The organism is Mucilaginibacter sp. OAE612 (assembly GCF_041806395.1).
Lineage (GTDB): Bacteria > Bacteroidota > Bacteroidia > Sphingobacteriales > Sphingobacteriaceae > Mucilaginibacter > Mucilaginibacter rubeus.
The window spans coordinates 576714-807399 of sequence record NZ_JBGMUW010000001.1 but is presented as its reverse complement, the minus strand read 5'-3'; the positions used below and the strand labels follow the sequence as shown (position 1 = coordinate 807399).

Annotated in this window: 187 protein-coding genes and 1 tRNA gene (1 of these 188 running past the window's edge); 98 read left to right on the top strand and 90 right to left on the bottom strand. The window is 43.8% G+C overall.

The genetic code is table 11. The features are described 5' to 3' along the window. Positions 1–35: 35 nt before the first annotated feature. Positions 36–109, bottom strand: a tRNA-Asn gene (locus ABID99_RS03505). Positions 110–427: 318 nt separating this feature from the next. Between ABID99_RS03505 and ABID99_RS03500 the strand changes: the two genes are divergently transcribed. Beyond that, the gene (locus ABID99_RS03500; protein ID WP_090534112.1) at positions 428–1342 is read left to right on the top strand and encodes a PfkB family carbohydrate kinase; all 915 of its coding nucleotides are present in this window, start codon (positions 428–430) and stop codon (positions 1340–1342) included. 281 nt (positions 1343–1623) lie between these two features. Here ABID99_RS03500 and ABID99_RS03495 read toward each other — a convergent pair whose 3' ends face one another. The 7 genes from ABID99_RS03495 to ABID99_RS03465 all read right to left on the bottom strand — a co-directional run bounded on the left by ABID99_RS03495 (position 1624) and on the right by ABID99_RS03465 (position 15373). Continuing rightward, entirely contained in the window at positions 1624–2805 is a 1182-nt protein-coding gene (locus tag ABID99_RS03495; RefSeq protein ID WP_129568600.1) for an acyl-CoA dehydrogenase, read from the bottom strand. A 370-nt stretch (positions 2806–3175) separates the two neighbouring features. After that, positions 3176–5623, bottom strand: coding sequence for a bifunctional YncE family protein/alkaline phosphatase family protein (locus tag ABID99_RS03490; RefSeq protein WP_188833997.1), 2448 nt, complete (start codon positions 5621–5623; stop codon positions 3176–3178). A gap of 277 nt (positions 5624–5900) precedes the next feature. Then, entirely contained in the window at positions 5901–6890 is a 990-nt protein-coding gene (locus ABID99_RS03485; RefSeq protein ID WP_373612871.1) for a family 43 glycosylhydrolase, read from the bottom strand. Between the two features lie 41 nt (positions 6891–6931). Then, entirely contained in the window at positions 6932–7546 is a 615-nt protein-coding gene (locus tag ABID99_RS03480; protein ID WP_188833998.1) for an RNA polymerase sigma factor, read from the bottom strand. A gap of 223 nt (positions 7547–7769) precedes the next feature. Beyond that, on the bottom strand, positions 7770–11876 hold the full coding sequence (locus tag ABID99_RS03475; RefSeq protein WP_373612870.1) for a two-component regulator propeller domain-containing protein: 4107 nt from the start codon (positions 11874–11876) through the stop codon (positions 7770–7772). A gap of 517 nt (positions 11877–12393) precedes the next feature. After that, complete coding sequence (locus tag ABID99_RS03470; protein ID WP_373612869.1) at positions 12394–13416, bottom strand: substrate-binding domain-containing protein; 1023 nt, start codon at positions 13414–13416, stop codon at positions 12394–12396. Between the two features lie 76 nt (positions 13417–13492). Further along, a complete protein-coding gene (locus ABID99_RS03465; protein WP_373612868.1) occupies positions 13493–15373 on the bottom strand; it encodes a glycoside hydrolase family 97 catalytic domain-containing protein in 1881 nt (626 codons plus the stop codon). Positions 15374–15581: 208 nt separating this feature from the next. Between ABID99_RS03465 and ABID99_RS03460 the strand changes: the two genes are divergently transcribed. The 3 genes from ABID99_RS03460 (at position 15582) to ABID99_RS03450 (ending at position 24620) form a co-directional block, all read left to right on the top strand. After that, positions 15582–17066: a glycosyl hydrolase family 28 protein gene (locus tag ABID99_RS03460; protein ID WP_373612867.1), complete on the top strand. Its 1485-nt coding sequence runs from the start codon at positions 15582–15584 to the stop codon at positions 17064–17066. A gap of 383 nt (positions 17067–17449) precedes the next feature. Further along, complete coding sequence (locus ABID99_RS03455; RefSeq protein WP_373612866.1) at positions 17450–20965, top strand: putative Ig domain-containing protein; 3516 nt, start codon at positions 17450–17452, stop codon at positions 20963–20965. Then, on the top strand, positions 20919–24620 hold the full coding sequence (locus tag ABID99_RS03450) for a cellulose binding domain-containing protein (protein ID WP_373612865.1): 3702 nt from the start codon (positions 20919–20921) through the stop codon (positions 24618–24620). The genes ABID99_RS03455 and ABID99_RS03450 overlap by 47 nt, the downstream gene beginning before the upstream one ends. 138 nt (positions 24621–24758) lie before the next feature. Here ABID99_RS03450 and ABID99_RS03445 read toward each other — a convergent pair whose 3' ends face one another. Together ABID99_RS03445 and ABID99_RS03440 are read right to left on the bottom strand one after the other, a co-directional pair. Next, positions 24759–26138, bottom strand: coding sequence for a right-handed parallel beta-helix repeat-containing protein (locus tag ABID99_RS03445; protein ID WP_373612864.1), 1380 nt, complete (start codon positions 26136–26138; stop codon positions 24759–24761). A 307-nt stretch (positions 26139–26445) separates the two neighbouring features. Then, positions 26446–30435: a two-component regulator propeller domain-containing protein gene (locus ABID99_RS03440; protein ID WP_373612863.1), complete on the bottom strand. Its 3990-nt coding sequence runs from the start codon at positions 30433–30435 to the stop codon at positions 26446–26448. A 194-nt stretch (positions 30436–30629) separates the two neighbouring features. Between ABID99_RS03440 and ABID99_RS03435 the strand changes: the two genes are divergently transcribed. The 9 genes from ABID99_RS03435 (at position 30630) to ABID99_RS03395 (ending at position 46545) form a co-directional block, all read left to right on the top strand. After that, positions 30630–33854 carry a SusC/RagA family TonB-linked outer membrane protein gene (locus ABID99_RS03435; RefSeq protein ID WP_373612862.1) on the top strand — a complete coding sequence of 1075 codons (3225 nt, stop codon included), beginning with the start codon at positions 30630–30632 and terminating at the stop codon, positions 33852–33854. 24 nt (positions 33855–33878) lie between these two features. Continuing rightward, positions 33879–35822 carry a RagB/SusD family nutrient uptake outer membrane protein gene (locus ABID99_RS03430; protein WP_176622348.1) on the top strand — a complete coding sequence of 648 codons (1944 nt, stop codon included), beginning with the start codon at positions 33879–33881 and terminating at the stop codon, positions 35820–35822. 19 nt (positions 35823–35841) lie between these two features. Next, on the top strand, positions 35842–36543 hold the full coding sequence (locus ABID99_RS03425) for a DUF3823 domain-containing protein (protein WP_176622346.1): 702 nt from the start codon (positions 35842–35844) through the stop codon (positions 36541–36543). 86 nt (positions 36544–36629) lie between these two features. Then, entirely contained in the window at positions 36630–38471 is a 1842-nt protein-coding gene (locus tag ABID99_RS03420; protein ID WP_373612861.1) for a glycoside hydrolase family 2 protein, read from the top strand. A 12-nt stretch (positions 38472–38483) separates the two neighbouring features. After that, the gene (locus ABID99_RS03415) at positions 38484–40556 is read left to right on the top strand and encodes a beta-L-arabinofuranosidase domain-containing protein (RefSeq protein ID WP_373612860.1); all 2073 of its coding nucleotides are present in this window, start codon (positions 38484–38486) and stop codon (positions 40554–40556) included. A gap of 174 nt (positions 40557–40730) precedes the next feature. Next, a complete protein-coding gene (locus tag ABID99_RS03410; protein ID WP_373612859.1) occupies positions 40731–41870 on the top strand; it encodes a sialidase family protein in 1140 nt (379 codons plus the stop codon). A gap of 176 nt (positions 41871–42046) precedes the next feature. After that, entirely contained in the window at positions 42047–43117 is a 1071-nt protein-coding gene (locus ABID99_RS03405) for a cellulase family glycosylhydrolase (RefSeq protein ID WP_373612858.1), read from the top strand. Between the two features lie 318 nt (positions 43118–43435). Continuing rightward, positions 43436–44446, top strand: coding sequence for a glycoside hydrolase family 43 protein (locus tag ABID99_RS03400; RefSeq protein WP_373612857.1), 1011 nt, complete (start codon positions 43436–43438; stop codon positions 44444–44446). 8 nt (positions 44447–44454) lie between these two features. Continuing rightward, complete coding sequence (locus tag ABID99_RS03395) at positions 44455–46545, top strand: hypothetical protein (RefSeq protein WP_373612856.1); 2091 nt, start codon at positions 44455–44457, stop codon at positions 46543–46545. Positions 46546–46839: 294 nt separating this feature from the next. On the opposite strand, the gene ABID99_RS03390 is transcribed toward ABID99_RS03395, so the two are convergent. Next, entirely contained in the window at positions 46840–47646 is an 807-nt protein-coding gene (locus ABID99_RS03390) for a phytanoyl-CoA dioxygenase family protein (protein ID WP_373612854.1), read from the bottom strand. 263 nt (positions 47647–47909) lie between these two features. Next, complete coding sequence (locus ABID99_RS03385) at positions 47910–48689, bottom strand: SDR family NAD(P)-dependent oxidoreductase (RefSeq protein WP_373612853.1); 780 nt, start codon at positions 48687–48689, stop codon at positions 47910–47912. Positions 48690–48915: 226 nt separating this feature from the next. Between ABID99_RS03385 and ABID99_RS03380 the strand changes: the two genes are divergently transcribed. Next, complete coding sequence (locus tag ABID99_RS03380; protein WP_373612852.1) at positions 48916–50079, top strand: hypothetical protein; 1164 nt, start codon at positions 48916–48918, stop codon at positions 50077–50079. Between the two features lie 6 nt (positions 50080–50085). On the opposite strand, the gene ABID99_RS03375 is transcribed toward ABID99_RS03380, so the two are convergent. Next, positions 50086–50349: a winged helix-turn-helix transcriptional regulator gene (locus tag ABID99_RS03375; RefSeq protein ID WP_373612851.1), complete on the bottom strand. Its 264-nt coding sequence runs from the start codon at positions 50347–50349 to the stop codon at positions 50086–50088. Positions 50350–50607: 258 nt separating this feature from the next. Between ABID99_RS03375 and ABID99_RS03370 the strand changes: the two genes are divergently transcribed. Next, complete coding sequence (locus tag ABID99_RS03370; protein WP_373612850.1) at positions 50608–51615, top strand: zinc-binding alcohol dehydrogenase family protein; 1008 nt, start codon at positions 50608–50610, stop codon at positions 51613–51615. On the opposite strand, the gene ABID99_RS03365 is transcribed toward ABID99_RS03370, so the two are convergent. Beyond that, the gene (locus ABID99_RS03365; RefSeq protein ID WP_373612849.1) at positions 51612–52640 is read right to left on the bottom strand and encodes an LD-carboxypeptidase; all 1029 of its coding nucleotides are present in this window, start codon (positions 52638–52640) and stop codon (positions 51612–51614) included. The genes ABID99_RS03370 and ABID99_RS03365 overlap by 4 nt on opposite strands. A 154-nt stretch (positions 52641–52794) precedes the next feature. Between ABID99_RS03365 and ABID99_RS03360 the strand changes: the two genes are divergently transcribed. Next, positions 52795–54066, top strand: a complete 1272-nt coding sequence (locus tag ABID99_RS03360) for a formylglycine-generating enzyme family protein (RefSeq protein WP_373612848.1) — start codon at positions 52795–52797, stop codon at positions 54064–54066. A 559-nt stretch (positions 54067–54625) separates the two neighbouring features. Here ABID99_RS03360 and ABID99_RS03355 read toward each other — a convergent pair. Then, positions 54626–55357, bottom strand: a complete 732-nt coding sequence (locus tag ABID99_RS03355) for a GntR family transcriptional regulator (protein ID WP_373612847.1) — start codon at positions 55355–55357, stop codon at positions 54626–54628. Positions 55358–55824: 467 nt separating this feature from the next. Continuing rightward, positions 55825–57144, bottom strand: a complete 1320-nt coding sequence (locus tag ABID99_RS03350; RefSeq protein WP_373612846.1) for a vanadium-dependent haloperoxidase — start codon at positions 57142–57144, stop codon at positions 55825–55827. A gap of 241 nt (positions 57145–57385) precedes the next feature. Here ABID99_RS03350 and ABID99_RS03345 point away from each other — a divergent pair, with 241 nt between their 5' ends. After that, on the top strand, positions 57386–60943 hold the full coding sequence (locus tag ABID99_RS03345) for a VCBS repeat-containing protein (protein ID WP_373612845.1): 3558 nt from the start codon (positions 57386–57388) through the stop codon (positions 60941–60943). Positions 60944–61049: 106 nt separating this feature from the next. On the opposite strand, the gene crtD is transcribed toward ABID99_RS03345, so the two are convergent. The 7 genes from crtD to ABID99_RS03310 all read right to left on the bottom strand — a co-directional run bounded on the left by crtD (position 61050) and on the right by ABID99_RS03310 (position 67250). After that, on the bottom strand, positions 61050–62525 hold the full coding sequence (gene crtD / locus ABID99_RS03340; protein WP_373612844.1) for a 1-hydroxycarotenoid 3,4-desaturase CrtD: 1476 nt from the start codon (positions 62523–62525) through the stop codon (positions 61050–61052). 97 nt (positions 62526–62622) lie between these two features. Continuing rightward, positions 62623–63174, bottom strand: a complete 552-nt coding sequence (locus ABID99_RS03335) for a type 1 glutamine amidotransferase domain-containing protein (RefSeq protein WP_373612843.1) — start codon at positions 63172–63174, stop codon at positions 62623–62625. Positions 63175–63369: 195 nt separating this feature from the next. Further along, on the bottom strand, positions 63370–64278 hold the full coding sequence (locus ABID99_RS03330) for a LysR substrate-binding domain-containing protein (RefSeq protein WP_176622326.1): 909 nt from the start codon (positions 64276–64278) through the stop codon (positions 63370–63372). Positions 64279–64287: 9 nt separating this feature from the next. Further along, positions 64288–65016, bottom strand: coding sequence for a hypothetical protein (locus tag ABID99_RS03325; protein WP_373612842.1), 729 nt, complete (start codon positions 65014–65016; stop codon positions 64288–64290). A 126-nt stretch (positions 65017–65142) separates the two neighbouring features. Next, positions 65143–65925, bottom strand: a complete 783-nt coding sequence (locus ABID99_RS03320; RefSeq protein WP_373612841.1) for a hypothetical protein — start codon at positions 65923–65925, stop codon at positions 65143–65145. A 79-nt stretch (positions 65926–66004) separates the two neighbouring features. After that, positions 66005–66166 (bottom strand): 2-oxoisovalerate dehydrogenase, encoded by a 162-nt coding sequence (locus ABID99_RS03315; protein WP_373612840.1) that lies wholly within the window; start codon positions 66164–66166, stop codon positions 66005–66007. A 76-nt stretch (positions 66167–66242) separates the two neighbouring features. Then, a complete protein-coding gene (locus ABID99_RS03310; RefSeq protein ID WP_373612839.1) occupies positions 66243–67250 on the bottom strand; it encodes an aspartate-semialdehyde dehydrogenase in 1008 nt (335 codons plus the stop codon). Between the two features lie 793 nt (positions 67251–68043). On the opposite strand from ABID99_RS03310, the gene ABID99_RS03305 reads away from it, so the two are divergent. After that, entirely contained in the window at positions 68044–69855 is a 1812-nt protein-coding gene (locus tag ABID99_RS03305) for a glycoside hydrolase family 2 protein (RefSeq protein ID WP_373612838.1), read from the top strand. 237 nt (positions 69856–70092) lie between these two features. Here the strand turns inward: ABID99_RS03305 and ABID99_RS03300 are convergent, their stop codons facing one another. Then, entirely contained in the window at positions 70093–71904 is a 1812-nt protein-coding gene (locus ABID99_RS03300) for an ATP-binding protein (protein ID WP_373612837.1), read from the bottom strand. A 97-nt stretch (positions 71905–72001) separates the two neighbouring features. Further along, positions 72002–74728 (bottom strand): valine--tRNA ligase, encoded by a 2727-nt coding sequence (locus tag ABID99_RS03295; RefSeq protein ID WP_373615890.1) that lies wholly within the window; start codon positions 74726–74728, stop codon positions 72002–72004. Positions 74729–75410: 682 nt separating this feature from the next. Between ABID99_RS03295 and ABID99_RS03290 the strand changes: the two genes are divergently transcribed. The 5 genes from ABID99_RS03290 (at position 75411) to mnmD (ending at position 81946) form a co-directional block, all read left to right on the top strand. Further along, complete coding sequence (locus ABID99_RS03290) at positions 75411–76451, top strand: IS110 family transposase (RefSeq protein WP_091169225.1); 1041 nt, start codon at positions 75411–75413, stop codon at positions 76449–76451. 411 nt (positions 76452–76862) lie between these two features. Then, positions 76863–78938, top strand: a complete 2076-nt coding sequence (locus ABID99_RS03285) for a M13 family metallopeptidase (protein WP_373612835.1) — start codon at positions 76863–76865, stop codon at positions 78936–78938. A gap of 156 nt (positions 78939–79094) precedes the next feature. Continuing rightward, positions 79095–79541: a DUF1569 domain-containing protein gene (locus ABID99_RS03280; RefSeq protein ID WP_354486197.1), complete on the top strand. Its 447-nt coding sequence runs from the start codon at positions 79095–79097 to the stop codon at positions 79539–79541. A gap of 266 nt (positions 79542–79807) precedes the next feature. Further along, positions 79808–81157 carry an MBL fold metallo-hydrolase gene (locus ABID99_RS03275; RefSeq protein WP_354486196.1) on the top strand — a complete coding sequence of 450 codons (1350 nt, stop codon included), beginning with the start codon at positions 79808–79810 and terminating at the stop codon, positions 81155–81157. A gap of 111 nt (positions 81158–81268) precedes the next feature. After that, positions 81269–81946, top strand: a complete 678-nt coding sequence (gene mnmD, locus ABID99_RS03270) for a tRNA (5-methylaminomethyl-2-thiouridine)(34)-methyltransferase MnmD (protein WP_373612834.1) — start codon at positions 81269–81271, stop codon at positions 81944–81946. 8 nt (positions 81947–81954) lie between these two features. Here the strand turns inward: mnmD and ABID99_RS03265 are convergent, their stop codons facing one another. Next, the gene (locus tag ABID99_RS03265) at positions 81955–82782 is read right to left on the bottom strand and encodes a hypothetical protein (protein ID WP_373612833.1); all 828 of its coding nucleotides are present in this window, start codon (positions 82780–82782) and stop codon (positions 81955–81957) included. A gap of 138 nt (positions 82783–82920) precedes the next feature. Between ABID99_RS03265 and mazG the strand changes: the two genes are divergently transcribed. From mazG to ABID99_RS03240, 5 genes are all read left to right on the top strand, one after another. Beyond that, positions 82921–83724, top strand: coding sequence for a nucleoside triphosphate pyrophosphohydrolase (gene mazG, locus ABID99_RS03260; protein WP_090528120.1), 804 nt, complete (start codon positions 82921–82923; stop codon positions 83722–83724). Positions 83725–83798: 74 nt separating this feature from the next. Further along, entirely contained in the window at positions 83799–84227 is a 429-nt protein-coding gene (locus ABID99_RS03255; protein ID WP_090528123.1) for a hypothetical protein, read from the top strand. Positions 84228–84394: 167 nt separating this feature from the next. Next, positions 84395–84949 carry an RNA polymerase sigma factor gene (locus ABID99_RS03250; RefSeq protein ID WP_090528126.1) on the top strand — a complete coding sequence of 185 codons (555 nt, stop codon included), beginning with the start codon at positions 84395–84397 and terminating at the stop codon, positions 84947–84949. Beyond that, complete coding sequence (locus tag ABID99_RS03245; protein ID WP_354486195.1) at positions 84942–86462, top strand: hypothetical protein; 1521 nt, start codon at positions 84942–84944, stop codon at positions 86460–86462. The genes ABID99_RS03250 and ABID99_RS03245 overlap by 8 nt, the downstream gene beginning before the upstream one ends. Then, positions 86459–87205: a hypothetical protein gene (locus ABID99_RS03240; RefSeq protein ID WP_373612832.1), complete on the top strand. Its 747-nt coding sequence runs from the start codon at positions 86459–86461 to the stop codon at positions 87203–87205. The genes ABID99_RS03245 and ABID99_RS03240 overlap by 4 nt, the downstream gene beginning before the upstream one ends. A gap of 3 nt (positions 87206–87208) precedes the next feature. Here the strand turns inward: ABID99_RS03240 and ABID99_RS03235 are convergent, their stop codons facing one another. Beyond that, positions 87209–88360 (bottom strand): ABC transporter permease, encoded by a 1152-nt coding sequence (locus ABID99_RS03235; protein ID WP_373612831.1) that lies wholly within the window; start codon positions 88358–88360, stop codon positions 87209–87211. 155 nt (positions 88361–88515) lie between these two features. Here ABID99_RS03235 and ABID99_RS03230 point away from each other — a divergent pair, with 155 nt between their 5' ends. Together ABID99_RS03230 and fmt are read left to right on the top strand one after the other, a co-directional pair. Beyond that, positions 88516–89757, top strand: a complete 1242-nt coding sequence (locus ABID99_RS03230) for an exo-beta-N-acetylmuramidase NamZ domain-containing protein (RefSeq protein ID WP_373612830.1) — start codon at positions 88516–88518, stop codon at positions 89755–89757. Between the two features lie 33 nt (positions 89758–89790). Beyond that, entirely contained in the window at positions 89791–90708 is a 918-nt protein-coding gene (gene fmt, locus ABID99_RS03225; RefSeq protein WP_354486191.1) for a methionyl-tRNA formyltransferase, read from the top strand. Positions 90709–90898: 190 nt separating this feature from the next. Here the strand turns inward: fmt and ABID99_RS03220 are convergent, their stop codons facing one another. From ABID99_RS03220 to ABID99_RS03200, 5 genes are all read right to left on the bottom strand, one after another. Beyond that, the gene (locus tag ABID99_RS03220) at positions 90899–92857 is read right to left on the bottom strand and encodes a M1 family metallopeptidase (protein WP_373612829.1); all 1959 of its coding nucleotides are present in this window, start codon (positions 92855–92857) and stop codon (positions 90899–90901) included. A 129-nt stretch (positions 92858–92986) separates the two neighbouring features. After that, entirely contained in the window at positions 92987–94252 is a 1266-nt protein-coding gene (locus ABID99_RS03215) for an anthranilate synthase component I family protein (RefSeq protein WP_373612828.1), read from the bottom strand. Positions 94253–94423: 171 nt separating this feature from the next. After that, positions 94424–95701 (bottom strand): adenylosuccinate synthase, encoded by a 1278-nt coding sequence (locus ABID99_RS03210; protein WP_373612827.1) that lies wholly within the window; start codon positions 95699–95701, stop codon positions 94424–94426. Positions 95702–95747: 46 nt separating this feature from the next. Next, positions 95748–96215 carry a Fur family transcriptional regulator gene (locus tag ABID99_RS03205; RefSeq protein WP_112567234.1) on the bottom strand — a complete coding sequence of 156 codons (468 nt, stop codon included), beginning with the start codon at positions 96213–96215 and terminating at the stop codon, positions 95748–95750. A 159-nt stretch (positions 96216–96374) separates the two neighbouring features. After that, the gene (locus tag ABID99_RS03200) at positions 96375–98597 is read right to left on the bottom strand and encodes a bifunctional (p)ppGpp synthetase/guanosine-3',5'-bis(diphosphate) 3'-pyrophosphohydrolase (RefSeq protein WP_090529622.1); all 2223 of its coding nucleotides are present in this window, start codon (positions 98595–98597) and stop codon (positions 96375–96377) included. 109 nt (positions 98598–98706) lie between these two features. Between ABID99_RS03200 and ABID99_RS03195 the strand changes: the two genes are divergently transcribed. The 3 genes from ABID99_RS03195 to bshB1 are packed head-to-tail and all read left to right on the top strand — an operon-like array spanning position 98707 to position 100571. Then, positions 98707–99321, top strand: coding sequence for a DUF4294 domain-containing protein (locus ABID99_RS03195; protein ID WP_274987065.1), 615 nt, complete (start codon positions 98707–98709; stop codon positions 99319–99321). Between the two features lie 4 nt (positions 99322–99325). Next, complete coding sequence (locus ABID99_RS03190) at positions 99326–99832, top strand: glutathione peroxidase (protein ID WP_373612826.1); 507 nt, start codon at positions 99326–99328, stop codon at positions 99830–99832. A 13-nt stretch (positions 99833–99845) separates the two neighbouring features. Then, positions 99846–100571: a bacillithiol biosynthesis deacetylase BshB1 gene (gene bshB1 / locus ABID99_RS03185; RefSeq protein ID WP_176628936.1), complete on the top strand. Its 726-nt coding sequence runs from the start codon at positions 99846–99848 to the stop codon at positions 100569–100571. Positions 100572–100674: 103 nt separating this feature from the next. Here the strand turns inward: bshB1 and ABID99_RS03180 are convergent, their stop codons facing one another. From ABID99_RS03180 to lat, 3 genes are all read right to left on the bottom strand, one after another. Next, complete coding sequence (locus tag ABID99_RS03180) at positions 100675–100863, bottom strand: hypothetical protein (RefSeq protein WP_373612825.1); 189 nt, start codon at positions 100861–100863, stop codon at positions 100675–100677. Positions 100864–100867: 4 nt separating this feature from the next. Beyond that, a complete protein-coding gene (locus ABID99_RS03175) occupies positions 100868–101113 on the bottom strand; it encodes a hypothetical protein (RefSeq protein ID WP_373612824.1) in 246 nt (81 codons plus the stop codon). Between the two features lie 224 nt (positions 101114–101337). After that, positions 101338–102669 carry an L-lysine 6-transaminase gene (gene lat / locus ABID99_RS03170; RefSeq protein ID WP_188834800.1) on the bottom strand — a complete coding sequence of 444 codons (1332 nt, stop codon included), beginning with the start codon at positions 102667–102669 and terminating at the stop codon, positions 101338–101340. Between the two features lie 334 nt (positions 102670–103003). On the opposite strand from lat, the gene ABID99_RS03165 reads away from it, so the two are divergent. Then, positions 103004–105028, top strand: coding sequence for a PAS domain S-box protein (locus ABID99_RS03165; RefSeq protein WP_188834799.1), 2025 nt, complete (start codon positions 103004–103006; stop codon positions 105026–105028). Positions 105029–105169: 141 nt separating this feature from the next. On the opposite strand, the gene ABID99_RS03160 is transcribed toward ABID99_RS03165, so the two are convergent. Continuing rightward, complete coding sequence (locus ABID99_RS03160) at positions 105170–106066, bottom strand: 1-aminocyclopropane-1-carboxylate deaminase/D-cysteine desulfhydrase (RefSeq protein WP_188834798.1); 897 nt, start codon at positions 106064–106066, stop codon at positions 105170–105172. Positions 106067–106141: 75 nt separating this feature from the next. Here ABID99_RS03160 and ABID99_RS03155 point away from each other — a divergent pair, with 75 nt between their 5' ends. Both ABID99_RS03155 and ABID99_RS03150 read left to right on the top strand, forming a co-directional pair. Next, positions 106142–107176, top strand: a complete 1035-nt coding sequence (locus ABID99_RS03155) for an RluA family pseudouridine synthase (protein WP_090528176.1) — start codon at positions 106142–106144, stop codon at positions 107174–107176. A 75-nt stretch (positions 107177–107251) separates the two neighbouring features. Beyond that, positions 107252–108088, top strand: coding sequence for an aminotransferase class IV (locus ABID99_RS03150; RefSeq protein WP_112653632.1), 837 nt, complete (start codon positions 107252–107254; stop codon positions 108086–108088). 109 nt (positions 108089–108197) lie between these two features. Here the strand turns inward: ABID99_RS03150 and ABID99_RS03145 are convergent, their stop codons facing one another. The 3 genes from ABID99_RS03145 to ABID99_RS03135 form a co-directional block, all read right to left on the bottom strand. Then, complete coding sequence (locus ABID99_RS03145; protein ID WP_373612822.1) at positions 108198–109007, bottom strand: N-acetylmuramoyl-L-alanine amidase; 810 nt, start codon at positions 109005–109007, stop codon at positions 108198–108200. Further along, positions 109004–109450: a Fur family transcriptional regulator gene (locus ABID99_RS03140; protein WP_373612821.1), complete on the bottom strand. Its 447-nt coding sequence runs from the start codon at positions 109448–109450 to the stop codon at positions 109004–109006. The genes ABID99_RS03145 and ABID99_RS03140 overlap by 4 nt, the downstream gene beginning before the upstream one ends. Before the next feature lie 214 nt (positions 109451–109664). Next, a complete protein-coding gene (locus ABID99_RS03135) occupies positions 109665–110084 on the bottom strand; it encodes a MerC domain-containing protein (protein WP_373612819.1) in 420 nt (139 codons plus the stop codon). A gap of 145 nt (positions 110085–110229) precedes the next feature. On the opposite strand from ABID99_RS03135, the gene ABID99_RS03130 reads away from it, so the two are divergent. Then, the gene (locus ABID99_RS03130; RefSeq protein WP_373612818.1) at positions 110230–110868 is read left to right on the top strand and encodes a phosphatase PAP2-related protein; all 639 of its coding nucleotides are present in this window, start codon (positions 110230–110232) and stop codon (positions 110866–110868) included. Positions 110869–110887: 19 nt separating this feature from the next. Here the strand turns inward: ABID99_RS03130 and ABID99_RS03125 are convergent, their stop codons facing one another. Further along, the gene (locus ABID99_RS03125) at positions 110888–112381 is read right to left on the bottom strand and encodes a gluconokinase (protein WP_373612817.1); all 1494 of its coding nucleotides are present in this window, start codon (positions 112379–112381) and stop codon (positions 110888–110890) included. Between the two features lie 218 nt (positions 112382–112599). Here ABID99_RS03125 and rhaT point away from each other — a divergent pair, with 218 nt between their 5' ends. The 5 genes from rhaT to ABID99_RS03100 all read left to right on the top strand — a co-directional run bounded on the left by rhaT (position 112600) and on the right by ABID99_RS03100 (position 119756). Beyond that, positions 112600–113736 carry an L-rhamnose/proton symporter RhaT gene (rhaT, locus tag ABID99_RS03120; RefSeq protein ID WP_373612816.1) on the top strand — a complete coding sequence of 379 codons (1137 nt, stop codon included), beginning with the start codon at positions 112600–112602 and terminating at the stop codon, positions 113734–113736. A 33-nt stretch (positions 113737–113769) separates the two neighbouring features. Further along, positions 113770–115890, top strand: a complete 2121-nt coding sequence (locus ABID99_RS03115) for a bifunctional aldolase/short-chain dehydrogenase (protein ID WP_373612815.1) — start codon at positions 113770–113772, stop codon at positions 115888–115890. Positions 115891–116063: 173 nt separating this feature from the next. Next, positions 116064–117338, top strand: coding sequence for a sugar isomerase (locus tag ABID99_RS03110; protein ID WP_373612813.1), 1275 nt, complete (start codon positions 116064–116066; stop codon positions 117336–117338). A gap of 4 nt (positions 117339–117342) precedes the next feature. After that, positions 117343–118731, top strand: a complete 1389-nt coding sequence (locus ABID99_RS03105) for an FGGY-family carbohydrate kinase (protein WP_373612812.1) — start codon at positions 117343–117345, stop codon at positions 118729–118731. A gap of 245 nt (positions 118732–118976) precedes the next feature. Continuing rightward, entirely contained in the window at positions 118977–119756 is a 780-nt protein-coding gene (locus ABID99_RS03100) for a polysaccharide deacetylase family protein (RefSeq protein ID WP_373612811.1), read from the top strand. 32 nt (positions 119757–119788) lie between these two features. Here the strand turns inward: ABID99_RS03100 and ABID99_RS03095 are convergent, their stop codons facing one another. The 4 genes from ABID99_RS03095 to ABID99_RS03080 form a co-directional block, all read right to left on the bottom strand. Further along, positions 119789–120640, bottom strand: coding sequence for an alpha/beta hydrolase (locus tag ABID99_RS03095; protein ID WP_373612810.1), 852 nt, complete (start codon positions 120638–120640; stop codon positions 119789–119791). 823 nt (positions 120641–121463) lie between these two features. Continuing rightward, positions 121464–122312: a ThuA domain-containing protein gene (locus tag ABID99_RS03090; RefSeq protein WP_373612809.1), complete on the bottom strand. Its 849-nt coding sequence runs from the start codon at positions 122310–122312 to the stop codon at positions 121464–121466. Positions 122313–122617: 305 nt separating this feature from the next. Beyond that, entirely contained in the window at positions 122618–122992 is a 375-nt protein-coding gene (locus tag ABID99_RS03085; protein ID WP_373612808.1) for a DUF3037 domain-containing protein, read from the bottom strand. Next, positions 122979–123776 (bottom strand): HipA family kinase, encoded by a 798-nt coding sequence (locus tag ABID99_RS03080; protein WP_373612807.1) that lies wholly within the window; start codon positions 123774–123776, stop codon positions 122979–122981. The genes ABID99_RS03085 and ABID99_RS03080 overlap by 14 nt, the downstream gene beginning before the upstream one ends. 626 nt (positions 123777–124402) lie before the next feature. On the opposite strand from ABID99_RS03080, the gene ABID99_RS03075 reads away from it, so the two are divergent. Then, entirely contained in the window at positions 124403–124900 is a 498-nt protein-coding gene (locus ABID99_RS03075) for a DinB family protein (RefSeq protein ID WP_176628925.1), read from the top strand. An 82-nt stretch (positions 124901–124982) separates the two neighbouring features. Here the strand turns inward: ABID99_RS03075 and ABID99_RS03070 are convergent, their stop codons facing one another. The 16 genes from ABID99_RS03070 to ABID99_RS02995 all read right to left on the bottom strand — a co-directional run bounded on the left by ABID99_RS03070 (position 124983) and on the right by ABID99_RS02995 (position 141873). Beyond that, the gene (locus ABID99_RS03070) at positions 124983–125189 is read right to left on the bottom strand and encodes a hypothetical protein (protein WP_090528232.1); all 207 of its coding nucleotides are present in this window, start codon (positions 125187–125189) and stop codon (positions 124983–124985) included. 933 nt (positions 125190–126122) lie between these two features. Continuing rightward, on the bottom strand, positions 126123–126953 hold the full coding sequence (locus ABID99_RS03065) for an amidohydrolase (RefSeq protein ID WP_373612806.1): 831 nt from the start codon (positions 126951–126953) through the stop codon (positions 126123–126125). After that, on the bottom strand, positions 126940–127791 hold the full coding sequence (locus ABID99_RS03060; RefSeq protein ID WP_373612805.1) for a fumarylacetoacetate hydrolase family protein: 852 nt from the start codon (positions 127789–127791) through the stop codon (positions 126940–126942). Before ABID99_RS03060 ends, ABID99_RS03065 begins: the two co-directional genes overlap by 14 nt. Positions 127792–127801: 10 nt before the next feature. Then, entirely contained in the window at positions 127802–129091 is a 1290-nt protein-coding gene (locus ABID99_RS03055) for an alpha-L-fucosidase (protein ID WP_373612804.1), read from the bottom strand. Positions 129092–129103: 12 nt separating this feature from the next. Further along, positions 129104–129868, bottom strand: coding sequence for an SDR family NAD(P)-dependent oxidoreductase (locus tag ABID99_RS03050; protein WP_373612803.1), 765 nt, complete (start codon positions 129866–129868; stop codon positions 129104–129106). 349 nt (positions 129869–130217) lie between these two features. Then, positions 130218–131879 (bottom strand): UxaA family hydrolase, encoded by a 1662-nt coding sequence (locus tag ABID99_RS03045; RefSeq protein ID WP_373612802.1) that lies wholly within the window; start codon positions 131877–131879, stop codon positions 130218–130220. Between the two features lie 49 nt (positions 131880–131928). Then, positions 131929–133281 carry an alpha-L-fucosidase gene (locus tag ABID99_RS03040; RefSeq protein ID WP_090528251.1) on the bottom strand — a complete coding sequence of 451 codons (1353 nt, stop codon included), beginning with the start codon at positions 133279–133281 and terminating at the stop codon, positions 131929–131931. Positions 133282–133292: 11 nt separating this feature from the next. Beyond that, the gene (locus tag ABID99_RS03035) at positions 133293–133625 is read right to left on the bottom strand and encodes an L-rhamnose mutarotase (RefSeq protein ID WP_373612801.1); all 333 of its coding nucleotides are present in this window, start codon (positions 133623–133625) and stop codon (positions 133293–133295) included. A 334-nt stretch (positions 133626–133959) separates the two neighbouring features. Beyond that, entirely contained in the window at positions 133960–134448 is a 489-nt protein-coding gene (locus ABID99_RS03030) for a hypothetical protein (protein ID WP_354486167.1), read from the bottom strand. Positions 134449–134475: 27 nt separating this feature from the next. Then, positions 134476–135876, bottom strand: coding sequence for a penicillin acylase family protein (locus ABID99_RS03025; protein WP_373615889.1), 1401 nt, complete (start codon positions 135874–135876; stop codon positions 134476–134478). Continuing rightward, a complete protein-coding gene (locus tag ABID99_RS03020) occupies positions 135809–136714 on the bottom strand; it encodes a penicillin acylase family protein (RefSeq protein ID WP_373612800.1) in 906 nt (301 codons plus the stop codon). The genes ABID99_RS03025 and ABID99_RS03020 overlap by 68 nt, the downstream gene beginning before the upstream one ends. A 416-nt stretch (positions 136715–137130) precedes the next feature. After that, entirely contained in the window at positions 137131–138222 is a 1092-nt protein-coding gene (locus ABID99_RS03015; protein WP_373612799.1) for a DUF3810 domain-containing protein, read from the bottom strand. A gap of 133 nt (positions 138223–138355) precedes the next feature. Then, complete coding sequence (locus tag ABID99_RS03010; protein ID WP_090528267.1) at positions 138356–138874, bottom strand: DUF2911 domain-containing protein; 519 nt, start codon at positions 138872–138874, stop codon at positions 138356–138358. 272 nt (positions 138875–139146) lie between these two features. Further along, entirely contained in the window at positions 139147–140232 is a 1086-nt protein-coding gene (locus ABID99_RS03005; RefSeq protein WP_373612797.1) for a hypothetical protein, read from the bottom strand. A 125-nt stretch (positions 140233–140357) separates the two neighbouring features. Next, the gene (locus ABID99_RS03000) at positions 140358–141554 is read right to left on the bottom strand and encodes a hypothetical protein (RefSeq protein ID WP_373612796.1); all 1197 of its coding nucleotides are present in this window, start codon (positions 141552–141554) and stop codon (positions 140358–140360) included. Positions 141555–141666: 112 nt separating this feature from the next. Next, on the bottom strand, positions 141667–141873 hold the full coding sequence (locus ABID99_RS02995; protein WP_090528273.1) for a hypothetical protein: 207 nt from the start codon (positions 141871–141873) through the stop codon (positions 141667–141669). A 292-nt stretch (positions 141874–142165) separates the two neighbouring features. Between ABID99_RS02995 and ABID99_RS02990 the strand changes: the two genes are divergently transcribed. Continuing rightward, on the top strand, positions 142166–142813 hold the full coding sequence (locus ABID99_RS02990) for a DUF47 domain-containing protein (RefSeq protein WP_090528277.1): 648 nt from the start codon (positions 142166–142168) through the stop codon (positions 142811–142813). A 120-nt stretch (positions 142814–142933) separates the two neighbouring features. Here ABID99_RS02990 and ABID99_RS02985 read toward each other — a convergent pair whose 3' ends face one another. Together ABID99_RS02985 and ABID99_RS02980 are read right to left on the bottom strand one after the other, a co-directional pair. Continuing rightward, the gene (locus ABID99_RS02985) at positions 142934–145420 is read right to left on the bottom strand and encodes a TonB-dependent receptor domain-containing protein (RefSeq protein ID WP_373612795.1); all 2487 of its coding nucleotides are present in this window, start codon (positions 145418–145420) and stop codon (positions 142934–142936) included. Between the two features lie 147 nt (positions 145421–145567). Continuing rightward, positions 145568–145981, bottom strand: a complete 414-nt coding sequence (locus tag ABID99_RS02980; RefSeq protein WP_176628913.1) for an EamA family transporter — start codon at positions 145979–145981, stop codon at positions 145568–145570. A gap of 146 nt (positions 145982–146127) precedes the next feature. Between ABID99_RS02980 and ABID99_RS02975 the strand changes: the two genes are divergently transcribed. The 10 genes from ABID99_RS02975 (at position 146128) to ABID99_RS02930 (ending at position 157458) form a co-directional block, all read left to right on the top strand. Next, positions 146128–146805 (top strand): response regulator transcription factor, encoded by a 678-nt coding sequence (locus ABID99_RS02975; RefSeq protein ID WP_090528286.1) that lies wholly within the window; start codon positions 146128–146130, stop codon positions 146803–146805. Next, complete coding sequence (locus ABID99_RS02970; protein ID WP_373612794.1) at positions 146805–148052, top strand: sensor histidine kinase; 1248 nt, start codon at positions 146805–146807, stop codon at positions 148050–148052. The genes ABID99_RS02975 and ABID99_RS02970 overlap by 1 nt, the downstream gene beginning before the upstream one ends. A 78-nt stretch (positions 148053–148130) precedes the next feature. After that, entirely contained in the window at positions 148131–149378 is a 1248-nt protein-coding gene (locus ABID99_RS02965; RefSeq protein ID WP_373612793.1) for a TolC family protein, read from the top strand. 1 nt (position 149379) lies between these two features. Then, positions 149380–150309 (top strand): efflux RND transporter periplasmic adaptor subunit, encoded by a 930-nt coding sequence (locus ABID99_RS02960; RefSeq protein WP_373612792.1) that lies wholly within the window; start codon positions 149380–149382, stop codon positions 150307–150309. Then, positions 150309–152522 carry an efflux RND transporter permease subunit gene (locus ABID99_RS02955; RefSeq protein WP_373612791.1) on the top strand — a complete coding sequence of 738 codons (2214 nt, stop codon included), beginning with the start codon at positions 150309–150311 and terminating at the stop codon, positions 152520–152522. Before ABID99_RS02960 ends, ABID99_RS02955 begins: the two co-directional genes overlap by 1 nt. Further along, positions 152410–153405 carry an efflux RND transporter permease subunit gene (locus tag ABID99_RS02950; protein ID WP_373615888.1) on the top strand — a complete coding sequence of 332 codons (996 nt, stop codon included), beginning with the start codon at positions 152410–152412 and terminating at the stop codon, positions 153403–153405. Before ABID99_RS02955 ends, ABID99_RS02950 begins: the two co-directional genes overlap by 113 nt. Before the next feature lie 56 nt (positions 153406–153461). Next, positions 153462–154463, top strand: a complete 1002-nt coding sequence (locus ABID99_RS02945; protein ID WP_373612790.1) for a YncE family protein — start codon at positions 153462–153464, stop codon at positions 154461–154463. 130 nt (positions 154464–154593) lie between these two features. Next, positions 154594–155631, top strand: coding sequence for a fatty acid desaturase (locus ABID99_RS02940; protein WP_090528303.1), 1038 nt, complete (start codon positions 154594–154596; stop codon positions 155629–155631). A gap of 338 nt (positions 155632–155969) precedes the next feature. Then, positions 155970–156413 carry a hypothetical protein gene (locus ABID99_RS02935; protein ID WP_373612789.1) on the top strand — a complete coding sequence of 148 codons (444 nt, stop codon included), beginning with the start codon at positions 155970–155972 and terminating at the stop codon, positions 156411–156413. A 136-nt stretch (positions 156414–156549) separates the two neighbouring features. Then, positions 156550–157458 (top strand): hypothetical protein, encoded by a 909-nt coding sequence (locus ABID99_RS02930; RefSeq protein WP_373612788.1) that lies wholly within the window; start codon positions 156550–156552, stop codon positions 157456–157458. Between the two features lie 142 nt (positions 157459–157600). On the opposite strand, the gene ABID99_RS02925 is transcribed toward ABID99_RS02930, so the two are convergent. Both ABID99_RS02925 and ABID99_RS02920 read right to left on the bottom strand, forming a co-directional pair. After that, positions 157601–159448 (bottom strand): putative Ig domain-containing protein, encoded by a 1848-nt coding sequence (locus ABID99_RS02925; protein WP_373612787.1) that lies wholly within the window; start codon positions 159446–159448, stop codon positions 157601–157603. Beyond that, positions 159384–159818, bottom strand: coding sequence for a hypothetical protein (locus tag ABID99_RS02920; RefSeq protein WP_373612786.1), 435 nt, complete (start codon positions 159816–159818; stop codon positions 159384–159386). Before ABID99_RS02920 ends, ABID99_RS02925 begins: the two co-directional genes overlap by 65 nt. Before the next feature lie 296 nt (positions 159819–160114). On the opposite strand from ABID99_RS02920, the gene ABID99_RS02915 reads away from it, so the two are divergent. From ABID99_RS02915 to ABID99_RS02880, 8 genes are all read left to right on the top strand, one after another. Beyond that, a complete protein-coding gene (locus tag ABID99_RS02915; protein WP_354486154.1) occupies positions 160115–160477 on the top strand; it encodes a hypothetical protein in 363 nt (120 codons plus the stop codon). Between the two features lie 111 nt (positions 160478–160588). Next, positions 160589–160954 carry a glycoside hydrolase gene (locus ABID99_RS02910; RefSeq protein WP_188833275.1) on the top strand — a complete coding sequence of 122 codons (366 nt, stop codon included), beginning with the start codon at positions 160589–160591 and terminating at the stop codon, positions 160952–160954. Positions 160955–161334: 380 nt separating this feature from the next. Further along, positions 161335–161691, top strand: coding sequence for a hypothetical protein (locus ABID99_RS02905; protein WP_176628901.1), 357 nt, complete (start codon positions 161335–161337; stop codon positions 161689–161691). A 150-nt stretch (positions 161692–161841) separates the two neighbouring features. Beyond that, positions 161842–162213 carry a hypothetical protein gene (locus ABID99_RS02900; RefSeq protein WP_090528324.1) on the top strand — a complete coding sequence of 124 codons (372 nt, stop codon included), beginning with the start codon at positions 161842–161844 and terminating at the stop codon, positions 162211–162213. Between the two features lie 337 nt (positions 162214–162550). Next, entirely contained in the window at positions 162551–164905 is a 2355-nt protein-coding gene (locus ABID99_RS02895) for a TonB-dependent receptor (RefSeq protein ID WP_373612785.1), read from the top strand. 3 nt (positions 164906–164908) lie between these two features. Then, positions 164909–166357 carry a hypothetical protein gene (locus ABID99_RS02890; protein ID WP_373612784.1) on the top strand — a complete coding sequence of 483 codons (1449 nt, stop codon included), beginning with the start codon at positions 164909–164911 and terminating at the stop codon, positions 166355–166357. Between the two features lie 3 nt (positions 166358–166360). Next, positions 166361–166582 (top strand): heavy metal-binding domain-containing protein, encoded by a 222-nt coding sequence (locus ABID99_RS02885; RefSeq protein ID WP_373612783.1) that lies wholly within the window; start codon positions 166361–166363, stop codon positions 166580–166582. Positions 166583–166858: 276 nt separating this feature from the next. Beyond that, the gene (locus ABID99_RS02880) at positions 166859–167152 is read left to right on the top strand and encodes a hypothetical protein (protein WP_091166807.1); all 294 of its coding nucleotides are present in this window, start codon (positions 166859–166861) and stop codon (positions 167150–167152) included. A 13-nt stretch (positions 167153–167165) separates the two neighbouring features. Here ABID99_RS02880 and ABID99_RS02875 read toward each other — a convergent pair whose 3' ends face one another. Both ABID99_RS02875 and budA read right to left on the bottom strand, forming a co-directional pair. Continuing rightward, complete coding sequence (locus ABID99_RS02875; protein WP_373612782.1) at positions 167166–168404, bottom strand: DUF3179 domain-containing (seleno)protein; 1239 nt, start codon at positions 168402–168404, stop codon at positions 167166–167168. A gap of 125 nt (positions 168405–168529) precedes the next feature. Beyond that, positions 168530–169324: an acetolactate decarboxylase gene (budA, locus tag ABID99_RS02870; RefSeq protein WP_373612781.1), complete on the bottom strand. Its 795-nt coding sequence runs from the start codon at positions 169322–169324 to the stop codon at positions 168530–168532. 137 nt (positions 169325–169461) lie between these two features. Here budA and ABID99_RS02865 point away from each other — a divergent pair, with 137 nt between their 5' ends. The 3 genes from ABID99_RS02865 to ABID99_RS02855 all read left to right on the top strand — a co-directional run bounded on the left by ABID99_RS02865 (position 169462) and on the right by ABID99_RS02855 (position 172401). Continuing rightward, positions 169462–170172, top strand: a complete 711-nt coding sequence (locus ABID99_RS02865) for a DsbA family protein (protein ID WP_254780114.1) — start codon at positions 169462–169464, stop codon at positions 170170–170172. A gap of 120 nt (positions 170173–170292) precedes the next feature. Continuing rightward, a complete protein-coding gene (locus tag ABID99_RS02860) occupies positions 170293–170988 on the top strand; it encodes a hypothetical protein (protein WP_373612780.1) in 696 nt (231 codons plus the stop codon). Between the two features lie 174 nt (positions 170989–171162). Beyond that, a complete protein-coding gene (locus tag ABID99_RS02855) occupies positions 171163–172401 on the top strand; it encodes an MFS transporter (protein WP_373612779.1) in 1239 nt (412 codons plus the stop codon). On the opposite strand, the gene ABID99_RS02850 is transcribed toward ABID99_RS02855, so the two are convergent. Continuing rightward, a complete protein-coding gene (locus ABID99_RS02850; protein WP_373612778.1) occupies positions 172364–172651 on the bottom strand; it encodes a hypothetical protein in 288 nt (95 codons plus the stop codon). The genes ABID99_RS02855 and ABID99_RS02850 overlap by 38 nt on opposite strands. 318 nt (positions 172652–172969) lie before the next feature. Between ABID99_RS02850 and nhaA the strand changes: the two genes are divergently transcribed. After that, on the top strand, positions 172970–174277 hold the full coding sequence (nhaA, locus tag ABID99_RS02845; RefSeq protein WP_188833284.1) for a Na+/H+ antiporter NhaA: 1308 nt from the start codon (positions 172970–172972) through the stop codon (positions 174275–174277). A gap of 71 nt (positions 174278–174348) precedes the next feature. Here nhaA and ABID99_RS02840 read toward each other — a convergent pair whose 3' ends face one another. The 5 genes from ABID99_RS02840 to ABID99_RS02820 form a co-directional block, all read right to left on the bottom strand. After that, a complete protein-coding gene (locus ABID99_RS02840) occupies positions 174349–175473 on the bottom strand; it encodes a glycoside hydrolase family 26 protein (RefSeq protein ID WP_373612777.1) in 1125 nt (374 codons plus the stop codon). 49 nt (positions 175474–175522) lie between these two features. After that, positions 175523–176740 (bottom strand): AGE family epimerase/isomerase, encoded by a 1218-nt coding sequence (locus ABID99_RS02835; protein ID WP_373612776.1) that lies wholly within the window; start codon positions 176738–176740, stop codon positions 175523–175525. A 14-nt stretch (positions 176741–176754) separates the two neighbouring features. Next, positions 176755–177951, bottom strand: a complete 1197-nt coding sequence (locus tag ABID99_RS02830) for a glycosidase (RefSeq protein ID WP_373612775.1) — start codon at positions 177949–177951, stop codon at positions 176755–176757. Positions 177952–177962: 11 nt separating this feature from the next. Further along, positions 177963–179795 (bottom strand): sodium:solute symporter family protein, encoded by a 1833-nt coding sequence (locus tag ABID99_RS02825; RefSeq protein WP_373612773.1) that lies wholly within the window; start codon positions 179793–179795, stop codon positions 177963–177965. 258 nt (positions 179796–180053) lie between these two features. After that, positions 180054–180932 carry an AraC family transcriptional regulator gene (locus ABID99_RS02820; RefSeq protein ID WP_090528369.1) on the bottom strand — a complete coding sequence of 293 codons (879 nt, stop codon included), beginning with the start codon at positions 180930–180932 and terminating at the stop codon, positions 180054–180056. Between the two features lie 831 nt (positions 180933–181763). On the opposite strand from ABID99_RS02820, the gene ABID99_RS02815 reads away from it, so the two are divergent. The 4 genes from ABID99_RS02815 (at position 181764) to ABID99_RS02800 (ending at position 185319) form a co-directional block, all read left to right on the top strand. Continuing rightward, positions 181764–182528 carry an ABC transporter permease gene (locus tag ABID99_RS02815; RefSeq protein ID WP_223266281.1) on the top strand — a complete coding sequence of 255 codons (765 nt, stop codon included), beginning with the start codon at positions 181764–181766 and terminating at the stop codon, positions 182526–182528. Positions 182529–182539: 11 nt separating this feature from the next. Next, positions 182540–183313, top strand: a complete 774-nt coding sequence (locus ABID99_RS02810) for an ABC transporter ATP-binding protein (RefSeq protein WP_091166784.1) — start codon at positions 182540–182542, stop codon at positions 183311–183313. A 28-nt stretch (positions 183314–183341) separates the two neighbouring features. Further along, on the top strand, positions 183342–184331 hold the full coding sequence (locus ABID99_RS02805) for an MlaD family protein (protein WP_373612771.1): 990 nt from the start codon (positions 183342–183344) through the stop codon (positions 184329–184331). 538 nt (positions 184332–184869) lie between these two features. Beyond that, positions 184870–185319 carry an SRPBCC domain-containing protein gene (locus ABID99_RS02800; RefSeq protein WP_373612770.1) on the top strand — a complete coding sequence of 150 codons (450 nt, stop codon included), beginning with the start codon at positions 184870–184872 and terminating at the stop codon, positions 185317–185319. A gap of 387 nt (positions 185320–185706) precedes the next feature. On the opposite strand, the gene ABID99_RS02795 is transcribed toward ABID99_RS02800, so the two are convergent. Further along, on the bottom strand, positions 185707–186873 hold the full coding sequence (locus ABID99_RS02795) for an acyltransferase family protein (protein ID WP_373612769.1): 1167 nt from the start codon (positions 186871–186873) through the stop codon (positions 185707–185709). A gap of 245 nt (positions 186874–187118) precedes the next feature. On the opposite strand from ABID99_RS02795, the gene ABID99_RS02790 reads away from it, so the two are divergent. From ABID99_RS02790 to ABID99_RS02750, 9 genes are all read left to right on the top strand, one after another. Beyond that, positions 187119–187583 (top strand): hypothetical protein, encoded by a 465-nt coding sequence (locus ABID99_RS02790; RefSeq protein WP_373612768.1) that lies wholly within the window; start codon positions 187119–187121, stop codon positions 187581–187583. Beyond that, complete coding sequence (locus ABID99_RS02785; protein ID WP_176628887.1) at positions 187567–188064, top strand: hypothetical protein; 498 nt, start codon at positions 187567–187569, stop codon at positions 188062–188064. The genes ABID99_RS02790 and ABID99_RS02785 overlap by 17 nt, the downstream gene beginning before the upstream one ends. Positions 188065–188174: 110 nt before the next feature. Next, positions 188175–188729 (top strand): DUF1572 family protein, encoded by a 555-nt coding sequence (locus ABID99_RS02780; protein WP_090528381.1) that lies wholly within the window; start codon positions 188175–188177, stop codon positions 188727–188729. Positions 188730–188762: 33 nt separating this feature from the next. Continuing rightward, positions 188763–189089, top strand: a complete 327-nt coding sequence (locus ABID99_RS02775; RefSeq protein ID WP_373612767.1) for a hypothetical protein — start codon at positions 188763–188765, stop codon at positions 189087–189089. A gap of 142 nt (positions 189090–189231) precedes the next feature. Beyond that, positions 189232–189552, top strand: coding sequence for an ArsR/SmtB family transcription factor (locus ABID99_RS02770; RefSeq protein ID WP_373612766.1), 321 nt, complete (start codon positions 189232–189234; stop codon positions 189550–189552). Continuing rightward, a complete protein-coding gene (locus ABID99_RS02765) occupies positions 189549–190514 on the top strand; it encodes an SRPBCC domain-containing protein (protein ID WP_373612765.1) in 966 nt (321 codons plus the stop codon). The genes ABID99_RS02770 and ABID99_RS02765 overlap by 4 nt, the downstream gene beginning before the upstream one ends. A gap of 409 nt (positions 190515–190923) precedes the next feature. Next, complete coding sequence (gene guaA / locus ABID99_RS02760; protein WP_090529629.1) at positions 190924–192453, top strand: glutamine-hydrolyzing GMP synthase; 1530 nt, start codon at positions 190924–190926, stop codon at positions 192451–192453. After that, positions 192410–193663, top strand: a complete 1254-nt coding sequence (locus tag ABID99_RS02755; RefSeq protein WP_373612764.1) for an ABC transporter substrate-binding protein — start codon at positions 192410–192412, stop codon at positions 193661–193663. The genes guaA and ABID99_RS02755 overlap by 44 nt, the downstream gene beginning before the upstream one ends. After that, positions 193660–194829 (top strand): RsmB/NOP family class I SAM-dependent RNA methyltransferase, encoded by a 1170-nt coding sequence (locus ABID99_RS02750; RefSeq protein WP_354486118.1) that lies wholly within the window; start codon positions 193660–193662, stop codon positions 194827–194829. Before ABID99_RS02755 ends, ABID99_RS02750 begins: the two co-directional genes overlap by 4 nt. 133 nt (positions 194830–194962) lie before the next feature. Here the strand turns inward: ABID99_RS02750 and ABID99_RS02745 are convergent, their stop codons facing one another. From ABID99_RS02745 to ABID99_RS02730, 4 genes are all read right to left on the bottom strand, one after another. Then, entirely contained in the window at positions 194963–195535 is a 573-nt protein-coding gene (locus ABID99_RS02745) for a MarC family protein (RefSeq protein WP_090528400.1), read from the bottom strand. A 12-nt stretch (positions 195536–195547) separates the two neighbouring features. Continuing rightward, positions 195548–196711: an MFS transporter gene (locus ABID99_RS02740; RefSeq protein ID WP_373612762.1), complete on the bottom strand. Its 1164-nt coding sequence runs from the start codon at positions 196709–196711 to the stop codon at positions 195548–195550. 97 nt (positions 196712–196808) lie between these two features. Next, positions 196809–198365 (bottom strand): amino acid permease, encoded by a 1557-nt coding sequence (locus ABID99_RS02735; RefSeq protein ID WP_112653578.1) that lies wholly within the window; start codon positions 198363–198365, stop codon positions 196809–196811. A gap of 262 nt (positions 198366–198627) precedes the next feature. Further along, positions 198628–198990 carry a hypothetical protein gene (locus tag ABID99_RS02730; protein ID WP_373612761.1) on the bottom strand — a complete coding sequence of 121 codons (363 nt, stop codon included), beginning with the start codon at positions 198988–198990 and terminating at the stop codon, positions 198628–198630. Positions 198991–199142: 152 nt separating this feature from the next. Between ABID99_RS02730 and ABID99_RS02725 the strand changes: the two genes are divergently transcribed. Continuing rightward, positions 199143–199481 carry a single-stranded DNA-binding protein gene (locus ABID99_RS02725; protein WP_373612760.1) on the top strand — a complete coding sequence of 113 codons (339 nt, stop codon included), beginning with the start codon at positions 199143–199145 and terminating at the stop codon, positions 199479–199481. A 261-nt stretch (positions 199482–199742) separates the two neighbouring features. Here the strand turns inward: ABID99_RS02725 and ABID99_RS02720 are convergent, their stop codons facing one another. From ABID99_RS02720 to ABID99_RS02700, 5 genes are all read right to left on the bottom strand, one after another. Next, the gene (locus ABID99_RS02720) at positions 199743–200306 is read right to left on the bottom strand and encodes a DUF6624 domain-containing protein (protein WP_373612759.1); all 564 of its coding nucleotides are present in this window, start codon (positions 200304–200306) and stop codon (positions 199743–199745) included. Between the two features lie 99 nt (positions 200307–200405). After that, the gene (locus ABID99_RS02715) at positions 200406–201839 is read right to left on the bottom strand and encodes a PAS domain S-box protein (protein ID WP_373612758.1); all 1434 of its coding nucleotides are present in this window, start codon (positions 201837–201839) and stop codon (positions 200406–200408) included. A gap of 67 nt (positions 201840–201906) precedes the next feature. Then, positions 201907–202611, bottom strand: coding sequence for an SDR family NAD(P)-dependent oxidoreductase (locus tag ABID99_RS02710; RefSeq protein WP_373612756.1), 705 nt, complete (start codon positions 202609–202611; stop codon positions 201907–201909). A 118-nt stretch (positions 202612–202729) separates the two neighbouring features. Further along, positions 202730–204511, bottom strand: a complete 1782-nt coding sequence (locus ABID99_RS02705; protein WP_373612755.1) for an aromatic amino acid hydroxylase — start codon at positions 204509–204511, stop codon at positions 202730–202732. 100 nt (positions 204512–204611) lie between these two features. After that, complete coding sequence (locus ABID99_RS02700; protein ID WP_373612754.1) at positions 204612–205571, bottom strand: YbhN family protein; 960 nt, start codon at positions 205569–205571, stop codon at positions 204612–204614. A gap of 257 nt (positions 205572–205828) precedes the next feature. On the opposite strand from ABID99_RS02700, the gene ABID99_RS02695 reads away from it, so the two are divergent. The 4 genes from ABID99_RS02695 to ABID99_RS02680 all read left to right on the top strand — a co-directional run bounded on the left by ABID99_RS02695 (position 205829) and on the right by ABID99_RS02680 (position 209043). Further along, the gene (locus ABID99_RS02695; protein ID WP_373612753.1) at positions 205829–206698 is read left to right on the top strand and encodes a carbon-nitrogen hydrolase; all 870 of its coding nucleotides are present in this window, start codon (positions 205829–205831) and stop codon (positions 206696–206698) included. A 45-nt stretch (positions 206699–206743) separates the two neighbouring features. After that, the gene (locus ABID99_RS02690; RefSeq protein ID WP_176628874.1) at positions 206744–207097 is read left to right on the top strand and encodes a four helix bundle protein; all 354 of its coding nucleotides are present in this window, start codon (positions 206744–206746) and stop codon (positions 207095–207097) included. A gap of 11 nt (positions 207098–207108) precedes the next feature. After that, positions 207109–208206 (top strand): agmatine/peptidylarginine deiminase, encoded by a 1098-nt coding sequence (locus ABID99_RS02685; RefSeq protein WP_373612752.1) that lies wholly within the window; start codon positions 207109–207111, stop codon positions 208204–208206. A gap of 429 nt (positions 208207–208635) precedes the next feature. Further along, positions 208636–209043: a LiaI-LiaF-like domain-containing protein gene (locus tag ABID99_RS02680; protein WP_090528441.1), complete on the top strand. Its 408-nt coding sequence runs from the start codon at positions 208636–208638 to the stop codon at positions 209041–209043. A gap of 84 nt (positions 209044–209127) precedes the next feature. On the opposite strand, the gene ABID99_RS02675 is transcribed toward ABID99_RS02680, so the two are convergent. Together ABID99_RS02675 and ABID99_RS02670 are read right to left on the bottom strand one after the other, a co-directional pair. Continuing rightward, positions 209128–210270 carry a hypothetical protein gene (locus ABID99_RS02675; protein WP_090528444.1) on the bottom strand — a complete coding sequence of 381 codons (1143 nt, stop codon included), beginning with the start codon at positions 210268–210270 and terminating at the stop codon, positions 209128–209130. Between the two features lie 31 nt (positions 210271–210301). Continuing rightward, positions 210302–210439: a hypothetical protein gene (locus ABID99_RS02670; RefSeq protein WP_175490003.1), complete on the bottom strand. Its 138-nt coding sequence runs from the start codon at positions 210437–210439 to the stop codon at positions 210302–210304. Positions 210440–210489: 50 nt separating this feature from the next. On the opposite strand from ABID99_RS02670, the gene ABID99_RS02665 reads away from it, so the two are divergent. The 6 genes from ABID99_RS02665 to ABID99_RS02640 all read left to right on the top strand — a co-directional run bounded on the left by ABID99_RS02665 (position 210490) and on the right by ABID99_RS02640 (position 215907). Next, the gene (locus ABID99_RS02665) at positions 210490–211344 is read left to right on the top strand and encodes a LiaF domain-containing protein (RefSeq protein WP_090528447.1); all 855 of its coding nucleotides are present in this window, start codon (positions 210490–210492) and stop codon (positions 211342–211344) included. A gap of 36 nt (positions 211345–211380) precedes the next feature. Further along, positions 211381–211716, top strand: a complete 336-nt coding sequence (locus tag ABID99_RS02660) for a DUF4288 domain-containing protein (protein WP_090528450.1) — start codon at positions 211381–211383, stop codon at positions 211714–211716. Between the two features lie 27 nt (positions 211717–211743). After that, positions 211744–212778: a sensor histidine kinase gene (locus ABID99_RS02655; protein ID WP_254780116.1), complete on the top strand. Its 1035-nt coding sequence runs from the start codon at positions 211744–211746 to the stop codon at positions 212776–212778. Continuing rightward, a complete protein-coding gene (locus ABID99_RS02650; RefSeq protein WP_090528453.1) occupies positions 212775–213521 on the top strand; it encodes a LytTR family DNA-binding domain-containing protein in 747 nt (248 codons plus the stop codon). The genes ABID99_RS02655 and ABID99_RS02650 overlap by 4 nt, the downstream gene beginning before the upstream one ends. Positions 213522–213739: 218 nt before the next feature. After that, a complete protein-coding gene (locus ABID99_RS02645; protein ID WP_373612750.1) occupies positions 213740–214438 on the top strand; it encodes a L,D-transpeptidase family protein in 699 nt (232 codons plus the stop codon). Between the two features lie 425 nt (positions 214439–214863). After that, the gene (locus tag ABID99_RS02640; protein WP_176628079.1) at positions 214864–215907 is read left to right on the top strand and encodes a two-component regulator propeller domain-containing protein; all 1044 of its coding nucleotides are present in this window, start codon (positions 214864–214866) and stop codon (positions 215905–215907) included. Between the two features lie 44 nt (positions 215908–215951). On the opposite strand, the gene ABID99_RS02635 is transcribed toward ABID99_RS02640, so the two are convergent. Continuing rightward, positions 215952–216842 (bottom strand): flavin reductase family protein, encoded by an 891-nt coding sequence (locus ABID99_RS02635; protein ID WP_176628078.1) that lies wholly within the window; start codon positions 216840–216842, stop codon positions 215952–215954. Between the two features lie 367 nt (positions 216843–217209). Then, a complete protein-coding gene (locus ABID99_RS02630; protein WP_188833303.1) occupies positions 217210–218205 on the bottom strand; it encodes a fumarylacetoacetate hydrolase family protein in 996 nt (331 codons plus the stop codon). A 693-nt stretch (positions 218206–218898) separates the two neighbouring features. Between ABID99_RS02630 and ABID99_RS02625 the strand changes: the two genes are divergently transcribed. From ABID99_RS02625 to ABID99_RS02600, 6 genes are all read left to right on the top strand, one after another. Beyond that, positions 218899–220056 carry a homogentisate 1,2-dioxygenase gene (locus ABID99_RS02625; RefSeq protein WP_188833304.1) on the top strand — a complete coding sequence of 386 codons (1158 nt, stop codon included), beginning with the start codon at positions 218899–218901 and terminating at the stop codon, positions 220054–220056. 84 nt (positions 220057–220140) lie between these two features. Further along, positions 220141–221286 (top strand): 4-hydroxyphenylpyruvate dioxygenase, encoded by a 1146-nt coding sequence (hppD, locus tag ABID99_RS02620; protein ID WP_373612748.1) that lies wholly within the window; start codon positions 220141–220143, stop codon positions 221284–221286. A 125-nt stretch (positions 221287–221411) separates the two neighbouring features. Continuing rightward, positions 221412–221882, top strand: coding sequence for a YciI family protein (locus ABID99_RS02615; protein WP_373612747.1), 471 nt, complete (start codon positions 221412–221414; stop codon positions 221880–221882). After that, positions 221883–222539, top strand: coding sequence for a DNA alkylation repair protein (locus ABID99_RS02610; RefSeq protein ID WP_373612746.1), 657 nt, complete (start codon positions 221883–221885; stop codon positions 222537–222539). It begins immediately after the preceding gene. A gap of 443 nt (positions 222540–222982) precedes the next feature. After that, positions 222983–224464, top strand: coding sequence for a PAS domain-containing protein (locus tag ABID99_RS02605; RefSeq protein WP_373612745.1), 1482 nt, complete (start codon positions 222983–222985; stop codon positions 224462–224464). A 15-nt stretch (positions 224465–224479) separates the two neighbouring features. Then, positions 224480–224884: a response regulator gene (locus ABID99_RS02600; RefSeq protein WP_373612743.1), complete on the top strand. Its 405-nt coding sequence runs from the start codon at positions 224480–224482 to the stop codon at positions 224882–224884. Between the two features lie 54 nt (positions 224885–224938). Here the strand turns inward: ABID99_RS02600 and ABID99_RS02595 are convergent, their stop codons facing one another. From ABID99_RS02595 to ABID99_RS02585, 3 genes are all read right to left on the bottom strand, one after another. Further along, complete coding sequence (locus tag ABID99_RS02595) at positions 224939–225409, bottom strand: hypothetical protein (protein ID WP_373612741.1); 471 nt, start codon at positions 225407–225409, stop codon at positions 224939–224941. Between the two features lie 25 nt (positions 225410–225434). Beyond that, entirely contained in the window at positions 225435–226415 is a 981-nt protein-coding gene (locus tag ABID99_RS02590; RefSeq protein WP_373612739.1) for a type I phosphomannose isomerase catalytic subunit, read from the bottom strand. A 139-nt stretch (positions 226416–226554) separates the two neighbouring features. Then, a complete protein-coding gene (locus ABID99_RS02585) occupies positions 226555–227784 on the bottom strand; it encodes an NADP-dependent isocitrate dehydrogenase (protein ID WP_373612737.1) in 1230 nt (409 codons plus the stop codon). A gap of 212 nt (positions 227785–227996) precedes the next feature. Here ABID99_RS02585 and ABID99_RS02580 point away from each other — a divergent pair, with 212 nt between their 5' ends. Both ABID99_RS02580 and ABID99_RS02575 read left to right on the top strand, forming a co-directional pair. After that, entirely contained in the window at positions 227997–228707 is a 711-nt protein-coding gene (locus tag ABID99_RS02580; protein ID WP_373612735.1) for a hypothetical protein, read from the top strand. Between the two features lie 82 nt (positions 228708–228789). Further along, the gene (locus ABID99_RS02575) at positions 228790–229224 is read left to right on the top strand and encodes a hypothetical protein (RefSeq protein ID WP_129571867.1); all 435 of its coding nucleotides are present in this window, start codon (positions 228790–228792) and stop codon (positions 229222–229224) included. 61 nt (positions 229225–229285) lie between these two features. On the opposite strand, the gene ABID99_RS02570 is transcribed toward ABID99_RS02575, so the two are convergent. Beyond that, positions 229286–230686, bottom strand: the 3' portion of a protein-coding gene (locus ABID99_RS02570; RefSeq protein ID WP_090528498.1) for a DNA polymerase III subunit gamma/tau. Its footprint extends 393 nt past the window's final position; 1401 of the gene's 1794 nt are visible here — the last part of the coding sequence; its start codon lies beyond the right edge, outside the window; it ends in the stop codon at positions 229286–229288.

Here is a 230686-nt window from a genome sequence, read left to right as displayed (position 1 = left end):
TATAAAAAAAGCCTCACATGTCTGTGAGGCTTTTGCTCCTGAGGCTGGGCTCGAACCAGCGACCCTCTGATTAACAGTCAGATGCTCTAACCGGCTGAGCTACTCAGGAATCTAATCCGGTTTGGAGTGGGGCAAAGGTAAAAACTCATCGGATATTTCACAATTTTTATTAAAAAAAATTTTAATTATTTTTCACAGGCTTTTTTAGCCCCTGATTATGTGCTACTTAAAACCCAAAGACACACTACAGCATTTTTTTAGCGATGGCAATTCTTTCTGCAAAGCCCCTTTTTTTCAGCTGCCAGTTTTCTGAACCAGCTTAAATTATGTTTTCTCCAATGAAAATTGGCATCACAAACCAGCAACAATGAATGATTATCCCTTAATTTTCACAATATTTGCGGCGAAAAAATATAAATATCTTTACATGAGTTTGTTAGTTATTGGCACTGTGGCCTTTGATGCCATTGAAACCCCTTTTGGTAAAACCGATAAAATAGTAGGCGGCTCTGCAACCTTTGCAAGTTTGGGTGCTTCTTACTTTTATGATAAAATAAAAATCGTTGCGGTTGTTGGCGATGATTTCCCGCAGCACGAGATTGAGGACCTTCAAAAGCACAACGTTAATACTGAAGGCCTGCAGATAAAACAGGGCGAAAAATCATTTTTCTGGAGCGGGCGTTACCATAACGACATGAACAGCCGCGATACTCTGGTAACTGAGCTTAATGTATTGGAAGCTTTCGATCCCATTATCCCTGATAGTTACCAGGATTGCGAATACCTGATGCTGGGCAACCTTTCTCCGCAGGTACAGCAAACAGTTATAGCGCGCCTTAAAAACCGCCCTAAGCTTATTGTAATGGACACCATGAACTTTTGGATGGATATTGCCCTTGATGAGCTTTTAAAAACCATCCAGCTGGTGGATGTGCTAACCATTAACGATGCCGAAGCCCGCCAGTTATCCGGCGAGTTTTCACTGGTTAAAGCTGCCCGCAAAATATTAACCATGGGCCCTAAATACATCATCATTAAAAAAGGTGAGCACGGTGCATTGCTGTTCCATGAAGATAAGATTTTTAGTGCCCCCGCCCTTCCATTGGCCGAAGTATTTGATCCTACTGGCGCTGGCGATACTTTTGCAGGCGGCTTTATTGGCTACATGGCTAAAGTAGGCACCGTTAATTTCAACAACATGAAAAACGCCATCATTTTTGGTTCGGCCCTGGCCTCATTCTGTGTTGAAAAATTTGGTTCAGAAAGATTAAGAAACCTTAGCGAAGAGGAAATAGCCGCCCGGATCCAGGAATTTGTAGGCTTATCTAAATTTGAATTGTAAGATAGCTGTTTAAAAACATTAATTTTTTAATGTAGAGACACATCACATGCGTCTCCCGTTTGCAATTCAAGATGTATAGTAACGCTCTAAAAAGCAGCTTGCCCTATGAGAGACGCATGTGATGCGTCTCTACAAAAAAGAACTTTTATAAAGCATTTTAGGGTATGTTCAGAAGAATCTCTAAAATACAAAAAAATAAACCCTCTATATGTTTTACATACAGAGGGTTTACAAATAATATAATTGTAAATCAATAACTACAGGCAGAATAACCGGGTTCCCTATCCTTTCAACACTTCCCTGCTAATCACTATCTTCTGGATCTCACTGGTGCCTTCGCCTATAGTGCAAAGTTTGGCATCACGATAAAACTTCTCAACAGGGAAATCCTTGGTATAACCATATCCACCGAAGATCTGAACAGCCTCGGTGGCTGTGCGAACCGCCGTTTCAGAGGCAAAATATTTAGCCATGGCCGATTGTTTTGTGACCGGCAGGTGGCGGTTTTTCAGATCAGCGGCCTGCATTATCAGCAGTTCGGCTGCTTCAATTTCGGTAGCCATATTGGCCAGCTTAAATGCTATCCCCTGGAAATTACCAATAGGCTGTCCAAACTGGCGGCGCTCTTTGGCGTAAGCAACCGCCGCTTCAAAAGCACCTTTTGCAATCCCTAACGAAAGCGCCGCTATCGAGATCCTGCCGCCGTCTAACACTTTCATGGCCTGTTTGAAGCCCTCTCCCTCAACACCCAGCAAATTTTCCTTTGGTACACGGCAGTTATCAAAAATAAGCTCCGTGGTTTCTGAAGCACGCATACCCAGCTTGTTTTCTTTTTTACCATGGGTAAAACCCGGCGTACCTTTTTCAATCACCAGCGCTGAGATCCCGTGCGAATCGCCCTTGTTGCCTGTACGCACCATCACTACCGCCACATCGCCCGATTTACCATGGGTTATCCAGTTTTTTGAGCCGTTCACTACATAATGGTCGCCATCCAAAACGGCGGTGGTGTTCATACCCAGCGCGTCCGAACCGGTGTTGGCCTCGGTTAATCCCCAGGCGCCAAGCCATTCGGCAGTGGCCAGTTTGGGCAGCCACTTCAACTTTTGCTCTTCATTGCCAAAGGCAAGGATATGCCCCGTACAAAGCGAATTATGGGCGGCAACCGATAAACCTATAGCACCGCAAACTTTGGCTATTTCACTGATCACGGTTACATATTCAAAATAGCCGAAACCGGAACCGCCATATTGTTCGGGCACAAAAATGCCCATCATGCCAAGCTCGCCCAATTGTTTAAACAAGTCGATAGGGAAAACCTGGGCTTCGTCCCATTCCATTACATGAGGTTTAATATAACGTTCGGCAAAGTCTTTGGCCATCTGGCCAACCATTTGCTGATTTTCGTTCATAGCAAAATCATACCCGCCTGTTGAGGGGGTATCGGTTAACAAAGTATCCATACATTTATAATTGGTTACTACAAAATAACGTATAAAAAATGAGATTGGTTTGCCCGTAAAAGCCTGCAAATCAAGAACAGTTTGGTATTGGGTATGAATTATAGGTTTAGTTAAAACAGAGTGGTTTTGGGGAGAGGAAACTGATGAAAAATATTTTTCAGGAATTGTTGAAGCGGGGACTAACCTGACAGTCCCATCGGAGTTTTTGAAGCTTTAAGTCAACCGATAGGCCAGGTGGTAAATCACTTTGCAGGTGAAATACCGTCAATTTTTATGAGCTAACCTAATCTCCAAACCTCTGATGAAACGGGAAGCCTGATAAAAATGATTGGATAATTTTTTCATTCATCCTTATCAGGCTTTTCTTATGCTAATCATCATCGTCTGCTTTTTGAACGGCTTTTACAAAGGCTGCCCGTACAGGCGTGGGCACAATTGCATTTTCTCCTTTAATCGCTTTCCATATCATGTTGTTCATGATCTGGTCGGGTACCCGGTCAACTGCCGAAAAATCAAGCCCCCTGGCCATTGCTGCAAGCTTTGTGCCCTTAGGGTTAAGTTCATTAAGGTTAATATTTGAACGCAGGCTGTTAAATGGTTTGGTATCGGGCGTTTTATTAAAACAACGCCACATGGCTGTAGCCGAGGCATCATACTGGGTCATAGGCGGCAGGCCGAGAATCAGCTCGATAGTACGCAGCATCGACGAAGTGGAATACATGGTGTGATCAACAAAATTACGTTTTACAAATCCCCCGGCCATGTATGCAGGCGAACGATGAGCATCAACGTGATCGGGGCCATTCTGTGCATCATCTTCGAGTATAAAAATCACGCTGTTTTCCCATATCGGGCTTTTACTGATATGCTCCACCAGCCGGCCAACAGCAAGATCATTATCCGCCACATGGGCAAAGGGTGTAGGCCTGCCCGGGGTGGTGCCCTCCGTATGGTCTGATAGCATCCGGATGGTATTTAGCCGCGGCAAGGCATTGTTGCGCATCAGCGAGTCAAAATCATGTTCCCAGGCCTGGTACCGCAAGGTATCAGGGTCACGCAGGTCACGGGTGGGATAGGCTTTCGTAAAATGGTCTTTCAGTATAGGTATCTGCGGCGTATTATCTGCATTGATAAACTCGCCGTAAGTACGAAAAGTTACGTTGAACCGGTTGGCCTGGTCCCAGATGTAGAGCTTATTTTTTGCAGTGAGGCCTACAGCACCCGGGCCGCGGCCGCCATAACTGGTAGGCCAGTTTTTTTCCATATAATCAGTAGCGTACGCGCCCAGGCTCCAGTTATGTCCGTCGGCACTAACTTCGCCATCTACATAAAAATTATCCAGCAGCACAAAGTTTTCGGCCAAAGCGTGGTGATTGGGCGTAATCCGTTTGCCAAACAGCAGCAGGCTTGTATCGCCATTGCCCTTCGGCATATCTGACAGTACCTGGTCATACGTCCGGTTTTCCTGGATAACATAAAAAACATACTTTATTGGCGATGCAGATCCTACTTTAGCCGGAATGGGGTTGCCATCTTCGCTATAAGCCCCTGTTTCCTGTTCCCGGTGATAAGGCGTATTACGAACTACGGCCTGCGAATAAACCGTCAGCTGCTTTTCTGTTGGCGTGGGGATGATGCTCAAAGTCCCCATTAATAAGCCGCCGCCGATATATTCTGTACGCGCGGGCCTGAATGGATCGCCTCCATGCAGTACAACGGTTTGACTTTTGGCTGCCGGGTTAGGCCCATGCGGATTAGGCAGCGACGAAAAGCCTTTAGCATTGGCTACGTATAATTTATCATCTATAACACGCACAACGCTGGGATACCAGCCCGTGGGCACAAAACCAAGCGACTGACTGGCACCCGGCTTTGTTACATTAAACACGGCCAGGCAGTTATTATCGGCATTGGCAATGTATAATGTTTTACCATCCTTACTCAGGGCTACCGAGTTACTGGTAGTACCGCTAAGCGGCGTAGGTGATACTGCGGTGTTCAGTGTTTCCAGTACTTTACTTTTGCGCACGTCAATTATCGATACTGTATTGTCGTTGCCGTTGGCTACATACAGGTATTTTCCATTCCGGGAAATGCACAGGTCATTGGGGTTATCCCCTACCGCAATGGCATCTGTGAGCTTATTTTCTTTTGTATCAAATACGGCTACCTTATCGCCACCCCAAAGACTGATGTACAATTTTGACATATCGGGCGATAACAGGCAGGTATAGGCCTCTGCGCCCAATTTAACCTGCTGAATGACTGTTTTTGTCTTGAGATCGATAAGGTACAGGCTGTTATCCAGTTTGGTAACTACATATAAAACACCGCGCTTATCATCAAGGGCCAGCCCGGTAGGTGAAATGGACGCCGAATTGGGCTTTTTGCTCCATGCTTCGCCCAGTTTTATGGTATCAGCTGCCAGCAGCTTATCATTATTGATGGCGTAACGAATAATCCAGTTATTGTCACCTCCTGAGGCGTAGAGTGATTGCTCGTCTGCACTAAAAACCAGGCCTCCCCAGGCTTTGCTGATCAGTACTTTGTCCAGTTCACGATCTGTACGTGCGTCTAAAAGCTGAATGGTTTGAACACTCTGCCCATTATTGGTAACCGCGGCATAATGATGGCTTTTGCTCACCGCGATATTCAGGGGCAGATCGCCCAGGGGAAGGCTCTTGCCAACAGGTGTTAATGACCACCCATTGGGCAATTTTACCCGTTTATTTTCAATAGCGGCGAGATCTTGCGCCCGAACGAACTTGCTGCAGATAAGCAGCAAAACGATTAGGCAGAGCATTTTTTTTAGTGACATAAGATAATGATATGCCGGTAAAAGTAGACCACCAATATTAATACATTATTAAATCATGGGCGAAGATCACCAGCTTGATTGTAACAAAATGAATGGAAATCAGCGGGCGCTAACCGGTACCAATTTTACCGGTCAAAAAACGGCGCGGTATTAGTACCGGGTAATGTGAAGTCCATTTAAATCTGCGAGACACCCTGATGGAACGAAAAAAGGGGCACCCCTGCCCCTTAATCTATTAACTAACCTTATTAAGAAATGAATTGCATAAAAATGCTGATTAATTTGCAGTACCGTTTTTCACGTCGATCTTAAACGGGGCGGGCTCAGGAAGCCAAAGCTTGCCATCCCCGATCTGAACAGGCATCCATAAATACCGGGAATCCCATTGTTCTTTCGGTTTCCAGATATCTCCCAGATACAATACTGTCGTATCCTTCTTCCCGCTAACTTTAAGCAATAAGGTAGATTGCGAACCATATGTATTTTTTTCCTTAGGTGCTATGTCTTTAAACTCCGACCATGGGCCTTCCAGGGCCTTTGCTGTGGCATACCGGTTAGGATTGGGCTTCCAGCCGGTAAGTGCGGAGCCTATGGCGTAATAAAGGCCCTTATAATGCACTATAGCCCCGCCTTCCATATGCTCAGCTATCAGGCACATCTCCCGGTCAATACTCAGGCAATCCTCCGAAAGCCGAACAATATGAAACCCGAGCGGACGGTCTTCGAAAACAAGGTATGGCGTACCATCATCATCTATAAACTGGCCAATGTCGCGGCTTTCATGCTCCAGGGGCCTGAAGCTTTTCAGGTATTTAAAATCACCGTCGGGGCTGTCACTTACGGCGATGCCGACCCGGGCAAACTTATAAGTTGCATTGTCAAGATGGAAATACATAACATATTGCCGGCTCTTTTTGCTGTAGAAAACTTTGGGCCTTTCCAGAACCCAGCGCCGCCCCAGGTTTTCGGGATCGGTCATCTGAACAACATCGCCTTTGAATGTCCAGTTCGTCAGGTCTTTTGACGCATAACAGCTAACATAACGTTTATTTGAATCCAGTCCCCGCCGTCTTTCTTCGCCATACCAGTAGTATGTGTTCTTTATTTTTATAATCCCTCCGCCATGCGCCTGGATATGTTCTCCCCGGTTATCGGGCCAAACTGCCCCGGGGTTTATGATTTTTTGATGCTGTGCATATACCTGGCCTGTAATCAGCAAAGTCATGACAGCCATGGTTATTCTTTTTAAAAGTATTTTTTTAATCATTCGGTGTTTTTTTTGAAGGTCAGGAAATCTTATATACGTTTTTATGAAAGCACCAGTTCGGTTGTGGCAATCTTACTGCCTTCAGAAAGTTTAATACGCAGTTGATTGATGCCCCTGTGTACATGATTAACTACCGACTGATATTGTAACCCCGTTACTTCAGCAATCTGATCGTAATTCCAATTATCAAAATACCTTAAAAAGATCATCTCCTTCTGGCGCCTTGGCAAGGTATTCAAGGCAAGCGCAAGCATGTGCTCCACTTCTCTCCCGGTTTCTTCCAAAACAAGCACATCTTCCCTCGAAAAAACAATATCGATATCATGGCTTGCGGATAAGCCTACAAACTCGGGCCGCGCGGCCTTTAAAAAATTAATGGCAAGTGACCGCGCCGATTTAAAGAAATAGTATTTAACATTTTTAATAGGTCCAAATGTTATCCTCCGCTCCCACATTTTTATAAACAGTTCCTGTAAAACATCCTGGGCTGCATCCTCGTCTTTAATAATTTTATAGAGGTAGAAATACAAACCGGAATACAGTTCGTCATGTATCCTGCCAAAAGATTTGACATTTCCGTGGAGGGCTTCTTCCCACCATGTAGTTAGCTGGTTACAATTGTTCATATTGGCTTTAAAAACTGGTTTCTCTTTCAATTGGTCGTTGCCGACTTTAGGAACCTAAGCTGAAAACCGATTTACATAATCGATTAAGTAAGTTTGCCTATGGTTCTAATAACTGGTTTATATAAGCTAATATGAATAGATTTTATTCGGCAGATGGGACTCAAATTGGTCATTTATGCGGTATAAATTCGGCAATTTATCAATTTACTCAATTGATTAAGCAATGGAGAGAATATACATAAATAACTTAATATCAGTTAATTATATTTTTATTTTTCTTAAATACAGGTCTTTTTTGCTTAAGAAAGTCTGATGGGTTAGCGCCGAACAGTTTAAAAAACTGATCGCGGAAGTATTTAATGCTGTTAAAGCCTGTTTCAATGGCTACTTCATTAACATTCATATCCGACTGGATCAATAGCTCAGCCGCCTTTCTGAGGCGTATGTAGCGGATGAAGCTATTAACGGTATGACCCGACAGCGATTTAATTTTGCGGTAAAGATTTGAATGGCTCATGCCGATCTCTGAAGCCAGTATTTTGATGTTGAAGTTTTCGTCGGTAATATGCTGCTCAACAATTTCGATACATTTTTCCAGGAAGTTTTTATACTCATCCGAAATAGTGAAGTTAACCGATTTCAGGGTAATGGTATTATAAAAATAGCTTTGAAGGTTACTCCTGTTTTGCAGCAGATTGGCAATGCGCGCAACCAGTACATCTTTATCAAAAGGTTTGGAAATATAGTCATCGGCGCCGCTTTCCAGTCCTTTGATCTTATTTTCGGCAGATGAGCTGGCCGTTAGTAAAATCATCGGGATATAGCTCAATTGCTGGTCCTGCTTAATGGTTGAACAAAGTTCAATGCCATTTAAACCAGGCATCATTACATCACAGATAATAAGATCGGGCTGCTTTTCTTTCGCTTTCTGTAAACCGGTCAAACCATTATCTGCCTCGTAAACCCTGTAACGGCTTTCAAGAATGGAACAAATGTACGACCTGATCTCGCTGTCATCATCAATAACCAGGATCCTTTGCTTGTCGGTAAAAATCTTATCAGCTTCAAAATCAATATCATTAATTTGGCCGGCTTCAGCTATTGCCGGCTGGTCTTCAACCATTTCACTAAGCAAAGGCGATAAATCAGCGGCATCGGCTGCCGCTGCCACATCCGGCGAATAATGAGCTTTACCCTTTAACAGGGTTAAACAAAAATCAGAGCCGTTACCCGGCGCACTTTCAAACGTTAATGAACCGCCGTGATCTATCGTAAACTGGCGGGCCAGGAATAAACCGATCCCAAAGCCCCCTTTTGCCGCCTGGCCGTGTGTATTTGACCTGTAAAATTTTTCGAAGATATGCTTACCCGCTTCCGGAGATATTCCCGGGCCATTATCAATCACATTGATCACCACCTCGCCCGGCCCCGATTGCAGGCCAACACACACGGCTTTCCCGGCCGGAGTATATTTAATAGCATTGGATATGAGGTTAAACAGGATAATCTCAATCTTTTCCCTGTCTCCGTATATCAGTACCGTCTCTTCCGGCACGTTTAATTCAAAACTGATACCCGAAAGCCTGGCCTGCTGCACAAAACATAAAAATACCTCCCGGCAAACAAGGGTAATGTCCATTGGCGCAATTTGCAGGATCCCAGCGCCCGAATCGGCCTTACGAAACAGCAGCAGCTGATCAACAAGGCTTAACAGGCGCCTTGAATTACGATAAACAATATTAAGTTCCGCACGGTTCTCAGGGCCAATTTTGGCGAGCAAATCCCTTAAGGGGTTGATGATGAGCGAAAGGGGCGTACGAAACTCATGAGAAACGCCCGTGAAAAACTCTACGCGCCGGTCATTCAATTCGCGTTCCTTTTCCTGCAGGTCGCGCTGGTGTGCAGCGGCGGCATTGGCCAGTTGTACCTCATATTTAAGCCGCGTTTCCCTGAACCTATAACGCAGGTACCAGTAAACAACCCCCGCAAGCAACATCGCGTAAATGAGGTAAGCCCAGATGGTACGATACCAGGGCGGCAAAATAATGATATGAAGATGAATTTCACGGCTGATCCATTGCCCTTCGGCATTGGTACAGTTAATTTTTAATGTATACGTACCGGGTGCTAAACGGGTATAAAGCGCGTTACGCTGCCGCCCTGCATAAACCCATCCCCTGTCCCAGCCCTGAAGCATATAACGGTAACCGATCCTATCCTGCGCGGTAAATTCGATAGCTGCGAAACTAACGGCTATTGATGCCTGATCGTAAGGAATCTCTAACGACCGGATAACATTCCCGGCATTCGTCTTCACATAGTCCGGATAAGTACTTATGGGCTTATTGTTAATTTTAATATCAGTTATAACAATGTTGGGGATATCATGCAGGGGCAGGATTGCCTGCGGATGAAACATCGTGACACCATTGATCCCCCCAAACGCAAGCTGACCATTGTTTAGCCTTAAGCCCGCGTTAAAGTTAAACTCATTGCTCGCCAGGCCATCGCTTTCAAAAAAATTGGTAAAACTAACGGCTTTGGGATCAAATCGGCAAAGTCCGTTGTAAGTGCTTAGCCACAAACGCTTTTGCGCGTCTTCCAAAATGGCCAGTACCGTATTATTACTAAGTCCGTTACTGGTGGTATAGTGACGAATTATTTTTTTCTTAGATGCTGAAAAATACAACAAACCGGCCTCTGTGCCTAACCACATGTCGCCGTTATCTGCTTTCTGCATTGACCTTACCGCTTTGCCTACCGGATAAAACTTATGTGCGTTGCTTTTTTGATCAATCTTATAAACACCTTCGAAATTTCCTGCCCAAAGGTTTCCAAAATGATCTTCGCCCATTGACAGGATGTTGGTCAGTGCCGCATCATACAACCTGAATTGGTTGTTGTGCTTATCATATAGAAACAGCCCGTCCTGTAAGCCGCTGGCCCAAAGATTTCCAGCATGGTCCAGGTACAGACACCAGAACACTATCCGGCTGGCAACTCCCTGCCTGTCTATACCCCGAAATGTAGTGAATGTATTGGAACCCGGCTGGTACAGGTTAATACCGCCTCCATAAGTGGCAATCCAGGTCCTCCCTTCCCTATCCCCGGCAATACTGGTTACAAAATTTGAGCTTAGGGTTCCCGGCTGTGAAGCATCATGGCGAAAATTGGTGAAGTGATGCGCCTGCCGGTCCCAAATACTCAATCCGCCGCCGTCGGTACCTATCCACAGCCTGCCATCGGGGGCTTCATATAACGATTTAACAAAGTTACTGATAAGGCTATTGGCGTTCAGGTCATTATGCCTGATATTTACAAATCGTTCTTTCACCTCATCAATAACATTTACTCCGCCCCGTAATGTACCGATCCACTTTCTGCCTTCGCGGTCTAAAAACAAAGCATAAACAGCACCACTTGAAAGTGAGTGCTCATCACTTCCCGCAGGCAGATAGCTGATCTTGTCGCGTCTGCTATCCAGGACCTGGATCCCGCCGCCATCAGTACTCACCCAAAGTGTACTATCGGGCATGACTTGCAGGCTCGTTATCCTGCCCGATTTGAAAGGCCCGTTAAACTCATCAAAAAGACGGTCATATTGCCCTGTTTTGAAATCATAATGGTGCAGGCCCTGGGTTGTGCCTACCCATAAACCATTGCCCTCCGGATAAATACAGGTAGCGCCGGTAACCGAAGGGTTCAATAACTTCAGACTACCGTGTGCGGCATCGTATTTAAAAAGGCCGGCGGCGCTGATCAGCGCATAGATCTGGTCGCCAGGCCCAACATACAACGCGCTAACGCTATAACCCTGTACAGCTTTTCCGTTATCATAGTATGGTATAACACGGCCGGTTCGTTTTCCCTTATCCATAACAATAAGGCCGTTGGAAAGGGAGGCAATGAAGATGCGCCCCGAACGATCTGTTTTGATATCCCTGATAAAGGATGTCACGGGTTTTTCTTTGCCGGCCAAAATTGCATAGGCCGGAGAAAACTCTTCAGTTACCGGATTTAAGATACTTATGCCCTGGCGCGTACCTACCCATAAATTATTGGCTGCATCCTCTGCAATACAATTAATAAAATTATGAATAATTGAATGTTGCTTTTCGGGCTGGTTGCGGTAAATACGGAAGTCATATCCGTCAAAACGGTTCAGGCCGTCGTAAGTGCCAAACCACATATAGCCTGAATGATCCTGGAAAATGCACCGTACTTCGCTGTTGGAAAGCCCGTCTTTGAGGCCAAGCCGCTGAATATTGGGTAAAGCAAGCGCCGCGGCATTGCTGTTTAAAATCAATACTCCTAAAATAATTACACAACACCAACGTGCGGCTGCTTTAAAAGGCCGCATACAGGAGGATGCCGGTTGTTGAATACTGCTCAATTTGAATATAAGTGCCGCGAAACATTTGGTTTGTGTTTCAAAAACTGTCCCGTCAGGTTAAACATTACTCCTGGCGCTTCTTTTTAGGTTCCTGATTTATTTTCTGAACAATTGAATTCCAGCTTTTTTTGATCGTTTGTTCGTCTGCTTTCGGATTCTTTATCTGAAATAGTTCTAAGGGTTCCGCTTCGTTTCGCTTTTTTTTCATAAATCGATACACTATCATGTCTGCACCCTGTAACATTTTACTCAAAACAAAAATATAATTATCTGACAAATAAAGAACAAGGATTATATCCGTGCCCCAACCGATCATTTTCCTCAATATTCCCTGCTGTTTATCCTTAACAAAAAGGGCTTCCTTTCAGAAGCCTTATTATAACCAACTTAGCTAAACCGGACGGTTTATTAGGGGAGAGTTACAACAAAGACAATCCCAAACAGGTTTGATACTCATTTTTTTAATTTTTTTATTTCGGATAAATTACACCAGTAACCTTGCGGATGAATCCCTTATGATCAGTTTGGTTTTCAATAAAATATTTTGCGAATCGATTATGTGGTTATCCTGAAGCTCTTCCAATAAAATTTTGGTAACCCTTAGCCCGATCTCTTTAATTGGCTGGGCAACAGCGGTTATGGCCGGATTGAAAAGGGCAAAATTGTTAATATCATCAAATACAGCAACACCGATATCTCTGGTAATTATCAGTCCTGATTCCTTGAGGGCCTGCAGGCCGCTTAAGGCGAGATAGTTGGTTGCAAAAAAAATGGCATTTATATCCTTTTTACTTTTCAGGAGGCTTTTAAGGTTCTGGACGGTTTTGTGTGGATCTTCATTATAGATAATTTCTTTTAGGATAGATGGCAGCCCGTGTTTTTGGAGAGCCGCGTGATAACCGTTAACACGTTCGTTCATTTGATCCTGCCCGGCCGCAAGCGTAACCATGGCAATGTTCCGGAAGCCGTTATCTATCAAATGTAAAACAGCAGCCTCGCTGCCGCGAAAATTATCGACAAGTACTTTAGAACATTGCAGATCAGGCGAGGCGCGGTCGAACGCCACTACCGGGTAACCTTCCTTTACAAGCTGGTTGATATCATCGTCCAAGCCGGCAGTAGGCGCCACGATATACCCATCCACCTGGTAATTTTTAAAGGTTTGCAGCAGGTCACGGGCGATAACGGTCGAATTTTCAGAGCTGCCATAAATAACGCGGTAACCTTCTTTATAAATATGCTCTTCCACAACCCTGGCGATGGCCGAAAAAAAAGGATCGCTGATATCTTCCACAATCATGCCCACCGTTTTACTTTTTCCTGTCCGCAGGCTGGCTGCCAGCCGGTTTGGCCGGTAACCTACCTTTTCAACAAACCTCAGTATTTTATTTTCCAACGCCACGCTGATGCCATATTGCCTCGCCTTGCCATTAAGAACATAGGAAACAGATGCTTCTGACACTTTTAACGCGGCAGCAATATCTTTCAAAGCCAATTTTTTTTTCATTTCGCCCAAAGCAGGATCCTCCTTAAGTCAAACTAACACAATCATTAATAACGCAGCACAACAACATCTCCGCCCCCTATTTTATTTGAGGTCTTAAGATAACCGCCTGGCCCCCTTTTGCATCCAGGTCAACAACAAAAGCATCATTGTGCCTAAGCTCAACCTTTTTTACCTGTATGCCGCCCTGTCCGTCATCGCCATAAACAGTAGCGGTGTATACCTGATTTTTTTCCAGGAAATCGAGCTTGAAGCTTCCTCCCCATTTCTGAAGGCCTGCAGCGCTACCGAGGTACCAGATACGGCCTTTACGGCGTGCTACGGTAATGCCTTCGCCTATCTCTCCCTGTACATATTTGCTTTCGTCCCATACAGTGGGCACATATTTAAAAAATTCAATGTCTGCCTCATCCTTATAATCCTGCGACCGCCCGTACCAGAAAATCGCCTGGAGCGGGTCAAAGTATACAATGGTCAGGGCCATTTGCTGGGCTTTGCTCACCTGGATATTTTTACTGTAATCATTCACCTTGTTGGGGTAGCAAAAGGTAAAATCGGCAGGGCCGGCCAGGTAACGCGTAAATGGCAATACGGTATTATGGAAAGCATCAGGACTGTTTTCATCGCCTCTGATCCCTTCCTGGCTCAGCACACACGGATACCGGCGGCTTAAACCTGTGGGTTTATAATGATCATGTACGTTGAGTATCATGCCATAATCATTTCCTTTTTTCATGGCCGAATCAAGCCAGGCAAGGCCTTTCTGCGTGCCGCCATCTACAAACCCAAACTTTAGCCCGCTAACTCCCCACTTTTTATAAAGCGGCAATATGATATCTATCTTAGCTTTGAGCCCCACATAATTTACGTATAAAATAACGCCGATGCCTTTTTGCCGGGCATGGGCAATGATATCCGGCAAGTGGAAATCAGGTAAGTATCTGGTAGGATCAGAGGTAGTTCGAAATTCGGCACCGTACCAGCCTGCATCAACCAAAATGTATTGAAAGTTCATTTTTTGAGCAAAATCAATTCCATCAAGGGCGCCTTGCGTATTGATAGGTACCCTGAAAACCTTTCCGGGTTTTACATAATCAGGCACCTCATTACTAAGTGGTTTAACCAGTTTAAGATTAAGCTGACTAAACGCGTGCAAACCTATGGCAGTACTGCTGCAACTGATGGTTCGCCAGGGAGTAATGAGACTATCGGTGAACCGGATTAATGAATCCTTCCGAACCGATTTAACGCGATGGTCGCGGTAAATGGTATCCGTATAAAATTGTAACGACAGGCTATTGGGGCGGCTGCCGTGAACCAATACGCATTTGGTGTAATTGCGGTTATCGGCTTCGCCTATACTTATATATGACTGTGCGGCGGTAAGCGTTGAAGGAAGGTCACTGGTACCCGGCAATGAATCGACCATAACCGGCCGGAAAACAGATTCTTCGTGATACTGGTAAATGCGATAGCTTGTTGCAAGGTTAAACTCCGTTAGTTCCGATTTAAGTTGTACAATGCTATCACCAAGCTGCTTACAGACATACCTAAACGCCAGGCTTCCATCATATACCCTTACGATAATATCATAATTACCTCTGCCAGAGGTGCAATGAAGCATGAGCTCGTTACAATGGTTTACCAGGCTGGCATCTTCTCCCAGCGGCCACAAAAACTTTTCATTGATTTCTTTTTTGGCCGATCCCTTTAACGTGATACCCCGAACTAATGAAGAACCGGTAGTTTCGATCCCCAAACGCGACCAGTTAACAATTAACCGTGTGTTGAAAATTAACCGATAATACAGCTGCCCTTGCTCATCCAGTGAAAATTGCGCCCGCGTACGGTTATCTGGTGAATAAAGCAGTGCAACAACCTTTTGCTTTGCGGACACAGCATTATTGCAAAAGGGAGAAAGGGCTAAAAAAAAGGCAAAAAAAAGGTATTTATTCTTCATTGTTCAGGATACGGGGCAACAACAGTAATAAGGACAAGCAATGCTCTTAAATATACTCAAAGAGATTAGTGATTTAGTTCAAATTGTTCAGGGTATTTCATTAGGGCACATTATCTCCGGCAAATGCAGTTATTTTTTCGATATAGTTTTTTTATTGAGTATGAGAATCCGCCTTTATTGTCTTCCTCTATACACTATAAAAACTTCTATGAACAAATTCCTGGCACTGACATGTGCAGTCGTATTTTTATTAAAAACAGTCAAGGCAGAAATCATAACTTATAAAGCACCCGAAAGTAACTTAGTTAATCATACAATTAAAGTAGATGTGCGGCAGGGCACAGGCAACTGGCAGCCCTTAGATGTATATACCGCCGATGTAGCGGCTCGTTTTGACGCGCAGCGCATTATTAAAAAAACCACTTTTACTTATTTTGATTGTTCCGGTTCGATAAAGCTTCGGGTTAAGCTAAACCAGGGGAATATCAAAGAAGTAAGGATCAGACCTACGGCATACGGCATCAAGCCCGAGGTTAAAGGCAACGTTGTGGAATTTGAATTAAACGCTTCGCAATATGTTTCATTAGAGGTAAACGGCAACATTTTTGAAAACCTGCAGATTTTTGCTAATCCTATAGAAAACAGCCGTCCCACAAAAGCCAATGCGCAAACACTTTATTTCGGCCCGGGCATCCATAAAATCGGCCGGATGGTGATCCCCTCGGGTAAAACCGTGTATGTGGCCGGCGGCGCTATTGTTGAAGGCTCATTTGTTATAGATCATGCAGAGAACGTCAGGATCTGCGGCCGCGGAATCCTTACACAGCACCCGGTACAGGGCGACAGCGTTAAACCCCAAAATACTACAGGAACACTCTCAAAATTAAGGAATGACCATTTGATCATCCAGAACAGCAATAACATCAGTGTCGACGGGATCATTGAATTACCAACGGGTTATTCTATTTTGATGGGCGAATCAAAGCATGTGAGTATAAGTAATTTCAAAGCTTTCAGTGCAACCGGTAATGCCGATGGTATCGACATCTTTTGCAGTCAGGATATTAAGCTTGATCATATATACATGCGAAACTCTGACGATTGCATCGCCATTTACGGTCACCGCTGGAACTATTACGGCAATACCTCAGATATCTCAATTAACAACGCCATTTTATGGGCTGATGTAGCCCATCCCCTGCTGATTGGTACGCACGGCGATACTGACCACCCGGATACCTTACAAAATATCCGGGTTCAGAATATGACTGTACTTGACCATAACGAAAACCAGCTTGATTACCAGGGCTGCATAGCACTTAATGCCGGCGACAGCAACCTGATCAGGAATGTCAGTTTTGAAAACGTGGAGATTGAGGATATCCGCAAGGGGCAACTGTTTAATTTAAGGGTGATGTACAACCGAAAATATAACACCTCTCCCGGGCTGGGGATCGAGAACATACTGTTCAGGAATGTTAATTATAACGGCAAGCGGGCTAATATGTCTGTTATAGTCGGCTACGATGACAAACGCGGCATCAGGAACGTTATATTTGAAAACCTGAAGATAAACGGCACCCTGATATTCGATAAGATGCCGGGCAAACCCGGCTTTTATAAAACAAGTGACATTGCCAATATATTTGTGGGTGAACATGTAGATGGGATCCAGTTTCTGAGCAAGGATTAAGCCGGATAAACGTAAGGCTTATTGACCATCTCGTCATACGCATTATTTTCTTACGCCTCCAATTTCATAAACGGTGTTCGGAATAAAAAAGCGCAGCAGTGTGTGATTTTTTTCCTATCAATAATTGAAAAAATGTTCCGAACAGCTATGTCTTTTTCTCTTCTCCCCCCACTTAGCTCCCATACTAAAGAGACTTATTCCGAGCGATTTAAAGTCGAAAGCCTGGCTTAAAAATTTCAAAAACACCACATTTCTGTGAGTATCATTTACAGCAGTCATTGTCTTTGATGTGTCTGATTATAAAACTGTTTTGTTCCACGTCCTTACACGACTTCCAAACATGCCGGAACGGCAGTAAACATGTTTACCTAAACAATTAAACCATGAAAAAACTTTTTACGCTTTGTAATTATTTGACAGGTACACACCGGCGGATAAGGCTGCTGTTGTTTTCGCTGTCGATGTTTGTCACGATGGGTGTATGCGCCCAACCTTTTATCCATCCTGGCGTGGCCTTTAACCGGGCGGATTTGGACCAGTTGAAAGCCAACATTAGCCGCGAACCATGGCTATCCGGTTATAACGCATTTAAAAACGATTCGCATTCGCAATTAGGTTATGGGCAAAAGGGGCCTTTTGCAACAGTTACAAGAGCGCCCAACCTCAACAACAGCGCCTGGATTGAAGACATGCAGGCCGTTCACAACCTGGCCTGGATGTGGTGGTTTACAGGCGACTCTACTTATGCCCGCAAAGCTACTAATATGTTGGATGCCTGGGCAGTAACCAATACTACATGGGGCGGCGGAGAATCTATGCTGGATATTGGCGACTATGCCCAGTATTGGGGCGTAGGTGCTGAAATTCTTCGTTGTACTTTTCCCGGTTGGACCGCGGCAAATACACAGCATGTAAAAAATTATTTTGCCAATGTTTTATTTCCTACTTCCTGGGTGCCAAGTCCCTTGCGCGACGCGAATAAAGGAGCTCTTCAGTTAAAAATAGCTCTTGCCGCATCCGTTTTTTGCGATGATGTAACCCGGTTTAACCAGGCGGTGGAAGTGTACCGGATGGATGCCGGAGGAGGGATGCGCAATTCATTGCCCGGTGGCGAAGTTGGAGATTCGGGCCGGGACGACCATTGGCGTGTGCAGGCAGCAGCATTGGCCTGGGGCGCAGAAGTTGCCTACAAGCAAGGTGCAGATATGTTTGCCGAATTGGATAACCGGGTATTAGCTATCGGTGAGTTGTATCATAAATACGCTTTTGACGGCGCAACAATGACCTTTATCCCGTTGGGAGGGTATGCAAGTTACTGGACCGGCTGGGGAATTCAGCCCGGAGCAAGGACCGGCGATATGACTAATCTTATTTACAGCGCTTATGCTGTACGCAAGGGCATACCTACTCCTAATACCGACAGGATGAGGGCTGCGTTAATGCAGCCCGGTGCAACCAATTATTCTCCGGCCGGCGGCAATTTCTTATACCTGAAATCATCAGATACGTCTACCGCTGTTAAATTGCCACAGGTGTATTATCCTGCTGATCATGTGCAGCCGGTGAGCAATCTAACAAATATAGATATCGGTAATACCGGATTGGCGGGCAGCGCCTCCTATAATAACGGGGTTTGGACACTTCAAGGTGCCGGAACTTCCACCAGTAATGCCTTCAGCTTTAATTTTAAGAAAATTAGCGGCGATGCGGGCCTGGTGGTAAAAGTTGAGAATATGTCGTTAAATACCGGTGGTTGCGGGGTCATGTTACGCCAATCGTTGGCGCCCGGTTCGGCTTTTTATGATATTTTCCTTAAAGCGACAGGCGGTGCCGGAAACCACTACCAACCCAAAGCCCCCTGGTGGTTAAAAATTGAGCGTGTAGGTACCCGCATATTTACATACCATTCGCAGGATGGCATTAGTTGGACCGGGCTCGGTTGCTGGTATTCTGCAACAGGTTTCCCCACTGATTTGTATGCCGGATTTTATACCCTTTCCAGTAATAACTCGGCACTAAATACCGCCACGTTCAGTAATGTGGCCTATAGTCAATCTGCACCTGCCGGGTCTCCGGAGATTAGCAGCGCTACCACCGCCACAGCTACCAGTGGTGCGCCTTTCAGTTATAACATCGTAGCCAGTGCTAATCCATCTTCTTATAGTGCCACTGGCTTACCATCGGGGCTTAGCATTGATGCGGTTACCGGTATCATCTCGGGTACACCTACCACGTTAGGGCAAAGCGAAATTACCATAGCAGCCACTAATGCCAGCGGCACCGGCACGGCAACGCTCATGCTGAATGTGGTCAATAACCAGGCGCCGGCAGCGCCCGCTTCAGCTGCGGCAGCGGTTGTTAACGCTACACAAATTAATATTTCCTGGGTAGCTTCAGCCAATGCTACCAGCTATTCGGTAAAACGGTCGTCGTCATCCAACGGGCCGTTTACCACTATACAATCAGGTATAACCAACACATCATATATAGATGCCAGCCCTGTACCCGAGGTAAGCAATTATTATGTTGTGACCGCGCTTGCCGGAACATTGGAAAGCGGAAACTCGAATGTTATTTTCTCATCCGTACCACCGGCTGCCCCGGCGCAGCCTGCGGCTGTTAATAAAAACAAGGAGGTTGACTTGAGCTGGAATGCAGCAGCAGGGGCGGCTACTTATAATGTAAAACGCGCTACCATAAGCGGCGGTCCTTATACTACCGTAGCCAATGTTTCAACTACGGTATACGCGGATCTGAATGTAAGCAACGGAAGCCCATACTATTATGTTGTTTCATCTGTTGGCCAAACCAAAGAAAGCTCCAATTCGGCCGAAACATTTGGCGTACCCGGCTCAAGCACTTCAACATGGAGCCAGCAGCCCGAGTCCGACTCGCTTACCCTGGCCCGGAACTGGCAGGAAAACGCGACACCGGTTAATCCAGCCATTATTACTTTTCAAAATAGTGCAGATACCGTACTGACCAACGACATCCCAAACCTTGTAGCCTCGAGGATCCAGTTTAATGCAAACGCCGGCAGCTATACCATTGACGGCGCAGCAATTCACTTGCGAAATGACCTGGTTAATAACAGCTCTGGGTATCAAACCTTGAAGATGCCTGTAACCCTCGATACATTACTAAATGTAAACACCCCCAATGCGAGCGGCACTGTAGCATTAACCGGGCAAATAACAGGCACAGGCAGCCTGCTCAAGAACGGTATCGGGTTTCTGTATGCAGGGGGCAACAACACCTACTCCGGCGGTACTATCCTCAACGGAAACGGGCAAAGCTGGCCGCCGGTTTATGGCATGGAAGTATCGGGAACAAGTACAGGAGCGCCTTCCGCCCCTACATCAGGCCCGCTCGGTACCGGAAAAATAACCATGAACGGCGGCGCGCTTTTTTCGGCCAACGGCGATGCTACCTTGTACAACGATATTGAAATCGCTGCCGGAAAAACCAGTTATTTTTACCAAACCAGCAACGCCCTGAACCTTTACGGGCGGCTTACCGGCAGCGGAACAATTATTCAGGATGGTAACGTGTATGCCGGTTTACATTTGTTTGCCGATAACAGCAGCTTCACCGGGTACTTTGTATCCAAATTACGCAGCGGCAACTCACGTACCCGCTTTGAAGTACCCCAGTCAGGCAGCGCGAATGCTTCATGGAATCTTGACGCCAATGGTAATGATTGTCAGGGCATCATGTTCCCTACCGGTACTATCAGTTTTGGTGCGTTAAGCGGCCGCGGTGCTATCCGTACTGATGGTGGCGGCAGCCCAACCATCAGCATCGGTGCACTGAACCATAACTACCACCTACGGCGGAACGATGACCGGCAGTATGAACGTAGAGAAAGTTGGTACAGCTATTCTGACATTTACCGGTAACCAGGCTTATTCCGGAACAACGACGATAAAAAACGGCACTTATTTGCTCAATAACGATCCTAACAGCGGCACATTCACCAGTCCGGTGGTTGCCACGGCCGGCACGTTTGGCGGCAGTGGCAAAAGCACATCATCGGCTACTATTGGTACCGGTTCGGGTATAGGAGCGGTACTGGCACCCGGTAACCAGGCCATTGGCACCATAAAAGTGGGTACCCTCACCATGAATGCCGATGCCACCTATAAAGCAGAGTTAAGCACCAGTTCGGCCACCAATGATAAGGTAAGTACAGCCGTTGTTAATTTAGTGAACCAGCCTAAACTGCAGATCACGGCTATCGACTCGACCAGCCTGGCCCAGGGAAGTTCGTTCACTATCATTGATAACACCGGAAGCGCGGCAATATCCGGTACATTTAAAGGCTTGCCCGAACTTGCTCCGGTAACCGTTGGTAGTTTTACACTGCGCATCAGCTATAAAGGCGGTACGGGCAATGACGCTGTGCTGCTGGACGACCGGCCATTACCGGTAATTATCACCAGCGCGCCAACGGATACCACGCTGATAGGAAAACCTATGACTTATACGGTAACCGGAATTAAGTCGCCCAACCATTTTTCGGCCAGCGGATTGCCGGCCGGGTTACAAATTGATTCTTTATCAGGCAAAATTTCAGGAACACCAACGGAATCAGGCACCTTTAATGTAAGCCTGTCGGCAGGCAACGGCAGTACAACAGGTACTTCAACATTGGTACTCACGGTACTTAGCAGTGCTGTAAACTCTTTGACAGTTGCCGCGGGCGATGCCAAAAACATCCTTGAATGGCAATCACTTCCAGGCTACAGTTATAACGTTAAACGTTCAACAACTTCCGGCGGGCCATATACCGCACTTGGCTCGGTTAGTAACCTTACCTTCACCGACAGCAATGTAAGCAATGGCACAACCTATTTTTATGTGATAGCCCCTGCAGACAGTACCGGCGAAGGTACCAAAAGCACAGAAGTGGTTGCTAAACCCAATGCCGGGCAACGCGACTTTTATCAATTTGATGAGGTAAGCGGCAGCAAAGGCATTGATGCCTGGGGTGCCAATCATGCTGCACTCGCGGCAACAGCAAGTCGTGCTGCGGGTAAATATGGAAAATCTTTGCTGCTTGATGGTTCGGCGAACGCTTATGCAACATTGCCTGCCGGTATTTTCAGTACCTTGAACGATTTTACCATATCTGCCTGGGTGCGGATGGACGCCATAAGTACCTGGATGCGTGTTTTTGACTTTGGCTCAAGCACCACACAATACATGTTCCTTACTGTACAGGCCGGTGTTACCAACGGGCAGTCAACCATTCGTTACGCTACTAAAAACGGCTCGGCTGCAGAACAGAATATCAATTACAATTACACCTTCCCATTAAATACCTGGACCTACCTGGCGGTAACCCGGGCGGGCACTACTACTACACTTTATATAAATGGTACATCAGTTGCCTCCTCAACAAACATTACCATCAAACCATCGGCGCTCGGCAGCACCACACAAAATTACCTGGGCAAATCGCAGTTTGCCGATCCGATGTTCAAAGGCTCCATTGATAATTTCAAGATCTACGGCAGGGCATTAAGCAGCACCGAAATTGCTGCCGATATATTGGGCGATCAAACAATTACCTTCGCCTCCTTCAGCGGAAAAACATTCGGTGATGCAGATTTTGTACCCCCGGCGACAGTTTCATCAGGTTTAGCGGTTTCTTACAGCAGTTCAGATACTACTGTTGCCAGTGTGATCAATGGCAACATCCACATTAAAGCGGCCGGAACAACAACCATCACTGCTTCCCAGGCCGGAAACAGCAGTTTTAAAGCAGCTACTTCTATTAATCAAAGCCTCACCATTAGCCAAAACGCACAAACCATTACGTTTAATGCGATCCCTGCAAAAACAGTTGCCGACAGCGATTTTGCGGCCGGTGCTGTAGCCAGTTCTGGCCTTGCGGTAAGCTATAGCAGTTCGGACAGTACGGTAGTTCAGATAGCGGGCGGAAAGTTGCACATAACCGGTGCGGGTACCGCCGTGATCACCGCCTCCCAGGGTGGGAATGCTAATTATCTTGCGGCATCACCGGTTACACAAACACTTACCGTTAACAAGCTGAGCCAAAGCATCAGTTTTGCCGCGTTACCTCTAAGCAGGCCTGGCGATGCAGATGTCAGCCTGAATGCGACAGCTACTTCCGGGCTTACAGTTGTTTACACCAGCTCAAACTTAAACGTAGCTACGATAATCAATAATAAGCTGCATATTGTAGGCGCGGGCAGCAGTGCTATTACAGCGCAGCAAGGTGGCAACACTCGTTTTGACACGACAGCCTCAAGCAAAACCTTCATCGTATTGCCATACAATGTCCAGGTACAATCCTCCGATGGGGATAACAACCAGCCTGTAAACAATCTCATTAAGCCATTTCTGAAAATTGTTAACCAGGATTCTGTCGCCATTAATTTAAACGAACTGACCATGAGGTATTGGTTTACCGCGGAAAATTATGCCGGGATCAATTCGTGGATTGATTATGCCCAAATGGGGAACAGTAACGTTACCATGAAATATGTTCAGTTACCCAACCCGCGCACAGGCGCCCTGGGTTATATAGAATATGGTTTCCTGAATAACGGCCAGCTCAGCGCAGGCGGCAATTCCGGGGTTATTCAGTCGAGGTTTGCCAACCAGGACTGGTCAAACTTTTCGGAGGCCGATGATTATTCATACCTGCCATACACCGGGAGCTATGCCGCAAACAGCCATATCACCCTTTACCGCAACGGGCAGTTAATTTACGGTACCGAGCCTGCTGCAGTTACAGCTACCACGGCTTTTACTGTATCTTATCAAAACCAAAATCAAAGCACTTCCGGAAATACGATCAGTACCTACCTGGCGCTTAACAATACCGGAAACGTGCCTGTCAATTACAGCGATCTTTCCGTTCGTTATTGGTTTAGCCGCGAAGGCACAGCAGGATTGAATTTCTCGGTAAGCTATGCCAAACTGGGCAACAGCAAAATCAACAACCGGTTTGTTACTTTAAGTCCCCCTTTAACCGGGGCAGACACCTATCTTGAATTAACCATCGATCCATCGGCCAGTTCGCTTTACCCCTTAAGCAATACCGGTAACATTCAATACCAGGTTAATAAAACAGACTGGTCGGCATTTAACGAGGCCAATGATTATTCGTTTGCTGCTAAAGCTGCTATGGCGCTTAACAGCCATATTACCGTTTACTATAAAGATCAGCTGATTTATGGAACTGAACCTACATTGCTCAGCAGCAATTCGCTGGCTTCAACCATAGGTCAAAAAACCGGTATTGTACAGGATAACAGCGCACCTATCGGTACTGTTCAAAACAATGTGATCTACCCAAACCCGGTGGCTGCACGCAGCTTCAACATTAAACTAACGCCCGACCTGGAGCAGAAAGAGATCAACCTGGTTATCCGGGATAATTTTGGCAAGGTTATGCAAAGCGGCAGGTATCGTGGTTTTGGCGGTAACCTTGGGGTTCAGTTAACCCGCTCGTATATGACCGGTGTTTACTTTGTTCAGATCAACAATCTGGCACCATTGCGCATGATAGTAAGCCCATGATTTTAGCTAAAAGCAGAATGCACGAAGCTTAAAGCTAAAAACTTTAAAACGCAAAAAGGGATGGCAGTGCTGCCGTCCCTTTTGCTTTTACAGGAATCCCATTACCCCAGACAGAGAAAACGCTTCGTGTATTGAATATTAATACTCGGTAGCCCCAATATCAAAAGCAGTACCCGATGGGCGTACAGCATCATAAAAATCAAATTTTATGCCGTATGATAAAACGTTTGCCCCCTGATCGATAAGCGGCGATGACGGTTGTAAATGGAAATCATCTCCGTTGTAATCTACAAACCCGCAAACACTTACATCTGTGTTTACATAGTTATTTGATTCGGTAAGTTTAACGCTGGTGCTTTTTAAAATTATCGGCTGTACTGATGCCGATTGTATGATAGCATTATTAATAACAGTATTCATGGGGATAGTTTCGGAGTTTAACTTTATACCGCCTAAAACGGAGCCAACAATGGTATTATTGATAAACTGAAAATTCGGACCCGGCGTATACCGTGAATCAGCAAAAATACCGTAAGCTTTTGAGTCAATAATATAATTATTGAATACCTGGTTATCCCCAAGGCCAAGAACAATGATGCCGTTGCCGGGTGCATTCTTAACCAGGTTGTTATAGCATTGCCCGCCGGTACCTTCTCCTATTTGTATACCATTATTTTGATAGGAAGCAAACGGACTTATACCCGGGTTTTTAATGGTGTTACTATAGATCATGCATCCCGATGTAGCACTGCCAACCTGAATCCCTTCAGCACCGGTAGAGTCAACAAGGTTTTTGTAGATCCTGGCATTCACAATATCATGAGGTAAAACTGTACCGCAGGAAGTTGAAACGCCATTCTGATAAAAAGAATTTCCTATATAAAGGCCTTCTCCTCCTGTTTTGTGAACGTAATTATCATGAATTATTACATTACTCATCGTAAAATTGCCCCGCCAGGTTGCAGCGTCGCATGACGGATCGGTTTTTGCCATGATCCCCGCAAACCCGCTGTTACGGACCTCAACATTCGCGATCTCAAAATCCGAGCTCAGATAATCCATCGTCATACCGATGTTGCCGCCGTTTATATCAAACCCGTACTTAATTGAGGAAACCCCATTTCCCATTACCTTAAAATACTGGCAGTTTTGTGTCTTAAATGCATACGAGGCGGTAGTTTCAGCGGTAAATGACACCTTTCCGCCCTGGTTAACAATTAAGATAGGAGCGGCGGCTGTACCTTTAAAATTTTTAAGCAGCAAAGCCCCGCGTTCACCGGCGGGAATATATATTATAGCCCCCGCGGGGATATTTGTACCGTCAACCATCCACTCGGTAGTTTTAACGGTATAAGTATAGGTAGTTACCGGCTTGGTTTTCAAACTTTGCAGTTTTCCATCCTGCTGCGGAATTGAACTTGCCGGTGTCTCAATTTTGTTTATACTTTTTGAACACGCCAGGCATGATATTACCAGCATACCAGCTATCATGCTTAGTAAGTAATTGTTATTTCCCATTTATTAATCTGAAAGAGTTTTGATAATCAACCTGTCCCTGTTGTGCGGAACCGGCAGTTCTACGTTATTTTTTCAAATATTGTTGCCCGCACAATTAAATCGCCCGCTTGCAACGTTCAGGGACTTCGGTAATAAACAAAAATTGTAAAAAAGGGGGTTGCTTTAACAGCACATGCCTTGCATAGGGCTATCGCCGATGCAAAAGGCTTGCAGCTTATAACTGAGTGGAATTACCCTCCCGGACGCCCGTATGATTATATAAAGACCATTGTCGCTGACTTAGCCTCAATGGTCCATCCTGGTAAGATTAAACCTGTTTTACTTTACTGCGCTTAGCCTGCTGGTATTCAGTTGGTGTTGTACCGAATTGTTTCAGGAAATTACGGCCCAGGTGTGATTGAGAACTGTAACCTACCATGTTGGCTACTTCATAGATCTTATAATCACCTTCTTCCAGTAATTGCGCGGCAGCCTTAAGGCGGGTGATATTGATAAGCTCATTAATAGTAAGATTGGATATAGCTTTAACTTTGCGGTACAGCGTTGGCTTACTCATATTCATGAGATTGGCTATCTGCTCTACATCAAGCTCGGCGTTTTGGATGTTTTTATAGATAACACCATTTAGCTTATCCAAAAAGCTTTCATCAGGTTTTGAGTAGGCCATCGACTTGATATGCGCCAGCGGCGAGCTCGCAAAATGCTCCTTAATTTTATTACGGTTAATAAGCAGGTTAGCTATCTGCACCTGCAAATGTTCGGGCGAAAACGGTTTTTCGATATAGGCATCGGCACCAACCTCCAGGCCTTCAATTTTACTTTGCAGGGTATTTTTTGCAGTAAGCAGTATAATGGGGATGTGGCTGTAATCGAAATTGGTTTTAATGGTTTTGCACAGTTCAAATCCATCTATTCCCGGCATCATCACATCGCTTATAATAAGCTGAATGTTCTCTATGCCTATCATATCCAGCGCTTCCTGTCCGTTAAGGGCTTTAATAACCGAATATTTGTCGCTCAGATCATCCGAAATAAAATCAAGTATTTCAGGGTTATCATCCACTAAAAGTATAACTGGTTTCATAAAGTCAATATTCTCCTCTCTGTTACTTAGGTCTGCCTGCTCATATTCATCGGGGGTAATATGCAGGTCGAATTCTTTTTCCTGGTGAACAGGCAAAGTAAGGTTAAATATATTAAAATCGTTAATAGATTTATTCAACACCAATAAACCCTTATGCAATTCGGCTAAAGAGCGCGATAACGAAAGTCCTATCCCGGTGCCAATTTGTTTTTCCGACCCTTTCATCCTGAAGAAAGGCTCAAAGATCTTTTCGCGCATTTCGTAAGGGATCAGGTGCCCGTTATTCCTTATTTCGATGGTAAAGGTAGGGTCGTTAACCGGGTGATCAAGCAGTTCGATCTCAACAACAGAAGTGCTGTATTTGATGGCATTACTGATGAGGTTACTCATTATTTTGGTAAACGCTTCAATATCAACATAGGCATACACGGTTTTAACCGGATGTATAAAGGTATAACTGAGGTTCTTTTGTTCGGCCATGGGCTTAAACCGCAAAAAGGTATCGGCAAGCAGATCCATAATATCGGTTTTAACAAAGCTGAGGCTAAAGCCATTGGTTTCGGTTTTTCTGAAGTCAAGCAGCTGGTTGGTAAGATCGAGCAGCCGGTTGGTATTCTTTTCCATGATCTTCAGGTTGTTTTGAATATCCGGAACATGCTCCGCCCGCCTGATCACTTTTTCCATCGGCCCTTTAATAAGCGTTAAAGGTGTACGGATTTCATGGGCCACGTTGGTGAAAAATTCAATCTTAGCATTATAGATCTGTTTTTCCTTATCATTTTCAAGGGTTTCGATAATGCGCTTATTTTTTTCGCGGGTTTTACGGTGATAGCTTCTGAGCAGGTAGTAACCTGTTAGTAAAAATAACAGGCAGTAAGCAATGTATGCCCAAACGCTTTCCCAAAAAGGAGGTGCTATATCAATTTCAATACTTGTTTCTTTTTGGGTCCAGATGCCGTTATTGTTTGCCGCTTTTACTACAAAGGTGTAATGTCCGGGCTGCAGTTGCGTAAAATAAACTTTTCGGTTGCGTTTAAGTTCGGTCCAGCCTTTATCCAAACCTTTCATCGTGTATTTATATTGGGTCATTTCGGGCGATGGGAAGCTCAGCGCAGCAAAATCAATACTGAATGAAGATTGGTTATAATTAAGGTTGATCTTTTTTGTGGTGATGATAGATTGTTTTAATAATGAATCGGCACCATTAACAGAGATCTCTTTATTGTGCACCTGGAAACCGGTTATATAAACCGGGGCTATAAAGTAATTCTGCTTAAAACTGGCAGGGTTAAAGCTAACCATACCACGCACACAACCAAAGTACATGGTACCGTCGGCATCTTTAAAAGACGAGTTGTAGTTAAACTGGTCACTTAATAAACCGTTGGCTTTTGTATAAATTTTTATGCTCCCGGTATTATCATTAAAGCAAACCAGCCCCCGGGTAGTGCTGATCCATAGGTTTTTATGGCTGTCTTCTTCCAGTCTGAAAATGTAATTGCTCGGAAAGCCGTTATTGGTGTCATAAAACTTATAGCTATCCGCTTCGGGATCATATCTCCATAAACCCAAACCTTCGGTAGCAAACCATAGTTTGTGGTTACTATCCTCAAAAACGCCGTTAACCGTGGTGGTGTTAAGCACATTTTTAACGGGGTAACGATAGTTTAGCTTAGTGCTTGTATTGTTTGCCGGATTGTAGCAGTAAATACCATCCCTTACGGTGCCAACCCAAATTTTGCCCTTATGGTCTTCGGTTATGGCGTAAATGAAATCATATGGGGGTAATTTATCTATCAGGGTAAAATCCTTGCTTGCCAAATTATACCTGTAAATGCCACGGGTAGTACCAACAAAAATGAGCCCGCTGCGGGTTTTGCAAAAGCAAATTATAAAGTTGCTTTTGAGGTCATTATTTCTGCTTCCGGCCAGGTAAACGCGTTCAACCTTGCCGGTTTTAATGTTCATGATATCCAGTCCCCGTTCAAAAGTACCTACAAACAGTTCATTGCCTAATGCTAATATACCGTGGATGTTGGTATTGGAGATGCTGGCACTTCCGCCGGGATTATAATGGGTCCAGGTGTTATCGGGAGCCAATTTGTTTAACCCGTTATCTTCGGTGCCCATCCACAGGTTGCCATACATGTCTTTGGTAATTTCGCGCACCACGTTTCCTTTAAGGGAATTTGGCTCAGTGTCGGGGTAAAATTTGTTAAAGGTTGAATATTGTTTAGGGTAATAGTTGAGGCCGCCAAAATAAGTGCCTGCCCAAACCCCGCCTTCCGAATCCTTATAAAGGCAATAAACGGCATTATCCGATATGGAGTAAGGGTCATTGAAATGCTTTCTGAGATTAAGAAATGTGCCCTTTACCGGGTTATAAATAAATACGCCCGATTCTGTGGCTATCCAATATTCTGTATCGCTGTATTTTAAAAAATCGCGCACGTAAACAGCCGTTTTATCCGGGTTGTAGTTAAGCAGGTCCTTGTAGGTATAGGTTTCAGCATTAAATTCCTTAAAACCATGACTATTGGTACCTACAAATATTTTGTTGTTACCGGCATAATAAATCTTCTCAATAAACTTTGAGGTAACTTTATCAGTTGGCTTAAACACGTTGTAAGCGGTAAAAGTGCGGCTTGCCCGGTCAAATTTCTCCATTGCGCCGGTTGAAGAAGAAGCCCACACTGTACCATTAATGATTACTACAGACGTAGCCTCAAAATGCTGCGAAGGCCAGTAATCAGTTCTTTCGCCGGTTTTTGTGTTATATCTTATTAATGAAGCTCCGGCTACAAACCAGCAATTATCATGTTCATCAAAAGTGATACTGCGCACACCGTTAATATTTGCCGTATTGATATGTGTAAATGTTTCTGACAGGGGATCATACTTATCAAGGCCCTCGTCGGTACCTATCCAAAGCGTACCTTCTTTATCAAGGCACAGGGTATGCACCATGTTGTTGGAGATGGTGCTCTTATTTGCAGGGTTATGTCTGAACGTTTTAAAGGTATAACCATCAAAACGGTTCAGGCCGTCCTTAGTACCAAACCACAAAAAGCCGCGCCTGTCCTGCATGCTGCAGTAAACGGTATTATGCGATAACCCATGCTCAACCTGGTAATGCTTGAAGTAGTAGGTCTGGGCATTGCAAATACCGCATGATACTGTAAAAAATAATAGAAATATGTATAGTGGTTTCAAAATAATCAGCTTAACGCAAATATAGCCAATCTGTTGCAGCGTTTCCCTTCTCCCGAAAATTGATACTTTTTGACTAAGTATTGATATGATTTGGTTAAGCGCCGGGGCCAAAATCCTTTTTCTTTACAACATGATTTTAGATATGTCAATTGTACATTTTTAAAATCAAAACTTAACCAATTAATAGATCATTTATGAGAAAATTTTTACTACTCAGGCATGGGGGAAACCCTCATGTGCAGTGGCCGCCCAGTAAATGGAGCCCCAAAGTAATGCTAATCGCTTTTTTCATCATGACCGGTTTCCTTTTTTCGTTTAGCGCATCCGCGCAAAATAAAATTAAGGTAACAGGCAACGTGGTTGATACCACCGGCCAGGTACTTACCGGCGTAGCCGTACGGGTACAGGGCACACAGGGGGGTACCACAACCGATGCGCAAGGCAATTTCAGCATTAACGTACCGGGTGCAAACAGCACTTTGGTTTTTACTTACATCGGTTTTACTACACTCGAATTACCGTTAAACGGCCAAACAGCCGTAAAAGTGCGGTTGCGTGCCACAAACTCGGCTTTACAGGAGGTGGTTGTTACGGGTTACGGTACGCAAAAGAAGGCATCTATCACAGGTGCCATTTCAACAGTTACCAGTAAAGACCTCGACCGCGTACATGCCGGTTCAACTGTAAGTACAGGTTTGGCAGGTAAAATTCCGGGGGTAACTTTCAGGATGTCTGAAGGCAGGCCTGGTGCCAGCGCCAGCATCCAGATACGTAACATGGGTACACCTTTATATGTAATTGACGGGATCCAGCAGGATGAAGGCCAGTTTAACAACCTTGCTCCTAACGATGTGGAGAGTATCTCGGTATTGAAAGACGCTTCGGCAGCTATCTACGGTGTACGTGCGGCTAACGGCGTAGTGGTGGTAACCACCAAAAAAGGCGCTGGTGAAGCCCGCATCAATATTGATGCTTACACCGGTTACCAAAACTGGTACAGGTTCCCCAACGTGTTAACCAATTCATATGATTACATGCGTTACCGCGCTGATGCCGAGGTTAACAGCAATGGCTCAACCAGTATTACCCAAGCCGAGCTTGATAAGTATAAAGCCGGCACCGAAAAAGGTTACCAAAGCTTTAACTGGCGTGATTATGTTTTGAAGGCCAATAACAACGCCCCGCAAAACTCGGTAAATGCCAATTTTACCGGCGGTAACGACAGGGTTAACTATTATGTTTCGGCAACTAACCTTTATCAAAATTCGCAGTTGGGTAAAGAGTATAAATTTAACCGTTCAAATATCCAGTCGAACGTTTCGGTTAAAGTGGCCAACGGTTTAAAAGTAAGCCTGGACATTAACGGGCGTATCGAAACCCGCGAAAACCCTGGTGTACCGGGTGGCGATGATTACTTCCTTGCCCGTTTTGCCGTATTAAGAAATACGCCTCTTGAGCGTCCTTATGCTAATGATAATCCCGCATACCTCAATGATATCGGTCATACTGAGTCAAACTATGCCTTCCTGAATAAAAAGCTTTCAGGACTTTATCACAGTGATTGGCGAGTACTTCAAAGTAACTTTGGCGTTGAGTATCAAATACCGGGAGTAAAAGGATTGAATGTGAGAGGTTTGTACTCTTATTATATTGCTGATTATTTGCTTAATAACCAGGAGTACACGTACAATGCGTATACCTACAAGCCGGCTACCGATACTTATGATGTAACCGGCGGCAGCACTAACCCATGGCGCGAACGTGAGCAGCGTAAAGAGTTTGCCAAAACTTACCAATGGCAAATTAATTATAACAACAGTTTTGGTAAACATACCATTGGCGCTACGTTTGTTTCTGAACGTATTGAGTTAAAACATTTACGTAACTGGATCCATGCTTCGCCAATTTCAAATAACCTGCCATTGATCTACTTCCCAACAGCCGATCAATACCAGGATAGTGATAATACCGAAACCCGCATAGGTTACATTGGCCGTGTAAACTATAACTATGACAACCGCTATTATTTGGAAGCTTCGGCAAGGCGGGATGCATCATACCTGTTTGCCCCTGATAAACGTGTGGGTTATTTCCCTGGTGTATCTGCCGGCTGGCGCATCACACAGGAAGGTTTCATGAAAAAACTATTAGGCGAAAACAGTATCCTGAATGATTTGAAATTCCGTGGTTCATACGGTGTGTTAGGTGACGACCGTGATCCGGGAAATTCAGCTAATCCTATTGTGGCCCCATATGCTTATTTGCCAGGTTACAACTACAACCAGGGCACCTATATTTTTGATGGCAACGCGGTTATCACTTCAAGGGATAAAGGGATCCCTGTAACCCGTATTTCATGGCTGAAAAGTAAAATTACCGATGTTGCTGCCGATTTCAGCTTGTTTAACAGTTCACTGAATGGTACTATCGATTATTTCTATCGTAAACGTACCGGCTTGTTAGGTACTAAAAATGATGTTGTGGTACCTATTGAAATAGGCTACTCTTTGCCGAAGGAAAACGCGAGCAGCGATTCGCAACGCGGTTTTGAGATCTCGCTTAACTATAACGGTAAAATTGGCAAAGCAAGCTATAATATAGGCGGTAACTTTGGCTACACCCGCCAAAAAAACCTGCAAAGCTATAACCCGCTATTCTTTAACTCATGGGATCAATACCGCAACTCGACCGAAAACAGGTACTCGCATATCGACTGGGGCTACCAGGTTATTGGCCAGTTTACGTCGCAGGAACAGATCAACAACTATACTATCAACAACGATGGCAAAGGTAACCGTACCTTATTGCCGGGCGACCTGATGTATAAAGATCAGAATGGCGATGGAAAAATTGACCAGTATGACGAGCGCCCTATAGGTTTCGGTTATGGTACACAGCCTAATATCAACTTCGGCTTTACAGTTGGTGCTGCTTATAAAGGCTTTGATTTCCATGCCGATTTTTCAGGTGGTGCAGGTTATACCTGGTTCCAGAATTATGAAACCCGCTGGGCGTTCCAGAACAATGGTAACTTGAACTCGATATTTGAAGACAGGTGGCACCGCCAGGATATGTTTGATTTAAACAGTCCGTGGGTACCGGGTAAATATCCGGCAAACAGGGTGAACCCAGGTTTTGGTCATAGCGATTACGAGCTAAACGGCCAGCGTAACTCAACTTTTTGGTTGCATAGTGTAAGGTATTTAAGGGCCAGGACTTTAGAACTGGGCTATTCATTGCCGACTGATATGCTTAAGAAAGTGAAGATCAGGAGAGCGAGATTTTATGTTAACGCGTACAACATGTTTTCATTTGATAACCTGAAACAGTATGGCGTTGACCCGGAAACTACCGATGATAATGGTTTACAGTTTCCGCAAAGTAAGGTACTCAACTTCGGCGTTAATTTAACCTTTTAATTAATTCCTAAAGTTTAAAAGCAAATGAAAAAGATTTCAATTATAACAATGCTGGCAATCTCGGTAGTAGCGGGATCGTGCAGAAAAGATAGTTCATTTTTAGATGTGCCGCCTAAACAGGTGCTGCCAACAGATCTGGCATTTTCAGACCCTGCCCTGGTACTTTCAATCCTTGGCGATCTTTATGACAGACAACGCGATTTCTCAAGTTTAGATGGTTATCCCTCAAGAGAATATCCTCAGTCACCAAATGGTGACAGGGAGCCGGGATGGCGCACATTCGCTGATTTCAGCGAGGCTTTCCCTTCAGAAAATGGCAGCAGCTTCCTTGTGCAACGTACAGGCTGGGGCTACGGCGAATGGGCAATATGGGATTATGGTTATATCCGCGACCTGAACCTTTTTATACAACGTGCAACCGCGGCCACCAAACTTACCGAAGGTGATAAAGCGCGTTTTATTGCCGAGGCCCGCTTTTTACGCGCTAACTATTATTTTGAAATGGTTAAACGTATGGGTGGCGTTCCGTTAATTACCGATCCGTTGGCTTATGATTACTCCGGTAACGTTACCCCGCTTCAAAGGCCGCGTGCTAAAGAATCAGAAGTATATGATTTTATTATCAGCGAAGCAGAGGCTATTAAATCAATACTCCCGGCAGATGTTAACCAAAAATCAAGGGCAACTAAAGCGGCAGCATTAGCCATGGAAGCAAGGGCTGCACTATATGCAGGTTCAATTGCAAAATATGGCGCCACTACGCCCCAGGTATCATTACCGGGGAACGAAGTTGGTATTCCTTCTACGCAGGCTAATGCTTATTATACCAAAGCATTGAGCGCTTCTCAGGAAATTATTAACGGTTCGGCAGGCAGCTACCAGTTATACAAAGTACTTCCTGACCTGAGCGATAACTTCGCTGCTATTTTCCTTGATAAAAGCAGTGTAAACCAGGAAGCTATATTTGTTGAGGACTTTAAAGCCAACGGCGGTAAAGTACACGGGTTTACCACTAATGATCAGCCATTCTCAATGTCCGACGAAGGTTTGGACGCAGGTCGTTTAAATCCGTCGTTGAACCTGGTTGAGGCTTTTGAAAAGCTGGATAATACCTACGCGCCAATTGCAACAAAAGATGCGGGAGGTAATCCTGTGTATTATACCAACCAGCTTGACGCTTTTGCAGGCAGGGATGCACGACTTGCAGGTACGGTATTGTTACCAAATGGCTTATTCAAAGGTAAAAGGACTGAGGTTTTTGCAGGCTACCAGCTTGGCGATGGTACAGTGATCAGCAGCGGCGACGCTACTATAACACAGGATGTACCGGGACTTGGTAAAAATATCCAGGTTGTTGGCAAAGACGGCCCTGTTAATGGATTGGAGTTTCGCACGCAAACCGGGTTTTATATCCGTAAGTATCTTGATCCAACGGTAGGCTCTGGCCGTCGCGGCCGCGGAAGCGATGTTAACTTTATCCGTTACCGTTATGCCGAAGTGCTGTTGAATGCTGCAGAGGCTGCCTTTGAACTTGGCCAAACAGGTACTGCGCTTGGTTATATTAACCAGGTAAGGTCACGTGCAGGATTAACCACTCCCCTGGCTGCACTCACCTTTGACAGGATAGTGCATGAGCGGAGGGTTGAGCTTGCATTTGAGGGGCACACCCTATATGATATGAAACGCTGGAGACTTGCCACAAGAGTTTGGGATGGTGCCCAAATGTCGGTTGCTGATCTGGTTAGCAATATTGGTAGTGCTACCAAACACAATACCCAGCCTTTCGGTTTATGGCCTTATAAGTATTTCAATCCGGGTAATCCTAATAGCGGAAAATGGATCTTTAAAGAAGTAAAACCGAGTGCTGTAACGGGTGCCAACAGGTTCCAGATAGGTAATTATTATTCACAAATAGGTGATGATATATTATCAGCAAATCCTAAAATTGTAAAGCAACCAAATCAATAGGTATTAATAATTAACCATCATGAAAATAAAATTTCATCATATCATACTTGGGCTCTTACTTGCTACCATGGGTTGCAAGAAGGATAACTATGATGCGCCCTCATCAAAACTTACCGGTCGTCTTACTTATAAAGGGGCGGCAATTAACGTTGAATATAATCAGGTCCCTTTCGAGCTTTATCAGCCAGGCTTTGGTAAAACAGGTGCAATTAAGGGCACCTTCCAACAGGATGGCAGTTACTCAACGCTTTTGTTTAACGGTAATTACAAATTTACCATTCCGCCAAATCAAGGCCCATTTATGTGGAAAGAGCTTGCCTCGGGTAAAAGAGATACATTGGCTGTAACTGTCAGCGGTAGCCAAACTCTTGATATTGAGGTAACTCCATATTACCTTATTAATAATACCAAAATAACGGGTGCCAGTAAAGTTGTTACCGCCGTATTTGATTTACAAAAGGTTATAACCGATGCCAATGCCAAAAATATAGAAGCTGTTGTGTTGTATATTAACAAAACTCAGTTTGTATCAGCAGGTGATAATCAAATTGCATCTACTAATATTGCTGGTTCGGCAATTACAAACATGAATAACGTCAGCATAAGCGTAAATGTGCCAACTATAACACCTACGCAAAATTATGTGTTCGCTCGTGTAGGACTTAAAGTTGCAGATGTTGAAGATATGATTTTCTCGCCTGTAGTGAAGGTTAACTACTAAAATTATAATAAGGCCCCGCTTCATGGCGGGGCCATTTTTTTCTCCCTGCATAATTAATTACATAATATCCTTACACTTCAAAACTGATGAAGAAACTATCGCTTTGCCTGTCTCTTTTTATTACTACTTATCTATCTGCCAATGCACAGCAAGGCGAATGGCATTTGATAAAAGACAGGATCACTACCCCATGGGCCGAAAAGGTTGACCCTAAGGCACCGCTTCCCGAATATCCACGCCCGCAATTGGTACGTGGCAACTGGCAAAATCTTAATGGTTTATGGAACTATGCCATAGTGCCTAAAGCAACTACAGGGCCTGCCAAATATGAAGGAAAAATATTGGTTCCTTTCGCGGTTGAATCCGCCCTGTCGGGAGTGGGTAAAACGGTGGGTAAGGATAGCATGTTGTGGTATAAAACAACCATCAGCTTAAATAAAACATTAAAAGGTAAAGATGTACTGCTGCATTTTGGTGCGGTTGACTGGCGTACCGAAGTATTTGTAAACGGTAAAAGTGCCGGCATCCATGAAGGCGGCTTTGATCCTTTTACATTTAACATTACCCCTTATTTAAAAGGCGGTTCAAAACAGGAAATTACCGTAAGCGTGTGGGACCCGACAGATGATGGTCCGCAGCCGCGTGGTAAACAGGTAAAAAAGCCCGAAGGAATCTGGTATACTCCTGTTACCGGCATCTGGCAAACTGTTTGGTTGGAAGGTGTAGCTAAAACACACATTGAAGCCACCAAACAAACCCCTAACATTGACGCTCACACACTATCGGTTTCGGCCGAAGTTACCAATAGCCAACCGGGCGATAAGCTGAAGATCAGCGCCTGGAACGGCAAAACCCTCGTATCCGAAAAAACAATTGATGCCGGCGAAACTGCCGTGCTGGATATCAAAGATCAGCACTTATGGTCAACTACCGATCCTTTTTTGTATGACCTGAAAGTTGCCGTTATCCGCAATAACAAAGCTGTTGATGAGGTAGGCAGCTACTTTGCCATGCGCAAAATTTCGCTTGGAGCTGATGCCAACGGCATTCAGCGCATGTTGCTGAACAACAAATTTGTGTTTCAATACGGCCCGCTTGATCAGGGCTGGTGGCCTGATGGCTTATACACCCCGCCAACATATGAGGCTATGAGCTTTGATATTGATAAGTTGAAGGAAATGGGCTTTAACATGATCCGTAAGCACATTAAGGTTGAACCTGCCCGTTACTATGCTTATTGCGATAAAACAGGTATGTTGCTATGGCAGGATATGCCGAGCGGCGATTTAGGCAACCACTGGGAAAACCGCCCTGGTGTGCTTGACCGTGCTACCGATCAGCAGCGTACCCCTGAGTCTGAGGGTTACTACCGTAAAGAGTGGAACGCCATTATGAACTCATTATACAACTACCCATGTATTGTGGTATGGACTCCGTTTAACGAAGCATGGGGCCAGTTTAAAACTGTTGAAATTACCGAGTGGACAATGAAAAAAGATCCGTCACGTTTGGTGAACAGTGCCAGCGGTGGCAACTTCTACGATACCGGTAACATTGTCGATTTGCACAACTACCCGCACCCGGCTATGCCACGCCCGGAGATCTTCGGTAAAACTAAAGCGGTTGTTTTAGGCGAGTTTGGTGGTTTGGGCTGGCCGGTTGACGGACATACCTGGCAGGCTAATAAAAACTGGGGCTACCAAAACTTCAAAAACGGCGACGACCTGTTTAAAAGATATTCAACCTTTACCGATAGGCTGGAAGAATTGATTAAAGTTGGCCTTTCGGCAGCTGTATATACCCAAACAACAGATGTGGAGGGCGAAGTGAACGGCTTCATGACTTATGACCGTAAGGTTATTAAAATGCCTGTTGAATTGTTACAAAAAGCCAATAGCAAATTGTATGATCCTGCCCTGGTGAAATAATATCTTTACGTAATGACTATAAAAAACAGTATAAAATTAATACGCAGGGAAGTTTGTCTTTCTGTGGCCATGATCTGTGCGGGCTTTGCAACTGTGAATGCCCAGGGCGTGAAAGCAACCACAGTAACAACGGTTGATAACAAAGGCGCGAATGCTTTTTATATAAACAACCGCGCCCCCTTGCAAAGGCAATATTTTACCAAATTGCCTACAGGTAGCATTGAAGCCGGCGGCTGGCTCAAAAAAATGATGGAGCTGCAGCGCGACGGCTTAACAGGTAACCTGGGCGAGATCAGCGTATGGCTTTCAAAAACCAACAATGCCTGGCTTAATAAAGAGGGCAAAGGCGAATATGGCTGGGAAGAGTTGCCTTACTGGCTAAAGGGTTATGCTGATATAGCCTACACGCTGAAGGATAAAAAGATGATAGCCGAAACCAAATTCTGGATTGATGCCGTGCTGAACAATCAGCGTGACAACGGTGATTTTGGTCCGGCGGTTGAACATAACGGCAACCGTGACCTCTGGACTAACATGCCGATGCTTTGGTGCCTGCAATCATATTACGAATACACCAAAGATCCCCGCGTTATCCCTTTCATGACCAAATACTTTAAGTATGAGTTAGCTACGCCTGATAACAAGTTTTTAGAGGATTACTGGGAAAACAGCCGCGGCGGGGATAATATGCTGAGTGTTTATTGGCTGTATAACCGCACCGGCGATAAATTTTTGCTTGATTTAGCTACCAAGCTTGACAAAAACACTGCCGACTGGCGCCAGGCCAATAACCTGCCCAACTGGCATAATGTTAACGTAGCGCAGTGTTTCCGTGAGCCGGCAACTTATTACCTGCAAAGTCATGATAAAAAAGATCTGGATGCTACATACAATGATTTTAAACTGATTCGTGACATCTATGGCCAGGTTCCAGGCGGTATGTTCGGTGCTGATGAAAACGCCCGTAAGGGTTATGATGATCCGCGCCAGGCAGTAGAAACCTGTGGTTTGGTAGAGCAAATGACATCCGACCAGATGTTATTGGGCAATACCGGCGACCGTTTCTGGGCAGAGAATTGCGAGGACGTAGCTTTCAATACCTTCCCGGCTGCCTTTATGCCCGATTATCGTGCTTTACGTTATCTAACTGCACCTAACATGGTGGTGAGTGATGGTAAAAACCACCATCCGGGCATTGCCAATGAAGGTCCGTTTTTAATGATGAACCCTTTTGGTAGTCGTTGCTGTCAGCATAACCACGCTGCAGGCTGGGTATATTATGCCGAAAACAGTTGGATGGCTACCCCTGACAATGGTATAGCCGCCCTGCTTTATACCGAAGGTAAGGTTAACGCTAAAGTTGGCAACGGTACCACGGTAAGCATTGCCGAAACAAGTCATTACCCTTTCCAAGATCAGATCAATTTTACAGTTACTACACCAAAAGCAGTTGATTTTCCGCTTTACCTGCGCATACCTGAATGGTGCAAAAGCACATCGGTAAAAGTTAATGGCGTAGCTGTAGATGTAAACACCTCAACTGGCGATTATATCCGTTTGGCAAAAAACTGGAAAAATGGCGATAAAGTAACGCTTCAGTTGCCAATGCAGCTTAAGGTGAAAGAATGGGCTAAAAACAAAAATAGCGTAAGTGTTAGCTATGGCCCGCTTACCTATTCTTTGAAAATAGAAGAGCAATATACCAAAGGAGATAACCTGAAAGATGCTCAGGGCGATTCGCACTGGCAACCCGGTGCCGATCCTCAAAAATGGCCGTCTTATAACATCTACGCTGCATCGCCATGGAACTATGGTTTACTGATAGATGAGCAACATCCTGAAAAATCGATAGAGGTTGTTCACCGCGCGTGGCCAAAGGACAATAATCCGTTCACCAATACCACTGCGCCGATAGAGTTGAAAGCAAAAGGTAAACAGCTGCCCGGTTGGAAGATAGATGAAACAGGTTTATGCGGAGTATTGCCGCAAAGCCCGGTGAAGACAGAAGAGCCTGCTAAAGAGCTTACATTGGTGCCTATGGGAGGTGCAAGGTTAAGGATTTCGGCTTTTCCGGTTGCTGAATAATGAGCAATACAGATGCCGATGGCGCTTACAGTTATACAACCAGGCGCACATCCATCCACGCTGCCGAGCTGGAGTTTAATGGAGAAACATGGTTTGCAACAGGGATAAGCCATTGGTTTTTGGCTGGCAGATGTCAAATAAGTATCAACAGGAATAAAGAGAATATAATTGGTTATGCGGCAGATATTCATTTGGTTAATGGGTGTGTTTGCCCCGGTGATGGTTCTGGGGCAACACAATGCCGTTAACAACAAAACCATTGCCTGGGATCAAACCACCTTAAAACAGGTAGGTAACAAGAACGGCAATTACGCCCGCATGATCCAGCTGAGTAATGGCAACCTGTTTTGCGTTTATGAAAGCGCCGGGGGCATTGAGTGTATTACAAGCAGCGATCTTGGTAAAAGCTGGAACCAACCTGCAATAATTGCCAAACCACTACCGGGCGTAAACATGGCGGTGCCCGAGATATTGGAACTGAAAGATCACTCGTTACTGGCATCATACAATCCGCGCCCGCATAAGGTAAACGGCGGTTGGGATACCACAAAACACTTTGCTATCTGCACCAAAAAAAGCTACGATAAAGGCAAAACATGGACGGACGAACGCCTGGTTTACGAAGCCCGCTACAATTTTGACGATGGCTGCTGGGAACCGTCTCAGATTCAATTGCCATCAGGCGAAATTCAATTGTTCTTTTCAAACGAAGGTGTTTATACCAAATCAAACGAGCAGAATATATCCATATTCCGGTCGAAGAATAACGGTTTAAGCTGGACTAAGCAGCCTGAGATAGTCTCCTTCAGGCCAAATCATCGGGATGGTATGCCGGTACCCATCATCCTGAAAGGAAAAAATGAAATAGTGTTTTCCATAGAAGATAACGCGGGTACAAGTTTTAAACCGTCTATCATCCGCAACAGCATCGGCCAAAACTGGCAAAAAACAGTCGGGCCTGATGATGCCGAACGTACATACGCGTTAACACCCAAATTGCCGGATACGGTTTACGCAGGAGCGCCTTACTTAAGGCAACTGCACAGTGGCGAAACTGTGCTATCCTATCAAAGCACGCAAAACCGTAACCATAACTGGGAGCAAGCCTGTATGCAGGTAGCTTTAAGTGATAGTAATGCTAAAGATTTTGTGAGTGTACCAACGCCATTTGATATTCCGCTTAACAAACACGGATTGTGGAATGCGTTGTGTGTGCTTAATGATGATACCATTATCGCGTTAACATCAACAAATGCCTTTGGGAAGGGGACGGAGATATGGATGATAAAGGGGAGAGTGGTGAAAAAGAAGTAAGGAGCAAAAAGCCGGGGCGGTGCGATTCCCCTCTTGAGAGGGGTGGAGGGGTGTGTTTATCCAATACGCAATGAACACCGAAGAAACACACCCCTGCCATCACACTATCGTACGCGCTCCCTCTCAAGAGGGGAATTAAAAAAACAAAACAGAATTAAACTATTAAACACTTATAGATGCAAACAAAACTAAAAGTATTGGCGCTTGCTTTGGCAATGCCATTGGGGATGAGGGTAATGGCGCAGCGAAAGGCGCCGGCACAGGTATGGTCTGAGGCGAAGGCGAAAACCTGGTATGCACAGCAGCAATGGTTGGTTGGTGCCGATTTTATTCCAAGCACAGCCATCAATCAGTTGGAAATGTGGCAGGCCGATACCTTCGATCCAAAAACAATAGATAGAGAATTAGGCTATGCGCAAGGTATTGGTATGAATGTAATGCGCGTTTTCCTGCATCATTTAGCCTGGGAGCAGGATCCGGAAGGTTTCAAAAAACGCATGGACGAGTACCTTGCCATTTCAAGTAAACACGGCGTAAAAACCATGTTTGTATTTTTTGATGACTGCTGGAATAAAGTACCTAAAGCGGGTAAACAACCGGAGCCAAAACCGGGAATCCATAATTCGGGCTGGATGCAGGACCCCGGACAGCCGGCATCTGATAACGCAGCAAATTCGCCGGTGCTTGAGAAATATGTGAAGGACGTATTGAAACGTTTCGCCAATGATAAACGCGTATTGCTTTGGGACCTGTACAACGAACCAGGCAACTCGGATAAAGGCAACAAGACTTTGCCGTTGTTGAAAAGCGTGTTTAAATGGGCAAGGCAGGTAAATCCAAGTCAGCCAATTAGCGCAGGCGTATGGCGTTGGGATCTGGAAGATCTGAACAAATTCCAGATAGCTAACTCGGATATTATTACTTATCATGATTATACCCCGGAAGCTGAACACCTCAAAACGGTACAGTTCCTGAAAATGAACGGTCGCCCGTTGATTTGTACTGAGTATATGGCCCGTCCGCGTAACAGTCTGTTCGGTACGGTATTGCCAATGCTTAAAAAAGAAAATGTAGGCGCTATAAACTGGGGTTTTGTAAGCGGCAAAACCAATACCATTTACGCCTGGGATACCCCAATGCCTGATGGTAAAGAACCTAAATTGTGGTTCCATGATATTTTCCGTAAGGATGGTACTGCCTACATCCCTGAAGAAACAAACCTGATCAAGAAATTGACCGGAAGATAGTCTGTTTGATGTCGGCAAAGCGTTAAGATTCAATAAAAAATGCGTCATTGCGAGGTACGAAGCAATCCCCGATAGGCAGATCCGCCCTGTACAGTTTGGGATTGCTTCGTACCTCGCAATGACGCTTCTTTGATTGCCTACTGGATAAAATTATCTGTGGCCGCCTTCAATGTATTAAACCAATTATACCTATGAAGAAGTTTTACCGTCCCATCAGGGTCTCTCGCAGAGGACCCTGATGTTTGCGCGCAGGCGATAAAAGACTTACATTTTTAAAACTTCGTAAGTCTTGTTCCGAATTATAAACCAATTACACCTATGAAGAAGTTTTTTAGTTACCTGATGCTGGGCCTGTTCGGTCCTATAACCGCCTGCAGCAGCCATGCACAGCAAGTTGAACCTATTAAACATACAGCGCCCTATAATGGCCTTATCCATGTCGTGCTCGACAGGGATTTCCCCGATCCTACGGTAATCAGGTATAAGGGTAAATATTATGCGTACGCCACCCAATCGCCGGGAGGTGATGGGAAAATGATCAATATCCAGGTGGCCTGGTCAACTGATCATGAACATTGGGCTTACGCTGGTGATGCTTTGCCGCAAAAACCTTCATGGGCTTCCAATACGCAAAACTTTTGGGCGCCGGATGTTTTCTTCGATGCCAAACTCAATAAATTTGTGATGTTCTTTTCAGCCGATCCAAACGAGTTGACCGGCAAATGGATGGGCATTGCTTATGCAGATAACCCGCTTGGCCCTTTTACAGACCGGGGCACCCCATTTATGAAAGGCCCGGATTTTCACTGTATAGATCCAAAAGCTTTTGTTGATCCTAAAACCGGGAAGCATTTTCTTTACTGGGGATCGGACTTTCAGCCATTGCGGGTACAGGAGATGAAAGATGACTGGTCGGACTTTAAAGAGGGCTCACAGCCAACCGTTGTAGTTGAGCCGGGAAAAGACAAAAGTTACAGCAATTTGGTTGAAGGCTCATGGCTTGATTATGATAACGGTACGTATTACCTGTATTACTCGGGTGATAACTGTTGTGGTACCGGGGCTAATTATGCTGTGATGGTAGCCAAGGCAGATAATCCGCTCGGTCCGTTTGTACGATTGGGAGAAAGCGATCAAACACTCAATAGCGCCATTTTAATAAAAGACGCGGTTTATACAGCCCCCGGCCACAATTCTATTTTCACCGATGAAAAGGGGAACAAATTCATAGCCTATCATGCTATTGAGATAGCACATAAGGAAAAAGGCAGGGTAATGTGTATCAGCCCTATCAAATATCAAAACGGCTGGCCGGTGGTAACTAAATAACAAACAACATGGCTCATCAATTAAAACATCTTGTAGTTTGCGGATTACTGTCGCTGACTTTTTTTAAAGTTCAGGCACAGGGATCGGGTAACAAAAATTTTAAACCGGCCGCCGGTGTAAGCATAAACGCGAGTACTACAAACGTTATAGTAACCTGGCCGGCAGGAAGCAACAGCAGTGGCAGGCTTATTTTAAATCTCAAAAATGATCAGCCCTTGTTCAGCAGTATCCAATTAGGTAAAGGAGGAATTTATAAGCCGGTAATTGAAAATGTCGATCCGCAGTTTATCCTTACAGAAGGTAAGCGTGACCTCATCTCTCAAAACGGCTGGAACATCTTTTTTGATAAAGTACCGCTGAAACCTCACCATTCATACAAAATAGATTTTCATAAAAAGGGCATCAGCGTAAGCAACAAAGGCTCGCGCACTATAATTATCCTGCCCGGATTAGAAGCTCCCAATTTTAAAGGCGACCTGGAGATAACTCTCTATAACGGCGAGCCCATGTTTAATGTGGCCGCTATGGTATCGACGCAAATTGACTCGACAGCTATTTTGTATGATGCCGGTTTAGTAGCGAAAACTCAACCTGTTAAAACAGTAAGTTACAGTGATGTTTATGAGCACCTGCAAAATGATAAGGCTAACCAGGCAGATACCGCCAAAAATCTTGCTGTAAAATACCGTACTATTATCGGGAGTAACGATAAAGGCAGTATAGCCGTATTCCCCGCGCCGCACCAGTATTTTTATCCGCTGGATGAAGCCTTCAACCTCAAATTTGTTTGGCACGGTAATAATTACCGCAACCTGCTTCCGGGCTATGGCCTTGGCATCCGGCAGGAGTTACAGGGCGATAAACGGTACGTTCCCTGGTTTAACGCGCCTCCCGGAACTAAACAACGGCTCAACTTTTTTTGCCTGCTGGGTAATGATGGTGCCGATAACCTGCTGAATAAAGTAAAGCTATTCACCCATGATGACAGTTACAAGCCGCTGCCCGGTTATAAAACCATGGCAAGTCATTTTCATAATGAGTTTGTCATGAGCGTGGTGCTGGCGGGTAAGCCGGTTCCAGACAGCCCGTCGTTTGTGAAAGTGCTGAAAAGGCAGGGTATTAATATCGTTCATCTGGCTGAATTTCATTATACCGCCCATCCCAAAGGACCGGATGAGCAACGCCTTAAGGAGTTAAAAGCACTGTTTGACCAGTGCAGCCGTTTGTCGGATAAAAACTTTTTGCTGCTGCCCGGCGAGGAACCTAATGAGTTTTTCGGCGGGCACTGGCTGGCATTTTTCCCTAAGCCGGTTTATTGGATCATGTCGCGCAAAGCGGGTGCTCCTTTTGAAAGCACTGATGCCGAACATGGCAAAGTTTACCACATTGGGGACAAAGCCGATATGCTGAACCTGCTTAAAGCCGAAAATGGTTTGGCCTGGACAGCGCATGCCCGTACAAAGGGATCAACCGGTTTCCCGGATGCTTATAAAAAAGAAGATTTTTACCTGTCCGACAGATTTTTAGGAGCTGCCTGGAAAGCTTTACCTGCTGATCTTTCAGAGCCTCGTTTAGGCAAACGGGTATTTGATCTGATGGATGATATGAATAACTGGGGCCTGAAAAAGAAAGTACTTTCCGAAGCTGACTTGTTCAGCATCGAGCCTGAAAATGAAATGTACGCCCATCTCAACGTAAACTACCTGAAGCTCGCCAAACAGCCGCAATATAAAAATGGCTGGCAACCTGTACTCGATGTACTGGAGCAGGGAAAATTCTTTTCCACTACCGGCGAAGTTTTGATAGAAGATTTTACCGTAAACGGCCATTCTTCAGGCGAAACCATCGCCCTCCCTGTCAATGGTAAATGTACCGTCAATTTTAAAACCAATTGGACATTCCCGCTCAATTTTGCCGAAATCATTTCGGGAGATGGGAAGCGGGTTTATCGTGAGCACATCGATCTTACTTCAACCCAGGCCTTCGGCACAAAAACATTTAGTAAAGTGTTAAACATGAAAGGCCGCAAATGGGTACGGCTTGAAGTATGGGATGCTGCGGTTGATGGCGCTTATACACAAACGGTTTGGTTGAAGTAAAAACAAACCTACGCCGCCGCTCGGCTCCAGTCGAGTGGCAACTATAAAAACGGCCTCTAGCCGGCCGCCGCCGTTGTTGGTGACAACACAAACAACGGCATAGTTTAAATAGCGTGAACACTTATAAAATTACGGTTCAGGTAATATTCAGACCTGAACCGTTCTTCTTAAATATTTCGGTGTGTATTTTACAGGGATTTTAACCAGTGCCCGCTCTGTGAAAAAGCTTTTCAGGACTGCCACTTTCCCGGTGCGGATGAGATAACTGATGAATAAGGCAATTAACATAAATTTTTACTTAACAATACTTGCAAAACGTTGATAAAAGGCGGTAGGGCTGTCGGCATGCTTGGGCTCATATTTGCCTGCAATAATGGGGATATAGATTACCCTGCGGCGGCTTGCTTCACCAATTACGGTTGACTGGGCTACGCGATGCCACAAGCGGCCGTCATGTATGGTCAGGTCGCCGGCTGTGGGGATAATAGCTACCTCATTTTCGTCGGTATCATGATCAAGGAAATACTTTTTACGGAAAAGCATCTGGTAAAGGTTTTGCTTATGTGTACCGGGCAGGATGCGTAAACCGCCGTTCTCGGGTTTCAGCGTGCTGAGATGGATGCCGACATTCAACATTGGGTTTAACTTTTGCCCGTGAAAAATATCGCGCAAGCCATCGGTATGCCAGCCCATTTTGGTAAAGCTACTTTCGGGGCCGTTTACATAGTGGTTAAAAACCATGCCGTCCTTTTCTTCAGTTCCTAAACGCGAGCCTTCGCCTATGAGGTTAAGCAGTACCTCGAAACGCGGATCTTTGGTGAACTCATTTAACAGGTTATGATGCTGATTAATAAAAGCAAAACGCTGCACAATAGGCGACCCGTCAAGATCTTTGCCGTATTTAATAGGTACGCCATTCACCTTCTCAGTTTTGTTGCTGATCCAGGTATTTTCAACCTGTTTTGATGCATTGATGATGTCAGTAACTGTTTCGGGCTTAATGAAGTTTTTAAAATGAATAAAGCCGTGCTGATTAAAAAAAGCTTGCTGTTCGGGCGTAATTGTTGAGCCTAAGGTGAATTTTTGATATGACGCTGCCATGTGGTGGAAAAGATATTATTGTACCGGGAAATGAATTTGTAAACGCTGGGTACCGCCTGGGCGGTGTAAGAAAGGAGCGGATCCTTTAAGGGAAAATTAACAACAACAGCTGCACATGACCCTTGTTATCAAGGGCATTCGCATTGGGCATGCAAATATTATGTTGTGCGTATTGTTCAATATATATTAAATCTATCTTTTTAGTAGATTAATACAAATTTAAACAAATTGTTAATCATACCAAATATTTCTGAAAATATTTCTTAATGCTTATAAAGCCCTGCTGTTACGCGTTCAATCAGGCTTTTAGGACTGCATGTTGCCGCTGCGGCCGAGAGCTTATTTAAAAATCCGGGGACTATTTCGGCCTTTTTATTGAACATTCCTTTTATGCCGATAGCCGCAACCTCATCTGCTGTCATGTTAAATTTGGCTGCCAGTTCGGCCAGGGCATCCATCCCCGCGCTGTGGGCAAAGCCCGTGTCTGTAGGGCCGGGGCAAAGGCAGCTTACTGATACCGGCGTTTCCTTAAGCTCATATCTTAAAGCCCGGCTAAATGATAAAACAAACGCTTTGGTGGCTGCATATACAGCCAGTGTCGGTACCGCCTGGTAAGCCGCGGTGCTGGATACATTGAGGATAAAAGCCCGCTGCTGCAATTTTAAAAGCGGGATAAAGTGATAAGAGAGCTCGGTAAGGGCATTCATATTAACGTGCATCATACCTGTTTGTGCGCTCAGATCCAGCTCGTCGAAATTTCCCCATGCGCCATGCCCCGCGTTATTTATTAATATCGATACTGGTTCATTTAAATTTTTAGCCCAGTCAAAGATCCGGAGGGCAGCAACCGTGCTGGAAAGATCAATCGCGAGATAATCAGTCTTAACATGAAAGTTGGCTTTTATTTGGGCAGATAAGGCAATGAGGTCATTCTCCGACCGGGAAACCAGCAGTAGGTTATATCCTTTTTGAGCCAGCAATATAGCCATTGACCGCCCAATGCCTTTACCTGCTCCCGTAACTAAAGCGTACTGATCCATCATTTTTATAAGTATATCTGCACTGCAAGTTTAAATAAAAATAATCTACTAAACTTGTAGACTATTTAAAATGTTATTACGTTTGTGTTGATATGAAAACTATACTGTCCCGTTTTCGTTTTTTAAGCTACAACCAGCAAGGTTATTGTTGTTGCCGGTAAATCTTAACCGCTCCCCTATTCGTTATTATATCTGTAACACAACAATTATCACAAGCTTAAAATTGATCATGACCGCTTATCGTACAAAATATTTATTCAGCGCCTTTGTAGTCATTGGTTCTATGTTATCTGTACTTCCTGCATCGGCCCAACTCTCGGCTTCGATAAGGTATAAGCTCAACCTGCGGCCCGATACATCTGCCCATAGTATAATTGATGATAGTTATTCGTCCAAGCTGCTTGCGGGGGTATCAAACAAACCTGTTATTGATAAAGCCGACGCCGCTTTTGAGACGGATCTGGAAAGTGAACTGGATACCCATGCCGGCCGTAAAAAGGTGTTGAACTATTTAAAAGAGCTATCGGCCAATAATACCGGCGAAAGTATTTATAACCAGGCGAAAGTTAAATCATATTATAAGCTTGCCAATGTATTTGCCAGGCTGCATTTGTACCCTTTGGCCATGAAATGCTTTTTTAAAGCGATGGTATCTAAAAAGGACGGAAATAATCTTGTACCTGCAGCTCCTGATTCTCTTGTTTCTGATACAACCGGCCGGCAGTTACATTTAAACAGCGGCCTGCTGGCCATTAACGCGAATGACGATTCGGTATTTGTAAACACCCCGGTTCAATTAAAAGATAGAAAAGAAAAGAAGAGCAAGTCTATCACTTATAATCGCATTTTGAATACCTTTAACGATGGTAAAAAAGCGGCTGCTTACGCGCTATTATTTCATGTAAAACAGCCAAAACCAGGTAAACCGACCGTATTTGTACGGGCTAACACCGGTCATACTTTTATCACCCTCATCAAGTACAACACCGATTCAAGCTCGGTTTCTGTTTCCTTCGGATTTTATCCTAAAAAGGACAATATATTTTCAGCCACTCCATGGGAGCCGGAAACCTCGGGCACTTTCAAAAATGATGAGGCGCACAAGTGGGATGAAGTAATGGGCAAGTTTATAACCGAACGCCGGTTTAAAAGGATCCTGAAACTAAGCCGTTTATACGATGGGTTGGAGTATCACCTGTCAAAAAATAACTGTACCGATTTTGCATTGCAGGCAGCTTCATATGCCGGTTTCGGGGTAACTAATTCAAAAGGTTCATGGCCATTAGGGCATGGCAATAATCCCGGAACAACCGGACAAAGCATAATAGCAGGCGGTATTTATGATAATGATAAGGCCGATCTGTTTATTGATTTTGATGAGAATCTGAAATAAGACAGCTTACATGTCGCTCCATTCAGACAGGTTGGCCAAAATTGGCAACAGCGCCTCCCCTTTTGGCGTTAAGGTATAATCAACCCGCGTGGGCACAGCAGGAATGATGGTTTTGCTTATGAGCCCTGAAGTTTCCAGCTCTTTCAATTGTTTACCTAATGTTTGATCGGTTATACCTTGCATTGCTGCTTTTAACAAGCTAAAGCGGTCATTCCCTTCGGAGATATGAATAACGATAAGCGCCTTCCACCTGCCCGAAATAGCGTCCAATGCGCCGTTTATCCGGCACGACCGGTACAGGAAATGCCTTGTTTATGGCGTTTGATGAGTTTTCTTTGATCATAAGTATATAAAAGCTAAAAGCAGAATGCACAAAGCTGAAAGCCAATAGCCTGATTGTTAAAATTAAATAATAGAACCTATATAAGTACTCCTTTTTTTGTGAGTTGCTCCCAATTAAAGTAGTAAGGATTATTTACGTGTCGGGTATTTAGTTTTGGGCACAAGCAAATTTAAAGCGCTGCATTTATGAAAGCAATACAATTGAACGGTTTTGGCGATGTATCTAACTTCAGTTTAACTCATCTGGATCCTCCTGTAATTAAAAATGACGAAGTGCTGATCCAGATCAAAGCATCGGCCTTTAATCCTATTGATTACCAGATGCGCCTGGGCTTACGCGAAAGCAGGCTGATGCGCTCACCAATTTTAGGGCGTGAACTTTCGGGCATAGTGCAACAGGTGGGGCCCGATGTTATCGGTTTTAAGCCGGACGATGAGGTGATTGCCCTGGCCGGTAGCCGCGGCTCAAACGGAAGTTATGCCGAATTAATGGCGTTGAATTACCGGATGATTGGCCGTAAACCTCACCATATCAGTTTTGAAGAAGCTGCAGCTATCCCTTCGTCGGGTTTAACGGCCTGGCATAGTTTTACCAGGATGAAGGCCGAAGTTTCTGACAGCATTTTTATTAATGGCGCGGCTGGTGGCGTGGGCAGGTTTTTGATAAAACTGTTAAAAGCGAATGGGGTTTCAAACATCGTAGCTACGGCAGGTAGCGGGCAAAGTGTAGCCGCATTGCAAAGCCTCGGCCTTTGTGACGGGCAAATCATTAATTATAATCAACCGGATTTAAAAGAGCTGATTATTGCGGCCAACCAAGGTAAGCGGTTTGATTATGCTGTTGACCTTGTTGGAGGCACAATAGCCGAAACCGCTGCCGATGTATTAAAAATGAACGGGAACTATGTTGATGTTACTTTTTTAGGTACCTCTGTCGCCCGCGAAATTTTATTTGATAAAGGGGCCAATATCCTCAACATTGCGGCCTACGCATTTGCAATTGAAAATAACCTTTCATGGTACGGTGATACGCTCAATCATTTGGCCCAACTAATTGAAAATCACGAAATTGATGCGCCTGCCATAAATATTATCGGCAACCTTAGCGTTGAAACTGTGCGGGAGGCCCACCGGCTGATGGAAACTAATCGTATTTACGGTAAAAAGTTGGTTATGGAGGTTCAAAAGTTTTAAATCTCTTTTAATGTGCTCCCATCTGCGCCTACCTCAAGTACGTGTTGTACACCGCATTTAAGGGCGAAGTTGTTTTTCTGATGCCCCACCGGGAAATCAAAGCAAACAGGATAACTATAATCCTTTACTTTTTCGGTAACGATATCATAAATGGTGTGACCGAATTCTTCGCCTTCAATATCCGGCGTTAGTTGAAAGCCTCCTATAATTAACCCGGCCAGGCGCGAAAGTTTACCGCTTTGTTTCAGGTTCCAGAACATGCGGTCGATATTGTAAAGGCGTTCATGGGTATCTTCAACAAATAAGATTTTTCCATCCGTGTCAAGGTCAGACGGCGTGCCTGAAAGCGTCGCGATCAGGTTCAGGTTACCGCCAACCAAGGGGGCATCGGTTTCTCCGGGGCGGTTTTGGGGGCAAGCAGGTGACGAATAATTAAGACTTTCACCGGTAAGTGCCTGCCTGATGGATTGAATGGTGGCCATCTGCATGGGATCGGCCTTTGCCCAGTCGTCAGGAAAACTGTTGCACATTTTTGAATGCAAGGTTGCAATACCAAAATTGCGGTTGATATGGCAATGCAACGCGGTAATGTCGCTGAAGCCGATGATCCACTTGGGCTTCTTTTTAAACTGCCTGAAATTCAGCCGGTCGATGATCCTCACCAATCCGTAACCTCCCCTTGCACACATAATGGCTTTAATCTCCGGGTTATCCAGCATCTGCTGCAGGTCTGCCACGCGTTCTTCATCTGTTCCTCCGTATATAAAATCCTTTTTGCCTGTGTTATCGCCAAGCTCTACCTTAAAGCCCCAGCTTTGCATAAGTTGTACAGCCGGTATAAGATCAGCCAGGCTCATATATCCCGATGGACTGATAATGCCTATGGTATCTCCATGTTGTAAATAGAGAGGGATTTTGTGATGAGCTTTAGCATAAGGATTGGGGGGCGTAACCGACCACGCCCCTGAGGTTGATAACGCGGCGCCGGCAGTGACTAAGGATGAGATGAAGCGTTTTCGGTTCATTTTATACCTGCTGCATTTTGATACAACAGGGTTTATAAAAGTATAAAAAACGGGGTAATAAGTGATGAATACCCGGCAGGCAAAATTCATTATCCTATAATCTTTACATAACCTCTCGCCTGCTTTTACCTAAAGATCAGTAAGTTTGAATTTGATGAAGATAAAGTATATCCCATTTACCGGAATTAAATTATTTACAGGGTTTGCCCTGATGCTATTGTCGCTCGTTTTCCAGGCTTGCCACACCACTGGTCATAAAGATGAAACTGATACCACAACTTCAAGGCCTGTAGTTAATGCATCAGCCACCGGTTTTAAAATTAAAGCAGCTATCTCCTGTACCAAAAACGGGATGATCAGGGAAGACAGTATTTTATACATGCACCAGGGCGGGGAGGCATTTAAACCCACAATAGTTAACGATAACAGTACACCGGCCGATAAAGCAGCTCATGATATGGCCTGGATCCCCGGCGGCACTTTCAGCATGGGTGGGGTTAATCCAAGGGGTATGACCGATGGCGGTATGGAAGCCATGGACGATGCCAGGCCTGTTCACCGGGTTTTTGTTGATGGTTTTTACATGGATAAAACCGAGGTAACCAATAACCAATTTGCCAAATTTGTAAAAGCTACCGGCTATATAACCGTGGCTGAACAAAAACCTACCGAGGCTGAATTTCCGGGTGTACCGGCCGAAAAACTGGTTGCCGGATCGGTGGTTTTTACCCCTCCGCACCAGAAAGTACAGTTAGATGATATTTCGCAATGGTGGTCGTACCAAAACGGGGCCGACTGGAAACACCCGCTTGGGCCGGGCTCCGACTTGATAGGGAAGGAAAATTATCCGGTAGTACAGGTAGCCTGGGAAGATGCTGCTGCCTATGCCAAATGGGCCGGAAAACGCCTGCCCACAGAGGCCGAATGGGAGTTTGCTGCAAGAGGAGGTAAAGCCGGTGAGCTATACCCCTGGGGCAACCAGTTAAAACAGGACGGGCGCTGGATGGCCAACACATTCCAGGGATCTTTTCCTGATCATGATAATGCCGAAGATGGTGAAACCGGCCTGGGGCCGGTAAAAAAATACCCGGCGAATGCTTACGGTTTGTATGATATGGCCGGCAACGCATGGGAATGGTGTGCTGACTGGTACCGAAATGATTATTATAATAGTTTTAATCCTAATATGGTTGCGCGCAATCCTAAAGGGCCTTCTGATTCTTCAGATCCGCAGGAGCCGGGGCAAAAAAAGAAGGTTCAAAGAGGCGGCTCATTTTTATGTACTGACCAGTACTGCACCCGCTATATGGTAGGCTCGAGAGGTAAAGGCGAATATCGCTCGGCAACAAACCACGTTGGCTTTAGGTGTGTAAAGGATGTTAAGCATGGTAATAATACGACACAGGATACCCAAAAAGCACTTTAATATATTTCGTGATATTATATATAAGAGTTTATCGGGAACAATGGGTAACAAGTTCAAAAGCTTTCTGCTTTAAGCATTCCGCCTTCCGCTTCAAAAAGGGCATAAAAAAAAGAAGCACTCCTGATGGGCAGGAATGCGTTCTAACCAATTATAAACCTAAATTATGAGAAGAGATGTAAACCCGGAGTCGAACCGGCGGCGCTGCCTGTCAGCCATTCACATGATGTTACAAATATACGTGTAATCTTTACATTTATTGTCATCTTAGTATGAAAATTTTATTTTTATTGGTATTTTTTTATAGATAGCGATTGGTTTATGGATAATTGGCAATGAACTAATGAACATAGTCGTTAACTTAAAAAGTGGGGGATTGCGAGATTCCCTCTTAAGTTTAACTTAACCCATAAAATACTGGGACCATTTGAGTGGCAAAGCGCGTGGTTTTGTCCCTCTGGGGCAATGGAAAGCTGGAGGCGCTAATATGCTACAAACCTTTGCACCTCTGGTGCAGCTTGTCAATTCTTAACTTAACGGTATCGGGTATAGCGCTTTATAATCAGGTCCTGCGGCTTTCCACAGTGTATACGAAGCTTTCGGCTTTGTAATAGCCGAGGTTATACTCCATGGGGCGCTCGCCCTGGTCGTAAACAAATCTTTTTCTGAACAATACGGGGCTGCCGGTTTCAATTTCAAGCTTGGCGGCAATAAACTTATTAGCTTCCAGTGCACTGATCTCTTCTTTTGACAGGTTTGCTATCGTAGAATATTCGTCCTCCAGCATTTCATAAAGCGGGCGTTTAAAATCTTCTTCGCCGGTAAGGCCTATCCGCGGGTGAAAATAAGAGATGAAATAAACAAAAGGATTGTCGCTGCTGCCCCGTAACCGCTCCATTTTCACAATTTTTTTCTCTGTACTGATATCGAAAAAGCTGGCGGTGCTTTCATCAGGAAATACCCAGCTTACATGCAGCTCATAATTTTTTACGGTAATACCTCTCGCTTTCATTTCCTGCGAAAAACTGAGCCAGTTCATCGATTTTGAACTGATCCTCGAGTTAGCAACTTTGGTACCAAAACCCTTTTTGCGGATCAACAGTTCTTCGTAAACCAGTTTGTTAATAGCCTGGCGCAGTGTTGTGCGGGATATAGCCAACTTTTTTGCCAGCTCTACCTCGTTAGGTAATAATTTACCCGCCTGGTAAACCGGGCCTTTGATCAGTTCGCGAAGCAATTGCTCGGCCTGTATATGGAGTGGAATAGGGCTTTTATGGTCGATGGCTAATTTCATAATGGCTTTTACTAACCTTAATGAGGAAATATATGGCTAAAGATAGTAAAAAGGTTAATTATGTATTTACATGGTTTAAGCGTGTGTTTTAATTCGCCAAACAGGATATTTATATATTGTATGGAACGTTAATAATTCAATGACTTTATTCTATTTCTACCAACCTAACTACGCAGCAGTGATTGGTATCGACTATTTACTTTCAGAGCTCCATAACTTAATGTTCATACAAATAGTTATTTCATTGTTTAATATTATAAATTGTTCCATAATTACCCCTCGACTAAAGGTACAACTGATGGAAATAACCCTTTAATTACTTATAAATCACCTGATTATGTCGTTATGAATCTGGCGAAAGCGTTACTACTTTCATACTACTTGCTAATCCTGGTATCAGTATTTATATTCTGAACTGGCGCCGGGTTGGGCCATTCATAAAAACACGGTCGAAACCAGTCATCCGGCTACTTCTTAGTATGCAGTTTAGTTAATGCAAATTGCCCTATCCTATCGCCCTCATCTACACCGTTAGTTATGGATGGCATATAATGGATACCGCCATAAAACCTGCTGATAGCAGCCTCTTCGGCCGCGGCCTTAAAGGATTTAAAATTGCGCGCGGGGATAGCAAACTCCATTTCTGTAGAGTCAATGAACGAAAATTCATCGCCAAATAGTTTGCTTAACACGGCTGCTGATGCGGTAGATACAACACTATGCCCGCTGGTATACTCGGGGAAAGGCGGCGTTTGCAGCAATGGCATCCAGCTTTGATCAATATACTGGTTAATGTAAGTTTCGGGCCTGATCACCTTGCTCCGATATTTTTCGTCCCAGCAGTTTATAAAACTATCTGCAATGACTACAGCTATACAAGCATAAGCTTCGGCGCTTTTCACGTAACCGGCCTTAGCCTTACGACAAGCCAGCGCCGTGATATTGATCCAATGCCCTCCCGGCGAGATCTTTTTTGTGGCAAACATAGTGTGCCCGTTGATATTCACCTTAAAGGGGTTATCATCCCAAAAGGTGGCGATAGTTGCCTCATCATCGGTGAGGTGCTTGCCGGTATCATATACTTCCATAGCCAGCTTGTAAAAATTACTGCCGGGGATGTTGCTGAAGGTAAAGGGATGAGCCGGCTTAAATTGCTGTGCCGAATCAAGCAAAAATGGGCGGATCTCGTTCCAGTGCGGTTCAATACCTTTCATGTAGGCCGGTGGGGTGGGCTTCCAGCTTGCGTCATCGGTTTGCACATCATATTTTGATAATGAGCGGGTATGTTTATAGTTATCCTTACCCGCCCATTTTATGATCCTGTCGGCAATAAGTTTACCGTACGCTATCGAGTTATCATAAACACTATCGGGCATGCCGGTATTTTTAAACTCCTGCATCAGTTTGTCATGAAAACCCTCTATCCTGCCCTCACTCATCACCAGGATTTTGCCAACGGTTAAAATAGCATGAGATGCCGATAACGTGAAGCAATATTTTTTACCGGCTATAGGCTTAGGCACCGAGTCGAGCCCTTTCAGTTGCCCTTCAAGCGATTGGTAATGATCATCGCCATTTCGCGCAGCCTCATATGCAGCCACACAAATATAGGCATAAATACGACTGGCAACCGGCGGCGAATAAATATCATGCCTTACCACATCAGTAACATCTTTGATAGACCGGTGGATAAAATCCGGGGTTTCGGCCGGTTTTTCCCAGCTTTTCTTACCGCATGATGAGCAGGTTATAATAACGATAAATGCAAAATATAGTCTCTTCATCATGATGAACAGCAACGGCTTGATCAGTTTAATTGGTCTGCCCCTCAAATCAGGGGTTCAGATCAAAGCTAACAGATAATCAATATTTAAGTATGGGCCGATAGTAATTAACTAACTTTTGATACAATTTGCAGAAACCGGAATTGTAAAATCCGTTTTCTTTACAGTGGCTTATTGTATTATAACCAATAAGTTAAAGCTTAACCAAAGCATAAACCATCGTTCAATTATTAACCATATCTGCATGATAAAAAGTTTACCCCAGGCGTTTAAACTATCTACCTTATTGTTACTTTTTTTTGGTGCCGGATGTTCAAAAAAGTCATCGGGCCCAACGCTCTTTAAGCTGCTCGATGCTTCACAAACCGGTATCGATTTTAAAAATACCATTACCGAAAGTGACAGTATCAACATCCTTAACCACCCTTACCTGTACAATGGCGCCGGTGTTGGTATCGGCGATTTTAACCGTGATGGCCTGCCCGATGTTTACTTTGCCGGCAACATGGTCGCCAATAAATTATACATTAACAAAGGCTCACTTACTTTTAAAGATGTTACCGATGCGGCGGGTGTAGCCGGTAATGGCGACTGGTACGCAGGTGTATCAGTAGTTGATATCAATAACGATGGCTGGCCGGACATATACGTTTGTTCATCATTTAAAAGCAATCCCAACCATCGCAAAAACCTGCTTTTCATCAACCAGGCAACTAATAAAGATGGCGTGCCAACCTTCAAGGAATCGGCGGCAGCATATGGCTTGCAGGATACCGGCTATAGCACCCAAGCCGTATTTTTTGATTACGACCATGACGGAGACCTCGACATGTACTTGCTCACCAACTTTTTAGGCAAAGAAACGCCGGTGGCCTATCGCCCCAAATTAACCGATGGCAGCGCACTGAATAACGACCGCCTTTACCGCAACAACGGAAATGGCACCTTCACCAATGTAACCAAAGAAGCAGGGATATTGATAGAGGGCTTTGGCAACTCGGTTTCCATATGCGATGTGAATAACGATGGCTGGCCGGATGTTTATGTAGGTAACGACTTTATATCGAACGATGTACTGTGGGTGAACAATAAAAACGGCACGTTCAGCAACCGCGCGGGCGAGTATTTTAAACACACGGGCTGGTCGGTAATGGGATCGGATATGGTTGATATTAATAACGATGGCAAGGCCGACCTGGTATCATTAGAGATGCTGCCCGAAGAAAATGTGCGTAAAAAAACGATGCTTGTAGGCGATAATTACATTACCTATATCAACAATAACAAATTCAAGTACGAGCACCAGTACATCCGTAACGTGCTGCAGCTTAATCAGGGTCAAACACCCGCCGGTCATCCGCAATATAGCGAAATAGCTTACCAGGCTGGTGTTTATCAAACCGACTGGAGCTGGACACCTCTTGTGGCCGATTTTGATAACGACGGTTATCGTGACATGATGATCACCAACGGTTATCCCCGCGACGTTACGGACCTTGATCACGCCCTGTACAGTAACGATCAGGGCCGTACAGTTAAAGAGAATACTACTTTAGCTGCTGCCGATTCATTTCCGGTTGTAAAAACACCGAGCTATGCTTTCAGGAATGCAGGCGGGTATTTGTTTAAAGATCAATCGAAAGATTGGGGAATTGTAAAACCTACCTTTTCAACCGGCGGCGTTTATGCCGATCTGGATAATGACGGAGATCTTGACCTCGTGATCAATAATATTGATGACGATGCTTTTATTTATGAAAACACCGCTAACAGCAAAACGCAGGTAGCCAAAGATCACCACTACCTAACTGTTGCACTACAGGGCGACAACAAAAATATTGACGGTATTGGTGCTACCATCCGTATCTATTACAAAGGCAAGCAGCAGTTTTATGACCAGCAACCCTGTCGCGGCTATATGAGTACGGATGATGCCCGCGGGCATTTTGGCATAGGGGCCACTACATCTGTCGACTCATTGCGGGTACGCTGGCCCGATGGTAAAACCCAGTTGCTTACCAATGTTAAGGGAAACCAAACACTTACATTACAATATAAAAACGCGTCGGGCTATTTCCCGCCAGAGGCATCCGGCAAAATCATCCCGGTGTTTCAGGAGGCTAACAACCAAACAGGCATAAAATACGTGCACCAGGAAAAAGACGCTATCGATTATAATATACAGCCTACCCTGCCGCACAAGCTAAGCCAATATGGCCCGGCTATTGCCGTTGGCGATGTGGATGGCAATGGTTACGATGACCTTTTTATAGGAGGTTCAGCAGGTAACAAAGGGGTATTTTTTATGCAGGATGCAACCGGTCATTTCGCTATGGATAACAACCGTTTTATGCACGAAGATTTTAAAGAAGAGGAAGACATGGGTGCATTATTGTTTGATGCCAATGGCGATGGCTTCCCTGATCTGTATATCGCAAGTGGTAGTTACGAATTCCAGAAAGGGCATACCACGGCTCAGGACAGGCTTTACATCAACGATAAAAAAGGCCATTTCACCCGCGACCTTGCCGCGGTGCCCGTGGAATATGATAATGGTTCATGTGTACGTGCTGCTGATTTTGACGGCGATGGCGATTTGGACCTTTTTGTAGGTTCAAGGTCGGTTTCAGGGGCTTACCCTTCATCACCGGTTAGCCATTTGCTCAAGAACGATAGCGGTAAATTTACCGATGTTACCAGCCAGTTTTGCCCCGAACTGATACATGGCGGCATGATCACCGACGCGCTTTGGTCGGATTTTGACAAGGATGGCAAGGCGGACCTGGTGGTGGTTGGCGAATGGATGCCGGTTACCTTTTACAAAAACACCGGCCACGGCCTTAGCAAGATCAAATCGGGCATTGATGATCATGTGGGCTGGTGGAACAGCATTGTTGCCGGGGATTTTAACAACGATGGCAACATTGATTACGTAGCCGGTAACCTGGGCCAAAACTCAAACTACAAAGCATCATTTGAGCAACCCATGACCATTATGGGTAAAGATCTGGATGGTAACGGCTCCTTCGATGCCATGATATTTTGCTTTATGAAGGATGAGGACGGCTCACAGAAACCCTTCCCCATGCATACCCGCGATGACCTCATCAGCCAGGTGATCTCCATCCGCAAAAAATATCCAAGCTATCGCGGCTTTGGTCATGCGACAATGAATGATCTTTGGACTGAGAAAGACAAAGAAGGCGCCGTAATCCTTAAGGCAACCGATATGAACACCAGCCTTATCACCGGTAAAGGCACTGGTACCTTTAGTATCAGTGCATTACCGCAAGACGCACAAATGGCCCCGGTGTACGGCATGATAGCCGAAGATGTTGACCACGATGGCAATCTCGACCTGATAATGGTTGGCAACGATTTTGGTATGGAACCTTTTACCGGGAGGCATGATGCTTTTATGGGTTTATATATGAAAGGCAATGGAAAAGGCAGCTTTGCTCCGCTATCAGTAGCCAATAGTGGTATTTATATAGCGGGCGACGGTAAAGGGCTGGCAAGTGTGCAATCGGCAAAAGGAGGCGGGGTTTTAGTAGCTACCCAAAATCAGGATAGCATTAAAGTATTCCGCAAAACGGGCGTTAATTCTGCCAGGCGATATATTAAATTAAAGGCCGATGATTTTTATGCTGATATTACGCTCAAGAACGGAGGCAAAAAGCATATTGAATTTTATTATGGATCAACCTACCTATCGCAATCGTCAAGGATCTTGGAACTGGATGCCAATATAGCAGAGGTAACCATAACAAGCTATAACGGGAGAAAAAGGAAAGGGAGTTGATGGTTGTAAATTCATGCATGTTCGTCATGCCATACTAAACCGGCGGCCGATAGCCAAAAGGGGGGGATATTGGTAAGTTAAACTCCAATCTTCCTACTTTAATCAACTAATCAACCAACTCACTCACAATTTTTGCCGACAGCAAACACAATGGGATCCCTCCTCCCGGGTGTACGCTTCCCCCGCAAAAATATAAATCTTTTATTTTCGACGATTTATTGGCGTGCCGTAAAAATGCTGCAAACCGGCTGTTGGAGCTGGTACCATACAGCGAGCCCTGGTACGAGGACGTGCGACTTTCGATGCTCCGCGGATCAAGGATGCTTTCATTAGCAATAAGTTTGCGGATGTCTTTATTTAGCAAACGGCTTAACTTATTTAATACATTTTCCCTCGCCCCGGCTATCAGTGCATCCCAATCCTGCCCGGTATTAGCAGGTACGTTGATCATTACAAACCAGTTTTCGCAACTCTCGGGAGCATCGTCTGGTTTATATTTGGAGCTGATGTTAAGGTAAACGGTAGGGTCATGATAAATCTCCTTTTCCCGCCAAATGTGATTAAACTCGGCCTCATAATCAGCACTGAAAAAAATATTATGCAGGTCAAGTTCTCTGAACTGATCCCGGATCCCCCAATAAAATATCAGGGCCGAACTGCTTCGCTCCTGGTTTAATATTTTTTGAGGGTGAAGTTTGGGATGACTGCTTAGCAGCTTGTGATAGGTGAACCAGATATCCATATTGGATACCACAAGATCCCCTTCAACTACTCCATCATTCGTCCTGATCCCTTTTACTGTGTGACCTTGCAATACAATTTCTGCTACCGGGTTATTGTAGTAAAACTTTACACTTACTGATTCGGCCAGCGCCACTAAGCAAGAAATTATGTTATACATCCCACCCTCCGGAAAATAAGCGCCAAAATGCTGCTCCAGGTGCGGGATTACGTTCAGCGTGGCCGGTGCGCTATAAGGGTTTGAACCATTATAGGTTGCATACCTGTCGAAAAATTGCACTATCCTTTTATCCCTGAAAAAGACCTCATTGGCCTTGTGCATAGTGCGAAAGGCATCTATCTTACCAAACCGGAATATTGATTTGACGGTATCCCAGCGCAGATGGGTTTTAAGCCGATGCAGGGAGCGCTCTAAAAAAACGTGGTTGGTAACGTTATAGACCATACTGCTGTTATCAAGGTAATGCTTTACAGCTGCGGCAGGTTCTCCTGTCTTTTCCTGTATCTCCTCACTAAACTTGCCTGCATTGGCGTAGGCGGTTAAACGCGTACCATCTTCATAAAAATATCTGCAAACAACATCCAGCTTTTGATACCTGAAATAATCAGACGGGGTTTTTCCGGCCAGCTTAAAAAGCTCGTCGACATATTGCGGCATGGTAAACAGGCTCGGCCCGGCATCAAAGCGGTAACCATCCTGCTCAAACCGGCTCAACTTACCGCCGGGGTAACTATTAGCCTCATAAACCTCAACCTGATATCCTTTTACCGCCAGGCGGATAGCGGTCGCAATTCCCGCTATACCGGCGCCAATAATCAAAGCTTTTTTGGGGAGAGGCATGGGGTAAAGATAAGCAAGCCCCCTCTAATCTCCCCCGGGTGGGGAGACTTTTTAATACATAATAAAGCCCTCCCCATCCGGGGAGGGTTGGGTGGGGCTACACATGATGAACGCCTTCGCCTATCTCTTCAATAGCTTTACGGTTAAATGCTTCCAAATCATCAGGGCGGCGACTTGTTACCAGGCCATTATCAACTACCACTTCTTCGTCAACCCAATCGGCGCCTGCGTTTTTAAGATCGGTTTGTAACGATGGGTATGAAGTTAACCGTCTCCCGTTGATCATACCTGTTTCTATCAGCAATTGCGGCCCGTGGCATATTGCCGCTACCGGTTTGCCCTCATCCAAAAATGCAGATGCAAAGGCAACGGCGTCTTTATTTTGCCTCAATTTATCGGGGTTAAGCACGCCGCCCGGTAAAACAAGTGCGTCATAGTCATCAGGACTTACTTCATTTAATTGTTTATCAACATTGATTTCAATGCCCCAGTTAGTCTTATCCCACGCTTTGATCTTTCCGCTTTTTGGGGATATCACGTGTACCGTTGCACCTGCCTGCTCAAGGGCTTGTTTTGGGCTTGTTAATTCAACCTGCTCAAATCCTTCTTCGGTAAGGATTGCCACCTTACGACCATTTAAACTTGCCATAATTTATAATTTATTAATTAATGATTATAAAAATTAAATACAATATAAATACAGGCAAAAACAAGGATGGTTTTAGGAATTTTAAAAGAGACTATAACAACTTGATTAGTACCAATCTTGAATTAGGCTTCTTAAATAGTTTTCTCGCAGAGAGGCGAAAACACAAAGTTTTTTCCTGGCGATTTTGTGTACTTATTATTCAGAAGAGTGTCCAATATGCTGCAACGCGTAGTTTATAAAGTTGCTTGTCAGCCCATAATCTTCTGTCCCCTTACGGCGGATAAAAAAGAAATCACGCTTAATTTTCAAACCTTCAATAGGCACTTCAACCAAATCACCTTCGGCCAATTGCCTGATGATTGACGGGCGCGGCATAAAGCCAAGACATTGATCGGCCAGCAGGAAGTTTTTCAAAGCTTCGGTACCACCAAGGCGGATCTTTACCGACAGGTCGGCCGGTTTAATATGCAAAGCAGACAAGGCTTTTAATACCGCATTCAACGTGCCCGAACCACGCTCTCTCACGGCGAGGGGCGTTTTTACAAACTGCTTTAATGTTAATGACTTGCCTGCCAGCGGACTTTTAGCCGAGCAAACCGGGATCACTTCATCACTCATAAAAGGTTTATATGATACGGTAGTGAGTTTGTTATCAACCTCAATTATACCAATATCAACCTCATGGTTTAACAAAGCGTTCAGGATATACTCACTGTTACGGTTTACAAGCTGCACATCCACATTGGCATATTCGCGCTGAAAACCAGAAAGTATTGAAGGTAAAATATACAGGGCAATAGTTGTACTTGCGCCCAAACGCAAATGCCCGGCAGCCTGCGAAAGATTGCTTAACACCGAAAGATCATACTCTACCTTCCGCTCTATCTCTGTTGCCTGTTGTAAATACTCATTTAGCTTATTTCCGGCTTCTGTTAATAAAATACTGTTGCCCTTACGCTCAAACAAGGGCACTTTATATTGATCTTCAAGCGCTTTAACATGTTTACTGATGGCCGGCTGCGTAATAAACAGCACCTGGGCAGCCTTACTGAAACTCAGGTTGGCAGCAACTTCCATAAATACACGATGGGCGAAAGAGATCATGGGGCAAAGTTAATTTTTTACCCGTTCAAAGTACTTACCTGTAAATTTATATACGATATAGTCGCGGGTAACCTCTCGGTTTGCATTAACTAACGGACTATGGATGCTTTGTGTTTTAGCGTCATAATAAATAGTCGGGATCACTTTCATATTAACTACCGAAAGGAAGTTATAATCAAAATATAACTTACTATGCATGCCGGTTTGGGTTTTAACCAGTAACACGGTACCGTTTAACTTTCCGTTTTCGATAGTAAAAAACTGGATGCCCTGGGTAGCATCAACACTGGAACGTACCGAATTATATGCGGCCAGGTAGTAAACCTTGTTGTTTGCCCTGAGGGTATAGATTTTGGAGTACCAGTAAACCGGGTTATGTTTTTTGCCAACGGAATCCATTTTAAGCGATGACGATACTTTGCCGCTAACCTTATACTGCAAAACGTTGTCAAAATCATAGCCGGTGCTGCCCAGCCTGGTATCCCAGGAATAAGTACGGAACAAGCCATCGGCAGATGTGGCGATCACTACCCGTTCTTTAACCAGTTCGGTAAATGGATAATTAATGGTTCCGGGATATTTGGAGGTATAATACTTCAGCTTAAAACCGAAGATCTTGTTCATTTTTTCTAATGAATCGATAGCTTTCCACCCTTTTTTGTGGGAACCGTAATAGTTTACCCTTTTAAAAATCCGTAACAGGTCGGCTTCAATGGCCTGCGGACTCTGGGCAAACAAATTTGCTGAGTAAAAACAGCAGCAGAAAACAATTATAAACTTAAAGGTTTTCATCGGTAAACAAGATACACAAAAAAAGCAAATCCGGCGGACATTCTGTTACGATGATTGCCAGTTAGCTGTTTTTTAGCTTTTTATTTTTTCAAAATATTGCCCGTTGAATTTGTAGGTGATAAATTTTGCGGTAACCTGTGCTTTGGCATTTACCAAGGGTACATGTATAGTTTGCGTTGTTTGATCAAAAGTGATAGTAGGACGTTTTTCAAACGGGATATCAACCACCGAAAAGAAATCATAATCATAATAGATCTTACTTTTCAACCCTGAACCTGTTTTGATGACCTTCACATCGTCATTAAGCTTTCCGTTTTCTATATCAAAAACCTTGATACCGGTACCTGCATCTTTACTTGAATATATAGTGCCGTAAATGCCCAGATAGTAAGTTTTATCGCCCGTTTTAAAAGTGTACAGGTTGCTGTAAAAAGGTATATAAGTTTCCTGGCTACCGGTAAGCAGCACTGATTTTGTTTTAGCGTCAACTTTATACTGCAGCACATTAGCAAAATCGCGCATGGTACCTCCCTGCCAGGTCTCCCACGAGTAGATCCTGAACAAACCATCTGCCGAAGTGAAAATATCAAGTTGCGCTTTCTTTAGCGAGTTAAAAGGCATACCGATGGAGGCGGGATAAGTTTCTGCATACTTTTTTAACTTGTTGCCAAATTCGTCATTAGCATCTCCCAAAGCATCGCTCGCGCCGTCGTCGCCTGTATCTTGTTTCTGATGCCAGTATTCAATCTTTTTAAATGATTTAAGCAGATCGGACTCAACAGCCTGCGGTGTTTGTGCAACGAGTTTATTAACTGTAATAAAACAGAATAGAGCAATCAGGTTCAAGGCTTTCATAACAAAATATTACTACATAAAAATAGGGATAATCAAATGACTATCCCTATCTCAATATCTTATCTATAGTAAAATAAATCTATAATTCGTTATCCTCATCAAAATGACAATGAACCGCATCACGGATATTTATCTTAAGCTCATCTAAAGTATCTCCTTCTGTAAAAATCGACTCGCCGATTGCCCTCGCGTTATAACCGCCCTCTATCGCTTCTTCAACAAGGAAAAATATTTCGTTCATATTCAAATTTAAGAAATATTCTTCACAAAAAAACCCCATAGCATATGTGCTATGGGGCCTATATTTTCTCATTTATTTACGCCTCAACCGGCTGACCGATCAAATGCTGAGCAGCAAGGTACTCTGCAATTTGTATGGCATTAGTAGCTGCACCTTTACGCAGGTTGTCAGATACTATCCAGCAGTTCAACGTATTGTCCTGGGTTTCGTCACGACGGATCCGGCCTACAAATACTTCGTCTTTATCATGCGCGTCAAGCGGCATCGGGTATTTCAGGTTAGCGGTATCATCAACCACAACAATGCCTGGTGCGTTAGCCAACAGTTCACGAACTTCGGCCAGGTCAAAATCATTTGCAAACTCAATGTTAACCGATTCAGAGTGGCCACCCATAACCGGGATGCGCACTGTAGTAGCAGTTACTTTGATGCTGTCATCGCCCATGATCTTTTTAGTTTCGAGGATCATTTTCATTTCCTCTTTAGTATAACCGTTTTCGGTAAATACATCAATCTGCGGGATCACGTTTAAATCAATAGTGTAAGGGTAAACCTTTGGTCCGTCTATACCTTTACGCTCGTTAAACAGCTGGTCAACAGCTTTAACGCCGGTACCGGTAACCGACTGGTAGGTTGAAACTACCACCCTTTTAATTTTATATTTATCGTGCAGTGGTTTTAAAGCCACTACCATTTGTATAGTTGAGCAATTTGGATTGGCGATGATCTTATCTTCGGCGGTAAGTACATCAGCGTTTACTTCGGGCACAACCAGCTTTTTGGTTGGATCCATACGCCATGCCGATGAATTATCAATAACAGTTGTACCAGCAGCTGCAAATAAAGGAGCCTGCTGTAATGAAGTGCTTCCGCCGGCCGAGAAAATTGCTACGTCCGGCTTCATCTTAATCGCATCCTCAACAGAAACCACCTTAAACTGCTTACCCTTAAAAGTAATTTCTTTACCAATACTTTTTTCTGAAGCTACGGGAATTAATTCTGTAACGGGGAAGTTGCGTTCTGCAAGAACCTGCAACATTTTGGTGCCTACTAATCCTGTAGCACCTACTACTGCGACTTTCATTTTTTAAATTGTTTTTGAATGTATCAGGCTGCTTCACAGCGCCTGTTTTTAATTAATTATGTGTTTTAAAAGTTAAACCCTCAAATATGCACATTTTTTTGGTATCGGAGAAATATTAAGTCTATGGTTATTGTGGAGTTTATTTAAGTGAGTCGTTGATTGAGTGATTGGTTTGTTTGTCTGAATCAGAATTTTCAGGATTTGAGAATTAACAGCATGGAATCCCGATACTGGCGCAAGTCTTGAGCGAAGGCCAGCGGGTGGCAGACTTGTGACTTCTGCAAGCGATTAGTTTGTCTGAACCGAAATTTTTAGAATTAAATGAATTAATAGAATGCCATGCAAAATTCCAATAATTCGTTTAATTCGAGTTCAGACAACATCTTGACAATCCTCAAATCTTAAATATCATAGTTCAGAATAATGGCGTTACCTGCGGCCCGCGCTATCCGCTCATACTACACAAGGCATTAGCCACAGGCCGGTATCCGCTACTATCGCTAACGCGGAAAAAGTCTGAAGTCTGACCAATCAATCATTCCTCCTAAACAAATACTGCGGGTTGATTTTTATAGTCACAAGTGATCCGCCCTTCTAACAGCCGCACAACACTTGCGCCATGGGGGAAACGAATTTGAATAATTCATGGAATGTGTATCGCATTTTCTGCTCGTTCCCTAAATTCAATAAATTCGGGTTCAGACAACATCCTATTTCCCAATAAAATGTTATGATAACAGTTATCAATTCCCTATTTTGGCCTTCATAACCTCATCAATTGTAACATTACCTTATGAACGCCTATCTCAAAGCAAAAGCCCTGTTTTTGGCCGCTGTATTATACGGATGCGCCGCCTTTGCCCAGGAAGCCAAACTGCCAACTCAATGGACAAACACTGCCATGCAGGCCGAAATACCTTTATCGGAATATCCCCGCCCCCAGCTGGAACGTGCAGACTGGCTTTGTCTTAACGGAAAATGGGATTACCGTGGCGGTAAAAACGCGCCTGATGCTTTAACCCCCAAAACTGCTGCATCCTTTGAGGGCAAGCCCGATAAGATCCTTGTACCTTATTGCCCTGAATCGGTACTTTCAGGTATACAGCGAAACCAGGAGATCAACATGTGGTACCGCCGAAGTTTTGAGGTCCCGTCAAAATGGCAAAACAAACAGGTTATTGTTCACTTTGGCGCTGTCGATCATGACGCTACTGTTTTTATAAACGGAAAGAAAGCAGGCTCACACTCGGGTGGGTACGATTCATTTAGTTTTAATATTACTCCATATCTCGCCAAAGGCAGCAATACCATTGTTGTTGCCGCCCATGATCCCAATGATGGCAAAACACCATCGGGTAAAAACGGCCCCCGCGGCGATTATACCTTTTCGTCGGGTATATGGCAAACCGTTTGGCTGGAGCCTGTCAACAGCTCCTATATCAAAAATATCCGGCTCCTGCCTGATCCGGAAGGTAAACGCTTAAAAGTATTTGTTAACGCTGCAGGCGCGGGCAAGATCAAAGCAGTTGCCTTAAACAACGGCAAAGAGGTGTCGCAGGTTAATGCGGCCGCCGGATCATATTTCTATCTGCCAATAGATAACCCGGTTTTATGGACACCAAATTTTCCGTTTTTGTATGATCTGAAGCTTACCCTATACAATACTGATGGTAGCGAAGCCGACGAGGTTAAAAGTTATTTCGGCATGCGTGATATTAAATTGGGCAAGCTTAACGGCGTGATCCGTCCGCTTATTAACGGTAAATTCATCATGCAGCTTGGCCTGCTTGACCAGGGGTACTGGCCCGACGGTGTTTTAACCGCACCTACGGAAGAAGCACTTAAATTTGATATAGAATACACCAAAAAAGCGGGCTACAACCTCATCCGTAAGCACATGAAAACCGAGCCCCAGCGTTTTTATTATTGGGCCGATAAAATGGGCTTATTGGTTTGGCAGGATATGCCCGCTATATGGTATCAGAATGAAGATACTACTAAGAACAGGACGGTTTACCGGAAAGAATTAAAAGCCATCATCGACGATCATTATAACTCGCCCTCCATTATTACATGGGTGCCTTTCAATGAAAACTGGGGTGCTTTTGATGTAAAAAACATAACCAATTGGGTTAAACAATATGACCCCTCGCGATTAGTTAATGGCAATTCGGGCTTTAACAATAATCCCAGCTATCAAAAACCTTACGGCGATCCGGGCAATGGCGATTACGTGGACACACATATTTATATTGGCCCGTATGGTGCTTCTGTTCCTGATAGCCGCCGGGCTGCCTCACTGGGCGAATTTGGCGGTGTTGGCCTCTTTGTGCGTGGCCATATGTGGCCGGTACAAAACGATGCTTATAACTACGAACCAACCAAAGCCAGGCTTACCGATCGTTATGTTTTTTTGCTGGATGAGGTAGAGCAATTAATGAAATATAAAGGACTAAGCGTTGCCATATATACCCAAACCACCGACGTTGAACACGAAGTAAACGGCGTTTTAACCTACGACAGGGCCGTTGAAAAAATGGAGATCGAAAGAGTAAGGGAAGTAAACCAGGCGGTGATTAAGGAGGGGGATAAGTTGAATAAATAGGCCATTAGGTGAGCGCTGGCCGTTGTTGGTGTTGTCACCAACAACTCTACTCCACGCAGTTATAGCATTAAATAAGCAACCGGGAGCTTAATATAGTAATATGAAATAACGTGATTAAAAGAGGATTGGGAATTGTTGGTGACAACACCAACAATGGCGTAAAAGAGCATTAGGAATTGTTGGTGACAACACCAACAATGGCATAGCCCTCCCTTCCGGGGAGGGTTTGGGTGAGGCTCACCCCACCCTGTTCAATGTATAATTATTAAGCTTCTCCAGCAGTTCATCCGGTTTAAATGGCTTGGATACATAATCATTCATGCCGGCTTCGTATACCTGTTCTTTGATATCAAAAAGTGCGGAAGCTGTAAGCGCGATGATCGGTATGCCTGATTTTTTAGGATCGGCCATTTTACGGATCTCTTTAGCTGCGTCAAAGCCGTTCATCACCGGCATCTGGAGGTCCATTAATATAATATCAAAATTGCCGTACTGCATAAACTCAACTGCCCGTTCCCCGTTTTCGGCAATGGTTGGGTTAATGCTCCACTTGCTCAGCAGTTTCTTCATCAGCATCACATTAACCATATTATCTTCGGCAATAAGTACACGTAAACAGGCCAGCGGGTTTTCTGAAAATTGTTTAGCTTCGGGAGCAGTGGTTACTGCAACAGGCAATGCTTCTGTAGATACAGGAAATTCCATATGGAATGAAAACTCTGATCCGCGCCCCATTGTACTGTTAACGGTCATTTGCACTTCCTGCAGCTCAAGCAAACGCTTAACTATGGCCAGGCCAAGCCCTGTGCCGCCATACTCGCGGGTAGTAGCTAATGATTCCTGCGTAAATGGTTCAAATATACTTTCAAGGTTTTCTTTTTCGATACCGATGCCGGTGTCCCTTACCGAAAAGTTAACGGTAACGGTATTATGCCGGTCTTCCACACAAGTAACCCTTACCCATATGTTTCCCTGCGGTGTAAATTTTATAGCATTACTAACCAGGTTAAAAATGATCTGGGTTATGCGGGTAGGATCGCCAAAAAGCACCTTATCCCTCAATGAGCTGTCAACATCAAGCTTAAAAAGCAAGCCTTTCTCTTCGGCCTTCAGTATCTGCCCGCCGCAAATATTGTTCATCAGCTCAACAAGGTTGAAGCGGATATTTTCAAATACTACCTTCCCCGATTCAATTTTGCTAAAATCAAGCACGTCATTAACAATGGCTAACAGGTTATTGGCCGAAAATTTAAGGATTTCGATGTTCTCTCGCTGGTCGGGCCTCGGGTTGCTCATCATCAGCAAATTACTCATCCCGATAACCGCATTTAACGGCGTACGGATTTCATGCGACATGGTTGACAAGAACTCTGATTTGGCCTGGGCTGATTTCTCTGCCTTTTCAATAGCTGTTTCCATCTTATTGTAAAGCCGGGCCTGCTCCCTGCTGCTATCTTTAAGTTGCTTAATGTTTTTTAAAAAAGCAGTATAAAAATGGCTATGGATAAAAATAAGCAATATAAAATTGGCAAACAGGCTGATGATAATGGTAGACTGATCAACTTTGTTAGGTTTTATACTAATAATGTACCCGCTGTTGTATTCAATGATCATAAATACCAAAACCGGTACTGTATTAAGCAACGAGTACATGAGCCCCCATTGCTGGCCAAGCATATAATAGCTGAATACGATCACGATTATAATTACCTGCACGGTAATGATATTTACCGTTTGCATAGAGGCATAAACCAGGCTGGTATTAACTAGTGTACCCACAATAAGCAGGGCATGTGCTGCGCTGCGCCAGTCGGGCCGCCAGGTTAAATACTTAAATAACACAACTACCGCTCCCATCAAAAACAGGGCGGTATCAGCAAGCATTTTTTGGTTTTGGAAATAAACGTTCAGGTAAAGTGCCCCAAGGGCAACAAAAATAAGGAAGAACCCATAATACAATAAACGAATCCGGGCCTGGTCAAGGAACGATTGCTCCTTCGACAAAATCTTATAAATTGATAAGTTAAAAAAACTTACTTTATTACTCATATTCAGAACTTAACATTGGCCCTGCAATGGACAGGCCACCGTACAGCTATCAAAATACTGTACGGTAGCTTGTTACGCAAGCCGGTAAGTTCTGCAATTAGCAAGCCAAAGCAGCTAAGTTTTCTTCAATGATGGTTAATTTAGCTTCGGCATCGGCCTTTTTCTTTTGCTCCACCTCAATAATCTCGGGTTTTGCATTAGCCATAAACCGTTCGTTACCCAATTTTGCATTAACCGATTTCAGGAAACCTAACAGGTATTCCTGCTCTTTTTTCAGTTTCGCACATTCGGCAACCGGGTCAATTTCTTCGCTGAACGGAATATAAAACTCATCTGTTGAGGCTAAGAAATTAATGGCCCCTTCAACTTTATCGGCTACTGATTCAAATTTGCTGATGTTGCCAAGCCTTGCAATGATAGCTTCGTACTGGCCGTAATTGATCCCTGAATTTGATTTAACAAATAACTCAAGCGGCTCTTTGTCAGAAATTTGTTTTGTTTTGCGGGTGTTCCTGATGTTGGTTACCAAATCTTTAACAAGCTCTGTTTCATTTAATAGACGTGAATTAATTTCCCCAATAGCGGGCAATTGCGCTACAATACAGCAGTCAGTTTCAGAACGTTCGCCAAACAGTTCATCATGCCATAATTCTTCGGTAAGGAACGGCATAAAAGGGTGCAATACCTTCAAAATATTTTCAAAGAATTGAATAGTAGCTGCATAAGTAGCCTTATCAATAGGATGCTGATAAGCCGGTTTGATCATCTCCAGGTACCATGCGCAAAAATCGTCCCATACCAGTTTATAGGTATCCATTAAGGCCTCTGATAAACGATATTGGGCAAAGTTAGCTTCAATTTCGGTTAGCGCCTGGTTAAACCTGTTGGCAAACCATTCAATGGCTACGCCGTTAGGGTTGGAAAGGCTTTCATCAACCTCCCAGCCTTTTACCAGTTTAAAGGCGTTCCATATTTTGTTGGCAAAGCCGCTGCCTTGTTTACAGTAGCTTTCGTCAAACATCAAATCGTTACCTGCAGGCGAGCATAACAGCATACCTACGCGCACGCCATCTGCACCATATTGAGCTATCAGGTCAAGCGGGTCGGGAGAGTTGCCCAATTGCTTTGACATTTTACGACCCTGCTTATCCCTTACTATACCGGTAAGGTATACGTTTCTGAATGGTACTTCGCCTCTGAACTCATGACCGGCCATGATCATCCTGGCTACCCAGAAAAATAAAATTTCGGGCGCGGTAACCAAATCATTGGTTGGGTAATAATAATTAATATCGGCATTATCAGGATCTTTAAAACCATCAAATACCGAGATAGGCCACAACCATGATGAAAACCAGGTATCAACTACGTCTTCGTCCTGGGTAAGGTTGGCAGCGGTATATTCCGGATTTTTAAGCTGTGCTTCTTTCAGCGCCTCTTCGGCGTTTTTGGCAATTACAAACTCGCCTGTAGGTAAATACCATGCCGGAATCTGTTGTCCCCACCACAATTGGCGGCTGATGTTCCAGTCCCTTACATTCTCCATCCAGTGGCGGTAGGTGTTTACAAACTTTTCGGGGATCAATTTGATCTCTCCGTTCAGTACGTAATCCAAAGCAGGTTTGGCCATTTCGCCCATTTTGCAAAACCATTGCATGGATAGTTTTGGCTCAATAACCGCGTTGGTACGTTCACTGAAACCAACCTGCGATTTATATTCTTCAACTTTTTCCAGTACGCCGGCTTCTTCCAGCAGCACAGCTATTTTTTTACGGGCGGCAAAACGGTCTTCACCAACCAGTATCTGCGCTTTCTCGTTCAGCGTGCCATCGTCATTCAGGATATCAATAACTGGCAGGTTATGACGCTGGCCCAGTTCGTAGTCATTTAAATCGTGTGCCGGGGTAACCTTCAAACAGCCGGTACCAAAATCCATAGTTACGTAATCATCCAGTATCACCGGGATCTCGCGGTTAATAAGCGGGATGTAAACCTTTTTACCGTGCAGGTGCAGGTAACGCTCGTCATTAGGATTGATACAGATAGCCGCATCGGCCATAATGGTTTCCGGGCGGGTAGTAGCGATGGTTAGGAAGCCAGGAGAGTCCGAAAGTCCGGAAGTCCGTGAGTCCGAAAGTAAAGAGTTAGCATCGGAGAAATCTTTCTGCCTTTCCGACTTTCCGACTTCCGGACTTACCTGACTTTCGGACTTCACCGCGTAGCGGATATAATAAAGCTTCTGATTAACCTCTTTACGGATTACTTCCTCATCACTCACCGCGGTTTTGCCCTGCGGATCCCAGTTGATCATGCGGATACCGCGATAGATCAAACCTTTTTTATACAGGTGGATAAACGTATCAATAACCGCTTCCGATAGGCTCTCGTCCATGGTAAATTTGGTACGGTCCCAATCGCAGGAGGCACCTAATTTTTTAAGCTGCTCCAGGATAATGCCGCCGTATTTTTCCTTCCACTCCCAGGCGTAAGTTAAAAACTCTTCGCGGGTAAGGTCTTTTTTGCTGATGCCGCGCTCTTTAAGCATAGCGACAACTTTGGCCTCGGTAGCAATACTGGCGTGGTCGGTACCGGGAACCCAGCAGGCATTTTTGCCTTTCATCCGGGCGCGGCGAACCAGCACATCCTGTATGGTATTGTTAAGCATGTGGCCCATGTGTAAAACCCCGGTAACGTTTGGCGGCGGAATGACTATGGTATAAGGCTCACGCTCATCAGGCACCGACTTAAAAAAGCCGTGCTGCAACCAGTAACTGTACCATTTTTCTTCGGTTTCCTTTGGGATATATGTTTTAGCAATACTCATAACGCGCAAAAATACGATAGTTAACGGTTCATAGCCAAAGGTTGGGGGATTTTTTTGGGAATATAGTTCATGGTTCATAGATGATGGTTTTAAACCGATAGTTTTTGATCGGTCAAGAGCGGAGGCCGCATTAGGGATGGGAGCGGATACCGGCCAACGAGCGTAATGCCTGCAGGCGTATGAGCGTACAGCCCGGGCCGCAGGTAATGCCCGGAAAAAGAGATTAGAGAATTGAGATTAGCGTTTAGTTGTTTTACGTATTGTTTAGTTTTTTTCACCGTACCAACCTATCCCATCCGAGTTTGTTTGAGTTAAAAAATTTTTATAAAATCCCATTAATCCCAAAAATCCACCCAAATCCCGGTTCAGAATAATGGCGTTGCCTGCGGCCCGGGCTGTACGCTCATACAGCACAAGGCCTTAGCCACTTGGCCGGTATCCGCTACCATCCCTCCTATGTTTACATCTAATATTATTGTAATGATTTTATGAGTGAAAAGAGTGAGAGCACAGCAATCCCAAACAGCCTTGAGCATGTTGAGCGTTAGATATAGCCTCACTCCTTTACTTTTTTGAGTTTGAACAGAATGTAAGGAATACGACCAGGCAGTATATCCAGGATAACCAACAGGAGGAAAAACGAAGAAAGGTTTTCACTTATAACAGTTAAAAACTTTGATCAATGGCAAGCAGATTATTAAAACAAGTAGTAGGTATTGATGTGGCTCAAAAAGAGCTGGTGGTTTCTATCGGCAAGATGGATGAGCAGGCAGTTATAACAGTTTATGCGAACAAGATTTTTCCAAACAATGAAAAAGGATTTGCAAACCTGGAAGTATGGATAAACAAGCAAAGCATCCCCCAATATCCATTAAGATATGTAATGGAGGCCACAGGTGTATACCACGAGCGCCTTGCTTATTATCTGGCCGGCAAAGGGTATGCTGTAAGTATTGTCATGCCCAACAAGATCTCAAACTTCTTCAAGACACTGGAGATCAAAACAATTACCGATAAATCAATGTCTTTTGCCATAGCCATGTTCGGACTTGAAAAGAAACTGGATAACTGGGTACAACCCAAAAGGGTGTTCAGGACCCTGCGGCAGATAACCCGTGAAAGAGAACAACTTATTGCAGAAAGAACCATGATCAAGAACCAGCTACATGCTGAACAGTCCGAAGCTTTTCCGGGGGAAGATACTATCCGCAGAATGATGGACAGGATAAAGATGATTGGTGAACAACTTAAAGAAATACTTACTGAGATTAGAACAGCTGTAGCACAGGACAAACATTTAAAACAAACACTGGCTACCATTACCACTATTCCTGGAGTCGGCTTATTAACGGCCACTGTGATCATAGCCGAAACAAACGGCTTTGAGCTGATCAGGAGTAAAAAGCAGCTGACCAGTTACGCCGGGCTGGATGTCAGGGAAAAAGAATCCGGCTCATCCGTTAAGGGCAAACCCAAGATATCTAAAAGGGGGAACAAGCATTTACGAAAAGCCATGCACTTACCTGCATTAGCGGCCATAAGACATTCAGAAAGATATAAAGCTATATTTGTCCGGATCGTATCCCGAAATAGCGTGAAAATGAAAGCTACTGTAGCAGTACAAAGAAAATTATTGGAGATGGTATACACTATATACAAAACCAACAAACCATTCGAAAAAGACTACCTTCAACAGAATGCACACATATCCGAAAATAGTTAGAGCAGTCGCTTCAATTGAAGGACTGCCCTAAACAGGCTAACATAAAGCTGCCTAAGACTCAAAAATAAAAAATAACTTTTGCATATCAACACAGAATCTAACGCAAACCAGTACATTGTAAAATGATTATCACTACAACATGTAATCATGATCAATCATCTATAAACCATGAACCATGATCTATCAACCATGAACAACCCCACTCCCACAATATTTTTACAATTAACAAGTTATTATATATGTAACATTCAAATTGTCATGAAAACATTACCCTTACACCGTTTCTGGCTTGATATTTTGAAAAAAACAAAACTCGAAGCCATCATTAACTGGTTCAATCACTAAAGGCCTGCCACCGGCCACTTGTGTTTAATACCCGCTATTTATTAACTTTAATTTTTAAGTATTGACATGAAATTAAAGTTTAACTGTTTATTACTGGCTGCCTGCCTTGGCATGTCGGTAAATGTGTTTGCTGCAGATGGCCCCAAACCCGCAAAATCCAGGCACAAAACCTCTGCCCCTCCTAAAAAATTTATCGATCCCGCCAACATGGACCTGAGCGTAAAGCCCGGCGATGATTTTTTTGAATATGCCAATGGCGGCTGGCTAAAACAAAACGGCATCCCTGCTAAAGAAACCCGCTGGGGTAGTTTCCATATTTTGCGCCAGGAAAATACAGATAGGCTCATTGGCTTGCTGAATGAAGTAAGCCAGACATCAGCGTCGCAACCCAAAGGCAGCCTGAAACAACTTGTAGGAGATTTGTACGCCAGTGGTATGGATAGCCTGACCATCGAAAAAAACGGTTATGCCCCCATCAAACCCGACCTGGAGCGCATTAACCGGTTAAAAACCCTTGACGACTTTATTAACGAACTGATTTACGAGCGTGTTAACGGAATAAGTGCGCCGATTTTCAGGTTTGGGGTTGAACAGGATGAAAAGAATGTAAACAAATATGTGATAAGCCTTGGTCAGGGAGGCACTACCCTGCCCGACAGGGATTATTACCTCAAAAACGATCCGCGTTCAAAAAAAGCACAGGACGCCTTAAAAAAGCTGATCACAACTTTGTTCACCCTTAGCGGAAGCAGTGCTGATGAAGCAGCCAAAAACACTGCTATAGTTTACGGCCTTGAATATACCTGGGCTAAGGCGCAATTGAGCCGTGTAGCCATGCGCGATCCGCATGTAACCTACAACAAGTTCCTGATTGCAGATTTTGAAAAACAAACCCCACATTTAAAATGGTCAAAAATACTACCTGCCCTTAATGCAGGCGGACAGGACAGTATTCTTGTTGGCCAGCCTTCGTTTTTCAGAGCTACCGACTCGCTGTTTGCAGCTACCCCGATCGCTAACTGGAGAATATACCTGCGATGGAATATTTTAAGAGGAACAGCCAGTTATTTAAGCTCCGACTTTTCTAACGCAAGCTTTGCTTACAACAGCACGCTGACCGGTCAAAAAGTACAGACACCGCGCGTTGAGCGCATGAGCGCCCTTGTTGATAGCTACCTTGGCGAATTACTGGGCCAGCTTTTTGTTGAAAAATACTTTACCCCGGCCGCCAAACAATATATGGTTGATTTAGTAAACAACCTTAAAGAAACTCTTGGCGACAGGATTAAGCGCCTTGACTGGATGAGCCCCGCAACCAAAGAACGCGCACTTAAAAAACTTAATGCTTTCACCGTAAAAATCGGCTATCCGGACAACTGGGAAAAATACGATGGCATGGTGATTAACCGTAACGATTACTTCAGTAACCTGCATGCAATAGTCAAATGGCGCTACAATTTTAATGTAAGCCGATTAGGTAAACCAGTTGATAAAACCCGATGGGGAATGACACCGCCAACCGTTAATGCTTATTACAACCCAACTAATAACGAAATTGTGTTCCCTGCCGGGATCCTTCAATTCCCGTTCTTTGATTTTAACGCCGATGACGCCGTTAACTACGGAGGTATTGGAGCGGTGATTGGCCATGAAATGACCCACGGCTTTGACGACCAGGGCCGCCAGTACGATGCCGACGGCACCCTGCGCGATTGGTGGACCAAAGAAGATGCCGATAAATTTAAATCGCGCGCAGATCAGGTGGTGAAACAATACAATGCCTTTACCGTTCTTGACACCCTGCACGTAAACGGCAAACTTACCCTTGGCGAAAACCTGGCCGACCTTGGTGGTTTGAACATTGCTTACGAGGCATTCAGCAAAACCAAACAAGGCCAGTCGGCCAATACCATTGATGGCTTTACACCCGATCAGCGGTTCTTTTTGTCGTGGGCACAGGTATGGCGTTCATCACAAACTCCGGAATCGGCAGCGCAAAGGATCCTGACCGACCCGCACTCGCCCGAGCAGTTCCGCACCAATGCGCCTATAACCAATATCAACGCATGGTACAAAGCATTTGACGTAAAACCCGGCGATAAAATGTATAAAAAACCAGAAGACAGGACAAAGATCTGGTAAGCAAGAGTTTTTTTATATCAGGCCCGGTTATGAAACCGGGCCTGTTTGGTTTACAAGTCACTTTACTGGCGTAAACCCTCCCTGTTTATGGCTCAAAAACCCCTGTGCTTGTTTTGTAATTTCGCAGTAGCTTTATCTTATAAACGCTTTAAAACAATGAAAACAATATTTGATAAAGAAACCCGCGATGGCCTCATAACCCGTATCAATTTAATTAACGAAAACAGCCAGCCACAATGGGGTAAAATGAATGTTTATCAAATGCTGAAACATTGCACCCTTTCGGACGAAATGTACCTGGGCATAACAGTCTATAAACGCTCGTTCATCGGTCGCCTGTTTGGTAAGGTAGCTTTGAAAAGCATGATAAAGGATGATAGCCCCGTAGCAAAAAATAGCCCTACTGTTCCGCAATGTAAAGTAACTGAAACAGGAGGCAATATAGAAGCACAAAAAAAACGATGGATTGAACTGGTTGAGGAATATGGCAAAACTTCAAAAACTGATTTTGAGCATACTTTTTTTGGCAAAATGACCAGGGAACAAATGGGTCAGTTAGCTTATAAACATGTTGACCATCATTTGAGGCAGTTTAGTAATTGACGTCAAAGCATACTAAAAAATTCCCACACGAATTTCTTTAAACTCGTCACAATTAATCGAATTACACGAATGTCAATTAACCAAATTCAAAATTCGTGTAATTCGATTAATACGTAAAAATTCGTGTAAAAATTCTTTTTCAATAATTTTCTGATCTATGCAGACAACCGGCTTCACAGGTTTACACAAAAAGGATCAATATTTACACCACTCAAACATTGCACAAATAAAACATTCCGCCTAAGCATTATCTTTGCAGGCAAAATATGATCATTCAACAATTTTACGATAAAGGCCTGGCGCATGGTTCATATGCCGTGATCCGTACGGGCAAAATGATAGTTATTGACCCGGCCCGTAACCCGCAGCCTTATTATGATTTCGCGGCCCAGCACGACGCCGATATTGTGGGTGTTATTGAAACCCACCCGCATGCGGATTTTGTAAGTTCGCACCTCGAAATTCATGAAACCACAGGCGCTGTAATTTATTGCAGCAAGTTAACCGGCGCAACATATCCGCACGAAACTTTTGATGACGGCGACGTTATCCAGCTTAACGATATTAAACTAAAAGCCATCAATACTCCCGGTCACTCGCCCGATTCTATCTGTATTTTACTGGTAGATGAAGAAGGCCGCGAAACCGCCGTCTTTACCGGCGATACATTATTTGTTGGGGATGTAGGCCGACCCGACCTGCGGGAAAATGTGGGTAACATTACCGCAAAAAAAGAGGAACTTGCCCGCCAGATGTTTCAAAGCACCCGGCAAAAACTCATGACCCTGCCCAAAAACGTAGTGGTTTACCCGGCACACGGCCCGGGTTCGTTATGCGGTAAAAACATGAGCCCCGAGCTGGAAAGCACCATTGGCCGCGAACTGCGTGAAAATTATGCCTTACAACTGATGGATGAACTGGAATTTGTTAAAACGCTTACCACCGATCAGCCTTTTATGCCCAAATACTTTGGCCGTGATGTGCTGTTGAATAAAAATGGTGTACCAGGTTTTGAGGACAGCATTACTGCTGTACCCCGTATGGAGGAAGGCAGCGCGTTGGAAGCTGACATTTTAGTAGTTGATGGCCGTCCCAAAGCACAGTTCAGGAGCGGTCACCTGCATGGCGCTATTAACCTCCAGGATGGTGAAAAATTTGAAACATGGCTGGGTTCCATTATCGGCCCTGATGAGCAGTTTTACCTCATTGCCGAAAATGATGATAAGCTTGACACCCTGATTAAAAAAGCAGCCAAAATAGGCTACGAACAAAATATCAAAGGCGCATTGTTAGTTCCTGTAAACGCCAATGAAGTATCCCCCGATCTTGATTTAGACACCTTCAGGGCAAATGAAAATGATTACACGATAGTTGATGTACGTAATCAGGCAGAAGTTGCGGCAGGCAGGGTTTTTAAAAATGCCATTAGTATACCTTTGCCCGAACTGCGCGAACGCGTTAGTGAGATCCCTGCCGATAAACCTGTCGTAGTGCATTGCGCTGCAGGCTATCGTTCGGCTGCCGGTGTGAGCATTGTTTCGGCTGCAATAAATGCCGTACCGGTTTATGACCTGGGTGAGGTGGTGACTGAGATGATGAAAGAGGTTCATGGCTAATGGTCATGGATGATAGTTCATGGTTCATGGCCAATAAGGTCTTGGAAACTATGAACCATCATCCATAAACCATGAACTAAGTATGCCACCCAAAACTATGAACTATCATCCATGAACCATGAACTAACCATAGTCCCCACAGCCGACGGCTCCAATACCATTTACAATGCCGAAGTTGGTGAGCATTACCACTCGCGCCACGGGGCTTTGCAGGAGAGCTTACATGTATTTGTTAAATCAGGCTTACAATATTTCCTGGAGCGGAATAACACCAGCGGGGTTAGTATCCTCGAAGTTGGTTTCGGCACCGGGCTCAACTTTCTGTTAACAGCCGATGCATGTACCGGCGCGCAAATAAAACTTAACTACACCGGTATCGAAGCTTACCCCTTAAGCGCCGAAATGATGGCGCAAACCGGCTACCAGCAATATATCCCGGAACTGTTATGGGAACAATTCAACAGCAGTTATCCCGCTGCGTTAACGGCCAAAGTTCAAGTCGATAACACAACACAGCTACATATCGCTCACAGCAAGCTGCTGGATTTTAAAACAGACGAGCAGTTTGATATTATCTATTTCGACGCCTTTGCCGCAGCCCATCAACCCGAAATGTGGGATGAAGAAGCCATCGGTCACACCGTTAGCTTTTTAAAACCGGGTGGTGTGTTTGTTACCTACGCTATCACCGGCAACCTGAAACGCATGCTCAAAAGCCAGGGCTTTAAAGTGGAGAAAGCACCCGGAGCACCCGGCAAACGCGAAATGCTCAGGGCGGTAAAACTTTAATCTTCCTGCTATAAAAACCGGAAGCCTACGTTAAATTTCAGCGTGAAGCCGTTGGTAGTTGGCAATTCACGATAAGCAAACTGGCCCTGGGTTGCCGCGCTGCGGGTAGCGTAAATAATGGGGCCGCCGCAAAGTGAAAACGCCAGCCGCGAATTTACAGGAGCGTAATTTAACGATGGGCCGATCAATAAACGGGCTCCGCCTTCGGCTTCATCGGCTTCCCAAAAACCTTCCAGGTCCTGCCCTACCGCTTCAAAACCGCCGAAAAGCTGGCCCGAGATATGACGGTGCACACCAACGCTGGTTATCAAATCCAAACCATCGCGGTGGGTTGAAAACGCTTTCTCAAAGCGAAGATTAGCGCCAAGCTTCCATTTTGATACCTCATATGCCGCGGTTATACGGCTGAACGCTACAGCATCACTGTTAAACTCCCTTCTGAAACCCAGGCTCGCCCCCGCCCTGAAACCCATAGGCTGAGTGCCGCCAATAAAATCGCGTAGCACCTCAGCTTGCTGCAGGGTACGCACACCACCCTTATTACTAAAACCTGTACCCAGCATGGCCATTAAGGTAAACTTATTGCCCAGATACCCCTTGGCCGAAAAATTTTGATCAACACCATCAAAACCCAGCGGTGTAACGGTACGCTCACCATACCCGACTGAGTAATTTAAACTCCAGTTACGCCCTTGCGGGTTAAGTGTACTTATAGTAAACAAAAAAGGCTGCGGCTGGCTAAAGGTGCTGTTTGCCCCGCCGTCAACAAGCTGCTGGGCATGGCTTACTTTAATTATCGAAGTAAAAAGAAGGATAAACAGGTAAGTTTTTTTCATGGTAAAATGTGCTTATGGGTAGCATTAACAATTGGCTAATAAAATTAATTAATGTTAGCTTAAAATTAATGATACAGTAAGTTTTCATTAAAGATGTTATCATACCTTTGCATCATAAGTATTCATTATAAATAATTTATGCCTTTAAAAGCCCCTGAAACCGCCCCTACTGCCTCAATAGCGTTCGATAGATTGCTCATTATTATGGACGACCTGCGGGCCAATTGCCCATGGGATAAAAAGCAAACGCTCGAAAGCCTGCGCCATCTTACCATTGAAGAAACCTATGAGCTAAGTGATGCCATACTGGGCGGCGATATGCCCGAAATAAAAAAGGAACTCGGTGATATCATGTTACACCTGGTATTCTACGCTAAAATAGCTTCCGAAACCAACGACTTTACCATTACCGATGTTTTGAACAGCGTTTGCGATAAGCTCATCAACCGCCACCCGCATATTTATGGCGACATAGAAGTGCAGAACGAGGAAGATGTAAAACGTAACTGGGAGCAGATCAAGCTTAAAGAGGGTAACAAATCTGTTTTGGGTGGCGTACCGGCTTCCTTACCGGCATTGGTAAAAGCATCGCGCATACAGGAAAAGGCGCGCGGCGTTGGGTTTGACTGGGAGGAGAAAAGCCAGGTTTGGGCAAAAGTTGAGGAAGAGATGCAGGAGTTTAAAAACGAATTTAATGCCGAAGATGAAAGCACTATCGACCATGAAAGGGCCGAAGCCGAATTTGGCGACCTGCTGTTTTCGCTGATCAATTACGCCCGTTTTATTAATATTAACCCGGAAAACGCTCTCGAAAAAACCAATAAAAAATTCATTAAGCGCTTTCAATACCTGGAGCTTAAAGCACAGGAAAATGGCAAACAGCTGCATGACATGAGCCTTGCTGAGATGGATATTTTTTGGGACGAGGCAAAAAAACTGTAAATAATGCATCCCGGCTGTAGCGTTTAGTTAAAAACGTGCGTAATGGTTAAAAATTGATAACGAGATAAGATTATATGAAACGTAATTTATTTTACCTGCTTCCATTATTGTTAACATTAGGCGTAGCCTGCTCTCCTAAAAATGAGGTTGTTCCGGTTGCTCAACCCCAGGGCAATTTTACCGGTACATTTGGTGCGCTGGTTAAAAAAACAAGCGGTACCGGTTATGATACCGTTCGTGATACGATAGCTTTAAAACTTACCGCGGCATCATTATTTAAAGTAGCTACCGACACCAGGAAACACGTGGCGAGCTACGGAGCATTTGTGTACAACGGTTACTACATCCAGTTTAATGATTCATTGGCGGTAGTACCAGGTGTCAAAAAATTTCATCTTAAAGGTGTTTACCAATATTATTATGATGGTAACGTATTTCAACTGCAGCGCAACAGCAACGGCGATACGTTAACTGTTCAATACAATTTGAAAAAAACGAATTAACTACTTTTTATTGTTTTATTACGTTGCCGGTGCCCGCATTGAGGGTACCGGCTTTTTTTGATTACTACAGCAAATAATCCGGGCAGAATTTTTTTTATTTTGTATCATTTAACTGTTTTGCTGCGTAAAGGCTTTAAAACAACATTTAGCGGAACTAAGTACATTTAATGCATCCACCCCCTCGCATTACCGAAGAAGAGATCGTAAGGCAATGCAAAAAAGGCAGTTTAAAACATCAGGAATTGCTGTATAAGCAGTTCTATGGCTATGCTATGGGTATAAGTTTGCGTTACAGTTTAAACCGCGATGATGCCCTTGAAGCAGTAAATGACGCTTTTATAAAAGTATTTAACGCTATTGGCGGCTACAATATCGATAAGCCGTTTAAAGCCTGGCTCCGCACCATTTTGGTTAACACGGCCATTGACCGCCGGCGCAAAGACCTTAAATTCCAGCTTAATGTTGAATTGGAAAATGCCGCCCCCATCAGGAGTAATATGGGGCCGGTTGATAATTTAAACGTACAGGATATTTTAAAATTGATGGTTGAACTCCCGGCTATACAACGAACTATTTTTAACATGTATGAGATAGACGGCTATGACCATGATGAAATAGCCACAACGCTCGGCATCCCGGTAAGCTCATCGCGCGTTTACCTAAGCAGGGCGAAAGAAAGATTAAGAAGTATATTAAGAAAAGAAGCACAAAACCATGGATGACCAGTTGGATAACGACTTAAGAGACCGCATCAGGGAAGTGTTTGATAATTACGAAGACACTACCGCTGATGAAGGCTGGCTGCTGCTCAGGGAGAGATTCCCTGTTCAGGAAAAACAGCGCCGCCCGGTTTACCTATGGTGGGCAAGCGCCGCTGCTGTCCTGTTATTGTTTTTGAGTATAGGCTTATGGATAGCATCGAACAAAAATAATGTTAATAATGATGGCCAAACATTTTCGGCTAAACCGGTAAAACCTGCGCTGCCGCATAGCAACACGGCAGATAGCAATGTTCAAAACGCTACCCCGGAACGATCTCCTGTAACAACTAAGCAATCACCTGCAACAAACCTTGCGGGCAACAATAGCACCCAATCTTCAGCAACAAAACCGAATCCGGCAGGCAACACCCCGGCAAATAAATCAAACGTACTTGCAAACAATAGCGCTTTAAATAAACCGGCGGGCAACGCAATCGTAAATCAACCGGCTGCAACCGTACCAGCGTTTACACCTGTGCCGGCAAATCCTGTAACTGCAAACCCAGTTAACGGTATTGCCAAAACCAACGTGCCCCCTACAGTTCAACCGGCGAATAACAGTGTAATCAACGTAACTCCGGCTAAAAAAGCTGATAGTGTAAAATATGTATTGCAGCAAACCAACGCGCAGCAATATGCTAATAACCCTGCTGTACAGTCTCCGGCAAATACCAAACCTGTTACTGCAAACCCGCCTGCTGTTCCATCAGTAGTAAAAGTAAAACCAAAGATCAACTCTATGGAATCTTTACTTGCCAGCGATCAGGATCAGCCTAAAAAACCTGATATGGACATCAACGAACGCAGGGTAAAATTCAGCGTTTACGCGGCTACATTCTTTAACTATGCCAAGGGCAGCCAAAACCAGGTAAATGCCGGCGCGGGCTTTACATCTGATATTAAGCTAAGCAAAAACCTCAAGCTTTCTACCGGTTTAGCTTTGGCCCAAAACACGCTTAATTACAATAAAAACCAACCCTCAAATGTTGCGGCTGCTGTATCGTTTTCGCCATCATTAAGCACAGCCTATAACACGCTGGCCGATTTTAGTAAAGTATCGTCTACACCTTCATTTAAAAACTACAGTGCTAACCTGATCGGTCTGGATATTCCTGTTAACCTTAAATATGAATTTAACCCGCAGAAAAATGACACTTATATTTCTGCAGGTTTAAGTTCGGGCACGTTTATAAATGAAGCCTACACGGCAAGTTACAGTTACCCCGGGCTGGCACAGGCTGCAGGTGTACAACCGCAAACATCCGATGAAACAACGCACAAAAGCTTCAATAGCTTTTATTTTGCCAAAACCCTGAACGTAGCATTTGGTGTTGGCTATCCGCTTGGCAAAAGCAACAGGATAATTATTGAACCATTTTTGAAATACCCGCTTGACGGCCTTGGCTCACAGCAGATAAAATTTGGGGCAGGCGGTTTAAACCTGAAACTGAACTTTACAACACATAAAAAATGAAAAAGTACCTCCTTATCCTTGCCCCACTGTTGATTAGTGGGTTGCAGCTTCGCGCTCAAAAGTTAGAAGTTACTGTACAGGCCAACACCGGTTTATTTCATTTTGCGGGTAAATCATCATCGGCTACAACCCAGGTATTACAAGGCTCAATCACCGGCGATCCGATGAACCGTGCCAATAACCCATATGGTAATAAAAACGGATTTAGCTATGGCGGCAGTGTCCAGGTTCAAACGGTATCAAAAGGCGGGTTTATAGTCGGGCTGCAGGGTGGTTATGAATTACTAAGGAGCAAAGCCGAAGTTAATAAATATACCCCTATCATTCTTAATCCAACGGAATACGACATAGTAGCAAATGACGCAAGTTTTGCTGTAACCGGCCATGTTGCTTTACAAAGTCAAAGTATTAACCTTAATCCATATATCGGATACCGGTTTGCCCTCAATAAAGTTAAGCTTGATATTTTACCGGGGATGGATATTGGCCTGATACTGGATACCAGGGATAAAGGCGAAGTAAAGGATAAAGAAGGCAAGATTTATAAAGTTAACTACAAAAGAAGCAAGGCCCCAACCGATGTTCGGTTGCGCCTTGGCGCCGCCGCCAGTTACGGCCGCTATGGCTTAAATGCAAGCTTTGCCCACGGCCTGACCAACTATATGAAAGATATGGTAGGCGATGCTTCCTTTAACGCGCATAGCGAATATTTTAGGTTGGGATTAAGTTACCGGTTGCTTTAAAACTTACTTAAACTGGATAGCCTTCACCGGTGAGATCCGGCTTACCAGCGTTGATGGTATAATAAGCACCAGCAGGCAAATGATCAGCGTACCAATATTGAGGGCAACAATATCAAAAATATTAAACTCAACCGGCACAAAGGTCATATAATAGGAAGCCTGGTCCAGTTGGAAAAAATGAGTGTACATCTGGAAATAGCCGAGGCCTATCCCCAGTAAATTGCCCAATAGCAGCCCAAATCCTATCAGGTAACTGGCATTGATCAGGAATATTTTGCGGATGGCCCAGTTAGATGCCCCCATGGCTTTGAGCATCCCGATCATAGCGGTTCGTTCAAGGATCATGATCAGCAGAGCCGATATCATATTGATTACAGCAACCGCTACCATCAATACCAGCATCACTACCGAATTTACATCCAAAAGGTTAAGCCATTCAAATATGGTAGGATAATCTTCTTCAATGGTATACTCTTTCAATTTTACCGGCAAAACAGTCTCGAGCGCATAGGCGGCTTCATTAATGTGCTCAAAATCGGCTACGCGTAGTTCATATTGGCCTATCTCGTTCGGCTGCCAGTTGTTAAGGCGGTTAATGAGCGATAAGGCACCGATCACAAAGGTTTTATCAACCTCTTCAACACCGATATTGAAAATACCTTTGATCTTAAACTGGCGCTTACGCAGATCATCTTCCACAAAATACATCAGCAGCTTATCCCCGACCTTTAGTTTAAGCCTGTCGGCCGTTGTTTGCGAGATCATGATCTCCTTTTGCGCCTCAACCGAATCGGCAAAATCGATCACCTCGCCGGCAACCATCATTTTTTTAAAGTAGCTCCAGTCGTAATTTTTGTCAACACCTTTAAGTACCACACCTTCAATTTCGTTATTGGCCTTAACAATACCGGGTTTGGTGGCCACCGGCATTACATGGGTAATAAACGGGCTTTTAAGCGCGCGCTTAACAAATTCGCTATCAGCAGGAAATGAGGAACTTTGGTAAGAGTTATTCAGGTCGAACTTAACCACACGGATGTCGCCGGCAAAGCCGCGAACTTTATTGCGGATTTCGTGTTTAAACCCTTTAACGATAGCAAGTGACAGTATCATTACACCAAGGCCCAGCATAATGCCTATTATTGCAATACGCACTATCAGTTTTGAAAATGTGCGTTTTGATTTAAATGTTATACGGGCTGATATAAAGGAGGCGAAACTCAATGGCAGACTGATTTTTTGTACCTTCGCAAATATGCGGTTTTGCTGTTAAACCTGCTACTTTTAAAATTGTTTCAACTCAATATTTTATGAATAAGATTTGTGCTTTTTTACGATTTGCCCTGATAACAGTTTTACTTGCAAACACGGCATGCAGCCAGGCAACCGATTGTAAAAGCTGCAAGACAGCATCCATCCCAAAAAACAAAAAAAACAGCCCTATTATTCCCGGAGCTGATCAAATTCCGCTGTATATTAACTATCTTAAGGGAAAAAATATAGGGATGGTCATTAATCAAACCTCGGTTATTGGTAAAAATTTAACTGCCAGTGTAGATAGTTTGGTGCATTTAGGCGTAAGCGTAAAAAAGATCTTTGGCCCCGAGCATGGTTTCAGGGGTAATGCCAGTAACGGCGCTACCATTGGCGACACTAAAGACCCTAAAACCGGCTTGCCTGTAATATCGCTGTACGGCAACAAGCATTACAAACCAACTCCAGCCGATTTGAAGGGCATCGACCTCATGATATTTGATATACAGGATGTTGGCGTACGCTTTTACACTTATATTTCAACCCTGCATTACTTAATGGAGGCCTGTGCCGAAAACAATGTAGAGCTGATGATATTTGACCGTCCAAACCCTAACGGTTATTTAATTGACGGCCCTGTTCTGGATACGGTTAACCGTTCATTTGTGGGCATGCACCCCATCCCCATTGCCCACGGCATGACTATTGGCGAATATGCCCAAATGATAAATGGCGAAGGCTGGTTAAAAAATGGGGTTAAATGTAAACTGAAGATTATTAAAGTGGCTAATTACAAGCATAATTTGCCTTATACCTTACCCGTAAACCCTTCGCCCAACTTAAATACGCCTATATCGATTTTATTATATCCGAGTACCTGCTTATTTGAAGGTACAACATTTAGTTTGGGCAGGGGTACGCTCTTCCCATTTGCCGTACTGGGGCACCCGGCGTTGAAAGGTAAATACAGTTTTTCGTTTACACCCAAAAGTATCCCGGGTATGAGCGAGAACCCGCCACAAAAAGACCAGGAATGTTTTGGCATTAATCTGCAAAATATTCCGCCAACTGACATCACGGGTACGGGTGTTATTAATTTGAAATGGCTCCTGGAGTTATATAACGCCTTCCCCTACAAAGACCATTTCTTTAATGCCTATTTTACAAAGCTTACAGGTACAGCCGAACTAAGGAAACAAATTGAAACCGGTAAAACCGAAGAAGAGATCCGTGTCGGCTGGCAATCCGGACTAACTAAGTTTAAAGCCACACGCAAAAAATACTTACTATACGAATAACAGAATAAAGCACATCTAATACCTAAACATACTATGAGAATTATATTTATGGGTACCCCCCAGTTTGCCGTTGCCTCGTTAGACGCTTTAATTAAAGCCGGTAGTGACATCGTTGCTGTTGTTACAGCGCCTGATAAACCAGCCGGAAGGGGACAAAAAGTTAGTGAGTCGGCTGTTAAACAATATGCCGTAGCTAACGGCTTAAAAGTGCTGCAACCCGAAAAACTTAAGAATGAAGATTTTATTGCCGAATTGAAAGCATTGAAAGCCGATCTGCAGGTTGTAGTTGCCTTCAGGATGCTGCCCGAAGCTGTTTGGAACATGCCTGCCAAAGGTACCATAAATTTACACGCTTCATTATTACCTCAATACCGCGGCGCCGCGCCAATTAACTGGGCGCTGATTAACGGCGAAAAAGAAAGCGGCGTAACCACCTTTTTTTTAAAACATGATATTGATACCGGTAACATCCTGTTCACCGAAAAAATAACCCTTACCGGCCATGAAGATGCCGGCGAATTACATGACCGCCTCATGAACAAAGGTGCAGGGCTGCTGGTTAAAACAGTTAAAGCGGTTGAGAGCGGACGTTACAATGAACACCCGCAAGCTCAATTGGCTGAGGGAACAGAATTAAAACACGCACCAAAGATTTTTAAGGATGATTGCCGTATTGACTGGATACAACCAGCTTTGTCGATCTATAACAAAATTCGCGGCCTGAGCCCTGTACCCACCGCATACACCGAGCTTAACGGCAAAAGCCTAAAAGTTTATGCATCTGAATATCAATTATCAGAACCGGCCATACAACCCGGCGGCTTTTTAACCGATAACAAAACTTATTTAAAATTTGCTGCTAAAGATGGGTTTGTATTGTTAAAAGACATCCAGTTAGAGGGCAAGAAACGCATGGGTATTGAGGACTTTTTAAGGGGAGTGAAGTTATAAGAACGTCCTCGCAGAACATCAGGTTCCTCTTCCAGAAACCCTGATGGGACGAAACGTATAAAATCGTCATTGCCAGGAACGAAGCAATCCCGATTTACAGAGTGGCTCTGTACAGATCGCGATTGCTTCGTACCTCGCAATGACTGTTGTGAAGAAGTGTGTGCAAAGAGATAAACAAGAGGTCGCTTTCTTATCTCTTCACCTCAAAACCATTATTGCTCCTATCCACATCCGGATAGATCTTATCCGGGTCGATAATCACTTTGGCAACCGCAGCTTTCTTATCGCCGGTAAAAGTATAAATACTGCTATATTCCCAAATCTCTACCGGAAATTCACGATGCTCCTTTAAACCGTCTGCATAGGTTATTTCAACCACCAATGGCATAGCAGCCTTGTCCATATTTTCGACTGTAATAATAGGTTGGGAACCCGCCTTACTTTCTACTTTAACAATTCTTTGATCGAGGCGATAGTTTTCGAGGAACATCGATTTCCAAAACCAGGTTAGGTCTTCGCCGGCCGAACTATCCATACTCCTAAAAAAGTCCCATGGGGTTGGGTGTTTATAGGCCCAATCACGGATATATTTTCTGAAAGCGCGGTCGAAACGTTCGGGGCCTAAGATCTGATTACGCAAAAGTGCGAGGGAATAAGCCACTTTTTGATATTGCAACGGATACACCTGGTTGCCGGGTAAAGCATCAGGGCGGGTAACAATAGGCAATAGCTTTTCCGTAAACAGGGAATCGAGCGGACTATCGATCTCTACATAACCTATAAACTCACCTTTATTAAAAGCTTGGGTAGCAATTTTGTCAATGAACATATTAAACCCTTCGTCCATCCATGCGTATTTACGCTCGTTGCTGCCCACTACCATCGGGAACCAGGTATGGCCCAGCTCATGGTTTACTACTGCAAAGTACATATTGCCGGTATCTTTTGCCGAGCAAAAAACCATGCCGGGGTACTCCATACCATCCAGGTTTGAAGCCACGTTAACTGCTTTGTTATAAGGGTATGGGAACCATTTTTCGGAAAAATGCTGCAAGGTAAATTTGATATACTCCGACGAGCGTTTCCAGCTGCTTTGCTTCTCCGATTCTACCGGGTATACCGAACTACCCATTACCCGTTTACCATCAGCAAGCTTAAAACTCTCCGCTTCCCAAATAAACGACCGTGAGGCCGTCCACGCAAAATCCCTTGCATTATCCAATTTAAATTTCCATGTACAGGTAGCTTTTGCTGGCCTTGATGATGGGTCAGTTACTTCTTTTGCTGTACGGATCTGCACCGGCACATCACTTTGTTTAGCAGCCTGCCAGCGCTTGAGTGCGGCTGATGTTAGTACTTCTTCAGGATTCAGCAGATCTCCAGAGCTTTCCACAATAAGTCCCGATGGCACTGTTATATTAACCCTGAAATTGCCATACTCCAGGTAAAACTCACCGTTACCTAAGTACGGCAGTGTGTTCCATCCTTCTACATCATCCAAAACACACATCCTGGGGTACCATTGTGCCACAGCGTAGATATTACCGTTTTTTGTTGGGAGGATATCGGTACGGTTAACCAGGAAATCAGCATTTTTATAATTTACCGGGAAGTTATAACGATAACGGATGCTAAAACTGATGGCCTGCCCGCTTAACAGCGGCTGTGCCAGCTCCAGTTGCATGCGTGTATCATAAATATGGTATTTGATATTTCCAGCTTTATTTCCGGCAAGCTGAACGCCTTCTACCTGGTATCCGCCGTCTGGAGTAGTTTTTTCAGGATCCTGGTAAAGGAATAATTTGGATTGGATACCCCTCGAATCTTTCTTGAAAACATTCTGCTCCAACTGCAGCCACAACTCCGAAAGGGCTTTGGGGCTATTATTGGTATAAGTAATAGTGGCTGTGCCTGTTATGACGTTGGTTTTATCATCAAGCGCTACATTAATTACATAATCGGCCTTGTTTTGCCAATAAGCAGGGCCCGGTTCGCCGGTGGCTGTGCGATATGAGTTACCCGGAGGTAATAAGGGTTGTGCCGGGAATAAATCTGAAGGACGATACTTAGTTTGGGCGGAAGAGATATCGGTTGCTAATAAACACAGGGAAACGATAATTAGCTTTATGTTTTGTAGGGGTCTTAACATATTAATAATTAGAAGCGAATAGTGCGATAGTACTTTACAGCCAATATAATAAAAAATTGGTGATCTGCTACACGCGCGTCATTGCGAGGAACGAAGCAATGACGGATTGTTTTTTAGTTTTCAAAATAATCAATTCCCACCCAAAACTTCCATCACCGCTGCAGCTTTCAGCAAACATTCCTCATATTCATTTTCGGCAATGGCGTGATAAGTTATAGCTCCACCTGCGTGAAACGAAAGGTATTTATTGGAGGAATTATAAAGCAATGAGCGGATCACTACGTTAAAATCAAAATCATCATCCGGACTAAAATAGCCTATTGCACCTGAGTATACGCCACGCTTACTGCGCTCATATTGCTCCATCAGCTGCATACAGCTCACTTTCGGGGCACCGGTCATGCTGCCCATAGGAAAAGTGTTTTTGATGGCTTGCACATTTGATAAGCCCTCCTGTATTTCACAAACCACGGTCGAGATCATCTGGTGCACCTGCTTAAAGCTGTAGATACCAAAAAGTTCTTCGGTTTTAACCGTGCCGGGTTTAGCCGAGCGGGTTAAATCATTTCTAACCAGGTCAACAACCATTACGTTTTCCTGCAGTTCTTTGGGATGGCTGCGCAGGCTTTGTTTAGCCTGTTCATCGGCTTCAATATCATCCATCCTTTTAGCCGTACCTTTTATGGGTTGCGAGATGAGTTTACTTCCCCGTTTAGCCAGAAACCGTTCGGGCGAGGCGCCGAGAATATAATTCCCATTCCATTTAAAAAAAGTAGAGAACGGATTGGGTGAAACTTCGTTCAGTCTCGTAAAAATCTCCAGCGGATCAAGAAGTATATCCTCTGCAAAAAATTCCTGACAAAAGTTAGTGACATAAATATCGCCGCGGGTAATGTGCTCTTTTATTTTGTTTACCGTGTCAATGTATTCCTGCCTGCTGAAGCGTGGGGATAGGTTGATATTAGCCTGCTGTACAGGTTCGATTAAACCCTGTTCAATGATTGATCTTATAACAAATTCGGGATTATCCGAAATAATTTCAGCCCCCTCCCCCCTTATCAAAATCAGATGCTGAGGAACAAAGAAATACAAATCTGGAAATTTTAAGCCATCGTGATTAGTTGATGTAAGCGCTTCAATTTCATTTTTAAGGTCATATCCCAGGAAACCCGTCATCCAGCCGGGATTATTTTTCCTGAACTCATCAAGCTGATCAAAAGCGTTACCTGCATCTGCAGTAAGTTCGGCACGGGCGCCAACCGCTATCAGCGTATCAAATTTGGAGTAGGGATCATTAAATCCGTTCGAATCAAGGTAACACAGCGTATCAAAAGTTGTGGCCCATTGTAACGCCTTCTTTCTGAATCCCGGCAGATCATTAACCTGTACTATCACCCCGCAAAAATAACCAAGTAAATGAAAAAAGGCCGGAACGTCCGGCCTTTTTATTCTTATTTATAGCTATGTCATCCTGAACTCGTTTCAGTATCCTACAAGAAGGTTACACACGAAGTACACCCTGCTGGTGGGGTGCCGAAATAAATTCGGCATGACGCTTTTTTATTCTTAGTGCAATGTTAAAGTCTGCTTCCTGTCTGGGCCTACTGATAAATACTTAACCGGTACGCCAAGTTCAGCTTCAAGATAATCAATGTATGATTGCAGTTTAGCCGGGATTTGAGACAGCTCGGTAATGCCGGTCAGGTCTTCGTTCCAGCCATCAATTTCCTTATATACCGGTTCTGGTTTAACTGAGCAAATATCGTAAGGCATATAATCAATCTGCTCACCTAAATAGTTATAATGAGTAGCAGCATAGATCTTTTCAAAACCACTTAAAACATCAGCCTTGGTCATTACCAGCTGGGTAACGCCATTAAGCATAATAGCATATTTTAAAGCCGGCAGGTCGATCCAGCCGGTGCGGCGTGGCCTGCCGGTAGTTGCGCCAAACTCATGGCCTACCTTACGTAATTCTTCGCCGGTTTCATTTTCCAGCTCGGTTGGGAACGGACCACCACCTACACGGGTGCAATAAGCTTTGAAAATACCTATTACTTCGCCAATTTGCTGAGGGGCAATACCTAAACCTGTGCAAGCGCCGGCAGCGGTAGTATTTGATGAAGTTACAAACGGATATGAGCCAAAGTCGATATCAAGCATAGCGCCCTGTGCACCTTCGGCCAAAACTTTCTTTCCTTCTTTGATGTAGTTATTAACCAAATGCTCGGAATCAACCAGCGGGAACTGGCGTAAAACGTCAAGTGCTTCAAAAAACAAGGCTTCACGTTCTGAAAAATCTGCCACTTCGCCGTAAAGCTGCTGCAGCATAGATACATGCTTATCAACCAGCTTCTGATAACGCTCTTTAAAATCGGGCAAGGTGATATCACCGATACGTAAACCGTTACGACCGGTTTTATCCATATACGTTGGTCCAATACCTTTTAAGGTTGAACCAATTTTACCTTCGCCCATCTTTTTTTCGTTGGCGGCATCAAGCAATTGATGGGTTGGCAATATCAGGTGTGCTTTTTTAGCGATTAAAAGATTCTTTTTAGCCAGCAGGTCATGCTCGGCATCTTTTAATTTATCCAGTTCTTTTTTCAGGGTGATAGGGTCAATCACCACACCGTTACCGATAAGGTTCATGGTGTTTTCAAAAAATATACCTGAAGGAATGGTGTTTAAAACAAACTTTTTACCGTCAAACTCTAAAGTATGACCTGCATTTGGTCCGCCCTGGAAACGTGCAATCAGGTCGTAACCTGCGCTAAGCACATCAACAATTTTTCCTTTTCCTTCATCGCCCCACTGGAGGCCTAATAATACGTCAACAGCCATTAATTTATCGTAAGTTCAAGAATATGTGTTATGAAAGGGGGCAAAGTTAAATTTTTCTGTCACAAAAACCCTCTCTTAATTTGGTACAATTACCATAAAGATTTAAAGAGTGGTGTTTGATGTCAAATTTCAATATATCGCCCATCATACTCTGGATCTGCTGGATGCGCGGATCGCAAAACTCAACCACTTTACCACAGTCGATGCAAATGATATGGTCGTGCTGTTTGTAGCCGTATGATTTTTCGAACTGGGCCATGTTTTTGCCAAACTGGTGTTTAGTAACCAGATCGCACGAAACCAACAGCTCAAGCGTATTGTAAACCGTTGCACGGCTTACACGATATTTTTTATTTTTCATGTGGATGTACAACGACTCCACATCAAAGTGATCTGTACGGGAATATATCTCTTCGAGTATAGCAAAACGTTCAGGGGTTTTCCTGAGGTTTTTATTTTCGAGGTAGGCCTCAAAAATTTTTTTAACCATTGGTATGGTATCCTGCTGTGACATAATGATGTATTAACGGGGCAAAGTTATTAATAAATTATGGATTAGAGAGACAAGAGGTCAAGAGTCAGGAATCAAGATTGGTGAATTCTGTCTTGCCTCATAATTCTTAATTTCCTGCTTCTTTCTTGCTTCTTGACTCTTGACTTCCTGCTTCTATCCTCACGACGCTTTTTCTATCGCCGAATCAAAACGGTTAACTGCGGTTACGCCTTTTACTTGTTTTAGGTTTTTAATCAGGGTATCAAGGTGGCTGGTGTCGTTCACATACAACATCAGCGACCCTTCAAATATACCATTATCACTATCAACTGTAATAGACCTGATATTTATTTTAAAATCATTTGATATTACGGTAGTGAGCTTGTTGATTAACCCAACCTCATCAATACCGGTAATGCGCAGGCCGGTAAGGAAGGCAAGCTCCTGCTGATTTGTCCAGCGCGCTTTTACTATCCTGTAGCCATAGTTGGCCATGAGCTTAGCCGCATTAGGGCAATTGGTACGGTGGATCTTGATCCCGTCGCTCACGGTAACAAAACCAAAAACATCATCGCCGGGGATAGGATTGCAGCAATTGGCCAGCTTGTAATCAATCTTTTGCATATCCTCGCCAATGAGCAGGATATCACTGTCTTTGGCCTTGATATTTTTGATGAGGTTTTGAACCTGCTCCTGGTCAATTTTATCCTGCGGCTTATTGTCAATTACTTTTTCGGATGCCTGGTACTCTTTCAGGTCTTTCATATCAATAATGCCTTTGGCAACATTGTAAAAAAGATCCTGGGTGGCCTGCAGCTTAAAAAAGTAGCTGATCTTTTGCAGGTTTTCGGAGTTATAGGTGATCTTGAGCGATTTCATTTTACGCTCCAGGATCTCTTTACCGTCCTCGGCAATTTTGCGTTTCTCCTCTTTTAAAGCCGACTTGATCTTAGCCTTGGCCTTTGCGGTAACTACAAAATTAAGCCAGTCTTCTTTAGGGGTTTGCTTGCCTGAGGTAATGATCTCTACCTGGTCGCCGTTTTGGAGCTTGTAGCTTAGCGGCACCAGTTTATGATTTACTTTAGCACCGATACAGCTTGCACCTACATCGGTATGGATCTCGAAGGCAAAGTCGAGCGCCGTAGCATTCAATGGCAACTGGATCAGCGCTCCTTTTGGCGTAAAAATGAAGATCTCATCGCTGAAGAGGTTCATCTTAAAATCATCGATGAAGTCGAGCGCGTTGGTATCCGGGTTTTTGAGCATTTCGCGCACTTTGTGTACCCATTGGTCAAGACCGCTGTCGGTGCTGGCTTCCTTGTATTTCCAATGCGCGGCAAAACCTTTTTCGGCAATCTCGTTCATGCGCTTGGTGCGGATCTGTACTTCAACCCACTGCCCCCGCGGGCCCATTACCGTGGTATGCAATGATTCATAACCGTTGGCTTTGGGTGAAGAGATCCAGTCGCGCAGCCGGTCTGGATTGGGGCGGTACTGGTCGGTTACTATCGAATAAGCTTTCCAGCAGTCGGCCTTTTCATGTTCAGGGGCGCTATCCAATATAATCCGGATGGCGAAAAGATCATATACCTCTTCAAAAGGTATCGATTTCTTTTTCATCTTATTCCAGATAGAGTGGATAGATTTCGGCCTGCCAAAAATATCAGCCTCAAGCCCCTGGCTTTGCAGAGATTTATTGATTGGCTCGATAAAATCACGGATAAAACGCTCGCGTTCGGCCTTTTTCTCGTTCAGTTTATTTTTGATGAACTGGTAGGTTTCACGCTCCATGTATTTCATGGAAAGGTCTTCCAGCTCAGATTTTATGGCATACAAGCCCAGGCGGTGTGCCAGGGGCGCGTACAGGTAAACCGTTTCTGACGATAACTTAAGCTGCTTATCCCTGGGCATAAACTCCATGGTACGCATGTTATGCAGCCTGTCGGCAAGCTTAATCAATATCACCCTCACGTCATCGGCAAGGGTAAGCAGCATTTTACGGAAGTTTTCGGCCTGCAATGAGCTGTTGGTATCAAATACACCTGATATTTTGGTAAGGCCGTCAATAATTTTGGCTACCTTTTTACCAAATTCCATCTCAATTTCATCAAGCGTCATGTTGGTATCTTCAACCACATCATGCAGCAGGGCGCACACTATTGAGGTGGTACCCAGGCCAATTTCTTCGGCGGCTATCTGGGCAACGGCAATAGGGTGGTATATATAAGGTTCGCCGCTTTTACGGCGCATATCCTTATGGCTTTCAAGGGCCATATCAAATGCCTTGCGTATCATGCGTTTATCGCCCTTTTGCAGGGTTGATTTACAGGCACGCAACAAAGCACGGTATCTTTTTAGTATCTCGTTCTTCTCGGCTTCCAGGTCTATCACTAAGTCTTTCATGTACGGGGTATTAGCGGTATTCAATCATAAACATGCAGCAAATAAATATTATTGCAGGTATTAGTAAAATACCAAAAAAAATTACATTATTTTTGTATTAAGTAAAAATATGAAATTTATTGGTTTTACGCTGCTGTTATGTTGCTTAATGGGTGCTGCAAAGGCCCAAACAGCTACGCCTGCACCCGTAACTCTTGGCAAAAATGATACCATCAGAACAGCCATGACCAACCTTGACGGTGAGCTTGTACCATGGATAGTTGAGCCGGAGGTTAGAATTGTAGATACCCGTATTTTTGCGAGCGAGGCCGATAGGCTAAACTACCGTCGTTTGCGTTATAATGTAATGAAAGTATTGCCTTACGCACGTTTTGCGGGGCAAAGGTACCGCCAGTTACAGCGCGACCTTGCCGTTACCGCCGACAGGAAAAAACAAAAAGAACTGGTAAGCACCTGCGAGGGTGAAATAAAAAACCTGTTCAATAAAGAGATCAAGAACCTGACAATTAGTCAGGGCGAAGTTTTAATTAAGCTTATTGACCGCGAAACCGGGCAAACCAGCTTTGCTATGGTTAAAGAATTAAAAGGCGGCTTTAAGGCTTTCATGTTCCAGTCGGTAGCAAGCATATTTGGTCATAACCTCAAAGAAACCTACGACCCTGAAGAACAGAAGGATATCGAGGCCATATTAAACCAGGCCGGATATAATTCATACAGCAATTAGTTTAATGGATAACAAAAGCATTTACCGGTTTAACGTTAAAAAGTTAAACGGTGAAGAGATCAGTCTTTCCGAATATAAAAACAAAGTTCTTTTAATTGTAAACACGGCATCGCAATGCGGCTTTACACCTCAACTAAAAGAATTGGCAGCTTTAAAAACGCAGCTTGCCGGCAAGGATTTTGAAATCCTTGCATTCCCTTCAAATGATTTTGGCGGACAGGAGCCTTTAGATGGTGAAGCTATTGCCGTTTTTTGTGAAGCCAATGGAGCAAATTATCCCATATTTGAAAAAATACGGGTGCGCGGCCCCTATGCCGACCCTTTGTATCAATTTTTTGCTGATAAAAAGGAGAATGGAAATGTACGGTCGGTTCCGCGCTGGAATTTTCATAAATTTTTGATTGATAAGAATGGGCATGTAGTTGATTTTTACTACCCTTTCACCAAACCAAACTCCTCAAAAATCAGGCGAAAGATTGACCGCCTGCTGACAGCGGCATTTAACCAATGAATTACTTTTGCGCATGCTTAAATTAGATATATTAGTTTTATCGGTACATCCTGATGATGCTGAATTGGGTTGTTCAGGTACAATTTTAAAACATATTGCCCTTGGCTATAAAGTTGGTATTGTTGACCTTACCCGCGGTGAACTGGGCACCCGCGGCTCAGCAGAAATCCGTAAACAGGAAGCCGCCGCCGCCGCCGAAATATTAGGTTTAGCCGTACGTGAAAACCTTGGCCTGCCCGATGCCTTTTTTGAAAATACCCGCGAACACCAGGTAAAGGTTATTGAAGCCATCCGCAAATTTCGTCCTTCCATCGTAATAACCAATGCTTACCATGACCGCCATCCCGATCATGGCCGGGCAAATGAACTTGTTGAAGCCTCGGCATTTTTAGCGGGCCTTCGCAAAATAGAAACATTTGATATTGATGGCACACCACAAGAAGCCTGGCGGCCAGACATGGTGCTGCATTTTATACAGGATAATTATATTACTCCTGATATATTAATTGATGTAACCGAACATTGGGATAAAAAGATAGAGAGTATTAATGCTTACGGATCGCAGTTTTATAACCCAAGCTGGGAAGATGAACCTCAAACCTATATTTCAACATCCAATTTTATTGAAATAGTAACCGGCCGCGCACGCGAGTTTGGCAAAAGTATCCAGGTAAAATACGCCGAGGGCTTTACAAGCAGAAAAATTTTAGGGGTAGATAATTTATTTAACCTTAAATAATATTTATATTTAACTATAAGTTATATATAATAAATTTCACCCTAAAATAAACAGGGAGCCTGAAAATCAGGCTCCCTGTTTATTTTAGCAAGTATGATGATACTTATGCTTTAATATATTCAAAGCGATTGTTTTCATTACTCCGCTCCCTCCTGAGCTTATTTTCATTAGCTAATTTTAACAGAATCCCTGAAAGTTCAGATGTTTTAAAATCAGAATCATACTGTTCTTTACAGTAATTGGCAATTGATGAAATAGACCGCTGACTATCAAAGAAATCTGTATTTAGCAATTGATTAAGTATTTTGGTAGACGCCGGGCTTTTTACGTCCTGAAACACCTCCGCCTTCATCTTCAACGCGTAATTTCCTTACTTTTTTACCAAACATTTCAACACCCTCGGCATCTACTTTCTCCGATTCGATCATAACTTCCAGTAAACGGTCAATTATTCGAACCTGCACAGCTTCAGATTTGAATGAGTTTACAACCTCGGCAACTTCAACCAGTTGTTTCTTTAATTTCTCTATGTGTTTGCTCATGGTGCTTGAAATAGAACTACGTTACTTTAATAGGGTTGCAACAAATCTAATCGGAATAATAACAAAAAATATAGCGTATTTTGGAAAAAAAGTAGCGTATATTAATATCTTTCCATTTTTGCAAATAATAGATGTCGATTTTACCTTATTAAATATTAGTTAATTTCATCCGTTTCATGAGCGGATTTAGCTGTAGCCGGGATTAATTTTCTTTATTTACTGTATTATAAAGTGACCGAAAGCTGTTCAAGCATATCAAGGCCTATATCAATGTGGCTTTTTTCAATGATCAGCGCGGGGCGGAAACGCACACTCCTTTCGCCGCAGCCAAGGTACATAATATTATTTTCAAAACCTTTTTTAATAAAGCTGTCCCTTATTGCTTTGTCCGGAAAATCAAAAGCTGTAAGCAATCCTTTTCCCCTTACATTACTTACAACCGGATGTCTTTCGGCAATTTCGCTCAAGCCGTTTTGCAGGTACTCTCCCATCAGTGCTGCATTATCACAAAGGTTATCCTCCTCAATAATCTCCATTATTTTCGACGAGCGTACCATATCAACCAAGCTGCCCCCCCAGGTTGAGTTGATACGCGATGATACTTTAAATACATTATCTTCAACCTCGTCAATGCGCCTGCCAGCCAATATGCCGCAAACCTGCATCTTCTTGCCAAAAGCTATGATATCCGGGCGCGCCTTTTCACCAAAATGCTCATGACACCAGAATTTTCCGGTTAAACCAACACCTGTTTGCACCTCATCATATACCAGCAATGCCTCGTACTCATCGGCAAGCTCACGCAGTTTTTCCAAAAACTCCTTGCGTACATGGTTATCGCCTCCTTCTGATTGTACAGGCTCAATAATTATGGCGCATATATCATCCTTATTATCTTCAAATGCTTTTCTGATTTGTGCCACCGATAATTGCTCCCTCCTTAGCAGGTCCTCATGATTGGCATCGCTGTACGGGAAATTCATATAAGGTACAGATACCCGCGGCCAGTCAAACTTGGCAAACCACTTGGTTTTATTTGGCAGCGTATTGGTAAGGCTCAGTGTATAGCCCGAGCGGCCATGAAAAGCATGCTCAAAGTGTAATACTTTAAAACCTTTTTCCTTAGTATAACCCCTGGCAAAGTTTTTCTGCACTTTCCAGTCCATAGCTACTTTCAGCGCGTTTTCGATGGCCAGCGCACCACCGGCAATGAAAAAAGCGTGTGGCAAATATTCAGGAATTCCTATCCTGTCAAATGTTTCAACAAACTGGGCGTATTGCGTAGTGTAGATATCTGAATTTGACGGATTGGTTAATGCCGCAAGCATGAGGTTTTTCTTAAACTCTTCATCATTCAGCATTTTGGGATGGTTATAGCCCAAAGGTACCGAAGCAAAGCAGGTAAAAAAATCAAGCAGCGTACGGTTATATTTTGCGTCATAAATGTAAACACCCTTACTTTTTTCCATATCAAAAGTGAGGTCGAATCCATCGGCCAGTACATGCTTTTGAAGCGATGCCTGGACATCCTGCGGAGAAACAAGTAGGTTGTACATATTAATTTGGTTTATTACAAATTTAGTAAAAACCGCCTAAAATCAAAATTTAAGCGGTTTTTGAACCGATTGACAAAAAAGTAACTTTAAATTGTTTAAAGTTACTTTTTGTACCAAACTCAAAACCGGTACACCTGCTTCAACCACCGTATTCATAAAAAAACGCAGCCGAAATTTGCATTTTCCGCCCGGTTAACAATCAAATTCCTCCATCTGCGAACCTGAATTGTAACGGGATAGTTTAATAAAATTTTCTTTTTAATTAATTTAACATAGATTGATTATTTTAATATTAAATTAGTACCAGATACAACCAAAGGGGATATTTATAACCATGGGAGAAGAACCATTATCTGCCAGCCACTCAAAACCGGTCCCAAAAGTAACATTTAACGATAGTGCCGACTGGGATTTACTTGAAGACCTGCCCGTTGCAGTTTATACCTGCGATAAAGAGGGCTATATAACCTCTTTTAACAAGGCGGCAATAAAGCTTTGGGGAAAAACGCCTGAAACCAATAAAGACAAGTGGTATGTAAACTGGGAGATATTTACCTCCGACGGTATACTATTAACTCCCGATGAAACACCAACGGGTAAAGTATTAAAATATGGCAAGGCTGTAAAGCAGCAGGAAATACTTATTAAACGTCCCGATGGAAGTGTAAGCTATATATTATCCAACCCTAAGCCCCGTTTTAATGAAAATGGCGAACTGGCAGGCGCCGCCAATACACTGATAGATATTACCGAACAAAAAAATGCCGAATCGAAGCAAGGAATGCTGGCCTCTATCATCGAATCATCAGAAGATGCCATTGTAAGTAAAAACCTTGATGGTGTAATTACCAGCTGGAACGGCGCGGCCCAACGTTTATTTGGTTATACCGAAGATGAGATCATAGGCAAACATATCACGGTTTTGATACCGGAAGACCGTTATGATGAGGAAGAAATGATTATTAATAAAATACGGGCTAACGAACGGATAGAACATTTTGAAACCATACGTAAAACAAAAAGCGGCGAGGAAATACAAATTTCGCTTACCATATCTCCCATAAGAAACAACAACAATAAGGTAATAGGGGCTTCAAAAATAATCCGCGATATAGGCAGGCAAAAAAAATCAGAAGAAAGATTACAACAGTATGCCGAACGCCTGGAGATTTTAAACTCCATAGGACAGGTTATTTCGGCCGAGTTGGATATTCAAAATATCCTGCAAAAAGTTACCGATGCCACCACCCAGTTGTGCGGCGCACAGTTTGGCGCTTTTTTTCACAACCAGGTTAACGAGCAGGGCGAATCATATATGCTATTCACGCTTTCGGGCGCGCCGCGTGAGGCATTTGAAAAATTTGGCATGCCACGTAATACGGCAGTCTTTCACCCTACTTTCAGTGGTGAGGGAACGGTAAGGGTTGATGATATAACCAAAGACCCACGCTACGGAAAAAATGCACCACATTTTGGCCAGCCTAAAGGGCACCTGCCGGTGGTAAGCTACCTCGCTGTTCCGGTAAGGGGCAAATCGGGCGAGGTGATTGGCGGGTTATTTTTTGGACACGAACAACCGGCCAGGTTTACCAGGGAACATGAGCAGCTTGTTTTGGCTGTTGCCGCCCAGGCCGCGGTAGCACTTGATAACGCCAAGCTTTATGAAAATATTAAAGAGCTTAATGAAAAAAAGGACGAGTTTATAGGGCTTGCAAGCCATGAGCTAAAAACACCGGTCACCAGTTTAAAGGGCTACCTCCAAATCATAGCCCGTAACCTCCCTCCGGATGATAAAAGCAAAGTACTGGCCAACAGGGCATTGGAACAGGTGGGCAAATTAACCATCCTGATATCAGACTTGCTTGATGTTACCAAAATCCAGACCGGTAAACTGCCTTTTACTTATGCCGATTTTGATGTGATCAAACTGCTTACCGAATTGAGGGAGATCCTGCAACAAACCGGCCCCTCCCATCAGCTCCTTTTAAATTTACCTGCCGGGGAATTAATTATCCATGCCGATAGCCAGCGTATTGAGCAGGTTGTCATTAACCTGGTAACCAACGCCGTTAAATATTCGCCAAAGGCAGATAAAGTGATCATCGAGGCCCTTGTTATCAACAATAAATTCAGGGTATCGGTACAGGATTTTGGTATCGGCATCCAGCCCGATCAACTGGAACGGGTGTTTTCACGTTTTTACCGCGTTGAGAACCTCGCCTCTCACATGTCGGGGTTAGGAATTGGCCTGTACATTTGCCAGGAAATTGTTAACCGTCACCAGGGCAGGCTTTGGGTTGAAAGCACTTACGGCGAAGGGTCAACCTTCCATTTTGAGATCCCGATAAACACGAATTGAAATTTATGCACGAATGCTTAGCGTATTATTGAGCAATTAGAACGAATTACACGAATTAGTTGGTTCGTGTAAATTCGGACGCATTTGTGAAATTAGTGCTATTTAATTCCAATTCGCGAAAATTCGACCTCACTCGTGTAATTAGTGTTGATTAAACTTTTCTTTCATCCCCAATAATCCCCAAATACCCCCGCTATGAATAGCCAGGATTTTACTGCCGGGTTTAAAGTGCCCTTTGCTTATTAAATCATATAGGGCATACATCATTTTGCCGGTATATACAGGTTCTATCAATATCCCTGTTGCAGCAACAAATTGTTTAATGAAACTGATGAGCTCGTCATTCGTTTTGCCATAACCGCCAAAGTGGTAATCGGTATGTATGTTATATTCTGCCGGGGTCGTTAAAAACCGGTCTATCTCCTCCTTAATAAAACCACCGTTCTTAAAAACCGGCACCGCGTTGAATTTTGTTTTAAGCTGATGACCATTTAATCCGTTAATGATACCCGCCGCTGTTGTACCGGTACCGCAGGCACAAAAAATATGGTCGTAGGTTTCGGTTAGTTCGTTAACCAGTTCGCTGCAGCCTTTGGCCCCTTCGGCAGATGCGCCGCCTTCATCAATAAAAAAAGCCTGTTCATCATTACCAAAATACCGATTAAACAGGGCAAGTTTATCACGATAGCTTTCGCGATCGGTAAACTGCAGTTCCATACCATGCAGGCGGCATAAAAACAAGGTATCGTTATCAACCTTCTCGCCGCGAACTATGCCGGTAGCTTTAAAACCAAACTTTGCGGCAGCCGCGGCTGTGGCCATCAGGTGGTTGGAGTAAGCGCCGCCAAAAGTTACGAGGTGTGTTTTTTGTGCAGTTTGCGCCTGTTTCAGTAAATATTTAAGCTTACGCCATTTATTGCCCGATATCATGGGGTGGATCAGGTCATCGCGCTTAATGAAAACTTTAACGCCGTAGTCATCAAACAGGGGGTTACTGATTTGCTGTACCGGGCTAAAAATTTCAAGCTCAATGTTCATAAAATAATACGGCGTTAATGCTATTGCAATATTACGTTTAACCTACCATAAAAAACGATTACTTTTGCGCCTCAAATGGCACACGAACCCGAACTTATTGAGCAGGAAGAACAGGACTTGTACGAACACTTACGCGTAGTGGTTGACAAGGGCCAGTCGCTTTTGCGGATTGATAAATTTTTGATGCACCGCGTGGAGAATGCTTCGCGCAACCGCATTCAAAATGCCATTGAGCTTGGCAATGTGCTGGTGAACGATAAAACCATCAAATCGAGCTATAAGGTAAAGCCGCTTGATATAATTTCGGTAGTGCTGCCGCACCCGCCGCGCGATACGGAAGTATATCCCGAAAACATCCCCATCAATATTATTTATGAAGATGATGATGTATTGGTGGTTGATAAGGAAGCCGGTATGGTGGTTCACCCCGGCTATAACAATTACACGGGCACGTTGGTGAATGCGCTGGTTTACCATTTTCAGCAATTGCCAACCCTGCCGGGCAACGACGGCAGGCCGGGGCTGGTGCATCGCATTGACAAGGATACTTCAGGCCTGCTGCTTATCAGCAAAAATGAACGTGCCATGAACTGGCTGGCTAAGCAGTTTTTTGAGCATACCATCACCCGTAAATATATAGCGCTTGCCTGGGGCGATTTACCTGAAGATGGCACCGTTACCGGCTATATTGGCCGCAGTGTGGCCGACAGGCGGGTAATGTCGATATATGATGATCCTGAAAAAGGAAAATGGTCTGTAACGCATTATAAAGTTTTAGAGCGAATGGGTTACGTTACTCTGATTGAGTGCCAGCTGGAAACCGGCCGTACCCATCAGATCAGGGCGCATATGAAGCATATCGGTCACCCCCTGTTTAGCGACGCCACTTACGGCGGTGATAAAATTTTAAAGGGCACCATGTTCAGCAAGTACAAACAGTTTGTTGAAAATTGTTTTGAGCTGATGCCGCGGCAAGCCCTGCATGCACAAACACTGGGCTTTTTACATCCTACATTAAAAAAGCAGGTGCATTTTGAATCGCCGCTGCCGGCTGATTTTGAGGCCGTACTTGCAAAATGGCGAAAGTACAGCGATACAGATACGAAATAACAGACGTTAGATAGAAGAGCAACAATACCCGGTAATTATTAACAACACGATCAAATTATAACATCTATCCGTCCTATGATGCCCGTATTCATCAATTTTAACGGCGAATATCTCCCCCAAAACACACCATTGCTTACCATTGGTAACAGGGGCTTTAAATATGGCGACGGCCTGTTTGAAAGCATGCGACTAATGAAAGGGAAACTGAAATTTGCCGAACTGCATGCCGACCGGCTACAGCGGGGCATGAAAGCCCTTAAAATTGATGGTTATTCGCAAATGGATACCTGGTTTCTGAACGAAATAGTTAATGAGCTTGCCCGCAGAAATAAAGTTAAACACGGCAGGCTGCGCCTGACAGTTTACCGCGATGCCGAAGGCTTGTATACCCCTACTCAAAATAAAATGGGTTATTGCCTGGAGCTAACCCCATCCGAAGAGCCCAGGTATTTTTTGAATGAGAAGGGCCTGATCATGGATGTGTTTACGGAACTGCCTAAACCGTCCAACTATCTATCAAACATTAAAACCTGCAACTCGCTTATTTATGTAATGGCGGGTTTGTACAAAACTCAAAACAAGCTGGATGATGTTTTTTTGTTGAACCAAAGCGGTAACCTGTGCGAAGCCAGCAGTTCCAATATTTTCATCAATTACCAAAACCATTTATATACCCCGGCGCTAAGCGAGGGCTGCGTTGAAGGTGTAATGCGCCAGGTAGTGATCAAACTGGCAAAGGAAAACAATATTGATATCACCGAAGCCCAGATCAACCCTGATATTTTATACGAGGCTGATGAAGTATTTTTAACCAACGCCACCCGCGGTATCCAAACCGTTATGGGTTTTGGGGTAAGGCGCTATTTTAATCAGTACAGCAAGGTACTGATGGATGAGTTGAATAAACTGTAAGTTGAACATATTTTACATCATTTCGCCGTACAGCAAGGGCAAAGCGCCGGATTGAGGAGAAATCCTATAGCCCATGTAACGGAAGATCGGGCTTTCAGCTTTAAGCTTTTTATGATCCTATCGCCTTGCGGTAATTCCGAAGTGCCCTGATGATCGTCATTACAATTTCGTGCTGCCCTTCGTCCGAGTTAAGGTATTCCTCCTCTTCGGGGTTATTAATGAAACCGGTTTCTATCAATACCGCAGGCATAGCGCTATGGGCCAGCACCAATACTCCCTGTTCTTTCACACCATTACTTTCGCGGCCATCTACGCCGGTAAACTCATCGTCAAGCAGGTCGCCAAAACGGATACTTTGCTTGCGGTATTTCTGAATATAAGCATTCAGTACGATCAGGTTTGAAGGATCGCTTTCATCATAGCTTTCGTAGTTCTGCTTGTAATCCTTTTCCTGGAAAATAGAAGCATTCTCGCGCACGGCCTCTTCCTGCTCCTTAAGGCGGTGGAAACCGTATACCAGCATCAGCACACCTTTTTGCTTGTGTGCACGTGCGGCAGTGCCCTCGGGCGATGAATTGCAGTGAATGGAAATAAACAGGTTGCCATGGTTTTGATTAGCAATAGCCGAGCGCTGGTTTAGCGGGATAAAGGTATCATCGGTACGGGTAAGGATAGCGTTAACATCAGTAATGGCCGTATCAAGAGCTGCCTTGAGCTTCAGGGCTATTGACAGTGTTACATTTTTCTCAAACGAATGTGAACCACGCGCCCCGGCATCCTTGCCGCCATGCCCGGCATCAATAACAACCGTTTTAAACCTAAAAGTTGTAACAGCAGGTATAGTATCTTTTTGCTGCGCGAATGAATTTTGAAACAGGAATAACAGGATGATCATCCCGGGCAAAGCGATGTATTTCATTTTTTCACCGCCTTTTTACTGCACCTGGGGCATAAGCCATGAGCATACAGGGTAAAGCCATGCGACTCAAAACCCGCTGGAAGATCTATCACCGGCAGGTTCATATCATTAAGGCAATATACATTTTTGCACTGGGTACAATTAAAATGCAGGTGTTCGTCATGGTGGTCATGCTCATTACAGCTCGACGAGCAAAGGGCATAATTTGCCGTACCGTTTAAATCAAATACTTTATGGATGATCCCTTTTTCTTCAAAAGCATTGAGGATCCGGTAAAGGGTAACCCTGTCGATATCATGCATCAGGCTCTCCAGGTCGGGCTGCGAGGTAGCCGAATGTCTTGACGACATCATGGATAAAACCCGCAGCCTGGGCGCGGTTTTTTTCAGGTGATGCTTATCAAGCAGGTGCTCAAAATGATGTATATCGCGGGTTTGTGTCATGTATTAATTGGGTAATAATTATAAGGCCGCTAATTTAATAATGGTACGTATAATATGCGCCATTAGTTGCCGGCTTTTATAACGGTATTTTTTATTGGCTTAGTATGATGGTTTGATACAGCCAAGGCACCATGCTTTTCATGGTTACAAGCCGGACTCAAAAAGCAGTTGAACAGCAAAAACGCATAAAAGAATTTCCTGTGGCGCTTATCCATTACTCAACCTTTTTAAGTTTATATGTTTTATGATTATGATTGCAGGCACCGGTATACCTATAATTTATATAATGCGCGGCGGCTATCAGCAAGCCTCCAACAGGAACTATCATAGCCTCGGATTTTCCTGTTATTGTAAACGCGTGCCCTCCCATGATGATAACAAAACCTGATACAAGCATAAATAGTGGAACTGAACGGCGATGCGTACGCCAGTAGGATAAGCCTATAGAATACACTCCTATAACCAGGGCGAAAATGATCATCCCCCACTCTACCCAGGCGTTAGCCAAAAAACCAAGGCCCACCAGGGGCAAACTCGTAAACAGCAAAGGCACTACTGCACAATGGATAGCACAAAGCGTTGAAGCGGTGATACCAATATTATCCAGCCGGGGTGAAAGCTTTTGAAAATCCATGCCGCAAATATAAACAAGTTAATGCAACACAATTGCATTTGTTTTCACTATCCATATTTGCGTTTATTAAATTAACAAATACCTGACAATTACTTAATATTAATCAGCAAACTGTATTTTTGCAGGCTTTATAAAAAAACACAGATTGAATTTAGCCTCCATTTATCATATAAAACAGCTTTGGCAGAGTGCCTACGATACCCGGGCCAGCAGGCTCAAGTTACTGGGCGCCACTATGGTCATAGTCATCATCATTAACCTGTTACCCTCTTTTTTTAAATACATCGAAAAAAGGCAGGACGGCGTTGTACTTAATGATTGGGTATTGGCCCATTTACCCTCTTACGATCTTTCAGTCCCGATTTTTATACTCATCTGGAGCATGGGCCTGCTCATGATGTGGCGGGCGCTTTATAACCCGAGGATATGTATCACTTATATCTGGACACTGAATTTTGTCTGTATTGCCCGGTTTATTACCATCGGCCTGGTCAAGCTCAATCCGCCAGTGGGCCTTGTCCCGCTTATTGACCCAAGCACAAGCGTGTTTTACGGGCATACGTTTATCACCAAAGACCTGTTTTTTTCGGGCCACACGGCAACCATGGTACTTGTGTACCTCCACCTGCAAAAGCGAACAGACAAGCTGATCGCATTAATTTGCGCGATAGTATTGGTTGTATTACTGTTGATACAGCATATTCATTATACTATTGATGTAGTGGCCGCGCCATTTTTTGTATATGGTTGCTGGAGATTGGTTAAATGGCTGGGGCTGGAATGATAACTTTTTTAATCCGGCTTCACTCCCATCCATCCACCAATTGCATGCTGTCCTTTAAATCACTGTACAGCTTTTTAAATACCGGGAACATCCCGCTATAAACCTCATGGTTTTTAGTATTTGGTTCGATAAAATCCTGTTGTTCAACACGGGTAAGCATGCCATAACTTTCAGGATATAATACCCGTGCAGCGAGATAAATAGCGCCGAGCGCCGATGAATCTTCAGACTGAAGCACTGCGAGCCTTTTCCCGGTGATATCTGCCAGTACCTGTGTCCATACTGCTGAGCTGGTAAAACCACCACTGATATTGACTTGTGTAATCCCGCCCGATGCATCTTCCAATGTTTTAAGCACATCATTCAGCGCAAAGCAAATGCCTTCAAGCCCCGCACGTAAAAAGTGCGACCGGGTATGTGCCGGTTTGATATTAAAAAATGTGCCGCAGGCTTTGGTATCCCAGAGCGGGGCGCGTTCACCGTACAGGTAGGGTAAAAATATAAGCCCGTTGCTGCCGGCAGGTATAGTTGCTATCTCATTAAACAAAGCGTCATAATCAGCAGCGGTAAGGTTATCCTTTTGCAAAAAGTTTTTGAGCAGCCAGTTTACCGCTATACCTCCGTTATTTACTGCTCCGCCGCATACATAAGTCTGCTCATCAAGCAGGTAATTAAAAACCATGGCTTCGTAATTGTAAACTGGCTTCGGGCTGGTAATGCGTACCGCGCCGCTGGTGCCTATAGTAAGCGCCGCTACATCCGGGCCGGTAGTGTGGCTGCCTAAATTAGCACATGCCCCATCACTTGCCCCTATAACAAAAGGGGTACCGGCATTTATCCCGGTTAATCCAGCTACTTCGGGCCTGATATTGTTACGGTAATAAGTGGTATTAACCGGGATGGATAATTTTGAAGCAGTAATACCGGTGAGTGTAAGAGCCTCATCATTCCAATCTTTGGTTACAATATTAAACAATCCTGCAGCCGACGCAATGGAATAATCAACCTCAAAAACACCAAAAAGCCTGAACCAGATAAACTCCTTTATCGAAATGAATTTATGGGCGGCTTCAAAGATCTTACTTTGATTATCACGCAGCCACAGCAACTTATTTAGGGGCGACATGGCATGAATAGCTGTGCCGCAGTTATGATAAAGGCGTTCACCTTTTTCTGTTGCACGCAATGCCTGCGCGATGCTCTCGCTCCGCGCATCTGCCCATGTCATCATAGGCAGCAGTGCTTCGCCATGCTCATCAACCGGAATAATACTATGCATGGCGCTGCTCAGGCTGACGGCCTGCGGAACGGCTCCCAATTGGGCAGTAATACCGGCAAGGCATTTTACAAAAGCGTCCCAAATCAACAGCGGATCCTGTTCGCTGTAACCGGGTTCAGGGCTATTAATGGGATAATGATTGGATACTGTACCTAATGGTTCGCCCGTTAAACTTACCGCTACGGCCTTTGTACTGCCGGTGCCAATATCAATACCTAAAATATATGCCTGCATGGTGATGTATTTAACGCCAAAATAATAAACAGAACCGGGATTGTCTGAACTGAATTAAACGAATTAAAGAATTATTGAATTGATTAGCATTCTGTTCATTCGTTAATTCCCCCAAATTCGAGTTCAGACAGCTACCGGTCACACCCATGACAGCAAAGGACAGTTCCGGCATTTAAATTATCTACATTAGCCTTACCAATATAAACCAATCAGAGAATATGCAAGTAATTTTAGGGGTCATCTTCCATTTTATCGGTGGCTTTGCTTCGGGGAGCTTTTACATCCCCTACAAAAAAATAAAAGGCTGGGCCTGGGAAAGCTACTGGATAGTAGGCGGCATTTTTTCCTGGCTCATTGTGCCACCGCTGGCAGCATGGCTTACTATTCCCGGCTTTGCCGATATTATAAGCCATACGGATACTGCTACCCTTGGCTGGACGTACCTTATGGGACTGCTGTGGGGCATTGGCGGTTTAACATATGGATTAGGGGTACGTTACTTGGGAGTATCGCTGGGTAGCACCATTATACTGGGCTTATGCTCGGTTTTTGGATCGATAATTCCATCGGTGTATTATGACCTTTTCCCGAAAGAGGGAAAAGATACTTTTACGCTGATGCTGCACAGCGAATGGGGGCAGATGGTTTTATTGGGCATTGTGCTTTGTGTAGTGGGCATTATTATATGCGGTAAAGCAGGTATGATGAAAGAGAAAGAACTCTCGGCCGATAAAACCATAGCCCAGGAGAATAAAGATTACCGCTTTGGTTTAGGTATACTGGTGGCGGTAGTTTCGGGGATCCTGAGCGCTTGTTTCAACTTCGGTATTGAAGCCGGGAAACCAATGGCCGATACCGCTAACCAGATCTGGCAGGCGGCACATCCGGGACAAGGTAATTTCCTGTTTTCAAACAATGTAACCTATATTATTATACTATGGGGTGGCTTAACCACTAACTTTATATGGTGTATGGTGCTAAATGCCCGCAACAAAACGTTTGATAATTATACCGATAAAAAAACACCGCTGCTTAAAAACTACCTGTTTGCGGCACTGGCCGGCACAACCTGGTTTTTACAGTTCTTTTTTTACGGTATGGGCGAAAGCAAAATGGGTAATGGCGCCAGCTCCTGGATCTTGCACATGGCTTTCATTATCCTGATTGCTAATACGTGGGGCCTGGTACTTAAAGAATGGAAAGGCGTAAGTAAAAAAGCATTCGCAACGGTAATAGCCGGTATAGCAGTAATTGTAATATCGGTACTGGTTGTGGGATATGGAAATAAGATAAAACCCGAAAAACCGACAGTAAAAGCCGAGCTAAGTAAGCCAACGATAAAAACAAATCAATAATTCATTAACTCAATAATTCAACAATTAAAATATATGTCGTCGAAAACAACTGAATTTAAACACGTAAGCTATTTGTGGGATGAAGCAAAAGCCGCCGAACTGGCTGGCGATGAAGTAGCCCTGCTCATATACCGCTCCAACCTTTTGGGTGCCGATCTGCGCCTTACCAACTATGGTGGCGGTAACACCTCATGCAAGTTGATGAGTAAAGACCCGCTTACCGGCAATGATGTTGAGGTAATGTGGATCAAAGGCTCGGGCGGTGACATTGGTACGCTGAAAAAGAGCGGCTTGGCTGCCCTTTATGTTGATCGCCTTCGCAGCCTGAAAAACATTTATCGCGGGGTTGAATTTGAAGACGAAATGGTGGAATTATTTAACCATTGCATCTACGATCTTAACTCGAAAGCGCCATCTATTGATACGCCGCTTCACGGCTTCCTGCCATTCAAACACATTGATCACCTGCACCCTGATGCTGCCATCGCCATCGCGGCAGCAAAAGATGGTAAAAAAATAACCCAGGAGCTTTTTAACGGTACCATCGGCTGGGTTGAATGGAAAAAACCAGGCTTTGAGCTCGGCCTGCAATTAAAACAATGCCTTGACGAAAATCCCGGCATCCGTGGTATAATGCTGGGCTCGCATGGTTTATTCACCTGGGGCGATACGGCTTACGAAAGCTACATGAACACGCTTGAGGTTATTGAGCGCTGTGCCGAATATCTTGAAGAAAACTACGGAAAAAAAGGCCCCGTTTTCGGTGGTCAAAAAATTGAAAGCCTGGACGAGACCGGCCGTAAAAAACAAGCCGCTGCCCTTGCCCCGGTATTGCGCGGCTTTTGCTCAAGCTACAGGCACATGGTTGGTCATTTTACTGATGATGCCCGTGTATTGGAATTTATCAACTCAAATGATCTTGACCGCCTGGCTCCATTGGGTACCAGTTGCCCCGATCACTTCCTGCGTACAAAGATCAGTCCGCTGGTGCTTGACCTTGCACCGGGCGAAGACCTGAGCGATGTTACCGCGTTAAAAGCACGTTTGGCTCCTGCATTTGAAGCCTACCGCCAAATGTATACCGACTATTACAACACCTGCAAACATGATAACAGCCCGGCTATCAGGGATACCAACCCGGTGATCATCCTGTATCCGGGCGTAGGTTTGTTCTCTTTTTCGAAAGATAAACAGACTGCCCGTGTTGCTGCCGAGTTTTATACCAACGCCATCAACGTAATGAAAGGTGCTGAGGCTATCTCAGAATATACTTCCCTCCCACGCCAGGAAGCGTTTGATATTGAGTACTGGTTATTGGAAGAAGCCAAACTACAGCGTATGCCTAAACCAAAAGCCTTATCAGGTAAAATCGCTCTGATCACCGGCAGTGCTGGTGGTATAGGTAAAGCTATCGCCAAAAAATTTGTTGATGAAGGCGCTGTAGTTATTCTGAATGACATGAACGCCGAGCGTTTGGAAGGTGCAGGTGAAGAGTTCAAAAAACAATACGGCAAAGATTCATACACCACAGCCGTACTTGACGTAACCAAAGCCGACCAGATCAACGAGGCGCTTGAAATTGCTGCTTTAGCTTTCGGCGGTGTGGATATAGTGGTAAATAATGCCGGTTTATCTATCTCTAAATCAATTGCCGACCATACCGAAAAAGACTGGGATTTATTGTATGACGTACTGGTTAAAGGCCAGTTCTTCATTACCCAGGCGGCAGTTGCTGTGATGAAAAAACAAGACATTGGCGGCGACATTATCAACATTGTAAGCAAAAACGCCCTGGTTAGCGGACCAAACAATGCCGGTTACGGTTCGGCAAAATCTGCCCAGCTACACCTGAGCAGACTGAACGCGGCCGAGCTTGGCACCGATAAAATCCGTGTGAACGTAGTTAACCCGGATGCCGTAATCAGCGACAGCAACATTTGGGCCGGCGGATGGGCCGAAGGCCGTGCTAAAGCTTACGGCGTTACCGTGGACGAACTACCGGCTTACTACGCGAAACGTACATTATTGAACGAGGTAATTTTACCTGCCGATATTGCTAATGCCTGCTTCGCCTTTACCGGCGGCCTGCTCAACAAATCAACCGGAAACGTATTGAACGTTGATGGTGGTGTGGCGATGGCGTTTGTGAGATAGTTACAGTAACCCATGTCGTTGCGAGCGATAGCGTGGCAATCGCACGGAAGCATGACCACCATGCGTAGCCACTCTGTATAGCATGCGATTGCTTCGTTCCTCGCAATGACATATTTATAAATTTTGCAAGTTCAAGCGTCAAACTTGAACTTGCTTTATAACCAATACCAATTATGCAGTTAGAAAAATATAAAATTGATGAAGCCAATCATCAGCAACTGAAAGATCATCAGCGTAAATTTGATTTTGTTGCCGGTGACGTAAAAGACCTGGATGCTATCCTGCAAAAACTGATTGATTTTAATATTGCCATACCAAGCTGGGCTTTGGGTACGGGTGGTACCCGTTTCGGCAGGTTTTCGGGCGGTGGTGAACCCCGTAGCCTGGAAGAAAAAATTGAAGACGTGGGCTTGATCCATGCACTTAACCGTAGCAGCAACTCTATATCATTACATATTCCCTGGGATATCCCATCCAATGCCTCAGCTATCAAAGCTCATGCAGCGCAGTTGGGCTTGCATTTTGATGCGGTTAACTCCAATACTTTTCAGGATCAGCCCAACCAGGAATTGAGCTACAAATACGGTTCATTACACCACGTAGATAAGGCGGTACGTAAACAAGCTGTTGCCCACAATATCGAGGTGATCAAATACGGCGTTGAGCTTGATTCCAAAGCATTATCGGTTTGGCTATCTGACGGATCAAATTTCCCCGGTCAACTGAACATGCGCGGCGCGTTTGAACGCACTTTAGAAAGCTTGCAGGAAATTTATGAAGCCTTGCCTGACGACTGGAAAGTTTGGGTTGAGTATAAACCTTATGAGCCTAACTTCTATTCAACCACTATTGGCGATTGGGGTCAATCTTACCTGCTATCATCAAAACTGGGGCAAAAAGCGCAGACATTAGTTGATCTTGGTCATCACTTACAGGGGGTAAACATTGAGCAGATAGTTTCGTTACTGCTGATGGAAGGCAAGCTGGCCGGTTTCCACTTTAACGATTCAAAATATGGTGATGACGACCTTACCGTTGGCAGCATCAACCCATACCAGTTGTTTCTGATCTTTAACGAACTGGTTGAAGGTATGGACGCACGCGGCATGGCACACGCCACTTCTATAGGCTGGATGATCGATGCTTCACACAATGTAAAAGACCCAATTGAAGACCTGTTACAATCAGTAGAAGCCATTAAGATAGCCTATGCACAGGCATTGTTGGTGGATACCCCTGCGTTAGTACAGGCACAACAGGATAACGACGTAGTACAAGCCCAGGAAATATTGCAGCAGGCTTATCGCACAGACGTTCGGCCGTTATTGGCCGAAGCCCGCTTAAGGGCAGGCGGTGCGCTGAACCCGCTGGCAGTTTACAGGCAGCAAACTATCAGGCAGCAACTGATAAACGAAAGAGGAGCTAAAGCAGTATCAACCGGATTGTAAGCCTATGGAGCCGATACCTGTTATAGCCGTTTTTGATGTGGGTAAAACCAACAAGAAGCTGTTCCTGTTCGATGAGAACTACAAGATAGTTTTTGAACGTACAGCCCGTTTTTTGGAAACCCACGACGAAGATGGCGACGCATGTGAAAACCTCGACAGCCTCAGGTTATCGGTGTTTGATTCATTGCGCGAAATTTTTAAGCATAAGGAGTTTGATCTTAAAGCGGTAAACTTTTCAACTTATGGCGCCAGTTTTGTTTATGTTGATGAACACGGCAAACCGCTTACCCCACTGTATAATTACCTTAAGCCATATCCGCCTGAACTGGGCAGGCAGTTTTATGAAAACTATGGCGACGAAGCCAGGTTTGCTTTAGAGACCGCCTCACCGGTTTTGGGCAACCTTAATTCGGGATTGCAGTTATACAGGCTTAAATATCAACAGCCCGAAGTGTTTAAGCGGATAAAGTATGCCTTACACTTACCCCAATATATGAGCTATCTTATCAGCGGGCAAATGGTGAGCGACTTAACCAGTATCGGCTGCCATACTGCCCTTTGGGATTTCGCTAAAAACACCTATCACAACTGGCTTAATAATGAAGGGATCCTGCCCAAAATGGCACCTCTGCATCCTGCGGATAGCATACTTCCGGCCGAGTTTCCGGGCAGCACTTATAAGGTTGGTATTGGGTTGCACGATAGTTCGGCAGCGCTGATCCCTTACCTCGTGAGCTTTAATATGCCCTTTGTGCTGATCTCTACGGGTACCTGGTCAATCAGTCTTAACCCTTTTAACCAAACACCGCTTACGGCTGATGAACTGAAGCATGATTGCCTTAACTACCTGCAATATAAGGGCAGTCCGGTAAAAGCATCACGCCTGTTTACAGGATATGAATATGAGCAGCAGGTAAAACGGATTGCCGCCCATTTTAACCAGGACGAGATCAGGTACCGTACCATAAATTATGATCCGGCCATCGCGGCCCGGTTAAATAATCAGCCGTCATTACAGGCAAATGAAAATGAAGGCCAGTTACAGAAATCGGCATTTGAGCAGCGCGACTTAAACAGCTTTGCTGATGATGTTGAAGCTTACTACCAACTCATGATTGATATTGTTGCCCAGCAAACCATATCAACCAATTATGTTTTAAACGGCTGTACAGTAAAGCGCATTTTTGTAGATGGCGGCTTTAGTAAAAATAGCGTTTTCATGCACCTGCTGGCGCTGGCCTTCCCCCATTTGGAAGTATACGCCGCGTCGATGGCACAGGCAACTGCCGTAGGTACAGCATTGGCTATTCATCATGCCTGGAATACCAAAACACTGCCGCATGACCTGATCGAGCTGAAATATTATTCGGGGGTGCAGAGCGAGGTAGTATAGCTCTATTTCGGTAAAAACCGATGTCATTTCGAACGAATGGCGGGGGGCTAAAGGTTGGGGTGAGGAGAAATCCTATACGCCATGCATTTAGGCTCAACAAGGTGTACAAGATTTCTCTTTCGCGCCCGCACACCATCCGTTCCAGCTCTATCGAAATGACATTTTTACAAACGAAACTCTTATTTAAAAATCCGGTTATCAACCGGATTTTTTTATTTTAGGCCAACTAATCCAAAGCCCTCGTCATGAAAAAATTAGCGCTGTTTCTGTTATTGCTCAATTTTGCATTTATTGCCAACGCACAACAAGCTAAGCATAAAAAAGCCATTATTGTGCTTACTTATGACGACGGCATCAATTCACAGTTAAACATAGCCATACCACAGCTGGATTCGGCACATCTTACCGCCACCTTCTTTTTAACCGGAAACATGACCGAAGCTTCGTTACCCCGCTGGCGCCAGGCAGGTGAAAAAGGTTACGAACTCGCTAACCATACTTTGTACCACCCGTGCCTGATAAACGTAAAAACTAATCCTGCCGACAATTCGGCCAATTATACCCCATATATCATGGTGCGCGAAATAAAGGAAATGAACACCCTGCTTTTTGCCCTTGATGGTAAAACCGGCGGTCGCACTTATGCCTACCCCTGCACTGAACTTGAAGTTGGCGGCGTGAACTATGTTGATACCCTGCGTAAAGCAGGCCTCGCAAAATACGCCCGTATAGGCGGCGGGCCGGATGCTGTGATCACTGATTTTAAAAGCCTCGACCCGTTAAAAGTGCCCTCATGGGGCGTAACAGGCAACCCGGTAACCGGCGATGCCCTGATAGATTTTGTGAAGAAAGTACAACAAAGCGGCGGACTTGGCATCTTCATGTTTCACGGCGTGGGCGGCGATTATTTGGTTACACCCGCAGATGCGCACAGGAAGCTGTTAGCATATTTAAAGGCACACCGAAACGAAATTGAAGTTACAACTTTTATGAAAGCCATGGATGAGGTGATGGCAGCCAAATAGCTTTATAAAAGCTAAAAGCATTTTATGTAAAATTAAGCTATCAGGCTAACGAGATCTGATATAACAAGCTCATCTTTAATAATGCGTTCATGACCGGGCCCCTGGTATACTTTGGTTTCAACTTCGGGATGAGCGATAAGGAAGTTTTCCAGGAATGCGAAGGGTGCAATTTTATCTTCCGGGTCATAGGCTAACCAATGTTTCCGGACCAGGCCGGCAGGATATAAATTATGAAGTGTAAAATCCGAAGCCTCCATATCAAACAATGCCTCAAAATCAGTAAAGAATTGATCCTGTAAACCCGGGGCTACATCGGCCGCGTTCAGGCTGGCTATAAAATTCTCTTTCAGATTAATCAGCGGGGCAATGCTGATGAGCAAGGCAGGCTGAATAGCCGTTTCCTTAATAGCAATGGCATTGGCCATTCCCCCTAAGGAGTGACCGATGAGCACATCGGGCGCCCCAAAGGTTTTGATTACCATAGTCGCAGCTTTGGCAAAGAGCAGGAGGTTTGACAGCTCCCCATCCGAACTGCCATTACCCGGCGCATCAAAAGCGGTTACCTGCACATCATTAATATTTTTTAAAGCCGTAATGAGCTCGGCAAAGTCGGCGGCTTTTGAGCCCCAGCCGTGGGTAATAAGTATTTTGCGCTTCCCCTCCCCCCAGGTAAACCCATTGAACTTTAAAGCAGATTTGGCAAAATGAGGATCGTCTACTTCAAGCGTAAATGCTTTGGCTTCGTCAAGCAATTGCTGCTGTTGCAAGCGGACCGGCATTTTGGGCGAATAACAGATCAATTGCCATAGCAAGTTAACCATACCAGGCGCTTCGGCGCCATTAAGAGATTTTACCTGGTTAAATACCGTTTTTAACTTTTTCATAAGCGAGGCAGGATTTCGCCGGCAAAATAAGCAAAAGCGCCTTTAAAATATACCAATAGGTATTTTATTTACATTGTCCCGACGAAGTCCTGCATTCCAATTGTAACAAAACGCATGTCCCAAATTTTTGATTCCCCATAAAAATTTAAAAATCCTCCCGGCGTTCTTTTTCCGGAAAACTGGAGTGTTCCAAATTCTGAATGTAAAAACGCGGCACACCCATTTTATGAAACACGTTGATGTTCAATACTTTAATCATTTACCTGAAACATCATTAAAATACTGATAATCAACACTTAAAACTATAAAGAGTTTAAAATACTTTTTTTCGAAAGATTAAAAACGGCAGCATTTACCAATGTAATTTTTGCTGATTTTTTAGCGTTTTTTGAGAAAAAGCCAAATGGCGGCTTTGCCTGTCTTGCATACTGACAAGGTAGCGACACCATTTTTATGGTCTGTTTTTCCGATAGTTTTTTGCGCCCTGATACGCAGGAATTTCTTGCCTGTGACCGGGAGCGATAGCCGCTCCATCCATGACCATGTTCAGGCGTGGACGCCATAACCATTACCTAAGGGATTAATTTAGCGTAAGCGCTTTAAAATCCCCTCTTGAGAGGGGGCGCAGTAGTAAAAAGCGGGAGCAGGGGTGTGTTATACAAGCGATAAGCCACACGTAGAATAACACACCCCTCCGCCCCTCTCAAGAGGGGAATCGCACATTCCCCCACTTTTGAAGAGTTTTTTTCTTAGGTTACGGTTCAGGGCGTGGACGCCTAAACCCGCGTAAAAATAAAACTTCCGCTTCAAGGGGCTGGTGACACTATTTTCCTCTGCCTAACCAAAGCAGCGAATTGATGATGAGCTTATCAACATTATCATTTTCAAAAGTTTGAGAAAGCTCTTTGTTTGTGCCGCCGTCATAGTCCATATCATTGTGACCTATGTTGAAATAAACCATGCGGTAGTTTTTATTAGTCCAGGCTACGGGGTAGTATCCGCTATGCCAGATCTCGTGTTGCTTTGGGCCTGTACCCAAGGGAAAACTTGTTGAATCAACCGCCAGCAGGATATCGATATTAGGATTTTTGCGAAGATCATGCTCCCAGCGGTACCACTCGTTAGGGTTTGTTTTAAAAGTGGTCGGCAGGCCTTTGGTTACCGGGTGATCAGGATCTTCAACCTTCAATATGGCCGAAGTTGGGTGCCAGGTATTGCTCACATATTGTCCCGAACCGAGGAACTCGTTATGGTACCAGTCCCAGTTTTGCGGAAAGTCCGAAGGTGTAAGCGCGAAGGCCGAAAAATGAAACCCCATCCAGGCGCCGCCCTTTTTCATATACTGTTCAAAAGCTGCACGCTGCTCGGGGCTATCAGTGCGGGTATCTAAAAATATTACTACCTGGTATTTGGCCAAAAACTCAGGGTTCATGTTAGCCCAGTTGTTGGTGCTGTCGTAGGTAAAATTATACTTTTTAGCAATTTTAGGAAACCACCGATTAGCCTCGTGCACAAAGCTGATATGTGCCAGGTCGCTCCGGCCGGTGTAAAAGGCTATTATTTTGAATTTCTTGTGGCTTTGGGCATTGGCGTTTACTGCTGTAAAAACAGCTATAATGATGAGAGCCACAAGCAGCATGGCCCTGTTGATCAGATTTCGGTTGATGTTCATATCCCTGCGTTTATAATTGTGCTTATAAAACTAATGGATTTGATTTTACGATGATGGAGAAATAGTGTGATGAGAGGTAATGTAGGGGCGGTTAGATGTTGGTGACAACACCAGCATCGGCGAAGTGATGAGAGGTAATGTAGTGTTAAGATAATGTTCTTGCGCTCGTTTGCAACGAGTGCTTAATCTGGTTTGGCGATTGTATCGCCTGTGCGTTATAAACGCAAACCCAGCTACGCACTCGTTACAAACGAGCGCGAGTTTTTTGTCTTCCCCTTTGCCTGTGTCCTCACGGGCAAATATTATCACAACACCATCTGCTCAAACAATCTGTTCAACGTAGCCTCCGCATCGGCAGTCATACCCGGATGCACTTTGGAAGCCTGTACCACCGTACTGCGTGTAGCCGTAAGCCAGCGGAAGCGTGATGGTTGATCAAGCTGTGCTATTGGCCCCGCATCTTTTTCGCCATTGCAGATGCGCTCAAGCGAATTGATATTTTCCTTCAGGCAATTCAGGTCAAGGTCACCGCAAAAGGCAGCTAACCTTGCGTCATCAGCCTTGAACAATACTTTTAAAAACTTTTGCTTAGGGCAAAACAGGATCACCCCTATATTGATAAACTCTTCGCGCTCCACCCTTGGTACAACGCGGATTATGGCGTACTCAAATACCTGCATATAGGGCTTGTTTTGCGGCGTTAACAAATACTTCTGAAGCGGCCAGCCGGGTTATTAAAAACCCGGCGTATATATTTCGTACCTCATCAGGCGTTTCTTCAAAATCGCGGTAGGTGATCCACTCGTCGGGGATCAACGCAACTACATCACGGATCTTTTCGGGCGTTAGGATTGCTTTGAATTCAGCATCAACCGTATCCAGTTGGTTGGCGCGGGGCAGCAGCACATGGTCTTTCACCTGTAAAAACGGGCGGGTAGCCATTTCCTGCCAGTTGTTCCATGAGTGATGAAAATACAGCGCGGCGCCGTTATCAATCATCCACAATTCTTTATGCCATATCAGCATATTGGTATTACGGGCGGTGCGGTCTACATTGGTAAGCAAACAATCGAACCAAACTATTTGCGAAGCCAGTTTGCCATCAACAATAGTTACTGCCGGATCAAAAGTAATAGCGCCCGACAAATAATGCAGCGCCAGGTTAAGCCCCACACTAAACTTCAGCAGGTCCTGGATCTCTTCATCAGCTTCCGAACGGCCGAAGGCTTCGTCTAAATTGGCAAATACCAGCTCAGGGACCTTGAAACCCAACAGGCGTGCTATTTCGCCGCCAATAAGTTCGGCAATGAGGGCTTTTACCCCCTGGCCTGCCCCACGGAACTTCAGTACATATAAAAATTCGTCATCAGCTTCGGCAATGGCCGGCAATGACCCGCCCTCGCGCAAAGGCGTTACGTAACGGATCACGTTAACGGTGCGGAGCTGTGGTGGTGTATAGTTCATAGTTTAAATTAGCAAAAGCCAGCGTTAGGGATTGCAGCGGATACCGGCCCTGAGCGTAATGCCTGCAGGCGTATGAGCGGAAAGCCCGGGCCGCAGGCAACGCCCAATTAAATGAGCTGAGGTTTTAAACAACATACATTCGCCGCTCATTTGCCGCGGTGGCTGTTACTTTTGTCTTGATACAAAAGTAACCAAAAACCGAGTGAAACGAGCTCATGAGTACCTATTAAAACATAATACTTAACGAATAAATCAAGTCAGCAGAGAGGTTTCTTTGCCCACAGTCCGCCCTCCATGCCTCGCCATGCCTTTGCCCTGCAAAACAGGCAGAACCACGGCTGCTAAATTTTGCCTGGCCTTACCCGTTTCCTCTCCCGGCAAAATTCGCTAATGCCTTTGCAGCCACACAAGCCCACCATTGTTCTGCCTGCTTTCACCCGAAACTTATCTGCTGACGGAAAAGTTCCGTTTTATATAATCATTTATCTAAAAAAGAGAATCCGATTAATCCTGCCAATCCTAAAAATCACGGTTCAGAAAAATAATATTACCCTCCCCGGTCCCTGCTGACATAGGGCTGTCATTACCCCTCCGTTATTTTACATCATAAAACAAAAACAACACCTATGGACACTTTGAAATCGTTATTGCAAGAGATGGAGCAGGAAGCTCAAACTACCGAAAAAATGTTGAGCCGCATCCCCGACGATAAATACCAGTGGAAACCGCACCCTAAAAGCATGACCATTGAACAGCTCTCGACCCACATTGCTGAATTACCTACCTGGGTTACTATTACCTTAAATACCGACGAACTGGATTTTGCCACTGTACCTTACGAGCCTAAAAAGGTAAGCGGCACTGCCGATTTGCTGAAATTATTTGAAGACTCACTGGCCGACGGCTATTCGAGCCTGCAAAAAGCTGATATCAGCACGTTTGATAAAATCTGGACATTACGTAACGGAGAACAGATTCTTAATCAGCGTACAAAAGCAGAAGTAATCAGGATGACTTATTGCCAGATTGTGCACCACAGGGCACAGTTGGGAGTTTATTTACGTTTGCTGGATATCCCGATACCGGGCAGCTACGGCCCAAGCGCGGATGAGAAGGGTTTCTGAAAAAACAGGAGTAATAAGATCAGTTTTTAAATACAAAAGCAAAGCAGGCAAAAGCGTGCTTTGCTTTTGTATGTTTTTGCACTCAACTACGGTGCTTTGACAGCTTACCTGTATTTATTTCTTCAAGGAAGCCATTTTCATTAATAGCATATCGGGCCTCAGAGGTATCGGTATCTATCTTGTAATTAACGGTCTTTACTTTTTTGTTCCTGATCCTTTTGCCAAATATGAACATCGGCAAAATGAAAACCGCAAGCAGGACTACAACTTGTAACAGGGTTGTGTACATAACGTCTAACATAAAAATTTAAGTCTGATTGGTACCCATATAACGTTATCGGGAGAGAAATGGTTCGCCTTTTTAATGTTATTTTATACCCATCATGTGTACATACAGCTAAATGTGTGCCATACTTATATCTGACGCTCTGTGTTACCTTAATATTACATTTATGCTGATATTTAATTGGTTTATAATTAAATGTACCAAACACTGCGCTATCATATTGATAATAGAGCCTATCGTTTTGAAATAAATAATATACAGTACAGATTAGTGATTTTAGTACAGTGGCGAAGTATCGTTAACAGGCGAAATTTCATGGCTTAAGACTTATCAAACCATGCCATATCGATGGCCCTTTTTATTTGTTTTTAAACTGCCTCTGAAATGGACAGGATTTTAAATAGCCGGAGATATTTCAAGAGAAATCCAATAAATCCGAATAATCTGCCCAAATCCCGGTTCAGAACATGGGCGTTGCCTGCGGCCCGTGCTATACGCTCATACTGCACAGGCATTAGCCACAAGGCAGGTATCCGCTCCTATCACTAACGCGCCCCGCGCACCATCTTTAAATGTATTTTACACGTCATTACGATTTTTTCAGGGGAGCCGCGGTGGTTATCCAATGACATAAATTACAAAAGCGTTCGTGAGGACACCAGAAGTGTTCGGAAGATTTTTAATTCCCTCCCCTGGGAGGGGTGCGGCTGGATTTCGTGGTGGCAGGGAGGGGTTTATACTTCATTTCGGGCGAATAAGTCTGTGAATGAAACCCCTCCCTACACCCTCCCAAGGGAGGGAATCGCACAATCCTCGCTTTTTTATTTCTTCCGAACACTTCTGGTGAGGACACGAACGCCGGGTAATGAATTAATTTAACCTCTCCGATCCGTGTCCCCACGGATCGCCTGCCATTTGCATCAATAGTAACACCAGCTACAAGCTGTAAAAAGCAGCCGCGTTCCCACCAAAAAACAATTCCTTTTCTGTAGCAGAAAGTCTTTCGGCATACAGGTCCATTACCTCCATTGTTTTTTCATAGCCTCCGGCCAGGAGGCAAACGGGCCAGTCGGAGCCAAACATTACCTGGTTGATACCGAAAGCGTTGAATACAATATCGATATAAGGGATAAAATCAGCTGCCGGGGTGTTGTCCCAGTCCGCTTCGGTGAGCAGGGCCGATACCTTGCAGGATACATTGGGATAGCTTGCCAGCTTTTCGATATCCTGCTTCCATCCATCAATTTTTCCGGCTTTGATGTAGGGTTTGGCCATGTGGTCGAGCACAAACTTTTGATCCGGAAATTCGGCAACCAATTGCGCGGCATACGGCAAATGGTTAGGGAAAATGAGGATATCATAAGTATATCCGTGTTTACCCAAAGCGGCGATGCCTTTTTTAAACGCCGGATCAAGCATGTATTGCTCGTCGGGCTCCGACTGCAGGATATGCCGGAAGCCTTTAAGCTTTTCATATTTTTTAAAATGATCCAGGCGGTCTTCCAGGTCACCGGCTTTCAAATCTATCCAGCCTACTACCCCTTTGATGAAGGGGTTAACGGATGCCAGATCTAACAGAAATTCCGTTTCCTTTTCCGACTGATCGGCCTGAACGGCGACACTGCCATCCATGCCGTGTTTTTGCAGTACAGGTAACAGGTCTTCGGGATAAAAATCCCGCCCTATTACCTGCATGTCTTCAGTGATCCAGCTGTCCCTTACCGGGTTGTATTGCCAGAAATGCTGATGTGCATCAATTTTTAGCATAAGCTATCAGGTTTTGTTTTGATTCGCCAAGGCCTTCAATACCTAATTCTACCACGTCGCCTGCTTTTAAGTAGATCGGCGGCTTCATCCCTAAGCCAACACCTGCAGGTGTACCTGTCGAGATAATATCGCCCGGCAGCAGGGTCATGAACTGGCTGGTATACGAGATCAGGTGCGGCAGGTTAAATATAAAGTTTGAGGTAGTACCGTCCTGCATGGTTTCGCCGTTAACTTTTAGCCACAGGCGCAGGTTATGCGGATCGGCAATTTCATCAGGTGTAGCTAAAAACGGACCAAGCGGCGCAAAGGTATCACAGCCTTTACCCTTATCCCAGGTACCATTACGCTCCAGTTGAAATTCGCGCTCGCTTACGTCATTGTGCAGCACGTAACCGGCTACGTAGTCCATAGCCTCGGCTTCTTCCACATACGATGCTTTTTTGCCGATAACCACAGCCAGTTCCACTTCCCAATCGGTTTTTACAGAGTTTTTAGGGATCATGATGTCATCAAACGGACCAACAATAGCGGTGGTTGCTTTCATAAAGATCACCGGCTCGGGCGGCAGCGGCGCATTGGTTTCTTTAGCATGGTCGGCATAGTTAAGACCAATACAAACCAGTTTTGAAGGGCGCACGATAGGACTGCCTAAGCGTACATCATCAGCAACTTCGGGTAGTAAGTTATCTTTTATAAAATCAGCAAGGCGGCTAAGTCCGTCAGTTTCAAAAAACTGTTCGGTGTAATCTTCGCCGAAGGCCGATACATCGTATTTTTTATCATTCAGGATAACTCCCGGTTTCTCTTTACCGCTTTCGCCAAATCGTATAAGCTTCATTTGTATGTTTTTAGTTAGTTGTCAGTTTAATAATAGTATCGTTAGGGTCGGTTGCCACACCGCTAAGATATACAAACACGCCCTCGGTTTGTTGTTTAAATTTCACCGCGCTGCCATCGGCCAGTAAAGCGGCTTTGGTCACTTTGCCTTTTAATTGCGGAATGAAAACGTATGGTTGCTGCGGTGCTGTCATCACATGCACATACAGGTTTTTATCTTTTTGGGTGATTACTCCCCAGGGCTGTGCAGGGATACCGCTGCCGCGGGTACCGTAAATCGCTTCGCCATTTTTTTGTACCCAGGCGCCTACAACAGCCAGTGTATCGGTAAATTCAGGCTGAATTTTTCCGTTAGGCATCGGGCCTATGTTCAATAAAAAGTTTGCATTTAAACCGGCTGCGTTCACCAAATAATGGATTATGCGTTTTGATGATTTAAAGCTCCTGTCGGTAATGTTAAAGCCCCAACTGTTGTTGATGGTTTCGCAGGTTTCCAAAGGTAATGCACCTATTTTTGATTTACCGCTGAAGCCGGTTGTATTGGCTCCGGGCAGGTCTTTCTCAAACATCTGGAAATCCTCGCCTTCTTTAGGTTCAAGGTGATGGTTGTTGCCTACCAGTATGGCGGGGTTCAGTTTATGGATCAATCCGTAGATCTCGTCATAATGCCAGTTAACATCACGCTCCCAGTGGCCGTCAAACCAAATGCCTTTAACGCCGGGGTATTTGGTAATGAGCTCCGTAAGCTGCGCTTTCATGAAATTGATGTAGCTGTCCCAGTCGCCATTTGCGGGTTTGCCGTCAACTATCGGACTGCCATAAGCATAATCCTTGCGGCCCCAATCCAACAGCGAATAATAAAAATGCAGTTCGATGCCTTCTTTAACACATTCCTGCGCCAGCTCCATCAGCGGGTCTTTGTGGTATGGCGTAGCATCAACAATATTGTACGGCGATGCTTTAGTACCAAACATGCTGAATCCATCATGATGGCGCGAGGTAACGGTGATATACTTCATACCCGCTTTTTTGGCAAACATCACCCAGTCGTGGGCGTTAAAAGCCTGCGGATTAAAGAAATCGGCCAGGCGTTTATAGCTATCATAAGGGATATGCTTTTCATTCATCACCCACTCGCCCGCGCCAAGCTCACTGTAAATACCCCAGTGAATAAACAGGCCGAACTTCATATCCTGGAAATTTTGCCTTGCAGCAAGGTTGTCGGCCGTTGGCGTGTAGGTTTGAGCACCCGCGCGTACGGCGCCAAGCAACATACCCATTAATAATAGCTTTTTAATCATATCAAGTCAGGTTTAATTGTTCAGGGTAATAAAGCCGCCATCGATAGGGTAATCGGTACCGGTAATAAATCCGGCCTCGTCCGAACAAAGGTAAAGCGCCAATGCTGCTACTTCTTCAGGTTTACCCATCCTGCCTATAGGCTGGCTTTTTGAGAGCTTTTCGAAGATCTCCTCTTCCCTGCCCGCATAGTTTTTAGCAATAAAGCCATCCACAAAAGGAGTATGCACCCTTGCCGGTGAAATACAGTTACAACGGATGTTATCATGGAGAAAATCACGCGCTACTGATAAAGTCATGGCATGGATGGCGCCTTTACTCATGGAGTAAGCAAACCTGTCGGTAATACCAACGCTGGCCGCTATGGAAGCCGTGTTGAGGATCACGCCGCCGCCATTGGTTTTCATTGCCGGGAGGGCCGCGTAAAGGCAGTTGTAAGCGCCTTTAACATTTACGTTAAACACCCGCTCAAAATCTTCGGTACTGGTATTATCTGCCCTGCCAATATGCGCTATGCCTGCGTTATTGATCAGGATATCTATCTTACCTATTTTGGTAAAAGTATCAACCACTTGTTGCTGGTTGCTAACATCACAGGCATAGCCAGTAGCTTTACCGCCTGCCGAAGTTATTTCGGTCACGGTATCGGCCGCTGCCTGGTCATTTAATTCGATGATATGAACTTCGGCACCTTGCTGTGCAAATAATACGGCCATAGCCTTACCTATGCCGCTGCCGCCGCCGGTTACAATTACTGATTTATTGGTTAGTTTGAACATAAATACGGGCCGAGCCCCCTCTAAATCTCCCCCGGAAGGGGAGACTTTTTGTTTTTATGGTTATTAAATATTTCTTCTTTGCTTCCAAAACCGGGGAATGCGCGATTCCCCTCTTGAGAGGGGTGTAGGGGTGTGTTTCTGCTTTGAAAGTCAATGCGCAGAGACACACCCCTGCTAACGCTCTTTTCCATCCCGCCCCCTCTCAAGAGGGGAGCTTTTATCTTTCGTCTTTGTTGGTGTTGTCACCAATAACTTATACTTCGCGCTAATCAAAAGCCCTCTCCCTTTAGGGGAGGGTTTGGGTGGGGCTCTTCGCCGTTGTTGGTGTTGTCACCAACAACCTCCTATATTATAACGACACCCCTCTTTTCCACGGAATAAAATCATCCTGGCCGAGTTTTACCGATTTAGGTTCTGCTTCGCCGCTGGCTACTTTTATTACGTAATCCAGGATGCGCTCGCCGGCCTGCTGGATGGTTTCCGCTCCCTCGATGATAGTTCCGCAATTGATATCGATAATATCGGGCATGCGTTGAAACATGGCCGTATTGGTTGATAGTTTGATGACCGGAGTTACCGGGTTACCTGTAGGTGTGCCCAAACCGGTGGTAAACAATACGATATTCGCGCCTGCGCCTACTTCGGCAGTGGTGCTTTCCACATCGCTTCCAGGGGTACATAGTAAATTCAAACCGGGTTTGGTTACTTTTTCAGGATAATCCAATACCGCGGTTACCGGCGATGTACCGCCCTTTTTCGCTGCACCTGCCGATTTGATAGCATCAGTGATCAATCCATCGCGGATATTACCCGGCGATGGGTTGGCATAGAAGCCTGACCCATCCGCCTCTGCACGTGCATTATAAGTAGTCATGAGGTGCATGAAGCGGTTAGCGGTTTCCACATCGATACAACGATCGCTCAGTTCCTGCTCCACACCGCAAAGCTCAGGGAACTCTGAAAGGATCACCGAACCGCCCATGGCAACCAGCAGATCGGATAAATAACCCAATGCCGGGTTAGCCGAAATTCCCGAAAAACCATCCGAACCGCCGCACTCCAAGCCAACACACAGTTTTGACAATGGTGCAGGTTGACGGGTTGTTTCATTGGCTTTCACCAAACCCGCGAAGGTTTGTTTCAAAGCTTGTTTCAACAGCTCGCTTTCGGTGCCTACTTTTTGTTGCTCCAATACTACCAGCGGCTTGCTGAAATTAGCATCACGTTTAGCAATTTCATTTTGCAAAATGCTTACCTGCGCATGCTGGCAGCCCAAGCTTAATATGGTTGCTCCAGCCACGTTGGGATGGGTAATGTAGCCTGCTATCAATCCGCAAAGGGTATCTGAATCTTCGCGGGTGCCACCGCAACCCATGCTGTGACTCAAAAATTTAATGCCGTCGATATTTTTGAACAGGCGTTTAGAGTTTGGCTTATCCTCGGATGCCTGGATATCGGCATTCAAAATTTCCTCAACAGATTTACCGGCCTGATAAAGTTCCATCAGTTGCTCCACATCGCCCTCGTAGCTTTTGGCTTTTTTATAGCCCAGCTTATCAACCAGTGCTTCCTTTAATACGTTGATATTCCTGTTCTCACAAAAAACCATCGGAACTACAATCCAGTAGTTACCTGTACCTACCGAACCATCGGCACGGTGGTAGCCCATAAAGGTTTTGCCTTCAAAGTTAGCCGTATCAGGCTGGTGCCATTGTAGTTTGCGCTCGCCAAGGTGAAATCCTTCGGCTGCGTGGTGTACATTTTCGGTAGTTAACAAACCACCCTTCGGTATGGTTGCCGAGGCTTTGCCTACCAGTACGCCGTACATGTAAATTTCCTTGCCTACCGGCAGTTCGTTAATGGCGAATTTATGTTTAGCTGCTACTTTATCTACCAGTGTAAAAGTCTGTCCATCAAACGTGATAACGGTTCCCTGCGGCAGGTCCTGCAAGGCTACGAGTACGTTATCATGCGGATGGATCCTTAAATATGTTTCTTTTTGTGTTGACATTATTTGTATATGATCGGTCCTTTTTTTAGTAAGGACAATATTTTTTTGCTTATTGCTGAAGCGTAAGTTCAATTACCGGAATTTCATAAGGCGGTTTTTGTGCAGGCAGCGTTAATTCCAGGTCGTCACCGCTGCCATCCTTATATAAAAGCTCCGAGCTGTCATTTAAAAACTGCGCGTATTTAATCTTGCCTTTGTAGCCGGGCAATACCAGTTTGCCTTGCGGATAGTTAAACAAATGTATATACAGTTTACCGGCCGCTTTGTTATAAGTAAGCTTGCTTCCCTCTGGTATCTTATAGGTGTCTGGGGCAAACGTGCAGTTATATACCGATTTGCTGTTGGCATGCATCCAGTAAGCCAGGCTATCCAGCGCGCGGGTAGCACGATAGTCAAACTCGCCGCGGGCGGTTGGCCCTACATTCAGGATCAGGTTGCCGCCATTGCTTACCGAAGTAATTAACAGATCGAGCAGTTGACGATGGGTTTTCCAGGTATTTTCATCACGGTAGTACCCCCATGAGCCCGAAAAGGTTTGGCAGGTTTCCCAGGTTTTGCCGCGGTATTTAGCTAACTCGGCGGTGCTTACCTGTTCAGGGGTTTCAAAATCGGCGCCGTCTTTATATTCTTCCAGGTTAAGGCGGTTATCTACAATGATGCCCGGCTGTAACTTCCTGATCAGCTTAAGCAATTCAACCGATCCCCAATCATCTTTACCTTTACCGTGCCCATCCTTACGGGGGAAAGAAAAATCAAGCCAAAGGATATCGATTTTGCCGTATTTGGTTAGCAGTTCGGTGATCTGATCGCGCATATACTGGCGGTATTTGGCCATATCGCGTCCTTTGTTCAGCTTAGCGTATGATGCATCACTTTTATCGGCAGGTGACTGCGGATGATGCTCATCTATTATATAATCGGGATGGTGCCAGTCTAACAGTGAATAATAAAAACCCACTTTTAAACCCTGTGCCCTGAAAGCGTTCACATATTCACGTACCAGGTCGCGTTTGGCTTTGGTATTGGGAGCTTTATAATCGGTAAATTTTGAATCGAACAGGCAAAATCCTTCGTGGTGCTTGGTGGTCAGCACAGCATATTTCATCCCTGCCGCTTTGGCCTGCTTTGCCCATTTCTGCGGATCAAAAAGATCAGGGTTAAACTGGTCGAAATATTTCTGGTAACCGGCATTATCAATTTTTTCATTATGCTTTACCCATTCGTGACGGGCAGCCTGTGAGTATAGGCCCCAGTGAATGAACATGCCGAAGCGGTCGTCCTTCCACCATTCCATGCGTTTCTCTTTCTGGGCATCGGTTTCGGTGCCTATCATTTTTTGCGCAAATACCGATGGGGCCATCAGCAATACCAACATCAACAGTAATTGTAGTTTCTTTAGCATAACTATTCTATTTATAAGGAGAAAATTTTGTCCATTAAAACCCATTTTGCACCTGCAGGCGCATTTTTTACCGGCGACTGATATCCCCACATCAAATCTTCCCATTCCTTTACTTTAGGGTTCGCCGCATCTAAAGCTGCCGATTTATCGAAACTGAAAGTATCATCAACCTCCATGATCATGAACATGCGGGTATCAAAACGGTATATCTCCATTTTGGTGATTCCTTTGGCGATAATGCTGTCATGAATTTCGGGCCAAATAGCCTGGTGATATTTTTCGTATTCGGCAATGAGTGCCGCGTCATCTTTCAGATCGAGGGTTAAACAGTATCGCTTACTCATAGAATAGCTCTCAAAAAAGTTTATATCGGTAATACAAAGAAATAAGGTTTGCAGGTAAATAGTTATCGGGAATTAAACAAAATGTTCAACTATTTTGGCATAGACCGTTGATGTGTTTTGATTACGCTGATAGCGTTGATTTTGAACTATGATTTTGGAGATTGGGGATTGTCAGGTTTTTTTCTGAACCGGGATTTTTAAGGAATCTATTAGATGGACAGGATTTTTGTCTGAACTGTTTTTTGAATTTGTTAAATGGACGGGGTTTAAATAGCCAGGGATATTTCGACTATCATCCCGGCAATCCTTAAATCCTGAAAATCACGGTTCAGAATCAATCAAAACCTAAGTATTCCTTTTGGTGCACTTCTACCGAGCCGGAGATATTATCGTGATTAAGAAATATTACGATATGGAAAAAATCATTATCAAACAGATAGATATCGTTTTTAATATCAGAGCCGTGGAGTTTCATGATCAGGCCCATGTGTTTTGCCTGGCCTATTAAGTTAATGATGTGTTTCGGTGTAGAAGTGGCGTAGGTAACGGTACGCAATATGGCCCCACTGCTTAGCTTGCTGTTAACGCCTATTACAATGGTTTCTTCCTTATTATCCGGCCCTATCCTGTTCAGGTGCTCAATGCTGTTGCCATTAACATCCTGGAGATACTGGCGCTTGAATTTTTTCCCGAGGGTGAGATAGTTGTGTGCTTCGGCGTTTGAAAGATTGGAGATATTTGCCAGATCATTAATGGTTATGCTTTGGGCAAATAACGTTGCGCTGCAAAACAACAATAAGGCAATTAACAGGGTTCTCTTCATTTTTTAACTTACCAAATATACTTTTTACTATTTAAAACCGTCGCCGGGATGATAGGTGCGCTGCGCGTGCTTTAAAACATCTTTTTTGTAAAACAGCACATCCTTAAATTTACCGTCAATAATGCCCTGCTCCTGATCGGTGAAGTTTTTTGATGCAGGATCAAAAGAGCTGCCGCCGTTTACGATGCTTTTGGCCCTTAACCGTGTACCAAATTCCACAACAGCGATAAAACTATTGCCCGAATATCCATACCGCTTGTTGGTGTTCATGGTACGGCTCTGGAACGATGGCAGCTGTCCAAAGCCCGATCCTGTTAAACCAACCGGGATACTGGGTTTATTATCATCAAAGCTAATGCCATCATCCGGGCGCTGGTAACGGTTCATCTCTCCCCACTCCACTTTCCAGGTGCCAAAACGGCTTTGCAAATTTTTAAGTACATCGTTTAACCAAGCCAACTGCTGCGCCGGACTTATGGTTTTCACCAGCGTTTGAAAGCGCCGGGTAATAAAAGTGCTTTCCTGATCGGTTTGAGGCGGCGGCAGCGCTTTCATCATCAGGGTGCCCCATTCAATAGCAAGCGAACTGGCTACAGAATGGATAGCGGTATTCCTGTCCCATTGCTGCAGGATCTTTATTGGCTCAGCAAGCGATTGCTTAACCGAATCGGGAGCAGCGTCATATGCTTTGAACAAGGAGGGTAACAGATCGTCAAAAGCAGCAAGGTAGTGGTCATACCCTTTGGCTACCAGGTCATCAAGCGTAAGGTTTTTCGCATCTTTTAAAATCCTGATAGCAGTTACTGCCCGGTAGTTTTCACCATCGGGGGCCATGTACACCGGGTATTTACTTTTATCCGGACTTGGCGTGCCCGAAGCCGTATACGGCGTTGAATTACAGTTCTGGATCCAGCCGGTGGCGGGGTTGGTAATGGTGATGATCTCGCTCAGCTTGTGAATACCTTGCCATTCGGTAGCTGATGTGCTGCCATCAACCGGCAGGCTCCAGTCGTATTTAGGGTTGCGTTTAGGAATATAATTGCCGTACCAAAAAATGGTATTCCCTTTATCATCGGCGTAAACAGTACTGTTTGTAGCGTTTGATACCATGTTCATGGCCTTTTTATATTCGGTCAAGTTGTTGGCTTTGGTTATCAGCCATGACTCAACCAGGGCATTATATGAGCGGTTGTTAGCTTTAAGTGCAAGCCATTTACCGTCCCTGGCGCCCAGCACCGGGCCATGATGGGTATAATAGCCTGTTATAGAGCGCTGTTCAATCTCATTGTTATTCTTTATTTTGAAAGATAGTTCGCGGGTGATAACGGGCCTTAGCTTACCATCATATTCGTAATACCATTTACCATCCTTTTTGCTCACCTTTTCGGCGTAAAGATCGGCCACATCGGCATAGGCACTGGTATGCATCCATCCGCCAATGCTGGTTAAAGCCCTGGTAAATAAAAAACTGGCCCCAGGTAACAGCCCCGTACGCGTTAAGGCCTTCATCGCTTACCAGCTCAACCTCACTGCGAAAATAGAACGGCACATGCGGATTGATATACAACAAAGCATGGCCCGATGCCGATTTGGATGGCGCTATAGCAAAGCCATTTGAGCCGGTTTCGCGCTCGTTCACCATGTCGTAAATACTTTTTTCCGGCTGGCCGGTTACCGCGCCAAGCTTTTCGGGGGCGGTACTGTAAAAGTCTTTGGTTTCGCTTAGTTTAATGCCCCCGGTTTCGGTAGCGGCAACGCTGCCATCGGTAAACATCAACGCATACCAGGGTTCAAAATGTTTAAATACTTTGGGTTTTACTTCGGGATGTTTGTACAGGTAATAATTAATGCCATCGGCAAAAGCATCCAACAGTTTCCGGAACCAGGGGGCGCTTGTTTTGTAATCTTTGATGGCGTCGGCACTATCGGCAATCAGTTGCAGCTGCACATCGGTATATAAATTAGTTTCGCCGTCAACCTCGGTCTGTTTACCTAACTGGTAAAGGTAGTTACGTTCAATGCCTTTAAAGTTATCCTCGCACTGGGTATACATCAATCCGAAAACAACAGCTGCATCTGTTTTTCCATAAATGTGAGGAACTCCCCAATTATCCCTGATAATGGTTACTGACTTTGCTAATGTTTTCTCCCGTTTTATTTCCTTTTGATTAATTTTTTGAGCAAAAACCAAAGCAGGAAGAAACATTGAAATAATAATAAAATTTGCTTTTATAGTAACAGCAATTTTACCAAACAATTTATCCATATAAATGTGAAGTAAACGAGGCTTTTTAAAGATTTTGAGGTAAATTTGGAGATTAATTCATAATAATTACATAGCAGCGCCGTTTTTATTCAAATATTTACAATCGGCTTTTTTGAGGTAATTATTTGCTGTACTTTAAAACTGTATAGTTAACATTTGATAAATTTCTGTACCGGTTTCCACTCCGGTTTCCGAATATAAAGAGCTTGGGTACGCATTTAAGATGATATCTGAGATTTAGTTGATTCAATATCATTTGAGACGTGATATTGTGTGCGTTCCGGGGTGAGATACGGAACGCATTTTTTGTTTATGAATGAGATCATGGTTCATAGTTAATGGTTCATGGCAATTAGTGGTAATCACTACGAGATTCAAATTCGGCCATGATCCATGAACCATCAACTAATAAACTACTAATGAACCCACTTATCCTTGTACCACGCCATAGCTAACAACACCATGCGGTTATAGGTTTCGAGGCCCTGGGGCTGGTTGTTGGCTTTCAGGAAATTATCGTAAAAAATACTGCTTATAGCACCCAGCTTGTTTTCATAGGCCAGCCAGTAATTGCGCTCGGTGATATAATCGCTGCGTACATCTTTACTGATGAGCGCTTTGAGTTCTTTATGAGCAAGGGTATCACGGGCACCAAGCGAATGCATGAATTCCTGCACGGCGAGATGATATGCCGAATAACGCAATAATCTGTCGTGCGATTTTACGGCGATGACAAAACCCGCAAAATCAGCTTCATCTTCGGCCCCATACCCCATCTGGTGCGACATTTCATGACATACCACAAAGGGCCGGTTAAAAATGGGCATCTGGTAATTTACCTGGGCTTCGGAGGTGAAAGGGTTATAATAGCCCGAGGTGCCAATATAATTTAATAAGGGCGTCAATATCGATGGTTTAATATCAGGATTATAAGCCCTGAAATTAACAGAATCTTTACTGAGTACGCCGATTGCATGCCGTGCTGTATTATAAATATGGGTATTACTTTGGGCCCAGTCTGCCGGTGTAAGCCGTGCACGGGTAACGTTGGCGCTGTCAATCAGGATGCGGGTTACGGCTTTAAGATCGGCGGTTGTAAAAGCCGTGTCGCTGAGCCCAAGCCGCTCGGAGGCCGGCAGCCTGAAATAGTTCATTCCCCACAACATATAAAAAGCCACAATGCCTGCCTGTATACCTATAACCAACCCTAAAAAAAGTCTCCCCGCCATTTGGAACCTTTTTTTAAACAGCAGGGCAATTAGCTTAATCACCGCATAGATCAAATAAATAACCACGGCTATATATATAATGTCGCCAACACTAAACGGAAATATGTTTAAAATGGAATGAAAAACCCGGCAAATAATAATGTAAAAACCATTGGCATAATAACGTTCAACAGCGGCCGGATGATCAGCAAACAGCATCAGCAAAAAAATAGCCAATGCCAATGATATTATCGCGATGATCCTTTTTAGTACAGGTTTTTTGTTGGTTGGGTAGCGCATTATCTAAGGTAAATATAGCGCTTTAGGGTTCAGGTTTAAAAAAGAATGCTTTTGCGCGCTAAAAACCCGGGTAATAGAAAAAGCCCCCTTGGCAGGAGGCTTTCAAAATTGTGAAAAATAAGGTTACTGAATATCATTTACTTACAGACACCGGCACTACAATCTTATCCCAGAACATGCAAAAGCTTTTTGCATCAACTGTATAAACTAATCTTTCGTGCATCGGCGCGGCTTTGGTTTTTACGTTTACACGCAGGGCGTCTTTTGACTCATCGTATTTAAACGCGCCCCATTGTTTGGCCACTTTGTTAAAGATAGCTGTCCAGGTACCGTTTTCGGCAGGGACCAGGAAGAAGCTATAAGTACCCGCTGCCAGTGGTTTACCCTCAACTTTGATATCTTTTGTTGTTGTAAAAGTTGTGGCCTCGTTAGCACCTGCACGCCATACTTTACCGTAAGCTTCAAGACCTCCCCAAATTTTACGGCCTTTAACCGATGGGCTGCCATAGTTAATAGTAATAGTTGAACCAGCCGCTGTACCGCTAACGCTATCGCGCGGGCTTGCTGGTTTGTCCTGGGCAAAGGTTACCGCTGATACTAATAAGGCGAAAGCAAACAGGAATGCTGCTTTAAGCTGAAATGATTTTTTCATAAGATTTCTCATAAATTGTTTAATATAAAGATAGATTGAAATTTGGTTTAAAAACAACTATTCGTTTAAATACCTTCGAGAGGTGATTTTAACACATAAAACACTGAAAATAAACACCTGATGGTTAAACTATTTTGATTTTATATTGTTTAATAATTGAAAGATCATATTGCAATTAGGAATCGACCGGAGGGATTCATAGCCCAAAGGTTAAACAATTGTTGTGGTTTTTTTACCCTGCCTACCATGGCAGGGTTTTTTATGCGCCGACATCATTGTACCTTATAAGTTAATATGCTCCGTCCTATATTGCCTGCTTCATCAATACCCTCCATCACCAAACGGTAATTACCTTTGCTATCTGCATTAAAAAAATCAAACGAGGCATTGCCATCTTTGTCGGTTACAATATCGGGGTTCCAGTATATAGCGGTTCTTGCGTCAGGTTTCTTATCAGCACCTGTTGATGCTTCATAAACCGGTGAATAAAAGGTACGGGCTTTGTAAAAACCCCTTGCTGTAAAATACAGTAAGCCTGGCGACATCACATTATTTGAAACAACCGGAGCTTGAGTTTTCCGCATTTTGAGTACCAATACCCCATTTGCCCCCCTTACACCATAAATGGTAGCATCGTTATTTTTTAACACATTTACACTTTCAACATCAGCAGCATTGTAATTATCAATACTTGTTCCGGCCGGCAATACGGTATCATCAACTACGATCAACATTGGCCCTCCCTGCATGGCCGGGTTCACCTTATCAGCCAGGTAGGGTACGCCTTGTCTCAAAACAACACCATTTAAACGGCCCTGCAACCCGTTTGACAGGGTGCTTTGGTCTCGCAGGTTATTTTTCCCCAAAACCTCTGTAGTAAGTTTGCCGGCATTAATACCTCTGTCATTAATAGTAACCGCATTAAGTGCCCTGCTATTCGCATCAGCTATGTAAACCGGCTGTTGCGTTGTTTTATCAAAGCCCGCACCGTTTACCCCCTGTGCCGGGCCCATCAAATCTCCGGTTTTAATATTTGTTAATGCCTTTGCCAGAGAAATGGATATTTTGGTATTACTTTTCCCTTCGGCTGTTTTAGCCTGGATCATGAACGGGGTTTTATCATCATAAACCAGGTTTTTGAAAGTAAAATTACCATCCTGATCGGTGGTTTGTGTTAATAAAGCCCCGCCTGCCTGCGGCATCAGGGTTACCGTACCGCCATCAACCGGCTTCCCCGAAACTGTTTTCACCTGGCCCGATACATCGAAACCGTTTTCGGCAGTATACACTGCGGCAGTGTTGTTATCATTGAGCACTTGCTTCCACTCAAAGTGGCGGTACCCCTGGGTTAACATCAATACATCCAGGTTAAACCGGGTATCATTGCTAACATCAGCAAAATAATAATTGGGTTGCTCAATTACCCCTTTCAGATCAGACGTTAGCAGCAGACTTGATAATATGCTATTTTCATCATCCCCGGTTACAGACGCTTTACCGGCATCAATAATATTGATGCTGATAAATAGCTTTTTACCGCCTCTCCGTTTTTGTTTTTAGTATTGATAGCAATATGCACCTTTCCTCTTACCGGGTATAAAGGTTTATCGCTAACAGATGTAATCGTTAACAGGTCGGGATTTTGGATAAATACCAGGCGCTCATTCAATGGTTCGCCCTGCTCCGAAAAAAGCGTTATCCGGGTTATACCTGTTTTAAAATCTTTTTTATTAAGATTTAGGTCGAGCACCTGGTTATCAAGCACGGTTTTTACCGAGCGGATACTACCGGCCGAATAAATAATTATACCTATTTCTTTGTTCTTATTTTTAAGGTAATAAGCTTTATTGGCATTTATTTCAATGCCAAGTTTATCGGGATTATCATTGTTAACCATCAACGTGATCCCCTCGTTATCGGCTTTCGGTAAATCCACTATCGCTTTGGTACCATCGGCATAGGTTAAATTAGCTTTATAAGTTTTACCTGCTTCGGCAGTAATAAATATAAGCCCCATGCCCAGGTGTTTCGATTCAAACCTGGTTACTTCGGTATTGGAGTTATCAACCACAACACCTTTAACATCAAGCCCCGGCCCGTTTGCACTTACCGCTTTAAAGGCCAGCTTGGTTGGTATACCGTTTACAAAACTTCCCCCTTCCGGAAAAAAAGCGATGTTAGGTTTACCTGCTTTAACCACTAACGCTTTATTGCCCGCAAATGCCCTCCCATTGACGTTTACCTGCCGGTCAAATGAACTCTGCCCGTTATCGATCATCCATTTAGTATACGCCCTGATACGATAGGCCCCTCCGGGCAAGATACCGGGAAGACTAAAATCGCCTGCGGCCAAGCCATTAACCATTTGCAGCGTGATAGTTTGCAGCAGGGAATCGGAAGGGTTAACCAGGTCGACATGTAACATGCCGCTTAACTTTGAAGGCTCATGCTGTTCGCCCAGGGTTACATATGCTTTAAAGTATATGGTATCGCCTGCATTGTAATAAGGTTTATTCAAATGCAGGTACACTTTTTCAACCGCTTTACTGGCCGATAAAGTTTGCAGGCGCGATACCACAGCATCTAAAGAAACGGAAGGTGAAACCGGTTTATTATTTTGTGAAAAAACAGGCACAGAGCAATACCATGCCGCTAACAGCGATAAAACTATCTTTTTCATAAGCGGGATAATAGCAGGTTAAGCTGGTTATATAATGGCAATTAAATATAAGTATTTATTTGCAAAAACACTCATTTTAAATTAGTTATACCCCCTTGCAAAACCGCGCCTGCTATTGCGTCAGTTCGGCATCCTGCTTCATTTCTTCCCAGTAGAGTGTTTCAAGGTAAATACCGTTTTGAATAGCTACACGCGCACGTATTTTTTCTAATTCGGCTTTCACTTCTTCATTGCTGAGCTCCCTACCCAGCGAATGGTAATAAATGGCGTAACCTGTTTTGCTGTTTACGCATTTATAATGCTTTTCCCCGGCTTTCATAATTGGATTGACTAATACAAATACAATACTGCAGATGGCAGGATTGTTTTAATTAAACTTAAATGTTACACAATTTTCTTCATTCAATATACGGGTTTCTTTTTACTTTAAATCAACAAGTTATAATCTCATTAATTTTGTTTTATTACATTGGCCTAACCATTCTTAACATTAACTTAACATTTGGCATTGTATTAATGGTTACTTTTATCCGCTGAATAATTTATAGTAACATATTTTAAAATCCACTGAATATAACTACTGTAAATTCACGGACTGATAAGACAGATCAATGAAGAGCACTAACTCAAAATCGATATTTCCAAACTCAAACCAGGTTTTTTACGATTTGTTCAACACTGCTGTAGCCAATGTTACCGAAATGGCCAGGCTACTGAATGAAGCCGTTAACGCCCCAACATCATATGAGCAGAAGTTTAATTTTGCGCATATTGATAAGCTGAAATTTAAAAGTTACGAAGTTACCCACAGGGTATTTTCAGAATCGGGCCGGATGCTGATCTCTCCATTTAACCGTAAGGATATGTGCGATCTGGCATCGGCTATTGATGACGTAGCCGATAGCATTACCATGGCGGCCCGCAGGATCAACCTTTACAACGTGCCTGTTATTACCCAGCCAATGATAGATTTGGCCGCGCTGATCCTTAAGACCAGTACAGAGCTTGAAAAAGCGGTAAACGCGATGAATAACCTGAACAAATCGGCTGAGATCTTTGAGCTTTGCAGCAATATCAAAAAACTGGAAGCCCAGGCCGATTCAGTTCACAATAAAGCCTTTGCCGATCTGCTTAATAATGAAAAAGATCCGATTGAATTAATTAAATATACCGATGTTTTTGCAGCCATGGAAACTGCTACCGACAGCTGTGAAGATACAACGCTGATCATTGAAAGTATTTTGATCAAGAACGGGTAACCTCACCCAACCCTCTCCAAAGGAGAAGGCTTTAAATAGATATTTTAAACAAAAAAGCGATGATAACTCATCGCTTTTTTGTTTTTAAAGTCCTCTCCTTTGGAGAGGATTTAGGTGAGGTTATTTCCCCTTATCAGTTTGAAGGCCATTGTCACCTCCATTATTATCCTGATCATTGTTTCTTTCTTTTTCCCGCTCCTTCTTAAATTCAAGCTTGCCAAACTTATAACTCAGGCTTATGCCGAACGACTGTACCGGTACCAGCCTCAGGTTGGTTGAATAAAAGTTGCTGCCAAAGGTTGATGAGCTTTGACTCACGTATTTGGCAAACGGATTGGTAGCCGTAAGGCCGATGCTTGCCTTTTTATTCATGAACATTTTGCGCATGGCAAAATTGTAGAATACAAATTTGGGATTGGTACCCTGGATGCCCTTTTGCGATGAGTTGTAGTTACCAAAAAACTCGGCGCTCAAATCATGACCAAAGCTATATTGCGCGTTGAGGTTAAGGCGGTACGCGAAAGCGCTTACATTGGCAAAACCCGGGTTAGTGCTGCGCCTGTCGCTGAAAATCATATTGGTACGCAGGCTTAGCTTACTGGTTACCGGTACCGAAGCATAGATATTGATACCGATGCGCTCTTCCGAACCTATGTTATAACGCTGGTTCAATGACACATCGGTATAAGTAGTACCGTTCACGTCAAACGTGGAGTAAAAGGTAGTGAACTGTTGGATATCATCGGTATTACGGCGATAGAACGCCGCTATGTTGATATTAGCACCCTTATCATATGATTTGTTATAACCCAACTCAAAGTTGTCGCCCTTTTCGGGTTTAAGATTTGGGTTACCGGTGCTGATATTATGCGGGTCGCTGATGTTCAGGAAAGGGTTCAGGTCGCCATAATCAGGCCGCTGGATACGGCGGCTGTAGCTCAATTTAAGTGATTCGCCGCCGTTTCCAAACTTATGAGAGAAAACCAACGATGGCGCAAGGATATTATAAGATGGGATATTTACACCCTGAAAATCGGCTGTAGTAGTGGTATACTCATCCCTTAAACCAGCTTTCACATCCAAAAATTTATTAAATACCGATGTTGATGCCGACAGGTAGTAAGCATACACTTTACGGTCGTAAGTAAAACCATAGGTTTGGCTTGGGTTAGGCACAAAGGTATTACCGCCAAAAAGCGTATCCGTTATAACGTTATTGTTGATATGGTTAAATACAAGCTTGCCGCCTGTTTCAAGTGTAAAGTTTTTGCTTACCGGCTGCGTATAGTCAACAGAGATATCGGTTTCCCTGTCCTTACCCGGATTGTTGTTGGAGATACCGGATGAGGTTATGCCCGAATCATAATCCTGCCGCTGAAATGAACTGAACAAATTACGGCCAAAACTTGATGAATATAATACATCAAGCTCCTGTCCTTCTTTGGCGAAAGTTTTTTTGTAATTCAAACTTACATCGGTTGAGTAGCCACTGAATTTACTGCTTGAGTTACGGATACTCCTGATATCAGATATTGGGTTACCTGCTGCGTCAACCTCGCTTTGATCCTGGTTGGTAATTCCGTTGCCATGGTTACCAAAATGATTAAAGCCCACACCTGCGGTCAGCTGATCTTTAGGGGTAATATCCCACGAAAAATTGATCCCTGATTCGTAACCATTACGTTTAAAGTTATTACTTCCCTGCTGGAACAAGGTAGTTTTATTATTGGCCGAATCAGTTGATACGCGGTTACGGGTATTAGGTGCATTAGTATTAATTTGGGCATTACCGCTAAAAAAAGCATTCACGCCAAAATTGCCTTTGCGGGCATTCAGGTTAAATGAGCCGTTTTCGCGGCGGGTACCTGCCGATAGGTTAACGCTGCCGTTAATGCCCTGCACTTTGCTGTCTTTCAGGATAATGTTTACGATACCTCCCGTACCGGCCGCGTCATACTTAGCGCCCGGGCTGGTAATCACCTCAATACTTTTGATCTGGCTGGCCGGGATGCTGGCCAAAGCATCGGCAAGGCTGGCCCCAAAAATGCTTGATGGTTTACCATTGATCAAAAAACGGATATTGGCATTGCCCTGAAGCTCCACATTACCATCAATATCAACCGTGATCTGCGGTACTTTTTTTAATACGTCAATAGCTACGCCGCCCTGTGCACTTAAATCGTTTTGAGGGTTGTAAACCATTTTATCTATCCGGTTTTCAACAGTAGGTACTTTAGCGGTTATGGTTACGCCTTTTAGCTCATTGGCAACCGGAGCCAATTTGATCTCGCCCAATGATACGGCTCCATCTTTAACTATTACATGTTCGATAGTTGCTTTCTGGTAACCTAAAAATTCGGCCGTTATTTTATACTCCCCGGCGGGGATGTTATTTATGCTAAAATTTCCTTTGGGATCGGTGCTGATGCCATTGAAGGGTGAAGCAGCGCCTTGTTTAAATACAGACACGGTGGCATAGTCAACCGGTAGCTTGGTAGTGGCATCGGTAACTTTACCGGTAATTTTCCCCCTGGCTCCGGGGGCAGTTTGGGCGTGTAAGGTGGTTATAAAAATAAAAGAAAATAATATCAAAAAAACAGATTTCATTATAAAATACGGGTGTTTGGAACCACAAATTTTATAAGAAAGATTGGATTAAATCTGAATTAAATGGTATTGAAGTGTATTTGTTACAATATGTTTTTGTTATGTATATATGCTTGTTACATTGTATATGAGCATGTTACAAAAAGATTAGAAAATCAATACAATTGTGCCGCCGATGATAAGCAGCGCGCCTATGGCATTTTTTAAAGTTAATGGCTCGCCCAGAAAAATAACAGAAAGCGCGATGGCCAAAGCAACGCTTAGTTTATCAACAGGGGCAACCTGGCTTACCTTGCCCAACTGCAGGGCGCGGAAATAACAGATCCACGAAAGGCCGGTTGCACAGCCAGACAAGATGAGGAAGGTCCAGTTGGTTTTGGTGAGCGTGCTGATACCACCATGGCTCCCCTTAAAAAGGGCTATAGCCCAGGCCAGGATCAGGATTATGACGGTACGGATGGCCGTAGCGAGATCGGTATCAACCCCTTTAATCCCTATTTTGGCAAAAATGGCTGTGAGCGCTGCAAACAGCGCCGAAAGTAATGCGTAGATCCACCACATAATGATCAGATTTTGTATTTAACTTGCAACAAGCTAAATGCAAATTTGCTTAGGCATTCTGTATAAAATCTGTGAGATAGCTGTTAGCTCTACTCAAAATCCAGAATCTGTACAAATTGGCATTTTAACTTTATCAAAAAAACGTTTTGAAAATACTCATCATCGAAGACGAAGAAGGCCTGCGCGAAAGTATTGAAGAATATTTTACAGAAGCCGGCAACATTTGCGAAACCGCGGCCAGCTATGCAGCAGCCCTGGCCAAGGTTGAACTGTACCGTTACGATTGTATCCTGCTGGATATCACCTTGCCCGGCGGTAATGGTATTGATATATTAAAAAAGCTTAAAGCCAATAATTACACCGATGGGGTGCTCATCATATCGGCCAAAAACTCGCTCGATGACCGCCTCCAGGGCCTTGACCTGGGTGCCGATGATTATCTGGTAAAACCCTTTCACCTGTCGGAATTGAAGGCAAGGGTATCTGCCATCATCAGGCGTAAAATGTTCAATGGCAGCAACGTGCTTAACTTTAACGAGCTCAGTATCGACCTGATGGCTAAAACCGTAGCTGTAAACGGAACCCCTGTAAAGTTTACCCGTAAAGAGTTTGCTTTGCTTATCTATTTCATATCCAACAAAGGCAAAGTAATTTCAAAAAACGCCATTGCCGAACATTTATGGGGCGATGGCATCGACCTGGCCAATAATTTCGACTTTATTTATTCGCACATCAAAAACATCCGCAAAAAAATAATGGAAGCCGGCGGTAAGGATTATATTTATGCAGCCTATGGTATGGGTTACAAATTTGCCGATCAATAATGAAGCTTTCGGAAAGGTATAACCGGGTAAATTTAATTGCTACTATCGTTATCATGCTGATAACGGGCGTTATTTATTACCAGGCTATCAGCCTCATCCTTACTAATCAAAAAGACAATTCACTTAAGGTTGAAGAGCAGGAAGTTTTTGATTATGTAAAGCTCAATCACCACCTGCCCCAGGTTTTTGCCTCGAAAGACCAGCAGATCACCTTTGTTTCGGCCGATCCTAACTCGGTTAAACGCGATTTTTTTAACACTACTTATTACCGCGAAAAAGACGAGCCGGAATCAGGCCGCGGCCTGGTCAGTTCGGTAAAAGTTGGCGACAGGTATTATAAAATTATGATAGTTGAATCGAAAGTAGAAACTGAAGACCTGATCCAGATCATCTTCGGCATTACCATTGGCGTTATCTTATTACTGCTGCTGGTGCTGGTAATTACCAACCGCCTCATATTGAGCCGGCTTTGGCAGCCATTTTACAGTATCCTGAGCGAGTTGAAACTATTCAACGTTACCGATAGCCGCGAAATGCCATCTCCCAATACTACTATCGACGAGTTTAACGAACTCCAGGCCGAAGTTACCGCCATGGCCAAAAGGGTAAAAAAAGACTATAAAGACCTTAAAACCTTTACCGAAAACGCCTCGCACGAATTGCTTACCCCTATCGCTGTGATCAATTCCAAACTGGATACCCTGATCCAGACAGAAAACTTTAGCGAGCATCAAAGCAAGTTACTCAATGACCTTTACAGCGCGGTATCGCGCCTGAGCAGGCTTAATCAATCGTTATTATTACTGGTAAAGATTGAGAACAAACTACTGAACGATCGACAGCACCTGGATTTACAGGAACTTATAGATGATTTGCTGTATCAATTGGAAGATATTTTCAACGACAAAGAAATAACGGTTATTTCAACAATTGGCAAAAAGGAAATTGAAGCCAGCAATTACCTTATTGAGATCCTGTTGAATAACCTCATCATCAACGCGGTTCGGCATAACCAAACCGGAGGCGAGATCATCATCAGCCTCACAACCGAAAATTTAACAATCAAAAACACCGGCGAGCAAATAGCCTTGAATCCTGAAAATATCTTTACCCGCTTTCATAAAGCATCCACATCTGAAGGCAGCGGGCTGGGGCTCACTATCTCCAAACAGATCTGCGAAAGTTTGGGTTATCAACTGGTTTACAGTTATGAAGAGCCTTACCATATCTTCAAGGTTAACTTTTAAATTTGTTACACTGTCCCTACCAATTTTTTCCAGAATTATCGTGTAGCTTAGCTATTATTTAACACAATACGCATTATTTTGACCATCCGGATAAAATGGGTTTTCGGCTTTTTATTTTGCCTGCTTAGTGCTGCTACACAGGCACAAACCTACAATCTTGAACATTATTTGGAGCTTGCCAAAAGCAACAGTCCGCTGTTAAAGGACCTGCAAAACCAGGTTGCTTCAGGCCAATTGGACAGCCTCCGGATCAGGGCAGGTTACAGGCCACAGGTTAGCGCTAACAGTGCCGGCCTTTATGCCCCGGTTGCCGGCGGTTATGGCTATGCGCCTGCTATAACCAACGAACATACACTCAACGCACTATTGGGTATTAATCAATCGCTGGATAGCAAAAAAAATATTGCCGCCCAGATCGACGCAGTTAAGCTGCAATCGCAATCGGTGCTCAATACCGCTAAAATATCCGAGCAGGATCTGAAAAAAGCAGTCACCGCGCAATACATCGCCGCATTTGGCAGCCTGCAACAGGTAAAATTTAACCAGGAAGTGGTCACCCTGCTTAACCGGGAGGAAGCGCTGCTTAAAAAGTTAACGCGCACCAATGTTTATCGCCAAAGCGATTACCTTACCTTTCTGGTTACCCTTAAGCAGCAGGAACTAACGCTGTCGCAGGCAAGGCTGCAATATAAAAATGACTATACTACACTTAACTATTTAACCGGCATTGCCGATACCAGCTATATTGAATTACAGGATCCCGGCATTCAGAAAACTATTCGGGCCGATATCAGCAACAGCATCTTTTTCAGCCAGTATAAAACGGACAGCCTTAAGCTGGTGAATAGCCGTGCATTGGTGGATTTCAGCTACAAACCTAAGATCAATCTGCTGGCCGATGGCGGCTATAACTCCGATTTTTTAAGCGGACCGGCATATAAAAATTTCGGCGCCAGTATTGGTTTTAGCTTTACGCTGCCATTGTATGACGGTGGTCAGCGCAAGATCCAGTACCGTAAGCTGTCGTTAGAAGAGGATACCCGGCGCAGCTACAAAGCGTTTTTCGATACCCAATACCGCCAGCAGATTGCCCAGTTAAACCAGCAGATTGATGGTTCTGAAAAGCTGTTAGCCCAGATAGATGAACAAATGAAATATACCGAAAGCCTGGTAAAAGTTGACACCCAACTGCTGCAAACAGGTGACGTACGTGTGGCCGATTTGGTATTGGCCATTAATAATTATCTTGCTATAAAAAACCTTAAAACGCAAACCAATATTAATAAGCTGCAGCTCATTAATCAGCTCAATTACTGGAATAAATAATATGAAATTTAAACATATATACCTGTTTGCAGGCCTTTTAACCTTGCTGTATAGCTGCAAAGGCAATACCCAACCTGCAGATGATGCCGGCGATGCAGAAACAGCCGCTCAAACGCCCGTAACCGTAACCTCAGTCGCTGATAGTGCTATGGTTGATTATATTGACCTTAGCGCTACCTCTGTTTTTCAGCAAAAAAATATTGTGAAGGCCAATGCTAACGGTTACATCCAAAAGGTGAACATCCTGCCGGGGCATTATGTAAATAAAGGCGAGTTTTTATTCAGCATAAAAACTAAAGAAGCACAGAGTATTGGTAACAGCATCAATGTACTGGATACCACTTTCAAGTTTTCGGGCGTAAATAAAATAAAAGCTGCCGGTAATGGCTACGTTACCCAACTCAATCACCAGCAGGGCGATTATGTGCAGGATGGCGAACAGCTTGCCGTGATCAGCGACCGCTCAAGCTTTGTATTTGTGATGCAATTGCCTTATGAACTGCGTAGCTATGTAAAAAACAACCAGAACGTACAGCTTGTACTGCCCGGCGGCGAAAAATTGACGGCACAGGTAAGCTCATCAATGCCCGCTGTTGATTCACTATCGCAAACCCAGGGCATTGTGCTTAAGGTAAACAGCGCCAATCCCATTCCCGAAAATTTGGTAGCCAAAGCGCGGATCATTAAGTCGATACGCCCGCATACGCTGTCACTACCAAAATCGGCCATACTAAGCAATGAAACACAAACGGAGTTTTGGGTAATGAAGCTGATCAATCCTACTACCGCTGTAAAAACTGCCATAACCAAAGGCATTGAAGCCGGCGGCAGGGTGGAAATTTTAACCCCCAGATTTTCGGCAAATGATAAAATAGTGGTTACTGGTAATTACGGGCTGGCGGATACGGCTAAAGTGAAAATTGTAGAGTGATGAAGGAAAACCAGCGCAAAAATTACTTCATAACCCACCGCAAGCCTTTAGGCCTGGTACTTGCTCTGATTATTATGGGCGGTTTGTTTGCTTATTCAAAATTGCAGACTTCGCTTTTTCCTGAAATCACTTTCCCCAAGATCAAAATCATTGCCGACGAAGGCCTGCAGCCGGTAAATAAAATGATGGTTACGGTTACCAAACCGCTGGAAAATGCCATTAAGCAGGTGCCCGACCTGCAACTGGTACGCAGTACTACCAGCAGGGGAAGCTGTGAAATTTCAGCACTGCTCAACTGGAATGCCGATATCGACCTGAGCCAGCAGCGTATCCAGTCGAGCATCGACCAGATCAAGAACGACCTTCCTGCCGATGTAAATATCAGCGTAGCCAAAATGAACCCTTCCATTTTACCGGTAAGCGGGTACACACTGGAAAGCCATAACCTGTCCCCTATCGAATTAAGGCAATTAGCTACATACACAGTAAAACCATTCCTTTCGCAGGTCGACGGGGTATCGGAGATCAGGGTGATCGGCGGTAAACTTAAAGAATACTGGCTTACGCTCGATCAGCAAAAAATGACTTCGTTGGGCCTTACGCCTGATATTATCAGCAATACGCTTGCTACTACCAATTTCGTAAAATCAGAGGGTTACCTGTCTGATTATAAGCGCATGTACCTCACTGTTACTGATGCTACCATCAACGCCAAAGATCAGCTGGAAGACCTGGTGATCAGCAACAACCGCAAAAGAATAGTACGGCTCAAGGATTTTGCAAGCATCCAGGTTAACGAAGGGATTGAATACACCCGCATCAACGCCAACGGGCATGATGGGGTACTGATAGCTGTAGTAAAGCAGCCCAATGCCAACCTCATTTCGGTTAGTAACGATATGGCCGATAAGATTGACGCGCTGAAAAAACTACTCCCGCGGGGTGTAAGTATACGGCCATATTATGTTCAGGCCGATTTTGTGAACGACTCGGTTAGGAGCGTGAGTGACAGCCTTTGGGTAGGTTTACTCCTGGCTATTATTGTGGCCGTGATCTTTTTACGATCATTCAAGGCAAGCATCACCATATTGATTACCATCCCGGTTACACTTGGGCTTACATTACTTATACTGTACTGGCTTGGCTATACTTTTAATATCATGACGCTGGGTGCTATCGCAGCATCCATAGGATTAATTATTGACGATGCCATTGTAGTGGTTGAACAGATCCACAGGGTACACGAAGAACACCCTGATGAGCTGAGCAGCCATTTGGTACGCAAGGCTATTGATTACCTTTTCCAGGCCATGGTGGGCTCATCTATCAGTACTATCGTAATTTTTATTCCTTTTGTTTTGATGACGGGTGTGGCCGGGGCCTACTTCAAGGTGCTTACCGATACCATGATCATTACCTTGCTGAGTTCATTCTTTGTAACCTGGATCGGTTTGCCGGTAATTTACCTGCTCGTAACGCGTAAGCCTAAATTAAATACAGCAAAAGCCAGGGCAGCAGAAATACACACAGTTAAGCAACAAAAGTGGGTAAGCTTCTTTATCCTGCGCCCCTATGTAAGCCTTATCATTATTGCCGCGTTGGCTGCCGTAATTGTGATTGTCCCTCCATTGCTGGAAACCGGCTTCCTGCCTGATATGGACGAAGGCGCCATCGTGCTCGACTATAAATCGCCTCCGGGAACATCACTGGAAGAAACCGACCGGATGTTGCGCCAGATAGAAAAACAGATCATCAAGCATCCCGATGTAACCGCTTATTCGCGTCGCACGGGTACACAAATGGGCTTTTTTATTACAGAGCCTAACAGCGGCGATTACCTCATCCAACTAAAAAAAGATCGCACCAAAGGCACCGAAGAGGTGATCAGCGATTTGCGCAAAATGGTTGAAGAAACCCAACCCGCGCTGCAGGTTGAGTTTGGCCAGGTAATATCCGATATGCTTGGCGACCTCACCACATCGGCCGAGCCTATCGAGATCAAAGTATTTGGCGATAATCAACAAACATTGCAAAACCTGTCAAGGCAGATAGCCGGGCTGGTTGAAAAAGTAAAAGGGCACTGCCGATGTGCTGCCGGGTATTGTTATCGCCGGTCCTTCGGTAAGCATTCAACCTCATTACAGCAAAATCGCACAGTATGGAATTACCGCCGCCGATCTGCAAATGCAGGTCCAAACCGCGCTGGAAGGTAATGTGATAGGCAGCTTACTGGAGAAAGAACAGCTTTCACCCATTCGCATGGTTTACCCGGGTAACCGCTCGCTTAACGTGAATGACATCCATAACCTGCATATATTTTTACCCAACGGCAAACTCATCCCTATAACTGAGCTCGCCTCGGTAGAGTTAAAGCCCGGCGATGCCGAGATCAACCGCGAAAACCTGCAAAGCATGAACGTAGTAAGTGCCCGGCTGGAAGGCAGCGACCTCGGTACCGTAATAACGGCCATTCAAAAAACCATCCACGATAACGTAAACCTGCCAACAGGCTACCATGTGGAGTACGGAGGGGCCTACGCCCAGCAGCAGCAGTCATTTAAAGAATTGCTTATTATCCTGATAACTGCCTGTTTACTGGTTTTTGGTGTGATATTATTCCTGTTCAGGCAGTTCAGGATAGCGCTGCTTATTTTGGTAATTGGCATTTTAGGCATCGCCGGCAGCTTCCTGGCCTTATTTATTACCGGTACGCCGCTCAATGTGGGCAGCTATACAGGGTTGATCATGATTGTGGGCATTATTGGCGAAAATGCTATTTTCACCTTCCTGCAGTTTAAGGAAAGCGCTATCGAAAATGAAAATAAAAACATTGACGCGGCTATAACCTTTGCCATCAGTACCCGTTTAAGACCAAAACTGATGACCGCCTTGGGGGCCATTATAGCCCTGTTGCCGCTTGCTTTAGGCATAGGTGCCGGCGCTCAATTGCATCAGCCATTAGCAATTGCAGTTATCGGCGGTTTTTTAGCAGCATTGCCATTATTGCTTATTGTTTTACCGGCTATGCTCCGTATATTGTACAGCAAAGGGTTTAGTACCCATTTAAATGAAATTAATGAAAGCCATCACGGTTAACACAGCATTTTTACAGATTCGGGACTTAATTTCATGGCAATAAACACTCCCGAAAAATGAAAAAGCAAATTTTGGCCGTAGCCTTGCTCATAGCAGGTATAGCTCCTTTTAAACTGAACGCGCAAACCTATGTGGCCGATAAAACCATCGCGCTACCGGGTGACGGTGGTTACGATTACCTGGCTATCGACAAGATCAACCGCAACCTGTATGTATCGCATGGTACCGCTGTAAATGTCATCAACCTGGATACCGAAAAGCCGGTTGGCGTTATTGATAACATGAAAGGCGTTCACGGTATAGCCATTGTAAATAAACTTAATCGTGGTTTCATTAGTGATGGCAAGGCAAATGCGGTAGTAGTTTTTGATCTGAAAACTTTTAAAACCATTACTACAATTGCCCTAACAGCTGCCAATGGCCCGGATGCCATTATGTATGACCCTTACTCCGACCGGGTGTTTACCTTCAACGGCGAAAGTGATAATTCATCGGTAATTAACCCGGCAACGCTGAAACAGGTTAGTACCATAGCACTTGGCGGTGGCCCCGAGTTTGCAGTATCGGACGGTAAAGGTAAAATCTACAATAACCTTGAAGATAAAAGCAGTCTGAATGTTATAGACAGCAAAAGCCTTAAGGTGATTAAAAACTATCCCCTTGCCCCCTGCGGCGGCCCAACAGGCTTAGCGCTTGATGCCGCTAATCAGAAATTGTTTACCGTTTGCCGCGAAAATAAGGGACTGAGTGTTGTTGATATCAAAACAGGTAAAGTGACTGCTACCCTGCCAATTGGCGCGGGTGTTGACGCGGTGGTTTATGACCCTGAAACGAAACTGATATTTTGCTCATGCGGCGATGGCACCACTACCATCATCAAACAAAAATCGGCTGAAGAATATGAGGTGATCCAAACCCTAAAAACCGCCGAAAGGGCGCGCACCATGACACTTGACGCCAAAACCCACAAAATTTATTTAAGCGTTGCACAGTTTGAACCCGGCACACGTAAAGCCATTCCCAATACGTTTAAGGTGCTTGTTTTTAAGCAAAACTAACGTAAATTGTATATAAAATTTATATGAAATGATCATGAAGATTTTGTTTATTCCTAATATTACTAATTAATTTTTACAAAAAAATGAACTTTTGCGCACGTTATCGTTATATTTAACGTTTTAACACTATATGATTAAAAAGACTGATTTTGTTTATTCCCAGGAGTCTGAACCTCATCGTATCCGCACAAAAAAAATCTTAAAAGAGTTTCCGCAACTGCGAAAGCTTATAGGTAAAAACCCAAAAACCATATGGGCCATTGTTGGTTTAGTAGCTTTTCAGGTTGTTTTAGCCTGGTTTGTACGCGACCAGTCATGGTGGATAGTTTTCGGAGCGGCTTATTTGCTCGGCGCTTTTGCCGATCACGCGCTGTTTGTAATGATCCACGAGTGTACACACCAGCTATTGTTTAAAAACCGCAACGCAAACCGTTGGGCATCCATGTTTGCCAATTTACCGCAGATATTGCCAAGCGCTATTTCATTCGAAAAGTACCACATCAAACATCACTCCTTTCAGGGTGTGCATGAGCTTGATGCCGATTTACCGAACCGCTGGGAAGCAAAACTGATCAGCAATTCATTTTTTGGTAAAGCAATCTGGCTGCTGTTTTTCCCGGTATTTCAATTGTTCCGCCTTTCACGTCTAAGGGAAATCCATCCTTTTGATGGCTGGATCCTGACAAACTGGTTATTACAGGCAGCATTTACAACCGCAATCGCTTACTTTATGGGATGGCATGCGGTAGCCTTCCTGCTGTTAAGCTTTTCATTTTCGGTTGGCCTGCACCCTTTGGGCGCACGCTGGATCCAGGAACATTACCTTACCGTTACCGAAGAACAGGAAACATACAGCTATTATGGCAATTTTAACGCGGTAGCCTTTAACGTAGGTTTCCATAATGAGCACCATGATTTTCCTTCTATCCCATGGAATAAACTTCCGGAGATCAGGAAAACGGCTCCTGAGTATTACGATACATTACACTATCATACTTCATGGACAAAGCTGTTCTTCCAGTTTTTGTTTGACAGGGAGATCTCGTTGTTTAACCGCATTCTGCGTAAAGACCGCGGTCGTGTAGCGCTAACAGACATTTCAAAACCAGATATTGACCTCACCAAGTCCGAAGCAACAAAACCGGAGCTTATAGACGTTGAGAAATAAGAAAACAAAAAAGGGCCTTGAAATAAGGTCCTTTTTTGTTGGTAGCACATTGCCTCCCCCGCCCAAAACATTTCACATTCGCCCTTGCATCCGCCGCTGCCGCAAGCGTCCACGCTTGTGGCCCGCGTTTAGGTATACAACCTGATTAGCCTCTCGCATAGCTTAGCATGATACCCACAAGCGAGGACGCTTGCGGTAGCGATGGAAAATAAAGAAAGGCCTGAAATAAGGCCCTTTTTTTTTTGATAGTACATTGCCCACCCACGCCTAAAAACATTTCACATTCGCCCTTGCATCTCACTAACTAATTTCCGTATTTTGCTAATAAAATTAGCAAAATGAAATCTATAAGTGTAACTGATCAACTCGTAATCTTTAGTCGTTATATCGGTCAGCAGGTTATGGTCATTAGTCTTTTAAATAATAGCGAAGTCAATATTGGCGTCCTTACTGGAGTAAAACATAATGCCATAGCAATTACTATTGACGATGTAATACGCTGGATCCCGCTTTATGACAACTTCAGACTTTGCGAAATCAAACTACTTTTAAAGCCCTTAAAAAAGCTTACTACCGATATTGTTTCCGCAGCAAACGAACTGCCCGTAAAAGCGTTCATCACTCCATATTACCAGCAACTGGGCTATGATATGCCTGTTTTTATTGAACCCGGGCACCCCTGTAATTGCAAATATGTTCAGGAACTGGAACTGGCCGATTACCGTACCCCTGCCGAAATATACCGGCAAAACGCTTTATTACATGCTTTTGAATCGGCATAAATGTTTCATGGTACGAATATTGTGTACCATTGCCCTGTTTGTTATATAATTTTCATATAGTCGTAACAAAATCAAATAATTAATGTCAACTTCATACTAACGCGCTTTATTTGCGTTATTGTTTGCAAGAAACAGAATGAGCCGATCAAAAAAATTAAATATACTATTACCCATTGTATCCCTGCTTTTCATGGGGGCCTTTGCCAAGCACAGGCTGCTCGACAGGCAGGACATTACAGGCACCCTGAATGATAAAGAGATGGATGAAACGTCGGGTATTGCGGCGTCATCCATTAGCCCCGACACCTATTATGTACATAACGACAGCGGCGATACCAGCCGTTTTTTTGCTATGACAGCCGAAGGCAAACTCAAATCAACCATTTATTTTAAGGGTGACAGCACTCAAAAGCTGGGTGTACAGGATTGTGAAGATATTGATGTTGGTCCCGGGCCGGAAAAAGGTAAAAGCTACGTTTACCTTGGCGATATAGGCGATAATAATCAAAACAGGCCATATATTACAGTTTACCGCATGGCCGAAAAAAAATCATGGGCTACAGGTGATAAGGCCATTACAAACACACAAGCTGTACGGGCAGATTTTAAATATCCGGATGGCCCTAAAGATGCGGAAACATTGATGATTGACCCGATAGGCAAACAATTGATCATTGTAAGCAAAAGGGGTGATACCGTTGCGGTTTACACCAGTCCGTTAAAATACCAGGCCAATACAACAACAGTATTAACCAAACGCTGCAAATTGTACTTCGCGGGCTTTAAACCTTTTAAATGGATCACAGCCGGCGATATCTCTAAAGACGGGCAGCAGATCCTGCTAAAAAGTTACGACAAAGTTTACTACTGGCGCCGCCAGCATAACGAACCCATATGGGAAACCATGGTACGCAAGCCACGGGAACTTACCTACAAAGTTGAAAAACAGGGTGAAGCCATAGGCTTCCAACCCGATGGTAAAGGCTACTACACTACAAGTGAAGGAGTTTTTTCGCCGGTATATCATTACGATGTGCCAAATTGATCTTTATAAAATCAGCTAATCAAATAAAAAGCGTCATTGCGAGGTACGAAGCAATCCCAAACTATACAGGGTGGCCCTGCTCATCGGGGATTGCTTCGTACCTCGCAACGACGCGTGTTTTTTATCTCCCTATCCTAAATCCTTACATAACCCTAATAAGCTTTACGCCATGCGGTGGGATTTTGAAAGTGTATTTGTGGTTAACCGCTATCAGGTATTTCTGTTCCCAAACATCGCGGGCTTTGGTAAAGCCTTTTAACAGCTTGTCATTAGCTTCCAGGTTAACAGTTTGATATTTATCAGATGTGTTAAAGAAACCTATTGCTTTTTCACCTTTGGTAAGCTCTTTTACCCAAATCTGCTGCTCATCAGTTTTAGAAGCCTGTCTTGCACCTTTGCCTAAGGCATCCTGGTCAATAGCCAGTACTTCATCATTCGTTAACAGGCTAAGCGTAAACCTGTCCAGGTGCCCCATATCACAGCCGATTAACAGCGGCGCAGACAGCAGGCTCCATAAACTGATGTGGGTATACTGCTCATCATAAGTTAAACGGCTATTGTGCAGGCTTGGCCCCCAGCCTACTTTGCCCACAACCAGCATATCCGGATCATTAAAATGTCCCGGACCAGCGTAAGGCGAAGCAGGGTCCTGGCTAAAGCCAATATCACTCATACTTCTCCAGGTATCCTGGATATCGCCGGTAGTACGCCAGCTGTTGCCGCCGGTTTCGGCACCCCATTTCCAAACATCGCCCCAGCCGTACTGGCAAAAACTAAACATAATATCGCGGTTTACCTTATTTAAAGAGGTGCGCATTACTTCATATGGTTTCTTAAGCGCAGGCAGGTCCGGATGCGGAGGTGTAACTTCCGAGTAGGAGCACCAGTCGTATTTTAAATAATCAAAACCCCAGTCGGCATAAGTTTTGGCGTCCTGGTCTTCATGCTGCCAGCTGCCCAAAAAGCCGCCGCAGGTGCGCGGGCCAGGCGATGAATAGATCCCGGTATGCAGGCCAAGGCTGTGTACATAATCAGTTAAACCTTTCATATCCGGGAACTTACTGTTAGCTACGATGGCACCATCGACAGCACGGTTTTCCGCCTCCCAGCCATCGTCGATATTGATATAGTTCCAGCCATAAGCGCTTAATTTCTCCGACATTTCTTTAGCCGAGATCTTTACTTTTTCATCGTTTACACTCAATCCCCAGGCGTTCCAGCTATTCCAGCCAAGGGCCGGGGTAAGGCCGATTTTATCACCAATGCTAATAGTTAGTGTTTTGGTTTTATTGCCTAAACTATTGGTAACCGTAAGCGTTACAGGATAATCTCCCTTTTGGCTTACCACACCTGTAATGATACCGGTTTTAGCATCAAGCGTTAAGCCCGCGGGCAAACCCGCAGCTTTATAGGTAAGCGGCTTTTTACCGGTTGCCGGGATCAGATAAAGGAAAGGGTTACCCGGCCTTGCACCGTAAACATCGGCTCCGTTAATTTTTGGCCTGGGCGATGGGTAAGGCGTAAGCACATAAGGCGTGGTTTCCGTTTTAACAATCTCTTTACCCGATTTTTGATCTGTAAAAGTATAGGCTATGGTATACGACTTTTTGGCTAACCGGGCTATTACAAACGAATAGGTAAAAGGCTTGCCGGTGGTAAAGTTTGCAGGGTTTGTTTTTTCGTAGATCACCGCGCCCGTTTCAGGATCGGTAACTTTAAAAGCCAAAGTACCCTGGTACTGGTATTTATTGGTGGTTACCAATTTGACTGATTTGGCCAGGCTGTTATTTTCCTGGAAACTAAAATCGCCATCGGTATTTACTGTAACGTGATCCATTACATCGGCCATGGCAATAGAAAAGTTATCGCCGTAAATACCACCATCTCCCCCGGTATCATAAATGCGGATGGCCAGCACATTTTCTTTAATCCCACAAAATTGCAGGATCTGAAGCCGGGATACTATAAGTGCGCGGGCCGTAATGGCCATCTTTAATGTTTCCGCTGTGGCCACCATATTTAGCGATCAGCTTTCCATTCAGGTATACCTCGTCATTATCATCAACACTGGCCAGGCTTAAGCGGAGACTATCCTTTAAATAGGCTTTCTCCTTAAGCGATGAAGGAATCACTACGTGGATGCGGTACCAACCGAAGCCATCGTAATTAGGGTGTCCCTGCGGCTCCCAGGAATGGGCGACATCAATGTTTTGCCAGCTTTGATCGTTAAAAGTTGGGGACGACCATTGGGCAGAATCACCCACAGCAAATTTCCAGCCTTTGTTAAGCTGAACATCCTGTGCAGAAGCGCCCAGATATGTACCACCCAACAATAGCAATGCGGTAAAAATTTTCTTCATTATTATAGGTTGTTTAAAAGTGAAAAGCGAAACAGGATTTCGCCCGGTTAGTATGCAGATTTAAAGGTACAATCATTTTGAATAATTGGAAATGTATCATTAACATTTATTTAGAGATAGTCAAAAAATGCCCCTAAATACAAGTGAAAGTAAAAAATTGAACCCGGCGTTAACTACCAGGCTATTGCAGTACAGTTTTTGTTCATCAATCGATAATACTACCGGCAGTAAATTTAATGTACAGTTTACGTTCTGGTTTAATATCGATTTTACATTTACCGGTGAAAACAACAGCTATGAAAAAGACTTTTTTAACCTTAGCCCTTGTAACAGTTTGTATTGCGGTTTGCTTTGCAGCCATTGCCGGAATTGCCGGAAAGTGGGAAGGCAAGCTTGAAACAGAAACCGGAGAAGTTTACCCACTACTTTATAATTTTCAGATTGATGGGGACAAACTAACCGGCACAGCCAAAACACCTAAGGGCGATATGCCGATTGAAGACGGCAAAATAACCGGCGACAGTTTTAAATTTACCGTAAGCATCGAAGATATCCACATTGCCCATACAGGCAAATTCTATGGCGATTCGGTAGGTGTTGATATTGAAGCCAATGGCTCAAAAGTACATAGCACTTTAAAAAGAGCGCAACAACCTTAATTTCCTGATTTAAGAATTACATGATATTTAAATTCCACACCATAAAATATCATATAATCATTTCATCCTATAAATCAAGGTGCTTATATTTATAAACCAAAATTCACATTTATGAAAAAAAAGATTTTTACTACTACGCTATTGGTAAGCTGCTTTATGATATGTCTTGCAGCTATAGCTGATCTTAACGGCAAATGGGCAGGCAAATTAGTTACAAGCGACGGCCAGGAATACCCACTGCTTTATAATTTTAAGGTTGATGGCGATAAACTGACCGGCACAGCCTTAACTCCGGAAGGCGACGTTGACATTAAAGAAGGCAAAACCAATGGTACCGACTTTTCATTTACAGTAGCCACCAGCGGTATCACAATTCCGCATACAGGTAAATTCATGGGCGATTCGATTAGCGTTGAACTGGATATCAATGGCTCAAAAAGCAACTCGGTATTGAAAAGACCAGTTGATAAGAAATAATTTTCAAATATTATCGTCATGCTGAACTTGTTTCAGCACCCCACTTGCTAAGCGACCTTGCATGGTCTGCCTGTTTCGTGGGGTGCTGAAACAAGTTACTCATGACAACTTAAAACGGGTGTCATGCTGAGCCCGTCGAAGCATGGTGGGCAGGGCCTCTGCGCGCGAGTCTTCGACGGGCTCAGACTGACAGGCCCTCTTTTGTCATTTCCCCTTCACAGGCCTCCGGATTTAAACGCTCAAGATGACATTTTCTAAAATAAAAAAGAAAAAACCTTACCCGTCCGGTAAGGTTTTTCTTTTTTTTAAACTTAAAGGCAACAAAATTGTATATAGTTTAAAATTACTGCTTATAGGCATCTGCTTAAACTATATCAACAATGAAAAAAGAGTTCCTGGTGATCAGTGCGTTTGTTATTATTACCGCTTTCAGTTTTATTTCGATGGCCGATATTAACGGCAGATGGATAGGTTCGTTAGCGCTTCCGGGCGATGATCATTTTCCCTTAAGCTACACTTTTAAGGTAGACAGTGGCAAGCTTACCGGCACTGCCCACGCGCCACAAGGGGATGTGGCTATTACCGACGGCATGATCAACGGCGATAATTTCTCTTTCAGTATTCCGGTGCCGGGAGGCAGTTCGCCCCATACGGGTAAAGTTTATCAGGATTCTATTGGTATGGACCTGGTTTACAAAGGTCAGCACCTGCATGCTACATTGAAAAGAGACAAGTGAAGTCGAAAGTCTTAAGTATGGAGTCTTTAGTCAAAAGGAGTGCGGCAATTTTTCAGGTCGAAAGTCAGATTATTGTATGACTTATAGATTGAGACTATAGACTTTGAACTAAATGTTGTGTATTAAACCCACAGGGCGTACCTTTGCGCCATGCTGCAACGTATTACAGCCTATTTACTCATCTTTTCGCTGATCACGGTCAATTTCTCGCGGTTTTTCATTTTCGCGGGTTTTGAGCTGAACAGGAATTACATTGCTACCAAGCTTTGCGAAAACAGGAACAGACCCTGGTTGCATTGTGACGGTAAATGCTACTTCGCGAAAAAGATCAAACAGGCAGAGGACAAGCAGGCCAGCGACGAAAGGCAGTCGCAAAAGAGCCTCTTTCAGGAGGTTTATGTCATCAGCTCAACTGATGTTAAATTCCACTCCAGCCTGTTGCAGGTTATTTCAACCCCTTACACCCCCACCGTACCGGCCGATCGTCCGGCTACGATATTCCAGCCTCCGCAGTTAGGATAATCATTTCATTTTTATTGGTTTTTGATTGATGGTATGGTGTGAAAACTATGTCATTGCGAGCGAAGCGCGGCAATCGCATGCTTTACAGAGTAAGCTTTTTTATCTTTTGCGATAGGATCGTATCTGCTACGTATGATCGGATTTAAACATTCCGTCATTGCGAGGTACGAAGCAATCCCAAACTATACCGAGAGCCTTGCGTAGCCACCCTGCTGATCGGGGATTGCTTCGTACCTCGCAATGACGGGTAGAAGACACCTTTACACTCTCCCGTCAATCACCCCACACCCTACCCTACCATTTTTACACCGGGAGGCAACTCCTGTAATACTATATAATGAAACGATATTTAATCCTATTTATAACTTTTATACTCGTTAAAACCCTGGCCTATGGCCAAAACATACAAGGCACCATTACGGATGCCAATACCCACGAAGCCATCGCGGGTGCATCAATTTGCAATGCCGATGCAGCTACAGGTGCAAAGCTTGGCATGCCTAATGCCAAAGGGCACTTCAGCATCAATACGCAAGGCGTTATCCGGCTTAAATTTGCCATGGTGGGTTACAGCGCGCGCATTATTGAAGTATCTGCCATAAAAGGTCAAAAGCTTGATGTTGCCTTAGAGCCTTCAACTGTTGATCTGCAACCCGTTGTGGTAACCGCCAGCCGCGAAGGCCAGGCCAGGCAGGACGCCCCTATCGCCATCAGTAAAATTAATTCTACCCAAATTAAGGATACCAAAGCCACTGCCCTTTATCAATTGCTGAACAAGGTTGCAGGTGTTTACATGGTGAATTTGGGTAATGAGCAGCATACCATGGCTATTCGTCAGCCTATAACTTACAATGCACTTTACCTGTATATGGAGGATGGCGTACCTATCCGCCCTACAGGCATCTTCAACCATAACTCGCTGTATGAGATCAACATGTCGGGGGTTAAAGATATCGAAGTGATCAAAGGGCCGGCATCATCGCTTTATGGCAGTAACTCCATTGGTGGCGCGGTTAACTTTATTACCCAGGGACCGCCTACAGGTTATGCAGGCAATGTTGCTGTTCAGGGCGATAATTATCATTACCGCCGCGTTGATGCCGACGGCGGTTTTACCCAGGGCAAATTTGGCTTGTATACAGGTGGATATGTAGCCCATCAAACTGATAGCTGGCAGGATTATTCTGATTTTGATAAGTACTCGGCCAATTTTAAAACTACCTATGATTTCAGTGCCAAAACAAAGCTTACCACTTCAGCTGCCTATAATTATCTCAACACCCAAACCCCGGGTAGTTTAGACAGCGCCCGGTTTTATGACCGCAGCTATGGCTCCAACCAACGTTTCACCTATCGCAAGGTAAAATCGTTTCGTGCCGGCACCCGCTTGGATCATCAGTGGAATGACAAGAACAGCACTTTTGTAACGCTCTTTTTCCGCAATAACTCTACAGCGCAATTGCCAAGTTACTATATCTCCGACGTGCGCGATGCTAATGGCATTTACAAAAGCAGCAACGGCCAGGTAAACGATCAAAAATTCAACAGCTATGGCTTACTGGCACAGCACCGGGTTGATTTTGATTTCCTGCATTCGAGGCTGATTGGTGGTGTTTATATAGATGACAGCCCGAGTTCATATTATGCCCAATATCTTGATATCACCAAAGATGTAGCTAACAACTACTACACCGGCTTCAGCAATACCGGCAGGTACATTGATAATTACAAGATCAAGTTGTTTAACACAGCGGCTTATGTCCAGTATGAAGTCAAGCCTACGGAAGCATTAAGAATAGTTGGCGGTTTACGGTACGACAGGGTTCATTACAACTTTAATAATGAGATCCCCGCCGGGCAAACTAAGTATAAACAACAAGAGACCAACAATTTCAACATTGTAGCCCCCAAACTTGGCCTTACCTATAACCTGGGTAACAACAAAGGTTTTTATGCCAACTACAGCGTAGGTTTTCAACCGCCCGAAACCGGCGACTTGTACAGCTCACGTCAGCTTACCCAGCTTAAACAGGCCACTTTTGATAATTACGAAGCCGGCGGCTGGTTTTCCGCTTTTAACAAAAAGCTATATTTTGAGCTGAGTGTGTTTGATTTAGAAGGCCATAACGAAATCATTAACCAACTGCTGCCGGATAACACTACCCAGAACCAAAACGCAGGCGCAACACGTCACCGGGGCATTGAATACTCGCTTACTGTGGCCCCGGTTAAAGAGCTTACCTTCAGGTTTAGCGGTACCAATGCCAAACACACCTATGTGGAATACAGTGAAGTGACCACCAATTACACCACTGGTACCAACACGGTTACCAACTATGATGGCAAACGCATGAACAACGCGCCGGCCTGGGTTGCCAACTCCGAGCTCAGCTACAAGCCGCAATACCTGCCCGGCTTCAGGATAGCAACAGAGTGGCAGCACATCAATCAATACTACACCAACCCTGCCAATACCAAAACCTATTCAGGTTATGATATTTACAACCTGCGCCTGGGTTATGATGTAAAAAGCAGCGTATTAAAAGGCGCGGGCATCTGGTTCAATGTGCTTAATTTAACCAATAAGCTTTACGCTACAACAGTAACCAGCAGCCAGTACGGCGATACTTATAATGCCGCGCCGCCACGTACTTACACCCTGGGCATCAGTTATTCATTTTCAAAATATTGATCAATGGCATCAGCAACAGTAAAAAGCAACTTTTATAAATGGCACCGGGTGCTGGGCTTAACGGCCCTCATCCCGGTGATTTTCTGGACACTGAGCGGGCTTTCACACCCGTTCATGTCAAACTGGTTCCGGCCTTCAATTGCGGAGGAAGTGTTCAAACCATTGCCTCAAAGCCAGATGAAACCTGTGCTCAGCATTCAGCAGGTATTGGATAAAAATAATATTTCCGTTATCCGGAACTTCGGATTGGTTAACTTTAATCACAACACCTATTACCAGGTACTGGATAAAGATAGCGTGTACAATTACTACTCAGCCAATGATGGGGTATTGTTAAAAGATGGGGATAAGCTATATGCCACTTATCTGGCCCGCTATTTTACGCAGGATTCAACATCTAACATTAAAAAGATCGATCTGCAAACAACATTTGATGGGCAATACCAGCCCATCAATCACCTTTTGCCTGTTTGGAAGATCAGCTTTGACCGCCCCGATGGTATGGATATTTATATTGAAACCCGTCAGAGCCGCATGGGTACATTTAACAACAATACCCGCAAGGCTTTCCTTTGGCTGTTTGAACAATTCCATACCTGGCAGTTTTTGGCTGATATCGGCGGCGATATTTTCCGAAATGTAGTATTACTCATCATCATGGTGGTAATGCTGTTCGCCCTCATCAGCGGCTTAACTGTTTATGGTTTAATGTGGAAAAAGTTTAAATCCGTAACTCAAAAGCGAAAAGAAAATAGCGGTGAGGACAAGCTCATCGTTCATCGTTATCACCGGCAGATAGGGCTTATTGTTTCCTTTGTGATGTTTACTTTCGTGATCAGCGGGGCTTTTCACCTTGCCGTAAAATTGTATAACACCGAAACACCAAAGCCTGATTATGGGCAGGTGATCGACAGGAAACAGCTGGCTATCTCCAACCTTCAGCTTCCTGTTGCCGATAGTATCATCAAGAGGATAGCCGTGGTCAGCTTTAATGGCAACAGCTATTACCAGGTAACTGATAATAAAAAGCAGATCTCCTACTTCAACACCTTAACCGGCATAGAACAAATTAATGGAGATGAGGATTATGCCCGTTTTTTAAGTACCTATTACCATACCCACCTGGATCCCGACCAGTTTTATGGCAGGGTAAAAGTTAACCAGATAAAGCAGTTTGATAACGAGTACGGTTTCATCAACAAACGCCTGCCGGTTGAGCGGGTAAGCTACGCCGACGGCAGCAATTGGTATATTGAAACTACCTCATCAAAACTGGCTACAAAAGTTGCAGGGATTGACCGGATTGAAGGGCTTTCTTTTATATTTTTACACAAGTATTTCGGCATGACCTGGGCGGGTAAGGATATCCGCGATATAGTGAGTATGCTGGCCGCCTTAGGTGTGCTGGTAGTATCGTTGTTCGGGTTGGCCTCATTCATCAAAAACAAATAATCAATGAAAAAAAGCTTTATCATTTTAGCCTTTGCCAGCATGGCCCTTGGCGCCTGCAACAGTGCGGTTAAAAGCACCGGCAAAACCGACAGCACCTCAACCGTAAAGAAAAAAGGCAAATACACCTGCACCATGCACCCCGATCTTACCTTTGATAAACCCGGCACCTGCCCTAAATGCGGCATGGCCCTGGTTGAAAGGGATACTACGGAGGATAAGAAATAGTAAAAGAAAAAATGTCATTGCGAGGAGCAGCATAAGCCAATGCAATGGGGCGACGCGGCAATCTTGTAGTACACAGGGCGGCTATGCATTAGCTACGAGATTGCCACACTTCGCTCGCAATGACATATTTTTTAATTTTTCAGCTTGCACACGTTGAAAAGGCGCTCAATTTCTATCCGTAACAATTACCTCTTCCACCCGTCTCATACTTACAAACAATACAACTTATATCCTGTTATACCCCCTGTTACAAATAAATCACTAATTTTGGCGCTGATGAAAAAGGTGGAAGTATTAAAAATGATTGACCTGGTTGAAGAGATCAAGAAACTTGATGATCTCATACAACAAAGCCGTAAGAAAAAAACTTCTGACTTTGTGATCAACCAGTATGAGGCAAAAAAACTTAAGCTCATTGGTTCAACCATCACTGAACTGGCTTCCGCTCCCATTCAATCCATCGAAAGCTACCAGCTTATTCAAAAGATCCTGAATAAGTATTACCCCAACATTTCTGAAGACGCTCTGCTTAATGACGATGACATCAGCAAAATAGCAACCGCTATTTAATTAAAGCTGCTTGTTAAAAAGGCGGGTAAATGGATGCCGTTTGCTCCAGCGATTCATCGCCTTTCCAAAACACGGTACCGGGATGAAAATGTTTCCATGAGTGCCAGTATTCCTGGTAGGCCTGAATTTTAGCAAGGCGCTGCCCTTTTTGCGTACCGGTTAAGCATAGGCCGTCCCAATCCCAAACCGAAGCAGTTTCCTCGTCGGTAAGCATGCCTTTATCATCCAGTTTAAAGTGAAGGGTTTTACCGCTTACTGATGTATTCCAGGCATGATAGCTGAGGCTATCTTTTTCAATGCCAATAAGCAGTGAACTTTTGTTCAACTCATCATTCAGCAGACGTTTGGCGTACATGTGGCGCCAGTCATAAGCTTTGGCTTTGCCGTTTATGATCACACCAATTACCCAGCTTTTACGCATCAGGGAGTCTTTGTTTTTTATAGTGCTGTCACGGTCGATAGCTTGCACACGGTCGTAGTTTTTCAGGTCGGCATAATCGGCGGTGTATAGCCTGTCTGGCTGTAAAATGAGCGTTTCGGGATGTTTCTGTAACCAGGCCGCAAGGGTTAATTGTTCATAAGGCAGCTCGGCTAATTGTTTTCCTTTCAGCTCCCCAACAGCCGCGTTACCGGTAGCCTGATACCACCAGGTTTTAGTGTTTTCATCTTCAATTATAGCATTATAGTGCCTTGCCCCTACCAGCCTGAAGTTTTGCCTTACACCGTTTATAACCGGGCTGTAAACCCTGCCTGTACGGCACATGGTGCAATAAGTAACCAAAACAGGTTTATCGCCTACATCGTCCTGCAGCTTATGATGATAGCCTAGGTAGATGAGCGGATAAGCCTTGGCTACACCGTTGTTTACAACACCCACTACCAGGTAGCTTAACGGCACCCTGTTTTTTAATCCGTTGGCAAAAACAGCTTTTGTGGTTTCTTTAAACATGGTTTCGGCTTTATACATATAATCGGTTATGTAAAAGCTGCCTATACAAAGCACAAAAACAGCGGCTTTAACAGCCTTTTGTTTAAAGGTATTTTTAGCGTAGAATTTAAACAGGTACCAAACAACGAATAGCAAGCCAATCAAGCGCAGCGGCATGATCACCTTTTCGAGATAGTAACACAGGGTTATGGCATTCAGATCCTGGCTGCCCGGAAATGGCATGAGCAGGTAAGCATGAACAAGGCCGGGCACCACCAGTAAAATGATACCTATCCAGAATATTTTAGCACTGTTCCATCTCATGCTTATTCAATAAATCCTCAGCATTGGGCTGTTACCTCAATAAGTTTATAATTGGTTTATAATTTCCTAATTTATAAAAATTTACATATTACAAAAAATTATAGCCCAAATAAAACGATCGGCGATTATTGCTTTTTTCCATTCTCCACGCTTTTGATCTCTTCCTTACGATCTTTCTTAAAATCAAAGCTGTTAAATTCCGGCGTTTGCGGCAGGTCAATGGTATAGCTTGTTAACGTTTCAACTTCAATGGTGATATCATCTGCAAGCAAATCAATGATATGTCCGCCACCGGTTTTATCATCAGATAAAAAATGAAAATGGTAGCCGCTGATATGTGCTCCTTCCATCAGTGCGGGGATCTTAAAACCTATGAAATCGCCTTTGATGTTCTTAAAATCAAAAAAATGCTGCCTGTCAAGCATCGCCGCTAAGGGCACATAAGGTTTATCAACCGGTGGGAAAGCCCTTGTTTTAACCATACTAAAATTTCCTTTGATGTGGATAGCGTAGATCCCGTTCTGGTTGGTTAAGATACTGTCGAGGTAGCTAAACAGTGCCGATTTAGATAAAGGCTTATTACACTTATATGTTTTTTCGGCATGAAAAAAGCAAACCACAGCATAAGGGGTTTTGCCGGTATCGGCAAGTTGGGTTGTTTTACCCGTTGACTGGGTTTGATAAAGTTTGCCGTTAAACACCATGAGCTCACCATCAAGCTTGCCCGGGGCGCCCAAACCAAAATCGCCATGTTGCTTTAATTGTTTATATGGATAATAGGAATCATACAAGCCGCCGATAAAACCTGCCGCGTAACCTGCACTGAATAAATTTTTATCAGCTACTTTTTGTTGTGCCGATGTTTTAAGGCATGTAAAGATCATTAAGAGCAAAAAGCATCTCAGGCATAAATTCTTCATGAGGGGAACGTGTTTTTAAAGCCATAAAAGTAGTTCAAAAATCACTCTGGCATCTAACAAAGCCTGTTAAATTTTACTTTGCCCTTACGGGGTTAAGAATTACAGGCCTTAAATTTGTTTAAACATTTAAAATGGAAATGATGAAAGTAGAAATATGGTCGGATGTGATGTGCCCGTTTTGTTATATAGGCAAACGCAGGTTCGAGGAAGCACTGGCCGGCTTTGAAGGCAAAGAACAAATTGAGATAGAATGGAAAAGCTTTCAGCTAAATCCCGATCTTAAAACCAATCCCAATATCAGCATTAACCAGTACCTGGCCGATATAAAAGGATGGACGCTTGACCATGCCGAACAGATGAACGATCATGTTACCCAAATGGCGGCACAGGCCGGCCTTACTTATAACTTCAGCAAATCGGTTGTAGCTAATAGTTTTAATGCGCACAGGTTAGCTCATCTGGCCAAAAAACATGGTTTGGGAGACGCTGCCGAAGAAGCTTTGTTCAGGGCGTATTTTACTGAAGGCCGCAATATTGATGATACCGAAACCCTTATTGAAATGGGCACAGCGATTGGCCTGAACGCTGAAGAAATTAAACAAACGCTTGAAAGCGACACCTACTCCGACGATGTAAAACATGATATTGCCGAAGCTCAATATTTAGGTGTGCGTGGTGTTCCGTTTTTTGTAATGAACCGCAAATATGCCGTATCAGGGGCACAGGAAGTGGCCGTATTTAAAGATACCCTTGCAAAAGCATTTACCGGCTGGCAGGAAGAAAACCCCAAACCAGCGTTTGATACAATCGAAGGCGAATCATGCAGCCCCGATGGCGACTGTAAATAATTGAAAAAATTGTAAACCTTTCTTAACATTATTTGTATCAAATAGTTTTTCTCCTACGTACAAAGAGCTAAAATACTTATATTTAAACCGTAAAACCATAAACTATCACTCTTTGTATATATGAAAAAAATTTACTGCAAAGTAATTACCCTTCTTTTAATAGCAGCTTCGGTAAGTAGCTGCAAACTTGACCCTCCTCTCGGCCCGGATAAAGAAACAAAAGCTATTGACGTTGTCCCTACTACAAATACAGGGACGGGAACTGGCACAGGCACTGGAACTGGGACAGGAACCGGGACGGGAACTGGTACAGGCACCGGAACGGGGACGGGAACTGGTACAGGTACAGGGACGGGGACGGGGGCGGGAACTGGTACAGGCACTGGAACTGGTACAGAGACCGGAACGGGCACTGATCCGGCGGCGACTAACATAACCGGAGATGGATTAGCACTTGGGCCTGTCGGCACAATTATATTTAAGATAGACGGGGTAACCTATACAGACAAAACAAACTCTTTTGCGGCTATTCTCGATCACAGCAGTGCTTTAGACGGGGACGTATATATTACCGGTATGGGTGATTATGATATGAATCTTGACTTTAACGGCAAATCAACAGGTACGTTCACATTAGAAAAATTAGATATTGGCGAGCTGGGACTTATACCGGGCTTAGGAAAAGTGAAAGTTACAAAATTTGCAACCAGTGGTTTCCTCGGAACCATGCAGGGAACATTCCAGGCGGATATGAAAGAGTTCTCTACCGATAAAATCCACCGCAACGTACAAGGATCTTTTAATCTGAAACAATAAATCCTCAAAACATAAAGTCCTGATTTGTATTTAAAAATGAGTCGGGGCTTCTTTTTTTAGGTCCATTTCACACAAAAATAAAAAACGATTTAGCTTATTAAAAGTACAATTAATTGCCTTATATTTGTAGCAATTAATCATAGTGTCCAAATGACACTATGATCGTACTAAAACATGAACAATTTCCCGCAAAAAACAGATACCATTAACAAACTAACGCTCCGCATTGCCGTGGGTGCTATGTTTTTTATGGCGGGGTTAAGTTTCTCCAGCTGGGCATCGCGCATTGCTACTGTTCAGCAAAATTTAGGTTTATCTGATGCCGGTTTGGGTGCCGTGTTATTCGCCCTGCCTGTAGGCCTTATGTGTTCCCTGCCTTTTTCGGGCTGGATCATCACTAAAATAGGCAGTAAAAAACTCGTTATCGCCGCGCTATTGGTTTACGCTGCCGCGTTGGTAAGTTTAGGCCTCGCACAAAATACTTTTCAACTTATCATCTGCCTGCTATGCTTCGGCTTTGCAAGCAATTCTGTAAACATTGCAGTAAACACACAGGCAGTGGCTACCGAGCAGCTTTATAAAAGGCCTATTATGGCTTTTTTTCATGGTTTGTGGAGCCTGGCCGGTTTTACCGGGGCGGGTATAGGCACGTTCATGATAGCCAACGGTGTTATCCCCTTTTATCATTTTTCGTTAATGCTGATCGTGATAGCGATTGGCGTGGCCGTAGCTGCCCGTTACCTGAAAGATGATAAAGTAACCGACTCCGGGCCTGTATTTGTAATGCCCGATAAGTCGCTCATCAAATTAGGTATCATAGCCTTCTGTTCCATGATTTGCGAAGGCGCCATGTTCGACTGGAGCGTGATCTACTTCAAAAAAGTGGTACTGGCCCCCGAGGCGTTGGTTGGCATAGGTTTTACTACATTCATGTTCACCATGGCAGGCGGCCGTTTTGTGGCCGATTGGTTCGCCCACAAATTTGGCTTAAAACGCACCTTACAGGTTAGCGGCTCATTAACCGCAACGGGGTTGTTAATAGCAGTGGCTTTCCCCTATGTTTATACGGCCATGGCAGGCTTTTTACTGGTGGGTGCAGGTGTATCATCTGTAGTGCCTATGGTATACAGCGCTGCCGGTAAATCAAAAACCATGTCGCCGGGCGTTGCACTGGCTGCAGTATCAACTATTGGTTTTATGGGCTTTTTAGTCGGTCCGCCGGTTATCGGTTTTATAGCAGGAATTGCTACCCTCAGGGCCTCTTTTATCCTGATTGCCTGTATGGGAATTTCGGTAGTAGTGGTATCAACTATGGCCAAAATTGATTCGGATAATACCAAAGAGGAATTACCCAACGAAACAGCAACCGTTGATTTTAGCCCTCCTGTTCCAAATCCGCAGCAGCAGGATTAAGCAGGTATTCAAACTGCTCATAGCCGTTGTGAAAAATAAACTTCAGCCTTTCCTTTGGTAAATTAATATCTAAAGCTATCAGCGCAAGTGTTTCAGGCAGGTTATCCCTTATCAGTTTAAGGTCCGTAACATGCGGCATCTCCACAAAAATATCATCACCCTGCGGCTTGATCTCCCAACCATTTAAATGAGCGTTTTTCAATGTACTTATCCATTTTTGCTGATAGTTATTCATAATATCCAGTTTCATTGATAAATGTTTTATGGCCGGGTTTTGTTTTAAATGGATGTAATCGACAGGCAGGGAAATCGCGTTTAAAATAATTCGATTTGTTTTACTAATCTCATACTGAAAAACTTCTACACAAATGCTTTGCAGCGCTCCACAATTAATCGAATTACACGAATCTTAAATTGATTCAATTCGTGTAATTCGATTAATCCGTAAAAATTAGTATGAAATTTTTCATTTATTGTTTTTCAATCCGCATGTGGTTAAAAGCGATTTCCCTGAATCGACAGGTTGTGTCACCCAAAAATCAAACTTAATTCCTTATTTTAGGCATCTATGAAACAAAGCTACCCTATTGATAAAATCACGCAGCCGGTAAGCAAATTCATAAACCAGGAACATACCGGCGGCATCGTGCTTTTTATCAGCGTAATTGTGGCTATCGTATGGGTAAACTCGCCTTTTCAGCACAGTTACCACCAACTTTGGGACCTTAAACTATCGCTCGGTTTTGATAAATATGTTTTAAACCATCCGCTGCATCTTTGGATCAATGACGGCCTTATGGCTTTATTTTTCTTTGTGATAGGCCTCGAGTTGAAACGCGAGTTCATGGCCGGCGAACTATCCTCTGTAAAAAAGGCTTCGCTCCCCATGTTTGCCGCGTTAGGCGGAATGCTGGTGCCCGCTTTCATCTTTTTCCTTTTTAATACAGGTAAGCCATCAGCCCATGGCTGGGGAATTCCGATGGCTACAGATATAGCCTTCGCGCTGGCTTTACTATCTATGGCGGGCAAACATATTCCATCCTCTGTAAAAGTTTTCCTGTCGGCATTGGCCGTTGCTGATGACCTTGGCGCTGTTTTAGTTATTGCTCTTTTTTATAGCAGCCACATAGCGCTTGTACCGCTTACTGTTGGGGTTTGGCTGTTGGTACTTTTACTTATCGGCAATAAAATGGGGATCAGGAGTACCGCTTTTTATTTGATCATAGGCTTCGCTGTTTGGATAGCTTTTTTACTTTCAGGCGTCCACGCAACCATCGCGGGTGTGTTGGTGGCTTTTACTATTCCCGCACGTACCCGCATCAGTGAGATCAGTTACACCCAATCTGTAAAGCAATACCTTACCGATTTTGAAAACGAGCAGCCAAACAACAGCACACTTATAACGCCCGGACAGCACCACATTATTGATAAAATAAAAAAGCTGAGCCTTGACGCCGAAACACCGCTGCAAAAAATTGAACACATCCTGCACCCCTGGGTAGCTTTCGTCATCATGCCGCTTTTTGCTTTGGCTAATGCCGGGATTATTGTTAGCCATGACTTTTTCTCGTCACTGGCCAACCCTGTTAGCATGGGCGTGGCTATAGGCCTGGTTGCCGGCAAGTTTACAGGTGTATTGCTCTTTACCTGGCTCATGGTAAAATTTGGCGCACAATTACCCGCAGGCTCATCCTGGAAACAAATGACAGGTGTGGCTTTGCTTGCAGGCGTAGGTTTTACCATGTCTCTTTTTATATCGGCACTGGCCTTTGATCATGCCGAAATGATTGACCAGGCCAAATATGGGATCCTGTTAGCCTCTTTGCTGGCCGGGATATCGGGGGTAGCTGTTTTAAGCAAAAAGCCGAAGGCTTAAAGCATAAAGCCAAAATGAATGTATTATCCACTCCTCTATGAACCATGAACTATCATCCATGAACCGCAAGGCTACTGCTTCCAATTTGGCTTACCATAAATGCCCAGTGGTGTTATGCGGTTTTGGAAAATGGTTTGCGGGTTGTTATAAAACTTTATAAAATCACCGGCGCTGGATTGGCCGGGATATGGAACGTAATAATGATGATCGTTTCCGTTGCGCCATGCCATTACGTAGGATACTTTATGCTTAGCAAGGGTTTGCAGTAATATATCCATCCACCAGTTGGGCATGGGGATACCTTCATAGCCGGTTTCGGGCAGGCATGTTATTTTATGGTGTTTTACAGCGATGCCATCAACAATGGCAAGGCGTTGATCCAGCTTTGCTTGAAAACGCTCAACGCTTTGCGTACAATAATTATCAAAGCCTATAAAATCCGCGTAAGCATCGCCGGGATAGCGTTCCAAAAACTCATCTTCTGATTCAAAATCAGCCGCCGAATATACGATGAGCAGGTTATGCAGCTTCTTTTTATCCCGCAGGTATTCGATAGTAAAACGCCACAGGGCTTTAAATTCATCGGGGGTACAGGTGTTTTTGCACCACCAAAACCAATTGCCCGTAAGTTCATGAAATGGCCGGAACAATATCGGGATAGCCTCTCCTTCCGGGCCTTTCATATCAGCTAAATAATTGGCCGCACGATCAAGATACTCAACATATACATTATGAAACGCGCCGCCCGGGATAAGATCTTTTACGGCATGCTGTGTGGTATCCCAGGCGGTTTTGCCATTGGCCGGGTTATCCATATGCCAGCAAAATGTATTGATGCCGCCGCGCGCGTAAACATCTTTAACAAACTGCTTCTGCTGTTCAAAGGCGATTCCGTTAATATCATGAATGCTGTCGTGCTCAATCCTGGCCAAATCCCAGCCATACAGGGCCGGGTATGATCCGGTAACACTCTTAACATCTGAGCGGTCCGGTTCATTACGCCATCCCACACCATAAGCCAGGTCATCGTGGTGGCCAAATATTACCCCCACGTTAAGCAGCCGCTGCATACTGTAAAAAAGCTGCCGGGTTTCGGTTGTGGCGTGCTTATCGGCAGATTCAAACAGCTGCGCCATAGCGGTTGAACTATGGATCAGCAGGTATAAAACAGCAATCCTTCTAAAAAATTTTATCATAATTACTGCCGCTAAGTTAAACCATTTGAAGCCTTGCTTTGTCGCTAATTTATCGGCCTATACGCCTGATAATTTCAATACACGCACGGCTATTATGATAGGGGCATTTCCAAAGCCCTGCTTTGTCCTCGCCGGGCATTATGCTGCCATCGGCTTTGATACCCCAAAACCATTCACCGTTTTGTTTATCCAGTATTTTATCTTTTATAAAAGCCCAGTTTTTAAGGACCAAATGAAAGTATTTATCATTACCGCTAACCTGCCAGGCGTTGTAAAAACCTACCATAGCTTCGGCTTGTACCCACCAGTGTTTTTCTTTGATGAGGAGATCATCCGCCGGTTCATATTCATACCATAAGCCACCATCTACATCTAAACCCTGTACGGTTGCTTCTGCTATCGCGATGCAAGCGCTGCTGACCTTCTCGATAATTTCCTGATTACCAATAACTTCGGCGGCCTCCAGTAAAAGCCAGGTGGCTTCAATATCGTGCCCGTACGATATGGTTTCTGACCGGCGGTTCCAATCCTCATCAAAAAACAGCACGAGGTGCCCGGTTCCAGCATCAATAAAATGATCAAAAAAATTATTGATCAGGGTTTCAATCTGCTGTTTAAGTCCGCCATCCGGCCAGATGCGGTACAGGTTGGTATAAGCTTCCAGTACGTGCAGATGGGTGTTCATGGTCTTTTTCTCATTGGCATCCTTAGCGCTTAGCCTAAGATCGCCGAGCGGCTGCCAATCGCGCGTGAAAGCTTCGAGATAACCCGTTTTATCCTTGTCGTAACTTTTATTGATCAAAAGATGATAGAGGCCGATGGCTTCCTGCTTTACCCTTTCCGATTTCGAAGCTATATAATATTCACTCAGCGCGTAAATGGTAAAGGCATTGGCATATACCTGTTTTTTTGTATCCGGCATATCACCTTTGTAATCAACCGACCAATACACGCCGCCAAACTCATCATCAACAAAATGAGCTTTGATATAATCATAGGCCCGCTTAGCTGCCTGTAAATAAGCTTCATCAGGCTTTTGATTGTAAGCAGCAGAAAAACTCCACAGTATCCTCGCGTTTAAGACCGAACCTTTGGGGGCACCGGGAGTAACCTGGTTATCATTGTTGATCTTGCCCCAAAAACCACCATTTACTTCATCTACAGTATGATTGAGCCAATAATTGAGGACATTTTTCAGCTCACCTGTTAGCTCATTGCTGAAGATAGCAAGCTGATGATTTGAAACAGTATTTGATGGTTGAAGCATGTTTAAATCTCTGTTCAGGCGCCGGCTCCCTGTAATTGGCTTAAAGCTTTATTTTTATCGATAATATTGTACACTGCCTGTACCGATGAGGCCGAACGCAAACCATCGGCCGGTGTGTTCATGGCATAGTCTATCAGTTTATCAATTGTAGTAGTGGCTACATGCATGCGGGTATCTGACGACGCATAATAAACATAAACCGATCCGTTATCATCGGCTATCCAGCCATTACAGAACACTACATTGGATACATCGCCGATACGCTCCTCACCGACCGGTGCCAAAAAATAACCTGCTGGTTGGTAAAGTACTTTAGTAAGGTCATGAAGGTCGGTCATAAACATGTACAACACATAACGTAAACCAGCAGCTGTATTGCGTACGCCATGCGCCAGGTGCAGCCAGCCTTTTTCCGTTTTGATTGGCGCCGGGCCCTGGCCATTCTTGGCTTCGTAAACGGTATGGTAGCTTTTATTGTGAATGATTGTTTCATGGTCAACAACCGCGTGCTCCATAGTATCGCACAAGCCAAAACCTATTCCACCGCCGGTCCCCGCGCTGATAAAACCATCCTGCGGACGGGTATACAAGGCATACTTACCATTAACAAACTCGGGGTGTAATACCACGTTGCGCTGCTGGGGCGAGTTGGTTTTCAGATCGGGCAGGCGCTCCCATTTTACCAGGTCCCTGGTGCGCGCGATACCGCAGGCCGCTATCGCCATCGACTGATCATATGACGGAGCTTCGGGGTCACGGCGTTCGGTACAAAACAGGCCATAGATCCAGCCATCTTCATGCTGGGTAAGGCGCATATCGTACACATTGGTATCGGGCTCATCGGTTTGGGGCAGCTCAACCGGGTAATCCCAAAATTTAAAACCATTGATCCCATCAGCACTTTCGGCCACAGCGAAAAATGATTTCCGATCGGCGCCTTCAACCCTCGCTACCATCAGGTATTTGCCGTTAAACTTTATAGCGCCGGCATTAAAAACCGCGTTAATACCAAAACGTTCCATTAAATGAGGGTTGGTTTTAGCATCAAGATCATATCGCCACTCAAGCGGGGTATGGGCGGCAGTAAGCACAGGATATTTAAACCGGCAAAAAATACCGTTGCCTGTTTCCTCAACCTGGTTTTGCCGGTTAATCAATTGCGCTTGTTCGGCCTGTAGTTGAATGAGCCTTTGGTTAAATTCCTGCGTCATATAGTTTTTTATCAATAGTCTTTTAATTTATTCCACCATGTTTTTTTCAGTATGGTAATAGTAACCACCAGTATGGCTATGGTAACTATGAGCGATGCTTTTTGTGCCAGTATCAGGTACATGGGCAGTATGGTAAGGCAGCATTGTGTAATAGTACCGATAACCACGTTGAACATGTTTAGCTTAAAGTTTTTGTTAGGCACAAATGATGGATTTTTCTCCATTACCAAAGCCTTAACAGGCCCCCAAAAGCCCCACGGCCTTACGGTGGTATAAAACGACCGCAACACGGTCATATCCGTTGGCGCTGTAGCGTACGAGCCGATAACCGAGCCCCCCAGCGAGATGACAAACAGCACCGGGAACCAGTACAACAGTTGGATCGAAGGGATAATAAGCGAGAATATCATGGCTGACAAAATCCCCGAAAGCATCCCGTAAAAAAAACCGTTGGCATTAAAGCGCCACCAATGCCATTTAAGTACGTTACTGGCTATATAACCGCCATAAAGTGCCGATACTATCCATTGCAGCACACTGTTCACATCCTTTACAAAAAAGCCGAGTATCACGCCTACCGCTACCACAAAAACCCCCACCATGTAATTGGCGGTGATGATTTTTTTGGTAGATGCCTTCGGGTTGATGTATTTGAGGTAGATATCATTCACAATATAAGCCTGCGCCGCGTTCATGGTACCGCTAAAGGTGCTCATGAAAGCCCCAAGCAAACCGGCCAGCAGCAAGCCAACCAAACCAACGGGCAAAAAGTTGTTGATCACGGCCGGCAGGATGCGTTCAAAATCAATAGCCCCTTTGGCGTCTTTCAAATCCATTTGGTGATAAAAAAGTACACCCAGGATAGTTAAACTCACAATAAGCGAATAACGGATAGGCAGCAGGATGATATTTACAAAGCCGCTCATTTTGCTGGCCTCTTCGGGCGAGCGGGTGGAGAGGATCTTTTGCATATCATAATTAGGCGCGGGCCCGGCAACTGCCGCGAAGAAACCTTTAAAGGTCATCATCATGAAAAACAGGCCGAACAGCGAATAACCATCTTCTTTGATCTTGTTATTTACCTCGTTGATGATTCCCGTCCAGCTGAGGCCAAGATTTTTACCAAAAAAAGGGCTATACCAGCCATCGGGCACATTGAGGTGATTGCCGCTGAGCTTGCCTGCAGCTATGAAACTGATCCATACGCAGGCTACCGTCATGATGCCATACTTGATCATATCGCCCAGTACAATACTGTGCATACCGCCTATGATAGAATAAAACATAGCAAACAACGTAAATATGATCCCGTACATATGCGGCACATACTGAGGTGCTACGCTGAAAGGCACATAAGCTTTAACCAAATCCCAGGGGATAAATATTTCAATGAACTTGCCCAAACCGATAAATCCGTAGGCTAAAAAACCGAAACAGCTCAGTAGCGCGAAAGCGATAACTACCACATTTGACCCTGTTACTCCCGGCCCGGTTTTACCGAAACGGGTTGCCAGCCACTCGGCACCTGTTGCCGCGTTTGAGCGGCGCAGCCAGCGCGACAGATACATCATCAAAAACACCTGGTTAAATACCGGCCACAGCCAGGGGATCCAAATGCTTTTCATGCCATAAACAAAGCACAGGCTTACCATCCACATGGTGCCACTGATGTCGAACATATCGGAGGCATCGCTTAAACCCAGTTTATACCAGGGTAAAGATTTGCCGCCCAGCATGTAGCTTTCCTTATTTTCGCGGGCTTTTTTACGGTACCATAAACCAATAAAAATGGTGCTCAGCAGGTATAAAACTATAATGGCAACATCAAGTAAGTGTAACTTCATCTTGTCTGATTTTGTCTGAACCGGAATTTTTTGAATTAAATAATTGTCAGAATACTACAATCCTGGTTTAAAAATGGCCAAATACAATAAATTCGACGAATTCATAAATTCCAAAAATTCGAGTTCAGACACCCTAATTGTCATTACTCAAAAATGAATTTATTATCAGCAACTTTATAATACTTTTTTAACCTTATATTTAACTTTATCGATAGGCTGATACATTTTTAACCAGCCATGAAGCCAAATAAATACCAGTTAAATAAATACGCGGTTTCCGGTATAGGTTTCCCTGAATTCTTTGGGAATACACATTTTTTTACGCTTAAAGATCCTGTTGAAATTGGAGATATTGTTAAAGCCGCATTTATAGGCAATTTCGGCTACCGTGGTTGTGGAGTCAATAAGCATCCTGGAAGCATGCCCAAGCCTGATCTCGTTCAAACTGTCAATAAAGGTTTTGCCCGTGCGCTTTTTGATAAACCTGCTAAATGAAGCTTCGGGCATATTGGCAATTTTAGCTACTTCGGCAAGGGTGATTTGCTTGTTATAGTTAATATTCATGTGCTCAAACACTTTTTCAATGCGGCGGCTGTTGTAGTAAAACTTCTCATTTGTAAAGCTTGGATCCGACAGCATTTTCATATTGCGGGAGATTGACAGGTCATGAAGAATGGACAGAAGTTCTAATACGGAGTCAAAACCACTCTTTTTATCCAATTGCATAATCCTGTCTTTAAGCGCGTAAATGGTTTCCGATGAGAAAGAAATCCCCCTTTGCGAGCGCTCGAGCATGCTTTTTACAAAACTTAACTGATTTCGCTTCAGAAACTTTTCATCAAACAGATCTTTATGAAACTGAATTGTAACCTCGGTTATATCTTCGCTTTGACACTGGTGCGTAAACCAGGCATGGTATAAGTTTGGACCTATCAGCGCGAGCTCTACTTCTTCAATAACCTCAATATGGCCACCTACCACCCTTTTGGCACCTTTGGCGTTGATAATTAAATTAAGCTCGTATTCGTCATGATAATGAAGCGGAAAATCAAATTTCTTTTTTACCCTCGAAAAAATAGTAAAACAATCACTTGGCGTTAGCGGAGTTATCTCCCGCATTACATTACTTGTCGTCATAGAATCCACTAAAATAAGTTTACTAATTACTGATACTAATTTAACATTTTTATACTTTCAAAATGTCAATTAAACAATTAATTATTAATTTTCGTTACCTCATTGCGTATTAGGCCCCCTTACAGCACTGTAACCAATTAAAATGTGCCTGTAGGACTTAACGTTAGTTATATGGCAAAATCAAAGTTCGCCCCACTATCTGATAATTTACTGTTAATATCAAGCCGTGAAAACTCAAATGAATTTGGCAGCGCGTTTTAAAATGCCCGGCAATACAGTAAAATATAAGGCAACTTATCAAAATTTTACACTTCATTAACTAATATTTTAGGGGCTGTACTGCGCTATATAAATTTTAACTTTTAGGTTTGCAGACAAATTGGTTTAAACATTTAACCCAAACGGTCAAAGGTTTATTTAGCCGTAATTTAATCTGTCATTAATACTGTATTGATAATTTGCCGGCAGAGATTTTGGCCGGCCTTTTGCTACAGCATTTTATAATTGATTTAGCATCAAATGTACTTTTAATGGACGGGCAAGATGTAATACTTTTTTTTCATTATTTAGTTTTAAATTACCAAAAACGTTTAAATTACTACTGTAAACACTCAAAATAAAGCATCGATACCTAATACTTTTATGTCATTTTATCAATTAAACAAACTCTTTTTAAAACGATTTAAAAAGTTACCCAAAGTATCTTAATGAAATAAAACACGGTACAGCAAACAAACACCTGCGGGTTTTGTAGAGTTACCATACGCATATACAAGTACATTTTTAATGGACAATACGCAAAGCATAACCAGGCATACAAACAAAAGATTCGTGAAGCTTAAACAAAGCCTGAGCGACTTTTTTTTAACGCTTTATCGCATAAACCAGTTTATCATCCGCTTTTTTAAAGAAGCTTTTGTACCGCCTTTTGAACTTAAGGAAGTTATACGCCAGTGTTATGAAGTAGGTGTGCGTTCATTTACCCTGATATCGGTTACGGGTTTTATTGTGGGGGTTATATTTACCAAGCAATCAAGGCCATCGTTATCACAATTTGGCGCCGAATCGTGGTTGCCCTCGCTGGTATCCATAGCCATTATGCGTGCGCTTGCCCCATTGGTTACCGCGCTGATAGCGTCAGGAAAAGTAGGCTCAAGCATTGGCGCTGAGCTGGGGTCCATGCGCGTTACCGAGCAGATAGACGCGATGGAAGTATCGGGCACCAAACCATTTAAATACCTGGTATGTACCCGCGTACTGGCTACCACGCTTACTATTCCAATTTTATCAACCTATACAGGCTTTGTGGCTTTATTTGGTGGGTATTTAAATGTAACCATGAACGAAGGCACCACCTGGACAACTTTTATACAGGAAGTTTTTGAGCCGCTAACCTTTACCGATTTTGTGGCATCGCTTATAAAATCAATTGTATTTGGCTTTACCATTGGCATTGTGGGCTGCTACCAGGGCTATAACTCAAATAAAGGAACCGAAGGCGTGGGTAAAGCTGCAAACGGCGCGGTAATTACCGCCATGTTCCTGGTGTTTATTGAAGAAGTTATTATTGTACAGATTACCGGCTGGTTCCGCTAATTTATGGAGATATGAAAAAGGCAGCAGTACAGACAGATCATAATAACCCGGTTATCAGCATCAGGGGCTTAAAAAAAGCGTTCCAGGATTATGCCGTGCTCCGCGGTATTGACCTTGACCTGTACCAGGGCGAAAACCTTGTGGTGCTTGGCCGCTCAGGAACAGGTAAGTCGGTACTGATCAAGATCATATCGGGCCTGCTTAAACCCGATGAGGGTATGGTAAAAGTATTTGGCCAGGATATCGCTCATATTACCGAAGATGACTTACAGAAATTACGCATCCGTATCGGCTTTTCGTTTCAGAACAGCGCTTTGTACGATAGTATGACCGTGCGCAAAAACCTGGAGTTCCCGTTGGTGCGTAACAAACGTAACCTTACCCGCGGGGAGATCAATACCGCGGTTGAAACGGTGCTTGACGCAGTTGGACTTTCTCAAACCATTAACCAGATGCCATCCGAGCTTTCGGGCGGGCAGCGTAAGCGTATCGGCATTGCCCGCACGCTGATCCTGAACCCCGAGGTTATGCTGTATGATGAACCCACCGCCGGCCTCGACCCTATCACCTGTATCGAAATAAATGACCTGATTAACGAGGTGCAGCAGCGTTACAATACATCATCCATCATTATAACACATGACCTGACCTGCGCCAAGCAAACCGGCGACAGGATAGCCATGCTCTTAGACGGGCAGTTTCAGCGCACCGGCACTTTCGACGAGGTGTTTAACACCACCGATAGCCGGGTGAAACCATTTTACGATTACAACTTTATTGAATAACAACAATTAGATAAGATATACCATTATCATGGATCCAGCAGAAAACAGAAAATCGATCATAGTAGGCATATTCCTGGCACTTGGGCTCATATTGTTTATATTGGGGGTATTTACCCTGGGCGGCCAGCAAAAAGCCTTTGTTAAAAATATAAAGCTAAGCGCTGTATTTACCGATGTTGCCGGTTTAAAGAAAGGCAACGCCATTTGGTTTTCGGGCGTTAAAGTTGGTACTATCAGCAATATCAAATTTATCGGCCCGTCAGAGGTCCAGGTGTATATGAATGTTGATGAGGCTACACAGCAATACATCCGCCGCAACGCGATGGCCAAAATAGGCTCAGACGGTTTGATAGGTAATAAAATTATTGTGATAGAAGGCGGAACTGCACAGGCGCCGGTAATTGAAGATGGCGACGTACTGCAATCCGAAAAAATGCTCTCGACCGATGACATGCTTAAAACCCTGCAGGATAATAACCAAAACCTGTTGGTCATTACCAATGATTTTAAATTATTAAGCCACAACATATTGCAGGGCAAAGGTACCGTTGGCGCATTATTAGCCGACAGCACCATGGCCATACAACTACGAGGTGCTATGCGCAACCTGCAGGCCACCACCCAAAGCGCGGCTTTAATGGCGGTGCAGCTCGACAAGTTTAGCCGTAAAATGAACACTAAAGGCGGTCTTGCCGACAAAATGCTTACCGATACAGCTACCTTTGCCCAAATTAAACAGGCGGTAGGCCAACTGCAGCAAACTGCAGCAAATGCTTCAACGCTTACTAACAACCTTACCAAAGCAAGCAATAAGCTTAACACTACCGATAATGCATTGGGCGTATTATTGAACGATCCCAAAGCGGCGGTGCAAACACAATCGGCCATTAATAACCTGCAGGCAGCATCTATCAAATTAAATGATGACCTGGAAGCCGTTCAGCATAACTTTTTCCTGAGAGGTTTTTTCAAAAAGAAAGAAAAAGCAAAAGCTGATAGTTTGAAGGGAAAACAGTAAGCCCCCCTCTAAACGGCGTAGCCCTCATGAGCACTAAAAACTCATGCCGTTGTTGGTGTTGTCACCAACAACTTTTTTGCCTGTTTTGTCTCTTATAATCACGAAATCACCATTTGCTATGCACGTAGTAATTGAGCGGCGCTCGGCGCGGAGTCGTTGGTGACAACACCCAACAACGGCGAAGTTTATCAGGCGTATAAGTTTTCTTCCTCGTTTCGAAATGACAATTACTTTTGTTTGATAATCCTCTCAAAAAAATGCGTCCCGTATCTCACCCCGGAACGCAATCTCGACAACATCTCATTGATATCGATCAACTAAACCAGGTTAAATCTCAGCCTGTACTTTATTATACACGCATATCGTGCCATTGTTTTAAATAATTAAAAACCAACACCTTAAGAAAAAACACATTCACTCCAACCGTCTGATTTTGCACATATCATGTGCAATTACGGTCATATAAATTGGTTAACGCTGGTCTTTCCCAATTTTAAATTTTATTTTCACTTTACCTCTTAATCAACTACCAGGGAACATGACAGACAGTTCATCATATGAAACAGAAATAAATAAAACGGTTAATATCAACGCCCCGGGTTCAAAGGTGTGGGATGCCATGACAAATCCGGCATTAATTAAGCTATGGATGTCTGATTCTGCAATTGATGTGATATCCGAATGGCAGGTTGGAAGCCCAATAATTTTCCGGGGGAATCTTCACTGGACAAGTTTTGAAAACAAGGGCACTATCCGGCAATTCGACCCCGAAAAGGTTTTTCAATATAATTATTGGAGTTCGCTTTCAAACCTGCCTGATATACCTGAAAATTATACAGAAGTCCGCTTTGTATTAACCCCCATTGAAGATAAAACAATGATTATATTAACCTTAAATAATTTTCCAGACGAAATAATTTACAAGCATGTTAATTTTTACTGGAATGTAACACTTTCTATATTAAAAAAACTGTGTGAACAATTATAAATTTAATACCAAAGCTCATAGCTTTATGCTTTTTGCGTTCTGCTTTCAGCTTTAATTTTAACTGGTGTTGTCACCAACAACTTTTTTGCCTGTTTTGTCTCTTATAATCACGAAATCACCATTTGCTATGCATGTAGTAATTGAGCCGCGCGGAGTTGTTGGTGACAACACCAACAACGGCGAAGACTTTTAAAATACAATTCTTTTTAAGTCCCTCTCTCCCGGAGAGGGATTTAGGGTGAGGCAAAAAAAATGCGTTCCGTATCTCACCCCGGAACGCAATCCCGACAACATCTCATTGATATCGATCAATTATCAACAATCAGATACTTAAATAAACAAAATTTTAAAATATCCGATTGTTTACACCTAATGTCCTTTTTCAGATCAAATAATTTTATTTACACCGGGGACTTTCACCAGCATCGACGACAACAGAAAACTGCCTGTCACAGCCAGCGGACCAACAATCAACAATTTATAAGCCGGATCCATTGGCCAACTTATGGCAGCCACCGAAAGGGAGATGAGCACCAAGGGATGAAAAATATATACGCCGAATGCCGCACGCGACATGCTTTTTCCAACGGCGGATAGCCCTGTCCACTTATGCTTCGCGATGATCAATAAGGCTGACATAATGAAAATACCTGTAAACTGTTCCCAAAAGGCGTACATTAACGATTGCCAGTGCCCTTCTCCGCTAAACGTTTCGATAGAACTATGCGTGCTTTCTTTTATAAAATAAATTGCCGGAAATACCACCAAAATCATAAAAGCTGACAGCCATGCAAACAACCTACCTGTTTTGATATCAAAACTGTTAAGCCAGTTGTTTCGTGATGCTATTATTCCCATCCAAAACATGCCTATGTATTGCGCAAAATGCCCTAATTGAAAGCCAACCGGCTTGAGTATCCACCCAATTGGAAAAACCATTCGTACGATATATGAAATTAACCCTAATGCGGCAGCAAATATGATAATGGAAAAAGCTGATGGCGCCTTTTTAAACTGTCGGCTTTGGTTTTTTATCATTGAACTGATCAGCACAAAAATTAAGCTGAATAACAATAAAGCAGCTACAAACCAAAGTACCCCAAAATCTATCCATCCATCAAAACCACCTAAATATTGAAGATAGGTAACCCGATGCCCTTCAGCAAAACGGTACACAATATAACTCAGCACCGGCGACAGGATAAACGAGTAAAACACCAGCGGGACACCTAAACGCTTTAATCTGTCGGCAGTAAAACGTGCAGTGCTTTTCTTTTGCAATGACGACGCCGTAAAGTAGGCCGAAATAAAAAAGAATAGACCCATAAAAAACGACTGATTTACGGCCACGAAAAGCGACATAGGTATAATTGCCCCTGTATGTGTTGTTTTATCCGTAAAATACCAGCCTCCCGGCGCTCCGTAAGTAATAAAAGTATGGTGCAGCACCACCAAAACCGTCAGCGCAACTTTTAAATTATCAATATAAAGCAGTTTTGAAGTGGCCGGATTCAGGACGTTATTTTCAACAGGGGGAGGATCGGTTAACAGCATATTAGGGAATTGTTTCAGACACTAAGATACCATAAACTTCTACATGTTACACCCGTGGCTGCATCGTAGTAAATTATATACAATTACAGGCAATAAAAGCGATGTGAAATCTCCCCTTTTTACTTCGCACATTTTGCGTAATTTCTCTTTAATTTGCAACATATCTTCGATACATTTCGTTGAATATTAAAAACATACCATTTAACGGACCCTATTTGAATCCGCGGTTACAAACATCTGCACCCATGGGCCAGAGCAAATCGGCAGCCGTACTTAACCTGTACAACAGTTATTCAGCAAAGCTTTTAGGCTACATTTATGAGGTTGTGCAAAATAAGCCGATAGCTGAACAGTACCTTTCAGCTGTTTTTAACGATGTACCAAACGAGCTTGAGGAATTTTCAAAAAGCGGAACAAGCGCCTTTTGTCGTTTGCAAATCATGGCGCGCGAAAAATTGGTCCACTTTTTTGAGGCGTTAGAAAATGATACCGATAAAAGAGCCTGGGAAAATTTACCCTGGGTCAATAACCGGTATGTAACTTTAATGCCCCCCTTTCAACAGCAGGTTTTTTGCGATATTCATTACCAATGCAAATCGGCAGGAAGCATTGCTATAGAACTGAATAAAACAGAAGAAGAAATCAGAAAAACGTTAAAAGAATGTTTTACCATTATCAGGAACGGGAGGAACAATGAAAGAGTACATTGATAGTGGCATACTTGAAGTTTTTGTAATGGGCGCAGCTACCGACGAGGAAGCAAGGGAGCTAATGTACATGAAGGCAAAATACCCTGAAGTAGATGAGGCCCTGAAGCAATTGGAAACAGATATGGAAAAAATAGCAGGTGAAATGGCTATTTCACCGCCTCCGCATATGTGGGAAAAGATAGAAGATGAGATAGACGGCCTTATCCGCCTGGAAAATCCGGCACAACCGGTTAAATTCCGCACTTCAGGCGATGATCAGAATAAGCATAAAAAAGCACCTCCCGAGGATCAATTCATCTCGATTGAATCGGAATCGAACCATATGCGCCTGCATAAATCGTGGCGCTGGATCTTTGCTGCTGTGTTTGTGCTAGGGAAGATCTTTTTAGGCTTCGCGATATATTTTTACCTTGAAAACCGCCAAACCAGACAACAATTACAGGAGTTAAAAACCGAGATCAGGGAATTGAAGAAAAGATAGAGGTTGGTGGTTGGAGATTAGAGGTTAGATTTATTTAAAAAAATATTTGAGGTATCCCGAGGGATGCCTTTTTTGTTGTTTATTAAACCACCACCTCTTAACTTTAGCTTATGGAAAACGACTATCTAACCAGTGTAAAAAAGCAGTTTGCTTATTACAAATCCCTCGGCGAAAAAACGTTTGAACAACTTACCGACGAACAATTATATTGGCAATATAACCCCGAATCAAACAGCATTGCCATGATCGTGAAGCACATGGCAGGCAATATGATTTCCAGATGGACTGATATTTTCGCTACTGATGGTGAAAAATCCACCCGTAACCGGGAAGCTGAATTTACCCCTTCTACCCCCACCCGCCAAACAATTACCGAAACCTGGGAACAGGGATGGCAATGCCTTTTTGATACGCTTGATAAACTAACCGCCGACGATCTCGATAAGATCATCTATATCCGCAACCAGGGCCATACGGTTATGGAAGCCATTAACCGGCAGCTGGCCCATTACCCTTACCACGTTGGCCAGATCGTTTTTTTAGGTAAGATGCTTTGCAATGAAAACTGGCATTCGCTATCTATCCCCAGGGGGCAATCTGAAAATTACAATGCAGATAAATTTGCTCAGGAAAAGCGAAAGGTTCATTTTACGGATGAGAAATAGCCCTATCTTTTAGAATTAATAACCAACTTACTTATGACGCCTGAACAATTTGTGAAAATATTTTATACTGAGAAACAAGATCAATTTGACAATTATTTGAATAAACACCAAGATACCTACGTCTCAAACCTTATAAACCAGCTCGACCCGGATGAAAAAGAAATGACCATACTTCAGGAAATTATAGATACAATCCTAACCGATACATATTACACTTTTTTATTAGGTATTGATGGAGCAGCAAATATCGGCGGAGTTCAACAACTCTATAAGCTTTTTGATCCGAATAAGAACGAATTAACCGGCTCGGGAGAAATTGAGGCATTTGCATATGAGTATTTTCACGGGGACAAAAGCTAAAATACATTTAGCTTTCCAGGGAAATCAATCCCAATGTTTCAAACCCTGAAATCCCAGCTTTAAAATATATTTTCGAATAAATTTCCGCAACCGATTAATTGCATTTATATTTGCAATCGAACGGTTGCAAAAAGAGACTTTTATGAGAAGAGATGTATTTCAGGCCATTGCCGATCCTACCCGCAGGGCCATTATTAGTTTGCTTGCTTTGCAGGCTATGACACCCAATGCCATTGCCGAACATTTTCAAAGCAGCAGGCAAGCTGTATCTAAGCATATCCAAATCCTGAGCGAATGCCAGCTGGTTAATCAAAAACAAACCGGCCGCGAAATTTATTATCATTTTAACGCTCAAAAAATGAAAGAAGTGGATGTTTGGATGGACCAGTTCCGCGTCCTGTGGGAAACCCGTTTTAGCCAGTTAGATAACGTACTACAAAACCTAAAAAACAAACAGTCATGACAAACAACGAAACCGTATTTACCAAAGACCTGCACAACAAAAGGCTTAATGTGGTAAGAACTTTTGACGCGCCACTCTATTTAGTATGGCAGGCATGGACCGAAAGCGAGATCCTCGACCAGTGGTGGGCACCTCATCCCTATCGCACCAAAACCAAAACCCAGGATTTTAGGGAAGGTGGCTACTGGCTGTACCAAATGGTTGGCCCTGAGCATACAGAACATCCAACATGGTGCAAGGAAGAATATAAAACCATCGTAGTTCCGCAAAAAATTGCCAATGCTGTTTCCTTTTGTGATGAAAATGCTGTAACCAATACCAATTTCCCTGTTATGAACTGGGAGAAGAACTTTACCGGCGAAGGTGAGCATACTACCGTTAACATCGATATCTATTTTGATAAAGTGGAAGATATGCAAGCCATTGTTGGTATGGGCTTCCAGGAAGGCTTCACCGCCGGCCTAAGCAACCTTGACCATTACCTGAGCACAGCTTTCAGGATCAGGAAAGATCTGAAACCGGGCAATGCTGCAAGGGTTACCACTTATTTAAATTTCCCCGGAAACACTGAAGAGGCTTTAACCTTTTACAAAGAGGTTTTTAAGGGCGAGTTTACAGGTAAAAAACTCACGCGGTTCAGCGATATAGAGTTGCCGGCTGAGGTCCGGATGAACGAAGCTGATAAAAAATTGATCATCCACGGCGAACTTACCATTATGGGAGGCCACGTACTAATGGCTACCGACGCGCCGGAGAGTATGGGCTTTAAACTGCAAACCGGCAATAATATGCACATCAACGTTGAACCCGAAAGCCGCGAAGAAACCGAGCGCCTGTTCAATGAACTTTCGGCCGGTGGTGTGGTTACCATGCCATTGAGCGATATGTTCTTTGGGGCATACTTCGCAGAGTTTACTGATAAGTATGGAATTAACTGGATGTTGAATTATCAGAACGCCTGAACCGGGATTTGGGGGATTTTTGGATTAGTGGGATTTTAATTGCGATTTTAATATAGCTTAACGTCCCATCAGGGTCTCTCGCAGAGGACTCTCTACTTGCGCTCGTTTGCAACGAGCGCTTAACGTGGCTTAGCGATTGCATCGCAACTCGCATTACAAATGCGGAACCATATTAAGCACTCATCACAGATGAGCGCAGGTGGATCCGTGTCTTGTCCTGAAAATCTACTTGCGCCCGTTTGCAACGAGCGCTTAACGTGGCTCAGCGATTGCATCGCGAATCGCATTACAAATGCGGAACCATATTAAGCACTCATCACAAATGAGCGCAAGTTCATCGGCAAATCATCAAATAAAAAAATCCGAAATCCCAACTCCCAATTCCGAAATCAAAATCCTATCTTTGCCCATGCAAGAAAAAATCCTCATTCTTGACTTTGGTTCGCAATTCACCCAACTTATAGCGCGCCGCGTCAGGGAGCTCAATATTTATTGTGAGATCCACCCCTTCAATCATTATCCCGAAATTGACAGCACTGTAAAAGGTATCATTCTTTCCGGCAGCCCTTATTCTGTAAGGCAGGAAGATGCTCCTCATTTCGAATTTGAAAAATTCCATACCACACGCCCTATTTTAGGTGTTTGTTACGGTGCGCAGTATGTTGCCCATTTTCATGGCGGCGAAGTATTGCCTTCAAGTACCCGTGAATACGGTCGCGCCAATTTGGAATATATTAAACAAGATAATCCATTGTTTAAGGATGTTCCTGGTGGCTCACAGGTGTGGATGTCGCACGGCGATACCATTGCTACCATTGGCGATAACTTTGAGGTAATTGCAAGTACCGATAGCGTTAAAGTTGCCGCTTACCAGGTAACCGGTACCCAAACTTACGGCATCCAATTTCACCCGGAGGTTACCCACAGTATTGATGGTAAACAATTGCTGCAAAACTTTTTGGTTGACATTTGCGGTTGCAAACAAGACTGGACACCTGATTCATTCATCGAAACCACAGTTGCCGCTCTGCGCGAAAAACTGGGCGATGATAAGGTAGTACTTGGTTTATCAGGCGGTGTTGATTCATCGGTTGCCGCAGTGTTATTGCATCATGCCATCGGTAAAAACCTGCACTGTATATTTGTTGATAACGGCCTTTTGCGTAAGGATGAATTTGAGCAGGTGCTTGATTCATACCAGCACATGGGTTTAAACATAAAAGGCATCGACGCCAAACAACGTTTTTATGACGCGCTTGCCGGCTTAACCGATCCTGAAAAGAAACGTAAAGCTATCGGCCGGGTGTTCATCGAAGTATTTGATGATGCCGCGCATGAGGTACAGGATGTGAAATGGCTTGGCCAAGGCACAATCTATCCCGACGTTATCGAGTCGGTATCAGTAAAAGGCCCTTCAGCTACCATCAAGTCGCACCACAACGTTGGCGGTCTGCCTGATTTTATGAAACTTAAAGTAGTTGAGCCACTTAACACTTTGTTTAAAGACGAAGTAAGGAAAGTAGGTAAAGCTTTAGGTATCGACCCTAATATTTTAGGTCGCCACCCTTTCCCGGGCCCGGGCCTGGCTATCAGGATTTTGGGAGACATCACGCCTGAAAAAGTAGCGATATTACAGGAAGCTGATGCAATTTATATAAACAATTTACGTGCTGCCGGGGTTTACGATAAAGTTTGGCAGGCCGGCGCTATATTTTTACCGGTACAGTCGGTAGGCGTAATGGGCGATGAGCGTACTTACGAAAACGTGATCTGTCTCCGTGCTGTTGAATCAGTTGACGGGATGACCGCCGACTGGTGCCATTTACCGTACGACTTGCTGGCCAAGATCAGCAACGAGATCATCAACAACGTAAAAGGAATTAACCGGGTAGTATATGATATCAGTTCAAAACCACCGGCCACCATTGAGTGGGAATAAGTGGTTACCGTTTTTTTGTATAGCCTTGCTGCTGGCCGCGTGTTCACCCAAAACGCGGCCGGTAGCAACTACTATAAAAAAACCGACTGACACCGAAAAAAAGCCCGATAATACCTCCGAAAAACCGATCAAAGCCCCGGAGCAAAAGGTAGCTACTATAGCCATGATCCTGCCTTTGAATCTTGAGCATTTAAATCCAGCTCAAAAATATAGCCCTATACAATTAAGCCAGGCCAATATCGCTGTTGAATATTACCAGGGATTTAAACTCGCCCTCGATTCGCTTACTGCTTACGGAAATAATTATAAGCTGCAGATCTTTGATTCAAAGGATGAGGCTATGCAGGCACATGATCTGGCTTTAAACGCGTTTGTACGTTCAAGCGATCTGATAGTCGGCCCGGTTTTCCCGGACGGTGTAAAAGCGTTTTCAGGCGCACTGTCTTATTCAAAGGGACCAATTTTATCTCCCTTATCGCCTGCCAATCCAAGCACAATTAAAAGCAAAAATTTAATCACTGCTATTCCGCCGCTTGAATATCACGCATGGGGCGCTGCCGAATACATTAACAGAACGGTTAAGCCTAAAAAAATCTTTATTCTGCGTTCGGGCTTTAACCAGGAAAATGATTACGCTGTTAATTTTAAAAAGGCTATCGACAGCTTAAGCAAAAAGAAGGTAAAGGTCACCAACGTATATGTTATACGGGGCAAACTGAGTAGCCTGCTGCCGCAGCTATCAAAAACCGAAAAAAATGTGTTTGTGATCCCTGCAACCGATCAGGCATTTTTAGGTGTAACCCTCCGGTCGTTAGATACATTGAACAAACATTACCCGGTTATGGTGTTTGGGCACCCGAGTTGGGAGAAGTTTAGCTTCCTGAAACCGCAACTTTTACAGCGCCTGAACACGCATATCACTTCAACCGAAAAAATCAATTACAAAGCCGGGGCTACAATAACATTTTTACGTAACTATAGGCGGGCTTATCACGTTGAACCGACCGAATACGCCATTAAGGGTTTTGATGAAGGGCTATACTTTGGCAGGCAACTTTTTGCCGATAAAGGATTAGCGTCAATTGAGGGAACCGATTTTACCGGCCTGCATAACAGTTTTCATTTTATAAAAAAGCCGGGGCTGGGCTGGATCAACACCCACGTAAATATATTAATGTACACTAACTTTGAGCTAAAACAGGTAGAATGAAGGCCATAAACCAGCTTAAAACGTTTCAGCGAATTTTGGGTGAATACCCTGCCGATACGCCACTAAGTAAATTTTTACCCGGATTTTACCGGCAAAACAAACAAATGGGCTCAACCGACAGGCGGGTTGCCAACCGGTTAGTATACAATTATTTTCGCCTGGGCAGGGCACTTCCAAACTTACCTGAAGATGAGCGGCTAATGGTTGCCGAATTTTTATGCAATACCCAAACCAACTCTTACCTGCAACACTTCAAACCAGAATGGGCTGCCTGTATTGGTTTTAATGACGATGATAAACTGGCCCTTGTAAAAACCGCCTACCCTGATTTTAAACTGGCAGATGTTTTCCCATGGAGCAGCCAGCTTTCAGACGGGATTGATAAAGAAGCTTTCCTGAAATCATTTTTTTGCCAGCCCGATCTGTTTATCCGCGTGCGCAACGGTTATGATCATTTGGTAAAAGCCGAACTAACCAAAGCCCAGGTTGTATTTAAAGACGAAGGTAATGGCTGTTATTCGCTGCCAAATGGTACACGCCTCGAAACCATTTTCCCCAAACAACACTGGTTTGAGGTGCAGGATTATTCATCGCAACAAACAGGTAATTACTTTAAACCACAGCGCTGGGATAGCTGGTGGGATGCATGCGCGGCATCGGGCGGTAAATCGCTATTACTGCATGAGGATGAGCCTAATATTAAACTGGTTGTATCCGATATCCGCGAATCTATCCTGGCTAACCTTGATGAGCGCTTTCAATTGGCCGGATTAACCAAATATCAGAAAAAAGCCCTCGACCTTACCCAAAACATTGACTCGGTGATGCATGATTATGCATTCGACGGGATCATCCTTGATGCCCCCTGCAGTGGCTCGGGCACCTGGGGACGTACTCCTGAAATGATAGTCCAGTTTGATGTGCATAAGATTGAGTTTTTCCAAAAGCTACAAAAAAGCATCGCCCAAAACGTGGTTAAATATCTTAAACCCGGTAAGCCACTCATCTATATCACCTGCTCTGCCTTTAAAGGTGAAAATGAAGATGTGGTTGACTACCTGGTAAACGAGCTTGGTTTAAAACTGGAAGAGAAAGCGGTATTAAAAGGATACGAGCGTAAGGCGGATACCATGTTTGTGGCAAGGCTGAGCCCCCCGGCCCCCTAAAGGGGGAGATCCCACTACACTGTCCAGCCAGTCAATGTCAATAAAACATTTTTTCATCGCTCTTTATTTGGCTGGGCGACAGCAAAAATCAGCAAAATGCTTTTTCAAACTCCCCCTTTAGGGGGTTGGGGGGCTACAAATGCGTATTACTCCTGAAAAGCTTAATGGCTATAGCCAATAAAATAATCCCGAATGCTTTACGCAATACGCTCAAACCTATCGGCCCAAGCAACCTTTCCAGCCATTTTACGTTCTTAAGTACCAAATAAACCACAAGTGTGTTTAACACAATGCCCACAAGTATATTCTGCGTCTGATATTGCGATTTCAAAGATAACAGCGTGGTCATGGTACCAGCGCCTGCAATAAGCGGGAAAGCCAGTGGTACGATGGACGCAGCCTGTGGTAATTCCTCTTTAAAAAAGTCGACACCTAAAATCATTTCCATGGCTATAATGAAGATCACCAGCGAGCCTGCGATAGCAAATGAAGAAATATCCAGACCTATTACAGCAAGCAGTTCATCTCCTATAAAAAGGAAGGTCACCATAAGCACAAGCACGGCTATACTGGCCTTTTCCGATTCGATGTGACCTACACGCTGCCTAAGCTGAATAATGACTGGTATGGCGCCCAAAATATCAATAATAGCAAAAAGGATCATCGTAACCGAAATGATCTCCTTAAAAATAAATGGGTGCGGCATGGTCTCTTAAATTTATTCTTTTTTCTTTAACCGGATACTTAATAGCAACGCAGCTAAAATATAGCATGAAGATAAGAAGAAAATAGCATGTACCGATAGCAAAGCTGCAAAGCCGGCCGTAACCGGACCAAGGGTTTGCCCTATGGAAGCATACGACTGGTTGATGCCCAATATTTTGCCTTGTTCTTTATGGTCAATATGATCGGCAATTATTGCGTTGAGCATAGGATTACGCAGACCGTTGAACAGGCCATAAATACAGATACCTATAACAAAAGGAATAAAATGATTGGTGAGCCCGGTTACAAACATCGCCGCAAGGCAAAGAAAAGTAGAGAGCAAAAGGATCATTGATTTAGATGAAAACCATTTGGTGAACAGCGGCACACAAAGCTGCATAATAATACCGCTCACGCCGAAACCTGCGTACAGAATACCGATCTGTGTAGGGTTGATCTTCAATACATCAACAGTAAAAGTTTGAAATGCGATAATCATGGTAAACTGCGCCATGGTGAGCATAAAGCCTGTAAATACGGCCGTGCCAATAACCGGCCGTTTAAGTGTAGTTATCAGCGAGGTAAACGAAAATTTAGTTTTTTCTGAATTCTTTTTTGTTTTATCGGGCGGGTTGGTTTCCTTTAAAAAGAACAGGCTGCAAAGTGTGCCTATAAGTGAAATGCCAGCCGCAAAAAAGAAAGGTACCTGCATACCATACCTGTTCAGGAAACCGCCAACGGCAGGCCCAATCACAAAGCCAAACCCAAAGGCAGAACTTAGTATACCGAACCTTTTTGCCCTATTATCCGGCCTTGCCGTATCCGATACCATGGCCTGTGCCACAGAAACATTTCCTCCTGTTAGCCCGTCCAAAATCCGGGCTGCAAAAAGCATGATCATACTCCTCGCTTCGGCAAACAGAATAAAGGAAATACAGGTACCTGCCAGGCTGATCACCAGCAAAGGCTTCCTCCCCCATTTATCAGACAGGGAACCCAACACCGGCGTGGCAAAAAACTGAGCTATTGAAAAGGAGGCTGTTAAAACGCCTAATGTTTCGCCGGTAACGCCAAAGGTTTTACCGTATGAGTAAAGTATCGGTACAATGATGCCGAACCCCAGGGAGTTGATGATACACACAAATACTAATACCCACAGGTTTTTATCCCCCTTCATGAAGCGGTTCTATTGGTTTACTGGTATAAAAAGAGAATGTAACAAAAAAGGTTCTGAAAATTCAGAACCTTTTTTGTTTATGATAACATTGTTATGATTACTCAACAAATTTAGGGTTGATAGGGTTATTAGCACCTTCAACTTTACCATGGCGTACATGTGAACGTTTGATACTGTAACCAAAGTAAACGGCAAAACCAATCAGTAACCAAACAATAAGCCTTGCCCAGTTTTCCCAGCCTTCGCTGGCAATCATACACAGACATATGAGGGCGCCAAGCGGGCAAACTATCATATAAGCCGGAGTTTTGAACGGGCGTTCAATGCCAGGGTCGGTTCTCCTTAAAATAAAGATACCAATACATACAAGCACAAAAGCAAACAGTGTTCCTATACTCACCATATCCCCTACATATTTATCAGGAATAAAACCGGCAAACAATGACACAAACACAAAGAATAACCATTGCGATTTGTAAGGCGTACGGAATTTAGGGTGCAGCTTTGAGAATACTTTAGGGATCAAACCATCGGTGCTCATAGTATAAAATACACGGGTCTGGCCCATCAGCATCACCAAGATTACCGAAGAGAAACCTGCAAGTATCGATACAGTAACAAATGAAGCCAACCATCCATAACCAGGCATAGCGGTTTTGATAGCGTAACTTACTGAAGCTTCTTTACCCTGGATCAGGAAATCTTTGTATGATACTAAACCTGTTAACACATGCGAAAACAGAATATAAAGTGCAGTACAAAACACTAACGATATCAAAATACCTTTTGGCATGTCTCTCTGTGGGTTCTTAGCTTCCTGGGCAGCAGTTGAAACTGCATCAAAACCAATAAAGGCGAAAAACACAACGCTTGCTCCGCGTAATACGCCAAGCCATCCATGGTTAAAGGTATCGGCATAGTCAACTACTCCGGCACTCACTTTAATTTTTCCTGCATCGGCAGGGATAGTATATGGGGTATGGAAAGCCGGGTTAATAAAGTGCCAGCCTAAACCAATGATCATCAATACAATGGCAACTTTTACAATTACGATGATATTATTCACAACTGCCGATTCTGCAGTACCACGAATCAATAACAGCGTTAACAGGAACAGGATCAGAATAGCCGGCAGGTTCACGATACCTCTTGTACCCATTTCGGCGGCGTACATACCTGCAGTGGTATTTGACACTTCCATAAACGAGTGCGACCATGCGTATGGTATATGCACGTTAAAGAAAGTGGTTAAAAATTCATTAAAATACTGCGACCAGCCAATTGCAACTGTAGCGGCACCAAGCGCGTATTCAAGCACTAAATCCCAGCCAATGATCCAGGCAATAAACTCGCCCATGGTAGCGTAAGAGTAGGTATAAGCAGATCCTGCGATGGGGATCATACTGGCAAATTCTGCGTAGCACAATCCGGCCAGGGCGCAACCGGCGGCTGCTATAAGGAAAGAGATGGTAACCGCAGGGCCGGCATGTTCACCTGCCGCAGCTGCCGTACGAACGAAAATACCGGCACCTATAATTGCGCCGATACCGAGTGCTATAAGTGAGCCAACGCCTAAGGTTCTCTTGAGCGACTTCTCCGTCTCTGCCGAAGCAGCCATTAGTTGAGCAATCGGTTTTTTAATAAATAATTTCATTTTAAATTAGTAAGATCAGTCAAAAATTAAAAATTTACATTTCCCCAAACGTACTTAAATTTATTGAAAACATAAAGCGCCGAATGAAACAACAGTTAAGTATTAATTATCAAAATATTAAACTGTCAAATGCTATTAAATCTATAGAGAATCGGATTTTAAAGCTGAATGCAGAACGCCTAAAGCTCAAAGCAAATAAACCGGCAAATCCCACAGCAAACTGCTACTCTCTATAAACTGCTACTGCTACTCAAGCAAAATGCTACTGCTCCCCTTCCCGTTTCACCAGCAGTACCTCATCATTATCTAATAACAGGTAGCCATACTCATAGTTGAAAAAATAGGTCGACCCGGTTTTGGTTTGATAGATACTGGTAATATGGTCAAAATCAAAACCTTTTGCAGTAAGCTTTTTTCGGGTTGTTTTGGTTTTGCCCGTGGGGTTCAGTTCTTCCAGCACACGGCGGTTACGGCGCAGGATGTTATTGATATTACGCACCAGATTGTAGCTGCTGCTATTGAGCTGATTATTGTAATTATTGCGGCACAGATCATTACAAAACTTTTTGTCCGCACGGCCTTGTAACGGCGTACCGCAATCTAAACAAACTCGTTCCTGGTTCATAATGATAAAGGTAACGATTATTCTATCCGTTTGCAAACGCTTGCAAACGGATACTATCGACTATAAACGGTTAATATCCGGTTAACTATTTTGCCTTGCCGCACCTTTGTATTGTTGATTCAAACAAACATTAAACAATAAATATTAAAACTATGAACTCATTAAGAAACAGTGTGCGCCTTGTAGGTAACTTAGGTATGGATCCGGAAGTAAAAGTATTCGACAGCAATAAAAAAATGGTACGCCTATCCATCGCCACCAACGAAAGCTACAAAAATGACAAAGGCGAAAAAATTACCGACACCCAATGGCATAACCTGATTTTCTGGGGCACACAAGCCAAACTTGCCGAAGACCTGCTAAAAAAAGGCGATGAAGTTGCTGTAGAGGGTAAACTGGCCAATCGTAACTATACCGATAAGGATGGCATTAAACGCTACGTATCTGAAGTAGTGGTTAACGAATTTTTAAAAGTGGGTGCTAAAGGCTGAAAAGCAAATGGCGAGATACCTAAAGCTACCGGACACTGGCGGGTAAAGCCTGTGAATAACGTAGGGCTGGTATCTCGAAAGGAGGAATAAATCTATTTTATAAAAGACCATGTCTTTCAAATAACATAATCGAAATTTATCAATGACAATACCGGCAGGAATAACCTTCTGTCAACCGAACGGAGCAATTATATCATAAAAAGCGGCTTTAAACCTAAACCTTATCTTAATTATAATGTATTTCCATCCATGCCGGTATTGTCATTTAACAACCTGCTCCCTGGCTAATTTCTCTATCTCTGGCAGTTGCTTCTTATATTTCCCGGCATCCCAGTTTTTAGAGTAATCTTTCATTGGTGGCATCCCCATTGCTTTACGTCGCTCGTCCAAATGATCAATATCAGCAATAGGATAGATATATATCTTGCCTGTTTGTTTATCTGTAAATCCCTGGCTACCGTAAACTTGTTTCTTGCCGGTCCGCATATTGATCCTGTCTTCAAGGATAGCAAGGTTGCTTGAAAGTATTTCGCCATTTTTCTCCGCAGCTCTGATCATTGGTAAATAGTTTTGCTGCGTTTGCAAATCGGCATGTTGGATTACCAGGAACAGTGCCTGACTTCCCGTAATACCTACTTTTTGCGGACCCAGCCAACCATACTTTGTTAGTATAGCATTTACCCTGATCAAATTTTGACTGTCGGTTTTATGCATAACTTCTTGCAGGCTATCGGCAACATTGATTTGTGCATTATCTCTTTTTGCCCGCAGATATTTTATTCTAACCGATTGATCTGATTGATAAATAGAATCCAAAACAATCATTAATGACCGGTTTAACTTATTACTATCAATGGTGAACGTGGTAACCTGCGCAAAAGAGATATTACCCAGCAACAGAAAAACACACCTGTGACAAAAAGCCTACGCATCAGCCTCGAATGCCTTAATATACGCGGTCCTTTCCACAATCGAGTGAATAACCCCGTCAAGTTGCTGCGATGTGGTATCAATATGCCCGATGATCTCCTTGTTGAGTGGGTTTTGCAGATCATCGTTATCAAACAGATTAACTAAACCCAAAATAGTAGCTACGGGCTTACGCAATTCGTGCGAACTGATATTGGCTATGGTTTGCAGCCTGTGGTTTTGTTCTCGTATATTATCTTCGGTTTTTTTGCTTTCTATCAACACCCTCAAAATATTCACAGTGCGTTCAATGATATTTAACTCCTCCTTATTTGGCTTACGCATGGTATGGTAATAAATGCCAAATACAGCCAAAACCTTCGAGTTTTTCGAACTCATTACAGGCGACGACCAGCAAGCCTTTAGTCCGTACGGTTTGGCAAGACCAACATAATCAGCCCAAAGCGGGTCGTTTTCAATGTCGCTTACTATAACCTGCTTACGGTGAAATGCCGACGTACCGCACGATCCTACATTGGGCCCTATTGATAAACCTTCCAGTTGATTACTGTAAGCCTGTGGCAACCTCGGACCGGCAAGCGTATGTAATTTCTCCTGCTTATCGTCAACTTCCAAAACAGAACAGATCATATCCGGGAAGATCCTTTCAATTCCCATAAGCAGTTCGGTAGCAGATTGCGCCAGCGTATATTGTGACATCGCGTTTAATTCCAGCACCTTCTTTTCAAGCTCCAATACCCATTCCTGCATTTTTATTTCCGTTATATCACGTATAAAAACAGCCAGCTGGTCCTGATAAGGGTATATATTGATCCGAAGCCAGCTGTTTGAATAGGCATTTAAATATTGTACCTGTATGGATTTTTTGCAGGTTAATGAAAGTTGAAACTCGCTCTCTACCGATTCAGTTAAACCAAGACTTTTAATCTCCATAAAATTGGCCCCAGCAAGTTCGGTTAAACTAAGGTTAGTCATAGCCTGGAACGCCGGATTAAAGGAAATTATATCCCAGTTGGCATTAAGTACAATAAAGCCTTCATTGAGGCTTTGAATAGTATGCTGAACAATATCATCTTCTGATTGACCGATCATGCCGGCCAGTGTATTCCCGCTCGAATAAATCAGGTTATCATCCTCATTCAGTATTACCGACCAGATAATACTAAAGTAACACCCGTCTTTCGCTTTAATACGGCTTTGATAGCCAACTAATTTTTTATTAAGCAGAAGGCTGTTTTGTGACTCTGTCTGGCGTTCTTTATCTGCCGGATGGCATATAGCTTCAATATTTATACCCGTTAACTCCTCATCGCTATAGTTAAGAGTATTACGAAAAGCATGATTGGTATGCATAATCACGCCATTCATATCCATGACAAAAAAAATATCTTTTGAATGAGTAAAGAGTGACGTAAACCTTGTGTCCATACGCGGCAGGTATAACATAGTTATAATAACTAAGTTATAAAAAATGTTTGCAATATTATCTAATATTTCAAGGGGTACTTGCTGCTACAGGTATTATTTTTCCGTTAAAAAATTTGCTCCCGGTTAAGGCGAAATCGGCGATATATTTTCCCATTTCAAATGCCATTACCGGCGATTGATAACCCGGAAAAGCCTGTTCCAGCATCTCGGTTTGCGCCGATCCTAAAGCCAGGCAATTTACTTTGATCCCTTGTTCGGTTAACTCCTGTGCTAAACATTCGGTTAGCGTGTGCAATGCTGATTTACTTGCTGAGTAAGCCGCCAGGCCCGGAAATTTAGCACTTCCCTGAAAGCCACCCATGCTGCCAATATTAACAATGTGGGCGCCCGCAGGCATTAAAGGACGCAATGCCTGGATAGCACGTACATGACCAATAAAATTGCTTTGCAGCATCTCTACAAAATCCGACTCGCGTAATTCGGCAAATGGTTTATTGATAAGCACACCTGCATTATTAATCAAAATATCAACCCGGTTATCAAAATGCGATGCGATGAACTGTTGCAAACCTTCATAATCATCATGCACTATATCAAATTTCAAGGCAAACAATTGGCAATCGGGGTTTAAACCATGTGCTATCTCCAGCAAACGTTCCAGTTTATCCTGTGAGCGGGCCAGGGCTATTACCTTATGGCTGCCCGAAAGTATCAGTTCAATTACGGCTTCAAAGCCCACGCCGCTACTGGCGCCGGTTATTATGATGTTCATATGCCCCCTAACCCCCTAAAGGGGGAATGATTATTTATTATTAATTTCATTTCCCACGCGTCCTTGCCTCGTTCTTCACAATGACGCGTGATTTATCCTCTAAGATGATAAATCAACGCTAAACTACCAATTTTTGCTCAACCGGGTGCTTAATCAGGTAAAAGCCGTCGCTGATGAGCTTACCATATTCAGGCTCGCTACGGCCCTTTTCTTCAAGAAAATGCTTGATTTCGGCTGCTAACACTGGGTCTACACCTTCATGGTCAAGTATTTCCAGTATCTCGAGGGCACAAAGCCAGTCGTCATGATGGTCTTTTTGCAGTTGCTGCCATACATTGCCTAAAAAGCCATAATCACCATGGTTAATGCGGCAATTTCGTACCTGCTGGTAAAGCTTGTGCAATTCTTTGGTTTTATGATCATGCCGGGCATGGTGCGTTTCTGTTTTAGATTTATAAACAATGGTTTCATAAGCTTCCCTGTCGGCCGCGCCACAAAATACCGAAATGATCTCTTCGCCAACGGCCATGTCATAAACGCCCCAGGCCGGATCAAACAACACCGTTCCATTATCATCAGTAACGGTTACGTTATCAAAAGTGACCAGGCAGATTTTGCCATCCTCCGAAAGGATATTTTTAATAATGCCTTTTACGGTGATCCCGCTTTCAAAATGCAGTTCGGTTCCCAGCCCTTTTATCATACCCGCTGCTTTAAGATCATCCTCCGAAAAATCCTCCAAAGGTGTATTGTGATAGCCTTTCAATTTACCAACCGGCGAGCTGAAACCATCTTTATGATAATCTTTACCATGGCCTCTTAACTGTTTATTGCTCAGGGCCAGCGCGGTGGGGCCGGTGGTTTTTATAAAATAAGGTTTGCCGCCTGCATCTGTCTTAAAATCGGTAATGTTACCCGAAACCTGCAAGCCCGAACTGTAAACAGCCGTACAGATGTTCTTACTTTCAACAGCCTTACTTAATCCGTAAGCACCACCTTTTCTGAAAGCCATGGTATTGGCAAACTCTTCCAGCACGCTGATCAGGTTTTGAAAATCGGGGGTTACAAAAAGCTGGGGCTGTGGCTTGGTGATATCATAAGGATATTTAACAGCGTCAATAGTATACCATAGCTTTTGAACATCTTTATTCATACAGGTTGAACTTTCACCGATAGATGAAAGCAAGCCCGCGCCGTAGATTTTTGGGTGCTCCAGCGTTCCAATCAGGCCGTACTCAACCGTCCACCAGTGCAGGCGGCTCAGGAGGGCCATTTCCGATGGTTCGCCCATGTTTTCCTGGCAATAAGTTACCAGCTCTTCGGCTTTAAGTATTTCCTGTTCATCAGCATCAGGCATTTCTTTTAATATCGATAGTGCGCGGATAGCCTCATAAAGCTCAAAATCCTGTGCCGAAAACATCGCTTTAGCCCCTATCGATCCAAAATAATTCAGGTATTCATGGTAATCCTTGTCGGCAATTATGGGCGCATGCCCTGCCGATTCATGAATGATATCGGGCGCCGGGGTGTATTCAATATGTTTTAACTGGCGTATATCAGCGGCGATAACCAGCACCCGGTACGCCTGATACTCCATAAAGGCCGCCGGCGGGATAAAGCCGTCGACCGTAACAGCACCCCAGCCAATTTTGCCGAGAGCATCATTCATCTCCTGTAAATTGGGAATATGTTCAATAGTTAAACCTGCTTTTTGCAAGCCGGGAATGTACGGGTAGTAAGCGACATCCTTTAGATAACTATAATTTTGGCGCATGACATAGCGCCACACCGCATGATCGATAGGCGTATAATGCTCGTAGTGCTGGTCGACTATAAATTGTTTTAAATGACCGGGCAATGCCGCAACCTGCGGATTATTAAAATCATTAAAATGGCTCATTGATAACTTGCGATTTATAATACAACGCCAAGTTTAGCAGATGGTTGCCATGAAAACAAGTTTCAGTTTATTATTCTGAAATTAAAATTGATGCAGAATATTATTCTTCTATCGGGTGATTTTCCAACTTTGGTTCTTCGCCTTTTTTAAGGCCAGCCTCAAGTCGTTTAGGAATAAGCACATAATATACACCTAATAAAGCTACAATAATTGAGATGAGATAAAATCCAAAACTCAGGTACACAGCCATATCTTCGGCCAGGTTAAACTGCCGGGCCAATGTAAGGAACAGCGCGTCGCGGATGCCGCCGCCGCCCAAACTAAATGGAATAATTGCCGCTAACGACGAGAAAAGAAACGACAGCAGATACGGAGCAAACTTACCGTTGAAATCCTGCGCAAGCAGTAAACAAATAATGGTAAGCAATTGCATGCTTTGTACACCTATGGCTTTTAAATGTGCCTGTATAAAGTTGTGGGTGTATTCTTTAAAAAATTTGCGGGCTACGGCGTAATAGATCACAGAACCAACCAATACTATACCAAGCGGCCAGGCCAGGTGATATGGGAAACTCGGTATTAAAATAACCAGGCCCACTACAATGGCACCGATGGCCCAAAAACCGCTAAGCCTGTCAAACAGGATAGCCCAGAACACTTTTTTTGTAGGCAAATGATAGCGCTTGTGCAGCAGGTAAATTTTGTAACCATCGCCGCCGATACCGCCAGGCAATAACACATTATAGCACAAGCCAAGAAAATACAGGCGGAGGTTGAAGCGCCAGTCTAACCGTAAACCAATGGATTTGAAATAGCTTAATAACCGCCATGATGAAAAAAACATCGACCCGATATAACAAGCAATAGCGGCAGCTAACCAGGCCCGGTCGGCATGAAGTAAGCGATATTTAATTTTAGCAAACGGCACCTTACTGAATACATAGTAAAGCAAGCCACCGGTTACTACTATGATAAGGATTACTTTTATAACGCCCCAAAGTTTACCTTTCCAGGTTTTGTGTTCGGCACCTTCGTCAATGAGATCTTCTGTTTGTGTCATTCGGCTGCAAAGCTATGTTATTTTTTTATTTCGATGTATCGGATAGTCAATTAACAAAAAAACTTCATTTTGTTTTCAGGAAACATTAAAACCGGTAAATCAGGTTATTATTTCAGGGTTATTTTCAACCGGTCAATTCATAGTTCAAATAATTAAACTATGTCCATTGTAATCAAATATTCAACTCTGTGTAATCATAATATCAAATCGGTGAAATCCTAATAACAAAGTGTTATTTTTGCGCAAATTTTTTGGAGATGAGTAAAGTAAAAGTTGGTTTAGTACAAATGAGCTGTACTGCTGATAAAGAGCAGAACCTACAGAAAGCAATTGTTAAGGTAAGGGAAGCCGCTGCTAAAGGCGCGCAAATAGTTTGTTTACAGGAACTTTTTACCTCACTTTATTTTTGCGATGAAGAAAATTACGACAATTTTAAGCTGGCCGAAGCCATTCCCGGCCCATCAACCGATGAGCTTTCAAAAGTTGCTGCCGAGCTTAATGTGGTGATCATTGCTTCATTGTTTGAAAAACGTGCTCAGGGTGTTTACCATAACACCACCGCTGTGCTTGATGCCGACGGAAGCTATTTAGGCAAATACCGCAAAATGCATATCCCTGATGATCCGGGCTTTTACGAAAAATTTTACTTCACCCCCGGCGATCTGGGCTACAAAGTATTCAACACCAAATTTGCCCGCGTAGGCGTACTCATCTGCTGGGACCAATGGTATCCTGAAGCTGCACGCATCACTGCCCTAATGGGTGCCGATATATTATTTTACCCAACCGCTATCGGCTGGGCTACCACGCAGGATGAAGCAACCAACGTTGAGCAATACAACGCATGGCAAACTATTCAACGTTCGCACGCTGTAGCTAACGGCATACACGTGGTAAGCGCGAACCGTGTAGGTGAAGAAGCCGGTGTAAAATTCTGGGGCGGTTCATTCTTTGCCAATCCTTTCGGCGCGATCATCCATCAAACATCACACGATGATGAAGAAGTTGTAGTACAGGAATTGGATCTTGATAAATCTGATTATTACAGAAGTCACTGGCCGTTTTTGAGAGATCGTCGCATAGATTCTTATCAGCCGATAACTAAAAGGTTATTAGACGAGGACTAATGTCTTGAGTCCGAAAGTCAGCAAAGTCCGAAAGAAAGAGTTTATATGAGTTTTAAGTTTGAAAAGTTAGTTGTATGGCAAAAAGCTGTCGATCTGTCGGCCGACATTCATGACCTAACCAAAACTTTTCCAAAAGATGAGTTGTTTATTTTAACATCTCAGATAAAACGGGCTGCGGATTCTATTTCATTAAATATTGCTGAAGGCTCGACCGGCCAATCAAACGCAGAGTTTAATAAATTTGTCGGTTATGCTTTACGATCGGATATTGAAGTTGTGGGATGTCTTTACTTAGCACAAAAGCGGAATTTGATATCTGACGAAAATTTTTCAAAACTATATCAGCAATGCGAAGAAATTTTAGCAATGTTGAATGGTTTGCGTAACTCTCTAAAATAACCAATTATTAAATGTCACCATTGAAAGATATATCACCCCAATCCTCACTTCCCGACTTTCGGACTTCCGGACTTTCGGACTCGCCTTTGGCGCAAGGCTTCTCTTTCCCTGCCGAGTGGGCCAAACATACCGCTACCTGGCTTAGCTGGCCTCACAAAGAGGCATCATGGCCTGGCAAGATCGATACCATTTACGCGCCTTACATTGAGTTTATAAAGATTGTTACCGAAGGCGAACTGGTACGCATTAACGTGACTGATGCTGATATGAAGGCCTCGGTGATTTTCCAGTTGCAAAACGCAGGTGTTGATCTTAACAAAATAGAGATCTTTGAATTCCCGACCAATGATGCCTGGTGCCGCGACCACGGTCCGGCGTTTTTGATCAACCCGACTACAAGTCAAAAAGCTATCGTAGACTGGGGTTATAACGCATGGGGCGGCAAATACCCCCCATTTGATTTGGATGACGTAATCCCTACCAAAATAGGTAACCACTTTGGTTTGCCGATATTTAATCCCGGCATAGTAATGGAAGGCGGCTCGGTCGACTTTAACGGTAAAGGCACAATTTTAACTACTACTGCCTGCCTGCTTAACAAAAATCGGAACCCGCAGCTTAACCAGCAACAGATTGAAAGCTACCTGCAAAATTATTATGGCGCAGAACAGATCCTTTGGCTGGGTGATGGCATTGTAGGTGATGATACCGACGGACATATCGACGATATCACCCGCTTTGTAAACGAGGATACCGTAGTTACCGTTGTGGAGGAAGATAAGAACGATGAAAACTATCACCTGCTACAGGAAAACCTCGAAACGCTGAAAACCATGCGCCTGCTTAACGGCAAACAACTTAACATTATTGAGCTGCCAATGCCCGACGCGGTAATTTATGAAGACACCCGCTTACCGGCCTCTTACGCTAATTTTTATATAGCTAACTCGGCCGTGATTGTGCCTACTTACCGTTCAAAGAACGATGATAAAGCGCTTGATATATTAACCAAATGCTTTTCCGACCGCAAGGTTGTAGGCATTGACAGTACCGACATTATCTGGGGCCTCGGCAGTTTCCACTGCCTCAGCCAGCAGGAACCGGAATAACAGGCCCACCCAACCCTCCCCTGAAGGGAGGCTTTTTTGTTTGTTGTCATTTCGACAGAGCGACAGTGGTATTGAGCATCGGGGCGAAAGAGAAATCTTCTACGCCTTGTAAAGCAGCGATGCATTGGCTTAAAGCAGGGCGTATAAGATTTCTGCTTCTCCACACACACTTTACCCTACTCATTCGTCGAAATGACAATTCGCTTTTTTAAATGAAGCTTTTCCTTTTTATCTTGTTTCTTCCATCTTGACCTCTTGCCGCTTTCTATATCTTGCTTCTTGACTCTTGACTTCCTGGCTCTTGCCGCTCCGCTTCTTTTTCACCGCCTTTATCCCCTACTTTACCGACATCTCCCCTTACATCGCCAATAATTGATTGACCCGCCTGCCATGTTGCTGTAGTTTTGGGTAACATTAAAACTTAAAGCGATGAACAACGATATAATAAACACCGAAAACAAAAGAAATGGCAAAATCATGTTAGGAATAATTTTACTGGCCGCCGGTGGTTTATTTCTGATAGATCAGCTCAATGCCTTCCTTATTCCCGACTGGCTTTTTAGCTGGCCAATGTGGTTCATAGCCTGGGGCGCTTACATGGGTGCCAAACATGACTTTAAAAAACCATCATGGATCTTTATGATACTGTTAGGCATCATATTCCTGGTAAATGATAACGTTTATAACGCCGACCGCATAACCTGGCCAATTGCATTGATGCTGCTTGGTACCTGGATAGCCATCAAACCGGCCAAACAAACCGACCGGGACTTCTGGGAAAAGAACGAAAAAGCTAAACAACACTTCGACTTTGAACAACCCAAAACCGAAGCTTAAACTCAATCATCCATCATATATCAAAGCCGGGGCATTTTTAAAAAGCTCCGGCTTTTTGTTTGTCCTCCCATCGATTTAAAAATATTATAAGTCGACATAAAACCATGGCATTTTAAAAAGTCCCTTTTTCTCCATTACACGCACCGTTGAGCCAACACTTGTATGGTAATAAAAAGATTTGGGAACTATAATATATTCCGCTTCGTGATGATCCCCCCAACTATCTATCCGGATATGATAATTAGTTGCATGCTTATAGGAGATAAATTTATCGGTTACAGTTGTAGAATAGATTTGAGCACTTGACTTATCAAAAGAACAATTAACATTGGCTATTACCCCTATAGCATAAGCTGCTGAAAATATAATCATTAGTAAAAATTGCCCGATACGTGAACTATATGTGTTATTAAATCCTTTCACTGCTAATACTCCGAGAATAACTGAACCTAAAATCAGACTTGGAACAGTTAATTTATCATAGTTAGTTATGTGATAATAATTCAGAGATTTTAAAACCAATAATAATACTCCGAGATATAAGCCCGGCATTACATTGTTATAAGCGCTGTTTCTTTTAGAAATTAATGTTACAAGCCCCTTACTGAAATAAATAATCGAAATACCAATTAAAGGAAAAACCAATAATATTGCATCAGCCGCGCTGGTATCCCTCAGAAAAAACAAGAACAATACAAAAAGTACAAACCCAACAAAGTTGTATATCCCCGATAACCGTGTTATTGCTTTAAACTTGTCTGTCCTCTCCCCTTCGCTATATCCCAAATTAGCATTATTTATTATATCATTTTTCTCCTTTTCGTAATCTTCTTTATTTAAATCCTTAAGATTAGTGCGCAACCAAGAGGTTAGGTTATTAAGATTCCCGATGCTTGAATAGTCGCGAATTTTTATTTTGGAATAGCCTGCTTCTACAGGCTCAATAACAATTACCTTATTGTTAATCCTGAAACCTTTAATATCAGCACGCAAAAGCTCTTTGGTACCAAATACGGTCGTTCTTACAATACTGTAATCAGATATTATAAGCTTACTTTTAAATTGGTTTATTAATGTTACCACACCTCCCGTTCCAAATACAACGGGGAATATAATAAGTCCATTAGTCGGTTTAGTTAGCAGGAATAATGAAAAAACAATTGCTGATGTCCCCATTGCTCCATAAAAAATTCGCCAGTATAGCGATATAGTGTATTCCTGTTTCATTTTTTAATATGATAAAGTTTAGTATGGTTATTTACTGATAAAAAACTGTCGCAACATACAAATTTTTATTTTTGCCCGATGATAAATAATCAACCGCAACTTTTTCACCGCCAAAACATCCCCACTCACCGATTTCTTTAAATACATCGCCAATTTTTGTTTGGCTCAACTATAATGTTACCTTAGTTTTGGATATGATTTTAATTTGCAGATAATACAATGAACAACGATATAGAACATCCAAAAGATCCCAACAAAGGCAAATCTGTTGCCGGGATCATTTTACTTGCTGTAGGCGGCATATTGCTGCTTCAGCAATTCCGAATTTTTTTCATACCCGCTCATCTTTCCCTGTGGCCCTTATGGCTTATTTTCTGGGGGATATACATAGGCGCCAAGCATAATTACAAAAAGGCATCGTGGGTATTGCTGGTAGCTTTAGGTACTGTATTCCTGATCACCCAAAACATTAACAACTCCGATCGGATAGTAGGCCCCTTAGCTGTAATTGGATTTGGTATGTGGCTGATATTAAGACGCAACAAACATTTTGATCCGCAGCAGTGGAAAAACGATTTCAAAGGAGAAAAATGGACCAACTGGGATAAAAAAGAGCCCTTCCAATTTGAAAAAGCCGAAACTGTTGACTACACCGTAAAAGAAGAAGGCAGCGAGATCCCCCCGGTTGATCCCTACGCTCAAAAACAACAGCAATACAACACCAAATACTCCGGCGACGATTATATCGATACCGTATCCATTTTTGGCGGGGTTAACAAAACCATCCTTTCCAAACAGTTCCGCGGTGGCGATATCGTAAACATATTTGGCGGTGCCGAGCTTGATTTTACCCAGGCAGATATTAACGGCCGTATTATCATTGACATTACCCAGATCTTCGGCGGCACCAAAATTATTGTGCCATCAAACTGGCAGGTAGTATCTGACCTGGCAGCAGTTTTTGCCAGTGTTGATGATAAGCGCATCAGGAGCACCGCAAGTGTAGGCAGCGAGAAGGTGCTGGTACTTAAAGGCGTATCCATATTTGCGGGTGTAGATATCCGCAGTTATTAATTAATCAAGGCAGCTAATTACGAAAAGCATAAAAACATGAACTGGTACGTAGCAAAATTAGTTTTCAGGGTGATAAGCGGGGATGGCGACCATCAGGCGCAGTTTGATGAGCAATTAAGGTTAATCAGCGCAGATAATGAACTGGTGGCTTATGAAAAAGCCAACCGCATAGGTCACGCCAACCAGGATAGCTTTAAGAATATTGAAAAGCAAACCGTTAAATGGCAATTTATTGATGTAGCCGAGCTTAACCAACTTGGCGAACTTACCGACGGCGCCGAATTGTATTACAACATACACGAAACACCCGATGCCGACCTGTACATTGCCTGGGCACATCATAAGTCGGCCTTATTGGGCATCAGAAATTAAACCTTAAAACCACAGAAAGTAACCGTTTTGGAAGTTCCATCAATACAAACATCAAAACTATATGCGGCATTTGTAATATGCGGTGTGGCCTGGGCTGCATTACAAACTTACATCATTCATAGTTTTGGTTTTTTATGGTTCACCGCCGCAACAGATGGCCTGTTGAGCGCCGTGTTGCTTTCATGTGCCTGCTGGCTTATCAACAATAACTTACGCTACTATCAGCCGGGTAAGGGCAGCTATATTAACCTGTTTATCTGGTGCGTTGCGCTGGCAGGGATCTGCACCGCCGGCTGCCGTTACCTGTTACCGCTCATTAACAGCGACACAATTTACACCGGTTTCCTGGCCCAGTCGTTAACCATCCGCTTTTTTACCGACTTTTTAGCTATCGGCTGGATGGCTATGATCAGCTTACTGTGGTTTTCACAGCTCGACCAGAAAGAAACCCTGAAACGCAAAACCGAAGCCGAGCAGTTGGCCCGCGAGGCCGAGCTTTATAACCTGCGTCAGCAATTACAACCCCACTTCCTGTTCAACAGTCTTAACTCTATAAACGCGCTTATTGGCTTTAAGCCTGATGAAGCCCGCAGGATGATCCACCAGTTATCCGATTTTTTACGCGGAACGCTTAAAAAGGACGATCAGTTACAGGTTAGCCTTACCGAGGAATTGGCACATCTTAATTTATACCTCGATATAGAAAAAGTACGCTTTGGCCACCGTTTACAAACCGAAATAAGCTGCGACCCCAAATGCGGAAGTGCCATATTACCATCCATGCTGTTACAGCCTTTGGTTGAAAATGCCATTAAATTTGGCCTGTACGACACCATAGGCGAAGTTACCGTGAGCATTCGCGGTGAAATTGAGGATGGCTACCTGAACTTAATGGTACAGAACCCATATGACCCACAAACATCGAAACCAAAAAAAGGTACAGGTTTTGGTTTGCGGGGAGTGCAACGGCGATTATATTTGCTGTATGCCCGCAATGATTTAATGGAAACCCATGCGAGCGATGATCTGTACACAACCATTATAAAAATACCGCAACTATGAAGCGAGCTTTAATTATTGATGATGAACCTTTAGCCCGCATGGTTGTAAGGGAATACCTGCTTGATTTTAAAGACATTGAACTGATACAGGAATGCAACGACGGCTTTGAAGGCCTCAAAGCCATTCAGCAGCACCAGCCCGACCTGGTTTTTTTAGATATCCAGATGCCTAAAATTACCGGCTTCGAAATGCTTGAACTGGTTGAACAACCTCCTGCCGTAATATTTGCCACCGCATTTGACGAATACGCCATCAAAGCTTTTGAAGCCCACGCGGTTGACTATTTATTAAAACCATTCAGTAAAGAACGGTTTAATAAAGCGGTTGAAAAGTTCCTGGCCTCAGCCGCGCCAAAACCTGCCGTTAAGCAAACGGAAGAGTTGCTGGAGACCGCCGCTACCCAGTCGCCCGCCCAGCATGAGCGTATTGTGGTTAAAACCGGCACCAAGGTAAAGATCATCCCCGTTGCCGATGTTGAGTATTTACAGGCCGATGATGATTATGTAAGTGTGATCACCAAAGAAGGCTCGTACCTCAAAAACAAAACCATGAGCTTTTTTGAGCAAACCCTTGATCCTAATCATTTTGTTCGAGTTCATCGTTCCTACATCGTAGCTATACAACAAATCACCCGTATCGACCCATACGAAAAAGACGCACACCTGGCCATCCTGAAATCAGGCGCTAAAATCCCGGTAAGTAAAACAGGGTATGTGAAGTTGAAACAGGTGCTGGGGATATAGAACCAACTACTTACAACAAAAAAATGTCATTGCGAGGAGGGACGACGAAGCAATCGCATGCTATACAGAGCGGCTATGCATCCGTGCGATTGCCGCGCTGCGCTCGCAATGACATGGAGATTATAACCTGCATTTTTAGCCAATAAAAAAATCTCCCCTCCCGCATAATTTCCTTCCAACAACTCCGTTAACTATAATTATAGTTAAAAACCTGACCAATGCCTAAACCAATTACATTGCTGCTATTAATTATATTGGCAGCACTTCACAAAACCGAAATCCCCGACAGCAAAAGAGCCAACGATGTACGTTTTAAAGTATGGCCTAAGCTTCAGAAAGAGCTTAAAGACAAAGGCTTTGCCCCTTATGGCTCAGTGTACCTCCGTATCATTAAAGACATCAGCGTACTTGAAGTATGGGTAAAATCGGCTAATAAATACCAGCTCTTTAAAACTTATGACGTATGCACATATTCAGGCGGGTTAGGTACCAAAACCCGCAGCGGCGACGGTAAAAGCCCGGAAGGCTTATATACCATAGAGCCCAAACAACTAAACCCGGTAAGCAACTATTACCTGGCTATTAATGTAGGCTATCCTAATGCTGTGGAAAAAGCCAAAGGTTATACCGGCAGTGCCATCATGGTACATGGGCATTGTGCTTCTATAGGTTGCTATGCCATGACCGATGCACGGATAGAAGAAATTTATACCCTGGTTTACGAGGCATTTGTAGCCGGCCAAAAGCAAGTCCGTGTTGATATTTTCCCTTTCCGGATGGATGACGCAAACTTAAAGCGCTATGCGGCTTACAGACAGGATGCCTTTTGGCGCAGCCTCAAACCGGCTTACGAATTATTTGAAAAACGACAGCTACCAGTTGATTATCATCTTAAGGGGAAGGAATACGCTTATTAACCGTTGATTTTTTGATTACGCGGATGGGGCTCAAATATTTAGCTTGTGATCGGTATTATCACCAGAAGTATTCGAAAGATTTTAATTCCCTCCCTTGGGAGGGGTGCGGCTGGATTTCGTGGCGGCAGGGAGGGGTTTATACTTCATTTCAGGCGAATAAGTCTGTGAATAAAACCCCTCCCTACACCCTCCCAGGGGAGGGAATCGCACAATCCCTCGCTTTTTCTATTTCTTCCGAACACTTCTGGCGTTAACACACGCTCAATGTCAATCCGAATAAGGATTTGCATTCCCCGGGGAGGAGACTTCGGCCACCAGGCATAACATGGAGACTTTATTTACAAAGTTTACATTTTTATTTACAATCCTGGTTCTTCTGACAGTAAGGTATCAAAGTAATTTCGCTGGATCAACTTTGATATGATATGAAAAATAAAAGAAACGTTTTGTCCTGCCTGATTATTCTGCTGGCAGGAGTAATTTATTCCCCTGCACAGGCCCAGCAAAAGCATGCCGAAAGCGTAATCCCTTTCGCCGGACCTAACCGAATCACCCGTAATATCATACAAGATAAAAAAGGCAACATTTGGATTGCTGCATTTGATGGTATTTTTCGGTACGATGGGAAATCCTTTACCAATATCACAAGTAAAGTGAGTTCGGCCCGCTTTTTTTCTGTTTTAGAAGATAGGAAAGGCAACTTGTGGTTCGGCTCTATCGGTTCAGGTGTTTACCGTTACGACGGGAAATCCTTTCGTAATTTTACAATAAAGGATGGCCTTCTCAATAATGATGTTGTAAGTATTTATGAAGATAAAAAAGGCAGCATCTGGTTCGGCGTTTGGGGTGGAACAAGCCGGTATGATGGAATATCATTTCGGAATTATATCATAAACGGATATGGGATGAATGAAGACCCAACAGGGAAAACATTTCCGGATAGGGCACCTTACGAAGTTAATTCAATTATTGAAGACAGAACGGGCAAGCTTTGGTTTGCCACAAGAGGCAACACCTTTGTGTACGACGGAAAAATATTTAACGTTTTCAGCCGTAATGGTAAACCTTTTACCAATGTTCGTTCTGTAATGGAAGATAAAAAGGGCAATATCTGGCTCGCCGGCGGTGATGGACTGTGGCGCTATGATGGTAGTTCATTTACCAATTTCACCCGGAAATTTGCGGGTTACGTTTACGAAGATAAAAAAGGAAACATTTGGACAAGTTCAGAAAGTGCTGATAACCCCAACAGGGTACTTTCTGGTTTTAGCGCTAATACAGCGGCCTGGGCGCTTTCCCGTTACGATGAAAAATCCTTGTCTGATAAAAAGCCATCAGTAACCGAAATAACTAATAAGCCAATGGTTTTTGGGATTTTAGAAGATGATAAAGGAAATATTTGGTTTGGTGCTATAGGTGGAGTGTACCGGTATGATGGAAACACTATAACAGACTTTAAAGGGATGTAGCTGATGATCCGTCTCACACTGGCAGAAGAATACGTATTCAGCTATCATTCCATCAGCAACACCATCAAAGCTTCTTCAACCCGCTCTTCTTCAAGTAAATGCTTAGCTTTCAAATGTAATTGCAGCTCACGGGTCTGGCTGTCGCCGATGGTGGCATCAAGTACTTCTTTTATCTCCGGGGTAAGCGCAAAGGCTTCGATAGCCTCATCGCCGGGTATAGCTTCGAGGTTACCCAATTGCCCGAGGTTGTTACCTGTAAGGATCCTCGAGTTGCGGATAGCATAAGGCAGTGCATCAACACCTATACCCATTTTGGTATTGGGTTTGGCTACTTTAAACAGGTTATCTTTAGTAACCCGGCAATACCAGTCGCCGCCAAGCCGGGCAACCAGGTCCATTTTGGCCTGGTTTATTTTGCCATCCGCGTCTAAAACGGCATCATTAATGTGCATCATCTTGATTTCGGCGAATACAAGATTGCCGGCGCCATGGCCTTGTCCCAATTCAACAACCTCCTTAACTACACATTCCATTTGCACATATGACTCCGCCACGCGTGGCGGTTTTACCAATTGGGATGGTACAGGTGTTAAACCCGATTTAATAAACTCATTAACACCCTGCGGATACTCTACGCTTGAGAGCGAAGTTTGCTGCACCATATCATAATTAACAATATTGATCACGCATTCGGGCACTTCTTTTACATTTTCGAGCGTGTGTTTGGTGGTATTATCCCTCACCCGCCGTGATGGCGAAAAAATACATATGGGCGGATTAACGCTGAAAATATTAAAGTAACTGAAAGGGCTCAGGTTTACATTCCCGGCTTTATCAACCGTTGAGGCCAGGCAAATCGGTCGCGGAGCTACCGCAAAGTTCAGGTAGCTTTGCAGTTGAACAGGAGAAAGATCGGATATGTGGATGGTGGGCATGGACGTTTTACTTTCACCGTCATTGCGAGGTACGAAGCAATCCCCAATTGGCAGAGAAGCTATACAAGTCCCTCTGTATAGTTTGGGATTGCTTCGTACCTTATAATGACGGAATTATAAGTTATTGATTATTAAGTATATTTTCTCGATCAATTTTATAACATGGGCGTTGCCTGCGGCCCGGGCTTTCCGTTACAAGTCCTCGCCTTTCCTACCCGCAATCCCTGCACGCGCTGTGGGCTTTTCACTGCAATCCCTAACGCGGCCCCGCACGTCATAATACATTTTAAAGGTCATAACCATTTTTTCCCGGGGTTTCCTGGTGGGTTATAGCAATGACGCATTTTATGCTTACTGGTATTATTTCTTACTTCTTCAACTTCAATATCGAAAAATCACTATTGGATTTTTTAATAATATTCCCGAGCATGCCTAAACCGGTAACCTCCATTTCAACCAAATCACCCGGCTGCAGCCATTGTGGTTCATAATCTGCATTATTAAGTACACCGGTGCCATTCAGTTCAAGAAAACAGCCTGTACCAACCGTGCCCGAACCTATTACATCACCCGGTAATACATCGCATCCATAGGCAGCACGTTCAATGATCTCGGCAAAGGTCCAGTCCATATCGGCCATATTACCTGCGGATACCTGTTTGCCATTCACCACGCATTTCATCTCCAGGTTATAGGCATTCCCTGTATGACCAGGTTTTGCAGGTACTTTATATTGCTCCAGTTCGTCGGGTGTTACCAGCCAGGGACCAATCACCGTCGAAAAATCTTTACCTTTCGCCGGGCCAAGGTTCAGCAGCATTTCTTCCATTTGCAGGGTGCGGGCGCTCATATCATTCATGATCATATATCCCGCTATAAAACTATCGGCTTCGGCAGCTGTAATGTTACGCCCTTTTTTATTGAGAACAACGGCAACTTCCAGCTCAAAATCAAGTTTTTGAAAATGATCGGGCATACATTCAATTTCGCCGGGGCCTTGTATGGCGTTGTGATTGGTGAAATAAAAAATAGGATACTGATCAAACTCAGGTATCATATCCAGCTTACGGTTGCGCCTTGCCGAAGCCACGTGCTGGCGAAATGCATAACCGTCACGACATGATGTTGGATGGGGTACCGGTGCCATCAGCTCAAAAAACAGTTCCTCTTTAGCCTCTATCTTTCCCGACCGGATATCTTCGTTAACCCGTGCAGCATGCTCCATCAGTTCGGGGCCTCCCCATAAAAACTCGTTCATATTGTCGGGGATCAGCTTATCGCAGGAGTTTAAATTGTAGATATGGCCATTAACAAAAACGCCAAGATGTTCACGGTCTTCGGTTTTATAGGATACTAATTTCATAGAGTAGCTTAATTGGTATAATCAAAGCTAATGATTTTGATTGAGGGAATTATAGTGAATGGTTGATTAAGTTGAGAGGTCCCTCTCGCGGGCGTATATAAAGATATACTGCCACCGCTCGGCTCCAGCCCATAGCCGTTAACTTAAGGAAAAAACTCTTCAAAGCGAGGGAATGTGCGACTCCCCTCTTGAGAGGGGTGGAGGGGTGTGTTATTCTACGTGCAGCTTATCGCTTGTATAACACACCCCTGCTCCCGCTCTTTCCCACTACGCCCCCTCTCAAGAGGGGATTTTAAAGCGCATGTGCTAAATTAATCTCTTAGGTTAATGGCTATGGGCTGGAGCCGAGCGGCGGCGTAAGGATTAAAAAATAACTAACCAGTCACCTAATCAACCACTCACTATTCAACCCAAAACTTGCATCCTAAATATAATCCCGCTAACTTAGTATCATGTTACGCGTACAAATGCATTTTCTGTTTTCATTGGGGTTAACCTCCATGAGCGATGCGTCATCGTTCAGAGATGCTATGCTTGCCAAGATCGTGCTGGCGCAATACTAATTCCCCCTCCTCTTTCCTCTATTATTTTTAACCATTATTTATTAAATGGTCAGGCTATGCGTTACGACTTTTTAGCCCGAACACAAATCAGCATTTTATACGTTTTATTGTTAACCAATTAAACCAATCCATGCCTCTATATCATAGTTTAGGATCAATTCCGCCTAAGCGGCATACGCAATTCCGTAAGCCCGATGGTAGTTTATATGCCGAAGAGCTGGTATCAACCGAAGGTTTTTCAAGCCTTTATTCACTGGTGTACCACGCCTATCCGCCCACCATTGTAAAAACCCTTGGCGAGCCTTATAGTGTGGAACCTAAAATAGCACGCGAAAAACACCTGAAGCATACCAGTTTGATAGGTTTCAATATCCAGCCCGAGGATGACTACCTGCAAAGCCGCAAGCCGGTACTGGTAAACAGCGATCTGCATATTTCGCTGGCAGCGCCGCGCCAAAGCATGACCGACTATTTTTATAAGAACAGCCAGGCCGATGAGGTAGTTTTTATTCACGAAGGTACAGGCATTTTAAAAACAGGTTTCGGCAATATCAAGTTCCAATACGGCGACTACCTGGTGATCCCCCGCGGCACCATTTACCAGATGGAGTTTGACGGCATGGGCAACCGACTTTTTATTGTAGAAAGTTTTAGTCCTATTCGTCCGCCAAAGCGTTACCGTAACCAGTACGGGCAGCTAATGGAACATTCACCTTATTGCGAGCGCGATATCAAACTACCGGCCAATCTGAAAACTTATGATGAGCATGGCGATTTCAAGATCCTGATCAAAAAGCAAGGCCTCATTTATCCTTATATCTATGGCACCCATCCTTTTGATTTTATTGGCTGGGATGGCTTCCATTATCCCTGGGCGCTGTCCATCCATGATTTTGAACCTATAACCGGGCGCTTACACCAGCCGCCTCCGGTACACCAAACCTTTGAGGGTAATAACTTCGTGATCTGCTCCTTTGTGCCCCGCAAGTTTGATTACCACCCGTTATCTATCCCTGCTCCTTACAACCACAGCAATGTAGACAGCGACGAGGTTTTGTACTATGTAGATGGCGATTTCATGAGCCGCAAAAGCGTGGTAAAAGGGCAGATCACCCTGCACCCCGGTGGCATTCCACACGGCCCGCATCCCGGCTCGGTCGAAAAATCAATAGGCAAAGAATCAACGGACGAACTGGCTGTGATGATCGACCCATTCAGGCCGCTGATGCTTACGGAAGACGCGATTAAGATTGAGGACGAAAATTATTATAAGAGCTGGCAAGAGTAAGGCGAAAGGTTAAAGGCGAAAGCTGAAAGGTTTTAAACTCCGGCCACTAATACAATAACTCAAAAATCATTGCAATAATTAACCATGAACACACAAACTTTAGATAAAAAAGTCTCCCCTACCGGGGGAGATTTAGAGGGGGCTGACTTCCTGCCCCTTAACGGCACCGATTATGTGGAATTTTATGTTGGCAATGCCAAACAGGCAGCCCATTATTATAAAACCGCCTTCGGCTTTCAAAACCTGGCTTATGCCGGGCCCGAAACCGGCGTGCGCGACAGGGCATCATACGTTTTGCAGCAGGGTAAGATCAGGATAGTGCTTACCACTCCCCTGCACTCTGAGCACCCTATTGCCGATCATGTTAAAAAACATGGCGATGGTGTAAAAGTGCTGGCCCTTTGGGTTGACGACGCCTATGATGCCTTTGAGCAAACCACCAAACGAGGCGCCCAGCCATACCAGCAACCGCAAACTCTGACTGATGAAAACGGCGAGGTACGTACCAGCGGCATCAAATTATACGGCGAAACCGTGCACATGTTCATTGAACGTAAAAACTACAAGGGCTTGTTTTTACCGGGATATCAAAAGCTGGAAAATAATTACAATCCGGCAGATACCGGTCTGCTATATGTTGACCATTGCGTGGGCAACGTAGGCTGGCATAAAATGAACGAATGGGTTAACTTTTATGAAGAGGTTTTAGGTTTCCGAAATATCCTCACTTTTGATGATAAAATGATCTCGACCGAATATTCGGCTTTGATGAGCAAGGTGATGAGCAACGGAAACGGCTATGTAAAATTCCCGATCAATGAACCTGCCGAAGGTAAAAAGAAATCGCAGATTGAGGAATACCTGGAGTTTTACGAGGACGAAGGTGTACAGCACCTGGCCCTTGCCACCCATGATATTGTAGCTACTGTTACCGAACTGCAAAACCGGGGCGTTGAATTCTTAACTGTTCCTTCAACTTATTATGATGATCTGATTGACCGTGTTGGCCATATTGACGAAGACCTTGAGCCGTTGAAACGCTTAGGTATTTTGGTTGATCGCGATGACGAAGGATACCTGTTGCAGATCTTCACCAAACCTGTTGAAGACAGGCCAACCCTGTTCTTTGAAATTATTCAGCGCAAGGGTGCCAAATCATTCGGCGCAGGTAATTTTAAAGCCCTATTTGAGGCCATTGAACGTGAACAAGAAGCAAGGGGAAATCTTTGATTTCGGATTTCGGAATCTCGATTTCGGATTTTTAATATTGAAATTATGATTAGGAGCCGGGCATTGCCCGGCTTTTTATTTGGTTGGCAATAGATTATATTTGATATAATCAACAATCACTTTTTATGAAGAAAGCTTTACTTATCATTGTCGCTCTTGCGTTAAGCCTTAACTGCTTAGCCCAGAATACTGCTGCTTCAAAACCTGTTTACGATGCTGTCCTGGCCAAAAAACTCGGAGCCGATGATTATGGTATGAAAAAATATGTGATGGCCTTTTTAAAAGAAGGGCCAACACAACTCAAAGATTCGGCGGCTAATATGCAGCTGCAGATGGCGCACCTTAAAAATATTGGCCGCCTTGCTGCCGAGGGTAAGTTAGTTGTGGCCGGTCCGTTTCTGGATAACAAACCCTTACGCGGCATTTTTATTTTTAATGTAGAAACCGTGGAAGAAGCCCAAAAACTTACCGAAACCGACCCGGCCATCAAAGCAGGGGCCTTAGTTATGGAGCTGCACCCTTTTTATTGCAGCGCGGCACTGATGCAGGTAGTGCCAATTCACAATACACTCCAAAAGAAAAGCATGACCAATTAAATGGATGCCGTACCATTTTTACTTGAACAGCTTAAAGAAAAAGCTGATGCCGCGTACCTAAAAGGGATGGCCCGTTTTGGTATTGATAGCTCACAAGCTTTGGGGGTAAAATTGCCAGAGATCCGTAAACTGGCGAAGGTCATTAAAAAAGATCATGAGTTGGCTTTGGCACTTTGGGATACACAAATACATGAAGCCCGGTTACTGGCCTCCATGATAGCCGATCCTAAACAGGTTACCCCCGAACTAATGGACAGCTGGACCAGCGACTTTTATTCATGGGATATTTGCGACCAGGTTTGCGGTAATCTTTTTGACCGCACCCCATTCGCCATTGATAAAGCCGTGGAATATAGCAGTCATGAGCAGGAATTTGTAAAACGTGCCGGTTTTGTTTTAATGGCCGAATATGCAGTTCACAATAAAACAGCGCCCGACGAAATATTTATAGACTTGTTTCCTATTATGGAGCGGGAAGCCTGGGATAATCGAAACTTTGTTAAAAAAGCTATTAACTGGGCTTTACGCCAAATAGGCAAACGGAATAATATATTAAAAGTTAAAGCCATTAACACTGCACAAAATATTTATGGCCAGCCCAGCAAATCAGCCAAATGGATTGCAAAAAACGCGCTTGATGAACTAATAAGAAAATAATGATTTAATATTTTCCATAAAGTTAAATTCTCGGCAAATTGCCTGTAAAATAGGACATTATAAAACCCAATAATAGTTCACCCATATTTACTAAACTGGTGGCCGCTATTTTTTACAATTCAATTACATCAAACAATTTTGTGAAGGATACCTTCATTTTTTTAACACAAAAATGAAGTGTGAGCATATTTTCGTAAAATATCACTTCAATTAAGAGTAGATATGGCCAAATATTCTTCAAGCCGTAAATACCAGTAAAAGAATACATTATAAAGTATCAAAAATATTATATTTGAAGCAGGCCAAATGTGGAATAAATGATTGATAAGAAGCCACGGCCATACAACTGATGGTTATAAATTATAAAAACTTCAAATCATGGCACATGTTTTAGTCATATGCACGTGTCAAAAACAAGTTGAATTAGTGAACAGATTGTTGATATGAGTTTTTTTGAAAAGGGCAAACTTTCCGGCGATGATGTACATCTTACCCCTTTGATCAATGATCTGGATACGGGGATCTGGAAGTACAATTTCAATACAAGGGAAGTAAAATGGTCAACAGGCTTCTATACGCTGTTAGGTTATCAAGTCAATGAAATTGAATGTGATGCTTATACTTTTTTTGAACATCTGCTTTACCACGGCGATAAACCGTTTTTTTTCAACGCCATTAACAACAGGATAGCGGAAGACACACCACCGCTCCAATTACGTTTTTTAACAAAAAAAAACGGGTACCAGTGGTTTGAAACCACTATCAGGAAACTGGACGATGAGCATGGCAGTATAGTTTACGGTTCGCTTGTAAACATCAACCGTTACAAACAAGATGACTTATTATCGGCACATAACCAAATCACCAATGATGATGCCTTTAAAACAGCACGCTTAGGCATCTGGGAAATTGATCCTCAAAACATCAGTACCATTGCGCTGTCAAAACAGGTATATGACTTATTTGATCTTCAAAATCATTTAAAACTAAGCGTTGAAGAGTTTATTAGTTTTTTTGAGCCTCCGTACCGGCCTGTTTTACAAAATGCTATTAACCATACTGTTGAAGATAGCAGGCCATTTGATATTGAGTTGCTCTTACGTTCGGCCAAAAACAATATGTTATGGCTAAAAGTAAAGGCTGTACCTGTGATTGATCACCTGGGCAAATGCACATCTGTTAAAGGGGTTATCCAGGATATCGACAGCGAAAAAAGAAAGTTGCTGAAACTTGAACAGTCGATAAATTTACTGACGGACCAAAACCGCCGCCTGCAAAACTTCGCGTACATTGTTTCACATAATCTTCGTTCGCATACGGGCAACCTTCAATTTATGGTAAACCTGTTTGAACAAACCGAAACAACTGAAGAACGGGAGGAGATCTTTTCGCATATTAAAACCATCAGCGACAGCCTGGACCTGACCATCGAACACATCAACGAAATAGTTAAGATTCAAACCGAAATTACCAAAGAGCGAAAGGTGGTTGAGTTGGAACCCATGTTCAAAAACATTTGCTCGGCGTTAAAAAATAATATTGAAACCATAAACGCCCATGTTGAGGGTGACTTTACGCAATGCCGCGAGATTAGTTATATACCGGCTTACATGGAAAGTATTTTACAAAACCTGCTTACCAACTCTTTAAAATACAGTCACCCCGACAGGCAGCCCGTTATAAAATGCTATACCTTAACAGAAGGAAAACATATTTATCTCATTTTTGAAGATAACGGCCTTGGTATAGATCTTGACCGCTATGGCGATAAGATTTTTGGGATGTATAAAACATTTCATCAAAATACGGATGCAAAAGGCATTGGCTTATTTATAACCCGTAACCAGATTGAAGCATTAGGCGGAAGCATTAAAGTTGACAGCACAGTAAATGTTGGCACAAAATTTACTATCAGATTGGTATAATTAAATTACCAATAGATGATTGCAGAGCGAAGTCCGGCTAACACCTGGATTGTGGATGATGATAGTATTTACGTTTACGGCCTAAAAAAATTAATAAGCATAAAGGAACTGAATACCCAATTAAGCCATTTTGTAAATGGAGAAGAAGCCATTTGCGCATTGAAAAAAGCAAACGAAGATCATAACCTACCTGATGTAATATTACTGGATATTAATATGCCGGTTATAGATGGATGGGAGTTTATGCATGAATTTGCGAAAATAAAACCCCGAACGGGGAAAAAGATCGCTGTTTATATGGTGAGCTCATCCGTTGATCTTAACGATATCCACCGGGCTAAAAATATTTCTGAAGTTTCTGACTATCTGTTCAAACCTGTAAGAATAAATCAGTTAAAAGAGGTTTTTGACAACGTTTAACTGCAAGTGAACGAGCAAGTAAATAAATACGGAACCTAAAAGGCTCCGTATTTATTATTGCTTCATTAACACCGAAGTAGAAATAAAGTATTGGGAGGTATCTTTAAATGTTAGCTGAACTTTTCCGCCTACATTGCTCACCACGCCGTATGAAACAGATTTATTAGACAAAGTAAACTTTATCCGGTTACCGCTTTGCACCCAGGAACCTGAAGCAGATGCCCCCTTTTGCCCAATAATAGTATAACTATCATCAGTCCGTGAAACATAACAATCTTCAGCGCCTACGTAAGCGGCTGTCCATGTGCCGTCACCTTTCAGGGTAGTTTGGTTATCACTTATGCATGGAGATACAACGTTTGTATAGGTATCTGAGTGACCGGTGGTGATGTTTATATTCGTTTCTGATATCAGCGAATACTTACCTGCATAAGCATTTACAGGTTCACCCTTTTCTTTTTTGCAGGCATTACCCGCAAGTAATGCTACTGTGGCCAGGCTTAAAAAATATATTTGTTTTTTCATAAACGCAGGAAACAACCGTATGCTATTATTCGATATAGCTTTCCAGTATTTTAAAGCCACCTGTTGTTTCCAGCTCAATTTTATCGATGCTTTTTGGTAACAGGATACATTCGCCCATTTTAACCGCGTATGCCTGGTTGTTATATTTTACAGTATAACCGCCTTCAACACAAACATGGATCACAAATGAATCAAGTGCCGAATAGTCTTTCGATGTACTTTCGTCAAAATCGAGCACATTGGTAGTAAAATAAGGGCAGGTAACCAGTTTTACAGTCTCGTTCTTTTTAGGTTCGTATTGGGTTTTATATTCGGGATAATGCTTGTAATCAATAGCGGCAAGAGCTTCTTCGGTATGTAACTCGCGTTTATTGCCTTTATCATCAACACGGTCAAAATCGTAAATACGGTAAGTAATATCAGATGTTTGCTGAATTTCGGCAATCAGCAAACCTTTGCCAATAGTATGCACCCTGCCTGCCGGTAAAAAGAAAACATCGTCAGCTACTGCCTTCTCTTTATTAAGGATATCCATGATGTGGCCGCTGTTTAAAGCATCTACATATTTCTGCTCGGTCATTTCCTGGTTAAAACCGGTGATCAATGTCGAACCCGGATCAGCTTCAATAATATACCACATTTCGGTTTTACCAAATGAGTTATGGCGTACTTTAGCCAGCTTATCGTCAGGGTGTACCTGTACCGAAAGATCATCATTGGCATCAATAAACTTCACCAATAAAGGGAAGATGTTACCGAAATGGTCATAAACTTTTTTGCCAACCAGCTCGTCTTTGTATTGCTCCAGTAAATCGGCTAATGATTCACCTTCAAGGGCGCCTGAAGCAACAACCGAAACATCAGATTTCACTCCCGATATTTCCCAGGTTTCGCCGCAGTTTGGCAGGCTGCCAAAATCTTTATGCAAATAGGTTTTGATCTTTTGACCGCCCCATATCTTGTCTTTATATATGGTTTTAAATTTTAATGGATATAATGCCGACATAGTGTTATGTATTTTTGCCCGCTAAGTTAGGAGTTAAATAGAAAATTGAAAACGCTAAATTGGTTTACTCAGCTTAATGTGTAACAAAAAAGCCCATACTATAATGTATGAGCTTTTTCTTATTTAAATCGCCTGGCAATTATTTACCTAAGCGTTTTTTCAGGTTCTCGTCAATTGCAGCCAAAAACTCTTCGGTGTACAGGTAATCGGTACCATGCTCCACTTTTGGTTTAATGGTGATGGCCAAATCTTTGGTCATTTTGCCGCTTTCAACAGTTTCAATACAAACTTCTTCCAAAGCCTTGCAGAAATTGATCAATTCAGTGTTCTTATCTAAGATGCCACGGAATTCCAAACCTCTTGTCCATGCAAAAATAGAGGCAATTGGATTGGTTGAAGTTGGCTTACCGGCCTGGTGATCACGATAGTGACGGGTTACAGTACCGTGGGCAGCTTCAGCTTCCATTACAGTACCATCAGGAGTAATCAGGGTTGAGGTCATTAAACCTAATGAACCAAAGCCTTGTGCTACAGTATCTGACTGTACGTCGCCATCGTAGTTTTTACAAGCCCAAACAAAGTTACCGTTCCATTTAAGGGCCGATGCAACCATGTCGTCAATTAAGCGGTGCTCATACGTGATACCGGCTGCTTCAAACTTTTGTTTGTAATCATTTTGATAGATCTCTTCAAAAATATCTTTGAAGCGGCCATCATATTTTTTAAGAATGGTATTTTTGGTTGAAAGGTATAAAGGCCAGCCTTTCATTAAAGCCTGGTTAAAGCAGGCATGCGCAAATCCTTTGATAGACTCATCGGTATTGTACATCGTCAATGCAACACCATCACCTTTAAAATTAAATACCTCGTATGATTGCTCGGGGCCGCCATCTTCAGGAGTAAACTTAACGGTTAATTTACCTTTGCCTTTGGTTAAGAAATCGGTAGCACGGTACTGGTCGCCAAACGCGTGACGGCCAATGCAGATAGGTGCTGTCCAGTTAGGTACCAGGCGGGGTACATTGGACATAACAATAGGCTCACGAAAAACAGTGCCATCCAATATGTTACGGATAGTACCGTTTGGTGATTTCCACATTTGTTTTAACCCAAACTCTTTCACCCTTGCTTCGTCGGGAGTAATAGTAGCACATTTAATACCAACGCCGTATTGTTTAATTGCGTTAGCTGCGTCAATAGTTACCTGGTCGTCGGTTTGGTCGCGGTACTCTATACCCAGATCGTAATATTTAATATCAAGATCAAGGTACGGGGTAATCAATTTGTCTTTAATGAATTTCCAGATTATTCGGGTCATTTCATCGCCATCCAGTTCAACTACCGGATTCTCTACTTTTATTTTTGACATGCCTGATGTGGTTTTTGTTATACAAACGGCCCAAATATATAAAATTGACTTTATCAATTTTATCAAATAACGCAATGAAAAATTATAGATTTCGTTATAATGACAATTATTAACACCGGCATTGTTGTTTTTATAAACTTTGGTGCTATTTTTATAAAATAAAACGCTTACCATAAAACAAGCTCCTTTTATACAGGTGCTGCCGTTTATTTATGATAAAATCCATACTAAAAATCTCCATTATAATCCTGCTGTGTTTTGTATCTTTTTTTGCTAAAGCCCAAATAGGCTTTGATTATGCACAATATGACGTTGGCTTTGCCGCAGGTATCAACCAGGCCAGTTCTACCGATGTGCAAACCCTAAAAACAACACCTTCTATAAATCTTAACTTTACTTACAATCAAGGCCCGTTTGTAAATTATGTATTTAATGTGGAGGTAGGCCGTTTAAAAGGCGGTTCGCCGGCTACAAGTACACAAAGGCAATTTGAAAACCATTTCAGTGCTTACTCTTTCAGGGTGCAGGTACAGGCAGGCGAATTAATTGACTACTCAAGAAGTGCTGTAGCCAATGCTTTTAAAAACCTTTACCTGTCATCGGGCTTAGGATACATTAATAATAATGTTGTAGACAGAACACAAGATGCGCTTTTATTAGAGCAGGGCCTGGAATTACCCTACGAACGCAAAACAAATGAAATATTTATACCACTAAGGCTGGGTTATGAGTTTAAGCTGTTTAACAGTTACAACCAGCCTGCAGTTAAAATTGACCTGGGCTACCAGTACAATTTTATTATGGGCGATAATCTGGACGCCTACGTTGCCGGCGCGCATAATGACGCGTATTCGCAGGTTACTTTAGGTTTTAAATTTGCCATTGGTGGTGTTACATCTTACCGGAAACAGATCCATTATTAAGCTTAGGCTAAATCTTTTTTGATTGATTTGCTTTTTGGCAGGATTTTTACTGCGTATATTTATATAATAAAAGCACAAACCTATGAACAACGATCAAATAGACGATGCAGGTTTCAATGATGATCTGCCTGATCGCGACGAAAACCTGAAAGATGAACTGGGCGAAACCATTGATAAGGAAGACCTGAGTTATAACCCGGACGATAATAGCTACGAATACGATGTTAAAAGCGATGACCCGGATTATGACCATCCCGATCCGTATCATACTGCCGCAAAAAACGGCGAGGATTTTAACTCCACCTATGACGAGGCAAACCCTTACGATGTAGACGGCGAATTTGACGAAGATCGTTCGCTTGAAACCGATGTAGATGAATTGGGAATGCACATTGACAACGGCGAAAGCGTTGAGATTGATCCGGTTGATGCTGCCCTTTCTCACACTCCCGAAGACGACCGCGACGACCTTGACGAAGAAGGATACCCCAAAAATGACAGGGAACCCCTGAGATAATTTATTAACTGCTGAGTTGTGGGTTTTTAATTAGGCCCGCAGCTCAGCATTTAAAACCCGGTTAATCAAAATCAAGATTAAACCGGCTTTTCAATTCCAGCAACTGCGGGTTGCGGGCTGCCATATGCTGAAACTTTTCGGGCGCGGTATAAGGCTTACGTACTACCTTTTGTTCGTCAACCCGGGCATTTACCTCGATAGTAAAATTTTTAAGTGTACTGCGCAGATAATTCAACATAACCGGCTTTTCATCCCTGAAAATGTTTTCCTGCACCATATTGCCTACTATTACTTCAAAAACATAGGGCTTTAGCATGCGCGGCGCGCCCGCTGTAAGAACGGTTAGCAAAGTTTTTTTACCCTCTTTTTTTGCGAATGCAGCAAAATCGCTCCAGCATTGCAAAAAGGCGTCCATAGTAAAATCCTCTTTATCCTCTCCTTTTAAATATGGGTCCTCTTCTTCAAGTAATTCTTCCTGCGTTTTAACTTCACCGGTTAATGAAGGGGTGAGCGTACTTCGCGAAGGCATTACTATCTTAGGCTTTTCAGCAGGCGATGTTATTGTTTCTTTTACCTGTACAGATGGCGTTACAACCTCTTTTGGTGGGGCACTGTATACCGGTGCGGCTTCGCTCACCATAGATACAGCAGGGCTTGCCTGCGCTCCGTTAACAGGCGCTACTGTTGAGGTATCAGGTTTTTTTTTTAGTCCCCCGTCGGTCGCGGAAGTTACAGTGAGTGGTGTGGTTGCCAGGTTAAACACCGATGGCAGGTGGCACATCTTGAGTAATGCCAGTTCAACCTGGAGCCGTTGATTTTTGCTGAGCTTATAACTAATATCGCACTGATTGGCAATATTCATGGCCGAGAGCAAAAACGACACCGATGCCTGCTGCGATTGCTGCAGGTATTTTGTTTTAATGCCTTCACTCACCTCAAGCAACTTTAGTGTCGATTGATCCTTCCCCACCAACAGATTTCTGAAATGTTCAGAAAGCCCGGCTATAAAATGCGCGCCATCGAACCCGCGCGAAAGGATCTCGTCAAAAAACAATAATACTTTAGCGGTATCTTCCTTAAGCAGGCTCTCAGTTATATTAAAATAATAATCGTAATCAAGTATGTTCAGGTTATCGATAACCGAACGATAAGTAACTTTGCCACCAGAGAAGCTTACAATCTGATCAAACATCGAAAGCGCGTCGCGCAAACCGCCATCGGCTTTCTGGGCTATGATATGCAGGCCGTCGGGCTCATAACCTATGCTTTCCTTGCCGGCAATTGATGCCAGATGGTTGGCCATATCCTCAACCCTGATGCGGTTAAAATCAAAGATCTGGCAGCGCGAAAGAATGGTTGGCAGGATCTTATGCTTTTCGGTAGTAGCTAATATAAATATGGCATAATGAGGTGGTTCCTCAAGTGTTTTCAGGAACGCGTTAAAAGCGGCCTGCGACAGCAT

What these genes read in the sequence shown, in the direction of transcription:
- ABID99_RS03500 (WP_090534112.1), top strand. Translation starts at nt 428, where the DNA reads ATGAGTTTGTTAGTTATTGGCACTGTGGCCTTTGATGCCATTGAAACC.
- ABID99_RS03495 (WP_129568600.1), bottom strand. Translation starts at nt 2,805, where the DNA reads ATGGATACTTTGTTAACCGATACCCCCTCAACAGGCGGGTATGATTTT.
- ABID99_RS03490 (WP_188833997.1), bottom strand. Translation starts at nt 5,623, where the DNA reads ATGTCACTAAAAAAAATGCTCTGCCTAATCGTTTTGCTGCTTATCTGC.
- ABID99_RS03485 (WP_373612871.1), bottom strand. Translation starts at nt 6,890, where the DNA reads ATGATTAAAAAAATACTTTTAAAAAGAATAACCATGGCTGTCATGACT.
- ABID99_RS03475 (WP_373612870.1), bottom strand. Translation starts at nt 11,876, where the DNA reads ATGCGGCCTTTTAAAGCAGCCGCACGTTGGTGTTGTGTAATTATTTTA.
- ABID99_RS03470 (WP_373612869.1), bottom strand. Translation starts at nt 13,416, where the DNA reads ATGAAAAAAAAATTGGCTTTGAAAGATATTGCTGCCGCGTTAAAAGTG.
- ABID99_RS03465 (WP_373612868.1), bottom strand. Translation starts at nt 15,373, where the DNA reads ATGAAGAATAAATACCTTTTTTTTGCCTTTTTTTTAGCCCTTTCTCCC.
- ABID99_RS03460 (WP_373612867.1), top strand. Translation starts at nt 15,582, where the DNA reads ATGAACAAATTCCTGGCACTGACATGTGCAGTCGTATTTTTATTAAAA.
- ABID99_RS03455 (WP_373612866.1), top strand. Translation starts at nt 17,450, where the DNA reads ATGAAAAAACTTTTTACGCTTTGTAATTATTTGACAGGTACACACCGG.
- ABID99_RS03450 (WP_373612865.1), top strand. Translation starts at nt 20,919, where the DNA reads ATGAACGTAGAGAAAGTTGGTACAGCTATTCTGACATTTACCGGTAAC.
- ABID99_RS03445 (WP_373612864.1), bottom strand. Translation starts at nt 26,138, where the DNA reads ATGGGAAATAACAATTACTTACTAAGCATGATAGCTGGTATGCTGGTA.
- ABID99_RS03435 (WP_373612862.1), top strand. Translation starts at nt 30,630, where the DNA reads ATGAGAAAATTTTTACTACTCAGGCATGGGGGAAACCCTCATGTGCAG.
- ABID99_RS03430 (WP_176622348.1), top strand. Translation starts at nt 33,879, where the DNA reads ATGAAAAAGATTTCAATTATAACAATGCTGGCAATCTCGGTAGTAGCG.
- ABID99_RS03425 (WP_176622346.1), top strand. Translation starts at nt 35,842, where the DNA reads ATGAAAATAAAATTTCATCATATCATACTTGGGCTCTTACTTGCTACC.
- ABID99_RS03420 (WP_373612861.1), top strand. Translation starts at nt 36,630, where the DNA reads ATGAAGAAACTATCGCTTTGCCTGTCTCTTTTTATTACTACTTATCTA.
- ABID99_RS03415 (WP_373612860.1), top strand. Translation starts at nt 38,484, where the DNA reads ATGACTATAAAAAACAGTATAAAATTAATACGCAGGGAAGTTTGTCTT.
- ABID99_RS03410 (WP_373612859.1), top strand. Translation starts at nt 40,731, where the DNA reads ATGCGGCAGATATTCATTTGGTTAATGGGTGTGTTTGCCCCGGTGATG.
- ABID99_RS03405 (WP_373612858.1), top strand. Translation starts at nt 42,047, where the DNA reads ATGCAAACAAAACTAAAAGTATTGGCGCTTGCTTTGGCAATGCCATTG.
- ABID99_RS03400 (WP_373612857.1), top strand. Translation starts at nt 43,436, where the DNA reads ATGAAGAAGTTTTTTAGTTACCTGATGCTGGGCCTGTTCGGTCCTATA.
- ABID99_RS03395 (WP_373612856.1), top strand. Translation starts at nt 44,455, where the DNA reads ATGGCTCATCAATTAAAACATCTTGTAGTTTGCGGATTACTGTCGCTG.
- ABID99_RS03390 (WP_373612854.1), bottom strand. Translation starts at nt 47,646, where the DNA reads ATGGCAGCGTCATATCAAAAATTCACCTTAGGCTCAACAATTACGCCC.
- ABID99_RS03385 (WP_373612853.1), bottom strand. Translation starts at nt 48,689, where the DNA reads ATGATGGATCAGTACGCTTTAGTTACGGGAGCAGGTAAAGGCATTGGG.
- ABID99_RS03380 (WP_373612852.1), top strand. Translation starts at nt 48,916, where the DNA reads ATGACCGCTTATCGTACAAAATATTTATTCAGCGCCTTTGTAGTCATT.
- ABID99_RS03370 (WP_373612850.1), top strand. Translation starts at nt 50,608, where the DNA reads ATGAAAGCAATACAATTGAACGGTTTTGGCGATGTATCTAACTTCAGT.
- ABID99_RS03365 (WP_373612849.1), bottom strand. Translation starts at nt 52,640, where the DNA reads ATGAACCGAAAACGCTTCATCTCATCCTTAGTCACTGCCGGCGCCGCG.
- ABID99_RS03360 (WP_373612848.1), top strand. Translation starts at nt 52,795, where the DNA reads ATGAAGATAAAGTATATCCCATTTACCGGAATTAAATTATTTACAGGG.
- ABID99_RS03355 (WP_373612847.1), bottom strand. Translation starts at nt 55,357, where the DNA reads ATGAAATTAGCCATCGACCATAAAAGCCCTATTCCACTCCATATACAG.
- ABID99_RS03350 (WP_373612846.1), bottom strand. Translation starts at nt 57,144, where the DNA reads ATGATGAAGAGACTATATTTTGCATTTATCGTTATTATAACCTGCTCA.
- ABID99_RS03345 (WP_373612845.1), top strand. Translation starts at nt 57,386, where the DNA reads ATGATAAAAAGTTTACCCCAGGCGTTTAAACTATCTACCTTATTGTTA.
- crtD (WP_373612844.1), bottom strand. Translation starts at nt 62,525, where the DNA reads ATGCCTCTCCCCAAAAAAGCTTTGATTATTGGCGCCGGTATAGCGGGA.
- ABID99_RS03335 (WP_373612843.1), bottom strand. Translation starts at nt 63,174, where the DNA reads ATGGCAAGTTTAAATGGTCGTAAGGTGGCAATCCTTACCGAAGAAGGA.
- ABID99_RS03330 (WP_176622326.1), bottom strand. Translation starts at nt 64,278, where the DNA reads ATGATCTCTTTCGCCCATCGTGTATTTATGGAAGTTGCTGCCAACCTG.
- ABID99_RS03320 (WP_373612841.1), bottom strand. Translation starts at nt 65,925, where the DNA reads ATGAAAGCCTTGAACCTGATTGCTCTATTCTGTTTTATTACAGTTAAT.
- ABID99_RS03315 (WP_373612840.1), bottom strand. Translation starts at nt 66,166, where the DNA reads ATGAACGAAATATTTTTCCTTGTTGAAGAAGCGATAGAGGGCGGTTAT.
- ABID99_RS03310 (WP_373612839.1), bottom strand. Translation starts at nt 67,250, where the DNA reads ATGAAAGTCGCAGTAGTAGGTGCTACAGGATTAGTAGGCACCAAAATG.
- ABID99_RS03305 (WP_373612838.1), top strand. Translation starts at nt 68,044, where the DNA reads ATGAACGCCTATCTCAAAGCAAAAGCCCTGTTTTTGGCCGCTGTATTA.
- ABID99_RS03300 (WP_373612837.1), bottom strand. Translation starts at nt 71,904, where the DNA reads ATGAGTAATAAAGTAAGTTTTTTTAACTTATCAATTTATAAGATTTTG.
- ABID99_RS03295 (WP_373615890.1), bottom strand. Translation starts at nt 74,728, where the DNA reads ATGAGTATTGCTAAAACATATATCCCAAAGGAAACCGAAGAAAAATGG.
- ABID99_RS03290 (WP_091169225.1), top strand. Translation starts at nt 75,411, where the DNA reads ATGGCAAGCAGATTATTAAAACAAGTAGTAGGTATTGATGTGGCTCAA.
- ABID99_RS03285 (WP_373612835.1), top strand. Translation starts at nt 76,863, where the DNA reads ATGAAATTAAAGTTTAACTGTTTATTACTGGCTGCCTGCCTTGGCATG.
- ABID99_RS03280 (WP_354486197.1), top strand. Translation starts at nt 79,095, where the DNA reads ATGAAAACAATATTTGATAAAGAAACCCGCGATGGCCTCATAACCCGT.
- ABID99_RS03275 (WP_354486196.1), top strand. Translation starts at nt 79,808, where the DNA reads ATGATCATTCAACAATTTTACGATAAAGGCCTGGCGCATGGTTCATAT.
- mnmD (WP_373612834.1), top strand. Translation starts at nt 81,269, where the DNA reads ATGAACCATGAACTAACCATAGTCCCCACAGCCGACGGCTCCAATACC.
- ABID99_RS03265 (WP_373612833.1), bottom strand. Translation starts at nt 82,782, where the DNA reads ATGAAAAAAACTTACCTGTTTATCCTTCTTTTTACTTCGATAATTAAA.
- mazG (WP_090528120.1), top strand. Translation starts at nt 82,921, where the DNA reads ATGCCTTTAAAAGCCCCTGAAACCGCCCCTACTGCCTCAATAGCGTTC.
- ABID99_RS03255 (WP_090528123.1), top strand. Translation starts at nt 83,799, where the DNA reads ATGAAACGTAATTTATTTTACCTGCTTCCATTATTGTTAACATTAGGC.
- ABID99_RS03250 (WP_090528126.1), top strand. Translation starts at nt 84,395, where the DNA reads ATGCATCCACCCCCTCGCATTACCGAAGAAGAGATCGTAAGGCAATGC.
- ABID99_RS03245 (WP_354486195.1), top strand. Translation starts at nt 84,942, where the DNA reads ATGGATGACCAGTTGGATAACGACTTAAGAGACCGCATCAGGGAAGTG.
- ABID99_RS03240 (WP_373612832.1), top strand. Translation starts at nt 86,459, where the DNA reads ATGAAAAAGTACCTCCTTATCCTTGCCCCACTGTTGATTAGTGGGTTG.
- ABID99_RS03230 (WP_373612830.1), top strand. Translation starts at nt 88,516, where the DNA reads ATGAATAAGATTTGTGCTTTTTTACGATTTGCCCTGATAACAGTTTTA.
- fmt (WP_354486191.1), top strand. Translation starts at nt 89,791, where the DNA reads ATGAGAATTATATTTATGGGTACCCCCCAGTTTGCCGTTGCCTCGTTA.
- ABID99_RS03220 (WP_373612829.1), bottom strand. Translation starts at nt 92,857, where the DNA reads ATGTTAAGACCCCTACAAAACATAAAGCTAATTATCGTTTCCCTGTGT.
- ABID99_RS03210 (WP_373612827.1), bottom strand. Translation starts at nt 95,701, where the DNA reads ATGGCTGTTGACGTATTATTAGGCCTCCAGTGGGGCGATGAAGGAAAA.
- ABID99_RS03205 (WP_112567234.1), bottom strand. Translation starts at nt 96,215, where the DNA reads ATGTCACAGCAGGATACCATACCAATGGTTAAAAAAATTTTTGAGGCC.
- ABID99_RS03200 (WP_090529622.1), bottom strand. Translation starts at nt 98,597, where the DNA reads ATGAAAGACTTAGTGATAGACCTGGAAGCCGAGAAGAACGAGATACTA.
- ABID99_RS03195 (WP_274987065.1), top strand. Translation starts at nt 98,707, where the DNA reads ATGAAATTTATTGGTTTTACGCTGCTGTTATGTTGCTTAATGGGTGCT.
- ABID99_RS03190 (WP_373612826.1), top strand. Translation starts at nt 99,326, where the DNA reads ATGGATAACAAAAGCATTTACCGGTTTAACGTTAAAAAGTTAAACGGT.
- bshB1 (WP_176628936.1), top strand. Translation starts at nt 99,846, where the DNA reads ATGCTTAAATTAGATATATTAGTTTTATCGGTACATCCTGATGATGCT.
- ABID99_RS03175 (WP_373612824.1), bottom strand. Translation starts at nt 101,113, where the DNA reads ATGAGCAAACACATAGAGAAATTAAAGAAACAACTGGTTGAAGTTGCC.
- lat (WP_188834800.1), bottom strand. Translation starts at nt 102,669, where the DNA reads ATGTACAACCTACTTGTTTCTCCGCAGGATGTCCAGGCATCGCTTCAA.
- ABID99_RS03165 (WP_188834799.1), top strand. Translation starts at nt 103,004, where the DNA reads ATGGGAGAAGAACCATTATCTGCCAGCCACTCAAAACCGGTCCCAAAA.
- ABID99_RS03160 (WP_188834798.1), bottom strand. Translation starts at nt 106,066, where the DNA reads ATGAACATTGAGCTTGAAATTTTTAGCCCGGTACAGCAAATCAGTAAC.
- ABID99_RS03155 (WP_090528176.1), top strand. Translation starts at nt 106,142, where the DNA reads ATGGCACACGAACCCGAACTTATTGAGCAGGAAGAACAGGACTTGTAC.
- ABID99_RS03150 (WP_112653632.1), top strand. Translation starts at nt 107,252, where the DNA reads ATGATGCCCGTATTCATCAATTTTAACGGCGAATATCTCCCCCAAAAC.
- ABID99_RS03145 (WP_373612822.1), bottom strand. Translation starts at nt 109,007, where the DNA reads ATGAAATACATCGCTTTGCCCGGGATGATCATCCTGTTATTCCTGTTT.
- ABID99_RS03140 (WP_373612821.1), bottom strand. Translation starts at nt 109,450, where the DNA reads ATGACACAAACCCGCGATATACATCATTTTGAGCACCTGCTTGATAAG.
- ABID99_RS03135 (WP_373612819.1), bottom strand. Translation starts at nt 110,084, where the DNA reads ATGGATTTTCAAAAGCTTTCACCCCGGCTGGATAATATTGGTATCACC.
- ABID99_RS03125 (WP_373612817.1), bottom strand. Translation starts at nt 112,381, where the DNA reads ATGCAGGCATATATTTTAGGTATTGATATTGGCACCGGCAGTACAAAG.
- rhaT (WP_373612816.1), top strand. Translation starts at nt 112,600, where the DNA reads ATGCAAGTAATTTTAGGGGTCATCTTCCATTTTATCGGTGGCTTTGCT.
- ABID99_RS03115 (WP_373612815.1), top strand. Translation starts at nt 113,770, where the DNA reads ATGTCGTCGAAAACAACTGAATTTAAACACGTAAGCTATTTGTGGGAT.
- ABID99_RS03110 (WP_373612813.1), top strand. Translation starts at nt 116,064, where the DNA reads ATGCAGTTAGAAAAATATAAAATTGATGAAGCCAATCATCAGCAACTG.
- ABID99_RS03105 (WP_373612812.1), top strand. Translation starts at nt 117,343, where the DNA reads ATGGAGCCGATACCTGTTATAGCCGTTTTTGATGTGGGTAAAACCAAC.
- ABID99_RS03100 (WP_373612811.1), top strand. Translation starts at nt 118,977, where the DNA reads ATGAAAAAATTAGCGCTGTTTCTGTTATTGCTCAATTTTGCATTTATT.
- ABID99_RS03095 (WP_373612810.1), bottom strand. Translation starts at nt 120,640, where the DNA reads ATGAAAAAGTTAAAAACGGTATTTAACCAGGTAAAATCTCTTAATGGC.
- ABID99_RS03090 (WP_373612809.1), bottom strand. Translation starts at nt 122,312, where the DNA reads ATGAACATCAACCGAAATCTGATCAACAGGGCCATGCTGCTTGTGGCT.
- ABID99_RS03085 (WP_373612808.1), bottom strand. Translation starts at nt 122,992, where the DNA reads ATGCAGGTATTTGAGTACGCCATAATCCGCGTTGTACCAAGGGTGGAG.
- ABID99_RS03080 (WP_373612807.1), bottom strand. Translation starts at nt 123,776, where the DNA reads ATGAACTATACACCACCACAGCTCCGCACCGTTAACGTGATCCGTTAC.
- ABID99_RS03075 (WP_176628925.1), top strand. Translation starts at nt 124,403, where the DNA reads ATGGACACTTTGAAATCGTTATTGCAAGAGATGGAGCAGGAAGCTCAA.
- ABID99_RS03070 (WP_090528232.1), bottom strand. Translation starts at nt 125,189, where the DNA reads ATGTACACAACCCTGTTACAAGTTGTAGTCCTGCTTGCGGTTTTCATT.
- ABID99_RS03065 (WP_373612806.1), bottom strand. Translation starts at nt 126,953, where the DNA reads ATGCTAAAAATTGATGCACATCAGCATTTCTGGCAATACAACCCGGTA.
- ABID99_RS03060 (WP_373612805.1), bottom strand. Translation starts at nt 127,791, where the DNA reads ATGAAGCTTATACGATTTGGCGAAAGCGGTAAAGAGAAACCGGGAGTT.
- ABID99_RS03055 (WP_373612804.1), bottom strand. Translation starts at nt 129,091, where the DNA reads ATGATTAAAAAGCTATTATTAATGGGTATGTTGCTTGGCGCCGTACGC.
- ABID99_RS03050 (WP_373612803.1), bottom strand. Translation starts at nt 129,868, where the DNA reads ATGTTCAAACTAACCAATAAATCAGTAATTGTAACCGGCGGCGGCAGC.
- ABID99_RS03045 (WP_373612802.1), bottom strand. Translation starts at nt 131,879, where the DNA reads ATGTCAACACAAAAAGAAACATATTTAAGGATCCATCCGCATGATAAC.
- ABID99_RS03040 (WP_090528251.1), bottom strand. Translation starts at nt 133,281, where the DNA reads ATGCTAAAGAAACTACAATTACTGTTGATGTTGGTATTGCTGATGGCC.
- ABID99_RS03035 (WP_373612801.1), bottom strand. Translation starts at nt 133,625, where the DNA reads ATGAGTAAGCGATACTGTTTAACCCTCGATCTGAAAGATGACGCGGCA.
- ABID99_RS03030 (WP_354486167.1), bottom strand. Translation starts at nt 134,448, where the DNA reads ATGAAGAGAACCCTGTTAATTGCCTTATTGTTGTTTTGCAGCGCAACG.
- ABID99_RS03025 (WP_373615889.1), bottom strand. Translation starts at nt 135,876, where the DNA reads ATGCATACCAGTGCCTATGCCGATGTGGCCGATCTTTACGCCGAAAAG.
- ABID99_RS03020 (WP_373612800.1), bottom strand. Translation starts at nt 136,714, where the DNA reads ATGGATAAATTGTTTGGTAAAATTGCTGTTACTATAAAAGCAAATTTT.
- ABID99_RS03015 (WP_373612799.1), bottom strand. Translation starts at nt 138,222, where the DNA reads ATGCGCTACCCAACCAACAAAAAACCTGTACTAAAAAGGATCATCGCG.
- ABID99_RS03010 (WP_090528267.1), bottom strand. Translation starts at nt 138,874, where the DNA reads ATGAAAAAATCATTTCAGCTTAAAGCAGCATTCCTGTTTGCTTTCGCC.
- ABID99_RS03000 (WP_373612796.1), bottom strand. Translation starts at nt 141,554, where the DNA reads ATGAAAAAGATAGTTTTATCGCTGTTAGCGGCATGGTATTGCTCTGTG.
- ABID99_RS02995 (WP_090528273.1), bottom strand. Translation starts at nt 141,873, where the DNA reads ATGAAAGCCGGGGAAAAGCATTATAAATGCGTAAACAGCAAAACAGGT.
- ABID99_RS02990 (WP_090528277.1), top strand. Translation starts at nt 142,166, where the DNA reads ATGAAGAGCACTAACTCAAAATCGATATTTCCAAACTCAAACCAGGTT.
- ABID99_RS02985 (WP_373612795.1), bottom strand. Translation starts at nt 145,420, where the DNA reads ATGAAATCTGTTTTTTTGATATTATTTTCTTTTATTTTTATAACCACC.
- ABID99_RS02980 (WP_176628913.1), bottom strand. Translation starts at nt 145,981, where the DNA reads ATGTGGTGGATCTACGCATTACTTTCGGCGCTGTTTGCAGCGCTCACA.
- ABID99_RS02970 (WP_373612794.1), top strand. Translation starts at nt 146,805, where the DNA reads ATGAAGCTTTCGGAAAGGTATAACCGGGTAAATTTAATTGCTACTATC.
- ABID99_RS02960 (WP_373612792.1), top strand. Translation starts at nt 149,380, where the DNA reads ATGAAATTTAAACATATATACCTGTTTGCAGGCCTTTTAACCTTGCTG.
- ABID99_RS02955 (WP_373612791.1), top strand. Translation starts at nt 150,309, where the DNA reads ATGAAGGAAAACCAGCGCAAAAATTACTTCATAACCCACCGCAAGCCT.
- ABID99_RS02945 (WP_373612790.1), top strand. Translation starts at nt 153,462, where the DNA reads ATGAAAAAGCAAATTTTGGCCGTAGCCTTGCTCATAGCAGGTATAGCT.
- ABID99_RS02940 (WP_090528303.1), top strand. Translation starts at nt 154,594, where the DNA reads ATGATTAAAAAGACTGATTTTGTTTATTCCCAGGAGTCTGAACCTCAT.
- ABID99_RS02935 (WP_373612789.1), top strand. Translation starts at nt 155,970, where the DNA reads ATGAAATCTATAAGTGTAACTGATCAACTCGTAATCTTTAGTCGTTAT.
- ABID99_RS02930 (WP_373612788.1), top strand. Translation starts at nt 156,550, where the DNA reads ATGAGCCGATCAAAAAAATTAAATATACTATTACCCATTGTATCCCTG.
- ABID99_RS02925 (WP_373612787.1), bottom strand. Translation starts at nt 159,448, where the DNA reads ATGGCCATTACGGCCCGCGCACTTATAGTATCCCGGCTTCAGATCCTG.
- ABID99_RS02920 (WP_373612786.1), bottom strand. Translation starts at nt 159,818, where the DNA reads ATGAAGAAAATTTTTACCGCATTGCTATTGTTGGGTGGTACATATCTG.
- ABID99_RS02915 (WP_354486154.1), top strand. Translation starts at nt 160,115, where the DNA reads ATGAAAAAGACTTTTTTAACCTTAGCCCTTGTAACAGTTTGTATTGCG.
- ABID99_RS02910 (WP_188833275.1), top strand. Translation starts at nt 160,589, where the DNA reads ATGAAAAAAAAGATTTTTACTACTACGCTATTGGTAAGCTGCTTTATG.
- ABID99_RS02905 (WP_176628901.1), top strand. Translation starts at nt 161,335, where the DNA reads ATGAAAAAAGAGTTCCTGGTGATCAGTGCGTTTGTTATTATTACCGCT.
- ABID99_RS02900 (WP_090528324.1), top strand. Translation starts at nt 161,842, where the DNA reads ATGCTGCAACGTATTACAGCCTATTTACTCATCTTTTCGCTGATCACG.
- ABID99_RS02895 (WP_373612785.1), top strand. Translation starts at nt 162,551, where the DNA reads ATGAAACGATATTTAATCCTATTTATAACTTTTATACTCGTTAAAACC.
- ABID99_RS02890 (WP_373612784.1), top strand. Translation starts at nt 164,909, where the DNA reads ATGGCATCAGCAACAGTAAAAAGCAACTTTTATAAATGGCACCGGGTG.
- ABID99_RS02885 (WP_373612783.1), top strand. Translation starts at nt 166,361, where the DNA reads ATGAAAAAAAGCTTTATCATTTTAGCCTTTGCCAGCATGGCCCTTGGC.
- ABID99_RS02880 (WP_091166807.1), top strand. Translation starts at nt 166,859, where the DNA reads ATGAAAAAGGTGGAAGTATTAAAAATGATTGACCTGGTTGAAGAGATC.
- ABID99_RS02875 (WP_373612782.1), bottom strand. Translation starts at nt 168,404, where the DNA reads ATGAGATGGAACAGTGCTAAAATATTCTGGATAGGTATCATTTTACTG.
- budA (WP_373612781.1), bottom strand. Translation starts at nt 169,324, where the DNA reads ATGAAGAATTTATGCCTGAGATGCTTTTTGCTCTTAATGATCTTTACA.
- ABID99_RS02865 (WP_254780114.1), top strand. Translation starts at nt 169,462, where the DNA reads ATGATGAAAGTAGAAATATGGTCGGATGTGATGTGCCCGTTTTGTTAT.
- ABID99_RS02860 (WP_373612780.1), top strand. Translation starts at nt 170,293, where the DNA reads ATGAAAAAAATTTACTGCAAAGTAATTACCCTTCTTTTAATAGCAGCT.
- ABID99_RS02855 (WP_373612779.1), top strand. Translation starts at nt 171,163, where the DNA reads ATGAACAATTTCCCGCAAAAAACAGATACCATTAACAAACTAACGCTC.
- ABID99_RS02850 (WP_373612778.1), bottom strand. Translation starts at nt 172,651, where the DNA reads ATGAAACTGGATATTATGAATAACTATCAGCAAAAATGGATAAGTACA.
- nhaA (WP_188833284.1), top strand. Translation starts at nt 172,970, where the DNA reads ATGAAACAAAGCTACCCTATTGATAAAATCACGCAGCCGGTAAGCAAA.
- ABID99_RS02840 (WP_373612777.1), bottom strand. Translation starts at nt 175,473, where the DNA reads ATGATAAAATTTTTTAGAAGGATTGCTGTTTTATACCTGCTGATCCAT.
- ABID99_RS02835 (WP_373612776.1), bottom strand. Translation starts at nt 176,740, where the DNA reads ATGCTTCAACCATCAAATACTGTTTCAAATCATCAGCTTGCTATCTTC.
- ABID99_RS02830 (WP_373612775.1), bottom strand. Translation starts at nt 177,951, where the DNA reads ATGACGCAGGAATTTAACCAAAGGCTCATTCAACTACAGGCCGAACAA.
- ABID99_RS02825 (WP_373612773.1), bottom strand. Translation starts at nt 179,795, where the DNA reads ATGAAGTTACACTTACTTGATGTTGCCATTATAGTTTTATACCTGCTG.
- ABID99_RS02820 (WP_090528369.1), bottom strand. Translation starts at nt 180,932, where the DNA reads ATGACGACAAGTAATGTAATGCGGGAGATAACTCCGCTAACGCCAAGT.
- ABID99_RS02810 (WP_091166784.1), top strand. Translation starts at nt 182,540, where the DNA reads ATGAAAAAGGCAGCAGTACAGACAGATCATAATAACCCGGTTATCAGC.
- ABID99_RS02805 (WP_373612771.1), top strand. Translation starts at nt 183,342, where the DNA reads ATGGATCCAGCAGAAAACAGAAAATCGATCATAGTAGGCATATTCCTG.
- ABID99_RS02800 (WP_373612770.1), top strand. Translation starts at nt 184,870, where the DNA reads ATGACAGACAGTTCATCATATGAAACAGAAATAAATAAAACGGTTAAT.
- ABID99_RS02795 (WP_373612769.1), bottom strand. Translation starts at nt 186,873, where the DNA reads ATGCTGTTAACCGATCCTCCCCCTGTTGAAAATAACGTCCTGAATCCG.
- ABID99_RS02790 (WP_373612768.1), top strand. Translation starts at nt 187,119, where the DNA reads ATGGGCCAGAGCAAATCGGCAGCCGTACTTAACCTGTACAACAGTTAT.
- ABID99_RS02785 (WP_176628887.1), top strand. Translation starts at nt 187,567, where the DNA reads ATGAAAGAGTACATTGATAGTGGCATACTTGAAGTTTTTGTAATGGGC.
- ABID99_RS02780 (WP_090528381.1), top strand. Translation starts at nt 188,175, where the DNA reads ATGGAAAACGACTATCTAACCAGTGTAAAAAAGCAGTTTGCTTATTAC.
- ABID99_RS02775 (WP_373612767.1), top strand. Translation starts at nt 188,763, where the DNA reads ATGACGCCTGAACAATTTGTGAAAATATTTTATACTGAGAAACAAGAT.
- ABID99_RS02770 (WP_373612766.1), top strand. Translation starts at nt 189,232, where the DNA reads ATGAGAAGAGATGTATTTCAGGCCATTGCCGATCCTACCCGCAGGGCC.
- ABID99_RS02765 (WP_373612765.1), top strand. Translation starts at nt 189,549, where the DNA reads ATGACAAACAACGAAACCGTATTTACCAAAGACCTGCACAACAAAAGG.
- guaA (WP_090529629.1), top strand. Translation starts at nt 190,924, where the DNA reads ATGCAAGAAAAAATCCTCATTCTTGACTTTGGTTCGCAATTCACCCAA.
- ABID99_RS02755 (WP_373612764.1), top strand. Translation starts at nt 192,410, where the DNA reads ATGATATCAGTTCAAAACCACCGGCCACCATTGAGTGGGAATAAGTGG.
- ABID99_RS02750 (WP_354486118.1), top strand. Translation starts at nt 193,660, where the DNA reads ATGAAGGCCATAAACCAGCTTAAAACGTTTCAGCGAATTTTGGGTGAA.
- ABID99_RS02745 (WP_090528400.1), bottom strand. Translation starts at nt 195,535, where the DNA reads ATGCCGCACCCATTTATTTTTAAGGAGATCATTTCGGTTACGATGATC.
- ABID99_RS02740 (WP_373612762.1), bottom strand. Translation starts at nt 196,711, where the DNA reads ATGAAGGGGGATAAAAACCTGTGGGTATTAGTATTTGTGTGTATCATC.
- ABID99_RS02735 (WP_112653578.1), bottom strand. Translation starts at nt 198,365, where the DNA reads ATGAAATTATTTATTAAAAAACCGATTGCTCAACTAATGGCTGCTTCG.
- ABID99_RS02730 (WP_373612761.1), bottom strand. Translation starts at nt 198,990, where the DNA reads ATGAACCAGGAACGAGTTTGTTTAGATTGCGGTACGCCGTTACAAGGC.
- ABID99_RS02725 (WP_373612760.1), top strand. Translation starts at nt 199,143, where the DNA reads ATGAACTCATTAAGAAACAGTGTGCGCCTTGTAGGTAACTTAGGTATG.
- ABID99_RS02720 (WP_373612759.1), bottom strand. Translation starts at nt 200,306, where the DNA reads ATGATTGTTTTGGATTCTATTTATCAATCAGATCAATCGGTTAGAATA.
- ABID99_RS02715 (WP_373612758.1), bottom strand. Translation starts at nt 201,839, where the DNA reads ATGGACACAAGGTTTACGTCACTCTTTACTCATTCAAAAGATATTTTT.
- ABID99_RS02710 (WP_373612756.1), bottom strand. Translation starts at nt 202,611, where the DNA reads ATGAACATCATAATAACCGGCGCCAGTAGCGGCGTGGGCTTTGAAGCC.
- ABID99_RS02705 (WP_373612755.1), bottom strand. Translation starts at nt 204,511, where the DNA reads ATGAGCCATTTTAATGATTTTAATAATCCGCAGGTTGCGGCATTGCCC.
- ABID99_RS02700 (WP_373612754.1), bottom strand. Translation starts at nt 205,571, where the DNA reads ATGACACAAACAGAAGATCTCATTGACGAAGGTGCCGAACACAAAACC.
- ABID99_RS02695 (WP_373612753.1), top strand. Translation starts at nt 205,829, where the DNA reads ATGAGTAAAGTAAAAGTTGGTTTAGTACAAATGAGCTGTACTGCTGAT.
- ABID99_RS02690 (WP_176628874.1), top strand. Translation starts at nt 206,744, where the DNA reads ATGAGTTTTAAGTTTGAAAAGTTAGTTGTATGGCAAAAAGCTGTCGAT.
- ABID99_RS02685 (WP_373612752.1), top strand. Translation starts at nt 207,109, where the DNA reads ATGTCACCATTGAAAGATATATCACCCCAATCCTCACTTCCCGACTTT.
- ABID99_RS02680 (WP_090528441.1), top strand. Translation starts at nt 208,636, where the DNA reads ATGAACAACGATATAATAAACACCGAAAACAAAAGAAATGGCAAAATC.
- ABID99_RS02675 (WP_090528444.1), bottom strand. Translation starts at nt 210,270, where the DNA reads ATGAAACAGGAATACACTATATCGCTATACTGGCGAATTTTTTATGGA.
- ABID99_RS02665 (WP_090528447.1), top strand. Translation starts at nt 210,490, where the DNA reads ATGAACAACGATATAGAACATCCAAAAGATCCCAACAAAGGCAAATCT.
- ABID99_RS02660 (WP_090528450.1), top strand. Translation starts at nt 211,381, where the DNA reads ATGAACTGGTACGTAGCAAAATTAGTTTTCAGGGTGATAAGCGGGGAT.
- ABID99_RS02650 (WP_090528453.1), top strand. Translation starts at nt 212,775, where the DNA reads ATGAAGCGAGCTTTAATTATTGATGATGAACCTTTAGCCCGCATGGTT.
- ABID99_RS02645 (WP_373612750.1), top strand. Translation starts at nt 213,740, where the DNA reads ATGCCTAAACCAATTACATTGCTGCTATTAATTATATTGGCAGCACTT.
- ABID99_RS02640 (WP_176628079.1), top strand. Translation starts at nt 214,864, where the DNA reads ATGAAAAATAAAAGAAACGTTTTGTCCTGCCTGATTATTCTGCTGGCA.
- ABID99_RS02635 (WP_176628078.1), bottom strand. Translation starts at nt 216,842, where the DNA reads ATGCCCACCATCCACATATCCGATCTTTCTCCTGTTCAACTGCAAAGC.
- ABID99_RS02630 (WP_188833303.1), bottom strand. Translation starts at nt 218,205, where the DNA reads ATGAAATTAGTATCCTATAAAACCGAAGACCGTGAACATCTTGGCGTT.
- ABID99_RS02625 (WP_188833304.1), top strand. Translation starts at nt 218,899, where the DNA reads ATGCCTCTATATCATAGTTTAGGATCAATTCCGCCTAAGCGGCATACG.
- hppD (WP_373612748.1), top strand. Translation starts at nt 220,141, where the DNA reads ATGAACACACAAACTTTAGATAAAAAAGTCTCCCCTACCGGGGGAGAT.
- ABID99_RS02615 (WP_373612747.1), top strand. Translation starts at nt 221,412, where the DNA reads ATGAAGAAAGCTTTACTTATCATTGTCGCTCTTGCGTTAAGCCTTAAC.
- ABID99_RS02610 (WP_373612746.1), top strand. Translation starts at nt 221,883, where the DNA reads ATGGATGCCGTACCATTTTTACTTGAACAGCTTAAAGAAAAAGCTGAT.
- ABID99_RS02605 (WP_373612745.1), top strand. Translation starts at nt 222,983, where the DNA reads ATGAGTTTTTTTGAAAAGGGCAAACTTTCCGGCGATGATGTACATCTT.
- ABID99_RS02600 (WP_373612743.1), top strand. Translation starts at nt 224,480, where the DNA reads ATGATTGCAGAGCGAAGTCCGGCTAACACCTGGATTGTGGATGATGAT.
- ABID99_RS02595 (WP_373612741.1), bottom strand. Translation starts at nt 225,409, where the DNA reads ATGAAAAAACAAATATATTTTTTAAGCCTGGCCACAGTAGCATTACTT.
- ABID99_RS02590 (WP_373612739.1), bottom strand. Translation starts at nt 226,415, where the DNA reads ATGTCGGCATTATATCCATTAAAATTTAAAACCATATATAAAGACAAG.
- ABID99_RS02585 (WP_373612737.1), bottom strand. Translation starts at nt 227,784, where the DNA reads ATGTCAAAAATAAAAGTAGAGAATCCGGTAGTTGAACTGGATGGCGAT.
- ABID99_RS02580 (WP_373612735.1), top strand. Translation starts at nt 227,997, where the DNA reads ATGATAAAATCCATACTAAAAATCTCCATTATAATCCTGCTGTGTTTT.
- ABID99_RS02575 (WP_129571867.1), top strand. Translation starts at nt 228,790, where the DNA reads ATGAACAACGATCAAATAGACGATGCAGGTTTCAATGATGATCTGCCT.